Source organism: Aurantimonas endophytica, from assembly GCF_014196845.1.
In the GTDB taxonomy this organism is placed as follows: Bacteria; Pseudomonadota; Alphaproteobacteria; order Rhizobiales; family Rhizobiaceae; genus Aurantimonas; species Aurantimonas endophytica.
Window position 1 is genome coordinate 114,140 of sequence record NZ_JACIEM010000003.1, and the last position, 225,993, is coordinate 340,132.

Genomic DNA, 225,993 nt, shown 5'->3' on the forward strand with positions numbered 1-225,993 from the left:
CGGCGCGCCTTCCTCGCGCTGACCGGCAAGGCGCTCTCGGCCCCCGCGCCGCGGCAGGCTTTGCCGGTAGCCGTCCTGCTGTTCGACCTCGACCATTTCAAGCGCCTCAACGACACCCATGGCCATGCCTTCGGCGACCGGGTCCTGCAGGATTTTGCGGCAACGGTGCGCGATCGCCTGCCAGGCGAGGCAATCTTCGCGCGGCTCGGCGGGGAGGAGTTCGCGGCGTTCCTGCCCCGCACGAGCGCCAAGGAGGCTGCCGAGCTCGGCTGGGCGATCGTCGGCGCCTTTGCCGAGGAACGGGCGAAGGGCATCGGTGCGACGGTCAGCGCGGGCCTTGCGACTGCGGCGGAAGCACTGCCGGTGGAGACGCTCATCGAAGCCGCCGATACGGCGCTTTACGAGGCCAAGCGCCGCGGGCGCAACCGGGTGGAGCAGGCGCCGGCCGTCACGTCATCGGCGCCTTCTGCCTATCCTCTTCCCGGGCAGGTCACCCGGGCTTACCACTGCGCGTGAAAATGATGCGTCGGGCCGTGGCCCGAGCCGACATCGAGGCGGGCTGACGCGGCGATCGCTTCCGCGACATAGGACTTCGCCCGCCGCACCGCTTCGACCGGGTCGCCAGTCAGCGCCAGTTGCGCGGCGATCGCCGAGGAAAGGGTGCAGCCGGTCCCGTGGGTATTGGCTGTCTTAAGGCGGCGCCCCTCGAACCAGGTGGCGCGGCCATCTGCGAACAGCACGTCCGGACTGTCCTCGGCAGGCATGTGCCCGCCCTTGACCAGCGCCGAACGGCATCCGAGCGCCGTCAGCCGCCTTGCGGCATCTTCCATCGCCCCGCGCTCGCTCACCTCTTCCTCGCCCAGCAGTACCGCCGCCTCGGGAATGTTCGGCGTGATCATCGTCGCCAGGGGCAGCAGCTCGGAGCGCATGGCCGCAACGGCATCCTCGGCGAGCAGCCGGTCACCGCCCTTGGCGATCATCACCGGGTCGAGCACCACATGGGCCGGCCGGTGGCGGCGAAGCGCAGCGGCAATCGCCATCGCGATGCCGGCGGTCGCGACCATCCCGATCTTCACCGCATCGACCCTGATATCGGCGAAGATCGCGTCGATCTGCCGGGTCACGAAATCCGGCGACACGAGTTCGACGCCGGTGACGCCTTGCGTGTTCTGCGTGGTCAGCGCGGTCACCACGGCCATGCCGTAGACGCCGTTGGCCGAGAACGCCTTGATATCGGCCTGGATCCCTGCACCGCCGGACGGGTCCGACCCGGCGATCGACAGGACGTTGCGGATGGTGGTCATGGCGGGCTCCACTGTGCCGGGAAGCGAACGCCCGTCTCGAAGCAGATGAAACCGGCCGGCGAATCTCGTCCGCCGGCCGGCCGTGATCTCAGTCTTCCTGGACCAGGACGATCGTGGCAAGCGGTGGCAGGGTCAGCGAGATCGAGAAAGGCCGCCCGTGGACCGAGTGTTCGGAGGCTTCCTTGCCGCCGAGATTGCCGACATTGGAACCGCCATAGATCTCGGCATCGGTGTTCAGCCGCTCGATCCAGCGACCGCCCTGCGGCACGCCGATCGCGTAGTCGTGCCGCGGCACCGGCGTGAAGTTCGAGACGATCAGCACGTTGCGTCCCTGCTTGTCCTTGCGCAGGAAGGCGATGACGCTCTGCTCGACATTGGCGGTGTCGACCCACTCGAAGCCCGCCGGGTCGCAGTCCAGTTCGTGCAGCGCCGGGATCTCGCGATACATCGTGTTGAGATCGCGCACGAGCCGCTGCACGCCCTTGTGCTCCGGCTGGTCGAGAAGGTGCCAGTCCAGCGAATGGTCATGGTTCCACTCGCCGACCTGGCCGAATTCGCCACCCATGAAGATCAGCTTCTTGCCCGGGTGGTTCCACATGAAACCGAAATAGGCCCGCAGATTGGCGAATTTCTGCCACTGGTCGCCGGGCATCTTGCCCAGCAGCGAGCCCTTTCCGTAGACCACCTCGTCGTGGCTCAGCGGCAGGACGAAGTTCTCCGAATAGGCGTAGACCATCCCGAAGGTCATGTGATGGTGGTGGTAGCGCCGGTTGATCGGGTCTTCCTGCATGTAATGCAGCGTGTCGTGCATCCAGCCCATGTTCCACTTGAAGTGGAAGCCGAGGCCACCCGCAGAGGTCGGCCGGGATACGTCCGGGAACGCCGTCGACTCCTCCGCGTGCGTCGTGGCCTTCGGATAGTACTCGCCGACCCGCTCGTTGGTGTCCTTCAGGAACGCCATCGCCTCGAGATTTTCCCGGCCGCCGTAGATATTGGGCTCCCATTCGCCGTGCTCGCGCGAATAGTCGAGATAGAGCATCGACGCGACGGCATCGACGCGCAGGCCATCGATGTGGAACTGGTCGAGCCAATAAAGACCGTTCGCGACCAGGAAATTCTCCACCTCGCGGCGCCCATAGTCGTAGATCAGCGTGTTCCAGTCCTTGTGGAAACCGCGCTTCGGGTCGGGATGCTCGTAGAGCGGAGTCCCGTCGAACAGACCCAGGCCATGCACGTCGGTCGGGAAATGTCCCGGCACCCAGTCGAGCAAGACGCCGATGCCGGCCTGATGGAAGGCGTCGACGAGGCGCGCGAAGCCCTCGGGCGTGCCGTGCCGCGCGGTCGGCGCGAACAGGCCGATCGGCTGGTAGCCCCAGGAGCCGTAGAACGGATGCTCGGATACCGGCAGCAACTCGACATGGGTGAAGCCCATGTCCCGGACATAGGGGACCAGCTCGCGTGCCAGATCGTCATAGTCCAGGAAGGCGTTGCCGTCGCCGCGCATCCAGGACCCCAGATGCACCTCGTAGATCGAGATCGGCTTCTCGCGATCCTGCCAGTCGGTCGGGTGGCTCCGGAATTCGGCGTCCTGCCACTCGTGCTGCACCAGGCCGTCGACGATCGACGCGGTCGAGGGGGCCATTTCCTGCCGGAAGCCGACCGGATCGGCCTTCAGCGGCAGGACGTTGCCGTCGCGGCCGATCAGCTCGTATTTGTAGACCTCGCCGCGCCCGATGCCCGGCACGAACAATTCCCACATGCCGGTCTCGTGGCGCTGGCGCATCGCGTGGCGGCGACCATCCCAGCTGTTGAAATTGCCGACCACCGAGACCCGCCTGGCATTGGGGGCCCATACCGCGAACGCCGTGCCGGCGACGCCGTCCATTGTCGTCGGATGGGCACCCAGCCGCTCATAGAGCCGATAGTGATTGCCTTCGGCGAGGAAATAGACGTCCTGCTCGCCCAGCAACGTGCCGAAGCGATAGGTGTCCTCCTCCTCCCAGCTGTCGGCGCCGTGGGTGTAGCGCAACCGATACGGCTGCCCCCCGGCCCGGCCGGGCAAGAAGCCGGAAAACAGGCCGTCCTGCTCCGTCGATTCGAGCTCCGCAACGGTGCTCCCGGACGGCTCGATCACCGTCGCGCTGTCGGCACCCGGCCGGAACACGCGCACGATCACGCCCCCGTCGACGGCATGCGGTCCGAGCACGGCGAACGGGTCGCCGTGCTGGCCGTTGGCTATCGCCGCGGCCGCTTCCGGTATCATGCGATGGTCGATCGGGGCAGCGCCCGCCCCGGCCCTGAGATTGGTCATGGTCATCAAAGAACCTGTCGTTTTTCGAGGAGCGCGATGATCCCGCGCAGCGGGATCGACAGCCACGCAGGTCGCATGGCTGCCTCGTAGCGAAGCTCGTAGAACGCCTTTTGCAGAAGGAAGAGATCGAGAAGCTGGGCGGTCGCGTCGTCTTCGAGCGAAATGCCCGATGCGGCGCTCCAGTTGCTCAGGAACGAGGCCGACACTTCGTCGCGCCAGTTTTCGGCCATCTCGCGCAGCCGCTCGACCGTTGCCTCGTCAGCCGGACCGGTGCGGTCACGGGCGGCAAAGGCGGCGTAATCGAACGAACGCAGCATCCCCGCGACGTCGCGCAGCGGCGACGACTTCCGCCGCCGCTCTTCGAGCTCCCGGCCGGGCTCGCCCTCGAAGTCGAGGATCACCACGTCGTTCTTGGCAACCAGCACCTGGCCGAGATGGTAGTCGCCATGGATGCGCGTGCGGTGGGTCGTGACGTTAAGCCTGGTGAAGCCGTCGAACCAGGCGAGGATCGCCGGTTCGGCCGCAATCAGCCGGTCGATGTCCTCGGCGCCGACGGACCCGCTGGCCTCCCGCTGTCCGCGCAAGAGCACGAGCGACGCGATCGCCTCCTCGCGGGCGTCCGCCACCATCTGCGCCAGCGCATCGGCGTCGATCGGCTCCGGATCGAAGTCCGGGTCACCCGTCACCGTCGCCAGCGCCGCGTGCATCTGGCCCGTCCGGGTGCCGAGAACTGTACCGGCGTCGATCTGGATCGCCAGCTTCTGTTCGCCGACGATACCGGCCTCGGCCGGGACCTCGTCGCCCACCGGCGACTGGCCGTAGGCATTGTCGCGCAGGTACCGGTTGAGCGCGTCGGTCACCACCGACCATGCGTCGCCCTGGTTCTGCACCTGCTCGAAGAGGGCGGCGATGGCGGCGCGGGTGCCATCCTGCCGGACCAGCTCCACCGAGCCGAGCAGCGCAGGCGCCGCCTCGAAATCGGTCTGTTCGGTGAGGAAGCGGGTCACTTCCAGCTCCGGCTGGATACCGTCGCGCAGCCGCCGGTAATATTTCAGGATCGCCTCGGATCCGACGGCCAGCGAGGTATTGGACTGCTCCCCGCCCAGCGCCTGGATCGCATCCGGCTCGATCAGGAGCGCGCGCGCCAGATCATCGCGCCGTGAGGTCGTCGACGAGATTTCCAGCCGGCCGGCACCGAGATCGACCTCGACCCCGGCCGCGATCATGGCGATCACCAGCTTGGCGAGTTCAGGGTCGCGTGCACCGTCGACCACCGCCCCGATACGTGGCCCCTGCCGGATCTTGGCGATCGTATAGGGCAGCGTCGGCGACTGCGGGTTCAGGTAGTCCTCGCCCCATTTGGCGCTCAGCGGCAGCAGATAATGATGCTCGCCGGCGCTGGTATCGACGCGCAGCTCCGTGAAGAGATGGCGGCGCGATTCCGGCACCGGCGGCCCGAGAACGTCGAGCGACAGGCGGCGCGGCCGTTCCGACTTGCCGGCGAACCATCGCTGGCCGGCGATGAATTCCGGCAGCACCAGTTCCAGCTCGCGCTGGTTGCGCGGATTGATCGTTGCCTTGAGGTCGGTACCGGCGACGATCGTGGAAAACGCCGGCAACGGCGTCGGCTCGCTGCGGTCCCGCCCTGCGGCGGCGGCCGACAGATCGAACCAGAAGAAGCCGTAGGCCGGCAAGGTGAGGACGTAGGATCCGGTTCCGACCGCCGGGAACACCGACAGGCCGAGCATCTCGACCGGCACCGAGCCGGCATAGGCCGAGAGGTCGAGTTCCACCGCCTGGGCTGAGCCCGAGAGATTGGCGACGCAAAGGATCTGCTCGTCGCCATATTCGCGCAGATACGCGAGGATCTTGCGGTTCGACGGGTAGAGGAAGTTAATCGTGCCGCGGCCGAAGGCCTCCTTGGTGCGGCGAACCTGGATCAGCCGGCGCGCCCAGTTCAGCGGCGAGGCAGGATTGCTCGACTGCGCCTCGACGTTGACCGCCTGGAAGCCGTAGATCGGATCCTGGATCACCGGTAGATAGAGCCGCTGCGGGTCGGCACGCGAGAAGCCGCCATTGCGGTCGGCCGACCACTGCATCGGCGTGCGCACGCCGTCGCGATCGCCGAGATAGATGTTGTCGCCCATGCCGATCTCGTCGCCGTAGTAGAGCGTCGGCGTACCCGGCATCGACATCAGCAGCGCGTTCAGCAGCTCGATCTTGCGCCGGTCATTTCCCATCAGCGGCGCGAGGCGCCGGCGGATGCCGAGATTGATCCGGGCGCGGGTGTCGGCGGCGTATGTCGACCAGAGATAGTCGCGCTCTTCCTCGGTCACCATCTCGAGCGTCAGCTCGTCATGGTTGCGAAGGAAGATCGCCCACTGGCAGTTCTCGGGGATCGACGGCGTCTGCCGCATGATGTCGGTGATCGGATGCCGGTCTTCCTGGGCCAGCGCCATGTACATTCGCGGCATCAGCGGGAAGTGGAACGCCATGTGGCATTCGTCGCCCTCGCCGAAATAGGGGCGCGTGTCCTCCGGCCACTGGTTCGCCTCGGCGAGCAGCATGCGGTCCGGGTAATGCTCGTCGAGATCGGCGCGGATCGCCTTCAGGACGTCGTGGGTCTCGGAGAGGTTCTCGTTGTTGGTGCCCTCGCGCTCGACCAGATAGGGGATCGCGTCGAGCCGCAGCCCGTCGACGCCCTTGTCGAGCCAGAAATGCATGACCGACAGCACCTCCTCCAGGACCTTCGGATTGTCGAAGTTGAGGTCCGGCTGGTGGGAGAAGAAGCGGTGCCAGAAATACTGCTTGGCCACCGGGTCCCAGGTCCAGTTGGACGTCTCGGTATCGGTGAAGATGATGCGGGTGAGGTCGTAGCCCTTGTCGTCGTCGGCCCAGACGTAGAAGTCGCGCTCGGGCGATCCCTTCGGCGCGTTGCGGGCGGCCTGGAACCACGGATGCTGATCGGACGTGTGGTTGATCACCAGCTCGGTGATCAGCCGCATGCCGCGCTTGTGGGTCTCCTCGATCAGCCGCTCGACATCCTCGATCGTGCCATAGGACGGATTGACGGCCCGGTAGTCTGCGATGTCGTAGCCGTCGTCGCGCAGCGGCGACGGGTAGAACGGCAGAAGCCAGATCGCCGTCACGCCGAGTTCCTGGATGTAGTCCAGATGCTGCAGAAGCCCCGCGAAGTCGCCGATGCCGTCACCGTTCGAATCCGCGAACGTCTTGACGTGCAGCTGGTAGATGATCGCGTCCTTGTACCAGTCGGCGGCGTCCGGGTTCGGGCCGGAGGTGGCGTCGGTCACGACGATGGGTAGCTGTTCGTTCATCGGAGAGAGTGGCTTTCGCTCTTGAGTGTCAGCGTGTGATCTTGAAGACGGCGTAGGGCCGGTCGTGCGGATTCATCCACCAATGCTGGATCTTGCCGCGCCAGACGAAGCTCTGGCCCGTCACCATGTCCTCGACCATCACCGTGCCGTCGTCCGGCAGGCCGAGTTCCCAGAGCGGGACCTCGAAATGGCCGCCCTGCGGCGCGTGCGGGTCCAGCGTGACGGCAAACAGCAGGAACGAGGAAAGGTCGTCCGTGCGCTTGGCATAGTAGACGACGTTGTCGTTCCAGAAATTGAAGAACGCCAGATTGCGGAAGTCCCGCATCGCCGGCTCGGTGCGGCGAAGCCGGTTGAAGAAGGCGACGTCGTCGCGGATATTCCCGGGTGCCTTCCAGTCGAAGGCACGGATCTCGTATTTCTCCGAATTGAGATACTCCTCCTTGCCCGGAACGGGAAGGAATTCGCACAGCTCGAACCCGGAATAGATGCCGTAATTGCCGGCCATCGTGGCCGCCAGCGCCAGGCGGGTACGGAAGCCCGGCCGCCCGCTGACCTGGAGGTAGAGCGGGTTGATATCCGGCGTGTTGACGAAGAAGTTCGGGCGCATGAACTCGGCGCACTCGTCCTGCGTCAGTTCGGTCAGATATTCCTGCAGCTCCGCCTTGGTGTTGCGCCAGGTGAAGTAGGAATAGGACTGGTTGTAGCCGACCTTGGCCAGCCGCTTCATCACCTTCGGGCGGGTGAAGGCCTCGGCGAGGAACACGACGCCCGGATCGACCTTGCGCACTTCGGCGATCATCCACTCCCAGAACGGGAACGGCTTGGTGTGCGGGTTGTCGACGCGGAAGATCCGCACGCCCTTGTCCAGCCAGAACAGCACGATGTCGCGCAGCTGGTACCAGATCGAGGGCAGCGCGCCGCGGTAGAAATGGACGTTGACGATGTCCTCGTATTTCTTCGGCGGATTCTCGGCGTACTGGATCGTGCCGTCCGGGCGCCAGTCGAACCATTCCGGATGCTCGCGAATCCACGGATGATCGGGCGAACACTGGATGGCGAAGTCGAGCGCGATCTCCAGCCCGTGCCTCTTGGCCGCCTCGATTAGCCGGGCGAAATCCTCGAACGTGCCGAGCTCGGGGTGGATCGCGTCGTGCCCGCCCTCCGCCGAACCGATCGCATAGGGGCTGCCCGGATCGTCGGGGCCGGGCGTCAGCGTGTTGTTCTTGCCCTTGCGGTTGACCTTGCCGATCGGGTGGATCGGCGTGAAATAGAGGACGTCGAAGCCCATTTCCTCGATGTCGGGCAGCCGCTTGATGACGTCGTCGAACGTGCCGTGACGCGTCACGTCGCCGGACTGCGAGCGCGGCATCAGCTCGTACCATGCCGAGAAGGCCGCGGCCGGCCGGTCGACCCAGACCGGCACCTTGCCGGGGTAACGCGAAAGGTTGGTGCGGTGCCCCGCCGCCGCAAGCAGCGCCGCCGTCTCCGGCGCCTGCATCAGCGCGTACTGGCCATCGAAATCCTTCTTCGAGGCAAGCTTCTCCAGCTTTTCCTGCAGCTTCTGCAGCGCCTTCTGGTCCGTCTTCGAACCACGGCCGGAGTTCTGGGCCTCCTTGACGAGATCCAGCGCCTCGATCAGCTCGAGCTCGATCTTCTGGCCGGCGTCGCGCTTCTTCTTCGCCTCGTCCCGCCATGTCGCGTAGAGATCGCGCCAGGCGATGATCGAGTACCGATAGGGCCCGGCCTTGTCGAAGACGATCCGGGCCGACCAGCGGTCGTTGACGACGAAGGCAAGCGGGGTTTCCGCCCAGCTTTCCTCGGCATCGGCCGGGCCGTAGATCACCGCCGCGGCGATCTTGTCGTGACCGTCGCTGAACACATCGGCCGAGACGACCAGCGGCTCGCCCTCTGCACGCTTGACCGCAAAGCGGCCGCCGTCGATCTCCGGCGCAACGCCTTCGATGACGACGCGGTTGGCGGCGAGTGCCAGGAGCGCCTCTTCCCCGCCCCGAGCCTGGAGCGCAGGAGCGGAGCCGGCGGCGAGTTCACGAGGCCTGGCCCGCTTGCGCGGCGTCTGGATAGCGTCGTCCATGAGAACTTCCCCGAATTGATCGCACGGCGATCACCGTATCGCTCCCTGGCGACACGGCGATGGCAGGCGGGATGCCGGTGCTCCGAGGAACAGCCGGCACAGTTCGCCCGCTCTAAGCTTAAGGCCGGCCGCGCGGGCTGGTTCCCACCGCAGTGCAAAAGACTGCTGCGACGGCTATCCCTCGTAGGCTCTCACCGTCTGGCGCTGTTCGCCGAGCCCCTTGCCGCCGAGCGTGATGACGTCGCCGGGCTTCAGATAGCGTTCCGGCTTCATGCCCATGCCGACGCCGGGTGGCGTGCCGGTGGTGATGACGTCCCCGGGCATCAGGCGCATGAACTGCGAGATGTAGGAGACAAGCGTCTTCACGCCGAAGATCATCGTCTTGGTCGAGCCGGTCTGCATCCGCTCGCCGTTGACGTCCAGCCAGAGATCGACCGCCTGCGGGTCGCCGAGTTCGTCCGGTGTCACCAGCCATGGGCCGAGCGGGCCGAAGGTCGGGGCGCTCTTGCCCTTCATCCACTGGCCGCCGCGCTGCGCCTGGAAGGTCCGCTCCGACACGTCGTTGCAGAGGCAGAAGCCGGCGACATGGTCCATCGCCTGGTCCTCGGAAACGTAGAGCGCCTCCTCGCCGATGACGATGGCGATCTCGACCTCCCAGTCGAGCCGGTCCGAGCCCTTCGGCACGATGACGTCGTCATGCGGCCCGACGATCGAGGACGTCGCCTTGTTGAAGAGGATCGGCTCCTTCGGGATCTCCATCCCGGATTCCTTCGCATGGTCGGCATAGTTCAGGCCGACGGCGATGAAATGCCCGACCCGGCCGACGCAGGGGCCGATGCGATGCGACGGATCGGCCTTGGCGAGTGCCTTGGGGTTGATCGCCCGGAGCTTGTCGAGGCTCGCCCGCGACAGCGCCTCGCCGGCGAGATCGTCGATCTCCTCCGACAGATCCCGCAGGATGTTCTCGTCGTCGATCAGTCCCGGCTTCTCCGAACCGCTTTCACCGTAACGCACCAGTCGCATGCCATTCCTCCATCGCGGATTTCGTGCGCCGCGACCGCGCTGGCGACCGGGCTCGGCAAGGGAGATAGCCGCCGCCGACGATTTGTCGCGGTCCGGCGTCGAATTCTGCGGCGTGGCCGGGCGATTGTGAGGTGGGACAGGGAGGCCCTTTATGGGCCGCGACTACTGCGCCGACTCTCCCGCCCCGGGGGCGATATCCGGCGGCGCGAGGTCCTGCCGCGCCGGCAGCGGTCGCCGCGGGGTGCCGCGCTCATAGGCCCGGTGGCCGAAAACGTAGGTCGCCACCGTCGCCCGCTCGTCGCCGAGCGTCATCAGCGCGAACAGCTCCTCCTCCAGCGTCTCGACGCGCTCCATCCGCCGCCGCATCGCCGGCGTGGCCGAACTGTCGAGCACCACGAGATCGGCCTCGTGGCCCGCAATGATGCGGCCGATCCGGTTGTCGAGGCCCATCGCCTCGGCATTGCCCGCGGTCATCATGTGGAAGGCCTCGAGCGCCGGCAGCTTCTGGCTCCGCAGCGCCAGCACCTTGTAGGCCTCAGCGGCGGTCCGCAGCATCGAATAGCTGGTGCCGCCGCCGATATCGGTGGCGAGCCCGACCTTGATGTCGCCCTCGCGTATCGCCTCGCGGTCGAACAGGCCGGAGCCGAGAAAGAGGTTCGAGGTCGGGCAGAACACCGCCGTCGCGCCGCCGGCGGAAAGCGCCGCCCGTTCGCGCACCGACAGATGGATGCAGTGGCCGAACATCGCCTTCTCGCGCACCAGCCCGTAGCGCTCGTAGACTTCCGTATAGTCCTTCGACCACGGGAATGCCTCGCGCACGAAGGCGATCTCCGCCTCGTTCTCCGACAGATGCGTCTGGATGTGCATGTCCGGAAATTCGCTCGCCAGCGCCTCGGCCGCCTCCAGCTGCATCTCGCTCGATGTCGGCGCGAAGCGCGGGGTGATGGCATAGGAAAGCCGGCCCTTGCCGTGCCAGCGGCGGATCAGGTCGCGCGATTGCTGGTAGCCGGTCTCCGGCGTGTCGAGCAGCGCCGGCGGGCCGTTGCGGTCCATCATCACCTTGCCGGCGACCATGCGCATGTTTCGTTGCGCGGCCTCCGCGAAGAACGCCTCGACGCTCTCCGGATGGCTGGTGCAGAAGACACCGGCCGTCGTCGTGCCGCTGGCGAGGAGCTCGTCGAGAAGGAAGCGCGAGGCAGAAGCGGCGACGGCTGGATCGCCGTAGCGGCTCTCTTCCGGAAAGGTGTATTTCGCCAGCCATTCCATCAGCTCGGCGCCATAGGAGGCGATGACCTGCGTCTGAGGCATGTGGAGATGCGGGTCGATGAAGCCCGGCAGCACCAGATGCGGCCGGTGGTCGACGACGGTCATGTCCGGGCGCAGCCGCTTGAGCAGGGCGCTCGCCTCGCCGACCTCGCGGATCAGCCCCTTCTCGACGACGACCAGCCCGTCTTCGACATAGCGGACGGCGCGGCCGAGCTCCTCGTCGCGCGGGTCGGCGTCGAAGGAGAGGAGCCGGCCGCGGATCGCGATGCTGCCGCCCTGCCCGGTCATGGCGCCCGAGCCTCCGCAACGTAGCGCCCGGAGCCGGCGGCGATCCAGCGCGCCAGCGTTTCCCGCTCGGCGGGCTCCAGCCCGGTGACGTTGCCGGGCGGCATCGCGACGCTGCGCACCGCCTGGCGGTCGATCAGCGCGGCGTAGTGGATGATGTCGTCGCGGCTCTCCAGCCTGATGTCCTTCGGCGCGTGGCCGATCCCGGGCCAGAGCGGCTCGGCCGCATGGCACATCGAGCAGCGCGACAGGACGATCGACTCCACGTCCGACATCAAAGGCGAGGCCATCAGCGCCACCGCCGGATCGCCCTGCAATGTGCGCGCTTCCGCCGCCTGCCCGCCGCGCCAGCCCGGCGCGCCCGAGAGCGTGATCACCACGGCAAACAGCACGCCGGCGACGGCCCAGCACCACCAGAGCTGCTGGCCGGTCGCGTGCATCGTGTTGAAGAAATGCCGGATCACCGCCCCGATCAGGAGCACCAGCCCGGCGATCGCCCAGTTCCATTCCGTCGCGAAGGCCAGCGGATAATGGTTCGAGAGCATCAGGAAGATGACCGGCAGCGTGAGATAATTGTTGTGCAGCGAGCGCTGCTTGGCCTCCTTGCCGAGGCGTGCTTCCGGCGTGCGGCCGGCCTTGAGGTCGGAGACAACGATGGTCTGGTTGGGGATGATGGTGAGAAACACGTTGGCGGTCATGATCGTCGCGATCATCGCCCCGGTGTGCAGCATCGCCCCGCGGCCGGAGAAGACCTGCGAGAACAGGAAGCTCGCCGCGACCACGTAGACGAAGAGCGCCGCGAGCAGCGCCGTGTCGTTGTTCTTCAGCGGCGACTTGCAGAGCCCGTCATAGACGATCCAGCCGAGCGCCAGGCCGCCAATACCGATGGCGGTTGCGCCCCATACCGGCAGATCCGCCTTGGTGGGATCGATGAGATAGAGCTCCGCGCCGACATAGTAGACCAGGAAGAGGAGCGCCGCGCCCGAGAGCCAGGTGGAATAGCTCTCCCATTTGAACCATGTGAGGTCCTCCGGCATGTGCGGCGGCGCGACCATGTATTTCTGCACGTGGTAGAAGCCGCCGCCATGCACCTGCCAGGCCTCGCCGCCGACGCCCTCCGGCAGTTGTCGCGGCCGGCGCAGCCCGAGATCCAGCGCGATGAAATAGAAGGACGAGCCGACCCAGGCGATGGCGGTGATGACGTGCACCCAGCGCACGCCAAAGCTCAGCCATTCGGCGAAATAGGTCCACATCGGCGGCGATGCTCCTTGCGAAAGAACGGCGGCGAAGGGTCCGAAGACACCTCGCCGCCGACAACGGGCGGGAGCGGGACGGTTCCCGCCCCGCTCGGAACGGGCGGCAGCCTCAGCTCTGCACGCCTTCCACGTACCAGTCCATCTTGAGGAGATCGCCGTCCGGCACCACCTCGCCGGCCGGCACTTTTTCCTCGCCCGACTGGTCGTTGATCGGGCCGGTGAACACCTCGTAGGTGCCGGCCTTGGTGTCGTCGACGATCTTCTGGGCGGCGGCCTTCACGTCCTCGGGCATCTTGTCGTTGAACGGCGCCATGACGACCTCGCCCTCGGCCATGCCGAGCCAGACATTGTCCGCCTCCCAGGTGCCGTCGAGCAGCGCCTGCACCCGCTGGACGTAATACGGGCCCCAGAGGTCGACGATCGCCGTCATGTGGGCGTTGGGCGCGAAGCTGGTCATGTCCCAGGCCTGGCCGAAGGCGATGGCGCCGGCCTGCTCGGCGGCCTGAAGCGGCGCCGGCGAGTCGGTGTGCTGGGTGATGACGTCGGCGCCCTGGCTGAGCAGCGCCTTGGTGGCGTCGGCTTCCTTGGCCGGGTCGTACCAGGAATTCACCCAGACGACCTGGGTGGTGAATTCCGGGTTCACCTTGCGCGCCGCCAGCGTGAAGGCGTTGATGCCCATTACCACTTCCGGGATCGGGAAGGAGGCGACATAGCCCGCCTTGCCGGTCTCCGACATCATGGCGGCGATGGTGCCGAGCACCGCGCGGCCCTGGTAGAAGCGCGAATTGTAGAGGCCCATGTTGTCCGAGCCGGTCTGGTAGCCGGTGGCGTGCTCGAACTTCACGTCCGGGAACTGCTTGGCCACCTTGATCGTCGGGTTCATGAAGCCGAACGAGGTGGTGAAGACGATGTCGTTGCCGTCCTGGGCGAGCTGGCGGATGACGCGCTCGGCATCGGGCCCCTCGGCGACGTTCTCGACGAAGGTGGTCTCGACCTTGTCGCCGAGCTGCTCCTCCAGATATTTGCGACCCTGGTCATGCGCGAAGGTCCAGCCGAAATCCCCGACCGGGCCGACATAGACGAAGGCCGCCTTGACCGTCTCCTTGGTCTCCTGGGCAACGGCCGGCAGGCCGAGCGAGACCGCGGCCATCGCGGTGATGGCGCCGGCCATCAGGCGGCGGCGGGTGGTGTGGATCATGAAACGGCTCCTTTGACTTGTTGCGGGAGGGCTTGGTTGGTTCAGGCGCTCGCCCGGAACGGCCGGCCGAGGCAGGCCGGCGCGACGGTGCGGGCGCTTCGGCGTCCGGCGGATATCAGGGCGAGGACGAGGATGGTCGCGAGATAGGGAAGCGCCGACAGGAATTCCGGCGCCAGGAAGTTGAAGCCGGCCGCTTTTGCCTGCAGCTCCATCGTCAGCACGAGGCCGAAGAGGTAGGCGCCGACCAGCAGCCGCCCCGGCCGCCAGGACGCGAAGACCACGAGCGCGATGGCGATCCAGCCGCGCCCCGCCGTCAGCCGCTCGGCCCACATCGGCGTCAGCACCAGCGAATAATACGACCCGCCGAGCCCTGCCATGGCGCCGCCGAACAGCACCGCCAGCGTGCGCACCGTCAGCACCGGATAGCCGATGGAATGGGCGGCCTCGTCGCTCTCGCCGACGGCGCGCAGGATCAGGCCGGCGCGCGTATGCTTGAGGAACCACCAGACGGCGAAGGTCAGGATCAGCCCGAGATAGACCAGCGGCGAATGGCCGAAGACCACCCGCCAGACCGGGTCGCTCGCCAGCGAGGCCGGGAAGATCGGCCCGAGCGTCGTCGTTGTGATGCCGACGAAGGGCGCGCCGATCAGCGCCGAGACGCCGGTGCCGAAGATGGTGAGCGCGAGGCCCGTCGCCACCTGGTTGGCCATCAGGCCGAGCGTCAGCATGGCGAAGATCGCGGCGGCGACCGCCCCGGCGGCCATCGCCGCGACCGCGCCCAGCGCCGGAATGCCGGTAGTGACGGCAACGGCGAAGGCGGTGACCGCGCCGATCAACATCATGCCCTCGACGCCGAGATTGAGGACGCCGGACTTTTCCGCGACCAACTCGCCGAGCGCGGCGATGAGCAGCGGGGTCGCCGCCGCAGCGACGGTCATCAGGATGGCGACGAGAAGCGCCGTGCTCATGCGGTTTCCGCCTCTGTCTCGGCCCTGCCGCGCTCCGGCGCGGTCGACGTCCGGGCACTGGCGGCGACTGGCGCCGACCCGGCTTTCTTTCGCGCCACCAGCCGGTAGCGCACCAGGATGTCGGCCGCGAGCAGGAAGAACAGCATCATCGCCTGGAAAACGCCGGTGGCGGCCGACGGGAGGCCGATCACCGTCTGGGCGCTCTCGCCGCCGACATAGGTCAGCGCCAGCACCAGCGCCGCCACCAGGATGCCGAGCGGATGCAGCCGGCCGAGAAACGCCACGATGATCGCCGTGTAGCCGTAGCCGGTCGGGAACTGCGGGACCATCTGGCCATAGGGCCCGGCGGCTTCGAGAATGCCGGCGAGGCCGGCCATGCCGCCGCCGACCAGCATCGCCAGCCACACCGTCGAGGCCTGGCTGAATCCGCCGTAGCGCGCGGCATCGGGCGCAAGGCCCATGACGCGCATCTGGAAGCCGGTAACCGAGCGGGCCATCAGGAACCAGGCGGTCAGCGCCAGCGCCGCGGCGATCGGCACGCCGAGATGGATCAGCGTCCCCGGCACGATCGTCGGCAGCGTCTGGGCGGCAGAGAACATCGCCGTCTGCGGGAAGTTGAACCCCATCGGGTCCTTCCATGGCCCGCGCATCAGGTAGTACAGCAGCTGGATCGCCACGTAGTTGAGCATCAGGCTCGACAGGATCTCATTGACGTTGAACCGGGTCCGCAGCAGCGCCGGCACCCCGGCCCAGATCATGCCGCCGAAGACGCCCGCCGCGATCATCACCGGCAGGATCCAGAACCCGTCGAGATCGAGCGTCATCAGCGCGATGCCGGTGCCGGCGAGGCCGCCGAGAATGTACTGACCCTCGCCGCCGATGTTCCAGATATTGGCGCGGAACCCGATGGAGAGGCCGATGGCGATGATCGCCAAAGGCGCCGCCTTCACGAAGAGATCCTGCCAGCGATACGGGTTGAACAGCGGCACGACGAAGATCTGGTAGACCGCCTGCAGCCCGTCATGGCCGAGCAGCGTGAACAGGATAGCCCCGGCGAGCAGCGTCGCCAGAACCGCGATCACCGGGGCGGCGACCATCATGGCGCGACTGGGCTCGCGTCGCGGTTCGAGCGCCAGCGCCATCAGGCCGCCCTCTCCGCCTGTGCTTCGCCCGCGTCGTGCGCGCCATGGATGCCGCCCATCAGCAGCCCGACCCGCTCCACCGAGATGCCCCGGACCGCCATCGGCTCCGACAGCCGGCCCTCGTTGATCACCGCGATCCGGTCGCACAGCTCGAGCAGCTCGTCGAGATCCTGGCTGACCACGACGACCACCGCGCCCTTGGCCGCGAGGTCGATCATCGCCTGGCGGATGAAGCCGGCAGCGCCCGCGTCGACGCCCCAGGTCGGCTGCGAGACGACGAGGATCGACGGGTCCTGGCCGATCTCGCGCCCCATGACGAATTTCTGCAGATTGCCGCCCGACAGGCTGCCGGCGAGGGCCTGGGAGCCGGTCGCCTTGACCGAGAAGGCCTTGATGACGCCGTCGGCGAAATCGCGCGCGGCGCCGAGATCGAGCAGCCCGCCTTTGGCGAGACCCTTGCGCACCCGGGCGGAGAGGATGGCGTTGTCGGCCAGCGTCATGCCGGGCACCGCAGCGTGGCCGTTGCGCTCTTCGGGGACGGCGGCAAGGCCGAGGCGGCGGCGCGCCGACACGCCGAGCGCATCGATGCGCTGCCCATCCAGCGTGATCGTGCCGCTGACCCCCGCCACGCGCTCGCCGGAGAGCACCTCCAGAAGTTCGTTCTGCCCGTTACCCGCAACGCCGGCGATGCCGAATATCTCGCCTTTGCGGACCGAGAAGGAGATGTCCCTCAGGCTCGTGCCGAAGGGCGGGGCGCCGGGAGCGGAGAGACCGGCGACGGTGAAACGCTCCCCGCCGACCGTCCCGTCAGGCTTCGCGGAAAGGTTCTTGAGGCTGCCGCCGATCATCAGCTCCGCCATCGAGCGCGCCGATTCCGCCCGCGGATCGCAGGTCGCCACGACCTTGCCGCCGCGCAGGATCGTCGCGGTGTCGCAGAGCGCTTTGATCTCGTGCAGCTTGTGGGAGATGTAGAGGATCGAGCAGCCTTCGGACGCCAGCCGGCGCAGCGTCGCAAACAGCTGCTCCACCTCCTGCGGCGTCAGCACCGAGGTCGGCTCGTCCATGATCAGCAGCTTCGGCCGCTGCAGCAGCGCCCGCACGATCTCGATGCGCTGCCGTTCGCCGACCGACAGCGTGTGGACGTGGCGGTGCGGATCGAGCGCCAGGCCGTAGGTGTCGAGGACGCTGCGCACCTTCGTCTCGAGCTCGCGGCGCGGCGGCGGCTCGTCCATGCCGAGGGCGATGTTCTCCAGCACCGTCATCGCCTCGAAAAGGGAGAAATGCTGGAACACCATGCCGATGCCGAGCGCCCTTGCCTCGCGGGGCGAGTGGATCGCGACCGGCTTGCCGTCGAATGCGATCTCGCCCTCGTCGGCCTTCTGGACGCCGTAGATGATCTTGACCAGCGTCGACTTGCCGGCGCCGTTCTCGCCGAGCAGCGCGTGGATCTCGCCCGGCCGGACGGCGAACGACACGGAATCGTTGGCGACGACGCCGGGGAAGCGCTTGGTGATGCCTGTAAGCTGAAGGCGCGGCGCCATGTCGGTGCGGCTCATCCCGTTGATCTCGCGGGATGACTATTGCACTGCGACGCAGCGCCTGCAAAGCGATCGGTCAGCTTTTCCTGTTGATCGGAAAGCAGGCAGGTGAGGATTTCCGCGGCGGTGAGCGCGGCGATCACTTCCGGCCGCTTGTCGCGCAGCGCCGGCCCGCCGATCGGCAGGGTCAGGCGAGCGATATCGGGGCCCCGCCCCTCGGCTTCGAGTTGGCGACGGAAGCGCTCGCGCTTCGTCGCCGAGCCGATCATCCCGACATAGGCGGCGTCCCCCCGGGCGAGCGCCGCGGCGGTGAGCATGAAATCCAGCGAATGGGCGTGGGTCATCACCAGATAGGCCGCGCCCGCCGGCGCGTCGGCGATCTCCGCCTCGGGCAGCGCGGCGGCGACCGCCGTGACGGCATCCGGCACCCCCTCCAGCGTCCCCGGACGGCTGTCGATTAGCCGGACGTTCAGCGGCAGCAGTGCCAGCGCCGCAGCCAGCGCCCGGCCGGTGTGACCGGCGCCGAAGATCAGCACGGCGGGCCTGGCGAGGCGCCTGGTCTCTTCGTCTGCCAGCATGGTCGCCATCAGCGCCGCATCCGCGCGGCGGATCGCCAGCCGCACCCGGCCGCCGCAGCACTGGCCGATGTCGGGACCCAGCGGCACGTCGATGGCTGCGCTGTCCTCGCCTGACGCCAGCAGCGCGCGGGCCCGCTCGATGGCGTCGTATTCCAGCCGCCCGCCGCCGATCGTGCCGGCGATGTCCGTCGCCGTCACCGTCATCGTCACGCCTGCCTCACGCGGCGTCGACCCGCGCGCTTCGACCACGGTCACCAGCGCCGCCGGGGTGCCGGCCGCGACCGCGGCGCGCAGGGTTTCGGCGACGCTCATCCCTGCGCCCGGACCTGCTCGACCGCCGCCAGCACCCGCTCCGGCGTCGCCGGCGCGTCGAGGTCGGGGAAGACCCGCCCGTCGCCGGCCGCGATCACCGCGTCGGTGAGCGCCGAGAACACCGAGATCGCCAGCATCAGCGGCGGCTCGCCCACCGCCTTCGAGCGGTAGATCGTCGCCGCCCGGTTCTCGCCCCTGTCCCACAGGGCCACTCGGAAATCGTCCGGCCGGTCGTTGGCCGTCGGGATCTTGTAGGTCGAGGGCGCATGCGTCCTCAGCCGGCCGCTAGCGTCCCACCAGAGTTCCTCGGTGGTCAGCCAGCCCATGCCCTGGATGAAGCCGCCCTCGATCTGGCCGAGGTCGATCGCCGGGTTCAGCGAGCGGCCGACATCGTGCAGGATGTCGGCGCGCAGCAGCCGGTATTCGCCGGTGAGCGTGTCGATGACGACTTCCGAACAGGCCGCGCCATAGGCGAAATAGTAGAACGGAATGCCGCGGGCCTTGTCGCGGTCGTAGCTGATGCCGGGCGTCGCGTAGAAGCCCGTGGAGGACAGCGATACCCGGGCGAGATAGGCCTCGCCGACGAGGTCGCGGAAGCGTCTTTCCTCGTTGCCGATTCGCACCCGGTTCGGCGCGAACACCACCTGGTCGCGCGGCACCTTGTAGCGCTCGACGGCGAAGTCGATCAGCCGGTCCTTGATCGTGCGGGCCGCCGCCTGCGCCGCCATGCCGTTGAGGTCGGAGCCCGAGGACGCTGCCGTCGCCGAGGTGTTCGGCACCTTGGCGGTGGTCGTGCCGGTGATCTTCACCATCCCGACATCGATCTGGAATTCCTCGGCGACGACCTGGGCCACCTTGGTGAACAGGCCCTGCCCCATCTCGGTGCCGCCGTGGTTGAGATGCACCGAGCCGTCCTTGTAGACGTGCACCAGCGCCCCGGCCTGGTTGAGATGGCTGGTGGTGAAGGAGATGCCGAACTTCACCGGCGTCAGCGCCAAGCCCTTCTTCAGCACCGTGTTGGCGGCGTTGAACGCCCGGATCTTCTCCCGGCGCACCCGGTAGTGCGACGTCGCCTCCAGTTCCTCGACGATCTCGCCGATCACCGAATCCGTCACCTGCATGTGGTAGGGCGTCACGCCGCTGCCGTCGGCGGGATAGAAATTGCGCCGGCGCACGTCGAGCGGGTCGAGCCCGGTGGCGAAGGCGACGCGGTCCATCGCGCGCTCGATCCCGACCATGCCCTGCGGGCCGCCGAAGCCGCGAAATGCGGTGTTGGAGACGGTGTGCGTCTTCAGCCGCCGCGAATGGATGCGCGCGGCCGGCAGGCGGTAGGCGTTGTCGGCGTGGAACATCGCCCGGTCGGCGATGGCGCCGGAGAGATCCTTGGAATAGCCGCAGCGTACCAGATGCCGCATGTCGGCGGCGACGATGCCGCCGTCCGGATCGAAGCCGATGTCGTAGTCGATGCGGACCTCGTGCCGCTTGCCGGTCATCACCATGTCGTCGTCGCGGTCGAGCCGGCACTTGGCCGGCCGGCCGGTCTTGACCGCAGCAAGCGCGGTAACGGCGGCGAACAGCGCCGGCTGGCTCTCCTTGCCGCCGAATCCGCCACCCATGCGCCGGACTTCCACGGTGACGGCATGGTCTGGCACGCCGAGCATCCTGGCGACGTTGTGCTGGACCTCGGAAGGATGCTGCGTCGAGGAGCGCACCAGCACGTCGCCGTCCTCGAGCGGTATCGCGACGGCGATCTGCCCCTCGAGGTAGAAATGGTCCTGGCCGCCAAGTTCCAGCCGGCCCACGAGCCGAAGCGGCGCGGCATCGAGTGCGGCATCGGGATCGCCGATACGCATCTCGTGGGCCGGCAGCAGATCTTCACCCGCCGCATCGGCCTGGGCGAGGCCTGCATCGATCGAGATCGCCGCCGGCAGGTCCGCGTAGGTGACCACCGCCAGCTTCGCCGCCGCCCGCGCGGCGTGCGCCGTCTCGGCCGCCACGGCGAAGAGCGGCTGGCCGACATACTGGACGGTATCGACGGCGAAGATCGGGTCGTCGCCGAACACCGGCGAATAGTCGTTCTCGCCGGGAATGTCGGCAGCGGTCAGCACCGCCACCACGCCGGGCGCTGCGCGGACCGCGGCGAGGTCGATGCCGCCGATCCGCGCATGCGCCCGCTCCGACATGGCGATATGGATCTGCAGCGTCCCCGGCAGTTCCGGCTCGTCGTCGATGTAGCGCGCCGTGCCGGCGACGTGACGGGCAGCGCTGTCATGGGCGAGCGGCGTCGCCACCCCGCCCTTGATCGCCGCCTCGTGGGTCGGCGGCCGCTCGTCCAAGGCAGACGGGCCAGGCTCGCCGGCCATGCCACGGTCCTGGATCCGGGTCTCGTCCATCACGCCGCCGCTCCCGCCGGCAAATCGTCGGCTTCCGGGGCGATGGCGGCGAGGCCCGGCCCGAGGCGGCCCTCTTCCTGCAGGGCGAAGCGGCGCAACAAGTTCTGCGCCGTCTTGAGGCGGTAGTCGGCCGAAGCCCGCATGTCGGTCAGCGGGGTGAAGTCCCCGGCGAGCGCCGCGACCGCCGCCTCCACCGCCTCCGTGTCGAACTTCCGCCCGACGAGGGCCGCTTCGGCCTGTGCCGCGCGCTTCGGCACACCCGCCATGCCGCCGAAGGCAAGACGGGCCTCGCTGACCGTGTCCCCGTCGAAGCTCAGCCGGAACGCGGCCATCAGCGCCGAAATGTCGGAATCGGAACGCTTGGCGATCTTGTGCGCGAAGAAGCGTTGGTTGCCCGCCAGCCGCAGCACCTCGACGGCGACGACGAATTCGCCCGGTGCCCGGTCCTGCTTCCCATATTCGATGAAGAAATCGGCCAAAGGCAGCCGGCGCATCTCCTCGCCGCGGCGCAGATAGAGATGCGCGTCGAGGGCGATCAGGCAGGGCGCGAGATCGCCGATCGGCGAGCCGTTGGCGATGTTGCCGCCGATCGTCCCGGCATTGCGGATCTGCGCCCCTGCGAAGCGCCGCATCATCTCGCCGAGGTCCGGGTGGATGCTCGCAAGCGTCGCCGTCGCGGCGCGGTGCGTCACGCCGGCGCCGAAATAGATCCGGCCGGCCGCCTCCTCGATCACCTGCAGGTCGCGGACATGGCTGATGTCGATGATCAGCGGCAGGTCGCGATGCTGCTTGGTCACCCACAGCCCGACATCGGTTGCGCCGGCCACGAGCAGCGCCTCCGGATGCGCGGCATATAGGTCGGCCAGATCGTCGACGTGGCGGGGCGCGAACCAGCGGTCCTCGCCAACGCGGTAGGAGAAGACGTCCGTGCCCTCGATCGCGGTCAGCCGCCGCGCCAGCGCAGCGTCGCCCTGGGTGTCCTTCGGCGGCGGCAGCTGCGCCAGGCTCAGCCCTGCCTCGACGATCGGGCCGTAGCCGGTGCAGCGGCAGAGATTGCCGGCGATCAAATCCTTCACCGACTGGCGGTCCGCGATCGCGCCGTTCAGCCAGCCGGCATGCAGCTGCATCACGAAGCCGGGCGTGCAGAAGCCGCATTGGCTGGCGTGCTTCTCCACCATCGCCGTCTGGATCGGATTGAGCCCCTCGCGGCCGAGATGTTCCACCGTCTCGACGGCCCGGCCGTTCATCGCCGGCAGGAACTGGATGCAGGCGTTGACGGTGCGCCGTTGCAGGCCGCCTTTATGGTCCGGTTCGGTGACGATCACCGTGCAGGCGCCGCAATCGCCCTCGGCGCAGCCTTCCTTGGTACCGGTCAGCCGTTCGGTCTGGCGCAGATAGTCGAGCAGCGTCGTCGTCGGGCGCAAGCCGCTGACGCTGCGGTCCTCGCCGTTGAGAACGAAGCGGATCGGGTCGCAGGGCATTTGCGGCTCGGCCATCAGCTGCCCCGGTAGGTGGAATAGCCGAAGGGCGAGAGCAGCAGCGGCACGTGGTAGTGGCGGCGTTCGGAAATGCCGAAGCGCAGCACCACGTCGCCGAGAAATTTCGGCTCGGCGAGCGCGATCCCCAGGGCGTCGAAATAGTCTCCGGCGGCGAACACCAATTCGTAGATTCCGGTCTCGAAAGCCGGCCCCGCCATCAGCGGCGCGTCGCAGCGCCCGTCCGCGTTGGTCACCGCCTTGGCGACGAGGCTCCGCTCGCCCGCCGCGCCGATTCGCGAGAGCGTCACCGCAATGCCGGCCGCAGGCCTGCCGAGGCTGGTGTCGAGCACGTGCGTCGTCAGCCGAGCCTGTTCTGCTTCGTCCATTCAGGCTCCGTTCGCGAGGTTTTTGACCATACGGTCAGCATCCTGCACCAGCCGGTGCGAATCCGTAAAGCACTGTCGCGGCACCCCGGCCCCCTCGCCATCTGCCGGGGCGGCCACAAATCAGTCCCGAACGCCCGCCCGCCCGCGATGCGCGTTCCGGCACGGAGGACCACGATGCGCAGCGAACCGGCCTTTCTCTTCGACCTCGACGGCACGCTCGTCGACAGCGTCTACCAGCATGTCATGGCCTGGCAGGAAGCGCTGGACAGCGAGGGCATCGAGCTGTCGGTCTGGCGCATCCACCGCAAGATCGGCATGAGCGGCGGGCTGTTCACCAACCAGCTGCTGCGCGAGACCGGCACCGCCATCACCGAGGAGACCAGCGAGCGGCTGCGCCATCGCCATGCCGAGGCCTACGGCCGCTTCTCGGCCTCGGTCCGCCCGCTGCCCGGCGCGATCGAGCTGCTGGCGGCGCTGAGCGACGCCGGCATCAAATGGGCGATCGCCACCAGCGGCCGGATGGAGACGGCGCAATACAATCTCGAGCGTCTCGGCGTCGATCCGGACAAGGTGCCGGTGATCACGAGGGACCTCGTCAAATATGCCAAGCCCGACCCGGATCTCTTCATCGCCGCCGCCGAGCGGCTCGGCGTTCCGACCGAGGGCTCGATCGTCGTCGGCGATTCGATCTGGGACATGCTGGCGGCGCAGCGCTGCCGGGCACTGGGCGTCGGTCTCCTCTGCGGCGGCTACGGCACAGACGAGCTGGAGCGGGCGGGTGCCTTCCGCGTCTTCGAGGATCCGGCGGACATGCTGCTCCACCTCGACGAAGTCGGTGGGCGGCGCTGAGTGCAAGCGGTCGGATACGGCTTGCGAGCAGTAAGGAAATCTCCTTAGCTTGAGCCAGGAGACCGCGATGAAACCCGAAAGGCCCCGCTCGACATCTCTGAAGGTTTCCCCCCGCCCGGAGGAAAGCGCCGAAGCGCAGGGACGGCGATGATCTCCCCGGTGCGGAGGGAAATCGCCATCGTTCTCCTATTGAGGCCCCGGCGGCCTTGACGCGAAACCCGTTTGCGCTGTTCACCGAATGGGACAGCGAGGCCGACCACAAGGCCTACGACCAGCTTTAGGCGAAGCGGCGGGAAGCGCCTCGCCGGCAGCATGAAAGATCCATCCCGATGATCCGCCCCGCATGACCCGCTATCCCCGCGACCTCGTCGGCTATGGCCGGACGCCGCCTGATCCGCAGTGGCCCAATCCCGGCGGCAAGGGCCCGGCGCGGATCTGCGTCCAGTTCGTGATCAATTACGAGGAGGGCGGCGAGAATTCGGTGCTCCACGGCGATGCCGCCTCCGAGGCGTTTCTGTCGGAGATCGTCGGAGCGCAGCCCTGGCCCGGGCAGCGGCACATGAACATGGAGTCGATCTACGAATACGGCGCGCGCGCCGGCTTCTGGCGGCTCTGGCGCCTGTTCACCGCGCGGCGGATGCCGGTCACCGTCTACGGCGTCGCGACCGCGCTGGAGCGCAATCCGGAAGCCGTCGAAGCGATGCTTGAGGCGGACTGGGAGATCGCCTCGCACGGGCTGAAATGGATCGACTATCGCGACTACACGCGCGACGACGAACGCGATCACATGGCAGAAGCGATCGCCATCCACACCACCGTCACCGGCGAGCGGCCGCTCGGCTGGTACACCGGCCGCTCCTCGGAACACAGCCTCGAGCTGGCGGCGGAGGAAGGCGGCTTCCTCTATGCCTCGGACGCCTATGCCGACGATCTGCCCTACTGGCAGGAGACCGGGTCCGGGCCGCTGCTGATCCTGCCCTACACGCTGGACAGCAACGACATGCGCTTCGCCGCGCCACAGGGCTTCAACTCGGGCGACCAGTTCTTCGCCTATCTGAAGGATTCCTTCGACGTGCTCTATGCGGAGGGCGAGGCAGGCCAGGCGAAGATGCTGAATATCGGCCTGCATTGCCGCCTCGTCGGGCGGCCCGGCCGCGCCGCGGCGCTCGCCCGCTTCCTCGACTACATCGAATCGAAGGACGACGTCTGGGTCGCCCGCCGCATCGACATCGCTCGCCACTGGCGCGAGCACTTTCCCTATGCCGAAATCTTCCGGCCAACCCGGCTCTCGCAGACCGAGTTCGTCACGCTCTTCGGCGCCGTATTCGAGCACTCGCCCTTCATCGCCGAACGCACCGTCGCGCGCGAACTCGGCCCGGCCCACGACCGGCCGGCCGGGCTCGCCGGCGCGATGATCCAGACATTCCGCGAGGCCAGCGACACCGAGCGGCTGGGGATTCTGAAGGCGCATCCGGACCTCGCCGGGCGCCTTGCGCTGGCCGGCGAACTCACCGAGCAGTCGGCGCGCGAACAGGCGGGCGCCGGGCTCGATCGGCTGACGGAAGACGAGCTCGCCCGTTTCACCGAACTGAACGACCGCTATGTCGCGCGCTTCGGCTTTCCCTTCATCATCGCCGTCGGGGGCCTCGGCAAGGGCGACATCCTCGCCGCCTTCGAGACCCGTGTCGGCAACGATCGCGATACCGAATTCGCCACCGCCTGCCGCCAGGTGGAGCGGATCGCGCAGCTGCGCATCGCGCAGATCTTCAAGGACAGAGCATGACGTCAGAGCGTTCCATCACCGCCCCCGCCTCGCCCGAGACCGCCGACCTCCTGACGCGCTACGTCGACCTCGCGCATCCCCGGCTCGGCACCGAGGTGACTTTCGCGACCGACGATTTCTTCGCCGACAAAAGCCGGATGATCGCGCCGGAGGCGCCGGTCTTCTATCCCGACCGCTTCGACGACCACGGCAAGTGGATGGACGGCTGGGAATCGCGCCGCAAGCGCACGCCGGGACACGACCACGCGGTGCTGCGCCTCGGCCAGCGCGGTACGATCGCGGCGGTGGATATCGACACCTCCTTCTTCACCGGCAACTTCCCGCCCGAGGCGATGCTCGAGGCCGCCGATACGGTCGGCGAGCCGGGCGAGGGCGACTGGCAGGTCCTGGTGCCGCGCCGGGCGCTGGCCGGCGACAGCCACAACATCGCCGAGGCCGCCTCCACCGGCCCCGTCCGCTGGCTGCGCCTGCACATCTATCCCGATGGCGGCGTCGCGCGGCTGCGGGTCTATGGCACCGTCGCGAAGGACTGGGCCGCAGTGCCCGCCGACGCCGTGGTCGATCTCGCAGCGGTCGAGAACGGCGGCACGGCGCTCGCCTGGAACGACGCCCATTACGGCCACCCGGCCAACATGCTAGCGCCGGGCCGCGCGCCGGTCATGTCCGACGGCTGGGAGACGGCGCGCCGCCGCGTGCCCGGCAACGACTGGTGCGTGCTCAAGCTCGGCACCGCCGGCACGATCGAGCGCCTGCTCGTCGACACCCGCCACTACAAGGGCAATTTCCCGGACCGTTTCACCCTGCGCGCCGCGCGCCTCGACGCCGACCCCAACCCAAACGCGATCGAGGCGGAGAGCGCCAGCTGGCCGCTGCTGCTCGCCGAGACGAAGCTTTCGGCCGATGCGGAAAAGACCATCGACGCGGTCGAGAAGCTCGGCCCGGTCACCCATGTGCGGCTCGACATCTTCCCCGATGGCGGCATCTCGCGGCTGCGGCTCTACGGCCGCAAGGCGTCGTGAGCGACGGCTCGCCCCTGCCGATCCGCGTGCAAACACTGACGCGCGCGGGCTTCGCTCCCTTCGGCGACGTCATCGAGACGGACGGCGCCGAGCAGCGGCTGATCAATGGCGGGACGACGACGCGCTATCACGACCTCGCCCGGGTGGACGTGGCGGCTGAAGGAGGTCGCCCGCTGATCTCGATCTTTCGCGGTCAGCCTTTCGCCCTGCCGGTGGCGATCACCATGATGGAGCGCCATCCGCTCGGCAGCCAGGCCTTCGTGCCGCTGCAGAAGATGCCGTTCCTCGTCGTGGTCGCGCCTGATGAGGGTGGCCGTCCGGGCGCGCCGCTGGCCTTCCTCGTCGAGGACGGCCGGGGCGTGAATTATGCCCGAAACGTCTGGCATCATCCGCTCCTCGCGCTCGACGCGGTCAGCGACTTCCTCGTGGTCGATCGTGGCGGCGCGCAGGCCAATCTGGAAGAGGCGAGCTACCCGCATCCCTACGTTGTGACCGGCGCCTGAAGCGCATTCGTCCAAGACCCGCTTTCCGGCGCGTGCCGTTGTGGCAGGCTTTCTGCTGGACATGGGTCCGCCGAGCCCCAGATGCGGGAAAGAATGCTGCACGGGCGAAGGAACCACACAATGCGCGCCTCCCTTGGATCCATCGTCGCCCTCATCGCGATATGCCTTCTTGCCCTGATCGGCCTGGCGCTGACCGGCGGCGGCATCTGGCTGCTGACGCTCGGGGGTTCCTGGTATTACCTCGTCTGCGGCATCGCGTTCCTGGCGACCGCGGCGCTGGTGTTCCTGCGGCGACCCGAAGCCCTCATCGTCTTTGCCCTTGTGGTCGTCGGAACGTTGATCTGGGCGCTCTATGAAGTCGGCTTCGACTGGTGGCCGCTGGCGGCACGCGGCGGCCTCGTCTTCCTGCTCGGCCTGCTGCTGCTGACGCCGTGGGTCACCCGGCGGCTCGGCACCCGCAACGTCGCCGATGCGCTCGACGGCCGCGACCGCCGCCCGACCGTGACGCATGGCGCCGGTGCCGCCCTCAGCGCGGCTCTCGGCATCGCCCTCGTGGTCGCCGTCTCGTCCTGGTTCTCCGATCAGCACAATATCGTCGGCTCGCTGCCCGGTCCGCGGGCGGAAGCCCCGACCTATGACATCCCGGACGGCGAATGGCATGCCTATGGCCGCACGCAGGCCGGCCAGCGCTACTCGCCGCTCGCCCAGATCACTCCGGCCAATGTCGGCGATCTCGAGGAAGCCTGGCACTATCACACCGGCGACGAGTCGCAGCCTGGCGACCCGACCGAGACGACCTTCCAGGTGACGCCGCTCAAGATCGGCGACCGGCTTTTCCTCTGCACGCCGCACCAGAACGTCATCGCCGTCAACGCCACGACGGGCGAGGAGATCTGGCGTTACGACCCACAGATCCAGGGTGAGCTTGCCCTGCAGCATCTCACCTGCCGCGGCCTTTCCTACCAGCCGCCGGGGGACGCCACGGCCGCTGCTGCGCCGACTGCCGTTCCCGACGCTGCCGCAACCGAAGCGCCCGATGCAGCGACCCCGGCCGGCGCGACGCCGCCAGCCGCAGCCGCGGACACCGAGCAGGCTGGCGAGGGCGAAGCGCCGGCAGCCACGGCGACCGAACTCTCCCAGGGCGGAAACCTGACGGCACCGCAGACGGGCGGCGAAGCCGAGACCGATCAGCCGGTCTCCCCGGAGGCCTCGGCCGGTCAGCCTGTGGCGGCCACGACGTCCTCCCGCGACACCGCGACCTGCGACGCCAAGCTGTTCATGCCGACGGCCGACGCCCGCGTCATCGCGCTGGATCCCGAAACCGGCGCCGTCTGCGGCAATTTCGGCAATGGCACGGGCCAGATCGACCTCTGGCAGCGTATGCCCAACGTCAATCCCGGCTCGTACTACTCGACCTCGCCGGTCATCGTGGCTGGAAACCTGATCATCGTCGGCGGCACTGTGCTCGACAACGTGTCGACCAGCGAAGCCTCCGGCGTCATCCGCGCCTTCGACATCGCCACCGCAGAGCTGGTCTGGGCCTGGGATTCCGGCAATCCCGACCAGACGGCGCCGCTGCCGGAAGGCCAGACCTACACGCCGAATTCGCCGAATTCCTGGTCGATCTCGGCGGCCGACGAGGAACTCGGGCTGGTCTACGTGCCGCTCGGCAACGAGCCGCCGGACCAGTGGGGCCCCGACCGCAGCGAGGCGGTGGAGCGCTTCTCGTCCTCGGTCGTGGCGTTGGACATCGCGACGGGCGAAGTGCGCTGGGTCTACCAGACCGTGCATCACGATCTCTGGGATTTCGACGTGCCATCGCAGCCCTCGCTGCTCGACATCACGGTCGGCGGCGAGAGCGTGCCGGTGCTGGTCCAGCCGACCAAGCAGGGCGAGGTCTTCGTCCTCGACAGGCGGACCGGCGAGCCGGTCCTCCCGGTCATCGAGAAGCCGGCGCCCGGCGGCGCCGTCGAGCCCGACTTCACGGCGCCCACCCAGCCTGTCTCGGCGCTCTCCTTCGACCCGCAGGCCTTGCGCGAATCCGACATGTGGGGCGCGACGATGCTCGACCAGCTCGCCTGCCGCATCGCCTTCCGCGGCTACAAATACGAAGGGCGCTACACCCCGCCGTCGCTGGAAGGCACGCTCGTCTATCCGGGCAATTTCGGCGTGTTCAACTGGGGCAGCGTTGCCGTGGATCCGGTGCGCCAGGTGATGTTCTCGACACCGGCCTATCTCGCCTTCGTCTCGACCCTTGTGCCGCGCGATGACGAGACGTCGCTGGTCGTCAACGACGAGCAACCGGAAGGCGCGCTTCCGGCGCTCAACGAGAATTTCGGCGCGCCTTACGCCGTCGAGCTCGCGCCCTTCACGTCATGGCTCGGCCTGCCCTGCCAGGCGCCGCCATGGGGCTACGTCGCCGGTGCCGATCTCACCACCGGCGAGATCGTCTGGATGCACAAGAACGGCACGGTCCGCGACCAGTCGCCGATCCCGGTTCCCTTCAAGATGGGCGTGCCGGATCTCGGCGGACCGGTGATGACTGCCGGCGGCGTCGCGTTCATCTCGGGCACGCTCGACTACTACGTCCGCGGCTATGACGTGACCACCGGCAAGGAACTCTGGAAGGCCCGCCTGCCGGCGGGTGGCCAGGCGACGCCGATGTCCTACGAGGGCGCCGACGGCCGGCAGTATATCCTGGTCGCCGCCGGCGGCCACGGCTCGCTCGGCACCAAGCGCGGCGACAGCGTCATCGCCTATGCCCTGCCGGACCGCAGCGCCGAGGCAGACGCCGAATAATCAGACCGAAAGCATGATCGGGGGCCGCTCACGGTCCCCGATCGTATCAGGCGAAGCGCCTTGCGGCCGCGCCGTGCTCGGCGCGCAGCCGGGCGACGTCGATACCGACCGGCATGCCGTCCTCCACCCGCCACGACCCTTTCACCATTACCCGGTCGGCGCGCGTCGCGCCGCAGAGCACCAGCGCGGCGATCGGATCATGCGCGCCCGAAAAGCGCAGCTCGTCGAGGGTGAACAGCGCCAGATCCGCCTGCAGTCCCACCGCGATCCGGCCGATATCGGCGCGGCCGAGACAGGCGGCGGAGCCTTCCGTCGCCATGGCGAGGACGTCGCGGGCGGTCATCGCTTCCGCCGAACGGTAGTTCAGCCGCCCGACCATCAGCGCATGCCGCGCCGCCTCGATCAGGTTCGACGCATCGTTCGACGCCGATCCGTCGACGCCGAGGCCGACGGGCGAGCCCGCCGCCTGCAGCTCGTTCACCGGGCAGAAGCCCGAGGCCAGCACCGCATTGGATGCCGGGCAGTGGCAGACGCCGACCTTGTGGGCGCCGAGCCGCCGGCATTCCTCGGTGGTGAAATGGATGCCGTGGGCGAGCCAGGTTCGCGGGCCCAGCCAGCCGACTTCTTCCAGATAGTCCACCGGGCGGCAGCCGAAGGTCGCCTCGCAGAAACGGTTCTCGTCCTCGGTCTCGCCGAGATGCGTGTGCAGCCGGCAGTCGTGTCTGTCGGCCAGCGCCGCGCTGGCGATCATCAGGCTCTTGGTGACGGAAAACGGCGAGCAGGGCGCTAGCGCGATCTGCGTCATCGCCCCGTCGGTGCGGTCGTGCCAGCGGCCGATCAGCCGCTCGCTGTCGGCGAGGATATCGTCCTCGTCCTGCACCACGGTGTCCGGCGGCAGGCCGCCATCCTTCTGGCTGAGATTCATCGAGCCGCGGGTCAGCGTCATGCGGATGCCGAGCGCCGTGGCCTCCTCCGCCTCGATGTCGATCGCGTTCTCGAGCCCCTGCGGGAAGAGATAATGATGGTCCGCCGCGGTGGTGCAGCCGGACATCAGGAGCTCGGTCAGGGCGAGCCGCACCGACAGGCGGAAACTCTCCGGATCGAGCCGCGCCCAGATCGGGTAGAGGCTGGTGAGCCAGGGAAACAGTTCCTTGTCGATCGCCGCCGGATGCGCCCGCGTCAGGGTCTGGTAGAAATGATGGTGGGTGTTGACGAGGCCGGGCAGCACCACGTGGCGCGAGGCGTCGAAGACCGCGTCCACCGGCTGCGCCGGGGCCGCACCGGACGGCACCAGCTCGGCGATCCGCTCGTCCTCGACGACGATCCCGCCCTCGGCTCCCTCGGCGAGGATCGCCAGCGGGTCCTTCAGGAACAGCCGCGTCACGCGGCGTGCTCGACCGCCGGCAGGCCGCCCGTGGCGACGAGGAACGCCAATATGTCGCCGATCCCCCTCGCCCGCGACAGATCGGCAAAGATCGTCGCGCCGTCCCCCCTGCCCCTGGCGGCATCTTCCCGCATGCGCTCCAGGTCGGCGCCGACATAGGGCGCGAGATCGGTCTTGTTGATCACCAGGAGATCAGAGCGGGTGATCGCCGGCCCGCCCTTGCGCGGGATGTCCTCGCCCTGGCAGACCGAGATGACGTAGATCGACAGGTCCACGAGGTCCGGCGAGAAGGTCGCGGCGAGGTTGTCGCCGCCCGACTCCACCAGCACGAGGTCGAGACCTGGATACCGGGCGTTGAGGTCGCGGATCGCTGCGATGTTGATCGAGGCGTCCTCGCGGATGGCGGTATGGGGGCAGCCGCCGGTCTCGACGCCGATGATCCGGTCCGAACTGAGTGCCTGCAGGCGCACCAGCGCCTCGGCGTCCTCGCGCGTGTAGATGTCGTTGGTGACGACGCCGATCGACCAGGTGTCGCGCGCCGCCTTGCACAGCTTTTCGACCAGCGTCGTCTTGCCCGAGCCGACCGGGCCGCCAATGCCGACCCGGAGCGGGCCGTGTTTCGAGATCATGAGCGGAACAGCCTCGTGTGCAGGGTTTCGTGCCGCATTGCGGCAATCTCCGACCCTAGCGCCGAGGAGCCGAGATCGTCCAGCGTCGCGCGCTCCGCTCGGCTCGCCGCGTCGCCGATGGCCGGCTCCAGCCCGTGAAGGACGCGCACCGCGACGCTCTGCGGCAGCGGCACCAGCCGCACCGCGGCCGAGACCAGCGAGGCGGCGAAACCGTGGGCATAGGCGATCAAGGTGTCCGCCAGCGGCAGCCCCGCCATGGCCGCGAGGCGCCCCGCGGCAATCGGATAAGGCAGGCCGCCGCAGGGCGCCGTGACCGCGGAAAGGCCGGCCGGCGTTTCGGCACCCGGTCCACCACCGACGCCGGCCCAGTGCGCAGACGCCTCGGCAAAGGCCGCGCCCAGCGCCAGCGTCTCTGCCCGGCGCTCGGCGCTGCCGGCCAGCGCGACGCCGAGTTCGGCGACCGAAGCGAGGCGCTCTTGGTCCCCGGCCGCCGCGGCATGGAACGCCTCGGCCATCAGCACCAGGTCGTTCCAGCCGCTGCCCCGGTCGAGCAGCAGGGCGACCCAGTCGGCGACGCCGTCGCCATTGGTAACGACGCCCTCGGCCACCGCCGATTCCAACCCGTGCGACCAGGCGAAACCGCCGATCGGAAAGGCCGGCGAGAACAGCGTCAGCAGCTGAGGCAGCCACGGGCGTGCCGACGTCTCAGCCGACTGACGCAAGGCGTCTTCGGAACGGCTGGTGGTCACCGGTCGATGAAGTCCGGCACGTGTTCGTGGCCATGGGCTTCGTGCGCGCCGCCATAGGCGCCGCCTTCCGGGTCGAACCCGGCCTCGGTTTCCGTTACCTGGGCGCCGAGCCCTTCCAGCATCTCGCGGATCACCGTGTCGCGCCGGATCAGGATGCGGTCGTCGAGGATCTGCGCCGGCAGATGCCGATTGCCGAGCTGCCAGGCGATGGCGAGGAGATGCCGGGCGTCGCGGCCGCTGATTTGGTAGAGCTCTTCGGGCCGCGCCCGCACCGCCACCAGCCGTCCGTCGTCGAGCTGGATCGCGTCGCCATCCCGCAGCAGCGTCGCCTCGGCGAGGTCGAGCAGGAAGGCGATTCCCCCATCGGTGACCATCGCCATGCGCCGGCGATGCCGCGCGCTTTCGTCGAGCGTGATGGTGTCGGCTTCGGCCGTCCATTCGCCCGCCCGCCTGACCGAAGTCCCCACGATCATTCCGTGATTCCCTTTGCGATTTGCGCTTAAGATACTTCGCCGGCCGCCCGCTGCCAGTGCGATCATCGGTGCGGGGCTAAAAGGGGCGCTGCGATGGCGTTGCAGAACCGCGTCACGCCGCTCGGCGAGATCGTCGCCGATCCCGCCCGCGGCACGCTGATGGGCAATCGCGGCGTGCTCCACGACGATGAGCGGCGGCTGGGCCAGAGCCGCTGGAAGCACAAGCCCTGGATCGCCTGCACATTGCTGTTCAAGGGCCGCAGCCGCAAGCCGATGACGCCCGGGCGCTACACTGAACTGTTCTTCCTCGACGAGGCGACATCGCTCGCGGCGGGTCACCGGCCCTGCGCGGAATGTCGCCGCGCCGCCTTCAACGCCTTTCGTGTCGCCTGGGCAGCGGCCAACGAAAGTAATGGTCTGCCGAGCGCCGTGGAGATGGATGCCGCCTTGCACACCGCGCGGGTCGACCGCTGGACGCGGAAGCAGATCCGGCACGAGCGGCCCGCCGCCGATCTGCCGGACGGCGTCTTCATCCTGGTCAATGCCGATCCGTGGCTGGTCTGGCGGGGCCGCCTGCTGCGCTGGACGTTCGGCGGCTACGACGCGACCGCGCCGCTGCCGAGGGTCATGGCGACGGTGATCACACCCGCGCCGACCGTCGCCGCCCTGGCGGCGGGGTACTCTCCGGGCGTCCACGCCAGCGCTGCGGACGCAGGATGATGCCCGCGGACCGCTGTTGGCAGATGGCGCGAGCCTGACGTTCTATCGCTGCACCTGGCAGACCGTCCGGTCGGCGGCATCGGGCGAGCGCTCGCTGTAGAGGTCGCCGCGGGGCCCCTTCGTCCACCAGACCATGTCGTTGGCGACGTATTTGGCGCCTGACCCGGCCAGCACCCCGACGAACAGCGTCGGCTGACCGTCGATCGGCAGCAGCGCGAAATTGTTGTCCGGCAGGTTGATGTATTCGACCGACAGCGGCGTCGACTCGGCGTCGGCACCCGCCTTGCAGGCATAGGCGACGGTGGTCCGCTCGGCCGTTCCCGGCAGTTCCAGCGTCAACGTCTCGGCACTCGCGGCAAGCGTCGTCAGCGCCAGCCCGGCTATGATCGCCATGGCCCGGGGTGCCATCATTTTCGTGTTCATCATGTCCCTCCTCCCGAAGGTCGTTACCGTTCAGGAATGGCTAGAACAGAAAATAGCGCTGCGCCATCGCCAGTTCGGTGGCCGGTTCGCAGGTCAGCAGTTCGCCGTCGGCGCGGACCTCGTAGGTCTCGGGGTTCACCTCGATCGACGGGACGGCGTCGTTGAGGATCATCGAGGCCTTGGAGATGCCGCCGCGGGTGTTTTCCACGGCAAGGAACTGCTTGTCGCAGCCGAGCCGCTCGCGAAGCCCCGTGCCCATGGCGGCCGCCGAGACGAAGGTGGCGCCGATCGCGCCCGCCGCCTTGCCGAAGGCGCCGAACATCGGCCGGTAATGCACCGGCTGCGGCGTCGGGATGGACGCGTTCGGGTCGCCCATCGGCGCTGCGACGATCATGCCGCCGAGCAGCACCAGTCCCGGCTTGACCCCGAAGAAGGCCGGGTCCCAGACGACGAGGTCGGCGCGCTTGCCGACCTCGATCGAGCCGATCTCCTTCGACATGCCCTGCGCGATCGCCGGGTTGATCGTGTATTTCGCGATGTAGCGGCGGGCGCGCAGATTGTCGTTGTCGCCGGTCTCGCCCGGCAGGCGCCCGCGCTGGCGCTTCATCTTGTCGGCGGTCTGCCAGGTGCGGATGATCACCTCGCCGACGCGGCCCATGGCCTGGCTGTCCGAGGCGATGATCGAGAAGGCGCCGATGTCGTGGAGGATGTCTTCGGCCGCGATGGTCTCCTTGCGGATGCGGCTTTCGGCAAAGGCGATGTCCTCGGGGATCGACGCGTCGAGATGGTGGCAGACCATCAGCATGTCGAGATGTTCTTCGAGCGTGTTCACCGTGTACGGCCGGGTCGGGTTGGTCGAGGACGGCAGGACGTTCGGCAGGCCGCAGACTTTGATGATGTCGGGCGCATGGCCGCCGCCGGCGCCCTCTGTGTGGAAGGCGTGGATCGTGCGGCCCTTGAAGGCGGCGACCGTATCCTCGACGAAGCCGCTCTCGTTCAGCGTGTCGGTGTGGATCATCACCTGCACGTCGTATGCGTCGGCGACCGACAGGCAGCAGTCGATCGCCGCCGGCGTCGTGCCCCAGTCCTCGTGCAGCTTGAGCGCGCAGGCGCCGCCCAGCACCATCTCCTCCAGCGCCGCCGGCAGCGAGGCATTGCCCTTGCCGGAAAAGCCGATATTCATCGGCATCGCGTCCACCGCCTGCAGCATGCGCGCCATGTGCCAGGGCCCGGGCGTGCAGGTGGTCGCCAACGTGCCGTGCGCCGGCCCGGTGCCGCCGCCGAGCATGGTGGTGACGCCGGAGAACAGCGCCTCCTCGATCTGCTGCGGGCAGATGAAATGGATGTGGCTGTCGAAGCCGCCGGCGGTGACGATCTTGCCCTCGGCGGCGATCGCCTCGGTGCCGGGGCCGACGATGATGGTGACGCCCGGCTGGGTGTCGGGATTGCCGGCCTTGCCGATGCCGCAGATGCGCCCGTCCTTGAGGCCGATATCGGCCTTGTAGATCCCGGTATGGTCGAGGATCAGCGCGTTGGTGATGACCGTGTCGACGGCGCCCTCTGCCCGCGTGTGCTGCGACTGGCCCATGCCGTCGCGGATCACCTTGCCGCCGCCGAACTTCACTTCCTCGCCATAGACGGTGAAGTCCTTCTCCACCTCGATGAACAGCTCGGTGTCGGCGAGCCGGACCTTGTCGCCGGTCGTCGGGCCGAACATCGCGGCATAGGAGGAGCGGGCAATCCTGGCGGGCATGGGCAATCACTCCGGACAGCTTGGAGACGGCACGAGCGCGCCATTGCGGCGCAGCATCGCCAACCTTAGATCGGTCGCGAAAGCTTGTCTTCCCGCTATCGCCGTTTGCGGCGAAACTGCCCGACAGGGAATTCTCCATCCGGGTGAGAGGCCCGCATGCCAAGGTACAACATGATCCGCATGGCGCTTCTTGCCGCATTGCTCGCACCGTCGCCGGTGCTGGCCCAGGCCTTCGACCCCGGGCCGATGGGCAGCGTGCCCGGCTCGTCCGTCTCCGGCATGCGCATCGACGGTGCGCCGCGGCCCGCCGCCGGACCGCGCGTTCCCGGCGCGGACGTCTTCGGCGACACGGTCGAGGAGCGCGTCTACGGCAAGGATTTCGACGACAGCTATCTGCGGCCCGTCGTGCCGCGGGGCAGCAGCGAGGCAAACCGCGACTCGATCGAGCGCCGCGCCACGGAAGGCCGCTCCGACCTCAACGACATCAATGCCGGCGACTTCGCCCGCAGCGGGCCGAACGCCATCGGCGGCAGCGCGGTGACGCACGGCCGCTCCAACGGGCGGGCGATCATCCGGCGCTAGGCGCCGGGCGAGCACGCGGAACTGCTACGGGGTGTTGGAGTTGCGCTGAAGCAGATGTAGTCTCGGCTCTCGCCGGCAACCGAAAGGCGCTCCCATGCGTGCATCCCCCGCCATCACGATGGGCGTCGCAGCCGCCCTCTTCGCATTCCCGGCCCTCGCCCAGGTCGGAAGCACCGGCAGCGGCGCCTCGGGCGGCGTCGGTTCCTCAAGCAGCGTGGGTGGTTCCAGCAGCGGCGTTGGCAGCAGCAGCATTGGCGGGAGCGGCATAGGCAGCAGCGGAATCGGTAGCAGCGGCTCGACGACGAGCGGCGTCGGCTCGACCGTCACCGATCCGATCATGCCGGATACCGGCGTCGGCTCGGGCGGCGGCGCCGACGCCAATGCGGCCCGCGCCACGGAAGGCGATTCGTCGATCAACTCGCTGAATGTCGACGGACTCGCCCGCTCCGGCACCGGCGGCAGCGCCGTCAGCACGACGCTCGGCGGCGACGATGACCGCTTCCAGTCCACAGCGGGTTCCGGCTCGCCGCAGGCCTACCGGATCCCGACGCCGACGGTGGATGTCGATCTCGGCGCCATCCGCCGCGGGCTGGCGGCCGGCCCCAGCGCGACGCCCAAGGCAAACGGCGACTGACGCCGCCTGCCCACCTTCAGCGCAGGAACGCCTCGTCCACCGGCACCTGCAGCGCTTCGGCCAGCCGGTTGGTCTTGGCGGCGAGGCTGATCACGGCCAGAAGCTCGCCATATTGCGCGTCGGTCATGCCCTTGGCCCGGGCCGCCGCCGTGTGGGAATGGACGCAATAGCTGCAGCCGCTGGTCGCCGACACGGCGACGTAGAGGAGTTCGCGCGTCAGCGGGTCGAGCGCGCCCTCGGCGCCCATCACCGCCTTCACCTCCTGCCAGGTCCGCTCCAGCGACGCCGGGTCGGTGGCCAGCGCCCGCCAGAAATTGTTTACATAATCGGTTCCGCGCGTCGCCCTGATGTCGTCGAACACCGCTTTGACGCGCGGCTCGGCCGCCGCGTCGGTGACCAGCGGGCTCGTCGCCATGGCGGTCTCAGGTCAGTGCGAAGACGCGCGCCGGCCCGCCGGTGCCGCCACGATGCTTCGGCGCGCCAACGATCAGCGTCGCGCCGGTGGCCGGCATCGCGTCCAGATTGGCGATGCATTCGAGGCCCCAGCGCCCCTCCGGCAGCCAGCCGTAATGGACGGCGAAGTCCGGCGACATGCCGAAGTCGAGCGACAGCGTATCGACGGCGATGCCGACGGCAGATCCCTCCAGCAGCATCTGCACGGCCTCCAGATGGAAGCCCGGGAAATGCATCGTGCCGTCCTGATCGGCATTGCGGTACATGTCGGTGCCGAGATGCTGCTGCCAGCCGGAATTCATGGCGACGCAGCAATTCTCCGGCAGGCCGCCATTGGCGTCGATCCAGGCCTGCAGATCGTCTGGCGTCACCTGCGCGTCGGGATTTTCTGCCGCCTTCGCCTTGATGTCGATGACGACGAGCGGCGCCATCAGCTTCTCGACCGGGATCTCGGCGACCGACTGGCCGTCGGCGGAAAAGTGCAGCGGCGCGTCGACATGCGTGCCGGTGTGCTCGTTCACCCGCAGCTCGAAAAGGTTGAACTTGTCTTCGGCGAAGGAGAATTTCTGCTCCATGAAGAACTGCTGCTCGCCGAAGAAGGTCGGGAACTCCGGGTACAGCTCATGGGTCATGTCGGCGATGGTCAGCGCCCGGCCGGCCTGCGCGGCACCGGCCGGCACTGTCGCATCCTGGGCGAAGGCCGGGGCAGCGACGCTTGCCGCTGCGGCGGCGAGACCGCCGCCCAGCAGGCTGCGGCGGCTCAGCATCTGCCGCTTGACGCTTTCGATCACGCAGTGGTCACACATTACTTTGCCCCTCCGCCAGAGAAACCTGCCCGGCCCCGGACAGCTATCGCGCCATTATCGCGCGAGATGACGCAGCCGCAAAGCCTACAGCTGCCCCATCACGTTGCCGTTGAAACCGTAGACAGTCCGCGATCCGCGATAGGGCACGAGCGTGACCTCGCGGATCTGGCCCGGCTCGAAGCGGACGGCGGTGCCGGCCGCGATGTCGAGGCGCATGCCGCGCGCGGCGTCCCGGTCGAAGGCGAGCGCCGGATTGGTCTCGGCAAAATGATAGTGGCTGCCGACCTGCACTGGCCGGTCGCCGGTATTGCCGACTTCCAGCGTCACGGCGACGGCGCCCTCGTTGAGGGTGATATCGCCGTCGCCGGTGATGATCTCGCCGGGAACCATGCGCTCGCTCCGGGGCTTCAGGCGGCCATCAGATAGAGGCCGGCGACTGCAGAGGCGGCGCCGAGGCCACGCACCAGCAGCGGGCTGCCGACGCGCGCCAAGCCGGCGCCGAGGCCGATACCGACCAGATGCAGGCCGGCGGTTGCGAGAACGAAGCCGATGCCGAACGACATCGCACCGGCGCTGCCCAGTTCACCGCCATGCGCCGAGCCGTGGAACAGCGCGAAGGCGCCGACGACGGCCGCAGCCGCAGCAACCGGCAGCCGCACGGCGGCGGCGATCAACAGGCCCACCGCGACGACCGAGGCAAGGATGACCGGCTCGACGAAGGGCAGCGGGAAGCCCGCGACCGCCATGGCATAGCCGACGCCCATCATCGCGACGAAGGCCGTCGGCACGACCCAGAGCGCCCGCCCACCGATCATCGCCGCCCAGATGCCGACGGCCACCATCACCAGGATGTGGTCCCAGCCGAACAGCGGATGCGAGACGCCGGCCATGAGCGACCCATGCTCGTGCGGATTGAGATGAGCGAAGGCGGGAGCGGTCGCGGCAGCGAGCGTGGCGGCGGTGAGCGAAAGGCGTTTGAACATGAATGTCTCTCTTTGATCGACAGGCGCCCCGGTTTGGGTCGCGTCCTTCCCCCTTGATGAATCGGGGGCGCGGCGATCATGTAAGCCCGCCTTCTGGCTGTCAAAGCCTTTCTCGCAGTGCACCCGGGATCGCCCCCATGACCGGTGGAAGCAATTGCGAAACGATAACGCGAGATCGCCGCCGCACTGCAAAACTCCGGAAACCAACCGGCGGATAGAACGTTCTCGAACGGCCGCATCGACAGACGAGGCCCGCTTAAGACACGCTTCAGGCAGGCTGGAGCACCGGCGAACAACGACCGGTGCCTGCTGCCGACAACAGGTTGGAGTCGACAGATGCTGAGATCATCCGTGATCGCGGCGACGCTTATCTATTCGTGCCTGCCGGCGGGCAATACGGAACCGCTGCTGGTGCGCACCGTGACGCTCGGCGGCGTCACCGGCGCGGCCTATTATTCGCGGCTAGAGCAGGGCTACCGCTTCGTCGGCGGCAGGCCGCCCGTGGACGCCATCCCCAGCGAACCCATCGCCCTGTCCTCCCTGGAGACCGAAGAAACCCCGGAGGACGCGGTCCCCGGCATGGAAGCGGAGGCCGCAGGGGCGCGCTGAGCCGTCAGGTGCCCGTGCCGGTCAGCGGATCGGCTCGTGCACCGTCACCAGCTTGGTCCCGTCCGGAAACGTCGCCTCGACCTGCACGTCGTGGATCATCTCGGCGATGCCCTCCATCACCTGGTCGCGGGTGACGACGTGGGCACCGGCTTCCATCAGTTCGGCAACGGTCCTTCCGTCGCGCGCTCCCTCGACGACAAAGTCGGTGATCAGCGCGATCGCTTCCGGATGATTGAGCTTCACGCCCCGCTCGAGGCGGCGCCGGGCGACCTGCGCGGCCATGGAAACGAGGAGCTTGTCCTTCTCGCGGGGGGTCAGCTGCATTCCTGATTCCTCATGATGTCGTCATAGCGACCATACGCGGGGCACCGGCGCGTTTGCCAGTGCCGCGAGCACCGGAATCAGCCGCTTGCGCAGCGCAAAGCCGGTGGGTGCCAGCAACCGCATCACCATGAGCCCGCCGACCAGGCTGGCGCCGCCGCTGACGCCGACCAGCGCCCGGACCACCGCGAGCTTCATCTCGACGTCCGGCGCATGGGCGACGACGGTGGCCAGCGCGCGGTTGCCCGACAGGCTGGCGGGCCCTGTGGTCGCCGCCGCGATGGCGCCGGAGAGATGCAAATCGTCGGCGAAGGCCAGCCTGCCGTCGACGCGGATCCGCCAGCTTTCGTGCAGCAGGCCGCTCTCGACGGTCTCGCCCATCAGCTCGCGGCCGAGAATGATGCTTTCGCAGAGCACGAAGCGGGATGACGATTCCGCCTCGACAGTCAGCGAGCGGCGCACGGCCCCCGCCTCGAACAGGATCGTCTCCTGCGGCAGCCAGGCAAAGCCCGCGTCCTCGCCGATCCGGACGTGCGTCGCCACCCCGGCATGCCCGGAGGAAGCCCGGTAGATCCGTTCGCAGGCCTGGGTGGTCACCGTCAGATGCGCGCCCTTAGCCACGCCGAACTGCTGGTCGAGGCGGTCGCCGCCGGTCAGCCCGCCGGATGTGTTGATCAGCACCGCCTCGGCCTCGGCGGCCGGCAGCCGCGGAAAGCGCAGCTTGAGGCAGCCGGCCTGGTGCAGGCGCTGCAGCCGCGAGCGGCCGGCGACGAGGCGGAAATCCGCGGCGACCGCACCGACGGCGCGCTGCATCGGGACGCTTGCGGCGGGTACGGCGCTCCTGGCGAGAACGGCCGTCATCGCCGGGCCATCCCGGATTGCAGTACCGCGGCTTCCGGCCATGCCGGCACCGCTGCGGCTAGAGCTCGAGCACGTCCGACTTGAACTTCTCCAGCGAGATCCGCCACCAGTCCATCGTGTCCTCGAGATTGGCGCGGGCTACGCCGTGGCGCAGGTTGACGTCCAGTTCCAGCACCGGATCGTCCTCGCTGTCCATGTAGGCCTTGGCAAACCGCTTCTCCCGGTTCCAGGCGCCGATCGCGTCGGGCTTCACCACCGCATCGTCCCAGGAGGCATAGAACTGGATGCTCTTGCAGTCGGCGCCTTCCGCGTCGCAGTCGTAGAAGAAGATCGCGTAGAGCGTGCCGTCGATCCGGCCCTTGACGTAGGTCGTGTCGCCCTTCTCGATCGTCGCCGAGCCGAAGCCCCTGGCGAGCGCCGCGATCGTCTCCATGTCGCTCGCCTTCACCAGTTCCTCGGCGCGCGCCGGCGATCCCCAGGCCGCCAGCGCCATCAACAAGAGCACGAAACGCAATGGCCGATCCTCCCCGGACCGCGGCACAGCCTGTGGCGGCCGGGGCGATCCCGGGTGCGGGCGGTCGGCGATTGCTAGCATGACGCCGGGTCGCTTCCAAGATGGCGTTCAGACCGTCAGGTGCCGGCGCACCGCCGGATCGTCGAGGCCCTCGGCCCGCCCCTCGAAGACGATCACGCCGCGATCCATGATGTAGACCTTGTCGGCGAGCTCGCGGCAGAAATCGAGATACTGCTCGACCAGGAGGATCGCGAGGCCCGAGTGCTCCTTGAGGTAGCGGATCGCCCGGCCGATATCCTTGATGATCGACGGCTGGATGCCTTCGGTCGGCTCGTCGAGCACCAGAAGCTGCGGCCGCGTCACCAGCGCCCGGCCGATGGCGAGCTGTTGCTGCTGGCCGCCGGAGAGGTCGCCGCCGCGCCGCCCGAGCATGTCCTTCAGCACCGGGAACAGCTCGAAGACGTGGTCGGGGATCGTCCGGTCGGCCGATTTCAGCGGCGCAAAGCCCGTCTGCAGATTCTCGCGCACCGTGAGCAGCGGGAAGATCTCGCGGCCCTGCGGCACGAAGCCGATGCCCTTGCGCGCCCGGTTGTAGGGCGCCTGCCGGCCGAGGCTCTGGCCGTCCAGGGCGATCTCGCCGGCCCTTATCGGCTGCTGGCCGACGATGGCCCGCAGGAGCGACGTCTTGCCGACGCCGTTGCGCCCGAGGACGCAGGTGATCTCGCCCTTCTTCGCAGCCAGCGACACGCCCCGCAGCGCCTGCGCCGCACCGTAATAGAGGTCGACATTGGCAACGGTCAGCATGGCTCGCTCCTCGCGGCGAAGGCTTCGTCGGGAAGCTGGGGCATGATCGATCTCGTATGTCCGCGGCCCTTGTGTTTCGTCATCCTCGGGGCCCTGCAAGTCGTCATCCTCGGGCCCCGTCCCGAGGATCCAGAGCAGCGCTGCCACCGGCCGCGCGCCGCTGAATGGCTCCGCGACAAGGGACGGCCGACAGTCTGGCCAAGGCTCGCAACCTCCACCGTCCTGGATCCTCGGGACGGAGCCCGAGGATGACGACGCGTAGTAGGCGTCATCCCGGCGGGCACGATGCTGCCCTCACCGCCCAAGATACACCTCGATCACTCGCGGGTCTTTCGAGACGTGGTCGAGCGTGCCTTCCGACAGCACCGAGCCCTCGTGCAGGCAGGTCACCTTCACCGCCAGTTCGCGGACGAAATGCATGTCGTGCTCGACCACCACGACCGAGCGGGTCTCGGCGATCTCGCGCAAGAGCCGCGCGGTCTCCTCGGTCTCGGCGTCGGTCATGCCGGCGACCGGTTCGTCGACTAGGAGCAGTTCCGGATCCTGGGCGAGCAGCATGCCGATCTCCAGCCATTGCTTCTGGCCGTGCGAGAGGTCTGCCGCCAGCGTCCGGCGCTTCGGCGACAGCCGCGTCGTGTCGAGGATGCGGGCGATCGCCGCCCGCTCGCCGTCGTCCTTGCGATGCACGAGGGCGGTGAAGATCGAGCGCGAGCCGGCGAGCGACAGGCGGAGATTGTCCTCCACCGTGTGGCCCTCGAACACGGTCGGCTTCTGGAACTTCCGGCCGATCCCCATGCCGGCGATCGCCGCCTCGTCGTGGCGGGTGAGGTCGACGTCGCCGTTGAAGTAGACTTCGCCGGAATCCGGCTTCGTCTTGCCGGTGATGATGTCCATCATCGTCGTCTTGCCGGCGCCGTTCGGTCCGATGATCGCGCGCATCTCGCCGCGCACCAGCACCAGCGACAGATTGTTGATCGCCTTGAAGCCGTCGAAGCTCTTGTTGACGCCGTCGAGATAGAGCAGCGTTTCCCGGCGCGCCTCGCCCGGCGGATTGCGCAACGCCTCCTCCCGGCGCGCGCTCGCATAGGGGTGCGGCGAGACGGCGGCCGGCGTCATCGGTGTGGGATCGAGCACGGTCATCGCCTACTCCGCCGGGTTCGCCGCGGCGACGCGGTCGTCTACCGCCTCGCCCTCTTCGGCGCGTTTCGCGGCGCGGCGGGCGCGCCAGCCGCCCCAGCCGTGATCGAACGTGCCGACGATGCCGCGCGGCATGAACAGCGTGACGAAGACGAACAGGCCGCCGAGGACGAACAGCCAGTATTCCGGCGCGATCGCCGTAAAGGTGCTCTTGGCGAAATTGACGATGAGGGCGCCGAGGATCGGCCCGATCAGCGTCGCGCGGCCGCCGACCGCGGCCCAGACCACGACCTCGATCGAGTTCACCGGCGCGAATTCGCCGGGATTGATGATGCCGACCTGCGGCACGTAGAGCGCGCCGGCGATCCCCGCCATGACCGCCGACACGGTGAAGGCGAAAAGCTTCACATGCTCCGGCCGCCAGCCGATGAAGCGGGTGCGACTTTCGGCATCGCGCACCGCAACCATCAGCTTGCCGAGCTTGGAGCGGGTGATCCAGCCGACGAACAGGACGGCGATGGCGAGCGCGATACAGCTCGCCGAGAACAGCGCCGCCCGCGTCGTCGCCGCCTGGATCGGGTAGCCGAGAATGTCCTTGAAGTCGGTCAGGCCGTTATTGCCGCCGAACCCCATGTCGTTGCGAAAGAAGGCGAGCAGCAGCGCATAGGTCATCGCCTGGGTAATGATCGACAGATACACGCCGGTGACGCGGCTGCGGAAGGCGAAATAGCCGAAGACGAAGGCGAGCAGCCCCGGCACCAGCACCACCATGATCGCCGCGAACCAGAACTGGTCGAAGCCGGTCCAGTACCAGGGCAGTTCCTGCCAGTTGAGGAACACCATGAAGTCCGGCAGCACCGGATTGCCGTAGACGCCGCGCGGGCCGATCTGGCGCATCAGATACATGCCCATCGCATAGCCGCCGAGCGCGAAGAACGCGCCGTGGCCGAGCGACAAGATGCCGACATAGCCCCAGACGAGATCGAGCGAGAGCGCCAGCAGCGCAAAGCAGATGTATTTGCCGATCAGCGGCACGAGATAGGGCGGCACGTGCAGCGGGTGGCCGGCGGGCAGCCAGAGGCTCGCCGCCGGCACCAGCACCGCCGCGGCGACCAGCGCGACGACCAGGAACCAGACCCTTGGGCCGAGGAATCGCGCGAGGATCATGCGTCGACGAACCTCCCCTTCTGGGCGAACAGGCCGCGGGGCCGCTTCTGGATGAACAGGATGATCAGCACCAGGACGACGATCTTGCCGAGCACCGCGCCCGCATAGGGCTCGAGGAACTTGTTGAGGATGCCCAGACTCATCGCCCCGACCAGCGTGCCCCAGAGATTGCCGACCCCGCCGAACACCACCACCATGAAGGAGTCGATGATGTAGCCCTGGCCGAGATCCGGCGAGACATTGTCGATCTGGCTGAGCGCCACCCCGGCGATGCCGGCGATGCCGGAGCCGAGCGCGAAGGTCATGGCGTCGACCCAGGGTGTGCGGATGCCCATCGCGGAAGCCATCTTGCGGTTCTGGGTGACGGCGCGCATCTGCAGGCCGAGCGAGGTGCGGTTGAGCACGACCAGGAGGCCGGCGAACACCACCAGCGAGAAGACGATGATCCACAGCCGGTTCCAGGTGATCGCCATCATCCCGACCTCGAAGGCGCCGGACATCCATTCCGGATTGCCGACCTCGCGGTTGGTCGGGCCGAAGATGGTGCGGACCGCCTGCTGCAGGATCAGCGACACGCCGAAGGTGGCGAGCAGCGTCTCCAGCGGCCGGCCGTAAAGGAAGCGGATCAGGAAGCGCTCCATGATCAGGCCGACCGTGCCGGAGACGAGGAACGCCAGTGGCAGGGCGATCGCCAGCGACCAGGAGAAGAGTTCCGGCGCGCTCGTGCGGATCGCCTCTTGCACGACGAAGGTCGTGTAGGCGCCGAGCATCACCATCTCGCCATGCGCCATGTTGATGACGCCCATGACGCCGAAGGTGATGGCCAGGCCGATCGCCGCGAGCAGCAGCACCGAGCCAAGGGACAGCCCGTACCAGATGTTCTGCATCTGGTACCAGAAGGCGATATTGCCCTCGATCGTGGCAATGGCTGCCTCGGCGGCGGACTTGGCTTCCAGATCGTCGGTGGCGCCGGCAAAGCGGATGAGCAGCGTCAGCGCCTCGCGGTCGCCGCGTCCTTCCATGACGGCCGCAGCCTCTGCCTTCTCCTCGGCGGGACGGTCGGAGGCGAGGATGGCAGCGGCCAGCGCCTCCTCCATGCGCGCCTTGACGGCCGCGTCCTCTTCCTCGGCGATCGCCACCTCGAGCGGCTCGATCATCGCCGGATCGCCGTCGGAAAACAGCGTCGAGGCGGCCCGCATGCGCTGCGCCGGATCGTCGGACCCGAGCGTCAGCGCGCCGAGCGCCGTCGAGATGTCGTTACGGATGGAATTCTTGATGCGGACCTTGGTCAGGTCGCCGGCCGGGGCCGTGCCCACCTCCTCGCCGGTCAGCGGATCGAGCAGGGTGACGGAGTCGGAACCGCGGCCGATGAACACCGCCTCGTCGCTCTTGCGCCAGTAGAGGCTGCCGTCGCCGAGTGCCCGCAGCGCACGCGCCACGTCGGCATTGCCGGTGGCGGCAAGCTCGGCGATCACCGCCTCGGTGTCCGAAAAGCTCTGCTTGCCGCCGAATTTCTGGATGATTGCCGCGGCGTCGCCATCCTGCGCGTTGGCAGTGGCCGAGACTGCGATCGTGCCCGGAACCAGCAGGAGGAGTGCGAGGCACCAGCGCGCAAGAAGGGCCATGAAAATTCCTGTACCGGTGGAGACAGTGGCGGGGACGGCCGCTTGACCGTCCCCGCGAGAGGCTCGCTCTTGGGAGAAGCGAGCCTCGACAGACCTGGGGGTGCTTACTGGGCAGCCGCGGCCGAAGCGCCGCCGCAGGTCTTCGTCTCGGTGTTGTAGTTCCCGCAATTGATCGGGTCGGTCCAGTCGGCCTCCAGGGGCTTGGACTCCGGCAGGAAGTCCGACCAGGCGTCGCCGGGGACCAGTTCCTCGGTCTCGCTGACGATGTCGAACTGGCCTTCGGCGTTGATCTCCCCGATCAGCACCGGCTTGGTGATGTGGTGGTTCGGCAGCATGGTGGAGACGCCGCCGGTGAGGTTGGCCTGCTCGATGCCCGGCAGGGCGGCGATGACCGCGTCGGCCTCGGTCGTGCCGGCCTTCTCGACGGCCTTCACCCACATGTTGAAGCCGATATAGTGGGCTTCCATCGGGTCGTTGGTCACGCGCTCCTCGTTGCCGATGAAGGCCTTCCACTTCTCGATGAACTCTGCGTTCTCCGGCGTGTCGACCGACATGAAGTAGTTCCAGGCGGCGAGGTGGCCGACCAGCGGGCCGGTGTCGATGCCGGCGAGTTCTTCCTCGCCGACCGAGAATGCCACTACCGGGATATCGGTCGCGGCGATGCCCTGGTTGGCGAGTTCCTTGTAGAACGGCACGTTGGCGTCACCGTTGACGGTCGAGACGACCGCGGTCTTCTTGCCGGCCGAGCCGAATTCCTTGATCGCGGCGACTTCGGTCTGCCAGTCGGAGAAACCGAACGGCGTGTAGTTGATCTTGATGTCCTCGGCCGCGACGCCCTTGTCCATCAGATACTGCTCGAGGATCTTGTTGGTGGTGCGCGGATAGACGTAGTCGGTGCCCTCGAGCACCCAGCGCTCGACGCCTTCTTCCATCAGATAGTCGACGGCCGGGATCGCCTGCTGGTTGGGGGCGGCGCCGGTGTAGAAGATGTTCTTCGACGATTCCTCGCCCTCGTACTGGACCGGGTAGAACACCACGGTGTTCAGCTCCTCGGCGACCGGTAGGATCGACTTGCGCGACACCGACGTCCAGCAGCAGAACACCGCCGCGACGTCCTGCGCGGAGACCAGGTCGCGCATGCGCTCGGCAAACAGCGGCCAGTCGGAGGCCGGATCGACGACGACGGCCTCGAGCGGCCGGCCGAGCAGGCCGCCCTTCTTGTTCTGCTCGTCGATGAGCATCAGCATGACGTCCTTGAGGGTCGTCTCGGAGATCGCCATCGTGCCGGAGAGCGAGTGCAGGACGCCGACCTTGATCGGCTCCCCGCTCGGCGCGTCCTGGGCGGCGGCTCCGGTGAGCGCCACGCCTGTCATTGCCGCCGCGGCGGCAAGGCCCCGGATCCATTTGAAGGGTGAGTTCATGCGCCATCTCCACTCGTTTCGGCCCCGACGCGGTCGGGTTACGAATGAAACGGAGCAAAGCCCGTGCCAATCTCGGCAGATGCGCGGGCAGCGTCGGCGTACTGTGCCTCGTATGGAGTCACGCAGCCCGGGCCGCGCTCAATAATTCGGCAGGCGTATCATCCGGACTTAAACTGCGCCTATTAAACGGGCAGCTGCGCAATTTTTCTACGCAGATGCCACGCCTTGCGTCAGATCGGCTGCTTGCGCTCTTCCGGCCAGCCGCATTCCCAGCGTTTGACCGTCCATTGCGGATGGTCCCCGACCCAGGCGGCGACATAGGGCGTCGACAGCATCATGCATTGCGCCAGCGAGCCGCGGCTCTCGTAGGCGAGCCGCTCCTCGCGGCAGGACGAGGGGTCTGAGACCAAGCAGACGGTCAGGATCAGGTCGATCATCATGTCACTCCCGGAGTGGGTGCCCTGCCGGCGTCATGCCGCAAGCCGAAGCTACGGACGGAACGGCGCCTGGATGCTTTTCTAGGGCCGGCAACCGCGCGCGGCAGGGCCACTGCGACAGGATGTGGCAGGCGCCATCATCGAAAGCCCGGGGCAGAGGCATGTGACCGTCCGGCGCAGGGCCGAGGTCACACCGGCAGGAAGATCTCGCCCTTGCCGAGCACCGCCGTGTCTCCGCCGATCCGCCGCATCGGGGCGCCGTCGAAGGGCAGCGGCGCGAGTTCGCCAGCGGCGAGTTCCCGCGCCATCACCCGCAGGATCAGGAGGTCGGCTGGGCCGTTGTCGAGGAAGGTCGGGCCGAGGCGCTCGGCACCGCCGCAGAGGATCAGCGTGCCGCGCTTCATCAGCCGCCCGGGCGTGCCGCGGGCGATGCCGCCGGCGATCAGCGTTCCGGCGATCATCCGGCTGCCGGCATCCTCGCCGAGTTCGCCGGCGACCATGATCGTGCCCCGGCGCATCCGGTCGGCGGCGCGGCTGCCGGCGCTGCCCCCGACGCGGATCGCGCCGCCGCGCATGCCGGCCATCTCGCCCGGCATGGGCCCGCCGAGCCGCTGCCCGGCATTGCCGCCGATCGACAGGAAGCCGCCGCTCATGCCGGACCCCGCGAGCCCGCCGACCGAACCGGAAACCGTCAGCCGCCCGCCTTGCATCAGCCGGCCGACGCGCCAGCCCGCATCGCCCTCGACATGGATCTCGCCGCCGTCCAGCGCCTCGCCGATCCGGTCGAACCGGTCCGAGCCGCCCTCGAAGCGGATCGAGGCCGCGTCGCTGCCGTCGAGGGCGAACACGTCGCCGACCGTCAGCAGCTGCCGCGTCGTGCCGACCGGCAGCGCCGCGATCTCGGCCGTCGACAGGCCGGCGAGCCGGGCCGGCGTCAGCACCGACAGGTCGAGCCGCTGCTCGGGCTCGGCCTTCTTGCGGAAGGTCAGGCCGCTCATGGCAGGATATCCTTGAGGTGGAAGTGATGCGGCCCGAGATTGCCGCCGTAATTGCCGGCGCCGATCCGCAGCGCCCCCTCGTCGGGCCCGAGGTCGACGGCCGCCTTCAGCCCGGCGCGCATGGCTTCTGCCACCGCATCGGCGCTCAGCCCGTCGATGACGATCTCCAGCACCGAGCCGATTTCGGGCCCCAGCGCGGAAGGCGTGACGCCCTTCAGCGTCGGGCAGTAGGCGTCGTTGGTCGAGGCCATCATGCCCTTGTACTTGCCGCCGACCTTGGAGCCGGAGCGCACGATCCCGCCGGGGAACGGCATGATCACGTCCGGCACGGCGCGCATCGCCTCGACGGCGGCTTCGGCCGCCGCCAGCGCCTGGCGCGAGCCGCGGGCAAGGAACAGGAGATTGCCGCCGCCGACCCCCTGGGACGTGATGCCGGTCTTCGCCTCGCAGAGGAACTCGCCCTCCATCACTGGCATGCGCCAGAAGTGCTTGTCGCCGAACTTCTTGGAGATCTGCCAGCCATCGGCGAAATAGCGGATCGCCGAGCCGAGATCGATCTCGCTCTCCCCGGCCAGATCGGCATAGCAGGCGGACGACGGGCTGGTCAGGATGCACTGGCCGAGCCGCGTGCCGAGCTGTTTGACGACCCCCGCCCTGTCCATCGAGAACAGGAGGATGCGCATGCCCGGGCGACCGTCCCGGCTTTCCTCTGGCGGCACGATGCGGTCGATCCCCGCCTCGCAGCCGCAGGCGATCACCGAGGTGGCGAAGCCGGTGAAGGAGCGCGCCGCCTCGAGCGCCCATTTCTCGCTGTCGGCCGTCACCTGGATCGCCGTCCCGCTCATCGGGAAGGCTTCGGCGAAGGTGTCGTCGATGACGACGCCGTTGATCGTCGCGGCGGTGTTCATGTCCGGCATGCCACCACCCTGAACGATTCGCCCTGCCCGATGGCGTGTTCCGGCACCTCGAACCATTTGGCCGGCAGGCCGTAGCGATCGTCGAAATAGGTCTCCAGCCGCCGCGCCATCGCTCTGTCGGGCTCGGGCCGCACGGTGAGCGTGCGGCCGGTCGTGCGGTTCACCACCTGGCCGTCCTTCACGACCAGCGTCCCGTCCTTGAAGACATAGGCGGCTCTGCCGAACATCGCCGCCTTGTCGGCGCCCGGCCGATAGACCGCGATGTCGCCGACCGCCCCGGCACCGAGATGCCCGCGATCGGGCGTGCCGAGCAGCCGCGCCGGCGCCGCGCGGGTCATCGTCGCGATCTCGTCCAGCGTGTATTCGCGGGTGATCTCGGCCAGCGTCGTCATCGCCAGCACCGATTTCGGCAGCGCCTCCAGCCAGCGCTGGCGGACGTTGCGGTCCATCAGCAGCGCGAAGATCTCCGGATAGGCGGTGAACGGCGCGCCGTTCGGATGGTCGGTGGTGAAGAACACCCGCGACGGGTCGTCGATCAGGAGGAACAGCTCCAGCCCGATCGCCCATTGCAGCGCGTTGAAGTAGCTGGATTTCTTGTATTCCATCGGCACGACGCCGCCGCCATTCGCCTCGTGGTCGAAGATCACCGACTTGCCGGGGCTCGCCTGCGCCCGGCCGACGAACTGCCGCAGCTCGTCGGAGGAGATCGTCACGGTCTGGCCGAACATGACCTGGCCGATGTCGACCGTGACTTCCTTCGTGCGGTTCACCAGTTCCGCCAGCCGCTGGCCCTCGGAGGAGAAGCGGCGCTCGCCCCCCGTTCCGTAGCCGTAGAACTGCAGATGCGCCAGATGCAGCGGCTGTCCCTCGGCGGCCTCGATGGTCGCCACGGCGGACGCGGCGGAGTCGCCCGGAACGCCGAGATTGTTGCAGTGGACGTGCAGCGGATGCGGGATGCCGAGCTGCGTCACCGCCGCCTGCAGCGTCTTGACGATGCGCCGCGAAGTGACGCCGTAGTCCGGCACCTCGTCGTCGAAATCGAACTTGCGGACGTTCTCCTTGAAGGCGGCCGAGCCGCCGGCATTGATGCATTTGACGCCCAGCGCGCGGGACGCCGAGACGGTCCAGGCGACATAGTCCTCGATGGCGTTCTCGCTCTCGCCGTTGCGGATCATCGACATCAGGAAATCGTCGTTGCCGAGCACGACCAGCGTCGCCTTGTCGATGATCGGGATGTCGGCAAGCTCGAGATGCGCGTGCAGCGCCGAGGACGGCGCCATCGCCGGCTCGACCACGGTGGTGAAGCCCATCTCGGCGTAGCGCAGGCCCGTTTCCTCGGTCGTCCAGCCGACGCGCGACAGCGCGGTCGTATCCGGCCGTGCCTGGAACGCCCGATGGAATTCCGGCAGCAGCAGCCGTGCCGTGTTCACGTGGCCGCCGGCGATGTGCGAGTGGATGTCGATGGCGCCGGCCATGACGATCAGGCCCTTGCAGTCGATCGTCTCGCCCGCCTCGCGCCCGTCGCTCGGCGCCTCGACCACCACCCCGTCCTCGACATAGATGTCGCCGACCGCGTCGACGCCATTGGCCGGATCGACGACGTGCCCGTCCTTGAGACGCGTCAGCATGAGCAGTCCTCGTTGATCATCGTCTTCATGCGGCGGCTCCCGTCGTCGCATTGCCGAGCGCGGCGGCGATCGCCGCGAGTACATCCGCGGCTGGCGGCTGCGCTCCGGTTTCCGTCGCGGCGAACGGCACGAAACCGCCGAAGCGCTCATTGTGGAGGACGCCGTCGTGGTCACGTCCTGCCATACCCGCGTCGAAGCGGATCCTCGGCGGGTTCGTCCATGCGGCGGATCCCTCGCCGATGGCTATGACCGGCAGGCGGCCCGACCATTCCGGCTCCGGCGACGCCGCGCCGGCGAGGCCGGCAACGTGGACCGCCAGATCCGCCTCGCCCGAAGCGATCAGATGCCCGGCGTCGTAGAGGTCGGGGTCATGGTCGGCGAAACCGCGTCCGAAGCCGACCCGCAGCGGGAAGCCGGTCGTCCACGTCGCCACCAATGCGGCACCGAAGGCCTGCTCCGGGCCGAACAGCGGCAGGCTGGTGAAACGGGTCTCAGCGTTGAGGTCGAAGACGAGGCCCGAGAGCATCTCGATAGCCAGTTCGTCCATTTCCGCGACGGCGAAGATGGCGCAGCCGAAGCCCGCTCCCTTTACCCATGCGGCGATCGCTGCGGCCTGCTCGCCGGTAATCGGCCCCTCGCCGAAGCGATGACCGGCGACGGCCGCCCGGATCATCGACAGCGCATCGGCGATGCCCTCCGCTGGGCAGGCGATGGGCTCGACGGAAGCTCGTGGAATGTCGGCACCGCCCTCGGGGGCGCCGAGCCAGCGGATTTCGCGCTTGCCGCGTGTCTCTCTGCCGAGGTCGGGCTCGTGGTCGAACAGGAAGTCCGGCAGATCGGGCGACTGCGCGAAGGCGTCGCCGACGATGAGGACGCGGTCGGCGCGCCGACGGATTTCGGCAGGGGCGCCGATCATCATGCCGCTGTCGCGGATCGCCGTGATCGCGGGATAGATCGCGGCTGACGCCTGGTGGTCGATCACCGCCCCGGCGATCCGGGCAAGGCCGAGGGCGGCGCGGATCCCGGCGACATCCGTCGCCAGTCCCGTGACCACCGGCAATCGGCTGCCGCCGATGAGCGCTGCCGCCGCAGCGACGGCTTCCGGCACCGATACCGGCCGGCCGTCGATCCATGCATGTCCCAAAACGAATCGCTTCCTGTGCCCTGTCGCCAAGATACCGCCTCGACCGGCGAGGTCAAAGTCCCCGCCGTTCCGGCATCAGTGCTTGTCGTATTTGATATAGGCAAAGCGCGGGTCGTCGGGCGTCCCGGAAAGCGGGCCGTCTTCCTTGCCCGGCTGCCAGTTCACCACTTCCTCGATCTTCTTCGCCAGCGCGAAGTCCGAGTCGGTGATGCCCTTGGCGGCATGGTTCATCAGCCGCACCTCGACCCAGGCGTAGGAAGCGGTGATGTCGGGATGGTGGAAGGCCGCCTCGGCGAGATGGCCGACGGTGTTGATCACCATCAGCGTGCCCTTCCAGCCATGCGTCTTGTAGGTCCGCCGGATCCAGCCGTCCTCGAGCCGCCATGTCGGCAGCTCCTTCGCCAGCCGTTCGGTGACCTCCTGGTCGGTATAGGTCTTCGCTGCCATGGCCATCTCCCCTTGCCGCATCCGTGCTCGCCCCGATAATAGGGTGCGGGCACCCGGAAGGCAGGGGACAAATTGACAGAGGACGTCGTCAGCGTCTCGGCGCCCGCGCGCCTGCATCTCGGCTTCCTCGATCCGGGCGGCCGATCGGGCCGGCGATTCGGCGGAATCGGGCTGGCGCTGGCCGAGCCGGCGACCCGCCTGTCGATCCGCCGCGCGCCCGAGGACCGGGCCGACGGGGCGGAGGCCGGGCGCGCTCTCGCGCATTTGAACGCCATGCGCCGGCATCTCGGCCTCGGCGACCGGCGCTATGCACTCACCTTTTCGGAAACCATCCCGCCGCATGCCGGCCTCGGTTCCGGCACCCAGCTGGCGCTCGCCGTGGCCACCGGCCTGCGGGCGATCGAGGGGCTGGCGCCGGACCCTGCCGGCGACGCCGCGCTTCTCGGGCGGGGCAACCGTTCCGGCCTCGGCGCCGCCTTCGTCAGTGCCGGCGGCGTCGCGGTCGACGGCGGCAAGGGGCCGACCGACGTGCCGCCGCCGATCATCGCCCGCCTGCCGTTTCCCGACGAGTGGCGGGTCCTGCTGGTCCTCGACCCCCGAACCGAAGGGTTTCACGGCGAGGACGAGCTCAAGGCCTTCGCCAGCCTTCCGGCCTTCGCCGAGATCGACACCGCGCTGATCTGCCGGCTCGTACTGCTGGAGGCACTGCCGGCTCTCGCCGAAGCCGACATCGCCGGCTTCGGCGCGGCCATCGCGACGATCCAGCAGATGGTCGGCAGCCATTTCGCCCCCGCCCAGGGGGGGATCTTCACCAGCCCGGCCGTGGCCCGCGTCTGTGCCATGCTCGCTGCCGAAGGCGCGCATGGGATCGGGCAGAGTTCCTGGGGCCCCACTGGCTTTGCCTTCGCACCCTCGCAGGAGGAGGCTGACCGTCTCTCCCGCACAGTCGCCGAAGCCGTCGCCGAGGCCGGGCTGACGCTGCGCGTCGTCGCCGGCCGCAATGCCGGCTCGCGCATCGAGCGGTCGCCGCTCCGGCGCATCGCCGGCACCGGCTGAGCCGCGACGCGGACATCACCGACAAGGACCCGGTGCACGCCACCCGGGCAAAACGACATCCAAACTGGAGGAAACGAGAATGGCCGAAAAGAACATCCTGCACATGCTGACGCCGCACAAGCATGTCAGCCCGTTCGACGTGAACATGGCGCTCGACGCCGGCTATGACGCCGTGGTCCCCTACGAGGCGGTCGAGCTCGACGAGATCGGCGATCTCGTCCAGGACGTCATCTTCTCGCGCCCGCCCAATGTCGGCGTCCGGAGCGCCGTGTTCTTCGGCGGCGACGACGCGGTGCTGGCGCTCGACATGATCGATGCGGCGAAGAAGGCACTGGTGCCGCCCTTTGCCTGCAACATCATGGCCGATCCTGCCGGTTCGTTCACCACCGCCGCGGCCATGGTTGCCTGCGTCGAGCGGACCCTGAAGACCAAGAAGCAGAAGGCGCTCAAGGACGTCACCATCGCGGTCTTCGGCGCCACCGGCGTCGTCGGCTACTGCGCCGCGGTGATCGCCGCCCTGGAAGGCGCGAAGGTGAAGATCGTCGGCTATAGCGGGCTGGAGCGGGTCGAGGCGCGTGCCCGCGAAATGAAGGAACGCTTCGGCGCCGACGTCGAGGCGGTGGACGGGTCGAGTGACGAGAAGAACACGGAGATCGTCAAGGAGGTCGAGGTGATCCTGTCGGCAGCCAAGGCGGGCGTGCAGGTGCTCAGCGCGGCCCAGCTGAAGGCGGCGACGCGGCTGCTCGTGGCCGCCGACGTGAATGCCGTGCCGCCGCTGGGGCTGGAGGGCATCGACGTGATGGCCGACGAGGCGCCTATCCCGGGCACCGACGCGCTGGGCATCGGCGCGCTGGCCGTCGGGCCGATGAAGTCGAAGACCGAATACGGGCTGCTGAAGCGCATGATCGAGGCGAAGGAACCGCAGGTCCTCGACTTTCGTGATGCCTTCCAGCTTGCGCGAACGCTCGTGTCGTGAGCGACCGGCCATCCGTCCTCGCTGCCGCCTTCTCGGCGCGACAGATCGCCGAAAGTGCCCGGCTTGCCGGGGTTGACGCGCTGGCGCTCGACTTCTTCGGCGACAGCGACCTCGCGGCAGCAGCGCGGCGGAGCGAGGTGCTGCACGGCCATTACCCGGACGGGTTCGACGCCGACGCGCTGATTGCGGCGCTGGAGCGCCTGGCCGACGGCATGGCGCCGATCGGCTTCGTTTACGGTGCTGGCTTCGAGGACCGGCCGGAACTGCTCGAGGCGATCGGCGCGCGCTGGCCGATCCTCGGCACCGACCCGGCGACGCAGCGCCGGCTGAAGGACCCCGAGACCTTCGCCGCTCTGTGCGCGGAAGCCGGAGTTGCGCATCCACCGATCGGTCGTGATCTGCCCGCGGATCCCGCCAACTGGCTGTCGAAGAAGATCGGCGGCGCCGGCGGCAGCCATGTCGTGGCAGCGACTGGCCAACCGCCGGCGCCGGACCGCTATTACCAACGTGTCGTCGCCGGCGAGCGCATCTCGCTTGCCTTCGTTGCCGCCGGCACGCGCTGCGCGTTCCTCGGCTTCACCCGGCAGTGGACCGTCCCCTCCGCCGCCGAGCCCTACCGCTATGGCGGCGCGGTGGGGCCACTGCCGGATCCGGTGCCGCAGGGACCGGCGATGCAGGCCGCCGTGACGGCGATCCTCGCGCTTCTGCCGCTCGTCGGCATGGCCAGCGCCGATTTCGTCCTGACGGCGAACGGGCCGGTGCTGCTGGAGATCAACGCGAGGGCCGGCGCGACGCTCGACGTCTTCGAGAGCGCGGCCCAGCCACTGCTGGCGCTGCATCTGGCGGCCTGTCGCGGCGAACTGCCGGAACGTGTATCCGGCCCCGGCATCATCCGCGCCGCAGGCCTTGCCTGGACGGAGAGCGACATCGATCTGCCGGCAGGCTTCGCCTGGCCGGATTTCACCCGCGACCGCACGACGCCGCCGGCCAGCTTTGCCGCCGGCCAGCCGCTGTGCACGGTGGTCGCCGAGGCGGAAACGGAGGAGGCCGCGACGGCGCTGTTCGAACGGCGCGTGGCGGATTTGAGAGAACGATTCGAGAGGAAAGCGGCATGAGCCGGACGGAGACCTTGTCGGTCAATGCGGGGGCGCTCCCGCTGATCGAGACAATGCGGGCACGCGCCGCCGAACTGCGCGTCGCGTTTTCGACCGGCGCTGCCGGCGAGACGTTGGTCGACGCCGGCGCCAGCGTGCAGGGCAGCCTGGAAGCCGGGCGGCTGATGACCGAAATCTGCCTCGGCGGCCTCGGCGACGTGGCGATCGGCACCTCGCCCGGCCTGTCGCGCTGGCCGTTCACGCTGACGGCGCGCACCGCGAGCCCCGTCATCGCCTGCCTCGGCAGCCAGTATGCCGGCTGGCAGCTCGTCAGCGAGGAAGGCGAAGAGAGCTATTTCTCCATGGGATCAGGCCCCGCCCGGGCGCTGGCCGGCCGCGAGCCGCTGTTCAAGGACATCGCCTATGCCGACCGCAGCGAATATGCGGTGCTGGTGCTGGAAGCCGGCGGCCCGCCGCCGGAGCCGCTGGTCCGCCGCATCGCCGCCGATTGCGACGTCGCACCGGAAAACCTCACCATCGTCTTCGCCCCGACCCAGAGCCTCGCCGGCTCGGTGCAGATCGTCGGCCGCGTCGTCGAGGTGGCGCTGCACAAGGCGCACGAGCTGAAATTCGACCTGACGAACATCGTCGAGGGCATGGGAACGGCACCGCTGCCGCCGCCGCATCCGGACTTCATCACCGCCATGGGCCGCACCAACGACGCCGTCATCTACGGCGGGCGGATCCTCCTGCACGTCAACGGCCCGGCGTCGGAGGCCCGGCGGCTCGCCGAGAATCTGCCGAGCTCCACCGCCAGCGACCACGGCACGCCCTTCGCCGAGATCTTCCGCCAGTACGACGGCGATTTCTACAAGATCGACCCGATGCTGTTCTCCCCTGCGGAGGTCGCCGTGGTGGCGCTCGAGACCGGCGAGACGTTCCGCGGCGGCGCAATCCACGCCGCCCTCGTCGACGCCTCGTTCGGCTGAGGCGGTCATGCAGATCCCCGCGCCGCAAACCGCGAAAGCCCCGCGAATCCTCCTCGTCACCGCGGGGATCGACCGGCATGCGCGGGAGCTGATCCGCGCCTTCGGCGATCGCGGCGCCGAAATCCGCGTTGTCGAACTTGCGGCGATCGGCTTCGACACCGGCGCGCCGCACGGGCTGGCGATACCCGGCTTCCCGGACGCGCTTCCCGACGCCGTGTGCCTGCGGACCATGGACGCCGGCAGCTTCGAGCAGGTGACGCGGCGGCTGGGCGTCCTGCATGCGCTGTCGCGCGTCGGCGTCATCGTCTCCAATGACGCGAGAGCCGTCGAGAACTGCGTCGACAAGTCGGCGACGAGCTTCCTGCTTGCCCGGGCCGGCATCCCGAGCCCGCGCAGCTACGCCGTGGAGACGCGGGCCGAGGCGGCGCGGCTCTTGGCTCGCGAGGCCCGCCCGATGGTGCTGAAACCGCTGTTCGGGGCGCAGGGCAAGGGCCTGAAGCTGATCGCCTCGGAAGCGGACCTGCCACTCGAGGCCGAAACCGCCGGCGGCGTCTACTATTTGCAGCATTTTGCCGGCGTCGCCACGAACGGCCGCTTCGCCGATATCCGCGTCCTCGTTTCGGCCGGACGGGTCGCCGCCGCCATGCGCCGCGAATCCGCCGGCTGGATCACCAACATCAAGCAGGGCGCCGAGGCGCTGCCGATGCCGCCGGACCCCGAGTTCGAGGCGCTGGCGATCGCAGCAACCGAGGCGGTCGGCGGCGATTTCTGCGGCGTCGACCTGCTGCGCGACGAAGCCGGGCGCGCGCAGGTCATCGAGGTCAACTCCATGCCCGCCTGGACCGGGCTGAAGCGCGCCAGCGGGCAGGATATCGCGGCGATACGAGCGGCCGACCTCCTGGTGCGCGTCGCCGCGACCGGCCGAAGGGCGGCGACGGCGGACGCCCTCGCGGCGTCATGAGCCTGGAGCTTGACGCCATCGAGGCGGCCTTCCTCGCCGCCTGCCGCGCCGAGCTCGATGTGGTCAAGCCCGGCAACGTCCATCGCTTTTCCCCCGGCCACGGCATGGAGGCGGCCACCTTCGAGGCCGCGGCAGCGGCGGCAGCGCCGTTCATCGCGCAACCGGGCGCCGGGGTCGGCGCGCGCATCCTCGGCGCCACACGGGCGAGTTGGGCGTCTGTCGGCGTCAACGCCAATCTGGGCATCGTGCTGCTCGCCGCGCCGCTCGCCGCCGCCGCCGAGACCGCGTCCGGTCCCGGCACGGACGCGCTGCGCGAGGCGCTGAGACAGGCTCTGGCGACACTCACTCCGGACGATGCGCGTGACGCCTTCGCCGCGATCGCCCTCGCCTCCCCCGGCGGCCTCGGCGAAGTGCCCGAGCACGACGTCCGCCAGCCGCCGGCGATCGGCCTCGTCGCCGCGATGCGGCTCGCCAGCGAGCGCGATCTCGTCGCGCGCCAGTATGCCGACGGATTTGCCGAGATCTTCGACATCGGCCTGCCGGCGCTGATGGAAGCGGAAGCCGTGCCTGCGGCCCCGGGCCTCGGACCGGCGCTGGCTGCCTACCTCGCCTTCGCGAGCCGTTTTCCCGACAGCCACGTCGCGCGCAAATACGGCGACCGCTGCGCCGAGTCGCTGCGCCGGCGCATGGCCGGCTTCGCCCGTGACGTTCGGGGAATCACTGAGCCCGCCGAGGCACTGTCGACCGCCCTGGCCTTCGATGCCGAACTCAAGCGCGAAAAGCTCAACCCCGGCACCTCCGCCGATCTGACGGTCGCCAGTCTTTTTGCGAGATTTCTTGCGGAAGCATAGTGGGGATGATTGACTGTTGGCCATCGGGGTCCATCTTGACCCCGGCGCTATCTGGCTAACCGGTCCCTTGGGGGACGCCGCCAACAAGGGTAGCCGTTGCCGGACCGGAGGGTCCGGCGAAAGGGAGGACGGCACCGTTACGACCGCACAGGTCGTCGCGAATGGTTGGCCTTTCTGGATTCGGAAGTTCTTAACCGGCCGGCAACAACGCCGGGCAGGTTAGCGCAACGTATTTTTGGAGGAACTGCTCATGGCAACCATCAACAAAGTGATGGTCGGCGAATCGCTCGTCGGCGAAGGCAACGAAGTTGCTCACATCGACCTGATCATCGGACCCCGGGGCTCGGCCGCCGAGTCGGCGTTCTGTAACTCGCTGACCAACAACAAGGACGGCTTCACCACCCTCCTCGCCGTGGTCGCGCCGAACCTTCCCTGCAAGCCGAACACGGTGATGTTCAACAAGGTCACCATCAAGGGCGCCAAGCAGGCCGTCCAGATGTTCGGACCGGCCCAGACCGCCGTTGCGCGCGCTGTCGCCGACTCCGTCGAGAAGGGCATCATCCCGGCTGCCGAAGCCGACGATCTGTTCATCTGCGTCGGCGTCTTCATCCACTGGGAAGCCGAAGACGACGCCAAGATCCGCGATTATAACTACCAGGCAACGATGGAATCCATCGAGCGCGCCATCAAGGGCACGCCGACCGCCGCCGAAGTCGTGGCCAAGAAGGGTACCGCATCCCATCCGTTCGCCGGGGCTTAGACAAGAGACCATCCCGGGGAAGACACCAAGCCGGCGATGCCCGCCGGCCTTCTCCGGCGATTGGCCGCCAAATTCGGGTTCCAGTAGGACCCGGGTCTTCCACCCGGAAGACGACGACAGGAAGGGGCCCCAGCGGCCCCTTTTTTCGTTGATGGGCGATGAATGGGAAGCGGCGCCGCACCCATGCGGCCGCCAACCCTGCGGGCGCACAAGCGACAGTCGTGCCGACAAAGCGCCGGACTTTTCCGATGCCGCGGATTCCCGTAACGTAAGGCTCGACGGGCAACCCTGAGACCGGGGAGACAAACCCGGCAGGCGATACGTGCCGGCTGCCTCGTGGAGCATGTCATGAGCGACAACACCGTGCCGGACAGAACCGCCCACGCGTCGGATTTCTTCGCCTGGTCACAGGATCAGGCCCGCCTGCTGCGACGGCTTCCCGGCCTCTGCCCCGACCTGCCCCATGCGCTGGACCTTGAGAACGTCGCCGAGGAGATCGAGGATTTGGGCAGGGCAGAGCTCGCCGCGCTCGAGAGCCAGATCCGCAACATCTTCGTCCACCTCATCAAGGCCTGCTCCGACCCGGCCTCCCGCGCCATCCCGCACTGGCGCACCGAGGCGACGATCTTCCACGCCGAGCTCGTGCAGAGGTTTTTTCCTTCCTTGCGCCAGCGTATCGACCTGCAGCAGACATGGCGGCTGGCGCTCCGGATCGCGCACGCAGCCCTCCGGGAGCACGGCCGCGAAATCGGCGCCGACATGCCGGCCGACTGCCCGTTCCGGCTCGATGAACTCGTTGCGGAGGATTTCGACTTCGACCAGGCAGCGGCCCGGCTGGCTATCCAGCGCAACGCCGATCGGACCTCCTGACGACGGCGAGACCTGACCGAGCGCAGAGGCTGGTCAGGCCAGGCCGCGCAGCGTCGCCGGCGACAGCCGCCCGTCATGCAGCGCGGTCGACACCAACGCGCCGGCGATCCCGGCATCCCGGAGCGCCTCGACATCCCCTCCATGGCGCACGCCGCCGGCGGCATACACCGCGCGTCCGGCTGCCCGCCCCGTGATCTCTGCCAGCCGCGCGAGATCGGGCCCGGCGCCGCTTCCCACCTTGGCCAGCGTCATGACGACGACGCGCTGCGGCCAGAGTGCCGCGTCATCCAGAAGCTCGGCCGGGCCGAGAAATGTCTCGCCCCGGAAGTCGAGCGACAGCACCGCGCGGCCCTCGCCGGCCAAGCCCGTCGCGACAGAGGCATCGGCGATCGATTCCGACCCGATCACCGCGACCTGGCGCGGCACTGCCAGGATGCGGTTCACATCCGACCGCGTCCGGACCCCGGCATCGATCCAGAACTGCGGCTGCGGAAACGCTTCGAGAAGATCCGCCAGCGCCGCCGCGTTCGGCGCCCTGCCCTCGATCGCGTCGAGATCGGCGATGTAGAAGGCGGGGAAATCCGCCAGCGACATCAGCCCCTTCGCCACCGCCACCGGTTCGGAACCGGCGGCGAGCGGCGTGACGATCGGCCGGTAGTTGGCGCGGTCGCCGCCTTGTCCGCGGACCACGACGCCGTCCTTGATATCGAGTACCGGAATGATCTGCATGGGTGCCTTCGGCTCGCGCCGCCGTCGTTCGATGGTATAGGAAGGGCCGTAGCAGAAACGGACGGGCAAGGCATGACGAGAGTGCTGGGGTGGGACGTGGGCGGCGCGCATCTGAAGGCGGCGCTCGCCGACGGGGACCGCATCGTGAAGGTCTGGCAGGAACCGAGCCCGATCTGGCAGGGCCTCGACCGGCTCGACGATGCACTGGCGACGATCCTCGCCGAGGTCGACGGCATCGACCGCCATGCCGTCACCATGACCGGCGAACTGTCCGATATCTTTTCCTCGCGCAGCGAGGGAGTCGCGGCGCTGACGCGGCTGTTCGCCGAGAAACTGCCGGGCGACGTCGCGATCTATGCCGGTGCTGCCGGGTTCGTCCGCCCCGAGGCGGCCGGCGAGCACGTCGCCCATATCGCCTCCGCCAACTGGCATGCGAGCGCCACGCTCGCCGCCGGCGCCATCGAGGAGGCGCTGTTCCTCGACATGGGCTCGACCACCACCGACATCCTGCCGGTCGCCGGCGGGACGGTGCGGGCCACCGCCGCCACCGATGCCGAACGGCTGGCGGCGGGCGAACTGGTCTACCAGGGCTTCACCCGCACCGCGCTGATGGCCGTCGCGAGCGAGGTACCCTTCGCCGGCCGTCTCGTGCCGGTGATGAACGAGTTCTTCGCCAGCATGGCCGACGTGCAGCGCGTCGTCGGCACGCTCGACGAGGCCGACGACCTCTATCCCGCCGCCGACGGCCAGGCGAAGACGCTGGAGGGCTCGCGCCGGCGCCTCGCCCGGATGATCGGCATGGATGCCGAAGACGGTACCGACGGCGCCTGGGAGTGGCTGGCCCATGCCTTCGCCGAGGCGCAGGTCCGCCGCATCCACGACGCGGCGCTGCGGGTGCTGTCGCGGGAGGATCTCACCGACGACGCCCCGGTGGTGATCGCCGGCGCCGGCCGGCCGGTGCTGCGCCGCCTGGCGGCCCGGCTCGATCGCGGCGTCGTCGACTTTTCCGATCTCCTGGACTGCCCGGCGGAAAAGCGGGATGCCGTCTGCCGGGCTGCACCGGCGGCGGCCCTGGCGCTGCTCGCCGCGCGGCGCGGCTGAGCCGCCCGCCGACTTGATGGCAGCAGGAGGCCGTACCTGCTCCGCCTATCGGCAAAAGCGGCACCGAGGGGGGAAGCACATGTCGCTCTACACGCTCACCATCCCGACCTTCACCCAGATGCTGGGCTCGCTTTCCGGCCTCCTCGAAAAGGCCGAGACCCATGCGGGCGACGGCGCGGGCGATTTGCTCAGCGAGCGGCTCGCGCCCGACATGTTCCCGCTCGCGGATCAGGTCCGCTTTAGCTGCATCCAAGTCGTCGAGGCCCTCGCCCGACTGCAGGGCCAGGATGTTCCCCCGATGCTGGCGCGCCAGGAAACGGTGGCGGCAATGCAATCTCAGATCGCCGAGACCCGGGCGGTGCTCCGCGCGGCCTCGGCCGAGGCGATCGATGCCGCTGCGGAGCGCGTCGTCGACCTCAGGCTGCCGAACGGCATGGCGTTCCGGATGAGCGGCGCGGAGTTCGTCCGCGACTGGGCACTGCCGCAGTTCTATTTTCACGTCGTCACCGCCTACGCGATCCTGCGGCATATCGGCGTCGATCTCGGCAAGGCCGACTATGTCCGCCACATGGCAGCCTACCACCTGCCAGGCGCCATGCCTCCGTCGGCAGGCTGACCGCTCGATGCATGGTAGGCGACCACTTGCGTGGCCGGCCAACAAGGCGTTAACCGTATGGTCGGTACGGTGCGGGACAATTTCCCGGGATGGACACGAGTCGGATGAAACGAGGCCTGAGAAGACACGGACCCTGCTGCACCGAATCCGGTCGTCATGGCCGTTCTCGCGGTCGATTCCCTGCCCTTCATGGCGCCCTCCTCGCTCGGCAGGGCCGTCTGGCTGAGGGGTCGCAACCGACGTGAACCAGGCTGCTTCCGTCTCACGTGAGGACGGCGCCTCACTGGCCGCGCTGCGCCGCAAGGTCGCAGCTCAGGAAGCGTTGATCCGTCGTCAGGCCGCTTCTCTTGCCCGCAGCCGCAAGATCTTCGAGCGCGCCTCGGCCGCCGCCCGTATCGGCGTATGGGAATGCAATCTCGCCGACGAATCACTGACCTGGACGGACGTCGTCTACGACATCTTCGATCTGCCACGGGGCACCCCGCCCAAACGCGCGCTGACGCTCGAGTGCTATCCGCCGCAATCGCGCCAGTTGCTGGAAACGATGCGCAGCCGGGCCATCGCCGAGCGTGGCGGGTTCAACCTCGACACCGAGATCATCACCAAGGCCGGCCGCCGCCGCTGGATCCGGATCACCGCCACGGTGGAGTCGGAGAATGGCCGGCCGGTCCGCATATTCGGGATGAAGCAGGACATCACGGAGGAGAAGCTCCTCCTCGACCAGACCCGCTATCTGGCCGAGTTCGATGTCATGACAGGCCTTGCCAACCGCAGCCGCTTTCAGGCCGCGCTGGCGACGCTGGCCGAGGGTGACACGGGCGCTCTCCTGCTGGTCGACCTCGACGGCTTCAAGGCGATCAACGACAATTTCGGCCATGCGATCGGCGACGATTGCCTGAAGGCGGTCGCCGCGCGACTGGAGGGTCTGGGCGCGAACGCCGATCTCGTCGCCCGTATCGGTGGCGACGAATTCGCGCTGCTGCTCGGCCTTGATTTTACCGACCACGCCATCGGGGCGCTCGCCGAAGCCATTGTCGGCTCGCTCGGAAGACCGATCGAATGCGGCGACCGGATGATGGCCATCGGTGCCTCGATCGGTATCGCCCGCACCCGAGGCTGCAACGCCTCCGAACTCTTCATCCGCGCCGACATGGCACTCTATGCGGCCAAGGCGAGCGGCCGCAACACATACCGGATGTTCGAGCCGACCATGGTCGAGCGGCGCAGCACCCGCGCCGCCTGACCTATCTCGCCGACTGCCAGTGGTGGCGGGCGACGCAGGCCGCCCGCCACCGCCTCGTGTCACGCCGCGTCGGCGATCTCGTCCGGCATGCCGGCGAGCACCTTGTCGAGCGTCATCGGATAGCTGCGCACCCGGGCGCCGCAGGCATTGTAGATCGCGTTGGTCACAGCGGCACCGACCCCAGCCAGCGCAAGCTCGCCGATTCCCTTGCCGGCCAGCGGGCTGGCGTGCGGGTCGCGCTCTTCCAGCAGCACCACTTCGAGCTGCGGAATGTCGAGATTGACCGGCACGTGGTACTCGGCGAGGTCGTGATTGACGAGAAGGCCGGTCCGCTTGTCCGTCACCAGCTCTTCGGTGAGCGCCGAGCCGATGCCCCAGATCTGGCCGCCATAGCACTGCGACTTGGCGGTCTTCTCGTTGAGGATGCGCCCTGCCGCGGCCACTGTGAGGAGCCGCCGGACGCGCGTTTCGCCGGTGACGGAATTGACCCCCACTTCGCAGAAATGCGCGCCATAGCTCGCCTGGTGCGTCTTGTCGGAGGTCTTGCCCGGCTCGATCGTCCCGACCACCGACAGGCTCTCGCCGGCGAGGATCTCCGAATAGGGGATCTGCCGATTGCCGGCGATGGCAAATCCGTCCTTCAGCGTCAGCCCGTCCGCATCGACCCCGAGCCGCTTGGCCAGCGTGCCGATCAGCTCCTCGCAGGCGACATAGACCGACGAGCCGGCGCTGTTGGCACCCCATGAGCCGCCCGAGCCGGCCGAAGGCGGCAGCGACGTGTCGCCGAGCACCACGTCCACCCGATCGAGCGGCAGGCCGAGCATCTCGGCGGCGATCTGCTGCAGGATCGTGTAGGTGCCGGTGCCGATATCGGTCATGGCGGTGCGCACCGTGGCGCGGCCGTCCGGGGACAGCTCGACTTCCGCTGACGATTTCATCAGCGAGTTGGCGCGCGACGCCGACGCCATGCCGTAGCCGATCAGCCATTCGCCATCGCGGACGGTGCCGGGCTTCACCGGCCGCTTGTCCCAGCCGAAGAGCTTCGCGCCCTCGTCGTAGCAATCCACCAGCATGCGCGAGGAGAACGGCGTGTCGTCCTGCGGCGCGACCTCCGGCTCGTTGCGCTTGCGGAATTCCACCGGGTCGAGGCCGAGCTGCTCGGCCATCTCGTCCATGGCGTTCTCGAGCGCCAGCATTCCAACGGCTTCGCCCGGCGCGCGCACCGCCGAGGTCATCAGCACGTCGGTCTCGCACAGCCGGTGAGTGATCTTGCGATCCTTGCCGGCATAGAGGAAGACGCTGGAGATGCCCGCCGGCTCGAAGAAGCCGTTGCCGGGCGAATTCGCCGCCCACGTCTCGTGGGCGAAGGCGGTGATGTGGCCGTCCTTCGTCGCGCCGAGGCGGATGCGCTGGATGGTCTCCGAACGCCGCGACGTCGCCTGGAAGACCGTCTGGCGGGTGAGCGCCAGCTTGACCGGCCGACCGGCTGCCTTGGCGCCGAGCGCAGCCAGCACCGCGTCCGGGCCGATGCCCAGCTTGTTGCCGAAGCCACCACCGATATAGGGACTCAGCAGCCGCACGTTCTTGACCGGAACCCCCACGCCCTTGGCGATCTGCTGGACATTGGTTTCGAGCAGCTGGCAGGAGGACCAGACCGTCAGCTGGTCGCCCTCCCATTTGGCGACGGTCGCCTGCGGTTCCATCGCCGCCGAATGGTGGCTGGGCGTCGTGTAGGTCTGGTCGAACTTTACTTCGGCCTTCTCGTAGGCCTTGTCGAAATTGCCGCGCGTCGTGTCGGACGACATGTCGCCGCGCATGGAGGGCACGCCCTTGTGCTGCTCCTTGGCGAGATCGTAGCGCCCCTCCGCCGCGTCGTACTCGATCGTCACCAGCTTGGCGGCATGGCGCGCCTGCTCGAAGCTTTTCGCCACGACCATCGCCACCGGCTGGCCGTAATGGAAGACCTGGCCGTCGATCGTCTGGGCTCCCGCGCTCATCGGCTGCGCCGAGGCACGCACGACCTTGTCGCCCTCGACGACCGCCAGCACGCCCGGCGCCGAGATCGCCGCCAGCGTGTCGACCGACACGATCTTGCCCTTGCCGATGCCTGCCGTGACGACGAAGCCGTAACCGACCTCCTCGCCCTTCAGCTGCTCGTAGGCGTAGGGCGCCGTGCCGGAGACCTTGAGCGGGCCTTCGTAGCGGTCGACCGGCTTGCCGATGACGCCCTGCGTCTCGCGGTCGAGGCGGGTCTCGCCGATCGCCTTGTCCATTACATGGGTGTTCATGAGGATGCTCCCTCGGTCGTGGCTTCGCGCAGCACGGCGGCGAGCGTGCGCCGCGTCAGCGGAATCTTGAAATCGTTCTCGCCCTGGCCCTTGGCATCCGTCAAAAGGATGTCGGCGGCCTTGGCGAACAGCTCTTTCGACGGCGCCTGGCCGACAAGCGCCCTTTCGACGGCAGGATCCCGCCAGGGCTTGTGCGCCAGTCCGCCGAACGCCAGTCTGGCCTCGGCGATCTTGCCGCCTTCCATGCGGATGACCGCCGCCACCGAAACCAGCGCGAAGGCGTAGGAGGCCCGATCGCGCACCTTCCGGTAGATCTGCACGCCGCCGACCGGCTTCGGCAACAGGACGGCGGTGATCAGCTCGCCTGGCTCGAGAACGGTCTCGATCTCCGGCGTCTCGCCTGGCAGCCGGTGGAAATCCTCGATGGGGATTTCCGAGGTCGAGCCGTCGGTCTTGCGCGTCTCGACGATCGCGCCGAGCGCCCGCATCGCCACCGCCATGTCCGAGGGATGCGTGGCGATGCACTTGTCGCTGGCGCCGAGGATCGCGTGGATGCGGTTGAAGCCGCCGATGGCGCCGCAGCCCGACCCCGGCTCGCGCTTGTTGCAGGGTGCGGTGGTGTCGTAGAAATAATAGCAGCGGGTGCGCTGCAGCAGATTGCCGCCGGTCGTCGCCTTATTGCGCAGCTGACCGGAGGCGCCGGCCAGAAGCGCCCGCGACAGCACCGGGTAGTCGCGGCGCACGCGCTCGTCTGCGGCGAGATCGGAATTGGCGACCAGCGCCCCGATCCGCAGCCGGCCGTCGTCTTCGACCGTTATGTCCTTCAGTGGCAGGCGGCTGATGTCGATCAGGCCATCCGGCGTCTCGACTTCCAGCTTCATCAGGTCGAGGAGGTTGGTGCCCCCGGCGATGAACCGTCCCATCGTGGTGCCGGAGAGGCGGACGGCGTCGGAGACGTCGGCAGCGCGGCTGTACTCGAACGATTTCATGCCGATTCCCCCGTCTTGGCGGCCTTGCCGCTGGCCGTCCGGATGGCATCGACGATGTTCGGATAGGCCGAGCAGCGGCAGAGATTGCCGCTCATGCGCTCGGAAATCTCCTCGTCGGAAAGCTCGGTACCGCCGTCGAGGCTGGCGCTGACATTGCTCGGCCAGCCCTTGCCGACCTCGTCCAGCATGCCGGTCGCCGAGACGATCTGGCCCGGCGTGCAATAGCCGCACTGGAACCCGTCATGATGCAGGAAAGCCTCCTGCATCGGGTTGAGATTGCCCGGCGTGCCGAGGCCCTCGATCGTGGTGATCGCGTCGCCCTCGTGCATCACCGCCAGCGTCAGGCAGGAATTGATCCGTCGTCCGTCGACCAGCACCGTACAAGCGCCGCACTGGCCGTGGTCGCAGCCCTTCTTGGTGCCGGTGAGCGCGAGATGGTCGCGCAGCGCGTCGAGCAGCGACGTCCTGACGTCAACATCGAGCTCATGCTCGGTGCCGTTGATGGTGAGATTGATCACTGTGAAGTCCCCTGGTCCCATCGTCCCGGCGACCGGCTCGCGGAGCGCCAGTCTGGAACGGTTCGAAATCAGGGGTTCAACGGTTGGGAGCTGGAATGGTTCGAAGCTGCGACGCTGTGTTCACTGCGTCAGCGGCCGAACCTGCCAAGGCCCTGCTGCACTTTCTCGATCGGAGGCTCAGCCCTCCCCCTCCACCGTCGCCAGATGGTCGATCACCTTCTCCAGCAGCCAGTACCAGGCCTGTTCCTCGTCGGGACCGGCGGTCTTGTCGATGGCGATCTTGAGATAGGCGATCTCGTCCTCGATCTTCTCGGCCGGCAGCATATGGAGCCGGCTGACCAGGATCGCCGCCTCCAGCACCGCCGCCTTGGCGCGGTTCATGCCCTGGAAGGGCCGGTGCTGGCCCGACGCCGTCACCCGGCAGGAAAAACGTGGCCGCGTCGCGTCCTCCTTAACCGCGACGACCTCCAGCACGTCGTGCGACAGCGCCGCCTCCAGCCGCGGCACACGGCAGTCCGGCACCGCCACGACCGGCCAGTCGCGGCGCCCGGTCAGGCAGCCGGCGAAGATTTTCGCCTCGTCGGTATAGTTGACCACGGCGATGCCGGTCGCCTCGAGATTCGCCAGCGTCGTCGACGGGCGGAACGGCGCGATGATCCAGTGGTCGCCATCCTGGATGATGCCGAGCGGCGCGATATGCACCCCCCCGTCGTCCGAGATGGTGGTGAGGATGGTCTCGCGGATAAACGGCATCGCGGGCTTTCTGCTGTCTGGGTTGTCTGCTGAATGGCTGCTCAGGCGGGCGGCTTCTTGGCCTTCAACGTATGCCCGGCGGCCTCCAGCCGGGTGCGGTCGTCCTCGCGCGGCGGCGCGGCGGCGCCGAAGTCCAGCGCCGCATCCTGGGCGTAGCGCTTGCCGAGGCGCCAGGCGATCTCGGCCTTCTGCAGCTCGGCGCCGAGATAGAACGCGTGGCCGGTATCGTTCTCCACCTCCAGATGCGGGAAGAACTCGAAGGCATCGGTCTCGATGAAATGCCCGTCGCGATTGTAGAGGTGGATGCCGTCCTCGGCCGTCTCGATCCGGTAGTTGCGGTCCTTGATCGTCGCCGCCTGCTCGGCGAGTTCGGCCGGCGTGACGGCGTAAGGCTTGACGTCGTGGACCTGCAGCAATGCTGCGGAATAGCCGCGCGGCAGCGCGCCATCCTCGCGCGCGGCGAACATCATCCGTCGCGCCGCGTCGTGCTCCTCGACAGTCGCCCTTGTGTGCGGGCTGACATGCACGACCAGCAGGTTGCGGATCGACAGTTCCGAGCAGATGCCGAGCAGCGTCGCGGTGATCCCCGACGTGTCGGCGTCGGTGAGTTCGGTGAGGTTGCCCGTCCCCATCAGGATCTCGACGTCCGGGAAGGATTCGCGCAGCCGGTGATAGCGCACCAGCGAAGCGGAAAAGCCGAAATGGATTGGATCGAGGATCGGATCGGCGATGCAGTCGATCCCCATCTCCCGCGCCTTGTCGATCGCCCGCTCCAGCGAGGCGAAATCATGCGGCCGCGCCGGCACCAGGATCGGCACGGCCTTGCCGTCGCGGGCAATCGACAGCGTCTCCTCGGTGAGGCTGAGCAGGAAGTCCGCCCCCGCGCGGTTGCCGCGTGACAGCTCGTCCGGGTTGGCGGAATCGACGCTGACGCGGTGCCCGGCCGCTTTCAGGGCCTGCACGGCCTCTTCCAGATGCGCGAATGGTGTGTCGGGCAGGCAGCCGAGATCGATCACGTCGGCACCCGCGGCGCGCGTCGCGTCCGCCCGACGCAGGATTTCCTGCACCGAGAGCGCCGAGGCATCAACGATCTCGGCAAAGATCCGCATGTCGTGGCGAGAAAGATCCGGCGGCGTGCCCTTGCGTCCGAGAAAGGCCGGCAGGTCGGCAAGTTCGTCCGGGCCGCGCACGAAGGGCACGCCGAAGCTCGCCGCCAGCTGGTCGAGATCGGCGCGGCAGCGGCCGGGCAGGATGACGCGATCGGCATCCACCGGCCGCTTCAGGCGCCGCTCGATGATCTCCCCCGTGGCGAGCGCCGCCACCTTCACGCCGATATCGGCGATCGCCCAGCTGAACGCGGTCTCCCCGAGGCCGGTGAGCACCCGTTCGAGCCGAGGCCGGGCCAGATGCCCGGTGACAAAGAGCAGTCGTTCCGTCGCCATGCCGGCTATGTCGACCATCCGGGCGCCGATGGAAAGCCGGTTGCGGGAATTGTCCTGCCGCGCAGCGCGAATACCGCCCTCGCCCTCCGGCCGCGACGCGTCATCCGGCCAGGGCCGGAGCCATGGCAGGCTGTCCCGCCACGCGTTGGCCGGGCACCTCGCCCTCTTCCAGCCGAAGCCCGGCAGCGGCGAGATCGGCGGGTCCGGCGACATAGACCGGCGTTGCCGGGTCCAGCAGTCGGGCAAAGCAGTCGTCCACGAGATGCGCGCCGACCAGCGCGTCCACCGTGGCGCTGTCCGGCACGTCGATCTGCTTGACGAGGCAGAGCCGCGCGCCGTCCAGCCGGCCAGCGAGCCAGGCCGCGAGGCTGTCGGAGGTCACGCACCAGTCCTTCGGGATCGCCGGGTCGGCGAGAACCATGTCGCGCGGCATCCACACGGGAATCTTGCCGTCCGCCAAGGCCGCGAGGATGGCGTCCGTCGTGCCCGCCCTGACCATGCGCTGGCCGATGCTGACCAGCGCGCAGCCGAACTGCTCCATGGCGAGGATCGCCATTTCATGCGCCGCCGCGTCGTCATAGCCGATGCGTTGCTGGTAGCGGCGAACGGTGTTGGCGAAGGGCCCTCCGCCGGGCACGATCACCACCGGTATCCGCGCCTTCTCCACCGCCGCCACCCAGCGCGCGAGATCGGGGGAAGCGGCGCAGCTGCCGCCGAACTTCACGACCACGATGTCCTTCATGCTCTGGCCCTGCCCTGTCGCGTTTCCCTGCGCGCCTCTCGGCGTACTTGCCACGGCGACCTGTCCCGGCCGCTTCGTGTCCGTGGGGAAGAAATCGATCCCGTTGCGGAAACGTAAAGGCCTGGCGCCGAGACCTGCCGGAGAGTCAGTTTCGATCCGCGTCGCCCGCCTCGCGCCGGCGGGTGATCTCGACACCGACCGCCCGCGGCCCGAGTTCGAGCTTCTCCACCCTGACGGTCACCTCGCGCACCCGATGATCGGCGAGAATGGTCCGCGCGAGATCGAGCGCCAGCGTCTCGACGAGATCGGTATGGCCGCCTTCCGCCAGTGCCCTTATCGCGTCGATGATGACGTCGTAGGAGTAGACAGCGCCAATCGACTGCGCGTCGGGCGCGATCGGATCGATCTCCGCCTCGACCGAGAACCGCACCTGCTGCTTGCGTCCGCGCTCGTGCCCGTAGGCGCCGATCTCCAGCGGCAGGTCGAAGTCGCGCACGAAGATCCGGTCGCCGGCGCCGCTAGCGGCAGTCGCCACAACGCCCTGCCCCTCGACCGGGATCAGCGCGCGGATCGCCCGCACCGCCTCGAGCGTCACCGGCCCGTCGCGCGGCCCCGCGGTCAGGGCGCCGCGAAAGCCGAGATAGTCCGGCTGCAGCACGACCAGCCGCGCCACGTCCGGCGGCTCCAGCGAGCCGGCAAGCCCGCTCATCAGCCCGAGCCCCCGGCTCCGCCGCACGAAATCCCAGAGCCGGGCGGGGGAAAGCGAGGCCGTCAGCCGGCCGCTGGCTTTGCCGAGCGTATCGATCATCGCCCCGGCAAAGCCGGCCTCGGCCAGCACCGGCAGGAGGTCGAAATCCGGGTCGCCATCGGCGAAGAACACCGCGATCAGGCGGGTCTTCGCGGCCAGCGGCCGCAACGCCTCGATCACCGAAAGCCGCGCCTCCCGGCTCGCCGGGAACAGCCCGATCTTCACGTAGTCGGCCGCCAGCCGCGCGGTCACCTCGCGCACGACGACCTCCGGCTCCATCGGCAGGTCGCCGGCAACAGCCGAGACCGGCCGCCGCCCCGCGACGGCCCGCAGCGTCGCGTCCAGCACCGCCGGCGTCGCGGCGCCCAGGGCTCCGAGACGCGGATCCTTCAGGTCGACGAAATCGGCGCCGCCGGCAATGACGATTTCCGCCTCCTCCGGCCCGGTGACGCTTGCGAGCAGCCTGATCAACGGGCGTCCTCGAACTGCTTCTTCAGGACGTTGTCCCACAGATAGTCGATGCCGCGTCGCCAGCTTTCCTCGGTGTTGGAGCGGATGTCCGCACTGCCCCGGGCGATCGGCCGGCCGGTCTCGGCGTCGAACGCATAGGCATTGATGTTGAGGATCAGGTTGGAGACCTTCTGCACCGAGCCGATGACCGCGATCTCGGCGCCGACTTCCTTGGCGAAGCTCAGCGCACAATTCCCGCAGCTTTCCAGATGATGCGAACGCGCCTTCTCGCGCACCGCCTCGGTCTCGACGACCTCATAGCCGCCGAGGCCCGCGATCGCCTCGCGCAGCTGCGGCGCCATCGTCTCCAGCCGCGCCTGCTCCCCCGCGTTCTCGCCCAGCATCTGACCGTCAAGGCTGGAATCGATCAGCTCGAAATCGAACACCGCCACGGTCTTGTCCGAAGCGAAGGCCGGAGCGGCGAAGAGGATGGCGAGAAGAACAACGGGAAAAAGTCGTGCTTGTCTTCCGACTTGGGCTCCGCGACACAATAGGAATTCGATCATCCCGTTCTCCTCGACGCACGGCCCACCGTTCGACCGGGCAGACTTAGCGTGAAGGATGACGGGGAGCAAAGACGATTTTGGAAGAAGGGCTTACGCTGGGAGGCGTCGCCCCGGGAGGAAGTGCCTTGCACGCGACGCTCAGAAACACGTTCGGATCCCTGCTTCTCAGCGCTGCGATGCTGGCGCCGATGCCGGGCGGCGTTCTGGCCCAGGATACAGCACCCGCGGCAGGGGCTGCCAGCACGCCCGGCCAGCCGCAGGCCCAGGCGGTGCGGATCGGATTCCTGCGCACCTACGAACGCACTTTGGCGCTGTCGGTACTCGACATTCCGCCCGAGGATATCGGCCTTGCGGGCGCCAATCTCGCCATTGCAGACAATAACACCACCGGCTCGTTCATGGGCCAGAATTTCGAGCTCGAGGTCGTCACGCTGGCGCCGGGCGACGACGTCGCCGAGCCCGCCCGCCAGATGCTGGCGGACGGCATCCAGTACATCGTCACCGACCTTTCCGCCGACGACACGCTGACCGTCGCCGACCTGGCCGGCGAGACCGACACGCTGGTGTTCAACGCCGGGGCTCTCGACGACCGACTGCGCGGCGAGGCCTGCCGGGCCAACATGCTGCACACCGCACCGTCGCGGGCGATGCTCACCGACGGCATCGCGCAATATCTGATGTGGAAGCAGTGGCGGAACTGGGCGCTCATCGAAGGCGAGCACGAGGGCGACCAGCTGTTCGCCGAGGCGATGAAGAAATCGGCGACCAAGTTCGGCGGAACGATCGTCGGCGAGAAGATCTTCGAGGACGCCGGCGGCGCCCGCGCCACCGATTCCGGCCAGGCCCTGGTGCAGCGCCAGATCCCGGTCTTCCTGCAGGACCTGCCGGATCACGACGTGCTGCTCGTCGCCGATGAGAGCGAGGTGTTCGGGACCTACGTTCCCTGGCGCAACTGGGTGCCGCGGCCGGTCGCCGGCACCGCGGGCCTCACCGCCGGCTCCTGGCATCCGGCCAGCGAGCAGTGGGGCGGCGCCCAGATCCAGAACCGCTTCGAGGACATGGCCGAGCGCCGCATGCAGTCCAAGGACATGCAGGTCTGGACGGCGATCCGGGTGATCGGCGAGGCGGCGTCGCGGACGCAGTCCACCGACCCCGCGGCGATCGCCGAGTTCATCAAGGGCGACGATTTCGCCATCGCCGCCTTCAAGGGCCAGCGCCTCACCTTCCGCGACTGGGACTGGCAGCTGCGCCAGCCCATCCTGCTCGGCACCGAGGATTCCGTCGTGTCGGCATCCCCGCAGGAGGGCTTCCTGCACCAGGTCTCCGAACTCGACACGCTCGGCGTCGACGAGCCGGAGACCGAGTGCAGCTTCGCGAACTAGTCGCGGCGTGAGGCCTGCCCCGATCAGGGGCTTGACGGGGCGGGTCGCACGGCGCTTTTCGGCGTGCGAGAATGGGCCGGGGCGTGCCGGGCCCCACCCCCGCAAACCGTCGCAACAGGATTGGCCGCCGCGCTCCCGTGTCCCTCAAAGCCCGCCTCGCCGCCACGCTGACCATCGCCTTCCTCGTCATCCTGACGATCGGCAGCGTGCTGACTTTCCGGCTGGCGACGGAGAACATCGCGGCCGAACTGACCGCTGCCCGTAGCGTCGCCTCCAACCGCGTCGCACAGCTGATCGCCGAGCTGCCCGCTTCCCGCGACGTTCCGGGCAAGCTGGCGAGCTTCGTGCGGGCCTTCAACGGCGATCGCCACGTGCAGATCATGCTGATCGACGCCACCGGCGCCGTCCGCAGTCTCTCTCAGCCGGCGCAGGACGGCGGCGCCCTGCCCGCCTGGTTCGTGCAGCTCCTCGCCCCCGATCCCTCGGTCACCGTCATGCCGCTTTCGGGGAGCGCCCTGCCGATGACGGGGGCGGTGGTGTCGATCGACCCGCGCAACGAGCTCGCCGACACGTGGACCGAACTGTCGGTCAGTTTCGCGATCCTGTGCCTGTTCGTGCTGATCGCCTTCGTCGCCGTCTGGGTGGTCGCCGATCGGGCGCTGCGCCCGCTGGACGTGATCCAGGCGGGGTTCGGGCGCATCGGCAAGGGCAATTACGGCACCGCCGTCGACGCCTTCGGTCCGCCGGAGATGCGCACCCTCGCCACCGGCTTCAACAGGATGTCGAACCAGCTCGACGAGGTCTCCGCCCGCAATCGCCGCCTCTCCGAGCAGTTGCTGCGGCTGCAGGACGAGGAGCGCGCCGATCTCGCCCGCGATCTGCACGACGAGGTCGGGCCGCTGCTCTTTGCCATCGATGTCGACGCCTCGGCGATCGCCCGGCTGGCCAGGGGCGACCCGGCGCAGGGACCGCTCGCCGAACGCGCCGAGGCGATCAAGCAGGCGGCGCATCGCGCCAGGCGCGAGGTCCGGCGGATCCTCGGCGATCTGCGGCCCGGCCTGCTTCCGGGCCTCGGTCTCAAGGTCGCGGTGGAGACCATGGTCGAGGAACTCGCGCGCCGGCACCCCGAGGTCACCTTCGTCGCCGACATCGCCGACGGCGACTGGGGCGGTCCGACGGAAACGCTGCTCCAGCGGGTCATCCGGGAGGCGGTCAACAACGCCCTCCGGCACGGCCACCCGACGCGGATCGCCATACGCGTCGCGCCGAAGGACGGACGTCTGTGCTTCGAGATCGTCGACGATGGCGGTGGCCTGCCAGCCGGCGGCCCGACGGGCGGATTCGGCCTGATCGGCATGCGCGAGCGGATCGAGGCGGCAGGCGGCGAACTCGCCGTGTCGCAGGTGGCGCTGCCGCCGGGTGTCCGGCTGGCCGGCACCCTGCCGCTTGCCGAGCGCACCGGCGCGGACGACGTGGCAGATGAAGGGGAAAGAGCGGCATGAAGATCCTGATCGTCGACGATCACACCGTGGTGCGCGACGGGGTGCGGCGGCTCGTCGAGGTACTGCCGGACACCGAGATCGCCGAGGCCGAAAGCCCCTCGGAGGCGCTGGCGGCGTTCCGGCGCTTCCGCCCGGACGTCGTCGTGCTCGACATCAACCTGAAGAACGGCAGCGGCCTCGACGCGCTGCGGCGGCTGCGGGCCGACGATCCCAAGGCCCGCGTCGTCGTCTTCTCGATGTATTCCGACATCGTCTATGCCGTGTCCGCCCAGCGCGACGGCGCGCTCGGCTACGTGTCGAAGAGCGCGCCGTCCGACGAACTGCTGGTGGCGATCGAGAAGGCCTTCGAGGGCCTCGCCTATGTCGACGCCGAGACCGCCGCGATGATGGCGGAGCACGAGTCCCACGGCGGCGGGGCGCGCGACCTGTCGCGGCGCGAGCTGCAGATCCTGCACATGCTCGGCGAAGGCAAGAGCCTCGCCGACATCGCCGAGGGTCTCGGCGTCGCCTACAAGACGATCGCCAACACCTCCACCCGCATGAAGGAAAAGCTCGGCGTCGAGCGCACCTCCGACCTCGTCCGCTTCGCGCTCGAGACCAAGGGCGGGCGGATGCTCGGCCGGGAAAACCCGTAACCCCTGTCGGGAAGGGAAGACGGGAACTTATCCCGTTGTCCCTGCTGAATTATCCGGGCTAGCTTCGCACAACGGTCGTTTCCCGGCCTCCTGCCCCTCCCAAAGGCAGCGGGGTCGGGGGCGGCCGGGTCGCTTCGCCGGATCCTGAGGATCGCGGCGGGCCCGACGGTGGTGGGCACCGGACGTCGGGCGGGAGGGCGGCAGAGCCGGTCGGCCGTGGCTGGCATTCGATGGCTCGCAACGTGCCTTCACTCTTCGAAGCGTTGCGGGCATATCGGATCGGGCGGTGGCGGCCCCGTTCGACGCATTGTCTGGCTTGTCGGCATCCTGCCGGGAGGTTTTCAGGAGACGGGATATCGGATCCCGCCGGGAGGATGATTTGAGACGACTGACGACGGCGGCACTGGCCGCGACGCTTGCTTTGTCCGCGAGCCCCGCTTTCGCCTACAAGATCTTCGTATCGAACGAGAAGGGCAACGACATCACCGTGCTCGACTCGGAGAATTTCGAAGTCGTCGAGACTTTCGCTGTCGGGCAGCGGCCCCGCGGCATCGCGGTCAGCCCCGATGGCAAGTACCTCTATATCTGTGCCAGCGACAACGACACGATCCAGGTCTACGACACCGAGACCTACGCGTTCATCCGCACCCTGCCCTCCGGTCCCGATCCCGAGCTCCTGGTCCTCTCCCCGGACGGCACGCGCCTCTACGCCGCCAATGAGGACGACAATCTGGTCACGGCCATCGATCTCGAAACCGGCAAGCGGCTCGCCGAGATCCCGGTCGGCGTCGAGCCCGAGGGCATGGGCATCTCGCCCGATGGCCAGACCATCGTGAACACGTCGGAAACGACGAACATGGCCCACTTCATCGACCGCGACAGCCACCAGATCACCGCCAATGTCCTGGTCGATTCCCGGCCGCGCTTTGCTCAGTACAAGGCGGACGGTTCGGAAGTCTGGGTCAGCGCCGAGATCGGCGGCACGGTCAGCGTCATCGACGCCGAGACCAAGGAGATCAAGCACAAGGTCACCTTCGAGATCCAGGGCATCCGGCCTGAGGCGATCCAGCCGGTCGGCGTGCGCATCACCGATGACGGCACCAAGGCCTACGTGGCGCTCGGACCTGCCAATCGCGTCGCCGTCGTCGATGCCAACACCTACGAGGTGCTCGACTATCTGCTGGTCGGGCAACGCGTCTGGCAGCTCGCCTTCTCCCCCGACCAGAAGCATTTGTTCACCACCAACGGCATCTCCAACGACATCTCGATCGTCGACGTGGAGTCCGGCGAGGTGATCAAGTCGGTGCAGGTCGGCCAGGAGCCCTGGGGCGTCGCGGTCACGCCGGACAGCTGAGATCTGCCGGCAGCCCCGGCAGGCGGGGCTGCCCATCTCGACAATTTACCCACTGGAAGGGAGGACTCTACCCATGAAACCACTTTGGCTCTCGCTGATGGCAGCGACGCTGGCCTTCGCGCCGATCACCGTCGCCGCGGCGCAGGACGCAGCGGGCAGTACCCCGGCAGCCGCCGCCGATGAAGACGATGATGACGATGATGATGATGATGACGACGATGCCGGCAGCGACCGCGCCGCGATGGTGCCGACCGCGGATCAGCTGAACATCCCGCAGGGCTCGGAACTGATGCCGGCCAGCGCTCTCAACGGCGACCAGATCGGCCTGCCGCCGGCGACGCTCTCCTCGCAGATCGTCACGCCGCTGGTTCTCGGCCAGGGCGGCGAGCCGTTCGCGGTCAGCCACAACGACATCTACCTGCGCTCCAACCAGGCCTATCGCTGGGACATCTCCTCCGAAGGCGACGTCGAGTACAAGTTCAACGCGCCGGGCTTCTTCCGCAACGTCTGGATGAACCAGATCGTCATCGAGGATCTCGAGATCCACATGGCCGGCGCGCCGGCATGGCTCGAATACGACGCGCACGGCACGATCAGCGTGTCGTTCCAGACGATCCGGCCGGGCCGCTACGAGTGGTACGTGGAGGGCCTGGAAGGCGACCAGGACATGAAGGGGACGATCACCGTCGTCCCGTAAGCCGTGCCTGGCGGCCGGTAGCTGAAGACAATCCGCGTCCGGCCCGCATTACCTCACGGTATGCGGGCCTTCGCTTTCCGGCGGCAGGCGCATCCTGTCTTCGCGTCGCGAGGCAGGCTAGTGTGCGCCGAACCGAACAACCGCAACGGACAGTGATGGCCCGTATCGCCCCCGATCCAAGCACAGCTGCCGCGCCGCCCGCGCTCGAGGTCGTCGGCGTCAGCCATTCCTACGGTACCCGCAAGGCGCTAGACGACGTTTCCTTCACGGTGCCGCAGGGCTCGTTCACGGCGCTGCTCGGTCCGAACGGTGCCGGCAAGTCGACCCTGTTCTCGTTGGTCACCCGCCTGTTCAACGTCCGCGATGGCGCGATCCGCATCCTCGGCCAGGATCTCGCGGAGCGTCCCGGCGAGGCGCTGCGCCGGCTCGGCGTGGTCTTCCAGGCGCGCACGCTCGATCTCGAGCTGTCGATCCGCCAGAACCTGAAATACCATGCTGCCTTGCATGGCATCTCCGGCGCTGCCGCCGACCGGCGTATCGCCGAGATCCTGGCCGGCTCCGAGCTGCTGGAGCGGCTCGGCGACAAGGCCCGGAACCTCTCCGGCGGCCAGCTCCGGCGGGTCGAGATCGTGCGCGCCTTCATGCACCGGCCGCGGCTGATCCTGCTCGACGAGCCGACCGTCGGCCTCGACATCCGCTCGCGTGCCGAGATCGTCGCCGAGGTCCGGCGGCTGGTGATGGACGAGAATGTCAGCGTCCTCTGGGCAACGCATCTGATCGACGAGATCGACGAGACCGACCGCGTCGTGGTGCTGCATCACGGCAAGGTGCTGGCCGAGGGGCTGGTCCCGGACGTGGTGGAGTCCGAGAGCGCCGGCTCGATCCGCGACGCCTTCTCCCGCCTCACGGGTCTTGCCAGCCGCCAGCCCGATCTGGAGATGGTCTCTTGAGCAGCCTCGCCTCCCCTCGTCCCGACGACGGCGCGTCGCGCGGCTTCCCGCTTTCGGCCTACGCGATCTGCTGCCGCGGCATCGTCTGGCGCGAGGCGCTGCGCTTCCTGCACCAGCGCGGCCGCTTCGTCTCGGCGCTGGTGCGCCCGCTGCTCTGGCTGTTCATCTTCGCCGCGGGCTTCCGCCAGGTGCTCGGCGTCTCGATTGTGCCGCCTTACGTCACCTACATCCTCTACGAGGTCTACATCACCCCCGGCCTCGTCGGCATGATCCTGCTGTTCAACGGCATGCAGTCCTCGCTCTCGATGGTCTACGACCGCGAGACCGGGACGATGAAGACGCTGCTGGTCTCGCCGCTGCCGCGATGGTTCCTGCTGGTCTCCAAGCTCGCCGCCGGCGTCGCCGTCGGCATCCTCCAGGTTTACGTCTTCTTCGTCATCGCCTGGTTCTGGGACGTCAAGCCGCCCTGGCAGGGCTATCTCTACGTCCTGCCGGCGCTGATCCTCTCCGGCCTGATGCTGGGCGCACTCGGCATGCTGCTTTCCTCGCTGGTTCAGCAGCTGGAGAATTTCGCCGGCATCATGAACTTCGTGATCTTCCCGATGTATTTCGCCTCGTCGGCCCTCTACCCGCTCTGGCGGGTGCAGGAATCGAGCCCGCTGCTCTATACGATCTGCCTGTTCAATCCGTTCACCCACGCGGTGGAACTGGTGCGCTTCGCGCTCTATCGTCAGTTCAATCTGGAGGCTTTCGCGATCGTCCTCGGCTGCACGATCGCGTTCCTCGGCGCCGCGATCCTCGCCTACGATCCGTCGCGCGGGCTGATCAGCCGCAAGCGGCAGGCCGGCTGAAGACTGCAGCGGATGAAGGCCGGAACGGTTCGTCCGAGGAAACACAAGGGAGGAGAGCCCATGTCCGCTCGATCCAAGCGCACTGCCCTCTGGGCCACCGGCCTCGTCGCGGCAGGCCTCGTCATCATGCCGGCCAGCGCCCAGGATGGCGCGCAGCCGCGCGACGTTCCGGAAGGCTTCGTCGTCCCAGGCCCCGCGCCCACCAACGCGCCGGATAGCCCGGCCCTGGCGCCGGGCGCGCAGCCGCAGGAAATACCGGAGGGCTTCGTCGTTCCGGGGCCGCCCCCCACCAATGCGCCCGAGGCGGGCGCCGCCGATCAAGCCCCGCCCGCTGCCGCCAACCCGATGAGCTTCGCCATCGCCCCGCACGAGGGCACCACCGACTGGCCCTGCGTCCAGCGGCGGGTGGAGACGCTCACCCCCGCCCAGCTCTGGGCAGGCCCGGATCTTGCGCTGGCCGATGGGGTGCAGCGGACGCCGGAGATGCGCCGCCTGGTGGGGACCGTGATCGCCCGCCGGCTTCCGCTCGCCGAAGCCGAAGCGACGGTCGCCGATTTCGTCGCGTCGCTGCCCGAGGCCAATCGGGAAGCTACCGCGACGGCGTTGTTCGAGGATCTGCTGGCGGCGCTCAATGCCGAGCGCAGCCAGGTCATGGAGGGGATCGAGCGCTACGGCGCCAAGCAGAAGGAACTGGCGACGCGGCTGCGGGAGGAGAACGCCTCCTTCTTTGCCATGCAGCGTGAGGAAGGCGCCGATGCCGCGGCCGTCGAGGAGGCGCGCCAGGCGCTCGTCTGGGACACGCGCATCTTCAACGAGCGGCGATCGTCCCTTACCTACGTCTGCGAGGTCCCGACCATGATCGAGCAGCGCGCCTTCGCGCTCGGGCGGGCGATCAGCCGCGCGCTCTGAGCTGCTCAGTCATGCATCCCTTCGCCGCCTGGGGAGTTGTCAGGGCGACGCAACTGCCCTCAAGGAGAAGACGATGAGCCACGAGATCAAGCCGCATATGGAAGTCATCGGCGCCGACGGCACGCATGTCGGCACCGTCGACCGCGTCGAGAACGATCGGATCAAGCTGACCAAGGCCGATGCCGGCGAAGGCTCGCATCGCGGCCATCACCATTTCATCCCGATGGCACTGGTTGCCGAGGTCGAGGGCGACAAGGTGCGGCTGTCGGCCAATGCCGACGTGGCGGTCAGCTTCGAGGAAGAGGGCGACGCGTCGCCGGCCAGCTGACGCGGCCCGCCCCCGCCGCCGGTGGGGGTCACTCGTCCGGCCGGGGCTCCGGCTCCGCCGCGACGAGCGGCAGCCCGGCTTCGGCCCAACCCTCGGTTCCGTCCGGGTACCAGTGGATGGCGCTATAGCCGGCGGCGATCGCCCGCCTGGCGGCGTTCCAGCTCATCCAGCAGTCCCGCTGGCAGTAGATCACCACCGGCGCCGCCTTGTCGCCGCCGGTGGCCTTGGCGAGCCCTTGCATGAAATAGGCCTCCATCACCGGCGCCAGCGCGCCGTAGCCGGTGTCCACCAGCCACAGCGAGCCGGGAATGTTCGTCCGCTCCTTCGGATGCCAGATCGTGCCTTCGGGAAGGTTCTGCGGGCGGGGTGGCCTCGGCAGCACGTCGACGAAGGCAATGCCGCGGTCATGCAGCGCCTTTGCGGCCGGCGTGTCGACGACGGTCCCGCCCGACAGGCTGGAAGGCACCGGGGCGCGGTAGGCGTCCATGCGATACCCGTCGGGCTCCGCAACCGCACTCGGGAAATCCGCGGCCAAAGCCGCTCCGCCTTGCCCCGGAAGGGCAAGACACGCGGCCGCCAAGCCCACCGCGACCAGGCGCAGGGGCGCCGGCCGCAGCCGTTTCATTGCGCGTCGCCGGCAGCCGGCGCCGTGTCGCCGTCGGGACCGGGCGCTTCCTGCGCAGCCTGACCCGTTTTCGACAGGATCGGGCGATCCTCTTCGTCGAGCAGCGGCACGCCGTAGGACAGGAGAATTTCGTTGATCTCGTCCTGGTGCTGCGCGATCGCGCGGTTCAGCGTCCGCTTCCACTCCTGGTCCGCCGGACGCACACCCATGGTGATGCGGAAGGCCATGGCGGCCCCGCCCGCTTCCTTGTGCAGCGGCACGACGGTGTAGTCGCGCTCGGCCTGCTTGGCGTAGTAGCCGGCCATCGGACCCCAGAGTACCGCCGCGTCGATCTCGCCGGAGGCCAGATCGTCGATCATCGCCTTGGCGGAATTGTCGACGCGGGTGTCGATCATCAGCTGGTACGCCTTGGCGCGGCCCATCAGCCCGGCTCGCGCCAGATAGCTGCCCGGCGGCGTGCCGGCGATGATGCCGACGCGCTTGTCCTTCAGCTTCGGGTCCGAGAGCGATTCGACGCCATCGAGTTCGCCGCCGCTGGGATAGACCAGCGCATAGGCCGTCCGGTAATAGGCGTTGGTGTTCTGGACGAGCTCGTCACCCTGCGGATAGCTGATGATGAGGTCGCAGACATTGGCGCCGAGCGTCATGCGCACGAAGCCGGTGGCCTGCGGGAAATAGGCGTAGGATACCGACTTCCGCCCGAGCTTTTCCGCCAAAAACCGTGCGACCGCCTGCTCGAACCCCTCTTCCGCCTGGTTCGAGAACGGCATGTTGTTGGGGTCGGCGCAGACCCGCAACACGTCCGGATCGACGAGTTCGATCTCGCCGCCGAACTCCCGATCCTGTGCTTGTGCCGCATGCGGCGCCGCGAGCAGAACCATGCTCGCGACACCGGCGACGACTGAGATGAGTCGTTTCATAACATCAGAATCCCAAGCAGTCGTACTCCGCCTTCTGGCCTTCCTCGTTCTTCTCCGGACGCGGCGGCTCGCCGCGGCCAATCACGCCATCGGTGCGCCCGCGCAGGTAGATATAGATCGCGTCGAGCGAGCACATGACGTTGGGATCCTCGCCCCAGGCCGGCATCACCGAATTCTGCGGATGCCACTTGTTCTGCTGGCCACTGACGACAATCCCGACAAAATCGAAATAGCTCAGGTTCTGCAGCGACTCCGTCAGGTTCGGGGCGAAGGAAGAGCCCATGCCGTCCGGGCCGTGGCACTGCAGGCAATTCGCGCCGTATTTCTTGGAGCCGCGCCAGGCGTACCAGTCGACCTTGCCGTCCTCGCCGATATTGTAGGTCGGGTTGCCGGCCGGGTCGACCCACTTGCCCATGTCGCCTTCGGTCGGCGCGTTGCCTTCCGTGGCGGTGTCCTTCGACGGATGGGCGTCGGGCTGCATGCCCTCCGCGCTTGCCATCTGTGCGTCGGCAGATGGCGCCGGGGCCGGTGCTTCGGCTGCCGCAGGCGCTTCCCCACCGGCCGGTGCTTCGGCGGCGGCTGGTGCTTCGGCGGCGGCTGGCGCTTCTGCCGCAGCAGGCGCCTCGCCGGCAGCAGGCGCCTCGCCGGCAGCCGGCGCCGTGCTGGTCGCGGCTGCGCCGCCACCGGCGGGCGCCGTCGTGCCCGCCGCCGGTGCTTCCTGCCCCGCCGGAACGACCGTCGTGCCGGTGCCCTGGGCGCCGGCCAGACTGGTCGTCGAGAGGAACACGGCACTGGCAAGGGCGATCAGTCTATACGTCATGCAAACCTCACGAATTGACAAACGGGCCGCTGGAGCGGTCCGAGCTTCGGTCGATACGCCCCGCAGGATCGCGTACCACCCTTCTCCCAAAGGGGAGGGCCCGGCGTCGAGGTGGTGCCTGACGACGAGCCCTCAAGTCATGAAAAGGCCCCGCTCCTGATGGAGCGAGGCCCTGTTTCGCAAGCTTAGTTATTGGTCGCCGGAGCGGCTGCATCAGCCGGAGCTGCCGGGGCCGCCGAAGCGGTCTGGTCCGGCACGGTGAAGACCGTCAGCTGGCCGCCGAGCGCGGTGTACTTCGACAGGGCCGCATAGCCGCCGACCGCGCCGAGACCGGCGTTGGGATCGGTGAGGCCGGCCGCGAGGCCGATGCCGGCCCAGCCGCCGATGCCGGACAGGATGCCGACATACTGCTGGCCTTCATGCTCGTAGGTCATCACGTTGCCGATGATGCCCGACGGGGTCTTGAACTTGTAGAGCTCGTCGCCCGTCTCCGCGTCGACCGCCTTCAGGAAGCCTTCCAGCGTGCCGTAGAACACGACGCCGCCGGCGGTTGCCAGGGCACCCGACCATACCGAGAACTGCTCGGGCAGCGACCACTTGATCTCGCCCGTGCCGGCGTCCCAGGCAATGAAGTTGCCCATGCCGCCGTGGCTGTCCGGAGCCGGGTACATCGACAGGGTCGCGCCCACATAGGGCTGGCCTGCCGTGTAGGCGACGCGGAACGGCTCATAGTCCATGCAGACGTGGTTGGTCGGGACGTAGAACAGCTTGGTCTCCGGCGAGTACGCCGCAGGCTGCTGGTCCTTGGTGCCGAGCGCCGCCGGGCAGATGCCGGTGGAGTTCACGTCTTCGCCGTTCTGCTCGGTCGAGTATTCGGCGACCACCTGCGGCCGGCCGTACTGATCCGAGTTCGGGTCCATCACGACTTCGGTCGCCCAGTTGACGGCCGGATCGTACTTCTTGGCGACCAGCAGCTCGCCGGTCTCACGATCCATCGTGTAGGCGAAGCCGTTGCGGTCGAAGTGGACCAGCGCCTTGCGCTCGGTGCCGCCGACGTCGATGTCCGCGAGGATCATCTCGTTGACGCCGTCGAAGTCCCACTCGTCGTGCGGGGTCATCTGGTAGACCCACTTGGCCATGCCGGTGTCGGCGTCGCGGGCCATGATGGTCATCGACCATTTGTTGTCGCCCGGGCGCTGCGCCGGGTTCCAGGTCGAGGGGTTGCCGGTGCCGTAATAGATCAGGTTGAGTTCCGGATCGAAGGCGAACCAGCCCCAGGTCGTGCCGCCGCCGATCTGCCACTGGTCGCCTTCCCAGCTCTTCAGCGAGGAGTCGGCGCCGACCGGCTTGCCGAGCGACATGGTCTGCTCCGGGTCGAACAGCATCTCGTCGTCCGGGCCGGTCGAGTAGGCACGCCATGCCTGGCTGCCGTCCGACAGGTTGTAGGCGGTCAGCGAACCGCGAACGCCGAACTCGCCGCCGGAGATGCCGATATACACCTTGTCCTTGACGATCATCGGCGCCGCCGTGCCGGTCTCGCCCTTCGACGGGTCGCCGTTCTGGACGGACCAGACCTGCTCGCCGGTCTCGGCATCGAGCGCCACGACGGTCGTGTCGGCCTGGTGGAGGATGACCAGGGCACGCCCGTCCGCACCTTCAGCCGGCGCATAGGCCACGCCGCGGTTGACGGTGTCGCAGCACATCACCGGGATGACGCTCGGGTCCTGCTTCGGCTCGTAGCGCCACTTGATCGAGCCTTCGTCGTTCAGGTCGAGCGCGTAGACGATGTTGGGGAACGGGGTGTGGACGTACATCGTGTCGCCGATCACCAGCGGGTTGCCCTCGTGACCGCGCAGCACGCCGGTCGAGAAGGTCCACGCCGGGACCATGTCGCCGACATTGTCCTTGTTGATGGCATCCAGCGTCGAGTAGCGCTGGTTGGCGTAGTTGCCGGTGGGCATGACCCACTGCTTGGCATCGCCCTGCAGATCCATGAGTGCCTCGTTCGCCGAGGCAGCGGCCCCGAACGAGACGAGCAGGCTCGAGGCGAGCGCGGCTTTCGTAATGGCTTTCAACATCAACTGTCCTCCCAAAGACATATTCCGATGGCGTCCAAAGGCAGGATTGCCGATGACGACATGTAGCGAACTGGGGGAAGGTTTCCGGCAGCGTGTCACGACCGCCAATAGGGGTCTTGGTGGGCACCGTTGATCGAACGCCCTACCGTGGCCTTCGAGATTCGGAGTGCTCCCAACACCCCGACCTTGAAGCCGGAAACCATGGAGGATGCTAGTTCGGGAAATATTCCTGCGCAAGCGCAAAAACGGAAACTTGTAGGTGCACTGCAGCATTCTTATCGTGCAATGCAAAAATAACCATTCCGGCGTCATGATTTGGGTGGGCTCATGATGATGACGCACAGCGAAATTCTCACTGCCCCCGAAAAATCCCAGCATGCGCCTTGCATTTGGTAGCAGGCTGAAGCTTTACCCATTGTAAGATTCCATTTTATTGGGTCCGGTCAGATAATGTTGCTGGGATCTATTCTCCGGCGACTTTCTCGCCCGGCCGGTTCTGCGGGCGCATCCCATCGGCCTCCTCGATCATCACGAATGGCGTCGATGCCGGAAAGAACAGGCCGGCCGCGGACAGCTTGACGCAGGAGCGCGGCGCGCCGTCCCGCTTGCCTCCCGGTATCGAAGCGGATCACATGGCCCCATGCTGCCGATCCTCCGTTGCATCGCCGCCGCCTGTCTCTCGGGCCTGCTTGCCGCCACCGCCGCGCCGGCCGCCGAGCCGCTGCCGATGACGGAAGTCGCCTCCGGCGTCTTCGTCCATGCCGGAGCGGTCGCGGAAACCACGCCCGGCAACCGCGGCGACATCGCCAATATCGGTTTCGTCGTCGGCGACGCGGCAGTGGCCATGATCGACAGTGGCGGCAGCGTGGCGGTCGCGGAAGCCGCGCTGGCCGCCATCAGGCGCGTCACCGATCTGCCGGTGCTCTTTCTCGTCAACACGCACATGCATCCCGACCACGTCTTCGGGAATCAGGTCTTCGCCGGCATCGGCGCGACTATCATCGGGCATCGCCGGCTGCCGGCGGCGCTTTCGGCTCGGGCGGAGTTCTACCGCCAGTCGATGCGCGAGCAGCTGGGGCCTGCGCTGGCGGACCCGGTCGCGATCACCCTGCCGGACGAGACGGTCGAGGGCGAGCGGCGCATCGATCTCGGCGGTCGGACCCTGCTGCTGACGGCCTGGGGCACCGCCCACACCGACAACGACCTGACGGTTCTCGACGAGGCGACCGGGACGCTCTTTGCCGGCGACCTCGTCTTCATGGAGCACGTGCCGGTGCTCGATGGCTCGATCAAGGGCTGGCTCGCCCAGACCCCGGAACTTGCCTCGATCGACGCGCAGCGCGTGGTGCCGGGCCACGGCCCGCCCAGCGCGCCGTGGCCGCAGGCTCTGGAGGCCCAGACAGTCTACCTGGAGACGCTCGCCGCAGATCTGCGGGCCGCCATCGCCGACGGCGTCCCAATGGCCGAAGCGGTCGAGAAGGCCGCCGCGAGCCAGGCCGGGAAATGGCAGCTCTTCGAGGCCTACAACCCGCGCAACGCCACCGCGGCCTTCGCCGAGCTGGAGTGGGAATAGCGGTCGGTTCCGCGTGCGCACCACTCTGCCGCAGGCAACTGCCGTGCCGCTTGCCGGATGCGCGCTGCAGGCTCACATTAGCGGGCAGGATGACCGGCGACGGGCACGCGCCGCGGAACAGGGAGGTTCTGATGCCGAACGCAAACCGGAAATGCCTGGGAATGGCACGGGCGGCCAGCCTGTCGCTCGCATGTCTCGCCACCGTTCTTGCCGCGCCGGCCACAAAAGCCGAGACGCCGCTGTCGCCCGAGGCCGCCGCGGCGGCGAGCCCCTCGACGTGGTCCGGCCTCAGGGGTGATCTGTTCGGCGCGCGCGAGTTGATCGAGGGCAGCGAGGCGATTCGCCTCGACGCGCCGGCCCGCGCCACAGATCCGGCGATCGTGCCGATCACCCTCACCCTCGATCCCGGCCACGACATCCGCAAGGTGACGCTGGTGATCGACGAGAACCCGGCGCCCGTCGCGGCGACCTTCGACATTGCCGAAAATGCCGGGGTGACGCAGCTGTCGACCCGCGTTCGGGTCAATGAATACACCGACATCCATGCCGTGGCGGAGGCCGCCGACGGCACGCTCTACGTCACCAGCCAGTTCGTGAAGGCGGCCGGCGGCTGCGCCGCCCCGGCGGCGAAGGATCCCGAGGTCGCCGCCCGCGAGATGGGCCAGATGAAGCTGCGCTTCTTCGAGGCTTCGGCGGATTCGACCGAGCGCGAGGCGCAGCTGATGATCCGCCACCCGAACAATTCCGGCCTCCAGAAGGATCAGGTGACGCTTCTCTACATCCCGGCGCACTTCATCAGCGAGCTTGAGATCACCCGGAGCGGCGAGCCGCTGTTCTCGATGACCGGCGGCATTTCGATATCCGAGGATCCGAGCTTCCGCTTCACCTATGCCGGCGATGCGGCGGACTTCCATGCCCGCGCCGTCGACACCGATGGCAACGTTTTCGAAAAGAGCTTCGAGCCCGGCCAGTCCTGAGCCTGGCGCTCAGCGGCCTCGAGCAAGCGCCGGTCTGGCCGCTGCTTCAGTCGAAGCAGCGGATCTCGGCTTCCGCCTGGGCGCGGCGCAGCGCGTCGATGGCCGCCTTCTGCTGCACGCCGCCCCTGAACAGCGCCCCCTTCTCGCCGCTGACCTGCTGCATCGACAGGAAGGTCGAGGCCTCGACATAGCGATCGAAGGGCAGCAGCGAGGCCACCACGTCGAAGGAGCAGGAACATTGCTCCAGCGCCGTGCGCGTGTTGCCGTTGCTCGACATGCAGCCGAACACGTAGTCCGCCGTCACGTCGGTCGGATAGTCGGCGGTCGCCGGCGAAGGCGTGCTGCCCATGCCGGGCACCCGGGAGGCGCCGGCCGGGCCGACGACGGTGCTCGGCGGCACCACCATCTGTGCGGCGGCGGATGCAACGCCCAGCAGCGTCGCAAGTGCCGCGATCGCGGCGTGCCGGAATGGGTTGGGCATCATTCAATCCTCCCTTTCTATTCCGTCGCCGGATCGGCGCCGATGAACGCGCCGAAGGCGCGCGGGCCGTCGCCGACCGTGACATGCCCGACGATCTCCAGCGTCTCGGCGTCGATCTTGGCGAGCGTGTTGTCGAACCAGTTGGCAACATAGACGAAACGCCCGTCGCTGCCGACATCGATCCCTTCGGGATATTCGCCGGTTTCCAGCGTCGTCAAGCGCTCCCGCGTCGCCGCGTCGAAGACGGTGACGGTACTGCCATACTGGTCGGTGACGAAAACCTTGCCGCGCGTCTCGGCGGCGGCATAGGGATGCGAGCCGACATCGACGGCACCGAGAACCGCGTGGCTGGCGGCATCGACGATGGTGACGCTGTCGCCGCCGACATTGGTCGCATAGACCCGCGTCCCGTCCGGCGAAAACGCTACGCCGAAGGGGCGTGCGCCGACCGCCACGCGAGCGAGCGCTTCGCCCGTCGCGCTGTCGATGAACGAAATCTGGTCCGAGTCGCGGTCGGCCGTGACGATCACGGCGCCGTCGTCCGAAACCGCCACGCCGGAGGGCGATTCGCCGGTCTCGAAGGAGCCTGTCACCGTGCCGGCTTCCGGATCGACGACCAGCAGGGAATGGGAGAACCAGTCGGCGACATAGACGGGCGCGCCGGAGGGATGCACCGCGATGCCGAGCGGCCCGCCGCCGGTATCGATCTCGCCGATCACGGTGCCCGACGCCGTGTCGACGACGCTGATTGCCTTGGCCTCGGGGCGCGAGACGTAGCCACGCGTGCCGTCGGCCGAGATGGCAATGCCGGCCGGCTTGCCGGATATGGGAATCGTCGAGCGCACGGTCATCGTGTCCAGATCGACGATCGCCAGCTCCTCGGCTTCCTGGCTGGTGACGTAGGCGAGGTCGCCGGCCGCGGCCGTGCCGGTCGCCAGGATGGCGGCCAGCACCAGGCCGGCACGGGCCGCGATGCCGCGCAGCGGGCTCACGAGCCGGATTCGACCACCGTCTTGAGGTTGTCGAGGCCCTCTCGCAGGAAGGCCGAAACCCCGGTCACGGCCGCCTCGTCGTTGAGCTCCGCCGGCGGGTCGTTGTTCGGGTAGCCGCGATAGAAGGCCGCGCGCCAGGTGACCTCGGACCGCGCCCCGCCGTCGAGCGGCTTCACCGTCATCGTCGAGGAATAGTTGGTTGCCGGCAGCACGTCGACATTCACGTGGCCGATGAAGGTCGAGAGCGTCATCTTCGCCGGATCGATCTTCGAGAGCTCTTCCTCCATCGTCCCGCCGGTCGAGTAGCCGAGCGTGCGGATGGCCCCGACCTCCGCGCCCTTGGGCGAATCGGTCATCGCCACGCGCGGATGCCAGGACATGTCGCCGAAGGCGCCGATGACGGCCCATACCTGCTCCGGCGACGCGTCGATCTCGACGGTCTCGCTGGCCTTCTGGCGCGTCGGACCATGCGCGAGGGCAAGCCCCGGCATGACGAACAAGGCGATGATGAAAGAGATGATGCGTATGGCCACGATCGAGCCTCCCTGCTGATCACTGTCGGGGCGGCTCCCGATGGCACGGCCCGATTCGGTGCGGACCCTATTGCCAAGCGCGGTCGGCGAAAAGAGGAATTGATCCTGCCGCAGGCGGTTTCGCGAATCCTTGATGCCGCAGGGCATACCTTCCCTTGAGGCACTCTGACCCGGCTTTCGGTCCTTTCCCGACTGACATAGGTTGACGGCAAAACTGCTTGAGGAGATGCCGTGATGGCCCGCCGGAAACTCGCCGCATGGCTATTGATTCTTGGCCTCGGCCTGGCCCCCGCAGCCTTTGCGCAGGAGCAGCCGAGCGATGCCTTCGAGCCGGAGGCCGCGACGCCTTCCGTCGAAGCCGGACTCGTGCGGGCCGAGCGGCAGATGGTGGCGGCGGCGCATCCGCTGGCCGCGGAGGCAGGGTTGGCGATCCTGCGCCAGGGCGGCAACGCCATCGACGCGATGGTGACGACGCAGCTGGTGCTCGGCCTCGTCGAGCCGCAGTCTTCCGGCCTCGGCGGCGGCGCCTTCCTGGTCTATTTCGATGCCGAGGCGGATCGGCTCACCACGTTCGACGGCCGCGAGACGGCACCGGCCGGCGCCACGCCGACGCTCTTCCTCGACGATTCCGGCGAGCCGCTCGCCTTCATGGATGCCGTGGTCGGCGGGCGCTCGGTCGGAACGCCCGGCACGGTGAGGCTGCTCTTCGACACCCACCAGCGCTATGGCGCCCTTCCCTGGCGCGACGTCGTGCAGCCGGCGCTCGAGCTTGCGGAGAAGGGCTTCGCGGTCTCGCCCCGCCTCAACGCGCTGATTGTCGAGGACGCGGCCAACCTTTCCCGCCATACCGCCACGCGCGACTACTTCCTCGGCCCCGACGGCGCTGCCCTGCCGGTCGGCCACCTTCTGGTCAACACGGCCTATGCCGGGACATTGCGGGCGATCGCCGACAACGGCCCTGCCGGATTTTACGAAGGTCCTGTCGCCGAGGGGATCGTCGAGACGGTGCAGAACGCCGAGGGCAATCCCGGCAAGCTCGCCCTCTCGGACCTCGCCACCTACGCCATCGCCGAACGCGAACCGGTCTGCGTCGACTATCGGGACATGGATGTCTGCGGCATGGGCCCGCCCTCCTCCGGCGCGCTGACCGTCGGCCAGATCCTCGGCATGATCGAACCGCACGACATCGCGGCGCTCGGGCCCGAGAGCCTCGACGCCTGGCGGCTGATCGGCGACGCCTCGCGGCTCGCCTTCGCCGACCGCAGCCGCTACATGGCCGACATCGACTTCGTGCCGATGCCGCTGAAGGGCCTACTTGACCCGGCCTATCTCGCCGACCGCGCCAGGCTGCTCGAGGGCGACACGGCGCTCGCCGAAGCCGAGATCGTGCCCGGCTCGCCGCCCTGGGACCACGCGATGCTGCTCGGCGACGACACCGCCCTCGAGCTTCCCTCGACCAGCCATTTCTCGATCGTCGACGCGGCCGGCAACGTCGTCTCGATGACCACCACGATCGAGAGCGGCTTCGGCTCGCGGCTGATGACCGGCGGCTTCCTGCTCAACAACGAGCTGACCGACTTCTCCTTCGAGACCCGCGACGACGACGGCCGGCTGATCGCCAATGCCGTCGCGCCCGGCAAGCGGCCACGTTCATCGATGGCGCCGACCATCGTCATGCAGAGCGGTGAACCGATCATCGCCATCGGCTCGCCCGGCGGCAGCCGCATCATCGGCTACGTCGCACAGGCCCTCGTCGCATTGATCGACTGGCGGATGGACGCGCAGGAAGCCGTCACCATGCCGCATCTGGTCAACCGCTTCGGCCCGTTCGACGTCGAGGCGGGAACGTCCGCGACGGCGCTCTCTGGCCCGCTCCGCGCGCTCGGCTACGAGGTCAACGAGACGGCGCTCGATTCCGGCCTTCATGCCATCGTCATCGGCCCGGACGGGCTGGAAGCCGGCGCCGATCCGCGCCGCGAAGGCGTCGCGCTCGGCGATTGAGACGAAAAAGCCCGCCGGGAGTTCCCGACGGGCTGGCTTGAACAGCGGACCGGGTGCGTCATTGTCGCGCCCGGCTATGCCCTCAAAGGAAGGTCAGCAGCTTGTGCGCGGCTTCCTCGGACGAGGCCGGATTCTGGCCGGTCACCAGCTTGCCGTCGGTGACGACGAAGGACGCCCAGTCGGCGCCCTTCTGGTACTTGCCGCCATTGGCGACCAGCATGTCCTCGACCAGGAACGGCACGATCTCGGTCAGGCCGACGGCTTCTTCCTCGGTGTTGGTGAAGCCGGTGACGGTCCGGCCCGCGACCAGCGATTTTCCGTCCGCCGACTTGGTGTGCCGGAATACCGCCGGTGCGTGGCAGACGGCGCCGACCGGCCGGTCGCTCGCTGCAAAGCTCTCGATCAGCCTGCGGCTGTCCGCATCCTCGGCCAGGTCCCAGAGCGGTCCGTGGCCACCGGGATAGAAGATCGCGTCGAAGCCGTCAGCGCCGACGGTGGACAGGACCTTGGTGTTCGCCAGATCCTGCTGCGCCGCCGGATCGGCCTTGAAGCGCTTGGTCGCCTCCGTCTGGGCGTCCTCGGCGTCGCTCTTGGGATCGAGCGGCGGCTGGCCGCCCTTTGGCGAGGCGAGCGTGATGTCGGCGCCGGCATCCTTGAAGACGTAATAGGGCGCGGCGAATTCCTCGAGCCAGAAGCCGGTCTTGTTGCCGGTGTCGCCGAGCTGGTCGTGCGACGTCAGGACCATCAGGATCTTCATGGTGGGTATCCTTCGAATTGTCGTTATGAATTGGGGCGATGGCGCAGCCCTTACCGGACGTGCCATCCTCGCAAGGCCAATGACGGCAGAGGACCCATGTTCCGGACCGGCGATCATTTCCTCGCGACGGACCGTCAATGGTCAGCCCGTTGCTCCGGCGCCCCGCCGGCAGCTGTGCGGGGAGTCCTACTCCATCGCCGGGGCATGCCCGCCGGCATCGGCATTTCTGCCGGGCGGCTTCATGAAGGCCAGCAGCGGGACGGCGCAGAGCGTGATGATCATCATCAGCTTGAAGTCGTCGACATAGGCGATCATCGCCGCCTGCGCCTGGACCTGCTGGTTGAGGATCCCCAGCGTCGTCATCTGGTCCATCCCCATCGTCGCGACCGCATTGGTGAAGTTCGGGTTGAACGGATTCAGCCCGGCGACGAGGTCGGCGCGGCTGATGACGATGTTGTGGGCGAGCTCCACCGACACGATCGAGATGCCCACCGACGAGCCGATATTGCGGAGCAGACTGAACAGCGATGCCGCGTCCGGCCGGAACTTCGGCGCCAGCGTCGCGAAGGCCAGCGTCGACAGCGGCACGAACACCAGGCCCAATCCGAGCCCCTGCACGACGCCGGAGACGACGATCGGCGTCGAATCCATCAGGATCGAGAAGCCGCTCATCTGGTAGAGCGACAGCGCCGTCAGCATCAGCCCGGTGAAGATCAGGAGGCGCGTATCGACCTTGCCGATCAGCCGGCCGACGACGATCATCGAGATCATCGTGCCGACGCCGCGCGGCGCCAGCACGAGTCCCGTCGTCACCACCGGATAGCCGAGGATGTTCTGCAGCATCGGCGGCAGCAGCGCGAGGCCGGCGAGCAGGATCATGCCGACGACGAAGATCATCACCAGCGCCATGACGAGGTTGCGGTCGGTGAAGATCTTCGGGTCGATGAAGGCGCCTTCCCTCCCCGTTATGTGCAGCACGAAGGCCCACAGGCCCGTCACGGCGAAGCCGAGCTCGATCCAGCATTCGGGCGAGGCGAACCAGTCGACCTGCTCGCCGCGGTCGAGGAAGAGCTGCAGCGCCCCGATGAACAGCGACAGCATGGCGAAGCCGAAGAAGTCGAAGCCCCTCTGCCGCTTCGGCGTCCTGGGCAGGAAAAGGATCATTCCCGCCAGCGCCAGGAGGCCGATCGGCAGATTGACGAAGAACACCCAGCGCCAGTTGAACGTCTCGGTCAGCCAGCCGCCCAGCGTCGGGCCGACAATCGGGCCGACCATGATGCCGGCGCCCCAGATCGCCATGGCCGAGCCGTGCTGTTCCTTCGTGTTGATGTTCAAGAGCACGGTCTGCGACAGCGGCACGAGCGCCGCGCCGCACAGGCCCTGCAGCAGCCGGAAGAAGATCATCTCGTCGAGGCTGGTGGCAAAGCCGCAGGCCATCGACGCGACGACGAAGCCGGCGGCCGAGGCGATGAACAGCTCCCGCAGGCCCACCCGGTCGGAGAGCCAGCCGGTCACCGGCGTCATGATCGCGGCGGCGACGATGTAGGAGGTCAGCACCCAGGTGATCTGGTCCTGCGCCGCCCCCAGCGAGCCCTGCATGTTCGGCAGCGCGACGTTGGCGATCGTGGTGTCGAGCACCTGCATGATCGTCGCCAGCATGATCGACACGGTGATCAGGCCCTTGTGGGCGACGACGCCATCCGGGCCGGCGGCGGCCGGCGCGGCCGCGGCGCTCATCGTGCCGGGGTCGTCGCCGTACCGGCGGTGGCCCCTTCCTGCGAGTCTGGTCCGGAGGCGATCACGTCCGTTGCCTCGGCGCCGGACTTGGCCGCGACCGCGCGACCGGCCGGCAGATAAGTGTCGAGCCCCAGCGCCGCGACGACGGGCGCGAGGAACGCCGGCACGCCTCGCGCATGGCCGGTGTCGACCGTGACGCTGGCGCTCATGCCGGCACGCAGGGACGGCATGTCGTCGGTCTCCGCGATGCGGATGCGCACGGGAATGCGCTGCACCACCTTCACCCAGTTGCCGGTAGCGTTCTGCGCCGGCAAGAGCGCGAATTCCGAGCCGGTGCCGGCCCCGATCGAGCCGACCGTGGCGTGCAGCAAATGGTCAGGATAGGTGTCGAGCTCGACATCCACCGGTTGGCCGACCCGCATGTCGGTCAGCTCGGTTTCCTTGTAATTGGCTTCGATCCAGCTGTCGTGGGTTTCCATCAGGCTCATCACGGCCGAAGCCGGGGTGACATACTGGCCCTCCAGCAGCCGGTCGGTCTGGCTGATCACGCCGGCCGCCGGCGCGGTCACCTCGGTATGGGATAGGTCGAGCTGGGCAGCGTGGAGCTGCGCGAAGGCCTCGAGCACCAGCGGATGCTTGTCCGTGGCGATGTCGGGATCGCCCGCCAGTGCCGCCCTTGCCGCAAGGACCTGGCTCTCGGCCGAGGAGAGCGCGCCCCGCGCCTGGCGCAGGGCAAGGTCGGCATCGTCGAGCGTGGACTGGCTGACGATGCCCTTCTGCACCAGCGTCTGCTGGCGCCGGTCTTGAGTCTCGGCGTTGGTCAGCGCATCGCGTGCGGTCCCGGCTTCCGACACCGCCTGGGCATAGGCCGCCTTCAGCTTCTCGACATTGAGCCGGGCCGATTCCAGATTGGCCTGGTCCTGCTCCACGGCGTTGCGATAGACGCTGTCATCGATGGTGAAGAGCAGCGCCCCGGCTTCGACCTTCTGGTTTTCTGCGACCGCGACGCGGGCGATCTGGCCGCTCACCTGCGGCATCACCGTGACGCGGTCCTGCTGGACATAGGCGTCCTCGGTATTGATGTAGCGCCCGCCCGTGACCCAGTAATAGGCCCCGCCCAGCGCCAGAGCGAGCGGCAGGGCGACGATCAGCAGCGTTCGGATCGGGCGACGCTTCTTCTTCGCCGCTTCCGGCGGGGGCGCGGCCTCTGCCGCAGGTGTCGCAGCTTCCGGCGGACCCGCATCTGCAGCCGGAGAGGGCTGCGATGCCGGCGTGACGTCGGGATCGACGACCGGCTCGGCTTCGTTCAGTCGGTTCTTGTCCGGTTGCACGTTCATGGGGTCACCTCTGACGGTTCGCGGACCGCGCCGCGAACGCTTTCGCCGGCCTCGATCGTCGATAGATTGGCGATCAGGGTCTCCAGCGCGGATATGAGATTGCGGCGCTCCGCCGCCGACATCCCCTTCTGCGCGTCCTCGAAGACGGCAGCGGCTCGCGCGCGCATCGGCTCGATCAGCGCCCGGCATCGATCGGTCGTGAACAGCTGGCGTGCCCGCCGGTCGTTCGGATCCTGCCGACGCTCCACCAGCCCGGCCGCCACCATGCGGTCGACATGCCGGGAGACGGTCATCGGCTCGAGTTCGAGGAGCGCCGCCAGCGCCGCCTGCCCGATGCCCTCGTTCTTGGCGAGGCGGGCGACGAGCTGCAGCTGCGCCGAGGTCATCGAGAGGTCGCGGCTCTCCTGTTCGAAGCGCCGGCGGATGAGGCGGGCGGCATCGATGAGCAGGAAGCCGAGGCTCGGGGGGTGCTGCTGGCTCATGCAGCCGATTTAGTAATCCTGCTTATGGTCAGCAAGACTTATCTTATCCGCTCACGCAGATTTTTTCGACGCCGAGGCCAGTCGCCGGGCCGTTTCAGACCGCGAGCGCCCGCTCCGCATAGGCCGCCTCGCCGAACACCCGGCGGTAGCGCGCCACAGCCTGCGGGTCGCCGCTCGCCTTGGCCGGATTGTCCGAGAGCTTGACGGCGGGCCGGCCGTTGACCTCGGTGACCTTGCAGACCAGCGAGATCGGGTCGAGCCCGCTGGTCGGCACCGGCGAGACGCCGCGGAAATCGTTGGTGAGATTGGTGCCCCAGCCGAAGCTCATCCGCACCCGCCCCTCGAAATGCCGGTAGGTCCGCTCGATCGTGTCGGCGTCCATGCCGTCCGAGAACACCAGCAGCTTGTCGCGCGGGTCCTCGCCCATGCGCTTCCACCAGGCGATGATCTCCTCCCCGCCCTCGATCGGCGGCGCCGAATCCGGCCGGAAGCCGGTCCAGGAGGACAGCCATCGCGGCGCCTGCTTCAGGAAGGCCGCCGTGCCGTAGGTGTCCGGCAGAACGATCAGCAGATTGCCGCCGTAATAGCTCTGCCACTGCCGGAACACCTGGTACGGCGCCTGGCGCAGCTCCTCGTCGCTGTCGGCCAGCGCCGAAAGCACCATCGGCAGCTCGTGGGCGTTGGTGCCGATCGCCTCGAGATCGGTTTCCATTGCCAGGAGCACGTTGGACGAGCCGATCAGCCGGTCGCCGAGCCCTTCCTTCAGCGCCTCGACGCACCAGCGCTGCCACAGGAAGGAATGCCGCCGCCGCGTGCCGAAATCCGAGATGCGCAGCTCCGGCAGGGCCTGCAGGCGCTCGACCTTCTCCCACATCTTGGCCTTGGCGCGGGCATAGAGCACGTCGAGCTCGAAGCGCTTGAAATCCTTCATCGCGGCGCGCGAGCGCAATTCGTTGATGATCGCCAGCGCCGGGATCTCCCACATCATCGTGTGGGTCCAGGGGCCGTGAAAATCCAGCTCGAACTGCCCGTCGACCCGCCGCAACTCGTATTCCGGCAGGCGGAAATGCTGCAGCCATTCGAGGAAGTCCGGCCGGAAGATCTGCCGCGTGCCGTAGAAGCTGTTGCCCGCCAGCCAGATCATCTCGCGCTTGGTGAAGGAGAGCGAGCGCGCGTGGTCGAGATGGTCGCGCAGTTCCTGCTCGTCGATGATCTCGGCGAGCTTCACCTGCCGCGTCCGGTTGTGCAGCGAGAACGTCGCCTGCACGTCCGGATGCAGCCCGTGCACCATCTGCAGCATCAGGAGCTTGTAGAAATCCGTGTCGAGCAGGCTGCGCACGATCGTGTCGAGCTTGAACGTATGGTTCCAGACCCGTGTGGCGATGTCGGTCGCGACCATGCGGGGCTCCTCTTGTGCGGGCGGGAGGGCGCGGCCGGCTGCATGCGAACCGATCCCTGCGGCTTCTCCGGGCAGGGCCTCGGCGGCGGGCGGGTCAGCCCTCGACGTTGTCGAGGCGCTTGACCACGCGCTTCAGGCTGTTCATCGACTGGCTGACATTGGAGCAATCGTGCACCGCATCGGCGAGCGCCGCCGGATCGACCGGCTGGCCCGGCTCGAGTTCGTGCAGGAATTCGCAGATATGGGTAACGCGTTCGCCGATCGAGTCGATCGCGGCGTCGAGATTCTTGGTCATGGCGCGCCCCCGGAGCCGGCTGATTACCGCGGCAACTCCGTTACACCAGAAGCAGGCGCGAATAAAGCGCCGTTCACGCGTCCGATCGCCCGCCTGACCGAGCCGACGGCGCTTTGCCTAGCGGGCGCGCGAGCGCTCCTGCTGCATGCGCCGCTCGGCCATCTCCAGCCGCTCCAGCTTTTCGCTGAGCTGCGCCGGCAGATCGTGGACGGGCTGGAACACGTGGAGCCGCTCGAGATGGCGCGCAACTTCCGACCGCCGTCCCGGATGGGAGACAATGTTGGCAAGTTCGGACATCGATAGCACCTCGCTGGACACGCATTGTTCGGTACACAATGCGCGTACGGAGGTAATAATCCGTAAAGCTCGAAAAGGTTCCCTTGTTTCAGCCACAATTGCGTGCGGTGCACACGGTTATTTGAACCTTACCTTGGACCTTGTCGACGTCGCCTTCAGTCTCAAGACGTTAGTTGCCGACGGTTGGGCCGCGGCTTCCTTGATCTTGGCTTTCAGCGACGACGGCGATTGCCGGAACTCTGCCGGCCATTTGGCCTCACCTTCGCGGACATTCGAGGAATGCCAGGCGGCGGACGCAATTCCGGCACGGCCTGACAGGCATGAACGACGTTGAGCGGCGTGGGATCAGGATATGTCGGCAGGCTCACCGCCATCGCGCAGCGACATGGCCGGAAATGGTGCTGTGAGAGAGGATTGAACTCTCGACCTCTCCCTTACCAAGGGAGTGCTCTACCACTGAGCTACCACAGCCTCTGGCCTTCCAGGGGAGCGGCCCCGGTCGCGACCGAGGCAAGCGGGGCCTGGAAAGCCCTTGGTTCGACCGCCCTGGCCCCGGAGTGCTCCCCCGCTGAGGGAGGCTCGACCGATGGGCTACGGCAGCGATGCGCGCTCTTTCCTTGATTTTCCGGCGAAGGTCAACAGGGCCCGGCCGCAACCCGGCGCTTTGTCGGCAGATCGGCGGGGCTCCAGGAAACCGATCGGGAGGACCGTCGTCTTTTTCTGCCTTCCACCATTCGGACGCTGGACAGGGTCGGGCAGCTTTTCTATAAGGCCCCAGCCCTCGCCGGGCCGGCATCGATGCGAAGCCGCTCCCGGCGGCCGCGGCGCCCAGGTAGCTCAGTTGGTAGAGCATGCGACTGAAAATCGCAGTGTCGGCGGTTCGACTCCGTCCCTGGGCACCATTTAACTGTACAGCAGCAACCAGCTAGGCCCTGACGGATAGCCAAAAGCTGCAATGCAAGAGCTTGGCGTCCAGCATTGTCCAGAGACAACGCGTGACATCCGAAAGAGTTGGGAGCTTCCCCGGCGGCGTCGATATCGTCTCGGTAGACCACGTGAAGCCCAACGCCCCTCTCGGACGTCGAGATTCGCAGCAGCTCGGCGCGCGACAAGTCCTGCAAGATTTTCGACGGTGGTGGCCTGCATTTGCTCGTCACCCCGAAGGAGGCGCGGCTGTGGCGCTTCAATTATTGATTCGCCGGGCGTTGGCACGGGCGTGACAGACAGCGGTTCTAACGGTCTGCTGAACCGTGAGAGGCTTGGGCGCAGGAAATGCCTCTACGAGTCCCGACCCTTTTGCCGCAGACCCACTTCGAGCGCTTGACGAGGATGGTCGTGTGGGGAGCCGCCTGCCCCCTGATGCTTCGACCGTGACACAAGTGAACGACAGTATTGCTGCAAAGGAAGGAGTCCTATATCCTATAGAAAATTTGGAGAATGTTGGCCTTCATGTCACGCAATCCTGGCGAGCCGTTTCCCTTTGCGCGCCTGATGGAGGTGAACGAACAACGACCGTCGTACCCCAGGTCTCTGGTCGAGATGGCGTACGAGCAATTGCTGTCGATGCTCGTCACGATGAAGATCCCGCCAGGCGCGCATATCGGCATCGAGGCACTGGCAAGACAGCTGAAGATTTCTCAGACGCCGATCCGCGAGGCGCTGACGCTGCTCGAGGCGCAGAAACTCGCCTACAAGATTCCCAATGTCGGTTTCCGGGCCGCAAACCTGCTGACGCCTGAGGACATCGACGCCCTGTTCGAAATCCGCCTGATGATCGAACCGGCCATGGCTGCGCTGGCCGCGGAGCGAGCCAGCGAGGAAACGCTGCAGGCGCTCGTCTCGCTGTCGCACGCAATGGCGGAGGCGGCGGACGGGAACGACGTCGCCTACGCCCAGTTCGCGGAAGGCGATGCCCGGCTGCATCACCTCGTTGCCACCGCCAGCGGCAACCGGTTCATCGCTGAGGCGATCGAGGGACTGCACGTCCACCTCCATATCTTCCGCTTTCTCGTCAACACCAACGCGACCCGCAAGGCTCTTTCGGAACATCAGGTGCTGATCGATGCGCTGTTGGCGCGCGACGCGGCAGCGGCGGAAGCTGCCATGCGTGCGCACCTTCATGCCTCGCGCCAGCGCATGGACAGCGTCATGACGGCCGATCACGAGCCGGAGCTGCCGGTCGACGACACCGCCACGGCGAAGCCCAGCACGCGGCGCGGCCGGCCCCGCAGAAAGGCCGCGGCGACCGACCCCGCCGATTGACAGCCAATCAACCTAGGTATATCATATATGATATATTATGAAGGCCTGCAGAAGCCGTCCCGGCGGCTCTGACTGCGTCTTCGCATCGGCAGATCAGGTTCGGTCTGCCTCGACGATCCCACGGGAGGGGGAACGGCATGAAGCTGCCACTTGAGGGCATCAGGGTACTCGACATCTCACAAGTCATGGCGGGGCCGTTCTGCTGCATGTTGCTCGGCGACATGGGCGCGGATGTCATCAAGATCGAGCCGCCGGAGACCGGCGACTCGACGCGACATTCCATGGGTTTCCGCCTGAAGGGCAGCGACAGTCCCGGCTTCCTGGCCTTGAACCGCAACAAGCGCAGCATCACGCTCGACCTCAAGTCCGAGGAAGGCCGGGAAACCCTTTATGCGTTGGTGAAAACTGCGGATGTGCTCGTCGAGAATGCCCGCCCCGGCGTCGCCGGGCGGCTCGGCATGGATTACGAGACACTGCGGGCGATCAATCCCCGGCTGGTCTATGCGAGCATCTCCGGCTTCGGACAGACCGGACCGTGGGCGCAGCGGCCGGGCTTCGACCTGATCGCGCAGGCGGTGTCGGGCGTGCTCAGCTCCAACGGCTTTCCCGGCATGGAGCCGGCCAAGAATTCGATCGCGGTGGCCGATCTCGGGGCCGCGATGTTCGCCAGCTATGCGATCCTGAGCGCGATCATCGGGCGCCAGACCACCGGCGAAGGCCAGCATATCGACGCCTCGCTCTTCGAGGCGGCGCTGGCCCTGTCGATCTGGGAAACCACGGAATTGTGGGGCACCGGCAAGTCGCCGGTGCCGATCGGTTCGGCCAACCGCATGTCCGCGCCCTATCAGGCCGTCGCGGCGTCGGACGGCTGGTTCGTCATCGGCTCGGCGAACCAGGGATTGTGGCTGAAGCTCATCAAGGTGCTTGGCGTCGAGAATCTGCAGGACGACGAACGCTACGCAACCAACGCGGCGCGGGTCGTCAACCGCATCGCGCTGATCGACGATCTGGCGCCGACCTTCGCCACCCGGACCCGGGAAGAGTGGATCGAGGCGCTTCTCGCCGCCGGCGTCCCGGCCGCCCCGATCCTCGACTATGGCGAGGCGGTGGTGAGCGAGCAGGCTGTCGCGCGCGACATGGTCCAGATGGTGCCGCATCCCGTCGAGGGCGAATTCCGCTCGCTCGGCTTCCCGGTCAAGCTCAGCGGCACGCCGCAGCAGGTGCGCAGGCCGCCCCCGCTCCTCAATGAGCATGAGGACGAGATCCTCGCGGAACTGGCCGAGAAGGGCCTCCTCAACCCAGCACGTACGGCCGCCGAATGAGCGAGCCCCGCATCCATTTCGACAAGGTGGGCAGCGTCGCGCATATCCGCTTCGACAATCCGCAGGCGTTTAATGCTCTGACCAGCCAGATGTGGCTCGACATGCGCGATGCCGCGCGCGACGCGGCTGCCGATCCGGACATCCGCGTGGTGACGTTCCGAGGCGTGGGCGGCAAGGCGTTCGTCTCCGGGACGGACATCACGGGCTTCACGAAATTCACCAGCGGCGCTGACGGCATTGCCTATGAAAGCCGGATCGACGACTGCATGCGTGCGCTCGACGAGATCCCCGTGACGACGATCGCCGTCATCGACGGCTGGGCCGTCGGCGGCGGGCTGAACATCGCCGCCGCCTGCGACTTTCGCATCGCAACGCCCGATGCCCGCTTCGGCTCCCCGATCGGGCGCACGCTGGGCAACTGCCTGTCTCCCCTCACCCTTGCCCGCATCGGCGGCGCGATCGGCGTCTCGATCGCCAAGCGCATGGTCCTGCTCGGCGAGATCATCCACGCCCCGGAGCTGCTGGCGACCGGCTTTCTGCTGAAGATGGCGGAGCGGGACGCGCTTGACGGCGAGGTCGAAGCCGTGTGCGCCAGGGCGGCGGAGAACGCGCCGCTGACGACGCGGGCGGTCAAGGAGATGCTGCGCCGCATGTCGCTGGATGACCTGCCGGAGGCCGACGAGATCGTCAGCGAGGTCTATGGCAGCGATGATTTCCGGCGCGGGGTCGAAGCCTTCGTCGCCCGCACGAAGATCGTTCCCGAGTGGAGCGGGCGTTGACATAGCCGGCACCACTGGAATTGGCCCCGTCGCCTTGCTGGGAGGCGCGCGACGGGGCGGCGGGGTTTCGCGACGCCGGTGGGACGACGGGTGACTGGGTTCAGGGAGGAGTGGGCTGTGGATCAGAGCGGCAGGCAACGGATAGGCTTTATCGGCATCGGTCTGATGGGCGAGGCAATGGTGCGCCATCTCCTTGACCTCGGCCACAAGGTGACCGTGTGGAACCTCGAGCCGGAACGGCTGGAGACGGTGGTGCCGCACGGCGCGATCGCGGCGGACTCGCCCGCCGCCGTCGCCCGCGACAGCGATGTCGTGATGCTGTGCGTCCTGAACATGGCGGCGGTCGAGCGCTGCATCTTCGCCGAGGATGGCGTCGCCGCGGCCGGGAGGGGACCCGCCGTCATCGTCGACTTCTCGACCGCTGATCCCGACGGGACGCGGGATGCGGCAGCCAGGCTGAAGGCCCTGACCGGGGCCGGCTGGGTCGATGCGCCGGTATCCGGCGGCCCGCAGCTGGCACGCACCGGCGAGATGACCGTCATGGCCGGCGGATCGCAGGAAGACTTCGACGCGGTGAAGCCTCTCGTCGAGCAGATGTCCGGCAATCTGACGCTGATGGGCCCGGTCGGCGCCGGGCAGACGACCAAGATCCTCAACCAGGCCATCGTCGGCACCGGCTACGTCCTGATGGCGGAAGCGCTGGTGCTGGCCGAAGCGGCCGGCATCGACGCCGCACGCCTGCCGCAGTGCCTCGCCGGCGGTCACGCCGACAGCAGCCTGCTGCAGCGGCTCTACCCGCAGATGCAGCAGCGCGCCTTCGATCCTCCCTCGAGCTACGCGCGACAGCTGCTCAAGGATCTGAAGGCCGTCTCGGAATTTTCCCGCGGCCTGGGTCTCGACCTGAAGGTGATCGAGCAGGGCGTGCAGCGCTACAAGGACTACGTCGCGCTCGGGCACGAGATGACCGACTCGGCCGCCGTGGTGAAGCTCTACGAGCACGACGCCGCCGAACGTCGCGCCTCGAAAAGTTGACCGCCATGGGTCCGGCATCCGCCATGCCAACCGGTCCGCTCCATCGTCAGCGCGCGCCGCGTGCTGGCTGGATGGAGACTGCGGCAAGGTCCCCTCGCCTCGACTATCGCGCGAGCGACTGGGCATGACCAGGCCCGCCCCCCGCCCGAGGGCAGTCATCGACGCTCATCACCATATCTGGGATCTGCAGAACGACCTTCCGTGGCTCAAGGAGGAGCGAATCGCGTTCCGCTACGGCGACTATTCGTCGATCTGCCGGGACTACATGCCGGAGGACTACCGGGCCGACACGAAGGGCTGGCCGGTCGTTGGATCGGTCTATGTCGAGGCCGAATGGAACCGGCGGAAGGCCGGCGACGAGAGCCGTTGGGTTGGCGAGATCGCCGCGCAAACGGGCGTGCCGACCGTGATGGTCGCCTGGTGCGATTTCGCCGCGCCGGACGCCGAAGCGCTGCTGGCCGACCACGCACGAAACGCCATCGTCCGCGGCGTCCGGCACAAACCGGCGGCCGCGCCCTCCCCCGCCGATGCCCGTCGCGGCGCGGCCGGCTCGATGGACGATCCTGCATGGCGGAGAGGCTACGCGCTGCTGGAGGGCCATGGCTGGTCCTACGACCTGCAGACGCCGTGGTGGCATCTCGATGCCGCGGCGGAACTCGCCCGCGACTTTCCGCAGATCCCGCTGATCGTCAACCACACGGGGCTTCCCTCTGACCGCAGCCCGGAAGGGCTCGCCGGCTGGCGCAAGGCGCTCGGCCGGGTCGCGCAGGAGCCCAATGCCTTCATCAAGATCTCGGGGATCGGCCAACCGGGCCTGCCATGGACCGTCGAGGCTAACGGCCCCATCATCCGGGAGGCCGTGGAGATCTTCGGGGTCGATCGCGCGATGTTCGCCAGCAATTTTCCGGTCGACTCGATCGTCGCCGATTTCGACACGGTCTTTTCCGGTTTCGTGGCCGCGACGGCCGATCTCGAGGAGGGAGATCGGGCGAAGCTGTTCCACGACAATGCAGCGCGCGTGTACCGGTTGCCACGCGCGCCCTGACGGCACCACTGCAACCAAAACGGGAGGAGAAAGATATGAACCGCAGACTGACACTGAAGACGATGGTCGCCGCCGTGGCCCTGACGCTCGGGCTGGCGACGTCCGTCAGCGCCCAGACCACCGTCCGCTACGCCCATGTCGGTTCGGAAGGCGACATCCAGTACTGGTACGCCGAGGAATTCGCCAAGCGCGTCGGCGAGCGGACGGATGGACGCATCACCGTCCAGGTGTTCCCGAACTCGCAGCTCGGCGGAGCACAGGAAACCGTCGACGGCGTGCGCAGCGGTGCCATTCCCCTCGCCCACCATGAATTCGGCTCGCTGGCGACCCTCTATCCCGACATCGCCGCCTTCGCGGCGCCGTTCGCCTACCGGGACGGCCGGCACGCCATGGCCGCCACGGATCCCGAATCCTCGGAAGTCATGCAGGAGCTTGCCGAGAAGATGGTCGAGCAGGCGAACGTCCGCATCATCGGGCGGCTCTACCGGGGCGCCCGGCAGATGACGGCGAACAAGGCGGTCTACGGCCCCGAGGATCTGGCCGGGGAACGGTTCCGCGGCGTGCCGCTGCAGCTCTGGACGACCATGATCAATGGCATGGGCGCCATCCCGACACCGGTCGAGGTCGCCGAGCTGCCGACTGCGCTCATGACGGGCATGGTGATCGGCCAGGAAAACCCCCTGACCATGATCAACGCCAACAAGCTGTATGAAGTGCAGACCCACGTCATGCTGACCGGGCACATGCAGAACGTTCTGCCGGTCTTCATCAACGAGGATGTCTGGCAGTCCATTCCCGAAGCGGACCGCGCGATCATGTCCGAGGTCGCCGCGGAAGTCGGCGAGGAGACGCTGGAACTCGGTCTCAAGGCCGAGACCGACCTGATCGATGAGCTCACCGGAAAGGGCATGACCTTCATCACCGAGGCCGACGGCTTGCAGGTCGACGCGTTCCGGGCGTCGGTCGGCAAGCAGGTCGCGGCCGACTATCCCGACTGGGCACCGCTGATCGAGCGGATCCAGGCCATCCAGTAGGATCTGGAGGGATCGGGGCCAGTCTCTGGCTCCGGTCCCTGGCCCATCGACAACGATCATCCTCCTGCCTGAGAGGCACCAGGTGCAGAACGCCAACTCGGCCCCGGACGTCCCGCGCATCCTGGCGACGGTCGACAGTCGCCATTACGCCATCGACCGCCTGCTCGAACCGGTACGGTGGTTGTTCCGGATAACGAGCCTCACGGTGCTCACCGTGATGGTCTCGCTCCCGTTCATCCAGGTCGTCCTTCGTGAAATCTTCTCCCGCCCCATCGTGGGCGTGGAAGAACTGACGCGCTTCATGCTGATCTGTTCGGTGTTCCTTGCGCTGCCCTACGTGGTTGCCGCAGGCGCCAACATCCGCATGGAAGAGCTAGTAGCGATGCTGCCCGAGCGCGTGCTGCGCATGCTGAAGGTGCTGACGGGGGCCACCGCGGCCGCCACCTTCGCGGTGATGGCGTTTGCGAGCCTCGTCGCCATTCGCAGCAATCTCGACAACGCCACGCCGACCCTCGGCATTCCGTACTGGATATTCCTCGGGGCGGCATTCGCCAGTTTCACCATGACCGCCATCGAATGCGCCGTACAGCTTCTCAAGGTGCTGCAGAACCGGCCGCTCTACATCACCTTTCCCATGGAGGAGGAGCCGCCGGCCGACTTCGATCCCGTGGCCGAGCAGCGCAGCTAGGGGCACCACCGTGGCGATCATCATCATCCTCGCCTTCATGGCTCTCTTCATCCTGGGCTTCCCCGTGGTCGTGGCGATCGCGGTGCCGGCACTGGTGTACGTCATCATGCAGGGATTTCCCCTGGAGCTGATGGCCCAGCGCATGACCTATGCGCTCGACTCCTTCCCGCTGGTCGCCGTTCCGGTCTTCATCTTCGTCGGCAGCCTGATGAACCAGTCCGGCATCACCGGGCACATCTATCGCTTCGCCCAGACCCTCGGCGGGCGCGTTCCCGGCGGCCTTGCCCAGGTGAACGTCATCGGTTCGCTGGTCTTTTCCGGCACGTCCGGCGCGGCACTGGCCGATATCAGCGGACTTGGCCGCATCCAGATCAAGGCGATGACAGAGGCCGGCTTCACACGTTCCTATTCCGCCGCCGTCACGGGCGCCTCGGCGGTCGTGGGGCCGATTTTCCCGCCCTCGATCCCGCTCGTGATCTACGGCTCGGTGACCAGCGTCTCGGTCGTGCAGTTGCTGGTCGCGGGAATCCTGCCGGCGATCTTCTATACCGTCCTGCTGATGCTGACGGTTGCGTTCCTGTCCTTCCGCTACAACCACCCGCGCTCGAGTCGCTGGCCGACGGCAAGGGAAGTCTGGACCACCTTCGTCAAGGCAGCGCCCGCCCTTTTCGCGCCGGTGCTGCTGGTCGGCGGGATGCTCAACGGGATGTTCACCCCGACCGAGGCGGCATCGGTGACCGTCGCCTACGTTCTCTTCATCGCCCTGTTCGTCTATCGCGGCCTGACCTGGCGGCGTTTCCGGTTCGCGCTGTTCGAGACGATCAAGACGACCTCCGCGGTGCTGATCATCGTGTCGGCCGCCGCCCTGTTCGGCTGGGTGATGGCCGTCGAACAGCTGCCGCAGATGTTCACCCTCGCCCTGCTTACCATCTCGACCGATCCGCTGATCCTGCTGCTCGTGGTCAACGTCCTCCTGCTCATCGTCGGCATGTTCCTCGACAGCACGACGGCCACGTTGCTGGTCGCACCGCTCGTCGCCGCCCCGCTCGTCATGGCCGGCGTCGATCCCGTCCACCTCGGCATCATCTTCGTGTTCAACCTGATGATCGGACTGCTGACGCCCCCGCTCGGACTCGCCCTGTTCACGCTGTCCGACGTCGCCAAGATATCGATGTGGTCGATCCTGAGGGCGGTCCTGCCCTTCTATGTCCCGCTCGTCGTGGCACTGATCGTCATGACGCTCTGGCCCGACCTGACGCTCTGGCTCCCCAGATTGCTGCAATAGGCCTTGCTCGAACAAGTACTGGAACCGCAAACGATGACAGATCCTTCCGCCAGCGCCCGCCCGGTCATTGCCCTTGCCATGGGCGATCCCGCCGGCATCAGTCCTGAACTTACGGCGAAACTCCTCGTCTCCGAGACCGTCCGCGAGAAGGCGGCGATCATCGTGCTGGGCGACCGGCGCGTGCTCGAGCAGGGCGCTGAAATCGCCGGGGTCCCGCTCGATCTCGCCGTCGCGGAAAACGAGGACGCCGCCCTCGCCGCAGGCACGGACCGGCATGTCCTCGTGGATCTCGGCCATCTCGACCCGAAGGACGTGATCCCGGCGAAGGCGACCGCCGTCGGCGGCGCGTTCGCCAGCGAGAACTTCCGGCGCGCCCTCCTCTTCGCCGCGGCCGGCAAGGCCGACGCCGTCTGCTTCACGCCGTTCAACAAGCAGGCGATGCGCTACGTCAATCCGGACTATGACGATGAGAACCGCTTCGTCTGCCGCGTGCTGGAGTGGAAAGGCGCCGCGCGCGAGTTCAACGTCCTGCCGGACATCTGGAACGCCCGCGTGACATCGCATATCCCGCTGTCACAGGTGGCGGCCGCCATCACCGAGGACGGCATCCTGCGGGAGCTGCGGCTGACCTGCGAGACCATGCGCCTTGCCGGCATCGCCGAGCCGCGCATCGCCGTCGCGGCACTCAACCCGCATGCCGGCGACGGCGGCAATTTCGGTACCGAGGAGATCGACATTCTCGAGCCCGCCGTGCGCCGCGCGATCGCCGAGGGCCTGCCGGTCGACGGGCCGTGGCCATCCGACACGGTTTTCCTGCGATCGAAGAAGGGGCTCTGCAACGCGGTACTGACGATGTACCACGACCAGGGCCAGATCGCGATGAAGATGATGGGCTTCGACCTCGGCGTCACCCTGATGGGCGGCTTCCCTTTCCCCATCTGCACGCCGGCGCACGGCACCGCCTACGACATCGCCGGACAGGGCATCGCCGATATCGGCGCGAGCGTCGAGGCGCTGCTTCTGGCGGCCCGCATCGCCGCGCGCCGGAAGGCTGCTGCCTGATCGATCAGGCCAGGGCCTGTCGCCCCTGGCCTGGCGCCAGGCCAAGGACCGGCAGGGTCGACGCGCTTTGCCGGTCCGTCGGGCTTCGAGCGCCCGATCGTCGCCCTTCAGCCAAAGAAATGCGCGTCCTGCATCTGGCGGAGCGCGAACATGTCCGATCGCGCATCGACCGCGATGTCGGCCAGCAGGATGTTCTGCCCGCGTGCGACCGGACGAACCAGAACCCGGTTCGCCGCCAGGTAGAACGGAACCGGAGCGTCGGGAGCAAGTCGCTGCGCCGGCACGACGCGGCCGGAGACCCCTTCGATCCGGTGATGGTGTCCGCTCGCGGTGAGCAGCGTCCCGGCCGGCAGGTCGATTTCGGCGCGGGCGACGAGGTCGACGCGATGCCTCGGTTCGACCATGCCCTGGGATACGCCGTGGACCGCCGCCGCCAGGACGCTGGTGGCCGCTTCCAGTCCCAGCAGGTGACGCGGATTGTAGATCATCGCGGTCGCGCCGTTCCGGCTCACGACGTGCCCTTTCTCCGCCAGCATGTCCCAGGTCGCCTCGTCCTCGCAGCGCACCACGACGAACACGCCGCCGGCGAAGCTGATCTCGTCGGGGGACCGCAGACAGTGGAAGACGTCGAGACTTCCGCTCGTGTCGAGCAGACCGCCATCAGCCTTCATCGAGAGGAAGGTAGGCACCTCGTCGATGCGGGCGATCGGCGCATGAAAATCCTCCCGATCGAAATTCAGACCGGTCGCGTTGGCGACGAGGCTCATCTCGCAGAGATCGGGGACGAGGTGCTGGTCGAAAGCCGCCGCCGCTTGCGATCGGGCCCGCGCCCGTTCCGCAGCGTCGGCGTCCCCGAGCCGGTCGAGACCAGCGAACGCGTCCGCATCGATCGTGACGCCGTTGCTGGTGAGGGTTCCCGCGGCCGCGTCGTAGACGAAGTCGTACTCGCTGGACTTTCCTGCCGCGATGATCTCGAACCCCAGAAGCTCCGCCCATGTCACGAGGGAAATCAGCAGGCTCGGCTGGTCGCCGTCCACCGGCGTGACGACGACGCCCTTCTGCCGGGCGAGCAGGGCGAGCCCCGGCCCGACGACGCTGTCGGCCTCCTTGGTGACCATCACGACATGCTTGCCCGCCTCGATCGCCAGGCGGGCGTGGCGCGCACCGGCCTCGGGATGGCCGGTCGCTTCGAGCAGGACCGCGAACGGCAGTCCGATGACAACCGCGATGTCCCCGGCAGCGACATGCTTTCCGGCCGACCAGGCGGCTTCGGCCTCGTCCGGGGTCCGGCAGATCGCGATTGCGTCCCGAGCGACGCCCGCCGACTGAATGGCTTGCGCGGCGCTCTCGGCGTCGACGTCGACGGCGATCCGCGCGTTCATCAACGGCACGCGCAGACCCTGGACGAGAAAACTCCGTCCGAAACCGCCGGTACCCACGATGCAGGTCTCGACGACCGCCGCTCCCGCGAAATAGGTGTGAAAGTTCATCGCATCCTCCCCCCGGTCTTGCCTGGCGATGCCGGTCGCTCCCGGCGACCGGCTCCCGCGTTCTTCGTGTTGCGTCGGAGGTCAGGTGACGAAGCGGCCGCCGTCGACCATGATGACGGACGCCGTCATGTAGGACGCCTCGTCCGAGGCCAGCCACAGGACCGGATAGGCCATCTCCATCGGATCGGCCCAGCGGCCCATCAGGCAGCCGCCCTGCGCCTCGGCGTCGATGTCCTCCTGCGTGCGCCCGGCCGCCTCGGCGCGCTTGCGGTGAAACGGCGTGAAGGTGAGGCCCGGACAGACGGCATTGGCGCGAAGCCCGTGCTTCGCCTCCTCGAAGGCCAGCGTCTTCGTCATCGAGACGATGCCCGCCTTGGTCACGTCGTACTGTCCCATGCCCGCCCGCGGGTTGACCGCATGGGTCGATGAGACGTTGATCACGCTGCCCCGGCCCGAAGCCCGCAGATCCTCGATCGCCGCCTGCGTCAGCCAGGCGTAGCTGAGAAGATTGACCGCAAGGATCCGCTCCCAAGTCTCCGTCTTCGCGTCGGCGAGCGGCTCGTAGGAGCGCATGCCGGCGCAGTTGACCAGCGTGTCGATCGGCCCCAACTGGTCACGCGCGGTCGTAACGATCAGCCCGGCGCTGGCCTCCTGTCCGACATCCGCCACGAGCGTCGCCAGTCGTGCGTCCCCCTGCCCGGCGCGGATGTCGCCGGCGACTTCCTCGAGCGCGGCCGCATCCGTATCGACGAGCAGGACGCTGGCACCCTCCTGGCACAGCACCTTGCCGATGGCCGAACCGATACCCCCCGCGCCGCCGGTGACGACCGCCACCCTGCCTTCAACACGACCCATGATATTACTCCCGATTACCCGATCAGATTGTTGTTCTGGTCCAGCGTCTCTCGTTGCCAGATCACCCGCCACAGCCAGACGAGGCTGTAGATCGACATCAGAACGCCACCCACCGGCAGGGCGGCGTGCCAATAGACCTTGTTGATCCGGAGAAACGGTGCCGTCTCCCCCGCGCTGACGGCAAAGAGCCAGCCGTAATAGACGAGGATCAGGGCGAGGCCGAGCATCGCCAGATTGGTGACCACGGCGAGGACTACCTGGCCCCGCAACGGCAGCATCGTCTCGAACAACGTGACCCGGTACAGCACGCCTTCGCGCCAGAGCGCCACCGTCGTCAGCACGATCAGCCAGATGAACAGGAACTCCACCACCTCGTCATAGCCGCTGATCGTGAACAGCGGCACGAGCCGCAGGATGATCGACAGTCCGAGCAGGAAGAACAGCACCAACAGCAATGCGATGCTGGCATATTTGCAGAACAGGCCGATCCCCCGGTCGAGGGTTTGCAGCACGCGCATCATCACTGGAGACCATAGCCGAAGTAATTGGGCAGCCAGAGCGAGATCGCCGGCACGAAGGTGATCAGGAGCAGGCTGGCGATCAGCCCCAGCAGATACGGCCAGATCTCCCGCGTGATCTCGGCGATCGGCACCTTGGCGACGCCGGCGACTACGTAGAGGCAGAGCCCGACCGGTGGCGTCACGAGGCCGATCATCAGGTTCAGCACCAGGATCACGCCGAAATGGATAGGATCGATGCCGAGGCTGAGCACCACCGGCATCAGCACCGGGTAGGCGATGATCATCAGGGCGATCCCCTCGATGAACATGCCCAGGATCAGCAGCACAACGTTGATGATCAGGAGCACGACCCAGGTCTCGCTCGAAATGCCGAGCAGCGCCTGCAGGATCGCGTTGGGGATCTGCTGCTGGATCAGCACCCAGCTGAACGGCGCCGACAGTGCGATGATGAACATCACCTGCGCCGTCTGGCGCGCGCTCTCCCAGACCACCTTGACGACATCGGCATAGGTGAGTTCACGGTAAACCCACCGACCCAGCCCGAAGGCGATCGCGGCCGCGACCACCGCGGCCTCGGTGGGAGTCGCGATGCCTGTGAAGATGACGATGAGGATCATCGGCGGAAGCATCAGCGCCGGCAGCGCCACCAGCACCGTGCGCGCCGCGACGGCGAAAGGGGGAAGGCGCTCGCCACGCGGCAGGTTTAGATACGACGCCGAGACCGCGATGATGATCATCAGCGAGAGGGCCATGACGAGCCCCGGCAGGATGCCGGCGAGGAACAGGGCCCCGACCGAGATGTTGGCGAGGCTGCCGTAGATCACGAAGGGAATGGAGGGCGGAACGATCGGGCCGATGGTCGAGGAGACGGCCGTGATCGTTGCGGCGTAGCGGGCCTTGAAGCCGGCGTTTTCCATCGCCCGCTGCTGGATCACGCCAAGGCCCGCCGCGTCGGCGACGGCCGAGCCGGACATGCCGGCGAAGATCAGGCTGCCCAGCACGTTCACATAGGCCAGCCCGCCACGGATCCGCCCGATCAGCAGCTGCGCGACGGCAAAGATGCGTTCCGTCGTTCCCCCGATATTCATCAAGTTGCCGGCCAGCACGAAGAACGGGATGGCAAGGAGCGGGAACGAGGTCGTTCCAGCGTAGGTGCGCTGGATGAAGATGAACAGGAGGTCCGGGCCGATGGTCACGACCATGGTGACTGCCGCCACCAACCCGAGCGCGACCGCGATCGGTATCCCGCCCAGGATGACGACGCATATCGCCAGTAGAATCGCCACCGTGAACATTGTTGCGGTCCCCACTCAGCATGGCGGGATCGAGTGCCAGCGTCGGCACCCGATCCCCTGGTCGCTCGAAGCCTGGATCAGGCCTTGCCGGCTTCGACCAGCCCGGCCCAAGTGGTCCAGGTCTCCTCGCCGAGCGCCGCGCGCAGCTGCGCGTAGGCGGGCTCCATGCGGGCCCGGAACGGCTCGACCTCGGGACGCGTCACGGCGACGCCCAACCCCTCCATCTGCGTGATGTAGTCCTCCTCGCTGCTCTGCACCTCCTCGCGGGCAGCGGCGCCGGCGGTCGCGGCCTCCTCGCTGATGATCGCGCGCTGCTCCTCCGTCAGCCCGTTCCAGACCCGCGGATTGGCGCACATCATGATCGTCGCGTAGATGTGCTTGGTCAGCGCCAGATGGTCCTGCGCCTCGTAGAACTTGGCCGCGAAGGTGGTCGAGACCGGGTTATCCTGCCCGTCGACCAGCCCGTTGGCGAGGGCGAGGTAGACCTCCTGGAACGCCACCGTCTGGGTCGACGCGCCCAGCGCCTCGAAGGCCGCCTTGATGGCGAGCTCGGGCGGAACGCGGATCTTCAGCCCGGTGACGTCCTCAGGCGCGTTGACCGGCCGGCGGCTGTTGGACAGGGCGCGGAAGCCCCATTCGAAATTGGCGATCCAGGCGAACCCAGCTTCCAGCAGCTGCGCCTCGATCCAGTCGCGCGCCGTCTCGTCGAGCACGCGATGGGCGTGCGCGTAGTCGTCGAACTGGTAGGGGATGTTGATTGCCCCGATGCTGTTCGACAGGGCCTCGATGTTGGCCGGGTTCATCAGGATGAAGTCGATGGCGCCGAGACGTGTCTGCTGGGCGGTGTCGGTCGGCGATCCCAGCGCATTGGACGGGAAGATCGAGATGGTGATCTCCCCGCCGGTGCGCTCGGCGACCCGTGCCGCCATCGCCTCGGCGGCCGTGTGGATCGGGTGCGACGCGTCGGCGGGATGCGTCAGCCGCAGCTCGGTCGCCGCGAAGGCGAACGGCGAGCGCAGCACGAAGGGGGCGGCGAGGCCACCCGCAAGAACAGCTCGACGATTCAGGCGAAAGATCTGTGACATGGTTCCTCCCGTGGGTCACACCCGTTCGATCGCCGCGGGAAGCTGATCCGTCGGCAACCGGCAAATGTCAGGCCGCGATCGTTCCGCCGCCCGACGAGCATTGCCCGATAGGGGCCCATGCCTTCTCCCACCTCGCTCCGGGGACCCGCCGTCAGGCCGGACACGCAGGTCCGGAGCGATGGCAGGCCGGGCTCCTCTCCCGACCCCGACGCGGCTTTCGGCCGCGATCACGAAGTATAATATCCTAGATGATATATGATCTATGTCGCTGGTCAAGCGGGACCGGCCATTTGCAGCAGACCCCGGTTGCCCCTGCAGTTCCCGCAAGCCAGCTTCGGTCAGCCGTCCAGCAGCCCCTCGATCGCGTAGACCCGACTGGGCGATCCGTCCGCGTCCGGCAGCTTCAAGGGCGCGGCGCTGAGAAAGCAGTACGGCCCGGCAAGGCTCGCGGTGTTGACGAGATACTCGATCAGGGTGATGCCACGCCGCAGGCAGACATCGTGCGTCACATGCTCCTCGGTCGGGGCCATCACCCCGTCGAGCAGCAGGCGGATCGAATAGTCCTGCGGAAAGTCGAAGGCGATTGCGGTCGGCTTGCGGTCCGCCAGCCACTCCGCCGCGTCGCGGGTCAGGTAGGGTGAATCGGTCCAGAATTCGCGCGTGCGATAGTCCCGCTGGCCATCCCAGCCGCTCGAGAGCAGCAGGATTTCGCCTTCCGACCCGCCCGGATCGGCGGCCGAAAGCCGTTTGGCGTCGATCGCTTCGTTCGGCGCAACGTCGCGCAGGTCGAGGATGCGGCAGCGCCCGACCACACGTTCGAGCGGTGTCGCCTCGATCGTCGGCGCGCCGGCGATGAAATGCGCCTGCGCGTCGACATGGGTGAAGCCATGGCAGGTCGTCGACAGGCGCGACACCCGGAACTGCGCCCCTGCTGCAATGTCGCCGGTGACGTCAACTGTCACGGGCCACCGCAGATGCGGCTCGATCGGCATGCTGAGATCGACGATCCTCATTGCACTGCCTGGTCTTTTACTGTGATCTTCACGACGTTCCCCCAACGAACATGATGCGGATGCTCGCGGTCTTCCCGGCGAATGCCGCGAGGCCCGGCAGAATGAGCAAGGCAGGAGCGACGGACGATGCCGCCCGCGCTCCCGCCCGTCAGAACTCGACGGCGTAATATTTGGCTTCCATGAACTCCAGAATGCCGGTGACGCCGCCTTCGCGGCCAAGCCCGCTCTGCTTCACGCCGCCGAATGGCGCCGCAGGATCGGACATCAGTCCGCGGTTGATGCCCAGCATGCCGGCTTCGATGCCCTTGCCGACCCGCAAGGCGCGCTTCAGATCCCCGGAATAGATATAGGCGGCAAGCCCGTATTCCGTGACGTTGGCGAGGCGGATCGCCTCTTCCTCCGTCTCGAACCGGTAAACCGGCGCCACCGGGCCGAAGATTTCCTCATGCGCGAGCGCCGCGTCCGTCGGCACGTTCTCGAGGACGGTCGGCGGGTAGAAGAAACCGCTCCCCTCCAGCGGCGCGCCGCCGGTGGTGGCCCTGGCGCCGCGGGCCACGGCGTCCGAGACGAGCTGGTCGATCTTCTGCACGGCCTTCTGCGTGATCATCGGCCCGCATTGCGTTTCGGCGTCGGTGCCCGCGCCGATCTTGAGCGCCGCCATGCGCGCGGTGAGCCCCTGCACGAACGCGTCGTGAATGCCGGCCTGGACGTAGAACCGGTTGGCGGCGGTGCAGGCCTCGCCGGCATTGCGCATCTTGGCGACCATGGCGCCATCCAGCGCCGCGCCGAGATCGGCGTCGTCGAAGACGACGAAGGGCGCGTTGCCCCCCAACTCCATCGAACAGTTGACGACCGACTTCGCCGCCTCCGCCAGGAGGATCCGGCCGACGCCGGTCGAACCGGTGAAGGAGAGCTTGCGCACGCGCGGATCGGCCAGCATCGCGGCCGTCACCGGCCCCGGGTTCTGCGTGGTCAAGACGTTCACGACACCGGCCGGAACGCCCGCTTCCTCGCCAAGCCGCGCCATCGCATAGGCGGTCAGCGGGGTTTCGGACGCAGGCTTCAGGATCACCGTGCAGCCGGCGGCGAGCGCCGGACCGATCTTGCGGGTCGCCATCGCCGCAGGAAAGTTCCACGGGGTGATCAGGACGCAGATGCCGATCGGCTCGTGGTCCACCAGGATATTGTGCGAGCCCGACGGCGTATGCCGGAACTCGCCCGGGATCCGGGTCGCTTCCTCGGCGTACCAGCGGAAGAACTCCGCGGCGTAGGCCATCTCGCCGCGCGCGTCGGGCAGCGCCTTGCCGTTTTCCAGGGAGATCAGCCGCGCGAGATCCTCGGCATGCTCACTCATCAGCTGGAACCAGCGGCGCAGGATCTCCGAGCGCTGCCTTGGCGGCGTGGCGCGCCAGCCGGCAGCGGCCGCCTCGGCCGCGTCCACCGCGCGCATCGCGTCCTCGATCGAGGCGTTAGGAACTTCGGCGAGCGTCGCGCCGGTCGACGGATCGAGCACCTTGATGCCCCCGCCGGCTTCCCAGCGGCCGCCGATATAGAGGCCCTGGGCATGAAGTGCGGGATCGGCGTAGCCGGAGATGCTGGTGTGCAAATTCATGCGGAAAAATCCTTCGAGATCAGGTCAGTGCCGTGCGGTCGCCGCTGAAGGCGGAAGCGACGAGCCGGCTCATGTCGGATGCGGGCAGCGGGCGGGGATTGTTCTGGATCAGGCGGGCAATGCCGCAGCTCTGCTCGGCGACCCAGTCGAGCCGGTCCTCGGCAAGGCCGAGCTCGGCCAGCGTCTTCGGGATGCCGATGCGCGCGAACAGGTCAGCGACGGCGGGAATGACGGCGTCGGCGTTCTGAAGGCCCATGACCGAGGCCATCTCGGCCAGTTCCGGGCCGATCGCCGGGGCGTTCCACTGCATGACATAGGGCATGAGGCAGGCGACGCCGGCGCCGTGCGCGGTATGGGTCAGGGCGCCGACCGGATACTGGATCGCGTGCGCCGCCGCCGTGCCGGCGACACCGAAGGCGAGCCCGGCGAGCGTCGCGCCCATCATCACCTTCTCCCGCGCCTCCATATCGCCTCCGTCCTGGCAGGCGCGCTCGAGCCCTTCCCCGAGAAGCGCGATGGCGCGCAGCGCGAAATGGTCGGAGAAGCCGTTCTTGCCGACGAACACGCGGTCCTGCGCGATCTCCGGCACCGGATCGCGCCGGATCGCCGTGAAGGCCTCGATCGCATGGGTGAGCGCGTCCGCCCCGGCGATCGCCGTCAGGCCGGGCGGGCAGCTGACGGTCAGGTCCGGATCGCAGATCGCGGCGGTAGGCACCAGATAGGGGCTGGAAATGCCGACCTTCAGTGTCCGCTCGTCGTCCGAGAGCACGGCGACGGGCGTCACCTCCGAACCGGTGCCGGCCGTGGTCGGGATGGCGAGGAGCGGCATGACGGGTCCGGGCACTAGGTGCTCGCCGTAATAGTCCTGCGGCCGCCCGCCATGAGTGAGAAGCACCGCGACACATTTGGCCATGTCGAGGCAGGAGCCGCCGCCGACGCCGATCACCAGGTCGGGCGCGAAATCGCGGGCGGCCTCGGCGCTCGCCACCGCAGAGGCGACGGGCACGTCCGGCAGGGTCGAAGCATCGATCCTGACCACCATCCCCGCCCCCTCGAGCTGGGCGGTCATGGCGCGGAAGTCGGCGTTTCCGGCCAGCCTTTCATCCGTCACCACGAGGGCGCGGCTGCCCAGCTTGGCGGCCATGCGGCCGAGCGAATGGCGCTGGCCGGAACCGAAGACGAGCTCCCGCGGCGCCCTGATCGTGCCGAACAAGTTCATGGGTCATTTCCTTCCGATGGTCTCAGGCGGCTTCCATCGCCTTCAAGTCGTCGTAGAGCGCGTCCGGCAGCTCGATGCCGGCCGCCATCGCGGCGGCGCGTCGCGCGCGGGCGCCGTCGCCGGGCACGGCGACCGGCCGCGCCGGATCGAGCGGGCGCGAATCCCGGATTCTGTCGAGATAGGCAGCCAGCGCGCCGCCGTTCCCGGCGCCCGCCGAGGGATCGATCATCAGGATGACGTCGCCCTTGTTGGCGGCGTGCGTATCGTCGAGCGTCCCCCGCACCTCGGGCGCGAAGGCCGAGCCGGCGAGCGCGGCGACGAGAAGCTCCACCGCGAGGCCGAGACCGTAACCCTTTGCATCGCCGAACGGGGCGATGGCGCCGGCCTTTGCCGCCTCCGCGTCGGTGGTCGGCCGGCCGGCCGCATCGACCGCCCAGCCGTCGGGGACCGCCTCGCCGCGCAGCGCATGATTATGGATCTTGCCCATCGAGACGAGGCTGGTGGCCAGGTCGAGGACGAAGGGTTCCCGGTCGGTGGGAATACCGATCGCGATCGGGTTGGTGCCCAGCATCGCCTGCGTCCCGCCGTAGGGATGAACGAGCGCTTCGCTGGTCGAAAGCACGATCCCGATGAAGCCCGATGCCGCGATGGCTTCGACGTAATAGGCAAGCATGCCGATATGGTTGGCGTTGCGGATGCCGCCTGCGGCCATGCCGTTACGCGACGCCACGCTCGACATCTCGCCGATCGCCGCCATCATCACGACCGGCCCCAGGCCGCGCTGACCGTCGACGCTCAGAAACGAGCGCTCCCACTCCATCGCCCCCCCGGCCTTCGCATCAGCAAGGCCCTGGCGGATGCGCGACAAGAGACGGGGCAGCCGCTGCAGCCCGTGGGACGGCAGGCCGCGCAGCTCCGCCTCAATCAGGAGATCGGACTGCAGCTGTGCATGGTGCGGCGGGACGCCGTGCCGTTCCAGCAAAGCGACCGTCAGGCCGAGCAGCTCCTGGGGCGGCACCCTCATTTCCCGTGATCCTGTCGCATCCATTTACCGTATATTTGATATCATATATCATCCAAGCCATGCAGGGCATTGTCAAGCGCAGGAGCGGCCTCCTTCTTCACCCTGCCAGCGTGAAGCCGCCACCTTGTCTTGCCGATCAGCGGGCGCCTCCCGCGTCCTGCTCACCTCATGTCGCGAGCCCGGACGTTGCACGAGGATGTCGCGAGCCCGGACGATGCACGAGGCAGCTGACTCGGATGTCGCCGCAATCGGAGGGTGGTCAGCTCCTCCTGACCGGGCTGATGATCGGTCTCGCTGTCCTTGGCGTTCCTCTCGTGTTCGCCCTGCTCGCGTCCTCGATCGTCACCCTGGTGATCACACGGCCGGAATTGCCGCTGGCGGTCGTCCCGCAACTCTTCACGCAGGGGATCGACAGCTTCGCGCTGATCGCGATCGTTCTCTTCTTCCTGGCGGGGGAACTGATGAGCGCCGGCGGCGTCACCGAGCGCATCCTCGCCTTCGCCCGCGCCCTGGTCGGCCATCTGCGCGGCGGTCTCGCACAGGTCGGGATTTTCGGCTCCGTCATCATGTCGGGCATTTCCGGCTCGGCCGTTGCCGATGCGGCCGCGATCGGCCCGCTTCTCATTCGCTCGATGAAAGCCGCCGGGTATCCGGCCGGCTTCTCGGCTGCGCTCATGGGCTCGGCCTCGATCCTCGCGCCCATCCTGCCGCCAAAAGCATCGTGAGTTGAAGCGGGCTGTCGATGGGCAAGTCGAACAGGGCGCGATTGCGCTGTTCGCCCTGCCTGATCAAGCCAGGAGCGGATGGCCAAGCCCGGCAGCGGCTTATGCGTATGCTGGCGCGGGCGGTTCGGCCCGCGGTCCAAGCCCTGCCTGCAGTACCGTGAATTCTGCCCTCATCATTCCAGATGGGGTCGCGAATTCTACCGGCCTGTAAAACGTGGCTTGCGCTTCTCGTTGAAAGCGCTGACTCCCTCTCGGCGGTCTTCCGTCGGCACCATGCGGTTATAGGCTTCGATCTCGAAGGCGATCCCGTCGGCAAGCGACATGTCGATCCCGCGTCTGATCACCTGCTTGGCCTGCCGCACGGCGATCGGCGCATTTCCTGCGATGCGACGGGCCGCCGCCAGCGCCGCGTCCATTAGCACCTCCTGCTCCAGGACTTCGTTCACGAAGCCCCAGCGCTCGGCCTTCTCTGCGGAGAATGCCTGGCCGGTCAGGATCAACTCCATCGCCCTGCGTGTTCCGATGGCGCGCGCCAAGGTCTGGGTGCCGCCCGCGCCGGGCATGATGCCGAGCGTCACCTCTGTCAGGGCAAACCGAGCCGTGCGCGCCGCGTAAACGAAGTCGCACGCGGCGGCAATCTCGCATCCGCCGCCGAAGGCGGCACCATTGACAGCGGCAATCATCGGTACAGGACAGCCAAGCAAGGCGCGCAGCATGCGCTCGAATATCACGTGCTGCGCCTGCCATTCCTCGTCGCTCATGGTGCGGCGCTCGACGAGGTCGCCGCCCGCACAGAACGCGCCCTCGCCGGCCCCGGTCACGATGAGGCAACGCGGCGCTTCACGATCGATCTGCAGTCCCTCGAAGAGGGTCATCAGGTCGAGGCTCATCCGGGTGTTCAGCGCATTGGCCGATTTCGGCCGGTTGAGCCGAACGAGCCCGATGCCGGCGTCGAGCAGTTCGACATCCAGGGTCTCGAAGCTTTCGCGGAAGAGTTTGCTCATGACGTTCCGGTGCGCTTGATCTTCAGTCCGCGGCCGGATCTGCCGTCTCGCGGTGCGACCCGCTCCCTACCACGCCGCGCCAGATGGCGGCAGCAACGATCGCCAGCGTCACGGCGATGAGGCCGAGCGCGATCGGACGGCCAAGGAAGTAGCCCAAACCGTCGGCCCGCGCCGTCGCGATCCCGACATTCTGTTCCAGCACGCCGCCCAGAATGAAGGCGAGCACGATCGGCAGGATAGGGATCCCGATGGTTCCCACGCCGATCGCCAGCAGCGCCGAGAGGAACATCACCCAGACGTCGAACAGATTGCTGTTCACCGCATAGGCGCCGAAGATCGAGAAGAAGGCGACGAATGTCGCGATGACCGCCTTCGATACCCGCAGGAACACCGCGATGTAGCGGGCACCGTAGAGGCCGATGACCGTCATCAGCAGGTTGACGATCACGAAGCCGGTGAAGAACGTGTACATCACGTCCGGCCGGCTGGTGAACAGGAGCGGCCCGGGCTGCAGGCCGTGGAGGGTAAGCGCTCCGACGAACACCGCCGCCGCGCCGCTGCCGGGAATGCCGAGTGCCAGAAGCGGGATCAGCGATCCGCCGACATTGGCGCTGACCGAACTCTCCGCCGAGATCAGCCCGGCCTCCGAGCCGTTGCCGAACGCTTCCGGGTTCTTCGAGAGCTTGCGTTCCATCGTGTGGGCGACCAGCGGGGTCGATTCCGGCCCCACCGCCGGCAGGATGCCGAGAAACGTTCCGATTACCGACGAGCGCAGCACATTCCAGCGGTTGCTGGCGACGATCCGTGCGACGAGGCCCGGCTGGCTCGCGCCGATGCGTCCGACGGTGCTTTCCGTGGCACCGCCGATGCTCTCGGCCGCCAGCACGATCGCCTGCGGCAGACAGAAGAACCCGACCAGCACGGCGACGATGTTGAGCCCGGAATAGAGCTGGTAGAAGCCGAAGGTGAAGCGGGCCGTCCCCTGCACCGGGTCGATGCCGATGGCGGCGATGATCAGGCCGAGAAACACGCCGGTGATGTTGGCAAGCACCGGTGTGTCGAGCATCACCACGACGATCACCAGGCTGAAGATCACCAGCGCGACATATTCCGGCGCGCCGAAGCGCAGCGCCAGCTGGGCCAGCACCGGCGTAAGGAACATCAGCGCCAGCGCCGAGATCAGCCCGCCGACCCCGGAGCTGACCGCCGACAGGCCGAGCGCCAGCGGCGCCTTGCCCTGCCGCGCCATGGCGTTGCCTTCCCAGCCGGTGACGATCGAGGCCGGCGTGCCGGGGATGTTGATGAGGATGGCCGAGATGCTTCCGCCATAGATGGCGCCGGCGTAGATTCCCGCCAGCATGATCATGCCGTGCACCGGTTCCATCAGAAACGTCACCGGGATCAGCAGCGCGATGCCGAAGGTCGCGGTGAGGCCCGGTATCGCGCCGAAGATGATCCCGAGCACCACGCCGCATGCGGCGAACAGAATGCTCATCGGCGACAGGGCTGCGATGACTCCATCGATCATGACGACAACCTCACCGCAGGCGATAGAGCAGGGTTTCGAGACTCTGGTCGAGCCACCCCTGCGGGACCGGCACGTAGAGGACGATCTTCATCAGCACCGCGAGCACGGCGACGAACAGCGCGGTCGCCGCCGCGTCGAGCAGCGTCACCCTGCCCCGCACGATGGTCAGCGAGGCGAGCAAAGCGAGCCACGTCGCCAGGATGAAGCCGCCATGGGGAAGCAGCATCACGTAGGCGAGCCAGACTGCGACGAAGGCGGCGACGCGCAGCGCTGCCGGCCGGGGGACGCTGAACGGCGTGTCCGACAAAGGCTGCCCCCAGCCGCGCACGGCGCGCTGCAGCGTGTAGGCAAGGGAAAACAGCAGGGCGCCGCTCGTTACCACCAGCGGATAGACGCCGGCCGAACCCTGAATCTGCACCGCCTCCCAGGCAAGGGCGCCGGCAAGGGCGATCAGCAAACCACAAAATGCAAAGCGCATGACGTACTCCGGCGCATGCCGGCGAACGACGACAAGGTCGTCGTCCGCCGCTAGCGCGATCGTCGTATTTACTGGGAGACGCGGCCGGTCTCGGCCAGGAACGCCTTCAGCGTGTCGAAGGACTCCTGATACTGCGCCTGGGCGGCCTGCGCGCCTGCGGGTGTCAGGGTCAGGCCGGCTTCCTTGAAGGCGGCCTCGGCCTCGTCCGATTCGAGGACTTCGAGGAACGCGCTCTCCAGATAGGCCTTGCGATCCTCCGGCACGCCCGGAGAAAGGGTGAAGATCCGCGTCGCACCCCAGGCCTGCCCGCCGGCCGGCACGCCCAGCTCCGAAAGGGTCGGCGTGTCGGGAAGCATCGGATGGCGGTTGTCGCCGGTCACCGCCACGGGCTTCAGGTCGCCGGACTGCACATACTGCTCGATTTCCGAGTAGAAGCTCGCCGTGGCGTCCACGTCACCGGCCAAAAGCGCAACCACGCCCTGCTTGCCGCCGTCGAAGGGGATGAAGTTGAATTCCAGATCCTTGGCGCGTTCGATGAACTCGCTGACGAAGAGGAACACGCTGTTGGGATTCATGCCGACCTGCAGCTCGGTCTCCTTGGCGTGTTCGACGATCTCGTCGAAGGACATGGAGCCGACGTCGGACTTGGCGTTCACCACCCAGACCACCGGATCGAAGCTGATCTCGTTGATCGGCTCGAACTCCTCGATGGTAAAGGGGGCATTCTTGAGCAGGATGTCGGTGTAGAGGAACGGGTTGGCGACCACGCCGACGGTGTAGCCGTCGGCTTCCGTGTTCTTGGCAAGGCTGGTGTGGCCGACCATGCCGGCACCGCCAACGCGGTTCTCGACACGGATCGACACGCCCATCTTCTCTTCGGCGAGCTGCGCGAAGGTCCGGGCGGTCACGTCGACGGCGCCGCCGGCCGGATACATCACCACGAGATTGATTGGCCGCTGCGGGAAGTCCGCCGGCTTTTCCTGAGCGTGGGCCTGCGTCGCCATCAGCGCGCCTGCCGCCAGAGCCAGGCCGAGCCCGCGCAAAAGCTTCGATGTCATGTGTCTTCCTCCCAAGTCGTGCTCTTGCGGCACGATCACGGCGCGTTCTGGCGCCAGGAACCGTCTGCGCAAGAGCGGATGAGGCCGGGTCCGACAGACCGCGGCGCGCCTCCTCCGGCACGAGAACGGTCGCGAGCATCGCCACCCGGCTCGTTCGCACCTCGCACTATGAAGGGCTTCCCGACCGTGTCTAATTATTTTATCTGATCCTTTAAGAACGACAGCTTATCACGTCCTCCGCCCTTCGGATCCACGGCGAGCGGCTTTCCGACGCGGGGGAAACCAGCTCACAAGGAGCATCGTTCATGGATCGCCGGCGCCTGGAGTGTTTCGTCGCCCTTGCAGAGGAGCTGCATTTCGGCCGCGCGGCCAGCCGCAGCGGCATCAGCCAGCCCGGTCTCAGCCAGCAGCTTCGCCAGCTCGAGGAGCAGTTGCAGGTCCAGTTGCTTCACCGCAGCAAGCGGCAGGTCTCCCTGACCCGGGCAGGCGAAGTCTTCCTCGACGAGGCGCGGAAAATCCTGCGCTCGATGTCCGCGGCGGTCGAACTGACACGGCAGACCGATGACGGGCTGATCGGTACGTTGCGCGTCGGCACGACGCCCTCCGCGCTGTTCATCACCATGCCGGAGATCCTGCTGCGTTTTCGCGCCGCCCTGCCCGAGGTGCATGTCGACGTCCAGCAGATGACGACGGACGAGCAGCTGGCGGCGCTGCGGAGCGGCGAGATCCATGTCGGCCTTCTGCATCCCCCGATCGAGGATGAGTCGGTGCACTGCGAGGTCATTGCGGAGCTGCCGTTCAAGTTGGTGCTGTCGGAAGAGAACCCGCTGGCAAGGAAGCCGACGCTCACCCTTTCCGATCTTGCCCACGAAACCTTCATCCTGTTTCCGCGTGGGGTCGCGCCGCATGTATACGACCACCTGATCGCACTCTGCCACAATGCCGGTTTCAGCCCCCGTACGATCATCGAGATCTCGCCCGCGCAGTCGATCGTCGCCATGGCCGCCTGCAATCTCGGGGTCGGGTTTGTCGCGGCCCATGTGCAGCATTACGATCGCGCCCTTGCGGCCTATCGCACCCTCGAATCCGCCACGCCGCGCCTCAGCGTCGCCGCCGCCTACCCACGCAAGGCTCCGGCACCCCTCGCACAGCAATTCGTTGCGATCGGCGCGGCGGCGCTGGCGGGATACCGCGGCGAGAAGGCTCCTTCTGATAAGTCGGGATTATCAGACCATCCAGCAAAATAATTGGACCACATGATATTCGGCAATTAGCGTCGCGGTCTTTCGGAGGGGAGGCCGGACGACGCGATGAAGATTTTCATGATCGGCGAAGCCGCCAATCACGCCGAGAAGCTGGCGGCAGGCCTCAGGGAGCCGCTCCAGATCGTCCCGCTGCCGCGCGAAGCCGCCTATTCCGATGCCTTCGACGCGCAGATCGCGCCCGAGGATGCCGTCATCTCGCTGCGCCTGAAGCGCCCTGGCGGTTTGTGTCCTGCCTTCCGGCTGCTTCATGTCCCGGGGGCGGGATTGGACGGGATCGATTTTTCCGCGTTGTCGGCCGGCACCACCGTGTGCAACGTCTTCGAGCACGAGATCCCCATCGCCGAATACGTCCTGGCAGCGATGCTGGAATGGGAGATCCGCGCCGTGGAGATGCGGCGGAGCTTCTCGCCGGAGAGCTGGCCGGACATCTATCGCCAGCGCGTGCCGCACGACGAGATCCACGGCAAGACGCTCGGCCTCATCGGTTTCGGGCGGATCGGCCGCGCCATCGCCTCCCGCGCCAAGGCCTTCGGCATGCGCATTCTGGCGCTCGATGCCTATGCGGCGGATCTCGGGCCCGCCGACCGCATCATGCCGCCGGATCAGCTGGATCAGCTGCTCCCCGAGGTCGACTATCTCGTCCTTGCCTGCCCTCTGACGGAGGCGACGAACGGGCTGATCGGCCGCGACCAGCTTGCGGCGATGAAGCCGAGCGCCGTGCTGATCAACATATCGCGGGCCGAGATCGCCGACGAGGCGGCGCTGTTCGAGGCGCTGTCCGGCAAGGTGATCGGCGGCGCCTGTCTCGACGTCTGGTATCGGTATCCGACCGGGTCGGACGATCGTGTCGAGCCTTCGGCCTTCCCGTTCCACCAGCTCGAGAACGCTGTCTGCACCCCGCATTCCTCGGCCTGGACGCGCCAGCTGCCGCTGCGGCGCTACGCCTTCATGGCCGCCAATCTCGACCGGCTGGCCCGCGGCGAGGCACTTCTCAACGTCGTCCGCGCGCCCGCAGCCGAACCCGCCCAATGACCGGAGCCGATACAAGCATGTCCAGCCCGACCCCGATCCGCATCACCGGCGTGACGACGCTCGTCGTCAACGCGGAGATGCGCAACTGGATCTTCGTCAAGGTGCAGACCGACCAGGACGGTCTCTACGGCTGGGGTGAAGCCAGCCTCAACTGGAAGACCCGCGCCGTCGCCGCGACCGTGGAGGATCTCGAGCCGCTGCTGATCGGCAAGGACCCGCGCGACATCGAGCAGATCGTCCGCATCCTGAACAAGCACAGCTACTACAAGCTCGGCATCATCGGGGCGACCGCCATCAGCGGCATCGAGCACGCGCTCTGGGATATTTTCGGCAAGAGCGTCGGCCTGCCGGTATGGCGCCTGCTCGGCGGCCAGACGCGCAACGAGGTCCGGGTCTACACCCATCTTGGCCTCGGCGACATGCGCTCGGTCTACGAGACCTTCGACGAGGGGGCGCTGCGCGACAAGGCGCTGGCGGTGGTCGAGAAGGGCTACGACGCCCTGAAGGTCGTGTTCATCCCCTACTCTCACTACTCGGTGGACATCCCGTCGCGCCGGCACGTCGGGCGGCTGATGAAGGTCCTTCGCGAGGCGGTGGGCGAGAGCGTCGACATCATGGTCGATTTCCACGGGCGTCCCGCCACCGTTGCGGGTGCGCTGCAGTATATCGAGGAGCTGGCGCCCTACAGCCCGATGTTCTGCGAGGAGCCGGTGCAGCCGGGCGACACCCAGGCGCTGCGCATGGTCACCGAGCGCGCCAACTGCCCGATCGCCTCCGGCGAACGGCTGGTCGGCTACAAGGAATTCGAGCCGCTGTTCGAGCAGAAGGCCCTGCACATCATCCAGCCGGACCTCAACCATACTGGCGGCATCCTCGAGGGCAAGAAGATCGCCGCCGCTGCCGAGCAGGCGATGATGGGCGTCGCGCCGCACAACCCGAACGGGCCGATCGCCGGCGCGGCGGCGCTGCACTACGACATCTCGATCCCGAACTTCGTCATCCAGGAAGAGATGTCCGGTGCCGTGCCCTGGTACGACGACGTCGTGTCGACGCCGATGCGCCGGGTCGGCTCGGCCTGGCAGATCCCGCATGCGCCGGGCCTCGGCGTGGAGATCAACGAGGCCGAGGCCGCCAAGCACCCCTTCAAGCCGGAAGTGATGCATACGCTGAGCGCCGTGCTCGGCGACGGCACCATCGTGGACTGGTAGAGCATGAACCTGATCAGAAAAGTCGCGCCCACCGCCGCGCCGACGACCTTCGAGACCCCGGGCGACGTCTATAACGCCACTCCGCCCCGCATCGTCTTCGGCGCCGGTTCCGCCGGGCGGGTGGCGGACGAGGTCCGCCGGCTCGGATGCAGCCGCGCGCTGGTCGTCTCCACCCCCGGGCGCGGAGCGATGGCGCAGCGTGTCGTGGCGAGCCTTGGCGATCTCTGCGTCGGGCTGCTGGCCGAGGCGATTTCGCAGGTACCGATCGAACTGGCGCGCTCCTGCCGGATCAAGGCGCGCGAGATGGAGGCCGACTGTCTGGTCAGCGTCGGTGGCGGCGCCTCGATCGGGCTCGGCAAGGCGATCTCGCTCGAACTTGCGCTGCCGATCATCGCCATCCCGACAACCTATTCCGGGTCGGAGGTCACGGGGTTCTGCGGCATCACCATCGACAACGTGAAGCGCATGCACACGAGCCTGCGCATGCTGGCGGCGACGGTCATCTATGATCCGGAGCTGTCGTTGTCGCTGCCGGTCGATGTCAGCGCCGCGAGCGCGATGAACGCGCTCGCCCACTGCGTCGACGCGGTGTACGTGCCGACCGTCAACCCGATGAACGCCATGGCCGCGGCCGAGGGCGCGGGTGCCATCACCGAGGGCCTGCGCGGTGTCGTTGCCGATCCGCGCGATCTCGGCGCCCGCACGCAGCTTCTCTACGGCGCTTATCTCGCAGGAGCGGCCCTGGCCGGCGGCTTTGCCCTGCAGCACGGCCTCGCCCATACGCTGGGCGGATCGTTCGGCGTGCCGCACGGCCTGTCGCACGCGCTCGTCCTGCCGCACGTCGCCGCCTACAATGCGCAGTTTGCCCCTGACAAGATCGGGACCCTCGAGGCGGCGCTGGCGGTGCCCTCGCTCGGCGGCGCGCTGTTCGACCTGCTCGGCGACATCGGCCTGCCGAACCGTCTGACGGATGTCGGCATCAGCGAGGCCGACATCCCGGAGATCGCCCGGATCACCGTCGAGACCGACAACGGGCTCAATCCCGGGCCCGTCACGGAAGAGGCGGTGACGCAGATCACCCTCGCGGCGCTCAGGGGCGCACGGCCGCGCTGAGCCGCGCCGGCAGGCCCTCCCTCAGAGACTGACGACGCCCTTTTCCGCGAGCCGCGCGATCTCGTGCGCGCAAAGCCCGAGACGATCGTGCAGGACCGCTTCCGTGGCGCTGCCCAGCCGCGGCGCCGGCCCCGGCTCCTGCCGCGGCACCGCGCCGAAAGCGAGGGGGCTGCCGGGCGTCAGGAACCGCCCGATCCCCGGATGATCGACCTGGCTGAACATCGGATTGGCCGTCGAGAAGCGCGGATCCTCGCCGACCAGCTGCACGAAATCCTGATACGCGCCCCAGAGCACGCCCCCGGCGTCGAGCGTCTCGCGGATCTCGGCCAGCGTGCGCCCGGCGAACCAGGGCTCGAGCACGGCCGAGATCGCATGGCGGGCGGCGAAGCGGCCGCCTTCGGTCGAAAGATCCACCGCCATCATCGGCCCGATCATCGCCAGCCGCTCCGATAGCCCCGTCGCCTTGCCGAGCGCCGCCCACTGGCGGTCGGTGATCGCCACCACCATGATCCGCCGCCCGTCTCGCGTGGCGAAATCGTGCCCGTAGGCGCCGTAGAGATCGTTGCCGATCGGCTGGCGGCCGGCACCGTTGATTTCGACCTCGGCGGTGAAGCCGAGATTGGCCACGGTCGCCAGCATGACGTCGGCGAGCGACAGCACGACCTTCTGACCGGCCCCGGTGCGCGAGCGATGCCGCTCCGCCGCCAACAGACCCGTGGCGATGTAGAGGCCGGCGGCGATGTCCCAGACCGGCAGCACGTGATTGACGGGATCGGCCGTGGCGCCCGTCGCGAACGGCAGCCCGCTGGCGCAATTGACCGTGTAGTCGACGGCACTCGACCCGTCCGGATTGCCGGTGAGTTGCAGCATGATCAGGTCCTGCCGGCTTTGGCGCAGCACATCGTAGTCCATCCAGCCCTTTGCCGGCAGGTTGGTGACCAGCATGCCCCGCCCCTCTCCCGGCGCGGCAATCAATGCCCGGGCGAGTTCCTGTCCCTCGGCATGGCGGAGGTCGATCGCCACGGAGCGCTTGCCCTTGTTGAGCGACGCCCAGTAGATGCTTTCGCCTGCCGCGTTCAGCGGCCAGCGGCGATAGTCGATATTGCCGCCGATCGGATCGATCCGGATCACCTCGGCGCCGAGCTGGGCAAGGGTCATGCCGCCGAGCGGCGCCGCGATGAAGGCGGAAACCTCGATCACGCAAAGATCGGTGAGAAGCGGCGTCATGAGTCTCTTCCTCTTGGTGCTGTCCCCCGCGGCACTGGGGGCGGCGCGGGATCGGGCGCGGCGCTCAGTCCGACGACATGCCGTGCATGGTGCCGTCGATCTTGCCGGCACGGACCAGCTCCTCGACACATTCATGGACGAGGCTCAGCACGGCGCGCGTCACCCGCGACACGGGCTGGTTCAGCGGCGTCGCCGTGATCAGCTTGGCCTGCATCGCCGGCGAAGAGATGCGGCGGGCGACGAGGCGCCCCGCCTCGACCTCCTGGTGGACGGCACCGAACGGCAGGATCGTCGCGCCATGGCCGTTCAGGACGAGCTGCTTGAGGGCGGCGACGGAATCCATCTCCGCCTTGATCTGCAGCACCACCCCCGCCTGGCGCACCGCCGCGTCCACCACCCGTCGCAGCCCGTTTTCGGGCCCGGGCAGGACGAACTCGAACTGATCCAGCGCATCGATCGCGAGAGGCGAGGAATCGCCGTTCGGTGCCGGCGGCTGGATCAGGTACAGATATTCCTCGAGCAGCGGCGCCACATGCATGCTTCGTCCGCGTCGCGCGTCGTAGAGGATCGCGAGATCCAGCCGCCCGGCTTCGATCCATTCCATCAGGATGCCGCTGAAGCCCTCGCGCGTGCGCAAAACGGCGTCGGGATAGCGCCAGCGAAAACGCTCGTCGAGCGGCGCCCCGAGTGTCGCGCAGAGCGAGGGCGGCAGCCCGATCGTGACAGTCCCGGTCATGCGCTCGGAATCTTCCTGGATCGCCTCGCGAATGTCGGCCAGCGCCTCCAGCAGCGGCTTGACCGCCGCGTAGAGCTTGCGCCCCGACGGGGTCAGGGCGATGCCGCGACCGTGGCGATAGAACAGCTCGGTCCGAAGCTCCGATTCCAGCTTGCGCACCTGCCGGCTGAGTGCCGGTTGGGTCAGGCCCAGCGAAGCCGCCGCCCTGGAAAAGCTCCCGAGCTCGGTCACCTGGACGAAATAGCTGAGCGTCAGGAACTCCATCCGGCCTCGATCAATCCCGTCGCCTGCGGCGAAGCACCCTTCCCACGCTGGCGACGGACGCGTCATCCTCCGCGCGGCCTTCGCCCGCCGTGGCGTCAGCCTTACGGGAACGGCGCCTCGGCGCGCAACAGAATCGGCTCCTGCCGAGGGATCGGCCATCGCGGCCATCGACCGTGTCAGTTGCGCCCGGCAAGCACGCCACGCGCCACGACCTGCGCCTGGATTTCGGCTGCCCCCTCGAAGATGTTGAGAATGCGCGCGTCGCACAGGACGCGGCTGATCTCGTATTCCAGGGCGAAGCCGTTGCCGCCATGGATCTGCAGCGAATTGTCGGCGTTGGCCCAGGCAGTGCGCGCAGCGAGCAGCTTGGCCATGCCCGCCTCGATGTCGCATCGCCGACCGCTGTCCTTCTCCCGTGCCGCGAAATACGTCAGCTGGCGTGCCGCCATCGTCTCCACAACCATGCGGCCGAGCTTGCCGGCGATGCGCGGAAAATCCAGCAGCGACCTGCCGAACTGAACGCGTTCGCTGGCATAGCGGAAGCCGAGCTCCATGGCGTTCTGCGCCACCCCCACGGCGCGTGCGCCGGTCTGGATGCGGGCGGATTCAAACGTCGCCATCAGCTGCTTGAAGCCCTCGCCCTCGCGCCCGCCGAGCAGCGCATCGGCCGGCACCGTGAAGCCCTCGAAGCTCAGCTCGTATTCCTTCATGCCGCGATAGCCGAGCACGGCGATCTCGCCGCCAGCCATGCCCTCGGCCGGGAACGGGTCCGCGTCGCTGCCCCGCGGCTTCTCGGCAAGCAGCATGGAAAGACCGCGATAGCCGGGTTCCTCCGGATTTGTGCGCACCAGCAGCGTCATCAGGTCGCTGCGCGCCGCGTGGGTGATCCAGGTCTTGCTGCCGGTGACGGCGTAGGCATCGCCCGTCAGGACCGCCCTTGTGCGCAGCGCGCCGAGGTCGGAGCCGGTGTTCGGCTCGGTGAAGACGGCGGTCGGCAGGATCGCGCCGCTGGCGATGCCGGGGAGATAGCGGGCCTTCTGTGCGGGCGTCCCGGCCTGCCCGATGAGTTCCCCGGCGATCTCGGAGCGGGTGCCGAGCGAGCCGGCGCCGATATAGCCGCGCGACAATTCCTCGGTGACGACGCACATGGCGAGCTTGCCCATGCCGAGGCCGCCATCGGCTTCCGGGATGGTCAGGCCGAAGACGCCCATCTCGGCCATGTCGGCGATCAGCGGCAGCGGGATCAGTTCGTCCTTCAGGTGCCATTGATGCGCGAAAGGCGCGATCTTCTCCTCGGTGAAACGCCGGAACTGCTCGCGGACCATTTCCAGCGTGTCGTCGCACAGGCCCGGATCGCCTCCGCCCCCTTCGCCGATCGTGTCCGCCACGCAGTGCGCGATCCACACCGCCAGTTGCGGATCGGTGCCGATCCGGATGATGTCCGCCACGCCCGCCTGAAACGTCGAGAGCTCGTCCGGGGCAACCCCGAAATCTGCCGGCCGGACGATCTCCCCCTGGCTCATCCAGATGCCGCCCGCCATCTGGGCGAGATACTCGCCGAACAGCGCGGCAAGAATCGCCCGTTCCGTGGGACCGAGGCGGCCCGCCTCGTCCAGTCGCCGGCCCCAGTCATGCGACTGCGCCAGCGCCTGCGCATAGGTCGCGTACCAGGCAAAGCCGTGGACGATCGCCTGGTGCCGATCGATCCCGTCCTTGTCGATCACGCCGCCCGGCGCCACCGCCGCAAGCACGGCCTGGCGCAGGCTGCGGACGAGCTTATGGACATGGAGGAGCGTCGCGCCGACCCTTTCGAGGATATCGGTCGCGTCGCCGATGGGCGGCTGGCTCGGCTCGGCGCCGGACACTGGGTTCATGTTCGTCCTTCCAGCTCATGCTCGGCATGTGGCTTCCCGGGTACGGCGCTCCCGTTCCGCCTCCGCCCGTCATCCGGCAGCGAACGCCGCCTCGACGATCACTGCTTGGTCGCGGTCGTGGTCGCCATGAAAGCTGCCCGCCGGCGAGGCCGCTTCCGGCCGGGCGACGCAGGCAAGCTGCGGCCGGCGGACACCCGCCTGCGTCAGCAGGCTTTCGATGCGGCGATCGAGATGGCGCCACGCCCCGAAATTCTCCGGCTCCTCCTGCACCCAGCGATACGCCGCGTCCGGCCAGCGCCTGAACAGTTCCACCAGCTTCAGCACCGGCAGCGGATAGAGCCGCTCGAGGCGGACGATGGCGGTGCCGTCATGGCGTTGGTCCTCGCCACGCCGCCGCTCCAGTTCGTAGGCGATTTTGCCCGTGCAGAGCAGCACCCGATCGACGGGCGTGTCCGGGACACAGCTGGCGATCACCGGCCGAAACCGCGTTCCGGCGTCGAAGTCGGTGAGCGGCGACACCGCCGCCGGCAGCCGCAGGAGCGTCTTCGGGCTCATGACGATCAGCGGCTTGCGCCACGGCGCGAGCACCTGCCGGCGCAGCAGGTGAAAGTAGTTAGCCGGCGTTGACGGATTGGCAATCTGGATGTTGTCGCGCGCCGCCAGCTGCAGGAACCGCTCCATCCGCGCCGAGGAATGTTCCGGCCCCTGCCCCTCCAGCCCGTGCGGCAGGAGCATGACGAGGCCGGAGGGCTGGCGCCACTTGTCTTCGGCCGAACAGACGAACTGGTCGACGATGATCTGCGCGCCATTGGCGAAATCGCCGAACTGCGCCTCCCAGATCACCAGCGCCTCCGGCGCATCGAGGCTGTAGCCGTACTCGAAACCGAGCACCGCGTGCTCGGACAGCGGGCTGTTGACGACGTCGAACCAGGCCTGATCCGGCGAAAGCTGGTTGAGGCTGATATGGCGGCGGTCGCTGGCAGTGTCGGTGATCGCGAAGTGGCGGTGCGAAAAGGCGCCGCGTATCACGTCCTGGCCGCTGAGCCGCACCGGGACGCCCTGCGTCAGCAGCGTGGCGAAGCAGGCGGCCTCGGCGACCGCCCAGTTGAGCCCCGCCTCGATCGCGTCCGCCCGCTGGCCGACCAGCCGCGCCACCTTGTCGTCGGCTTCGACCGTCGCGGGGACGGCGGCGAGACTCCGGATGAGGCTTTCGAGGCGCTGCCGCTCGACGCCCGTCCCGATGTCCCAGCCCCCGGTTTCTCCGCGCCCCGTCGGCGCATAGGCTGCCCAGATGCCGTTGGGAAAACCGTCGGCGTTTGGCCGATACTCCTCTGCCGCCGCAAGCCCCTCCCGATAGGTGCCTCGCCACCGCTCGGCAGCCTGCGCCTCGTCGTCGGCACCGATGACCGAGGCTTCGGCAAGCATCTCCGCATAATGCTGGCGGACCCGCTTGTGCGCGCCGATGGTCCTGTAAAGGGTCGGATGCGTGAAACGCGGCTCGTCGATCTCGTTATGGCCCTTGCGGCGATAGCAGACGAGATCGATCACCGTATCGCAGTCATGCGCGTTCCTTGCGGCGACGGCGAGATCGGCCGCCAGCAAGGCCGCGTCCGGCTCGTCGCCGTTCACGTGGAAGATCGGGCTGTCGATGCTTTTCCAGATGCCGGTGCAGTGACGCGAGCTTCGGGCCTCGTCGCGGTTGGTGGTGAAGCCGATCTGGTTGTTGACGACGACATGGATCGTGCCGCCAACGCCGAATCCGCCGAGTTCGGCCAGTTGGCAGGTCTCGGCCACCGAGCCCTGGCCGACGACGCTGGCGTCGGTGTGCAGCAGGATGGCCAGCACCTTCCGCCGCTCTCCGCCCGCTTTTACCCTCCGGTCACCGGCAGCGCGCGTCCGGCCGAGGACGACCGGGTTGACCGCTTCCAGATGCGACGGGTTCGGGGAGAGGACCACGCGCAGCAGCCGCTCGCCGTAACGCAACTCGCCCCCATGACCGAGATGATAGGGAACGTCCGCAGGCACCGGCATGTCGGTGGCGAAGGGATGAGTCCCGGTGAAGGTCGCGAAAAGCCGGGGCAACGCCATCCCGAAGACGTTCGCCATCAGGTTCAGCCGGCCCCGATGCATGGTGCCGACATGCACCTCGTCGATGCCGGCCATGGCCGCCTGGTGCAGCAGGCGATCCACCAGCGGTATCAGCGTGTCGCCCCCCTCGATGCCGAAGCGCTTCTTCGTCGGGTATCGCGTACCCAGCAGAAGCTCGAACTCTTCCGCCGCCACGAGCAGGTCGAAGGCGCGCCGCCTCGCCGCCGCCCCCGGCCGTTGCGGACGCGCTTCGAATGCCACCCGAACCGCATTCCGGCGGACGGCGTCGTCGATATGCGCGCTTTCGAGGCTGAGGGAGCCGCAATAGAGTTCTCGCAGCCGTGTCTCTGCAGTCTGCCTGCCCGGGCCGTCGGCCGGAACACGGTGCAGCGGATCGAGGTCGGCAACGAGATGGCCCCGGTCGCGAATCTCTTCGCAGGCGAGGCTGTCGAGGCCGCACCTGTCGGCTTCGTCGAGCCCCTCCAGTTCCCGTATGGCGTCGAAGACGAAGCGCCAGTCCGGGCTCACCGCACCCGGCTCGACACCATGTTTCTCCTGCAGATCTTCCAGATATGCCGCGGATGCCGAAAGGAATGGGGACTGCTTCACTGACTGTCCTGATCGAGGAGCGGATGGTGACCGCATTCGCGCCCAGACCGGGAAGAATCCGGAACGTCTGCCGCCGACCAGGATATTACCGACCGACCGTTCCGACATCGGCCAGTTCGATCCTACCAGATATCAGGATCCGGCATGGGGCGAGCGCTTAGCCGAAGCCCTACACGAGGTTCAATCGGCAGAACCGGGCCGTCGTGACGAACACCTTCGGGAAACCGCCCAACGCGGCCATGGCCCGCTGTCGCACGATGACACGAAGCGGATTTCCTATGGCGCAGGGGTTGGGCACGTCGCCAATATGCCGGAAACAAGGGCCACCGAAGCGACCCTTGTTCCGTGTCGTCTCAATAACGACGTCGTCCTCGCAGGCGCCCCGTCGTTTTCTCGCCTTGCCCTCCGCTTGCGACCCGTCTGCTACTCGTCGATCGCAAAGCTCGGGGCCGCCTTGGCCAGCGCCCGGACGGCAAAAATCGTCGAGCCGCGTCCCCGGTCCCAGTCGTTCGTCAGGATCAGCATCTCGTCGGTCCCAGGCCGGATGGCCATGGAGGTCGAGCGCAGGTTGTGGCCTTCGTCCCGCCCCGGCAGCAGATACTGTCCGATCGGCAGGCCGAGCGGATTGAAGACCAGGACGCGGGCCTGGCCATACATCGCGACGTAGACGTTTCCGTCCGCATCGATGCGCAACGAGTCGGGTCCGGCGCCGGTAAAGGTGTAGGTGATCAGGTCCCCGAACGGCGCGACGGTCGTGGCGTCGCTGAGCGACACCCTGTGCAGCTTGCCGCCGGCCAGTTCCGTGACCCAGAGCGTCTTGCCGTCCGCACTGAGGCCGATGCCGTTCGCGATCCGCAGATTGGGCAGGATGGAAACCGGTTCGCCCCCGTCCGGGCCGACATAGTAGACCCCGCCATCCGGACGGCTGGACCCGCCTTTGAAATCGGTGAAGTAGAATCCACCCTGCTTGTCGAAGACGAGATCGTCGGCGAGGAAGCCGCTCGAGCGCGGCACGATCTCCTCGATATTCGTCCCGTCGGCGTCCATGGAGACCACCGATCCCTGGGCCGCGAAGTCGCCGAGTTCGGCCATGTAGATGCGGCCGTTCTTGTGGACCTCGAGGCCGGCGGGCCGCAGTTCGTTCTCTCCGAGGACGGTGGACAATTTCTTGTCGGGCGTCAGCCGGTAGACCCGGCCGCCGAAGACTTCACAGAACAGGAGATCGCCGCCCGGCTCGAAGACGGGGCATTCGAGCTGGAGTGCCTGGTCCGAGACCTTGAAGTACTCGACGGCCTCGACCGTCGGCAGATCGGCCTCGCTGACCGGCAGCGGCACCGCGCTCCGCAGGGCTTCCGGCAGGTCCAGCGCCGGCAGGGCCCGGTCGCTTTCCTGCGCCACTGCACACACGCCCGTCAGGAGAAGCGCCGCCAGCGCCACTTTTCCAATCAATATTCCACCCATGTTCGTTTCCTCCTCTTTTGCTGGTTTCCTGTTTCGCAAAGCCGGGATCGTCATCCGCCCAGCGCCTCTCCCCGAGTCACATCCGCTGCGCGATCGCGCGTCGCTTCTTCCGCGCCCCCCTTAGCGCCGATATCGAGCGATCATCGCGACATCAGCGCCGGCAGGAACGTCGTAAGCCCGGGAAACGCCACGCAGATCAGGAGCCCGGCGAGCTGGAGAAGAAAGAACGGCACGATGCCGCGATAGACCATCCCCATGCCGACCTCTTTCGGCAGCGTGCTCTTGATGTAGAAAAGCGTGTAGCCGAAGGGCGGGCTGATGTAGCCCATCTGGATCGTCAGGGCGTAGAGGACGCCGAACCAGATCTCGTCGAAACCGAGGAAGCGGACGACGGGAAGAAACACCGGAACGGTGAGCAGGATGATGCCGATCTCGTCGAGCACGGTGCCGAGAAAGATCAGGATCAGCATCATCACGGCGAGAACCAGATACGGGCTGACCCTCAACTGCTCGATACCGTTGAGCAGAGCGTCGGCGCCGCCAAGCCCGGTGAAGATGGCGACATAGGCCTTCGCGCCGATCGTGATCCACAGGATCATCGCGGTGGCCTTCAGCGTCACGAGGCAGCTTTGCGTCAATGTCGGCCATGTCAGATGCCGGCGGGTGGCCGCGGCCAGGGCCGCGCCGAAGACGCCCACGGCTGCCGCCTCGGTGGGCGTCGCGATGCCGAAGAAGATCGACCCGAGCACCATGACGATGATCAGCGAGGGCAGGACGAGTGTCTTCAGCGAGCGGAGCTTGTCGGCAAGGCTCGCCCGCGGCACGTCGGAAACATCGGGGACGAGTTCCGGCCGAAGCCACGAAATGACGACGATGTAGAGGATGTAGAGACCCGCCAGCAGGACCCCGGGCACGATGCCGGCGATCAGCATCTTTCCGATCGAGACCTGCGCCGTCACCGAATAGACGATCGTCAGGACCGACGGCGGGATGAGGATGCCCAGCGTGCCGGCGGCGCAGATCGTGCCCGTCGCCAGCCGGGCGTCGTAGCCCCGGCGCATCATTTCCGGCAGCGCCAGGATTCCCATCGCGGTCACGGCGGCGCCGACGACGCCGGTCATCGCGGCCATGACGACGCAGATGACCACGGTCCCGATCGCCAGCCCGCCCCGGATGCGGCCGAACCAGAGCTCCATCGCCCGGTAGAGATCCTCGATGATCCCGGATTTCTGCAGGATCACCGCCATGAAGATGTAGAGCGGGATCGCTAGCAGCGCTTCCGAGCGCATCGTGTCGAAGATCTGCAGGACCAGGATGATCAGGGCATTGGCGTCCCAGAACAGCACGGTGAACAATACCGACAGGCCGCCGAGGACGAAGGCGACCGGCAGTCCCGTCAGGAGAAAGACGGTCAGGCCCGCGAACATGAAGATGAGGATGCCGGTGGAGCTCATAGGCCGTCTTTCGTGCCTTCACCGGCTGGCGGCGTCACATCGTGGAAGAACAGCCGCAGCCACTCCGCCGCGGCCTGCAGGAACAAAAGGACCAATGCGATCGGGATCACGAACTTGATCGGCCAGATCACCGGGTTCCACGATGTGTAGGACGTCTCGCCCAGACCGTACGACTGCACGGCGAATGGCCAGGCATAATAGAGAAGGATGATCGCGAAGGCTGCGATGACCGGATAGTTCAGGAGGTCGAAGACCCGGTTGACCCGCGGCGATGCCGCCTGCCGCAGCAGGTCCAGATTCACGTGGCCGCCGGTGTGGAGCAGATACGGGCCGCCCAGCAGGAAATACGGTCCGAACAGCAGCGTGGCGAGCTCGAGCCCCCAGTCGGACGGCGCGTTGAAGCCGTAGCGGGCGACGACCGCATACAGCATGACCGGGACGATCAGCAGCAACAGCAGGCTCACCGCGTTGAACAGCCATCGATTGACCGCGGTGACGGACCGCACGAAACCGTCCACGATACTGGGCATAGGGCTCCCCCCCTTTGAGCGTCGTCGACCGCCGGCAGAAGCCGGCCGTCGACGCTTGTCGCGGAAGGTCTACTCGATCAGTCCGAGCTCACGCATCTGCTCGACCTGCGAATCGAGGATCCGGGTGGCGAGTTCGTCGCCCTTGGTCGCCTCGCGCCAGGCCTCGGACGCCACCAGCCGCGCCGCCTTGATGTCGGCCTCATCGAGGGTGATGACCTCGACTCCCTGCGTCTCGAATGCTTCGAGGGCGGTGGTGTCGCTCTTGGCCTTCGCCTCCTGATAGGCGGCCGACACGTCCTTGGCGGCCGTCGCCAAGGCTTCCTTGTAGCTGTCGGGCAACTGGTCGTAGGCCGCCTTGTTGGCGACGTAGGACGTCGCGGTGGTCGGCTGGTGGACCCCCGGCAGGATGATGTACTTGGCGACTTCTCCGAGGCCGGCATCGAGATTTGCCTGCATGTCGCCGCGGTCGGCAATATCGATCAGTCCCTTGTCGAGTGCCGAGTAGACCTCGCTGGTGGGCAATGGCGATACCGCCACGCCGAACTTGCTCATGACGCCGGAGGCAAGCCCCACAAAGCGACCCTTCTTGCCGGCGAGATCGGCGGTCGTCTCTATCCGAACCTTCGCGTGGATGGGTTCCTGGTCGTAGAATGTCGGGGCGATATACTGCAGGCCAGCGGGAGCATAGGCTTCCTGGGCCATCTCCAACCCGCCGCGCTCGTAGAACCAGTCGGCATATTGCTGCGATTCCGGATAGCCGAAGGGGATCGTGGCGGTGAAGGCCAGCGCCGGGATCTTTCCCGCCTCGTAGCCGTCGAAAGTCTTCATCAGCTGGAACGCGCCGCCGCGCACCGCGTCGAATGCCTGGGCCGGCGGCACGATCTGGCCGGCGGAAAACAGTTCGATCTCGAAATTGCCATCCGTCAGCTCGGCGACCCGATCGACATACATCTGCTCGTATTCCTGCGGCGTCGTCCCGCCGTCCCACAGCGCCTGCATGCGCCACGAGACCTTCTCCTCCTGAGCCAGAGCCGGCTGCGCCAGCACGGCAAGGGACATGGCGGCGGCCGAAAGGCAAAGCACCGACCGGCGGTTCAGATTCCAGGACATGGCATTCCTCCTCTTGTGTTTTTACGCGTTTCTTCGGCCGCCGGAGCGATCCGTCACCCCCCGCGCAGCTCTGCCAGAAGCGTCTGCGCCCGATCGGTGCGCACATCGCCCGCCTTCACCAGTTCGGCTGCGATCGTCTCCACCTCCTCGCCCAAGGCTCCGGCCACGATCGCGATGTTGCGGGCGTGAAGCGCCATGTGGCCGCGCTGGATACCCTCGGTAGCGAGCGCCCGCAGGGCCGCCATGTTCTGGGCGAGACCGACGGCGACGGTGACTTCCGCCAGCTCCTGGGCGGTCGTGACGCCAAGGACCTTCAGGGCGGCCTGGGCCGCCGGATGCGTCTTGGTAGCGCCGCCGACGAGGCCCACCGCCATCGGCATTTCGATGGTCCCGACGAGAGCCCCCTCGCCGTCGACTTCCCAGGTCGACAGCGAGGTATAGGAACCGCCGCGCGCGGCATAGGCGTGCGCGCCCGCCTCGATGGCCCGCCAGTCGTTGCCGGTCGCCACGATCACCGGGTCGATGCCGTTCATGATCCCCTTGTTGTGGGTCGCCGCGCGGTAGGGGTCGATCACCGCAAGCTCGTAGGCCTCCAGGATACCGTCGATCATGCGGCGCCCGGAAAACTCCTTGGTGGCCAGAGACTGTTCGGGAATGCGGACGCGGGCTCCCGCCAGTCGCTGGTCCGCCAGATTGGACAGGATGCGCAGGCGCACGGTGCCGCCTGTCAGTTCCGCGACCGTCGGCGCCACCGCCTCGGCCATGGTGTTCACGGCGTTGGCTCCCATCGCGTCGCGGACGTCGACGAGCAGATGCAGGACGACCATCGGGCCACGCGCCGTCTGCGGGAAGACGTGCACCTCGATGTCCTTGCATCCACCGCCGAGCTTGATCAGCAGCGCGTCCCGGCTGTTGGCGATGGCGAGGATCTGCTCACGCGCCGCAAGCAGCTTCGACCGGGCACCGTGGGGGTCGGTAATTCCGACGAGCTGGACCTGCGCGCGCATCACGGGCGCCGTCGACGATGTCTGGAAACCGCCATTGTCGCGGGCGATCCGTGCCATGTAGGAGGCGGCTGCAACGACCGAGGGCTCCTCGACCACCATCGGCACCAGATAGTCGCGACCGTTGATGGTGAAGTTCGTGGCGATGCCGAGCGGCAGCTGGAACGTGCCGATGACGTTCTCGATCATGCCATTCGCGCGGACCGGGTCGAGAGCGCCGGACTGGCCGAAGATCGCGACGTCGCTATCGGCGAGGCCCGTCGCCTCGGCAAGCACAGCGAGGCGTTGCTCGGGCGTCTTGTTGCGATAGCCTTCCAGGCGTGAGTTCACCGCCTGCCGAGGGGCGTCCGTCGGCCGATCCATTCTTCCTCCCTGCACATCTCAAACTTGGATGCTTGGTGGAATTGTCCTAGAATATCCGGGACAATCAAGGGACAATTACGGGTGTTTCGACCAGTACTGTCCCAGCCAGAAAGGGGGGACGGTTTGCATGGCGCTCGAGCGCACGCGGGTTGCGGCCATCGTCGAAACCGTATCCGCGAATCTGCTGCAAGGTGCCTACAAGATCGGCGAGCGGTTGCCGTCGGTGCGGCGAGCCGCGCAGGCCCACGGCGTTTCCAAGAACACCATGGCCGAGGCCTACGACCAGCTCGTGGCCCAGGGGCTGCTGCAGGCGCGGCCGGGATCGGGTTACTACGTCTCTCGACGCGACCTGCCGCAGGCAAGCACCGCCTCCCCCCATCTGGCGGCCGCCATCGATCGCGTCTCCCTGCTGCGCGAGCAGCTCGACTGCCATTACGAGGTGCGGCCGGGCGACGGGCGCCCCCCGGCGTCATGGATGGAAGGATCGGAGCTTCGGCGACATTTTTCGGGATCGAGAGCGAGCGGGCCTGACGCCGACGACTTCGGCTACGGCAGCGTGCGGGGCTTTGCGCCGCTGCGCGAACGCCTTCGCCTGATGCTGATGGAGCGCTCGATCGCCGCCGCGCCTGACGGGGTGCTGCTCACGCATGGCGCGAACCACGCGCACGACCTGATCATCCGGCATCTTCTGGAGCCCGGCGATACGGTCCTCGTGGACGATCCGGGCTACTATCCGCTGTTCGCGAAGCTGGCGCTGGCGAAGGTCAGGATGATCGGGGTAAGCCGGACGCAGGACGGGCCGGACCTCGACGATCTCAGGCAAAAGCTCGCCACCACCCGCCCCAAGCTCTTCTTCACGCAATCGCAGGCGCACAACCCGACCGGCGGATCGCTGTCTCCGCCCGCGGCATTCGGCATCCTGCAGGCCACGGAACAATGGGGGACGCTGGTGGTCGAGAACGATGCGTTTGCGGACATCGTGCCGCCGGCGATGACGCGTCTGGCAGCGCTCGATCAGCTCAACAGGGTGATCTATGTCGGGACGTTCTCGAAGACGCTGTCCGCAAGCCTGCGATGCGGCTTCCTGGCGGGGCATCCCTCGCTCGTCCAGCCGCTGACGGACATCAAGATGCTGACTGGCGTCGCGACTTCGGGCTACGTCGAGCGTTTCGTCTTCAACCTCATCCAGGGCGGCCAGTATCTGCGCCATCTCCGGCGCTTGCGATCCCGCGTCGAAAGCGCCAACCAGGTGGTGGCGAGCGAACTTGAAGCCATCGGCCTGCCCGTCCGCCCGAGCAAGGTGCCGGGGTTCTATCTCTGGGTTCAGTTTGCGCAGGCTGTGGACGAGGTGGAGCTCTGCCAGGCGGCAGCCCGTGAAAGCATCTTCCTCGCACCCGGATCGATTTTTTCCCCGAACCGATCGGGCAATGCCCGCGCCGCAATCCGCATCAACGTCGCCTATGGCGCCGATCCGCGCCTTCTCGAATTTCTCAAGCGATCCGTCGGTTGAAACCGGCTAATGCGGCGCCTCCATTCGAGGCGTGAAAATGGCCTTTCCTTCATCTGTCTGAATTGTCGAACTCGGCCGAGACGATCCAGGAAGCGGGTGAGCGTTTTACAGTGAATGGATGAGATCTACGCGGCGGCATGCGAGGCAATCAGGCGCCGCCCGGATCCCGTCAGGCTCGCAGGCGGCGAAATTCCTGCCCCGCGCCCTGCCCGGATTCTGCGGCCCAGTCGATCAGATCGGCGAGGAAGGCGTCGCAGCGTTGGAGCTGGGCGATCTCGACATATTCGTCGGGGCGATGCGCCTCGGCGATGCGGCCGGGGCCGCAGATGACGGTTTCGATGCCGAGGATTTCCTTGAAACGACCGGCCTCCGTGCCGTAGGCCACCTTGGCGTGGCCATTGCTGCCGGCAAAGCGCTGGGCGAGCTTGACGAGTTCGCTCTCCGGCGCGGTCTCGATCCCCGGCACGGCGGCGAAGACGTCGATCGCGATCCCCGCCTCCGGGGCGATCGCCTGCATCTCCGGCTCCAGCACGTCCCGGGCATAAGCCGCGATCTCGGCGACCAGGGCGTCCGGGTCCTCGCCCGGCATGACGCGGAACTCGAACTCGAACTGGCAGGCGTCGGGCACGATGTTCAGCGCGGTTCCGCCGCGGATCTTGCCGGTATGCGCGGTGGTGAAGGGCACGTCATAGGCTTCGTCGCGCTGGCCTTCGCGGGCGAGGCGCGCGCCGATCTCCCGCAGCCGGGCGATGAAGAGCGCCGCATATTCGACCGCGTTGACGCCCTGCGGCGCCAGCGAAGAGTGGCAGGCGCGGCCGGTCACCGTGACCCGCGCCGAGCGCTTGGCCTTGTGCGCGACGACCACCGCCATCGAGGTCGGCTCGCCGACGACGCAATATTGCGGCAGGGTGGCGCGGCCCTTCAGGGCTTCCAGCAGCCCGACGACCCCGACGCATCCGACTTCCTCGTCATAGGAGAATGCGAGATGGATCGGACGCGCCAGATCGGCGGCCAGCATGTTCGGCACCGCGGCAAGGGCGCAGGCGAGGAACCCCTTCATGTCGCAGGCGCCGCGGCCATGGAGCCGGCCGCTTCGTTCCGTCAGCGTGAACGGATCGCTCTGCCATTCCTGCCCCGCCACCGGCACGACATCCGTGTGACCGGAAAGGATGATGCCCGGCACGTCCGCCGGCCCAATCGTCGCCCAGAGATTGGCTTTCCGGCCGCTGGCGTCATAGACGCGCTCGCTCGCCACTCCGAGACCCGCGAGATAGGCCTCGACGAAGTCGATGAGCGCGAGGTTGGAGCCGCTGCTGGTCGTATCGAAGCCGACGAGATGGCGCAGGAGTTCGGGGCTCGACTGGGGATGCATGGAAGAAACTCCGACGGGCGCCGTTCGGGAGACGACGCGGGGGACGACGATCAGATGAGAGCCTTGCGCACCTGCGCCATGAAATCCGCGGCGGCAAGCGACAGAGGCCGGCTGGCGGGCGAAAGGAAGCAGGCGCGATAGGGAATGGCCGGCGCGAACGGCCGCACGACGATGCCGCTGCCGAGCTGGTGGACGATCGGGAAGGGATTGAGCAGCGCGACACCCAGCCCTTCGCGAACGAACTCCGCCGCCGAGACCGCCGTCGCGGTCTCGATGACCATGTGGCGGCGCACCCCGACCTTGTCGAAGAACCGGTCGATCTGGCTGCGGCCGGAATGGCGGCGGGTCAGCGCGACGAACGGCTGGCCTTCCAGATCCTGCGGCCGGATGATCTCGAGGTCGGCCAGTCGGTGGCGGCTCGGCAGGGCGCAGATCGCCTCCGTCGCGACCAGGAGATCGCTGCGCACGCCGTCATGCACGACGGCGGTGTCGGTCAGGCCGATATCGTGGCGGTCTTCGGCTATGCCGGTCACCAGCACGTCGCTCGACAGGACCTCGAAGACGATTTCGAGAGCCGGATTGGTCTTGGTGAACCGGGCGACGATCGGCGGCAGGAAGCGGTGCGCGATCGTCGGCGGCGCGGCGATGCGCAGCGTTCCGCCATGCGAGCTGGCGGCGCTCGAGCGATCGACGATCCGGCCGAGAGCCGCAAAGATCGGGCCCAGCTCGTCGTTGACCGCCAGCGCGTCGGGATTGGGGACCAGCCGGCCTCCGGATCGATCGAAGAGCTGCCGGCCGAGCGTTGCTTCAAGCTCCGCGAGCGCCCGGCTCACCGCCGACTGCGACAGGCCGAGACGCTGCGCCGCAAGCGTCGTCTTGCCGGTCTCGACCAAAGCGCGCAGCACCTCGAGCTCACGAAGCGTGAAGCCCGCGCGGCGCGGCTCCTGTCGGACGGGCGATGATTTTTCAGGCATGTCTATGCAATAAATGTATATCTTTTGCTCTTTTAAATTCAACTACAGCATAATAGCCTCACTGCCAACAGTCGGATGGACCCGGCGGTGCGGCGTTCGGACAAGAGGTCCGGCGCGCCCAGATCCTCGTTGTTCGTGGAGAGACATGATGAAAACAGGTGCCCTCTTTACCTGCCTCGTCGCCGGCACCGTCCTGTCCGGCGCGGCCCAGGCGGCTGACCTCGTCGTCGGTCTCAAGTCGGAAGCAACCTCGATGGACCCGCAGTTTCACCAGCTGTCGACCAACACCCAGGTGCTGCTCAACATCTTCGAGGGGCTGACCAACCAGGATCCGCTGCAGAAGGTGACCCCGGCGCTGGCGACCGAGTGGGAGGCGATCGACGACACGACCTGGCGCTTCACTTTGCGTGACGGCGTCAAGTTCCAGAACGGCAGCACCTTCTCGCCCCGCGACGTGATCTACACCTATTGCCGTGTGCCGCTGGTCGAGAACTCGCCCTCGTCCTTCACCATCTACACGGCGACCATCACCGACGTGAAACCGGACGGCGACAACGCCGTGCTGATCAGCACCGACGGCCCGAACCCGCTGCTGCCGACCGATGTCGCCAACCTGCCGATCCTCTCGGCCGACGCTGCCGGCGCCGAAGACACCGTCACCTACAAGCCGGGCGGCGAATGCGAGGGCATGGGGACCGTGCCGCAATCGGCCGACTTCAATTCTCCCGATGTGACCGTGGGGACCGGACCCTACCGGCTGGAAAGCTTCGTCCGCGGCAGCCAGATGGTGCTGACGCGCTATGAGGACTACTGGGGCGAGCAGCCCGACTGGGACAAGGTGACGCTGCGGCCGCTGACCAGCGACGGGCCGCGGGTGGCCGCGCTGCTGTCGGGCGACGTCGACATGATCGAGTCGCCGCCGATCCAGGACCTGCCGCGCATCGAGCAGGCCGGCTACAGCGTCGTCGATGCGCTGTCGAACCGCATCATCTATCTCGCGATGGACCAGGACGGCGAGGCCCCGAGCATCGCCGGGACGGACGGCAAGAACCCGCTGCTTGACAAGAAGGTTCGCGAGGCGATCTCGCTGGCCGTCAACCGCGAGGCCATCGTCGAGCGCATCATGGGCGGCTATGCCCAGGCCGCCGGGGAATTGCTGCCGCCGCCGATGTTCGGCACCAACGGCCGCGCCGTCGATGCCTACGATCCGGAAAAGGCCAAGCAGCTCCTCACCGAAGCCGGCTATCTGGACGGTTTCGAGATCACGCTCGGCACGCCGAACGATCGCTACATCAACGACGCCCAGGTCGCCCAGGCCGTCGCCCAGATGCTGGCACGGATCGGCATCCGGACCAATGTCGACGCGCAGACGGCGAGCCAGTTCTTCTCCCGCCGCAACGCGCTCGACTTCCCGATGTATCTCGCCGGCTGGAGCGCCTCCTCGGGCGAGATGTCGTCGCCGCTGAAGTCGCTGGTCGCCACCTACAACAAGGAAGCGGGGACCGGCCCGACCAACGCCGGGCGCTATTCCAACCCGGCGATGGACGAACTCCTGAAGACGGCGATGACGACGATCGACGATGCGGAGCGCGAGAAGATGCTGCAGGAGGCCGAGCAGATGGTCCTCGACGATTTCGGCATCATCCCGCTGCATTACGAGCAGACGGTCTGGGCCCTGAAGGAGGGGCTGACCTACGAGCCGCGCGTCGACCAGTACACGATCGCCTCGCAAGTCCGCGCCGCGGAATGATGCGGCGCTGATCCACTTCGCCGAACGAAGCCGAGGCGGCGCCGCCAAGTGGTAGGCGCCGCCCTCGCCCGATGACTTCGCCGCCCCCCGGCGAGCCGTCTACCGCCAGCCCCGGACGCCCTGACGCGCGCCGGCCGCTGGATGGCCCGATCCAACCCGGACGCCGACGATGACCGTCTATCTCCTGCGCCGTCTCGGACAGAGCCTCATCGCCCTCGCGGCGATGGCGATCATGGTGTTCGTCGGGGTCTACGCCATCGGCAATCCTGTGGACATCCTGATCAATCCGGAGGCGAGCCAGGCCGAGATCGCCGCCACGACGGCGCGGCTCGGCCTCGACAAGCCGCTCTGGGAGCAGTTCGCGCGCTTTGTCGGCAATCTCTTCCAGGGCGATCTCGGCACCTCCTTCGTCTACGGCCGGCCGGCGGCGGACATCATCCTCGAACGGCTGCCGGCGACGATGGAACTGGCGGTGACGGCGCTGCTGATCTCCGTGCTGATCGGCGTGCCGCTCGGCGTCTATGCCGGGCTGAAGCCGGACAGCATCGGCGGCCGCTCGGTCATGGCCGGCTCGATCTTCGGCTTCTCCCTGCCGAATTTCTGGCAGGGGATGCTGCTGATCCTGGTCTTCTCGGTGCTGCTCGGCTGGCTGCCGGCCGGCGGGCGGGGCGAGACCGTCACGGTGCTCGGCGTCCGGCTCAGCTTCCTCACCTGGGACGGGCTGCAGCACATGCTGCTGCCGGCGCTGAACCTGGCTCTCTTCAAGATGTCGCTGGTGATCCGGCTGACCCGGGCCAACACGCGAGAGGTCTGCCTGCAGGAATACATCAAGTTCGCGCGCGCCAAGGGTCTCTCCTCACGCCGCATCGTCCTCGTCCATATCCTGAAGAACATCATGATCCCGGTCGTGACCATCCTCGGCCTCGAGCTCGGCTCGATGATCGCCTTCGCCATCGTCACCGAGACGGTGTTCGCCTGGCCCGGCATGGGCAAGCTGCTGATCGACTCGATCAACCTGCTCGATCGGCCGGTGATCGTCGCCTATCTGATGCTGACGGTGGTGATCATCGTCACGATCAACCTCGTCGTCGACCTCCTCTATTCCGCGCTCGATCCCCGGATCCGGCTGTCGCAGGTGAAGTCATGAGCGACGACGCCTTCGTCTCCGGCCTCGCGCCCGCCGCGACATCGCCCGTCGCCGTCGACAGCCCGATGAAGCGCATCGCGCGCGCCTTCTTCGAGGATAGGCTGGCCGTCGCCGGCCTCGTGCTGTTCCTCGCCATCCTGCTGCTGGCGGTCTTCGCGCCGCTGATCGCGCCGCAGAACCCGTACGACCTCGCCCAACTCGACATCATGGACGGGGGCCAGCCGCCGGGCGCGGCGAGCTTCGCCACCGGCGGCACCTATTATCTCGGCACCGACGAGCAAGGCCGCGACATGCTCTCGGCGATCCTCTACGGGCTGCGCATCAGCCTCGTCGTCGCGACGGTGTCGCTCGCCTTCGCCATCGCCATCGGCGTCACCGCCGGCATCGCCGCCGCCTATTTCGGCGGCCGGATCGACGCGCTGATCATGCGGGTGGTCGACCTGCAGCTGTCCTTCCCGGCGATCCTGATCGCCCTCATCCTGCTGGCGCTCTGGGGCCGCGGCGTCGACAAGGTGATCATCGCGCTGGTCATCGTGCAATGGGCCTATTACGCCCGCACCGTCCGTTCCTCGGCGATCGTCGAGGCGCGCAAGGACTACGTCGATGCCGCGCGATGCCTGGCGCTGTCGCACGGCCGGATCATGTTCCACCACCTCCTGCCGAACTGCCTGCCGCCGCTGATCGTCGTCGCCACGGTCCAGATCGCCCAGGCCATCGCGCTCGAGGCGACCCTGTCCTTCCTTGGCGTCGGCGTACCGATCACCGAGCCCTCGCTCGGGCTGCTGATCGCCAACGGCTACGACTATCTGCTCTCGGGCCGCTACTGGGTCAGCCTGTTTCCCGGCATCGCGCTCGTCGTCACGATCCTCGCCATCAACCTCGTCGGCGACCGGCTGCGCGACGTCTTCAATCCGAGGCTGCAGAAATGACCGCGCTGCTCAGCGTCGACGGGCTGCAGACGCATTTCTTCACGCGCGACGGCGTCGCCAAGGCCGTCGACGGCGTCAGCTTCAGCCTCGAGCGCGGCCAGATCCTCGGCCTCGTCGGCGAATCCGGCTCCGGCAAGTCGGTCACCGGCTTCTCGCTTCTCGGCCTCGTCGACCCGCCCGGCCGCGTCGTCGGCGGCACCATCACCTTCGACGGCGAGGACCTGGTGAAGGGCGGCGAGCCGATGCTGCGCACGCTTCGCGGCAAGCGCATCGCGATGATCTTCCAGGATCCGATGATGACGCTCAATCCGGTGCTGCGCATCGACACGCAGATGGTCGAGACGCTACAGGCGCACGAGAAGATGTCGCGCGCCGATGCGTTGAAGCGCTGCCGCGAGGCGCTGGTGATGGTGGGGATTTCCTCGCCGGACGAGCGGCTGCAGAGCTATCCGCACCAATTCTCCGGCGGCATGCGCCAGCGCGTCGCCATCGCCATCGCGCTCCTGCACAAGCCGGACCTGATCATCGCCGACGAGCCGACGACGGCGCTCGACGTCACCATCCAGGCGCAGATCCTTGCCGAGGTGCAGAAGCTCTGCGCCGAGACCGGCACGGCGCTGATCTGGATCACCCACGATCTCGCCATCGTCTCCGGCCTCGCCGACCGGCTGGCGGTCATGTATGCCGGCCGCGTCGTCGAGGAGGGCGAGACCGCCCGCGTCATCGAGCGGCCGCTGCATCCCTACACCAAGGGGCTGATCGACTCCGTGCCGCAGGGCAAGACCCGCGGCGCCCGGCTGCAGCAGATCAGCGGCATGACGCCGTCGCTGCTCAACCTGCCGCAGGGCTGCGCCTTCCGGCCGCGCTGCTCGCGCGCCGACGCGGCCTGCCTCGAAGAGCCGGCGCTGGAGGAGAAGCTCCCCGACCGCAAGGCGCGATGCTTCCATCCCTGGACGCTGGACGCGGCCGCGGATGCGCACATGCCCACCCTCACGGAAACGGCCGACCAACGAAGCGGTGCCGCCGCCCGGACGGGGACACGACCATGAGCGAGGCGATCCTCGAGATCGACGGCGTCTCCAAGCGCTTCGTCAAGAACCTCGATCTTGCCGAGCGCACCGCGCGCATGCTCGGCGCCACGGTGCGCGAGTTGACCGTCCATGCCGTCGACGGCGTCGACCTGTCGATCCGGAAGGGCGAGGTCATGGGCCTCGTCGGCGAATCCGGCTGCGGGAAATCCACCCTCGGGCGGATGGTCGCCGGCCTCCACCCACCCAGCGCCGGGCAGATCCGCTTTCGGGACCGCGACGTGGCAGGCTTGAAGGGCGCCGAGGCCAGGGAAGCCGCGCTGAAGGTGCAGATGGTCTTCCAGGACCCGATGTCGTCGCTCAACCCGCGGCTGCGCGTCGACCAGATCGTCGGCGAGGCGCCGCGCGTCCATGGCCTCGCCGACCGCGGCGAGGTCGACGCCTATGTCGAGGCGGCGCTGCAGCGCGTCGGCCTCGATCCGGCGATGCGCAAGCGCTACCCGCACCAGTTCTCCGGCGGCCAGCGGGCCCGCATCGGCATCGCCCGGGCGCTGGCGGTGCAGCCCGATTTCATCGTCTGCGACGAATCCGTCGCCGCGCTCGACGTCTCGATCCAGGCGCAGATCCTCAACCTGTTCATGGACCTGCGTGAGGAACTCGACCTCACCTATCTGTTCATCAGCCACGATCTCGGCGTCGTCGAGCACATCTCGGACCGCATCGCGATCATGTATCTCGGGCGGATGGTCGAGCAGGGCGCCAGCGAGGAGATCTTCGCCGCGCCGAACCACCCGTATACGCAGGCGCTGCTCGCCGAGATCCCGACCTTCGCCACCACCAAGAAGACCTATTCGGCGATCAAGGGCGAGATCCCCTCGCCGATCGATCCGCCCCCCGGCTGCCATTTCCATCCGCGCTGCCCGCACGCGTTCGAGCGCTGCCGCATCGAGCGCCCGGCGCTGAAGGAAATCGCCCCGAACCGCTATTCGGCCTGCCATCTCAACGACATCGGCTGACCGAAGACCCTCTACCGGCGCCGCGGGGCGTCGAACCCTTTCTGACAAGCCAAGAGGAAGACCATGACCCAATCCAACGCCGAGCGCATCTGGAACCTGGTCGATGCGCGGCGCGCCGACTACGAGGCGCTGAGCGATCGCATCTGGGGCATGCCGGAGATCGCATATACCGAATACCGCTCCAGCGCCGAGCACGCGGCGATGCTGCGCGAGGAAGGATACAAGGTCACGGAGGGACCGGCCGGCATTCCCACCGCGGTGATCGGCGAAGCCGGCTCCGGCGGCCCGGTCATCGCCTTTCTCGGCGAGTACGACGCCCTGCCCGGCCTCAGCCAGGAGGCCGGCATCGCCGAGCCGAAGCCGCTCGACGGCAATGGATACGGCCATGGCTGCGGCCACAACATGCTGGGCTCGGCGGCGCTCCTCGCCGCCACGGCCTTCAAGAACTATCTCGCAGAGAACAAGCTGCCGGGAACGGTGCGCTATTACGGCTGCCCGGCCGAGGAAGGCGGCGCCGCCAAGGCCTTCATGGTGCGCGACGGCCTCTTCGACGACGTCGACGCGGCCATCACCTGGCACCCGGCGTCGCTCACCCGGGTCGACGACGCCAAGTCGCTCGCCAACACCCGCATCGACTTCACCTTCAAGGGCCGCGCCTCGCACGCGGCGGCGGCGCCGCATCTCGGCCGCTCGGCGCTCGACGCGGTCGAGCTGATGAATGTCGGCGTCAACTATCTGCGCGAGCACGTGCCGGCGGATTCGCGCATCCATTACGCCATGATCGACGGCGGCGGCATCGCGCCGAACGTCGTGCAGGCGCGTGCCAAGGTACGCTACGCCGTGCGCTCGCGCGACATTCACGGCATGAAGGCCTTAAACGCCCGAGTGATCGACGTCGCTCGCGGCGCGGCGATGATGACCGGCACCGAGGTCGAGGTCACCATCCTCAGCGCCGTGTCCAACCTCCTGGCGAACACGCCGATGGAGGAGACGATGCAGGCCAATCTCGAGCGGCTGGGACCGGTCCCCTTCGACGCCGACGACCGGGCCTTCGCGGCCAGGATCCAGGCGACGCTGAGCCAGGAGGACATCGCCAACGACTATCTCAGCAACGGCGTCGACGAGCGCCCCGAGACGCCGCTCTGCGACTTCATCGTGCCGTTCGGCTCAGTCGGCGAGCCGATGATCGGGTCGACCGATGTCGGCGACGTCTCCTGGGCAGTACCGACGGTGCAGGCACGCGTCGCAACGCATGCCATCGGCTCGCCCGGTCATTCCTGGCAGATCACCGCGCAGGGCAAGGCACCCGCCGCCAAGAAGGGCCTCGTCTACGCCGCCAAGGCGATGGCGGGCACGGCGGTCGACCTGCTCGGCGATCCGGCGCTGCTGGCGCGGGCCAAGGCAGACCATCAGGCGCGGCTTGCGAGGAAGCCTTACGCCTCGCCCATCCCCGCCGACGTGAAGCCGCCGATCCAGCCACGGCCGCACGACGACTGAATGGCTACAGAACAGGGAACAAAGGGTTTGCTGACGCGGCCTTCGCGATCACTCGAAAGCGTCCTGCGGCAGGCGGCACCGCCATGAACTGATAAGTCCATCCGCTTTCGCGAAGGACGAGCCATCAAACGACCAGCGCCCTGTAGAAATGCGGCTGACGCATCAATACGAGATCCTTCCGGCGCACGACGTTGGTCGGATAGGCGCTGTCGAGATTGCCCGTGTCGATTGGGGCGACCGCGACCGGCTTCTCGGAAGTTGCGATGGCCTCCTGCCGCGGGAATGCAAACGTGTCCGGGCCGAAGACACCGCTGAGGCCCGGATAGTGGCCGTTCGCCGACCGGACATTGGCGAAGGCGAAATAGCAGTTGTTCTCCCCGGCCCGGACGCGGAACTGGTGCCAGTGGACGGGGTCGGCGCCCATGGGGATCGGGTTCGGATGGACGACCGCGGTCCCCGCGTGACCCCCATGAAAGCCCTGCCGCAGGGCGGACGGGCTGACGACGATGTCGCAGCCGCGGATCGCCAGGATGCGCCCGGCCTCGGGAAAGCTCGCATCATGCCCGACGAGCACGCCCATCCGGCCAAACGGCAGGTCGAATACCGCCCAGGCGTCGCCGGGCGTTGCCCATTGACGATCGCCCTCGGTGAGATGCGTCTGGCGGTAGGTACCGATGATGCCATCGGGACCTGCGACCAGCGCGCTGTTGTAGAACGTCGTTCCATCCCGTTCGGCGAAGCCCGCGACGAGATGGAGCCGAAGCGAGGCGGCCAGCCCGGCCAGCCGCCCGACGGCCTCGCCGTCGACGGCCACCGCCGTCTCTGCAGGGCGTTCGAGGCCGGTCAGCGCGCGCTCCGGAAACACCACGAGCTCGGCACCCTCCGCCTGGGCTTCGCGGGCCAAAGCCTCGATCCGGGCGAGGTTCTGCTGGATATCGGCCACCGGCTCGAACTCCGCGACCGCCAGCTTCGTGCGGGCACCCTTGGGCAACGGCTTGTGGCCGTAGAGGCTGAAGAAGTCGCCCGGGTTCCAGGCGAAGGTGTTGGTCATCAGCTCCTTGTAGAGTTCCGGCCGACGCTGATCGATGATCGGCTCGCCCAGCATCTGGCGGCGGCGGGCCCGCCCGGGATCGATGCTCGCCGTGGCGATCCCGTCGCCCGCGTCGATGACGGCGAGGATCTCCGCCTCCGGCGCGATGATGCAGCTGCCGCCGGAGAACTGCACGCCACGCTCCAGTCCCCAGCGATTGCTCTCGATCAGGTAGCAGCCGTTCTCGAACGCCCGGCTGATCCAGTAGGGGGCGGGGGTGCGCTCTGCCAGCCAGTTGGAGATGTGGCAGATGACATCGGCGCCGCCGAGCGCGGCGAGACGCGCCGTCTCGATGAAATGGATGTCCATGCAGATCAGAAGGGCGATCCGGCCGAGCCGCGTCTCGAACACCTGGTGGCCGAGATCCCCGGAAGCGGCCCATTTCGGCTCGGAGATGTAGGGGTGCGTCTTGCGATGCTTGCCGACGACACCGTCCGGGCCGATCAGCACCGCGGAGTTGTAGTAGAGGTCCGTCACCGGATCGACTTCCGGCAGGCCGACGACGATGAAGCAGTTCCGCCGCCGGGCGATTTCGGCGAGGTGCTCGGTGGTCGGCCCCGGAACCGGCTCGACGAAGGGCGAGACCTCTTCCCGGTCGTGCCAGCAATAGCCGGTGGTGCCCATCTCGGGCGTGACGATCAGCTCGGCGCCCTGGTCCGCCGCCGATTCGATAAGCCGGGCGAGCTCTCCCAGATTACGCGCCTTGTCGGCCATCGTCGGCTCGAACTGAACGGCAGCGGCGGTGAAGGCGCAGGTCATCGGAACCTCTCAGGCAAGCGGGTTCGTGGCGCCTGAAGGCGCTGGGGTGCGAATGAGTCAGCGTAAGGGGGCCCCGCTAACGGCGCCCCCTTTGCCGGCTTAGGCCGGCGAGCCGGCGATCGACTTCAGGATCGAGGCGCCGACCGTGTACTTGGGATCGACCATGTTGCCGAGGCGGACCCGTCCGCATTGGGTCAGCAGCATGTAGGCGTCGAGCTCCTCGAAGCCGAAGTCCGCGGCGAGCCACCGGATCAGCTCGCGATAGGCACCGCGCGTCGCGTCCTCCATGGGCCGAGCCGAGCCGACGGTCATGTAGAAGCTCTCGTTCTCCAGCCGCGGCGAGCGGATCGTCCAGCCCTTGATGAGGTCGATCTGCACGGTGGTGACCGTCGGGTGCTCGATGGCCACGCCGCAGAGTTCGCCGTCGCCCTGGGCGGCGTGGCAGTCGCCGAGATAGAGATAGGCCCCCGCCACGTTGACCGGCAGATAGATGATGGCGCCCGGTGCGACGTCAGGCAGGTCCATGTTGCCGCCGTAATAGTCCGGAACCAGCGAGGAGATCGCCTCGATCTCCGGGGCCGTGCCGATCGTGCCGATGAACGGCTCGTAAGGCAGGGTGATGCGCTCGTTCCATCTGGTGCCGGTTTCGGCGTCCACCTCGAGCTTGCGGACCCGCTCCGGAAGCGGGGCAGTGAGAAGCGCCGTCTCGGCGGTCGGTACGAGCCCGCCGAATTCCGGCATCAGCACGGTGGTGCCCCGTGGCTGCGGGCCACGCGGTACGATGCTCTCGATGTAGACCGCCAGGCAGTCGCCCTTCTCCGCGCCGTTGACGTAGATCGGACCGTTCTGCGGGTTGAGATACGGGAAATTCAGGATCTCGCTGGGCTTGTCGGTCTCGTTCTGGATCGCGCCCTCGAAGGCGTCGTGTGTCTCGGCCGAGACCACGGCGCCCGGGTCGACGGTCAGGACGGGATCGACGAATGCCCCGTAGACGTAATGATACTTGCCCTGGCTTGCCTCGGTGATCTCGTGCGTCGCTCCCGGCATGCCTTTGGCGACACCCTTGCGCGCCATGAGGGAGTTCTGTTTCCAGCTCATGAAAGCCTCCTCGCTTGCTTGATGGTCTATCGGTTCAAACGGCCAGATAGCGGCGGACCGTCTCGCGGTCCTCCAGGCTCTGGGGGGTGAGTTCGGCGGTGATCCGTCCCTTGTCCATGACATAGGCGCGCTCGGCCATGGCCCGGATCATGTCGATGTTCTGCTCGACGCAGACGATGGTGATGCCGGAAGACTGGTTCAGCCCCACCATGATCCGCGCGATGTCCTGGACGATGTTCGGCTGGATCCCCTCGGACGGCTCGTCGAGAAGGATCAGGGAGGGGCTGCCCATCAACACCCGGCCGATGGCGAGCTGCTGCTGCTGGCCGCCGGACATGGTGCCGGCCGCCTGTCCCCGGCGCTCGGCGAGGATGGGGAAATAGCCGAAGATCTGTTCGACGAGCTGTTTCGACGGCGCCTTGCCGCTCATCGAGCGGCCCACCTCGAGGTTTTCCATGACGCTCATGCGCGGGAACACGTCGCGGCCCTGCGGCACGTAGCCGATGCCGAGCCGGGCCCGCCGGTGCGCCGCCAGCGGATCGATCGCGACGCCCTTGAAGATCACCGAGCCCTGGTCTGCGGGCAGCAGGCCGATCAGGCTCTTCATCAGGGTCGACTTGCCGACCCCGTTGCGCCCGATCACCGCGACGATCTCGCCTTCGCGCACTTCCATGTCGACGCCCTGCAGGACCGGCTTGCCGCCGTAGCCCGACCAGAGGCCGACCGTGTTGAGGAGAATCTCCTTACGCATGGGCCTCTCCCAGATAGATCGCCGCCACCCGCTCGTCGGCGACGATCTCGTCGATCGTTCCCTGGGCGAAGATCTTGCCGAAATGCAGCACCGTCACGCGTTGGGCGATCTGCCGCACGAACGCCATGTCGTGCTCCACCGCAAGGACGGTCACCCCCTGGCGGTTTAGCGCCTGCACCATCTCGCCGGTGGCGAAGGTCTCGTCGGGCGTCATGCCCGCCGTCGGCTCGTCGAGCAGCAGCAGACGCGGCTTGAGGGCGATGGCCATGCCGATCTCCAGCCACTGCTTCTGTCCGTGGCTGAGATTGCCGGCGAGTTGACTCTTCGCCTCCGTCAGCTTGAGGAATTCGAGCAGGCGGTCGATCTCCTCGTCGAGCGTCGCCGCCTCCTGGTGATGCTGCAGGGCGATCTGCAGGTTCTGCCGCACGCTCAGCGCCTTGAAGATGCCCGGCACCTGGAACTTGACGCTGATGCCGCGGCGGATGCGCTCGAACGGCTTGGCCGTGGTGATGTCCTCGCCCTCGTAAAGGATCGTCCCGCTGGAGGGCGCGTGCTCGCCGAGGATCAGCCGGAAGAAGGTGCTCTTGCCGGCGCCGTTCGGACCGATCAGGCAGTGGATCTCGCCCGGCTGGAGGTCGAAGTTCACGCCGCCGGTGACATGCAGGCCGCCGAACCACTTGTTGAGGTCGCGGATTTCGAGGACAGCCATCAGCGCATCTCCCGCGCGGCTTTGCGTCTGCGCAGACCGCTCGAGAACAGCGCCCCGATCGCCATGATCAGCCCGGTCGGGGCAAGCAAGACCGTCAGCACCAGCAAGATGCCCATGACGACGATGGCGTACTGGCTGCCGTAGATGGTAAGGGCCTGGAAGCCGGCGAGAACCAGCAACGTGCCCAGCAGCGTCGTCGTCAGGTCGCTGCGACCGCCGACCGCGACCCAGACGATGGGCAGCGCTGCAGCCGTCATCCCCATCGACGAAGGCGTGATGTAGTTGCCCCAGCTGGTGTAGAGCACCCCGGAGAGGCCGGCGAGCGCCGAGCCGATGACGAAGGCGCCGAGCTGGTACTTGCGGATGTCGTAGCCGAGCATCTCCGCCCGCAGCGGGTTCTCCCGGATCGCCACCAGGACGTTCCCGAAGCGCGAGTTCACCAGGATGCGCAGGCCGAGATAGACGAGCACCAGCAGGGCCAGGGTCAGGTAGTAGAGCAGCACGTCCGGATAGAGCGCGATGTCGCCGCCCGGCCAGGGAATGGTCAGGGACGGCATGCCGCCCATGCCGTTGAAGCCGTTGAGGCGTGCCGAGCCGATCGCCCATTCCGGACCGGCCGTCTGCGACATGAAGCGTTCGAGCACCAGCGTGACCGACAGGGTGACGATGCCGAGGAACACGCCGCTGATCCGGCCGAAGAACAGGAAATAGCCGAGCACGGCCGCAAACAGAGCCGAAAGGGCGACGGCGAGCAGCAGCGAGACGAGGGTAAGGCCATAGGCGTCACCCAGATTGATCGACAGGACGCCATAGGCATAGCCGGCGACCCCGAAGAAGGCGGTCTGGCCGAACGACAGCGCGCCGCCATAGCCCCAGATCAGGCTGAGCCCGAGCGCCATGAATACCCAGTTGAAGAAGTAGACGTTGTTGCCGACGTCGTAGCCGTCGGCGAACAGCGGGTAGGCGCAGGCACCCGCGAGGACGAGGGCGAAGGCCGACCAGAAGCGGGGGCCGCGCCCTATCGTCTGCGGCCCTTCCAGCAACGACAGGAAGGCGGGTCGGGATGCGTTTCGCGACAAGTCAGGCCCTTTCCCGGAGGATCCAGCCGGAGATTCCCCGCGGCAGAATGCGAATGACGATGATGACCGCGACCAGCAGGCCGATCTGGCCGAACAGCTGGCCCTGCCATGAGGTGAGCGCCGCCTTGATGACGCCGAGCACCACCGCCGCCGGCGCGGTCCCGAGGAAGATGTCGGCCCCGCCGACGACCACCACGACGAAGGCCTCGACGACGAAGGCACTGCCCATGGTGGGCACCAGCGTCATGGTCGGCGCATAGAGGCCACCGGCCAGCCCGGCGAGCGCGGCCCCGAGGCCGAAGGTCAGGCTGTAGATGAGCCGCGTATTGACGCCGAGCGCCTCGGCGATGTGCGGGACCTGGATCGTCGCCCGTGCGAGAACGCCGAACCTTGTCCGGGTGAAGACCAGCCAGAGCACGGCGAGCGTGGCCACGGCAGCGCCCATCAGCACCAGGCGATAGGAGGAATAGGAATAGGGTCCGACGGTGAAGCTGCCAAACGGCGTGCCGGTGCCCGGCATGGTCGAGCCGAGAAAGATCAGGGTGGCCTGCGTCGCGATCATCGAGACGCCCCAGGTGGCGACGATCGTGTCGAGCGGGCGCTCGTAGAGATGACGGATGATCACCCGCTCCAGGATCATGCCGACGATGCCCGCGACGAGGGCGCCGGCCAGTATCGCCAGCGGCAGCGGAAAGCCCATTCGCGCGGTGACGGCGGACACGTAGGCCCCGCACAGGATGAACTCGCCATGGGCAAGGTTGATCACCCCCATCATGCCGAAGATGACGGCGAGCCCGCAGGCGGACAGGACCAGGAAGGCGAAGGCGTCGCCGGCCTGGTACAAGAAGGTGAAGGCGTCGTAGAGGACGTCCATCGCGGCGCATTCCCGGTATCTGCTGAGGAAAAGGGGCTGATCGTCTCGGCCGGAGAAGCGGCCGGGCAGCTTCTGCCGCCCGGCTGCATTGGCTCAGTTGGCGGCCGGCGGGGGGTTCGACGGCGTGTACTGCTCGCTCGGGTCGTTCTGCGTCAGGTCGCAGCCCGCCTCACCCAGCCAATAGGGCTTGATGTCCTCCCAGACGGTCGGGAAGGTGATCGAGTGATCCTCCTCGACCTTGGCGAGGTAGATCGTGTGCGACATGTGCTGGCTCTTGGGGTCGAGGCAGACATTGCCGGACGGGCCGTCGAAGCAGACGTCGCCTTCGGCGATGATCTTGCGCAGGTCCTCGCGATCGGTCGAGCCGTCGGCCCGCTCCACCATCTGCTTGTAGAGATTGAGCGCGATGTAGGAGTTGGCGGCTTCCTGGTTGATGTACGGCTCGTCCGGGAACTTCGCCTTGAAGCGCTGGATGAAGTCGGCACTCTCCGGCGAGTCGACCTCCTCAATGTAGTTCGTGGTGACGAACATGTTGGCGAGCGAGGGCGGCGTGAAGCGCTTGTGTTCGTAGCCCTGTCCGACATTGACCGAAGACGCCATCGGCAGGCTGACATTGGCGGAGGCGGCCTGCTCGTAATACGAGGCCTGTGCCGTGCCGACGAGCAGCGTCACCACGAAGTCCGGCTTGGCGGTCTGGATGTTCTGGATCGTCTGGGAGAACTGCGAGACGCCCAGCGGGATGAACTCTTCGCCGACCATCTTGCCGCCGTTCTCGGCGACGATGTTGCGCACCCATTCGGCCGAGATCTGGCCGAAATTGTAGTCGGCGGCGATCGTGTAGACGTTGGGGCCGTACTCTTCCATCATCCAGGGGATCAGGGTGGAGAACTGCTGCTCGGGCACGGCACCGGTCACGACCATGTTGGCGTCGCAGACACCGCCCTCGTACTGGTTGTTGTAGAAGGCGAAGCCGTCGAACTGGTTGACGATCGGACGGTACGCCTCGCGCGAGGCGGAGGAGAAGCCGGCAAACACGACGTCGACCTTGTCGCGCTGCAGGACGCGGCGCATGAACTCCTGGTAGCGCGTGTTGTCCGACTGCGTGTCGTATACCACGAGTTCGATCGGGCGCCCGCCAATGCCGCCGGCGGCGTTGATTTCCTCGGCCGCCAGTTCGATGGCGTGGACCTTGACCATCGTCGCGGCGGCGAAGTCACCGGACTGGTCTTCCAGCACCCCGACCTTGATGGGCTCGCCATCCTGGGCCATCGCCGCACCGGAAAAAAGCAATACTGTCCCTAGCGCCGCAAGGACGCCTGATGCTCGCTTGTGCATGTCATTCTCCGTTTGGGGGTTACTTCGCGAACCGGATACTCGGCGGAGTCTCGGGCTCGCCTTCGGCGATCGTCGCACTTCGTTGGACGACGGACTGGCAATAGGCCTCGATGCTGAGGCGCTCGTGCATGCTCTGCTTGCGCAGGAGTGCGAACGCTGCCTCGTCGTCGAGACCGCGTTCGGCCATCAACTGCACCAGGGCCTTGATGACGAAGCGGCGCTGGCGGCGACGCTGCTCGTGGGCGTCGACAAGGTCGAACAGCTCGGACTTGCGGGCGTGCTCGTTGACCGCGAGCGACAGCGCCGAGAAGACCGCGCCGCCATGCACCGGCTTTGCCAGGAAGGCGGTCGCGCCCGCCTGCAGCAGCGTCTTCAGCCGGCTGGGCGCCTCGACGCCGACGAGGCCGACGACCGGCACCGCGGGCATCTCCCCGGCATCTCCCCGGCATGGAATGATCGGCGTTCGCGCCAGGTCGCCATCGACGAAGATGACGTGCCCGCAGGGCTGCAGCGGCAGGGTCGACAGATCCACCGCCTCCTCGCCAGTGGCACGGCATTCGACGCCGAGGCCGAGCCGCTGGAGCGTCGGCATCAGGACCGTCGCCACCCGCTCGTCGTTGCTGACGACGATCGCGTGCCGGCGGCTGAAATTCTGGACGAAGCGCCGGGGTGCCATCAGACCACCCTCAGCATCGGGCGCCGGGCCGTCGCTTCCAGCGGCGAAGAGGCCCTCACCAGATAGGGATCCGGGCGGACCGGCGCTTCTGCCTCGACGATGATGTCGAAATGCGCGTCCAGCCGCGACACGCCGATGCGCGGCGTCAGATAGGTGTGCATCGTCTCGGGATCGATCGTCACGCGGCCCTGCGGCGCGTCGAGCGAGCGGCCCTGCACCGCGGCCTTTACCGGTCCCATCGCGACGGTGCCGGCCTCGCCGAGCGCAGTGGCGAGGAACTTCACCGCGATGTAGGCCGCTTCCGCCTCTACCGAGATGACCGGGCCCTCGGGGAACATCCGGTTGTAGGCGGCGACGAAGGCTCGGTTGGTGGGGGTGTCGATCGAGGCGAAATAGACGCTGGAGCTGAGATGGCCGTCGACAGCGTCGCCGCCGATCTCCTGCAGTTCCGGCTCGGATAGATTGCAGCTGGCGATCGGGAAGCGCCGCTTCTGGTCGATGCCGCGCGACCGGCAGGCCGCGCGGAACTGCCGGAAGAAGGCGTAGGCGGAACGGCCGATCAACGCATTGAACACGAAGTCCGGCTGGGCCTCGATGATCGCCTCGATGATCGCGGTGAAATCGGTTTCGCCCACGGCGACATAGCGTTCCGCCAGGACGGCGCCGCCGCGGTGGGTAATGTCCTCGCGCAGGACGCGGTTGCTCTCCCAGCCCCAGATGTAGTTCGAGCCGACGCAGAAGGCGCGGCAGCCGAAGCGCGACACGAGGTAGTCGACCAGCGGCGACATGTGGTGATTGGGCGCGGTACCCGTATAGACGACGTTCGCTGAACTCTCGAAGCCTTCGTAATGCGCCGGGTACCACAGCAGCGCATCGCGCTTCTCGAATATCGGGATGACGTCCTTCCTGCTCGACGAGGTGTAGCAGCCGACGACGTGGCGGATGCCCTGGTCCAGCATCGCTTCGACCGCCGGTGCGTAGGCCGCGAGCTCGCTCCGCGGATCGATCACCACCGGCTCCAGCCTCACGCCGGCGTTGGCATCGGCATTGATCTCTTCGCAGGCCATCAGCGCGCCGTTGCGCATCGTGCGGCCCACCGTCCCGTAGGAGCCGGTGGCCGAAAACAGGATGCCGATTGGAAAGCTGCGGCCCATCAAGGCTCCCAAACACGCAAACCCCGCCAGCACGTAGGTGCTGCCAGGGCGACATTGCCGACAATCGAAAAAGGGTCGTTGCGGCGCAATATTGAGCAACGCTGCTCTGCGCACAGGAATTAGGCTGACGGCTTTGGGGCGACTTGTCAAGCGGCGCCGACGCTGATTCTTGTCCCGCCGAGACTGCTTGTCGCAAGGCGGGAATTCGGACCCGCTGAGCCGCCGGCGAGCACCGCTCGGGCCCGCCTGACGGGGTCGTCAGAAAGGACCGGCCGCGTGAAGTCAAAGCTGTAGGGCGCCATCAGACAGGACGCCTTGCCGCACGAGATCCGGCGTGTTTCGGCGATCAACGGTGGAAGCTATTCTTCCGCGGCTCCAATTGGGGTTCCCTGTTGGAGAACTCCGTCCCCGGGCACGCCTGGAAACCGTCGGCAGCATCCGTTCGGCCGGTTTCCCGCCTCCGACGCAATGGCGAGGCAGCCGTCGCCGCGATCCGGCGCGGGGCGGGCCGAGGCACGCGACCGTGCCGTTGCGCCAGCGCCCTTCCTCGCAGCGCCGCAAGTCGCTAGCGTTATGGAATCATCGCCTTGCCGCCAGAGGTCCGGATGCCCGCCAGATAGGCGCGAACGGGGAAGCACCCTTGAAGAAACAGAGGCTAGAGACCGGCGACCCGAAAGCTCTCCCCCCGCTGAGCCTCATCGATCGCATGCGCCAGCAGCTGCCGACCATGAAGCGCGCCGACAAGGCGGTCGCCGATGCCCTGCTGGAAAACATCGACGCCGCGACGCGGAGCAGCGTGAAGGCGCTGGCCGGGCGGGCCGGCGTCAGCGAGCCCAGCGTCATCCGCTTCGCGCGCCACATGGGCTGCGACGGGTTCAGCGACTTCAAGATCCGGCTCGCACAGGACTACGCCATCGGGCGGATGTATCTGTCGGCCGACTACCAGCACCCCGCCAACACCGGCAGCGACGTTGCCGGGCACGTCTACGAGGCGACGAGCCAGGCCCTCGCCAGCGCCTTCGCGCAGCGCGACCCCGAAGCGCTCGAGCGCGCCGCCGATCTTATCGATGGATCGCGCCGCATCTTCTGCTTCGGCGTCGGCGGCAGCTCGGCCAATGTGGCCGCGGAGGCCGAGAACCGGCTCTTCCGGCTCGACCTGGCAGCCAGCGCGACCGCGGACGCCTACAAGCAGCGCATCACCGCGGCGACGGCCGGCAAGAACGACGTCTTCCTGATGTTCTCGGTGACCGGTCGCCCGCGCTCGCTGATCGAGAGCGCACGATCGGCGAAGCAGTGCGGCGCCTCGATCATCGCGGTGACGGCGGGCGGCACGCCACTGGCGATGGAGGCCGACGTCCTCATCCCGCTCGTCGCCTTCGACGAGGAGAAGTTCTTCTACATGCCGAACCGCGGCCGGTACGGCCAGCTGTTCATCCTGGACTGCCTCGCCACGCTCCTCGGCGGCCGTCGGATGAAGCACATCTCTTCGAAATTGTGGAACGCCCGCACGATGCTCGCCGATTTGAACGGCGAGAGCGAAAACCAGCCGGTCGGCGACTGAAATGTAGCGTTTCGCACATAAATGGGGCGGACGCGGCTGACCGAGTGGCGGTAATGTAAAAATCGAGCCGCCCTGGGCCGTTCGCTTGACCGCAATGTAGTTTTGGTACAAATTCTGTCTGAACGCAGACGGAGACCATCGTGGACGGATTTGCTTCGCGCCAGGCGCATATCATCGGCTTCCAGTTCGACGAGGTCGTCGTTCCCGCCCATCCCGGCGTCATTAATTCCGACACGCTGGCCAAGCCGCTGCACATGTTGCCGGTGGGCGGCAAGGAGAGCTGGAGCGTGCAGTTCGACGAGCTGCCGAAGCTGATCCTTCGCCTGCACCTTTCCGACGGCACGGTGGGTCTCGGCGAGTTCTACCGCGATCATGAATGGACGCGGGTCGAACAGATCGCGGACAACCTGATGGGGCGCTCGATCGACGAGCTGATCCTGCAGAAGCTGCCGATCCCGCTCTGCCGCGAGTACGACGGCTTCGAATGCGCGATCTGGGACGCCTATGCCAAACAACTCGGGGTCCCGATGCATCGCCTGCTCGGCGGTGCGCTGCGCGACAGGATCGCAGTGAGCGCCTGGTCCAGCCACCGGACGCAGGACGAGATCGGCCCCTGGGTCCGGCAGTACCAGGACCAGGGCTTCAAGGTCATCAAGTTCAAATGCGATCTGGAAGACGACGTGCCGGGCTGGTGCGCGCGGATCGCCGAGCATGCCCCCGGCATGAAGATCATCTTCGATCCGAACCAGCGCTGGGAGAACCCGGGCAACGCCCGGCCGATCATCCGCGAGATCGAGAAGATCGGCAACGTCCTCGTCCTAGAGGATCCGATCCCGCGCTGGATGATGCTCGACTACAAGGAGCTGCGGCGGTTCTCGTCGATCCCGATCGCGCTGCACGTGTCGCTCCCGTACATCTACCAGGGGCAGCGCCCCTACGAGGCGATCGATGCGATCGCCCACGGCGCCGTCGACGGGTTCAACTTCAACGGCGGGCTGGCCGGGTTCCAGCAGCTCGACCACATCGCCCGCACGGCGGGCCTCTATTGCTGGCACGGTTCCGAGGTCGATCTCGGCATCCTCGAGGCGATGTATGTCCATCAGTGCTCGGCCGCCGCGAGCTGCGTCTGGCCCGGCGACATCTTCGGCCGGATGATCCGGTCGCACGACCTTCTCGACACGCCGCTGACCGTCGAGCCGCCCTTCATCCATATCCCGTCCGACGGGCCGGGCCTCGGCGTCAGGCTGAGCGAAGCCGCGCTCGAACGCTTCGGCGTGGCCAAGCGCATGATCGACTGATCCGATGCGCTGGGAACGCCGCACCACACGCGAGATCCAGGGCCTGCCGCGAAACCTGCCGGTGATCGTCAACGTCGCGGCGATCGAGCAGCACGGCGCGCATCTGCCGCTCGACACCGACGCGGTGATCGGCGGAGCGTTTCTCGACGCCCTGGAAGCCGAGGCCGGCGACGAGGTGCTGATCCTGCCGCAGGTCAAGGTGTGCTGCTCCGAGCATCACATGGATTTCCCCGGCACGCTCAGCATCGGGCACCGCAGCTTCCTCGACTATGTCGGCGCGATCCTGCAGTCGGTGGTCCGGCACGGCTTCCGCAATTTGGTGATCTTCAACAGCCACGGCGGCAACCAGGCCATCGGCCAGGTCCTGCTCGAGGAATTCGGCGCGTCGCATCGCGATTGCCGCATCGCCATGCTGACCTGGTGGCGGCTGGCCGGGCCGGAGATCGCGGCGATCCGCGACAGCGGCTTTGCCGGTGCCAACCACGCCTGCGAACTCGAGACGTCGCTGATGCTGCACATCGATCCGGCAGCGGTCCGCCGGCCCGGGCACCTTCCGCCCATGAGCTACGTACCGACCCATGGCTGGGCCAATGCCGACATGATCATGCCGGCCCGCGGCGCGCTGTTCCGCTCGATGGCCGAGATGTCCGACGGGCTCGGCGTCGTCGGCGATGCGTCGCTGGCGACCGCTGCCAAGGGCCGGGCGATCATCGAGGCGGTCACCGAACAATTGCTTGTCGTCGTCCGGGACATGTCGGGCGCCCCTTCCCTCGCAGACCCGAAACCGAAGGAGACTGAGAAATGTTGAAGGCATTGGCAAAAACCTGCCTTGCGGCGACGATGGCGCTTGGCGGCCTCGTCACCTCGGGCGCCTCGGCGATGGCGCAGGAGAGCCCGGCGGCATCATCACGGTGGCCACCATCGGCGAGCCGAACACGCTCGATCCAATGGCCGCGACGGGCGATCTTCTCGGCATGGTCACCCAGCATTTCCTCGAGACGCTCTACACCTTCGACAAGGAATGGAACGTCACCCCGCTGCTGGCGGCGGACCTGCCCGAAATCTCCGATGACGGGAAGACCGTGACGATCGCCCTGCGCGAGGGCATCAAGTTCCACAACGGCAAGACCATGACGGCGGACGACGTCGTCGCCTCGCTGGAGCGCTGGTTCAAGATCGCCTCGCGTGGACAGCTGGTTGCCGACAAGGTGGAGAAGGTCGAGGCGACGGATGCGAACACCGTCACGATCTCGCTGAGCGCGCCTTTCGGACCGCTGCCGGCGCTGCTCGCCTTCAACAATTCTGCGGCCGTCATCCTGCCGAAGGAGACGCTGGCCGAACCGCTGACCGAGTTCGTCGGCACCGGGCCCTTCATGCTGAAGGAGCGGCGCCCCGACCAGTACATTCAGCTGGTACGCTTTGCCGACTACCAGCCGCTGGAGGGCGAGGCGGATGGCTTCGGCGGCCGCCGCGAGGCGCTGCTCGAGGAGGTGCGGTTCGTGCCGGTTCCCGACGCCAACACCCGCGTCGAAGGCGCCGTCGCCGGGCAATACGACTATGCCGAGCTGCTGCCCGTCGAATCCTACGACCGTCTGACCGGGCAGACCGAGCCGATGCTGACGGAATCCTTCGGCTGGCCGATGTTCATCATGAACACCAAGCAGGGTGTCATGACCGACCAGAACCTGCGCAAGGCGGTCCAGGCCCTGCAGAATTCCGACGATTTGATGCTGGCCGCCTTCGGCGAGGAGCGCTTCTTCAAGGTCGACGGGGCGCTCTACCCGGAAGGCTATGTCTGGCGGAACGAGACCGGTGTCGAGGCGTACAACCAGGGCAATCTGGAAGAAGCCAAGAGCCTTGCCGAACAGGCCGGCTACGACGGCGAGCCGATCCGCATACTGACCAGCCGGCAGTACGAGTTCCACTACAAGATGGCGCAGGTCCTGGACGCCTATCTGAAGTCCGCCGGCCTGAATTCCCGGCTGGACGTGGTCGATTGGGCGACGCTCGTGCAACGCCGGGCCGACCCCGCTTTGTGGGACATCTTCATCACCCACAGCCCCTTCCTGCCGGATCCGGCGCTGATCGCGCCGCTGCCGGCGAGCTATCCCGGCTGGTGGTCGACGCCGGAGAAGGAAGAGCTCCTGACGGCGCTCAACACCGAGACCGACCTCGCGAAGCGCCAGGAAATCTGGTCGGACATCCAGGGCCTGATCTACGAGCAGGCGCCCTTCTACAAGGTCGGCGACTTTGCCGCCCTGGCCGCCAAGTCGCCGAAGGTTCAGGGCTTCGAGGCATCGCCCTGGCCGTATTTCTGGAACGTCTCGCTCTCGCAGTAAGCCGATCCTGACGGGCGCCCGGCGCCCGTCAGGCCCTTCCCGATTCACCGGAACGCGCAATGGCCAGCTACGTCCTCAAACGATTCACCGGCATGGTCGTCGTCCTGTTCGTGGTGGCGACCATCGTCTTCGTGATCGTGCGCATCGCCCCCGGCGATCCGGCAGCCGTCATGCTGGGCCCGGACGCGACGCCTGCGGACATCTCGGCCCTGCGCGACCGGCTCGGTCTCAACCAGCCGCTCCTCGTCCAGTTCGGCGTCTATCTCGGACAGATCCTGACCGGCAATCTCGGCGATTCCATCTTCCTCAACATGCCGGTGCTCACCGCCCTCGGCCAGCGCGCCGAGCCGACCTTCTTCCTCACCCTCTTCTCCATCCTCATCGCCACCGTCATCGCCCTGCCCATCGGCATCCTGTCGGCCTACTATCGCGGCAGCCTGTTCGACCAGGCTTCCACGACCCTCGCCATGTTCGCCGCGAGCGTGCCGAGCTTCTGGCTGGCGCTCATCCTGATCCAGGTCTTTGCGGTGCGTCTCGGCTGGTTCCCGGTGGCGGGCTATGGCGGCCCGGACACGACCCTGCTGGAACGGCTGCATCACCTGATCCTGCCCGCCATCACGCTCGGCGTCGTCAGCTCGGCGCTGATCCTGCGGTTCACCCGTGCCTCGATGCTCGATGTCCTCGACGACGACTACATAAGGACGGCGCGCTCGAAGGGCATGGCCGAGACGCCGGTGGTCCTGAAGCACGCCTTCAAGAACGCGCTGATCCCGATCCTCACGGTCATCGGCATCACGGCGGCGCTGCTGATCTCCGGCGCGATCGTCACCGAGACGGTGTTCGGCCTCCCCGGCGTCGGCAATCTCGTCGTCTCGGCGGTGCTGCGCCGCGACTATCCGGTGATCCAGGGCGCGCTTCTCGTCGTCGCGGCGCTCTACGTCCTGATCAATTTCGCCATCGACATGCTGTATCTCGTCATCGATCCGCGGGTGCGGTTCTGATGGCCGTTTCCACCGTGGCCAGAACCAGCAGGACCTTCGCCGTGGCCAAGATCCTGCGCGAGCGAAAGCCGCTCGCCCTCGGCGCGGCGCTCCTCCTGATCATCGTCGTCCTGTGCGTGTTCGCCCCGCTCTTCGCGCCCTACGACCCCAACAAGCTGTCGATCGCCAATCGCCTGATCGCGCCCGGCGTCGACCATTTCTTCGGCACCGACGAATTGGGCCGCGACGTCTTCACCCGCGCGATCTATGCCGGACGGACCTCCCTGATGATCGGGGCGGCGGCAACGATCTTCGCCTCGGTGATCGGCATCGCGCTGGGTCTCGCGGCAGGCTTCTTCCGCCGCACCGACGTGGTCATCGCCCGCATCATCGACGCGATGATGGCGTTTCCCGACATCCTGCTCGCCATCGCGCTCGTCGCCGCTCTCGGCCCCTCGGCCGCCACGGTCATCGTCGCCCTCGGCATCGTCTACACGCCGCGCCTCGCCCGCATCGTGCGCGCCTCCACCTTCGTCATCCGCGAGCTGCCCTATGTCGAGGCCGCCCGCGCGCTCGGCGTGCCGACCTGGCGGATCCTCTACCGCCACATCCTGCGCAACCTCCTGTCCGTCATCATGGTCCAGGCGACCTTCATCTTCGCCTATGCGATCTTGGCGGAGGCGAGCCTGACGTTCCTCGGCGTCGGCGTCAGCCCGGACATTCCGACATGGGGCACGATGATCGCGGCGGGTCGCCAATATGTCGGCCAGGCCGACTGGATGACGGTCTTCCCGGGCCTCGCCATCATCCTGTCGGTGATGTCGCTCCAGCTCGTCGGGGATGGCCTGCGCGATCTTCTCGACCCACGCCTGCGCAAGGATCTCTGAGATGCCGCAGATGCACGCGGACCCGGCGAGTGCGGGACTGGCGTCGGCGACGTCCGACGCGGTCACGCTGAAGGTGACCGGCCTCAGGACCCACTTCCGGATCGGCTCGACCATCGCCAAGGCCGTCGACGACGTCGACCTGACCGTGCGCCAGGGCAAGACGCTGGCCGTGGTCGGCGAATCCGGCTCCGGCAAGTCCGTGACCAGCCTCTCGATCATGCGGCTGCTCGCCCCGTCGGCGACGATCGTCGACGGGACGATGGCGTTCACGCGGCGGGACGGCACCGTTGTCGATCTGGCCCGGGCGAAGAACCGGGTGATGCGCGGGATCCGCGGCCAGGAGATCGCGATGATCTTCCAGGAGCCGATGACGAGCCTCAATCCGCTGTACACGGTCGGCGACCAGATCATCGAGATGATCCGCCTGCACGAGACCATCTCGCGCGCCGAAGCCCGCGGCCGCGCCCGCCGCATGCTCGAACTGGTCGAGATCGCTTCGCCGGAGCGACGGCTCGACGACTACCCCCACTCGATGTCCGGCGGGATGCGCCAGCGGGTGATGATCGCGCTGGCGCTGGCCTGCAACCCGTTCCTGCTGATCGCCGACGAGCCGACCACCGCCCTCGACGTCACGATCCAGGCGCAGATCCTCGAGCTGCTGCGCCGGCTGCAGCAGGAGATGGGCATGAGCATCCTGTTCATCACCCACAATCTCGGCGTGGTGGCGGAAATCGCCGACGACGTCGCGGTCATGTATGCCGGCAAGGTGGTCGAGCAGGCACCGGTCAACGCGCTATTCAAGGCCCCGCGCCATCCCTATACGAAAGGGCTGATCGCCTGCATTCCCGATCCCGCGCGTGACCGGGACGCCGCCGGAGGCCGGCGTCTCCTGAGCCCGATCCCCGGCTCCGTCCCGAGCGTGACGAACCTGCCGAAGGGCTGCGCCTATGCCGATCGCTGTCCGCTGGTGGTGGCGAAGTGCCGGGAGGAGAGCCCGCCGCTGATCGCCGTCGGCGCGCTGCATTCCACCCGCTGCTGGAGGCACGAGGACGTATGATCGAGGCCAGCGGCACGAACGAGACGCTCCTGTCGGTGCGCAACCTCGTCAAGAAGTTTCAGGTTGGGAAGAGCGTCGTTCATGCCGTCTCCGACGTATCCTTCGACGTGCGCCGCGGCAGGACGACGGGGATCGTCGGCGAATCCGGTTCGGGCAAGACCACGATCGGGCGCTGCATCATGCGCCTCGTCGAGCCGACGGAGGGCGAGGCGATCTTCGAGGGCGAGGATCTCTTCAAGGCGTCCGGCAAGCGCCTGCGCGCGCTACGCAAGCGCCTCCAGTTCATTTTCCAGGACCCTTATTCCAGCCTCAACCCGAAGATGAAGGTCGCCGACATCATCGGCGAGGCGATCGACACCCACAAGATCGCCAGGGGTGCCGCCAGGCGGCAGATGATCGGCGATCTTCTCGAACGCGTCGGGCTCGACCGCGACCATGACCGCCGCTTCCCGCACGAGTTCTCCGGCGGCCAGCGCCAGCGCATCGGCATCGCCCGGGCGCTCGCGGTGCAGCCGGATCTGATCGTCGCCGACGAGCCGATCTCCGCCCTCGACGTCTCCGTCCAGGCGCAGATCCTCAATCTCCTCCAGTCGCTCCAGAACGAGCTGGGTCTCACGACCGTGTTCATCTCCCACGACCTCACCGTCGTCGAATATCTCTGCGACGACGTCGTCGTCCTCTATCTCGGCCGGGTCATGGAAAGCGGGCGGGCCGAAGACATCTACGGCAACCCGCGCCACCCCTATACGCGGGCGCTTCTGTCGAGCTCGCCGTTGCCCGATCCCGAGCGCCGCCGCGAGCGCATCGTCCTGAAGGGCGACATTCCGAGCCCGATCTCGCCGCCGTCGGGATGCGTCTTCCGGACCCGCTGCCCGGACGCGATCGAGGCCTGCGCGGCCGTCGTCCCGCCGGTCGAGCAAGTGGGCGCCAACCACGTCGTCGCCTGCATCCGGCACCGCGAACTGCCTGCCTGGTCGCCGGCGAGGAACCTCATCAAGGAGACCCCATGACGCCCGAAGAAAAGCTCGCCGAACTCGGCCTCACGCTGCCGCCGGTGCCCGCGCCGATCGCCAATTTCGTCACCCATGTCGAGGAGGGATCGCTCCTATTCCTGTCGGGACAAGGGCCTCGAAACCATGACGGCCAGATGGCGACCGGAAAGGTTGGCGCCGGGGTCTCCGTCGAGGAAGCTTACGAGCACGCGCAGCTGACGGGGCTCAATCTCCTCGCGGTGATGAAGCACGCCCTCGGCGATCTCGGCCGCGTCGAGCGGGTGGTCAAGCTCCTGGGCATGGTCAACGCCGACCCGCTCTTCTGCGACCATCCGAAGGTCATCAACGGATGCTCCGACCTGATGGTCGCGGTGTTCGGCGAAAAGGGACGCCACGCCCGCTCCGCCGTCGGCTTCGGCTCGCTTCCCGGCCAGATCACCGTGGAAATCGAGGCCATCGTCAAAATCGCGAAAGACTGACGCCGCAGACGCGCCCCTGCCGAACGGAGACGGCTTCACTGCCTGTCCGGCTCGAAGGAGCGGCCGGGGCCCGCGACGACGAACGGCCCCTGGTGTCGTGACGGGCAATTCTCCGGCGACTGAGCCCCGCGTCAGCCGGCCGGCGGTGTGGCGTGCTCGTCGTCGATGCTGCGCGTGTCGCCCGTCGCGACGATCGTCCGTGTCGCGTCGACATTGGCGTAGATCCACAGGATCTTCATCGGCTCGGTGTCGGATGCGTTGATGAAGCGGTGCGGCAGGTTGACCGGGATGAAGGTCGTATCGAGCGGCTTCAGCACATGCTGCTCGCCGTCGATCTCGGCGATGGCGTTGCCCTCGAGGAGCATGACGCTTTCCTCGCAATTGTGGCTGTGCACGGGGATCGCCGCGCCGGGCGCGAACTCGGTGATGCCGTTGATGAAGCTGGTCGTGCCCGAGGCGCGGTTGACCAGCGGGATGGTGCGGGCGCCGCCGCCGCGTTCGCGGGCGACGATCTGGTCGGGGCGGAAGATGCCGGGCTTGGCGTTGCTCATCGAGTTGTCCTCTCGGTCGGCGCCGGAGCGGCGGGCTTTGCCGGGCCGATCCAGAGCGTCTTGATGTTGGTGAATTCGCGAATGCCGTGCGCCCCGAGCTCGCGTCCGTAGCCGGAGCGCTTGATGCCGCCGAAGGGCAGGCGCGGGTCGGAGGCGGTCATGCCGTTGACGAACACCGCCCCCGCCTCGATCCGGCGTGCGAAGCCGCGCGCCTTTTCGATATCCGCCGTCCAGAGCGCGGCGCCGAGGCCGAATTCGGTCTGGTTGGCGAGGCGGGTCGCTTCCTCGGCGTCCCGCACCCGGACGATCGCTGCGACCGGGCCGAAGGTCTCCTCGCAGAATGCCGCCTGGTCCGGCGTCACGTTGTCGATGACCGTCGGCTCGTACCAGTAGCCGGGCCCCTCGACCTTCCTGCCGCCGGTCTTGAGCGTCCCGCCGGCCGAAAGCGTCCGCTCCACCTGCGCATGCAGGGCGTCGCGGAGATTGCCGCGGGCCATCGGCCCGATATCGGTGTCGCGCCGCGTCGGATCGCCGAGCTTCAGCGCCTCGACATTGGTCACGAACGCTTCGACGAACCGGTCGGCGACGCTGTCCTCGACGATGAAGCGCTTGGCGTTGACGCAGGACTGGCCGGCATTCGTGAAGCGCGCCTTCACGGCGACCCTGGCGGCCTGCTCGATATCGGCGTCGGCGAGCACGATGAACGGGTCTGAGCCGCCGAGCTCCAGCACCTGCTTCTTCAGCGCCTTGCCCGCCTGCGCCGCGACGATGGCGCCGACCTCGGTCGAACCGGTCAGCGTGACGGCGGCGATCCGGTCATCCGCGATCAGGCCGGCGACCTTGTCGGAGCCGACCAGCAGCGTCGCGAACAGGCCCTTGGGGCACCCCGCCTCCCGCATCAGCGCCTCGATCGCCAAAGCGCATTGCGGCACGTTGTTGGCGTGCTTGAGGATGGCGCCGTTGCCGGCCGCCAAAGCCGGCGCGAGAAAGCGGATGACCTGCCAGAACGGGTAGTTCCACGGCATGATCGCCAGGACGACGCCGATCGGATCGTAGAGGATCAGGCTCTCGGCGGCGTTCGTCTCCACCCGCTCGTCGGCGAGGAAGCGCGGCGCCGCCTCGGCGTAGAACTCGCAGGTGGCAGCGCATTTCTCGACCTCGGCCTCGGCCTCGGCGATCGGCTTGCCCATCTCGGCGGTGATCATCGCGGAATGGCGGTCGCTGCCGGCGCGCAGGGCTTTCGCCATGCGCGTCAGCAACTGCACCCGCTCGGCGATGGGCACCGACCGCCACTTCGCCTGCGCATCGGCCGCCGCCGCCAGCGCCGCCTCCACGGCCTCGCCGGAATGCTCGTCGTAGCGGGCCAGCTCGGCGCCGCTCGTGGGGTCAACGGACAGGATCACGATCGGTCCTCGCATGGGCGGCGAACCGTCGCCGGCGCCGCCTCGATGGATGATGGGAGAGACGCGGCGCCAACGCGCGCCGCAGCCCGGGCGACGTCAGCGATCCTTCGGGACGCGGCCGGTCTTTTCGGGCACGAGGAAATCGAAGTCGCAGCCCTCGTCGGCCTGCAGCACGGTGTCGAGGAACAGCTTCTTGTAGCCACGGTCCGACCCCTCGTGCACCGGCGCCTTGAAGCTTAGCCGGCGCTCGGCAAGCTCGGCGTCGGAAACGTCGAGATGCAGGCGCCGCCCCGGCACGTCGAGCTCGATCATGTCGCCGGTCCGCACCAGCGCCAGCGGCCCGCCGGCCGCCGATTCCGGCGTGACGTGGAGGACGATCGTGCCCGACGCCGTGCCGCTCATCCGCGCGTCGGAGATTCGCACCATGTCCTTGACGCCCGTCGCCGCGATCTTGCGCGGGATCGGCATGTAGCCGGCCTCCGGCATGCCCGGCGCGCCGATCGGCCCGGCATTCTGCAGGACGAGGACGTCGTCGGGACCGACGTCGAGATCCGGCGCGTCCACCCGCTCCGCCATGTCGGCGATCGAGGAAAACACCACGGCGCGGCCGCGATGCGTCAGCAGCGAGGGCGTCGCCGCCGACTGCTTCACGATGGCGCCGCCGGGCGCGAGGTTGCCGCGCACGACCGCCATGCCGCCTTCCGGATAGATCGGCGCATCGAAGGGCGCGACGATGTCCTGCTGCCAGCCGGCGGGGGCGGCATCCATCTCCTCGCCGAGCGTACGGCCGGTGACGGTCAGGCAGTCGAGGTGAAGATGCGGCTTCAGCTCGCGCAGGATGGAGACGAGCCCGCCCGCCGCATGGAGGTCCTCCATGTAGTTCTGCCCGGAGGGCTTCAGGTCGACCAGCACCGGCACCTTGCGGCCGATCCGGTCGAAGGCATCGAGGTCGAGCGCCAGGCCGCAGCGCCCGGCGATCGCCGCCAGATGCACGATGCCGTTGGTCGACCCGCCGGTGGCGAGAAGCACGGTCAGGGCGTTCTCGAAGGCCTTCTCAGTCATGATCGCCGAAGGCAGCAGCGGCTGGGTGGCGAGCTGCGCGGCGATCTGGCCGGTGGTCTCGGCGATGCGGCGGCGGTCGGCCGAGACGGCGGGGGCGGTGGCCCCGCCCGGCGCCATCATGCCCAGCGCCTCGACGGTGAGCGCCATCGTCGAGGCCGTGCCCATGACGCCGCAGGTGCCGGCGCCCGGCACCAGCCGGTCGTTGACCTCGGCGATCTCGGTGGCGTCGACCTCGCCGGCCCGGTGCCGGGCCCAGAAGCGCCGGCAGTCGGTGCAGGCACCGACGCGCTCGCTGCGGTGGCGGCCGGTCAGCATCGGCCCGGTGACCAGCTGGATCGCCGGCACGCCCGCGCTCGCCGCGCCCATCAGCTGGGCCGGCACGGTCTTGTCGCAGCCGCCGATCAGCACGACCGCGTCCATCGGCTGCGCGCGGATCATCTCCTCGGTGTCCATCGCCATCAGATTGCGCAGGAACATCGAGGTCGGGTGCGAGAAGGATTCGTGGATCGAGATGGTCGGGAACGGCACAGGCAGCGCACCAGCCAGCATGACGCCGCGCTTAACCGCCTCGATGAGGTCGGGGACATTCGCATGGCAGGCATTGTAGCCGCTGGCGGTGTCGACGATGCCGACGATCGGCCGCTCCAGCGCGTCGTCGGAATAGCCCATGCCCTTGATGAAGGCCTTGCGCAGGAACAGCGAGAAGCCGGCATCGCCATAGCTCGTCAGTCCCTTCCTCAGGCCTCGCCCGTCGCGGTCCGTCATTCGATTCTCCCGACACTATCCCTGCGCGCCACCAATCACGCTGGCAGCAATATTGTCAACAATCTGTTTGACAAAGACAAAACCGCTTGCCTATGGTGCCGCTCGCGCCGAGAAGCGCATGACAGAACTGGGAGGTTCACAATGAAATTGATACTCGCCGCGGCTCTCGCCGCCACGACGGCTTTCGTTTCCCCGGCATTCGCGCAGGACGGGAAATACACCGCCGCCAGCGACATCAACGTGATGCAGGGCTTCAAGGCCGGCGGCGGCTCCGACGCTCTCGCCCAGCTCGTCCACCCGTTCCTCGCCGAGGAGCTCGGCGTAAACTTCATCAATCAGTACATTCCGGGCGCCACCGGCGCCATCGCCTGGACGCGCCTTGCCAAGCAGTCGCCGAACGACGGCTCGACGGTCAGCATCACCAACACGCCGATGCTGCAGACCAACTACATCATGAACCCGTCGATCACCTACACGATCGACGAGATCACGCCGATCGCCAACATCGTCACCGATCCGGGCATCGCGGTGGTCGCGACCGACTCGCCGTTCCAGACCTTCGAGGACTTCGTCAAGGCCGCCAAGGAGAACCCGGGCACCGTCACGGTCGGCAATTCGGGCGTCGGCGGCGACGACTACTTCACCTCGCTGCAGTTCGAGCGCCAGTCCGGCGTCGAGCTCCAGAAGGTCCCCTTCCAGGGTGACGGCCCGTCCTGGACGGCCGCCATGGGCGGCAAGATCGACGCCAGCTTCACCAATGTCGGCGTCACCTTCTCGCAGATCCAGGAAGGCAATCTGCGCCCCCTCGCGGTCTTCTCCGAGGAGCGCCTCGCCAATCTTCCCGACGTGCCGACCGCCAAGGAACTCGGCTACGAGCTCGTCGCCGGTTCGTCGCGCGGCTACAGCGGCCCGGGCGACTTTCCCGAGGAATCACGCCAGCAGATCATCGACGCTCTCGCCAAGGTGATGGAGAACCCCGAGTTCCAGGCCGCGGCCGAGAAGCAGGGCCTGATGGTCGATTTCATCACGGGTGACGACTATGCCGCCTTCCTGAAGAAGCAGGAGGGCGAGTTCCAGGAACTCTGGGCGGAGATCAAGGACGACGTGCAGGCCGCCCAGTAAGGCGACGCACCGGCGGCGCGTCTTCGGGCGCGCCGCTTTCTCCTTCCGTCAGCATCCAGGAATCCCGTGATGGGTCAGATCGTCGTCGCCCTCGCCGCCATTGCTCTCGCCCTGTTCTTCAGGAGCGAGGCCGCGGCTTACCCGCCCACCGCCGCGCGGCTGCCCGACCTCCTCAGCGTCGTGATCATCCTGCTCGCCGCGGCGGCGATCGCCCAGGTCGTCTGGTCCCGGCTTCGCCCGCGTCCGGCGCTCGCGGAAGCCGAAACCGGCTCCGACACGCCCACCGACTGGCGCAGCCTGGCGCTCGGGGCGGGCTTCCTGGCGCTGATCATCCTCTACGCCTTCAGCATCACCCGCATCGGCTATCTCATCGCGACCCCGCTCTTCCTGGCGATCCCCCTGGCCGTCCTGCGTCCGATCGGACTGGTGGCTGCGGTGGCGACCATCGCGGCGGTCACCGCCGTCATCTTCGGGATCTTCGTCTGGTTCCTGAACCTGTCGATCCCGCTTTACCCGGCCCTCTGAGGAACATCGCGATGGACTCCTTCTTCTGGATCGGGCTGGCCAACGTCGTCGAGCCCGTCAATCTCGCGGCCATCCTGATCGGCGTCACGGTCGGCATGTTCGTCGGCGCGATGCCCGGCCTGTCGGCGACGATGGCGATCGCCCTCCTCTTGCCGCTGACCTACTCCTTCCGGCCGGAAACCGGCCTGGCGCTGCTCGCCTCGCTCTATCTGGCGGCCATGTACGGCGGCTCGATCGCCGCCATCCTCCTGCGCACGCCCGGCACGCCGGCCGCCGCCGCCACCGTCCTCGACGGCTATCCGATGGCGCAGAAGGGCCACGCCGGCAAGGCGCTCGGCCTGTCGCTGACGGCCTCGCTGATCGGCGGCGTCATCTCCGCGATCGTGCTTTTGACGGTGGCGCCGCTGCTCGGCCGCCTCGTCCTGAATTTCGGCCCGGTCGAGATCTTCGCCATCGCCGTGCTCGGCATCACCATCATTGGCTCGCTGTCGCAGGGCTCAACCATTCTCGGCCTGATGTCCGGCGCCATCGGGCTGCTGCTCGGCATGGTCGGCATGGACCTGACCACCGGCACGCCGCGCTTTTCCTTCGGCTTCCTCGAACTCTTCGGCGGCATCGACTTCACCGTCGCGCTGATCGGCCTGTTCTCGATCCCGCAGGCGGTGCGTCTCATCATGCAGGGCAACACCAACAAGAACGCGCGGGTCTCCAACGTCACCGACCGGATGCTGCCGACGGGACCGGAATTCCTCAAGATGCTGCCGAACAGCCTGCGCTCTTCGGTCATCGGCGTCTTCGTCGGCCTGATCCCCGGCACCGGCGGCGATACCGCCTCCTGGTTCGCCTATAACGAAGCCAAGCGCTTCTCCCGCAACAAGGCCGAGTTCGGCACCGGGTATCCGGCCGGCATCGTCGCGCCGGAAGCGGCGAACAACGCCGTCGTCGGCGGCGCCCTGATCCCGACGATCGCGCTCGGCATCCCCGGCTCGGCCTCGACGGCCGTGCTGCTCGGCGGCCTCATGGTGCACGGCATCCTGCCCGGCCCCTCGCTGATGACTGACTATGGCGACGTGACCTACACGCTGCTCTGGGCGGTGCTGTTCGCCAATGTCGCGCTGTTCCTCGTCGGCCTCTTGTTCACAAGGGCCTGCGTCGCCGTCACCAAGATCCCGAACCGCGTGGTCGGCCCGGTCATCGTCGTGCTGTCGGTGATCGGCGCCTACGCGATCAACAACTCGGTCTTCGACATCGGCCTGATGATCGCCTTCGGCATGCTCGGCCTTGCGTTCGACAGTTTCCGCATCCCGACGCCGCCGCTGGTCATCGGCCTCATCCTCGGACCCATCCTCGACACGACGCTGCAGCAGTCGCTGCTGATCGGCGGCGGCCAGTGGACGGTCTTCATCGAGAACCCGATCTCGGCGACGCTGCTGGTCTTCGCGCTGCTCTCGATCCTGCAGGCGACGCCGCTCTTCGGCTCGCTGGCCCGCCGGTTCCGCACCAGGCCGGTCAAGGGCGCCGAGCCGGCTGGCGGCGACGTCGCCGGAAGCCGCGAGTAATCCGGGAGCCCGCCGGGCGAACGCCTATCCGCCGGGCACGCTCAGAGGTTATGGGTGGAAGGACTCTCGGAACGGAGTGCGAAGGGAGACCTGACGATGTCCCAACTGGCCAAGGAGACCGGCGAAAGCCCGGCACAGCCCGGCGGCAAGCGACGCAGCGGCGAGGACATCTCGGCCGAGATCGTGACTCGCCTGGAAGAGGATATCGTCTTCGGCCGGCTGCACCCCCGCGAGCGGCTGGTCGAGGAGGAGATCGCGCTGCGCTTCGGCGCCAAGCGTCATCTGGTGCGCCAGGCGATCGCCGAACTCGAACGCCTCGGCCTCGTCGACCGCTACCGCAACCGTGGCGCCGTCGTCCGGCTCTATGACGCCAAGGAAGTCGAGGACATCAACAGCGTGCGCGAACTAATCGAGGCGCATGCCGCCTCGCTCATCCCGCTGCCGCTGCCCGATGCTGCCGTCGCCGAGCTCGACGCGATCCAGAAGTCGCACCAGGAGGCGATCCTCTCGGGCGACCAGCGCCGCGTCTTCCGCGACAATATCGACTTCCACCGCAAGCTCTTCGCCCATTGCGGCAACGAGGCGCTGATCGAGGCGATCAACAATTTCGCCCAGAAGTCGCACGCCTACCGGCACATCTTCCTGAACGACAAGCCTTATCTCCTGTGGGCGGCCGAGGACCACGCCAAGATGGTCGCCGCCGTCCGGGCCGGCGACCGCGCGGCCCTCGTCGAGCTCTGCCGCAACCATCTGGCGCCGGCCAAGAACTACTACGTCCAGACCTACCGCTCCCGCTTCGCCGGCGACGAGGAGGGGTGAGGACGCAGTCGAGGCCCCGTTGCCGCAGAATGCCGATTGCGGCAGCCGCCTGACGCCTGACGCCTGGCCCCGCCGGCTCGGCTCTCCCCAGACAACCGTCGCCCGGTGACTTCTGTCTGGTTCCGGTTCCCATCGGGAGCCTAGCCGGTGCTTGCCTGTGACGCACCGCTATGGCGCCGAAAATCCCGAGATGATACTTTCCAGGTCCAAGAACCGGTGTCACCGATGCTTGGCAGAAGCGGTCGATTGGGGACGCTGCACTGACTTCTCGGTCGGCCCGACGCCCGTCGAGAAGCAACCACCGGCATTCCGGACGGCGAGGGCCAGACGCGTCCGGCCATGGATGTCGCAGCGTATGAGGGCCGGGCAACACCGACCGGTCAAGCGCCAGTGAGGGCTCGAAATGGAGCGCCGACCTGCCGCAGTCCTGATCGCCGACGTCGTCGGATATAGCCGGCTGAGCCAGATCAACGAGGAGGAGACCCGTCGACGGTTCGGTGCCGACCTGAAGGAGATCTTCGAGCCGCAGATCGAAGCCAACCAGGGACGCCTGATCAAGACGATGGGCGACGGCATCCTGGCCGAGTTCGGCAGTGTCGTTCGCGCGTTGGCATCGGCCCTGGCGATCCAGGAAGCCGAAGCGGAGCGGAATGCAGGACTGGCGCCGGACCGGCGTCTGGAGTTTCGCATCGGGATCAACCTTGGCGACGTCATCGTCGAGGACGACGACATCCACGGGACGGGCGTGAACATCGCGGCCCGGCTGCAGGTCCTCGCCCCGCCGGGCGGCATCGTCCTTTCCGGAACAGCCTATGACCACGTCGCCCAGACCCCGGGCGTCCATTTCCAGAATCTCGGGACGAAGGTCCTGAAGAACATCGCCGATCCGGTCAGGGCCTATGCCGCCGTTCGAGACGCGGGTGCGGAGAACGTCGCGGCGCGATCGCCGGTCCTCGGCAGCATTGCCGTTCGCCGCGGCTGGGCGGTGCCGGCGGGCATCCTTGTCCTCGTGTTGTGCGCGGTGGGATACTGGTGGGCAGGTTCCTCGCCGCAGACAGCCGAACCGGGCGGCAACGTCGCCGTCGCGGCGACAAGCGCCGAGCCGTCGCTCGTCGTGCTACCCTTCGACAATATCGGCGACGACAAGGATCAGGCCTATCTGGCCGACGGCATGACCGAGGACCTGACGACCGAACTGGCGCGCATTCCTGGGCTCTTCGTCGCCTCTCGCAATGCCGCCTTCACCTACAAGGGCCAGCCGACCAGGCCGGCCGAGATCGCCCGGGATCTCGGCGTGATCTACATACTGGAAGGCAGCGTCCGGCGCGTCGGGGACGACATGCGCATCAACGCGCAGCTCATCGACGCGCGGTCCGGCGGGCATCTCTGGGCCGAGCGCTTCGACGGAAGCTGGGCCGAAGTCTTTTCCTTGCAGGACGATGTGCTGGCGAACGTCTCGTCGGCCCTGAAGCTGCGGCTGGTGCCGACGGCCCAGGCAATGGAACAGGCCGGCGGAACCGACGATTCCGCAGCCTACGATCTGTATCTGCAAGGTCAGGACAGGGCCCGCGGCGAGCAGCCGAAGGATTTCGCGGACGCTGCCGCGCTGTTTCGACGGGCGCTCGCCGTCGATCCCGATTTCGGGCGCGCGGCCGCCGAACTGGCATTCGTCTACTGGAACGCCTGGAACGTGCCGGAGCGGGAAATGGCGCTCCGGCTCTCCAACGAGGAGATGCTTCCCGAGATATATCGGCTTCTGGCCGACGCGGAGCGCCATCCATCGGCGGCATTCTATCAGTTGACGGCAGAACTGCTCACGCAAGCCCGCGACAGCGAGGGCGCCATCCGGGCCGCCGAGAGTGCGATCGCCATCGATCCGAGCGATCCCTACACCTATCATGCCCTCAGCATGGCACTCTCCTTCGCGGGGCGACCCGTCGACGCCGAACGCTTCCTGGTGGCCGCCTCCCGTCTCGAGCCGGCGCCGAGCGACTGGCGCAGATATCTCTTCGGTCTTGCCTATTTCGGCCAGGGAAGGCTCGATGACGCGCGAGCGATCCTGCTGGATATCGACGACGAGACCGGGGAATACTGGTCCCGTCTCCTTCGTCTGCCGCTCCTCATAGCCGCCACCGCCGAGCTGGGTCAGGCTGGCGAGACCGACCGATACAAGCAGATGATGCAGGCGACGCTGTCGTCGAAGTCCGAGGCGACACCCTCGCTGCTTCTCGCCCAGGGTTTTTATCCGTATCGGCAGTCCGCCGATCGGGAGCGGGTGATGGCCGGACTACGGAAGGCGGGTGTCCCCGAACTGCCTTTCGACATCGATGACCGGCTGGGAGACAGGTTGACGGGCGCCGAGATCAGGGAACTACTCTTCGGGCACACCATCCGGGGCGTGACGTCTGACGGACAGATCTACGAGCGCGAGACGGGTCACGATGGCCAGGCTCTCGTGCGCATCGGCAGCCATGCGGAAGAGGTGGTGACCACGGCGATCGACGGCGACGCGGTCTGTGTCTGGTCCTATATCTGGGGCGATATGTGCGGCGCCGTTCTTCGCAACCCCGATGGCGCGCCGGAGACTTTCGACGAATACGAGCTGGTCTTCCCCTACAGCCGTCGGGCGTTTTCTGTCGTCGAGGAGGCATCGGGCGACACCCTGACCGCGGCCCCCGGCTGACAGGAAACGATCCTCCGCGGCGTGGGCGGCGGAAGACTATTGTCAACAATCCTGCCAACGATCTGCGCACTGGCCGCATGGGTCCCATGCAGTGCAGCATCTGCCTTCGCAGTGCGAAAGCGCCTAGGTTCCGTCTCGTACAAGAGACGGAGACGAAACATGTCCAGAACCCCCCGCACCACGACCTTCTACACCCGCGTCAGGGCTTCCCTCGCCGGTCTCGGCTCGAGCATCGTCGAAGCCCGCCGCCGCGAGATGGAATACCGGATGCGTTTCCCCGGCTCGATCGACTGATCAGACGCTGATGACGGCACCGCCGCCGGTTTCGGCGCGGTGCGGCGGCGGCTCGACGGCCCAGGCGCTTTCCATCAGCACGCGGACGAGATGCGTCCGCGGGGAATTGCCGAGCTGCACGAACCCCAGTTCGCGCACCGGCGCCGGTTCCGGCAGCGTCAGGCGGCGCACCCCTTCCGGCCACGGCCCCGCCCAGTCGGGCACCAGCGACACGCCGAGCCCGCGTGCCACCATCATCGCGATGGCGTCCAGCGCGTCGAGTTCGAAGCGCTCCTTCGGCGCGATGCCGATCGTGTCGAGAAACGACGCCGCCAGCCGCCCGCCCCATTGCCGCCTGTCGTAGCGGATGAAGGGCGAGGCTCGCAGGATCGCCGGCACGTCGGTGCGCCGGTCGTCGGCCGCCACCAGCAGCACCAGCTTCTCTCGCCGCCACAGATGGAAGCTCATCGCCTTCGGCATGTCGAAGGACGGGCGCACCAATGCCGCGACATCGAGCGCCCCTGACACGACCCGGTCGTAGAGACCGGCGGACGTGCCCGGCTCCAGATAGAGGTCGAGCCCCGAATGGCGCTCGGTCAGGCGCTCCAGCACCTGCGGGAACAGCCCGGTCAGCGCCGTGGCGATCGCCCCCACCCGCAACTCCCCGACGATCTCCTCGCCCAGCGCCGCGGTACGCAACTCGCTGATCTGCCGCAGCACCTCGCGGCTGCGTGCCATCACCGCATGGCCCGCTTCGGTCAGCCGTACCGTCCGCCCCGAGCGCGCGACCAGCCCCACGCCGATCTCCGTCTCCAGCGCCCGGATGCGCTGCGCCACCGCCGTCGCGGTGATGCCCAGGTCGTTCGCCGCCGCGACGAACGAGCCCTTCTCCGCGACGCGCACGAGGGTCGCCAGATGGCTGCTATCCATGGGAACCAACATTTCCTTCAGGGTGAACGAAGCAGACCGTACTTCATCTTTGGGATCGAGACACGCACCCTCCGCCCGATTCGCAGAAGGAGTGTTTGCATGGATCTCGGGATTGCAGAGAAGACAGCTTTGGTGCTGGGCGCCGGCGGCGGGCTCGGCAGCCGCATCGCCACGACGCTGGCCGGCGAAGGCGTCAAGGTCGCGGTCGCCGACCTCGATGCGGAAGCCGCCGCACGCACCGTCGGCGAGATCGAGGCCGCCGGCGGCAAGGCCATGGCGCTTGCCTGGGACCTCGCCGACCTCGACGTGGTCTCCGGCAATGTCGGGCGCGTCGAGGCCGAGCTCGGCCCGGTCGACATCCTCGTCTCGATCACCGGCGGCCCGCCCCCCGGCGGCGTTTCCGGCCAACCCGTCGATCTCTGGCGCAAGCATTTCGAGGCGATGGTGCTCTCGGTCTTCGCCATCACCGATCGCGTACTGCCCGGTATGCGCGAGCGGGGCTGGGGCCGGATCATCACCTCCACCTCGTCCGGCGTCGTCGCGCCGATCCCCAATCTCGGCCTCTCCAACGCGCTCCGCTCGACGCTGCTCGGCTGGTCGAAGACCCTGGCAGGCGAAGTCGGCCGCGACGGCGTCACCGCCAACATCGTCCTGCCCGGCCGCGTCGCCACCGGCCGCATCGGCTTCCTCGACGAGAAGAAGGCCGAGCGCGAGGGCCGCAGCCTGGAGAGCGTCGTTGCCGAGAGCACCGGCGCGATCCCGCTCGGCCGCTACGGCGACCCGCAGGAATATGCCGATGTCGTGGCCTTCCTCGCCTCTGCCCGTTCGTCCTACGTCACCGGCAGCGTCATCCGCGTCGATGGCGGCTATGTTCCGAGCATCTGATCAAGGGGAACCGACATGACACTGACGAATGAAGCGATCGCCGTCCTCAAGGATGTCTCGACCGCCACCATCACCACGATCCTCCTGAAGAAGGGCCTGCGCAACATCTGGCTGCGCGGCGCCATGCCGCTCAAGCCGGGCCAGCCCCGCCTCGTCGGCCCCGCCTTCACGCTGCGCTTCGTGCCGGCGCGCGAGGATCTGGCGACGCCCGCCTCCTGGGGCTCGCCGATCTCGACCCGCGCCGCCATCGAGGCGATGCCGGAGGGCTGCCTCGTCGTCGCCGACGCCATGGGCGTCACCGATGCCGGGATCTTCGGCGACATCCTCTGCGCCCGCATGGCCAAGCGGAACGTCGCCGGGCTGATCACCGACGGCGTGCTGCGCGACGTCGCCGGCGTCACCCGCACCGGCCTGCCGGTCTGGAGCCGCGGCTTCGCCGCGCCGCCTTCGGTCGCCGGCGTCACCTTCGTCGGCTGGCAGGAGACCATCGGCTGCGGCGGCGTCGCGGTGATCCCGGGCGACGTCATCGTCGCCGACGACGACGGTGCGGTGGTCATTCCGAAAGCGCTGCTCGACGACGTCCTCGCCGAGGGCCCCGAGCAGGAGCGCATGGAAGCCTGGATCGTCGAGGAGGTGGAGAACGGCGCCAGCCTGCCCGGCCTCTACCCGATGAATGCCGAGACCAAGGCCCGCTACGACGCCTCGAAATAAGGATACGACAGACATGCTATCTCCCGACACCAAGGGCGTCTTCGCCATCGCGCCCACGCCCTTCCTGCCCGACGGCTCGCTCGACGCCGCCTCGGTCGACCGGATGACCGACTTCTACTGGGAGGCCGGCTCCGACGGGCTGACCATCCTCGGCATCATGGGCGAGGCGCAGAAGCTCGAGCCCGAGGAATCGCTGCAGATCGTCCGCCAGGTCATCGCCCGCGCCGGTGGCCGGCCGATCATCGTCGGCGTCTCGGCGCCGGGCTTTGCCGCCATGCGCCGCCTCGCCGGCGAGGCGATGGCGGCCGGCGCCGCCGCGGTGATGATCGCCCCGCCCTCGACGATGCGCACCGACGACCAGATCGTCGGCTACTACGCCCAGGCGATCGCCCAGATCGGCACGGACATCCCCTTCGTCCTGCAGGACCATCCGCAGGCGACCCTCGTCCAGATGACGCCCGGCGTCATCAAGCGGATCATCAACGACAACCCCTCCTGCGTGATGCTGAAGCACGAGGACTGGCCGGGCCTCGACAAGATCACGGCGCTGCGCGACTGGGAGCGCGACGGCTCGCTCCGCCACGTCTCGATCCTCTGCGGCAACGGCGCGCTGTTCCTCGAACTCGAGATGCAGCGCGGCGCCGACGGCGCCATGACCGGCTACGCCTTCCCCGAGATGCTGCGCGACGTCGTCGACCTCAGCCTTGCCGGCGATCTCGACGCGGCGCAGGACCTGTTCGACGCGCATCTGCCACTGCTGCGCTACGAGCAGCAGCCGGTGATCAGCCTGTCGGTGCGCAAGTACGTCCTGCAGAAGCGCGGCGCGATCGCCCACGACACGCTGCGCGCGCCCGGCCCGAAGCTCACCGCGCCGACGAAGGCCGATGTCGAGCGCCTGCTGGCAAGGCTCGCCCGCACCGACAGCCGCGCGGCATTCTGACGATCCGGGGGCGGCCCGCGACGGCCGCCCCTCCCCTATCCCGGGCTGATCCGGTATCCGTCCAAGGACGTGTCGGAGCAGCACCCTAGCCCCGGTCGACGACGGCGGCCCCTCCAAAGACCAGGTTCTGGCGCGCGACCGGCGTGAAGAGGCCGTAGATCATCGCGCTTTCTGGACTGCTGGCCTCGTCGAGGACAGCGATCTGCTCGGCCGGCAGACGAAGCTCGGTCGCGGCGACATTGTCGTGGACTTGCGAGACACGGCTGACGCCCATCAAAGCCGTGTCGACGCCGGGCTTTGAGAGAACCCAGGCCAGCGCCACGCGGGCCGGCGTCTCGCCGACCGCGTCGGCGACACCGCGAAGCGCATCGACGATCCGCCAGTTGCGATCGGTAAAGAGCGCGTCGCCGAAAGGATTGCTGCCGTCGAGGCGCTTGTCGCCCTCCGGTCGGGGAGCGCCGGTCCCGGCGTCGCTGGGAAGGCCACCAGCACGCGGCGCGCCGGCTTCGACCGTGGCGCGATCGTACTTGCCGGTGAGCAGGCCATAAGCGAGCGGGCTCCAGGGCATCATTCCGAGGCCCATGTCGCGTGCGAGCGGCAGGTGCTCGGCTTCCACCTCGCGGCTGACGAGGGAATAGAAATATTGAAGGGCGATCGGGCCCGGCATCGCGTGGACGGCGGCGAGCGTCGCGATCTTCGCCACATACCAGGCCGGTGCATTGGAGAGCCCCCAGTAGCGGATCTTGCCTGCCCTCACGAGGCCAGCCATCGTCTCCAAGAGCTCCTCGGCAGGGGTCACCGAGTCCCACACATGGACCCAGTAGAGGTCGATGTAATCGGTGCCGAGGCGGCGCAGCGAGCCTTCCAGCGCGGCGTGCACGTGCTTGGCGCCGTTGCCGCCGGCATGCGGGCCCTGGCCGGCTGAGAAGCCGGACTTGGTCGCGACGACGAGGCTGTCGCGGAGCCCGCGATCGGCGATGATGGCACCCAGCATCTCCTCGCTGCGGCCGCCGGCATAGACGTCGGCCGTATCGACGAGATTGCCGCCGGCCTCGACATAGGCATCGAAAACAGCCTCGGCATCGGGTCTCTCCATGCCCCACCGATCGACGCCGAAGGTCATCGTTCCAAGAGACAGCGGACTTACGACAAGGCCGGACCGGCCGAGCGTCCGGTAGGTGTTCATCGACATGAAATCGTTTCCTAGTGATCACTATGGAAGCCGTCTAGTCAGCTTGATCGGCAGGGTCAAGCGTTCTATAGCAAACGATATGGAACCCTTGCCCGCCCCGATCGCACGCCGCACGGGACGGCCGCTCTCTTTCGACCGGGACGCGGCTCTCGTCAGCGCCATGCATCTCTTCTGGCGCCACGGTTACGAGGCGACATCCGTCGCCGACCTGACCCGGGCGATGGGCATCACGCCGCCGAGCCTCTATGCCGCCTTCGGGGACAAGCGGCGCCTATTCCTGGAGGCGGTCCATCGCTATCTCGGGGGCATTGATGCCGTCGAACGGAGCATCGCCGACGCACCGAGCGCGCATGATGCCGCCCGCGACCTGCTGGTGGCCGCCGTGCTCGGCGACACCGGCACCGACACCCCGCCCGGCTGCCTACTCGCCAGTTCCCTCGTCACGAGTTCCACCGAGGCCGAGGCGGTGCGCGAGGCGCTGGCCGCTATCCGCCGGGGTATCGAGGCGGCCCTGCGCGCCCGGATCGAGCGGGACATCCGCGAAGGCCTTCTGCCTTCCGGATCGGACGCCGAGATGCTGGCGGGCCATGTCTTCGCGGTGGTCCAGGGCATGTCGACCCTTGCCAAGGACGGCGCCGGACGCAGCAAGCTGATGGGGATCGCGGATGCCGCGATGGCAGGCTGGCCGAAGGCCCCTGACGCGCGCCCGACGCATGCATCTCCCTGAGACGTTCGGCAATGCCGCGCTGGCAGGAGGTTGCCGACACGTGCCCTCGCGAGACAACCGCGCTTTCCATCACTTGACCACCGTCCGCTTGTCGACCGCGCCGAACTGAACGCGGACCGATCGCTTTCCAACCGGGCCAGCCATTCGCTTCCGAGTTCGCGACGCGAAAGGCCTCATCGGTGGTCTTCGCTATCGAAGCTCGGGGGTGATCCATCCCGGGGCCGAGACCGACGACATCTCCCCTGAACCGATGTTGACGATATTGTTGACAATGTGTAGGCGTGAGGACGGTAGCGTTGTCGGGAGGCAGGTATGGACGTTGATACAGTGAGACGCGCGGACGATGCGCGGGGAGCCGCCCCCTCGCCGACACCGGCCGCGCCAACCGCAGCCCCTGCCAGCACACCGACCCCGACCAGCGAAACCCGCGCCGATCCCGGCGCCGGCCTGCCACAGCCGCAGAAGCCGACGCCCCGCAAGTTCCGCGACCTCCTCGCCCTCGACGATTTCGAGCGCCACGCCAAGCGCCATCTGCCGCGCATGGTCTTCGGCTACGTCTCCGGCGCCGTCGAGACCGGCGCGTCGCTGCGCGCCGCCCGCGACGCCTTTGCCGAGCACCGCTTCCTGCCGCGCATGTTCGTCGACGTGTCGGGCCGCGACCAGGGCGTCACGCTGTTCGGCAAGCACTACGCCGCGCCCTTCGGCATCGCGCCGCTCGGCGGCGCCGCCTTCATCGCCTACCGCGCCGATTTGCAGCTCGCCGAGGCGGCCCGCGACGCCAAGATCCCGATGATCCTCAGCGGCTCCTCGCTGATCAGCCTCGAGGACGTCCACGCCGCCAATCCGGACGCCTGGTTCCAGGCCTATCTCGCCGGCGACCAGCCGCGCATCGACCGGCTGGTCGACCGCGTCGCGGCGGCCGGCTACGAGACGCTCGTCGTTACCGGCGACACGCCCCTGCTCGGCAACCGCGAGCACAATATCCGCAGCGGCTTCTCGATGCCGATCAAGATGACGCCGAACGTCATGCTGCAGAGCGCGCTCGCGCCGAGCTGGCTGCTCGGCACGGTGCTGCGCACCTACTGGAAGCACGGCGCGCCGCATTTCGAGAACACCGACGCCGAGCGCGGCCCGCCGATGATGTCGAAGCTGGTGCGCAACACCAGGAAGCGCGACGAGCTCGCCTGGTCGCATGTCGAGGCAATCCGCCGCAACTGGAAGGGCAATCTCGTCGTCAAGGGCATCATGACCGCCAGCGACGCCCGCATCGCCAAGGAATGTGGCGTCGACGGGGTGATCCTGTCGAACCATGGCGGCCGCCAGCTCGACCACGCCGTCGCCCCGCTCGACTGCCTCGCCGAGGTCGCCTCCGAGAAGGGCGCGATGAAGGTGATGATCGACAGCGGCCTTCGCCGCGGCACCGACGTCTTGAAGGCCGTGGCGCTCGGCGCCGACTTCGTCTTCCTCGGCCGCCCCTTCCTCTATGCGGCGGCGATCGGCGGCGCCGATGGCGTGTCGCATGCGATCGGCATCCTGCGCGCCGAGATCGACCGCGACCTCGCCCTTATCGGCGTCAAGCGGCCGCAGGACCTCGACTTGAGCTACCTCGCCCCGGTCCGCCCGCGCGACTGAGCCGGACGCAGAGACAAGCAGGCGACCGGCCGCGGTCGCCCACCCAAGGAACAGACATGCCCCTGAAACTGATGAGCACGCTGGCCGTCGAGGTCGCCCTGAAACGCCGCCTCCTGCCCTCCTTCACGGAAGCGACCGGGATCATCCCGGACGTCACCTGGAACCCCACCACCGTCATCATGCAGCGTATCGCGGACGGCACCCGCGCCGATGCGATCATCCTGATCGACAAGTCGATGGCCGAGCTCGTCGAGCGCGGCGTCGTCGTTGGCTCTAGCGTCCGCCCGATCGCCACGGCGAAGATCGGCGTCGCGGTGGCCGGCGACGCGCCGGCGCCGAAACTGGAGACGGTCGACGACCTCAAGACTGCCCTCCTTGCCGCCCGCTCGGTGGCCTATTCGCGCGGCGGCGCCAGCGGCATCTATTTCGCCACGCTGATCGAGACGCTCGGCATCGCCGAGGCGGTGAACGCAAAGGCGACGATCATTCCGGAAGGCTTCACCGCCGGCCAGATCGTCGCGGGCAACGCCGACCTCGCCATCCAGCAGATCAGCGAGCTGATGTCGGTGGACGGCATCAAGATCGCCGGCCCCCTGCCGGAGGAGGTCCAGGCCGGCACGGACTTCTCCGTCGCCGCCTTCGCGGACGCGGAAAACCCCGACGATGCCGCCCGGCTGATCGCGCATCTCACCTCGGCGGAGGCCGCTGCGGCCTACGCGGCGGGCGGCCTGACCTCGCGCCTCGCCCACTCCTGACCGTTTCGAAAGACCAACCCATGGCAGCCAGACCTCGTATCGTCCTCTACCATGCGACCCCGGTCGCCATGGAACCGGTCGCTTCCGCCATGGCGGCGCTCTGGCCGGAGGCGGAGGCCGTCAACCTCCTCGACGACGGGCTGACGCTCGACCGGGCCAAGGAAGGCGCGACCATCTCGGAAGAGCTGATCGAGCGCTTCGTCGATTTCGGCCGCTACGCGCTCCGCATCGGCGCCGACGGCATCCTTGTCACCTGCTCGGCCTTCGGCCCGGCGATCGACCGGATGAGCGATATCCTGCCGATCCCGGTGCTGCGGCCGAACGAGGCGATGTTCCGCGCGGCCATCGCCGCCGGCAGCCGCATCGGCATGCTGGCGACCTTCGGCCCGGCCGTCTCGACCATGGAAGCCGAGTTCGATAGCTTCACCGCGGAGACCGGCTCGAACGCGACGCTCGAGACCATCGTCGTGGCGGAGGCGATCGACCTGCTGCGCAAGGGGGACGCCGCCACGCATAACCGTCTGGTCGCCGCCCGCGCGCCGGAACTTGCCGATCGCGATGCGATCATGCTGGCGCATTTCTCGACCTCGCGCGCGGCCGAAGCCGTACGCGCCGCCGTAAGCGTGCCGGTGTTCACGGCGCCGGAAGCCGCGGTGACGCGCATGAAGCAGATGATTGGGGATACAGGACCATGCTGATCGGTGTCATCGCCGACGACTTCACCGGCGCCGGCGACATCGCCAACACGCTGGCCAAGGGACTTCCCGGCCAGGGCGGGCTCAAGGTCTCGCAGTTCATGGGCGTGCCGGACGAGGACGCGCCCAGCGACATCGAGGCCGGCGTCGTCTCGCTGAAGAGCCGCTCGATCCCCGCCGCCGAGGCCGTCGCGCAGTCGCTCGCCGCGCTCGCCTGGCTGCAGGCCCAGGGCTGCCGGCAGATCGTCTTCAAATACTGCTCGACCTTCGATTCGACCCCCGAGGGCAATATCGGCCCGGTGGGCGAGGCGCTGGCGAACGCGCTCGGCGTCAAGGGCGTCGTCGCCTGTCCCGCCTTCCCGACGGTCGGCCGCACGGTGCATCAGGGCCATCTCTTCGTGCACGACCGGCTGCTCAGCGAAAGCGGCATGGAGAACCATCCGCTCACCCCGATGACCGACCCGGACCTTCGGCGCTGGCTCGCCCGCCAGTGCCAGGCGCCGGTCGGGCTCGTCGCCGCCCCGATCGTCCGGCGCGGGCCGGAGGCGATCAAGGACGCGCTGCGTGAGGCCGGCGACCGCGGCGAGATCCTCGTCATTGCCGACGCCGCGACCGACGACGATCTGGTCACGCTGGGTAAGGCGCTCGCCGACGCGCCGCTTCTGACCGGCGGCTCCGGCATCGCCATCGGCCTGCCCGCCAACTTCATCGCCAAAGGCCTCGCCCAGGGCCGCACCCCCAGCCCCGTCGCCATTGCCGGCCCCGGCGCGATCCTCGCGGGCAGCTGCTCGCGCGCGACGCTCGGCCAGATCGAGCACCATGCGAAGAATCACCCGACGCTCGCGATCGCCGTCGGCGACGTGATGTCCGGCGCCGTCACCGTCGAGACCCTCTGCGATTTCGTGCAGGGATCCGCCGATCCGGCGCCGCTCGCCTACTCCTCCGGCAAGCCGGAAGACGTCGCGGCCGCGCAGGCGCAGTTCGGCCGCGAGGCGGTGGCGGAAAAGCTCGACGCGCTCTTCGCCGAAACCGCGAAGGCGCTCGTCGCCAAGGGCGTCACCCGCCTCGTCATCGCCGGCGGCGAGACCTCCGGCGCCGTGGCGCAGGCCCTCGACCTCGGCGCGCTGACCGTCGGGCCGGAGATCGATCCGGGCGTGCCGATCCTCACCGGAGAGCGTCACCGCGTCGCGCTGGCGCTGAAATCCGGCAATTTCGGCGGACCCGACTTCTTCGCCCGCGCTTTGTCCGCGCTCGCCGGCGACGCGCCGCGATGACCACGCCGCACGAGATCAATGCGGCGCGCGAGCTCATCGCCCGCACCGGCGAGACGCTCTACAACCGGCAGCTCGCCCACGGCAGCGCCGGCAATCTGTCGATCCGCCTCGACGACGGCACGCTGCTGCTGACGCCGACGAACTCTTCCCTCGGCTATCTCGACCCCGCCCGCCTGTCGCATCTGGCGTCCGACGGGCGGCTGCTGGACGGCGATCCGCCCTCCAAGGAGGCCTTCTTCCACCTCGCCGTCTATGACGAGCGGCCCGCGGCGCAGGCGGTGGTGCATCTCCATTCGACGCATTGCGTCGCGGTCTCCTGCCTCTGCCACGAGACGACCGATGACGTGCTGCCGCCGCTCACCGCCTATCACGTCATGCGCGTCGGCAGGCTGCCGCTGGTCCCGTATTTCCGCCCGGGCGACAAGGCGCTGGCCGACGCCGTGCGCAAGGTCGCCAAGGACCACCACGCGATGCTGCTCGCCAATCACGGCCCGATCGTCGCCGGCAAGTCGCTGCGCGACGCCGCCTGGACCTACGAGGAGCTGGAGGAGACGGCCAAGCTGTTCTTCCTCATCGGCGACCGCAAGACGCGCCCGCTCGACGCCGCCCAGATCGCCGAGATCAACCGCGCCTTCCCGAGCTGAGCCAGACCCCAACGAAAGCCGCAATGCCCGACACTTCCCGCTACAGTGCCCATATCGGCTATCTGTTCAACGAACTGCCGCTCGAATCCCGCATCGAGGCGGCCCGCGCGGCCGGCTTTGCCGCCGTCGAGCATCCCGCGCCCTATTCCGTGCCGGCCAAGACCATGGCCGCGCTGCTGCGCGACGCCGGCCTGCCCTACGTCCAGTTCGGCCTGCGCTCCGGGAATGCCGCCCGCGGCGAAAAGGGCATCGCGATCTTTCCCGATCGCCGCGACGAATTCCGCGCCAACCTTGCCGAGGGGCTCGATTACGCCGAGGCGATCGGCGTGCGCATGCTCCACGCCATGGCCGGCGTTCTGCCAGAGGCGGAGCGAAAGCCGGAACACCGCGCCTGCTATCTCGAGAACCTTCGCCTCGCCGCAGGGGAAGCCGAGAAGCGTGGCATCCGCATCATCGTCGAGGCGATGAGCCCCGCCGCCGTGCCGGACTACTTCCTGCCCACCGCCGCCTCGGCGCGCGAAGCCATCGCCGAAGCCGGCCACCCCAATCTCGGCCTCCTGCTCGACGTCTTCCACACCGTCGCCGCCGGCGACGACCCGATCACGGCGATCCACGCGAGCCGCGAAATGATCGCCCACGTCCATATCGCCGACCATCCCGGCCGCCACGAGCCCGGCAGCGGCACGATCGACTACGACGCCGTCCGCTCCGCCCTCGCCGAGATCGGCTACACCGGCTTCATCGGCTGCGAATACGTCCCCGCCGGCGCCACCGCCGACGGGCTCGGTTGGATGCCGCAACGCCCGTAGCGGAAGTCGAAGCAACTAACGGGAGCCCGCCGCTCCGCCTTCAAGCGCTCTTCGTCGGCCATCAGGCGGCTATGCAAGCGTGCGGGAACACATAGCGAAGGCCGGGATTGACCGGGGGAGCGAGCCCGCCGCTTTGGCGCGCGGCTCTTGCCTCTTTCCACGGAGCTTCCCCATGACCACCGATCCCACCACCGGCCATCCGCAGCCGCCGCAGCCGTCCCAGAAGCAGGACATGCCGGGCGAAACCTCGGCCATGACGCCGACGCCGGACCATGGCGAGGAGAGCTATCGCGGCTCCGGCCGGCTCGAGGGCCGCGCCGCGCTGATCACCGGCGGCGATTCCGGCATCGGCCGCGCCGTCGCCATCGCCTATGCCCGCGAGGGCGCCGACGTGCTGATCTCCTATTACGACGAGCACGAGGACGCCCAGGAGACCGCCCGCTGGGTCGAGAAGGCCGGCCGCAGGGCCGTGCTCTGCCCCGGCGACATCAAGGACGAAGCCTTCTGCATCGGCCTCGTCGACAGGACCGTCGCCGAATTCGGCCGCATCGACATCCTCGTCAACAACGCTGCCCACCAGGCGACCTTCGAGCGCATCGAGGACATCACCGCCGAGGAATGGGACGTCACCTTCCGCACCAACATCTACAGCCAGTTCTATCTGTCGAAGGCCGCCGTGCCGCACATGAAGCCGGGTTCGTCGATCATCAACACCTCCTCGATCAACGCCAAGAACCCGACCCCGATGCTGCTCGCCTACGCCACGACCAAGGGCGCCATCTCCAACTTCACCGCCGGTCTCGCCGGCTTCATCGCCGATCGCGGTATCCGCGTGAACGCCGTCGCGCCCGGCCCGATCTGGACGCCGCTGATCCCCTCGACCATGCCGCAGGACGACGTGACGAGCTTCGGCGAGAACACCCCGATCGGCCGCGCCGGCCAGCCGGCGGAACTCGCCGGCGCCTTCGTGATGCTGGCCTCCGACGAGGCGAGCTACATCACCGGCGCGGTGATCCCTGTCACCGGCGGCCGCCCGATGCTCTGACGCCCTTGCCTCAACCCCCATGCTCGCCGCAGAAAGATAGGCGAGCATGGGGGAGACAGGCATGACACCGTTCATCTTCAACACCACGGCGTCGATCGTCTGCGAGCCCGGCGCGGCGAGGCGCCTCGGCGCCCTCGTCGCCGGCCGGCTGGGCGACCGCGTGCTCTTCGTCACCGATCCCGGCCTCTCCGCCCTCGGCCTCGGCGCCCCCGCCATCGCCTCGCTCGAAACCGACGGCGGGACGGTCACGCTCTTCGACGCGGTCGAGGCGGACCCCAAGCGCGCGACGCTGGAATGCGCCGTCGAAGCCGGCCGCACCGCCGGCGTCACGGGCGTCGTCGGCTTTGGTGGCGGCTCGTCGCTGGACGTCGCCAAGCTCGCCGCCTTGCTGCTCGGCTCGAACGAAGACCTCGACGCCGCCTGGGGCGTCGGCAACGCCGCCGGCCCGCGATTGCCGCTGGTGCTGATCCCGACGACGGCCGGTACCGGCTCGGAGGTGACGCCGGTGTCGATCATCACCGTCGGCGACAACGAGAAGCGCGGCGTCTCCTCGCCGCTGATCCTGCCGGACATCGCCATCCTCGACGCCGAGCTGACCCTCGGCCTGCCCGCCGCGATCACCGCCGCCACCGGCATCGACGCGATGGTCCACGCCATCGAGGCCTATGCCTCGAGAAGCCCTAACAACAACCCGCTGTCGCGCATGCTGGCCCGCCAGGCCCTGCAGCTGCTCGGCGCCCATATCGAGACCGTTGTCGCGAACCCCGCCGATCTCGACGCCCGCCAGGCGATGCTGCTCGGCTCGATGCTTGCCGGCCAGGCCTTCGCCAATTCGCCGGTCGCCGCCGTCCATGCGCTGGCCTATCCGATCGGCGGACGGTTCCACGTGCCGCACGGCCTCTCCAACGCCCTCGTCCTGCCGCATGTGCTGCGCTTCAACGCGCCCGAGGCGGCTCACCTCTATGCCGAGATCGCCGCCGACGCCTTCCCGGTGCTGGCGGACGAGCCGGGCACGCAGGGCCGCTGCGCCGCCTTCATCGAGGCGCTGACCGGCCTGTCGCAGCGCCTCGGCCTGCCGCAGCGCCTGCGCGATGTCGGCATCGGCGAAGCCGACCTGCCCGCCATGGCGGCGGACGCGATGCTGCAGCAGCGCCTCCTGGTCAACAATCCGCGCACCGTCCGCGAGGCCGATGCGCTGGCGATCTATCGCGCCGCCTGGTGAGGCTCAAGCCCGCGCCAGCGCGATGGCGATGCCCTGGCCGACGCCGATGCACATCGTCGCCAGCGCCAGCTGGCCGTCCCGCTCGGTAAGCTCCAGCGCCGCCGTCCCGGTGATGCGCGCACCCGAAGCGCCGAGCGGATGGCCGAGCGCGATCGCCCCGCCATTGGCGTTGACATGCACCGCCGCCGGGTCGAGCCCCAGCTCCCGCAGCACCGCGATGGCCTGGCTGGCGAAGGCCTCGTTGAGCTCGACCACGTCGAAATCGCCGGGCGCGATGCCGAGCCGCGCGCAGAGCTTCTGCGTCGCTGGCGCCGGCCCCATGCCCATGATCCGCGGCGGCACCCCGGCCGTCGCGCCGCCGAGGATGCGGGCAATCGGCGTCAGGCCATGGCGCAGCACCGCCGCCTCGGAGGCGACGATCAGCGCCGCCGCGCCATCGTTGACGCCGGAGGCGTTGCCCGCCGTCACGGTGCCGCCCTCCTTGCGGAACGGCGTCGGCAGCTTCGCCAGCTTCTCCACCGTGGTGTCGCTGCGCGGGTGCTCGTCTTCTTCGACGACGACCGGCTCGCCCTTCTTCTGGGCGATCGCGACGGGGACGATCTCGCGCGCCAGCCGGCCGGATTTCTGCGCCGCCACCGCCCGCTGCTGCGAGCGCGCCGCGAACGCGTCCTGGTCGGCGCGCGAAATGTGATAGTCGGCGGCGACGTTCTCGCCGGTCTCGGGCATCGAATCGACGCCGTATTGCGCCTTCATCAGCGGATTGACGAAGCGCCAGCCGATCGTCGTGTCGTAGATCGCGGCGTGGCGCGAGAAGGCCGTCTCGGCCTTCGGCAGGACGAAGGGCGCCCGCGACATCGACTCCACCCCGCCGGCGATCGCCAGCTCGATTTCGCCCGCCCGGATCGCCCGCGCCGCGGTCACCAAGGCGTCCATCCCCGAGCCGCAGAGCCGGTTGAGCGTCACGCCCGGCACGTTGTCCGGCAGGCCGGCCAGGAGCAGCGCCATGCGCGCGACGTTGCGGTTGTCCTCGCCCGCCTGGTTGGCGCAGCCGTAGAAGACCTCGTCCAGCTCCGCCCAGTCGACGCCCTCGTTGCGCTCCATCAGCGCCCGGATCGGCACCGCGCCGAGATCGTCGGCCCGCACGCCGGACAGCGCCCCGCCGAAGCGGCCGATCGGCGTGCGGATGAAGTCGCAGATGAAGGCTTCGGCCATGCAACTGTCTCCCCTCGGATGATCCTGCTCATGCCGCCGCTTGCTACAGGACGTAGGTGGACCCACCGACGGCGTCAGGCCGCGTTGGCGGCTGCCCCGTCCGCCGCCGCAGCCGCCTCGTCACGTTTGGCGCGCTCCTCCGCGACGTGCCAGAGCCGGCTTATGCGCTGTTCGGCCGCCGATGCATCCTCGGCGAAGAGACGCTGCGCCGCGTCGAGGCTGGCCTGGCGCAATTCCGCCTGGCGCCGTTCCATCAGCGTCAGCACCACCGCCTGCCCGTCGCGCGAGCCGAAGGCTTCCGGCGCCGCTTCCATCTCCGCCCGCAGCACCGCGTAGTCGTGGTCGAGCCCGAGATCCTCGCCGAGCCCCTTCGCCGCCTCCTCCAGCGGCGCCATCGCCTCCGGCCAGAGCGGCCCCAGCAGCCTGAGATGCATCGAATGGTATTTGGCGCGCTTGCGCAGGTCGTGGAACACCGCGGCGTCGCCCGTCTTGCGAGCCTGCCGGATCTCGTCCCGCGCCTGACCGGCAATGCGGGCAAAGCCGCTGGCGACGATGGCGGCGGCATTGCCGGCCTTGTTCTTCTTGCCCACGGCGAATGCGTCGAGCCGGCTGCGCGCCTCGGCCAGGCTGCGCAGCGTCGCCTCGATGGCGGGCGCAAGATCGGCGCCGGCAGCCGCATCGCGCTGCGCGATCAGATGCTGCCGGATCGGCTCGAATGCCTCGATCGCCATCTCGTCCTGGTAGTGGGCCTGCAGCGCGTCGAGCGACTCGACCAGCGCCGCCCGGTCCCGCACGCCCGACAGCGCCCGGGCCATGTCCCGGAAGCGCGCATTCTCCTCGGCGTAGAATTTCGGCCGCGCGTCGCGCACCAGCCGGATCAGCCCGCGCAGCTTCTTCAGCCGCTTTCGAACGTCGTGCACCGCCTCGTGCCGGTCGCCCTTCTCGTCGGCGAGCTCGCGCTCGGCCTTGCGCATCTGCTCCCCCGCGATCCGACGAAACTCGGCATCGAGCGGGGCAGCGGGATCAAATTGATAGGCCATGCGTCATCGTCCTTCTGGTGGCCGGAAAGGTATCGGGCGGAAAATGGCGGCGGCAAGGCCGGCGCAGGCGGACTCTCGCCCGCGTCAGTCGGCGTCCGGCAGGCCACCCAGCGCCAGGCGGGCGTTGAGATAGCGCGGGTCGCCGGTGACCTCGCGGCCGAGAAACGCTGGCAATGGCGGCTGGTCCCCGATGTCCTGCAGTTCGATCTCGGCGAGCACCAGCCCCGCCAGATCCCCCTCGAACTCGTCGACTTCGACCCGCCACGCGCCCAGCGGCACGATATGGCGGGTCTTTTCGACGAGATTGCCGATGCGGCTTTCGCGCAGCGCTTCGGCGTCCTCCAGCGGGATGTCGTATTCGAACTCGCCGCGATCGGCGCCGCTGCCGGTCTTAATGGTCAGCTTCGCGCTCGCCTCGTCCCTGATGCGCACGCGCACCGAAGCGTCGGGGCGCGTGAACAGGTAGAACTGGGCAAGCCGCAGGGTCTCGGTGACCTCGCCGCGCCAGTCGTCATTCGCTACCCGGAACTTTCGCTCGATCTCGCGTGCCATGTCCGAAGAAACTCCATCAGCGGGCGTTGCCGCGTCCACTCTTCCTCAGGCGCCGGCACGTCTTTCCGCTATGCGCGTGCGCCATGTCGTGGCGATGAACGCGCCGATGAACACGACGGTCATCAGCAGCACGATGGTCGGCGCCGGGGCGCTGTCGATGAAGAAGCTGAGATAGACGCCGGCAAGCGAGGCGCCGGCGGCCACCAGCGTCGCCACGAACAGCATCGCCCCGAACGAGCGGGTGAGCAGGAAGGCGATCGCGCCGGGCGCGATCAGCAGCGCGATGGCGAGGATGATGCCCACCGCCTTCAGCGCCCCGACGATGGTCAGCGACAAGAGGCAGAGCAGCCCGTAGTGGATGACCCGCACCGGCAGGCCGACGGCCTTCGCCTGCGCCGGGTCGAAGGCGTGCAGCAGGAGGTCGCGCCATTTGAGAAGGATGACGCCGGCGACCACGAGCGCGATGGCGCCGCTCTCGGCGATGTCCGCCCAGCCGACGCCCAGCATGTCGCCGAACAATATGTGGTCGAGATGCACGTCGGTCTGGATCTGCGTGTAGAGCACCAGCCCCAGCGCGAACATGCCGGAGAACACCACCCCCATCACCGTGTCCTGCTTGATCCGGCTGTTCTCCTGCAGGAAGCCGGTGGCGAGCGCGCAGGTCATGCCGGCGACGAAGGCGCCGATGGCGAGCGGAATGCCGACGATATAGGCGATCACCACGCCCGGCAGCACCGCATGGCTGATCGCGTCGCCCATCAGCGACCAGCCCTTCAGCACCAGGAAGCAGGAGAGCAGCGCCGCCGGCACCGCGACCAGCACGGAAATGATCAGCGCGTTCTGCATGAAGGGAAATTGCAGCGGCAAGAGCGCCGTCTCGAAAAAGCTCATGCCGGCGTCTCCAGCGCCTCGGCCCGCCGGCGCCGGGCGGCCAGCATGCCGTGCTTCGGCGCGAAGACGAAGGTGACGAGGAAGATCGACGTCATCAGCACGACGATGATGCCGCCGGTCGCGCCGTCGAGGAAGAAGCTGGCATAGGCGCCGACGAAGCTGGTGATGGCGCCGATGGCGACGCTGATCAGGATCAGCCGCGGGAAGCGGTCGGTCAAAAGATACGCGGTGGCGCCAGGCGTCACCACCATGGCGATGACCAGGAACGCCCCCACCGTCTGCAGCGCCGCCACGGTCGAGGCGCTGAGCAGGGTGAAGAACACGATCTTCAGGAGCGCAGGGTTGAGGCCGATCGAGCGGGCATGGTTCTCGTCGAAGAAGGTCACCATCAAATCCTTCCATTTCAGCCCGAGCACCGCCAGCGAGACGAAGCCGATGATCGCCAGCTGCAGCGTGTCCGAAGGCGTGATGGCGAGGATGTTGCCGAGCACGATCGTCTGGATGTTCACCGAGGCGGGCGACAGCGATACCATGAACAGGCCGAGGCCGAAGAACGAGGTGAAGATCAGGCCGATGATCGTATCCTCCTTCAGCCGCGTGCGCTGGTTGAGGAACAGCATGGCGCCGGCCGCCAGCCCCCCGGAGAGGAAGGCGCCGAGCGCGAAGGGCAGGCCCAGCATGTAGGCGCCGGCAACGCCCGGCACGATGGCGTGGCTGAGCGCGTCGCCGATCAGCGACCAGCCCTTCAGCATCAGATAGGCCGAGAGGAAGGCGCAGACCGCCCCGACCAGCGCCGAGACCCACATGGCGTTGACCATGTAGCCGTAGCCGAAGGGCTCGAGCAGCGTGTCGATCACGGCGCAGTCTTCCCGGGGTCCGGCGCATCGGCGCCGTAGAGGACGAACGGCCGCTCGTCGTCGGAGAGGACGCCCACCGGCCCGCGACCGCCGCCATCGGGCGCCTCGAAAGCGAAATGGCGCAGAACCCCGCCGAAGGCGCGCTCGAGATTGGCCTGGGTGAAGATCTCCGGCGTCGGCCCGTAGGCGAGCACCGTGCCCTTGAGCAGGATCGTGCGGTCGCAGAATTCCGGCACGCTGCCGAGATTATGCGTCGAGACCAGCATCACCCGGCCCTCTTCCCGCAAGTCCCGCAGCAGCTTGACGATGGCGTCCTCGGTCTTGACGTCGACGCCGGTGAACGGTTCGTCGAGCAGGATCACCCGACCGTCCTGGGCCAGCGCCCGCGCCAGGAACACCCGCTTGCGCTGGCCGCCCGAGAGCTCGCCGATCTGGCGCTTGCGGTAGTCCGCCATGCCGACGCGGGCGAGCGCCGTGTCGACGGCGGCCTTGTCGATGGCCGAGGGAATGCGGAGGAAATTCATGTGGCCGTAGCGGCCCATCATCACCACGTCCTCGACCAGCACCGGAAAGCTCCAGTCGACTTCCTCGGCCTGCGGCACATAGGCGACGAGGCCCTGCTTGAGCGCGTCGCGCACCGGCAGGCCGAGCACGCGGATCTCGCCTTTGGCGACGCGGACGAAGCCCATGATCGCCTTGAACAGGGTGGACTTGCCGCTGCCATTGACGCCGACGAGCGCCGCGATCGTGCCGGTCGGGATCGCGAAGCTCGCATCCCGCAAGGCCGTCTGGCCGTTGCGGTAGGTGACCGTCGCGTCGGTGACGCGGATGCCGGCGCCCGCTTCCGCCCGGGCGGCTTCGTGGAGGTCGGGCGCCAGCTCGTTCATCGGGAAAGACATGCGGCGATGGTCTCTGCCGTCACGCGGAGCAGGTCGAGATAGGTCGGCACCGGCCCGTCCGCCTCGCTCAGCGAATCGACATAGAGGACGCCGCCATAGGTCGCGCCGGTCTCGCGCGCCACCTGTTCGGCGGGATCCGGTGAGATCGTGCTTTCGGAGAAGATGCAGCCGATGTCGTTGGCGCGCATCGTGTCGATCACCTGGCGCACCTGCTGGGGCGTTCCCTGCGCATCGGCATTGATCGGCCAGAGGAACAGCTCCTTCAGCCCGAAATCGCGGGCGAGATAGCTGAACGCGCCTTCGCTCGTCACCAGCCAGCGTTTCTCCTCGGGGATGGCCGCAAGCGCCACCCGGATCGGCTCCAGCGCCGAGGCGATCTCGGCCTTGTAGGCTTCGGCATTCTCCGAATAGACCAGCGCGTTGTCCGGGTCGGCCGCGCCGAAGGCCTCGGCGATATTGTCGATATAGATGTTCGCGGCCTCGCCCGACATCCAGGCATGCGGGTTGGGCTTGCCCTCGTAGGGGCCGGCGGCGATGCCCATCGGCACGACGCCGTCCGACACGACGATGCTCGGCACGTCCGAGAGATTCTGGAAGAACCGCTCGAACCAGAGCTCGAGATTGAGCCCGTTCCACAGGATCAGCTGCGCGTCCTGCGCCTTCAATATGTCGCGCGGCGTCGGCTGGTAGTTGTGGATCTCGGCGCCGGGGCGCGTGATCGATTCCACCACCGCCGCGTCGCCGGCGACGTTGCGCGCCATGTCGGCGATCACCGTGAAGGTGGTCACCACCTTGAGCTTTTCCTGCGCCGCCGCGGGCCCCGCAAGAAGGCCGGCGGCCACGAGAAGGGCGATGGTCCACCGGACGCTGCGCATGGGTCTGTCGCCTCTTTGGAATGATTGCAGCTTCTCAGATAGACAAGCGACCGCACGGCGTCAATGCAATTGCAAATCATTCGCAACAAATCGCCGTCACCCGGCGAACCGGGTTGCGTTTGCAACGCCGCCCGCTAGACCGCCGCCCTGCCGCCTCTATCTTGCGGCACGGGACGAAAATCGGTTGGCCGTCCAGGGGATTGGCCGATCAGACCCGCTGCGGCGGGACGGGAGAATGCACCATGTGGAATGCCATGAGATCGCTTTTTGCCACCGGCCGGACGGAAGCGGCCCCGGCGGCCGAATTGTCGCGCCGGCGGTTTCTCGTCGGCCTCGGCGTCGTCGGCGGCCTCGCCGTCGCCGCGCCGTCGCTCCTGCGGGCAACGCCGGCCTCCGCCGCCGAGCCGGCGCCCGGCCCGCTCGCCGAGGACGAGGACAGCTACGAGGTCGCCCAGCGCTGGGACGATCGCCGCCGCCGCCGGGATGACCGGCGCTGGGACCGGCGCGACCGGCGTCGCCGCGAAAGCCGCCGCCGCTACAGCCGCCGCGACTTCGCCCGGCGCTGCCAGCGCGACCCGGGCTTCCGCCGCAACAACCGCAATCTCTGCCGCCAGGTGATCGGCGGCCGCGGCCGTCGCGGCAGCTGCGTCAATATCGGTCCGGTCACCATCTGCGACTGACGAAAACCGAGCGGGCGGCCGGTTTCGGCCGCCCGCAACCGGCTTTCGGCGCGATCCCCGGCGCCCCGCGCAAGAAACCCTGCTTTCAACACCGCTAAAAATCGTTATATCGCGGCCATGAGCACCATGCCCGCGAACACGCCCCTCGACCACATCCGCAATTTCTCGATCGTCGCCCATATCGACCACGGGAAATCCACTCTCGCCGACCGGCTGATCCAGTCGACCGGCGGGCTGGAGCTGCGTGACATGAAGGAACAGGTGCTCGACTCGATGGACATCGAGCGCGAGCGCGGCATCACCATCAAGGCGCAGACCGTGCGCCTGCACTACACCGCCAGGAACGGCGAGACCTACGTCCTCAACCTCATCGACACGCCCGGCCATGTCGACTTCGCCTACGAGGTGTCGCGCTCGCTCGCCGCCTGCGAGGGCGCGCTGCTCGTCGTCGACGCCGCCCAGGGCGTCGAGGCGCAGACGCTCGCCAACGTCTATCTCGCCCTCGACAACAATCTCGAGATCGTCCCGGTCCTCAACAAGATCGACCTGCCGGCCGCTGAGCCCGACAAGGTCAAGGAGCAGATCGAGGACGTCATCGGCCTCGACGCCTCGGACGCGGTGATGATCTCCGCCAAGTCCGGCCTCGGCATCGAGGACGTGCTGGAAGCGATCGTCCATCGCCTGCCCCCTCCCAAGGAGGGCGACCGCAGCGCCCCGCTGAAGGCGATGCTGGTCGACTCTTGGTACGACGCGTATCTCGGCGTCATCGTCCTCGTGCGCATCATCGACGGCGAGCTGAAGAAGGGCCAGATCATCCGCATGATGGGCACCGACGCCAAGTACCCGGTCGACCGGGTCGGCGTCTTCACCCCCAAGATGGTCCAGGTCGAGGCGCTCGGCCCCGGCGAGCTCGGCTTCATCACAGCCTCGATCAAGGAGGTCGCCGATACCCGCGTCGGCGACACGATCACCGACGACAAGCGCCCGACCACCACCATGCTGCCCGGCTTCAAGCCCGCGCAGCCCGTGGTGTTCTGCGGCCTCTTCCCGGTCGACGCCGCCCAGTTCGACGATCTGCGCGCCGCCATGGGCAAGCTGCGTCTCAACGACGCCAGCTTCTCCTTCGAGATGGAATCCTCGGCGGCCCTCGGCTTCGGCTTCCGCTGCGGCTTCCTCGGCCTCCTGCATCTCGAGATCGTCCAGGAGCGGCTGTCGCGCGAGTTCGACCTTGACCTCATCGCCACCGCCCCCTCGGTGGTCTACGACATCAAGCTCACCGACGGCACCACTATCCAGCTGCACAACCCGGCCGACATGCCGGACGTGATGAAGATCGAGGCGATCCTCGAGCCGTGGATCAAGGCGACGATCCTCACCCCCGACGAGTATCTCGGCAACATATTGCAGCTCTGCCAGGAGCGCCGCGGCATCCAGACCGACCTCTCCTATGTCGGCAAGCGCGCCATGGTCACCTACGAGCTGCCGCTCAACGAGGTGGTGTTCGACTTCTACGACCGGCTGAAATCGATCTCCAAGGGCTACGCCTCCTTCGACTACAACATGGCCGACTATCGCGAGGGCGACCTCGTGAAGATGAGCGTCCTGGTCAACGGCGAGCCGGTCGACGCCCTGTCGATGCTGGTCCACCGCGCCCAGGCCGAGCGCCGCGGCCGCGGCATGTGCGAGAAGCTCAAGGAGCTGATCCCCAACCACCTGTTCAAGATCCCGATCCAGGCGGCGATCGGCGGCAAGGTGATCGCGCGCGAGACCATCTCGGCGCTCCGCAAGGACGTCACCGCCAAATGCTACGGCGGCGACGCCACCAGAAAGCGCAAGCTCCTCGACAAGCAGAAGGAGGGCAAGAAGCGCATGCGCCAGTTCGGCAAGGTGGATATTCCGCAGGAAGCGTTCATCGCGGCGCTGAAGATGGATAGTTGAGGGGCGCGACCGCCTCGCGCTATCCTTCGCCCGGTCAAGCTGACGGAGTTCGCCGGTGAAGGACATCGTCATCGATCCCGCCCTTCTGGCTGAGGCCGAAGCCCTCAAGGTCGACAGATCCGGCGCCGCCACTGAAGGCGTGGCGCAGGCGGTCCGGGCCGCCCGCCGGTCGCAATGGCTGGACGACAACATCGCCACCCTCGCCGCGTCCAACGACTATGTCGAAAGGCCGGCCAGCCGCTCGCGCGCCACCGCCGGCAATGTCGCTTTGATGCACTCTTTGATGGATAAAGGTCGCATCAGCATCGGCAAACGTTCTGCCAACGCGTTTTGTGCGGAGCCGTGGCGCGCGCTATTATCTCTCCTCAGCTCACGCCTGAGAGGAAGAAGATATCATCGCAATCGCCGAGGACGGGGCATCCGTCTCTGCGGTGTCGAGCGGCAAGGCTGACGGTTTTTCCCCGTGATTGAGGGATCGACTTAGCACAGATCCCGCCCTTCGGAAGCTACCTCTTTCTGTACGTGCATAATCATAAACGTCATATTTCCGAACAAAGATATGTTTCGGCTGGAAGTATGGATCCTAAAATACATCGCATTTTCTCGATAATAATTCGATCTATGGAAGATCGCGAAGAATGATACGCAGCTGCGACCCCGCGACTGCCACTTCTGGTGTTAGATCCTCATCTGAGATATATTTTTTTACAGCTACACCTGGATGAATAAGGTTACGCCATTCACGCAAATTTTCAGGAATGTCGACGTCACCTTGATTTAGTAACCCCCGACTTCCCCGCATCAGATCGGCCAGCGTCCAAGTCGCTGGATCCGTTGCGAGAAAATACTTTCCCTTGTTTTTTGCGCGATTGGCCGCTGTTAATAGATCAGCTGGCGACTGCCTATTAAGAAAGTCGATGAGCACGGCTTCCATCGCTGTCCCGAAGCCCGCAAGGGCTAAACGGTTGCTACCGGACTGATAAGCCGCAACCGCACCCCGCTGCGCGCCGTGAGCAATTTCCTGAAGTTCCACTGAAGTAATTCGTATAAATGCATCAAGATCGAGCGGGAAGAGCACGGCGCGTTGCCGGTCAATTACCTCCACTTTGACTACCTGAGCACTGAGCGCGGCTACGTCCGCATAGAGCCGATTGCGAAAATAGAGCGCCCCCTTATCCCGACGCAAAAGGCCAAGAACAACGAGATACCTTTGGTCTTCATTTCCTGCCTCAAAGGGGATTTTCTCTCTACCTACAAGTCCTGATACGATAGAGACTAACGTATCGTCACTAGTTACCTTTCGGAACAAATTAGTTATGTGATCGCCACCACCTTCCTGAAGTGTCCCGATCGCACGTCCGATCGCTCCCAACTCGTCGTCCTCGCCAACCGCCTCGAGAATCAACTTCTGAATAAGGAACGGCTGCCCTCCGACGACGTCGTGGATGGCGGCAGCCGCGGCGGAGGGGTCCGTGAGTCCTGCATCACCGGCGAGCTTAGTTATATCGGCGATCGTCAGATCAGAGGTCTCGATACGTTCGCAAGTATTGAATGGAGAATTTGCTTCCGCGACTAAGCGCTCGGGGCGAAACGTTCCGGCAAATACGAAGCGCAAACGGCGAGCTATATCACCCTCTTTCGCTATTGCTCGATCGTTAGCAATGGATCGGAGCTGACCGTAAAACGAATTACGCCACTCGTTGTTGCTAATGCTGGACGCCTCATCAATTAGTATTACGACGGGCGTATTACCTGCGGGTAGCGCGGCTGCCAGCGCTGTCGATAAATCGTCTGTTTCAGCTATTTCAATGGCGTGATCGAGCGCCGCGGCGACCATCTTGCCAAACCACGTGACCAGTTGCGCGTAGCTCGTGAAAGGTGGCGTTCGCTGGAGATCGACAAGGGCCGTCTTCGTCGAATGCTTCGATAGGCTGTCTCGGAGTCGTAAAAAAGCGGACGTCTTACCGTGCTGCCTAGGCCCGAGCAACAAGACCCATTTACCTGCTTGCACCTCTTTGACAAGCTGTACCTCGAAGGCGCGCTTGACGTAGTCGTCGTCGTCGAGCGGAACGGGACCCTGGGTATGCATTTACGACCTTTTAGTTTGGACACGAGCTCAATCGTTGAAATGCGCTAGCGCCGCTTCGAACCACGCCGCGCGCATGCACAACTGGCCCTCTCGCTCTTCAACGATCCCGTAAAGTTGGAGCATGCGCAGTGCGGTAAACAGGGCTTCGGGCCCTTTTTGGTCCGGAGTATCCCCGAGTTGAGCCAGTATCTCGGCGGACGTGTTGCAGCCATCGGCGATGATACGACTGACTACCTTTTCATAAGGTGTCGCCTGTCCCCAATAAGTTTCAAGGTAATGTTCTGCGAATTCAAACGTATCGGTTGTTGCGACGACGTCCTGAACGTTGAGTTCGAGATTGCGGCGATCCGTACGATCGTCTAGCGACCGAACCAGTCGATCGCCAAGGAACTGGACGATTTGGGGATGCCCGCTTGTGCGCAGCCAGACCTCGTCCTCAAAATCGGCAATATCGTTGATTCTGATATTCATTGCCTGCAATGGGTTCACGAGAAGCTTAGTTGCGGCATCCCGGTCAAGTTGCGTCAGGTGCACTTCGCGACAGAAATTCCAATGGGGAGAGTGAGGATCCCATAAACGGTTGGCAATCCGCCGTTCACCCGAAAAGACGAAATGGGCGGAACCTTCTTGCGACAACGAGCGGCATGCTCGGAAAAAAGCTTCCGGAACCGAATCGACGGAATGTTGCTGGTCCCAATCCAGCAGCTGATCAATCTCGTCGAGAATAATGATCACTTGGCCCTCACCTTTCGCGGCCAGTTGATCAATCATATCGGCAAGGTGACCCGGACGAAAATCAGACGGCAGCTTCACGTTCCAGTGGCGTTCTGCGAGGTCGGCAAAATCCGCCCAAGTACGTACCGTTTGACAATCACCGAAGAAAGGTAGAAATCTCCCTTTCCCTAGTTCCGCTTGAATCTTCCGAATGAGCGATGTTTTACCAATTCGACGACTCCCCAAAAGCGCAACACTATTTGTCGTAATAGTTTGCAATACGGTAGCAGCTTCGCGCTCTCGGCCATAAAACATACGAAAAGGCGTGGCGTTGTTGAGGATGTAGGGGCTTACTTTTGTCAAATCCGACTGAGTGAGCACAGCATCCATTAGGCGCGCGAGCGGGCGCTGCTGTCGCGCCATGCCCTCGATGCCATCCGCTGAAAGGACGACAATATTTGTAGGCAGAAAGATCTGCGCCTGACGATGTGACTGCAGACGGTCCGTCCCGAGGGGCTTTGACGTCAGGTAGAACGAGACGGGAGATCCGGGGGCGCTCTCCATTGATCGTTGCGCGATGTCGCTGGCGGTACTCTCATTGAGTGCTACGCCAGCAGCCGTAACATAGAGTTTTGACGCGAACGGTTGAGTAGACGGCGCTTGGAGCGTGCTCGCTAATCCAGCAGAACTTGCATGCTGTTCGAGTTCGTCGACACCTAGAATTTCAGCGAACAGAGTGAGCGCGGACTCAGCTACAAAAGACTCACGTAAGCCTCTGGCTCGCTCAACCCAATCGGCGTTTGCCCAAGCGACAGACGCGCCGTTCAATCCCAGTTTCAGCGCGAGCGTCCGTCGGCTTTCAACAAAATAGGCAAGTGTTAGTCTCGCTTGGTCAATACTGACTGGCAAATCCTCGGCGCGGACCTCAAGCCGCGATAGCAGCCCGTTAAGAATAATCTGATCAAGCGCCGCCCGTTCGACCGTCTTAGGTCGTTCAAGCGATGCAGCCTCGGTAATTGCGTTGACCAACGCTCCTGATTCAGCAGCACTCAAAGTCATCGGGAAGCGCACGCCTTCAAACATCGCTGTGAGCGTGCGTTCGGAAGCCTCTTTAAGACCTTGGCCATCGGCGATGAGGATCAACGACATGCCAATCGTTTCGAGCCGCTCTTGAAGCGTTGGGTAAAAGACTGACAGATCGCGCTGCTGACGTCCGCCCGACTGGTTCTGGAAAACCGTCGCTATGCCTGCAACAGGGCGATTCCCGATAGCGAGCACGTAAGCAAGCGACCGTCTGAGCGAAATGTCCGTCAACGCACTCGCATCGATCCGGATGGGTTGCGGCAGTCCTGTGCTAGCTTCTCGAAGGGCATGGAGAACGATCGCGCGCGTGCGGTCGTCGAGCCTGCCGGCGGAGCGAAATCGCCGCCGGTAGCTGTCCTTGTGCACCTCGGCGACGCGGAGTAGCGAATGAGCGGTGGCGCCCCTTTCGAGTAACCGGTCTATGCCCACGTGCATAAGCTGACCCGCCACCCAGTCTATACGTCTCGTCTCGGCGCGGACTGATTGTGGCAAACCCCATTTTTCGACCTGCGTACCCGAACTACTAAATGCGATGAGATCTAGAAGCAGCGGATAGGTCGATGGAACCTCACGCAACATCGCGGCCAGCTGGGCTGTGGTCACAGGTCCGTTGTCGATTAACCTCTGCAGGCGAGTGGCTTCAGCTGCCGTCGAATTGAGCTGCTGGTTAATTAGACCCCAGTCGATGAAATCATCATTGGCGAGTAGGTTGGAAGAGATCGAAGCCCTGAACGCGTTGATGCTGTCGTCAATGCTCATGCATGCCACTCTACGCCCTTACTGAAGGCCATATGCTGTCTTTCACTCCTTGCATGAATCAGGAGGATCCGGGTTCGTGATGCACTATGGCATGTAAGGCATAATGTCGCCAATATCACTACCAAACTCATCGCAGGTGGGTGTCAGTGCGGTCGCAGCTTCATCGAAGCAGTATCAGGGCAGCGTTTCCCCAGCTGGACATTTAGCGGCCCTAAGCCTTTCCAATGACCACCCTCCACCTCCTGACCCCCGCCGACCTCCCCACCATGCGGGCCATGATGGCGCTGTTCGGCAGGGTCTTCGACGAGCCGGAGACGTTCGGCGCCGCGCCGCCCAGCGATGCCTGGCTGGCGCAGCTCCTGGCCCGTGACACGTTCGTGGCGCTGGCGGCGGTCAGGGACGGGGCGGTGGTCGGCGGGCTTGCCGGCTACATCCTGCCGAAATACGAGCAGGCGCGCAGCGAGGGCTACATCTACGACCTCGCGGTGGACGCGGAGCATCGCCGCCAGGGGATCGCCACAAGCCTCATCGCCGCGATGACGCGCGAGGCCAGGGCCCGCGGCGCCTGGGTGGTGTTCGTCCAGGCCGACCACGGCGACGACCCGGCCATCGCCCTCTACACCGGGCTCGGGACCCGCGAGGACGTGCTGCATTTCGACATTCCGGTGGGCTGAGGCCGGCCAACGCAGCGTGAAGGCGCCGGCCTTCCTGATTAGCCGATCTCCCCCTTGTGGGGGAGATGCCCGGCAGGGCAGAGGGGGGTGCAGCACCCGCGACATCAGCATTGCGATCCCGATGTCACCAAAACTTATCCCCACCCTTCCCCCCGCCCGCATAATCCCCGCACCGCCGCCCGCTGACGGGTACGAGTGATCGCCGGGATCGTTCGGGGGGTGGCGGGCGGCGTCCGCGTCGGGGTCTCTTCCGGAGAGGCACCGCCCCGGACGGCTTCGACCGCCGCCGGACCGTCCCCCACTAGGAGGGGGCTGCGGATTGGTCCGCTTGACCGGGGCAACCCGGGAAGAGCCGGCCGCCATCGCCGGCCCTGCCGCCCATCGCGGCGGGACAGGCGAGGCAACGAAGCTGCACAAACGCCGCGCGGAATGCCGGAGGCGGACCGCAACAAAAACAATACGGAGGGTCTGCCTCCGGCATTCCGCCGCCCGTCACGGGCGGGCCGCGAAGGCGGCAGGACCGACGCGACACCCTCGGCCCGATCGGGCGCGAGGGCGAAGGCGCAGGGGCCTCGGAAAGGGCGGCGAAAGCGGCCCGGGCCCGGCGAAAAGCCCGGCCAAAGCCTGACCAAAAGTCCGGTCAGTACTCGATGACGCCGTCCAGCGCGTAGTGCTTGATCGTCTTGCGGTTGGCGATCAGCGTGTCGATCGTCGGCTCGCCGGTCATGGCGCGGCGGATCGCGAGTTTCGTCGTCTCGTAATTGGTGCGGTAGAGATCGGCCTTGTCGAGGTTCGGGTCCTCGGCGCAGCGCGGGTCGAGCCAGATGGTGATGATCAGGCAGATCTCGCCCACGATCGCCTTCGGGATCACCCCCTCGATGACGCAGTCGACGATGGCGTCGCCCGTCGCGCCCTGCACCACGCCGCCGAGCAGCTCGACATAGGCCTCGGTGTGGATCGTCGCCTTGGTGGTCATCATCGTCGCCGGCCGCACCAGCTGGTTGAGGTCGCGCACCACGAACATGCGGGTATGGCCGACGGTCTGGCCGAGCATCGAGGCAAAGGCGTGCCCGACCGGGCCGGTGACGGCGCCGATCAGCACCTCGGGCATGGCGTCCGTCGCCTGGCCCTCGGCGGCCAGCACCGTCGCCTCGCCGGTGCGGAAGATGATGTCGGTCATGGATGATCCCTCTCGATGGATGCTTGGCGCCCTGCCCGCGCCTGTCGCATGTTTCGCCGCGCCGTTCGAGGGGGATCGTGCGGCAAACGCCGGCCGGCCGGGTTGCCACGACGGGCGCGCGCGCGAAGATGATCCGATATTGCCGCCCGGCGCCGTGCGGCTTACCTTGCGGAAGACGGCGCGGAAGCCGGGGAGCGGGGAAGCAGGCCATGGACGCCCGTGAGGCTCAGGAGAAATCGCCGTCGCAGTTGATCGACGAACGGATCGCCGAACTCGGCGACTGGCGCGGCGCCCTGCTCGCCCGGCTGCGGGCGCTGGTCCTGAATGCCGACCCGGACATCGTCGAGGAGTGGAAATGGCGCGGCGTGCCGACCTGGACGCATGACGGCATCGTCTGCACCGGCGAGACCTATAAGGCGGTGGTCAAGATGACCTTCTTCAAAGGCGCCGCCCTCGACGACCCGGCCGGGCTCTTCAACGCCAGCCTCGACGGCAACGCCCGCCGCGCCATCGACTTTGCCCAGGGCGCCGCGATCGACGAGCCCGCCCTCGTCGCCCTCGTCCGCGCCGCCGTCGCCCTCAACACGGCCGGCCGCCGCAAGTGACCTGACCCGGCCGGGCGGCCGCGGCTTCCCAACCGCCGCCGCCTCGGCTATACGGGCCGCCGCTCACCCATAAGCTGCACCCTGCCCGCCCCTCACGGCGCGGCGACGCCGTGGCTTTGTCCCTCCGCGAGGTTTCCATGAAGCTCTATCCCGGGCTCGATTTCGGCACGACCAATTCGACCCTGGCGCTCGCCGGCCGCGGAGCTTCGCCGCGGCTCGTGGCGCTGGAGGGCGAGCACGTGACGATCCCCTCGGCTTTGTTCTACAGCCTCGAGGACGGCCAGACCTATTTCGGCCGGGCCGCGGTGTTCGAATATGTCGACGGCGCCGAGGGCCGCTTCATGCGGGCGCTGAAGTCGATCCTCGGCACGTCGCTGATGCAGGAAAAGACCGCCGTCGGCCGCCAGCGCCTGAGCTTCCAGGAGCTGATCGGCCATTTCCTGCGGCACCTGCGCGTCAAGCTGGAGGCCGAGGCCGCCAATGACGCCGGCGTCGTCGCCGATCAAATCGTGCTCGGCCGGCCGGTGCATTTCGTCGACGAGGACGCGGGCGCCGACCGCGAGGCCGAGGGCCAGCTCGAGGCCGCCGCCCGGGCGGAAGGTTTTCGCCACATCGAGTTCCAGTTCGAACCGGTCGCCGCGGCGCTGTATTTCGAGCGCCAGGTGAATGCCGAGCAGCTGGCGCTGGTCGTCGACATCGGCGGCGGCACCTCGGATTTCTCGGTCGTGCGGCTGTCGCCGGAGCGGGCGAAGGCCAGCGACCGCCGCAGCGACATCCTGGCCTCGACCGGCGTCCATGTCGGCGGCACGGATTTCGACCGGCTGCTGTCGATCGCCGAGATGATGCCGCATTTCGGCCTGGGGTCGGAAACCGCCGACGGCAAGCGCCGGCTGCCGGTCTGGTACTTCAACGACATGGCCACCTGGCACCGGATCAACACGCTCTACACGCCGAAGATCCTGCGCGACATCGGCCAGATGAAGAAGGAAGCCGCCGAGCCGGAAAAGCTCGCCCGCTTCGAGCATCTTTTGTCTCACCGCTCCGGCCATCGCCTCGCCGGCGCCGTGGAAGCCGCCAAGATCGCACTGAGCGCCGAGGACGAGACGCTGATCAAGCTGGAGGAGCGAGGCCTCAGCCTTGCCGCGCCGGCGTCGCGGCAGCGCTTCGACGATGCGACGGGGGATCTCGTCGGCCGCATCGAGGGCGCCATCGATGCGGCCTTGGCCGAGGCGGGTGTCGCGGCGGAAGCGATCGAGACGGTGATCCTGACCGGCGGCGGCGCGCAGGTGCCTGCCGTCGCGGCGGCGGCCACCGGCCGCTTTCCGAACGCGCGCGTCGCCCGCTCCGATGCCTTCGGCTCGGTCGGCCTCGGCCTTGCGATCGACGCAGCCCGGCGCTTTGCCTGAGAGCTCCGCCCGGCTGGCGGGATGACATGCCCGCCCGACATGCTATCACCGGCCCGAACACAGAGGAGGGAGATCCCATGCTGACACTCGACAAGGCCCGCATCATCATCGCCGAAGCGTTGAAGACCGGCGCCACCAACGGCTGCAAGCCGTTCACCGTGGCCGTGCTCGATGCCAGCGGCGCCCTCGTCGCGCTGGAGCGGTCGGACGGATCGTCGCGCATGCGCCCGGACATCGCCATGGGCAAGGCCAATGGCGCCATCGCGCTGGGTATGGGCTCGCGGGCGATCTGGAAGCGCGCCGAGGAACAGCCCTATTTCATCCAGTCGATGAATGCCCTGGCCAGGGGCGTGCTCGTACCGGTGCCGGGCGGCGTCCTGGTCCGCGGTCCGGGCAATGCCATCCTCGGCGCCGTCGGCATCACCGGCGACACCTCCGACAATGACGAGATCTGCGCGATTGCCGGTATCGAGGCCGCCGGCTTCACCGCCGACGGCGGCTGATCACGGTGCTTTGAGCGCGCGCCTGAAACCTTTCGGGCGCCCTCACCGAAGCTTGTCTTGAGCGGCGGCATCAGGCGCCGCAGCTATATTGCCGGACAGGTCCGGCGATGGACAGGCAAGGAGTGCGGAAATGACGAAGCGGACGGGTTGGCGCTGGGCGGGACTGTTCGGCGCCGCGGGACTGGCGATGGCCGGCGGGCTTGCCCCGGCGGGCGTCGCTGCGCAGGGCACGGCGACGGCGACGGCGATCTTCGCGGGCGGCTGCTTCTGGTGCGTCGAGAGCGATTTCGACCACCTGGCCGGCGTCACCGGCACGACATCCGGCTATATCGGCGGCGAAAACGCCAATCCGACCTACGAGAACCATCCGGGTCACGTCGAGGCGGTGCGGGTCACCTACGACCCCGCCCGCGTCAGCTACGACCAGTTGCTCGACGTGTTCTGGCACTCGGTCGACCCGACCGACGCCGGCGGCCAGTTCTGCGACCGCGGCCATGCCTACACGACGGCGATCTTCGCCCCCGATGCTGCGCAACTGCAGGCGGCCAAGGCGTCGAAGGCCACGATCGCGAAGGAACTCCCGCAGGTGGTCACGCCCATCGCGACGGCTCCGACCTTCTGGCCGGCGGAGGACTACCACCAGGATTATTACAAGAAGAACCCGATCCGGTATAAGTACTACCGCTATTCGTGCGGTCGCAATGCCCGGGTCAAGGAGGTCTGGGGCGACAAGGCCTACAAGGGAATCAAGGACGCGGTCGGCTAGCGAGGCGCTCGTTCGTCAGGGCCGGAACATGCGGTTGCCGGTGAGCGACTGCACGGATGCCACGGAAATGGTCGCAGATGGAACCGTTCCCTGCCGCTGGGATTACCGGAAGACGATTTCCCGGCGCGCTGCCTTAGCGGCGATCGCCTTCCCCAGACGCCCGAAGGAGACGCTTGTGGCCAAGGACAAGACACCCAAGAACGCCGGTAACGGCAAGACCCAGATGCACAAGACCATGAACCCGATTTCGGAGAATATCCGCGGGGCCATGGTCGAACTGCTGCAGGCCCATCTCGGCACGGCGATCGACATCACCTACCAGACCAAGCAGGCCCACTGGAACGTCAAGGGCATGAACTTCATCGCCGTGCACGAGCTGTTCGACGACCTGCATGACCTGACCGAAGGCTATGTCGACGACATCGCCGAGCGCCTGACGGCGATCGGCGGCCAGGCCCACGGCACGGTCCAGGCATCGGTGCAGAACTCGCTGCTCGACGCCTACCCGCTGGACCTCGTCAAGTCGGAGGATCATCTGCGCCGCCTGACCGAGAGCTACGCCAAGTGGAGCGCGGCGGTCGAGAAGGGCATCGAGGAAGCCTCGGAAGCCGGCGACCCTTTGACCGAGGATCTCCTGACCGGCATCGGCCGCGGCCTCGACAAGTCGATCTACTTCATGGAGAGCCATTTCCAGGGCTGATCGAGGCGCCGGAATTGGGCGGAAAAGGCGGCTTTGGCCGCCTTTTCCTTGTCTGGTATTGGTCTCAGCCGATCGTCTGGCCGCTCTTCTTCCAGTCGGCGAGGAAGTTTTCCAGGCCCTTGTCGGTCAGCGGGTGCTTGACCAGCGCCTTGAGCGTCGCCGGCGGCACGGTCGCGACGTCGGCGCCGATCAGCGCAGCTTCGCGGACATGGTTGAGCGTCCGGATCGACGCGGCGAGAATCTCGGTGTCGAATTCGTAGTTGTCGTAGATGCGCCGGATGTCGGCGATTAGCGCCATGCCGTCGAGATTGATATCGTCCAGCCGCCCGATGAAGGGCGAGATGAAGGTGGCACCGGCCTTGGCGGCGAGCAGGGCTTGGACGGCCGAGAAGCAGAGCGTCACGTTGACCATGTGGCCTTCGCCGGAGAGTTCCTTGCAGGCCTTGAGGCCGGCCAGCGTCAGCGGCACCTTGATGCAGACATTGTCGGCGATCTCGGCCAGGATCCGGCCCTCGCGGATCATTTCGTCGGCCTCGAGGGCCGTAACCTCGGCGGAAACCGGCCCTTCTGTGACGTCGCAGATTTCGGCGACGATGTCCCGCATCGGGCGGCCTGCCTTGGTGATCAGCGACGGATTGGTGGTGACGCCGTCGATCAGGCCTGCGTCCTGCAGTTCACGGATCTCGGCGATGTCGGCGGTGTCGACGAAGAATTTCATGGCTTGCCTCACGGAGTTCGAATGCTGACGCGTCCTTACCAGTCTTTGGCAGTGCCGCGCCATACGCGAACAGGTCGACGCGCCGTCGATGTTTCCGAGACGGCTGCCGATCCCTACACTTAGGGGACAATCCGCTCGCACCGATTCGCCGCGTCCGTCCGGCACGCCAGCCCTGGGGCCGTCTTGCATCCTGTCGACCAGCTCTTTGCCATCCGGACCGTGCCGGTGCTCGTGCCGTTGCCGGCGGAGCGGCCCTATTCCTATGCCGTGCCCGACGGGATGGCGGTGGTGCCGGGGTCGATCGTGCAGGTGCCGCTCGGCCCGCGTCAGGTCGCCGGCGTGGTGTGGGACGGCGAGACCGACGCGGTCGATCCGAAGAAGCTGCGCTCGATCACCAAGGTCTTCGATTGCCCGCCGCTGGACAGCGCGATGCGCCGTTTCATCGACTGGGTCGCCGACTATACGCTCTCGCCGCCCGGCCTCGTGGCGCGAATGGCACTGCGGGCGCCCGCCGCCTTCGACCCCGAAGCGCTGATCGAGGGCATCGAGGCGACCGGCGTTGCCCCGGAGCGGCTGACCGACGCCCGCCGGCGGGTGATGGAGTCCGCCGCGGAGATACCGATCTGGACCCGGTCGGGCCTCGCGCATGCGGCCGGCGTGACGCCCTCGGTCGTCGACGGTTTGCTGAAGCAGGGCGTTTTCCAGAGCGTTCGTCTTGCGCCACCGCCAGCCGTCGCCCTGCCGGACACGACCTACGGGCGGGCGGCGCTGAGCCCCGACCAGGCGGCAGCGGCCACGGCGCTGGTCGCCCGGGGCGACGGCTTTTCCACCACGCTGCTCGAAGGCGTCACCGGCTCGGGCAAGACCGAGGTGTATTTCGAGGCCGTCGCCGCGGCGCTCGACAAGGGCAAGCAGGTGCTTATCCTGCTGCCGGAAATCGCCCTGACGCAGAGCTTCATCGACCGCTTCCACGCCCGCTTCGGCGCGCCGCCCGCCGAATGGCACTCCGATGTGCCGCCGCGCCGGCGCGAGCAGATCTGGCGCCAGCTGGCGGAAGGCCGGATCCGCGTCGTCGCCGGGGCGCGCTCGGCGCTGTTCCTGCCGTTCCAGGACCTTGGCCTCGTCGTCGTCGACGAAGAGCACGACCCTGCCTACAAGCAGGAGGACCGGATCTTCTACCATGCGCGCGACATGGCGGTGGTGCGCGGCGCGCTCGGCGGATTTCCGGTGATCCTCGCCTCGGCGACGCCCTCGGTCGAGAGCCGCGTCAACGCCGCCGACGGCCGCTACGGCCATGTCAGGCTTGCCGGGCGCTTTGCCGAAGCGGCATTGCCCGACCTGTCGCTGGTCGACATGCGGCTCGCGCCGCCGGCGCGCGGCCGCTTCGTCTCGCCGGTCCTGTTGACGGCGATCGGCGAGACCGTGGCGCGCGGCGAGCAGGCATTGCTGTTCCTCAACCGCCGCGGCTACGCGCCGCTGACACTGTGCCGGGTCTGCGGCCATCGTTTCCAGTGCCCCGACTGCTCGACCTGGCTGGTCGATCACCGGCTGCGCGGCCAGCTTCAGTGTCACCATTGCGGCTTTGCCGTGCCGCGTCCGGAAGCCTGCCCCGAATGCGGCACGCTCGATCATCTCGTCGCCTGCGGTCCCGGCGTCGAGCGGATTGCCGAGGAGATGCTGGCAACCTTCCCCGAAGCCAGGACGATCCTTTTGTCCTCCGACCTGCCCGGCGGGGCGCGGCGGCTGCGGCGGGAGCTCGACGCCATCGCCGAGGGCGAGGCCGATATCGTCATCGGCACCCAGCTGGTCGCCAAGGGGCATCATTTCCCGCTGATGACGCTGGTCGGCGCGGTCGACGCCGATCTCGGCCTTGCCAACGGCGACCCGCGTGCCGCCGAGCGCACGTTCCAGCTGCTGCATCAGGTGACCGGCAGGGCGGGACGCAGCGGCGGCCGCAAGAGCCGCGGCATGATCCAGACCTGGCAGCCGGAACACCCGGTCATGCGGGCGATCGCCTCGGGAGACGCGGCGCGCTTCTACGAGCGCGAGATCGCCGAACGGCAGCGTGCCGGCCTGCCGCCCTTCGGCCGCCTCGCCAGCGTCATCGTCTCCGCCAACACGCGCCGCGAGGCCGAGGAATACGCCCGGCTGCTGCGCCGCGCAGCGCCCGAGGACCCGGCGATCGAGGTGCTCGGCCCCGCCGAGGCGCCGCTCGCGGTGCTGCGCGGACGGCACCGCTTCCGGCTGCTGGTTCACTCGCCAAGCCGCGCGCCGGTGCAGGGATTCCTGCGTGCGACGCTCGCCGCGGCGCCGCGGCCGCGCGGATCGGTGCAGATGCAGATCGACGTGGACCCGCAGAGCTTTCTGTGACAAATCCGCGGGTCAGGAGACCGCTCGAGGAGACGGGAATGGCCAGGCTCGTGAGAGGTTTGCCGCTGATGCTGGCGACGGTGCTCGCTTTCGGCCTTTGGGCCGAGGCGGTGGCACAGCAGCCGAGCGCCAACATGCCGGTCGAGAACTCGCCCTTCATCCTGCCGCCACCCGGGCAGGACCAGGGCAATGTGGCACCGCAGACGCCCCGCGGCCTGAAACTCGGCCTGCTGCACTGGCACCCGATCGCCAGCCGCTGCAACTTCGTCGATTCCGGCGCCGACAAGGATACTAGCGGCGCCGACGACCCCTGGCCACTCGTCTTCGTGACCATGATGGAGACCGGCAGCACCGGCAATACCGGCCTCGAGCGCGGCTATGTCATGGCCAACGGCCTGATCCGCGAGCTGGAGAAGGGCAAGACGGCGGCGGACAGGGACGGCAGCGTCGTGACCGTGTGGCGCTCGGCGGGCGAGCCGCGCATCAACGTCAACGTCAATCTTCGCGAGGCCCGCGGCGTCGGCGACGATGCCCGCTATTTCGGGTCGATGACGGTATTCTGGGGCGACAAGCGGGAAACCGTCGCGATCGCCGGCGAGTGCCGGAACTAAAGCAAGCGATCCGCGCTTCTGGTCGGCTGCGCGCCCCTGTGCCCGCAGCCGAAGATCCGTCTGCTATTGTACGCTGCGAGCGTTTAGAGGTCGTACCACGATGAGCGAGTGCACTGCGCATGACTGCTGCGGGCGCGAGGCAGCGCGATGAGCGTCGGCCTTCTTGCCCTGCTCGACGATGTCGCGGCGCTCGCCCGCATGGCCGCCACGCAGCTGGACGACGTCGCCGCCCAGGCCACCAAGGCCGGGGCCAAGGCTGCTGGCGTCGTCATCGACGACGCGGCGGTGACACCCGGCTACGTCGTCGGTTTCGCCGCCTCGCGGGAAGTGCCCATCGTCGCCAAGATCGCCCTCGGCTCGCTGCGCAACAAGCTGATCTTCCTGCTGCCCGGCGCGCTCGTCCTCAGTTTCTTCGCCCCCTGGGCGATCACGCCGCTGCTGATGCTCGGCGGCTTTTACCTCGCCTACGAGGGGGCGGAGAAGGTCTACGAGAAGCTCTTCCCCCACAAGGCGCACGCCCACGAGGAGAAGGTCGATTCGGCGGCCGCCGTCAGCCTGACCGTCGCCGAGGATCGCCGGGTGGCGAGCGCCATCAAGACCGACTTCATCCTGTCCGCCGAGATCATGGCGATCACGCTGGCGGGCCTGCCGGAAGGCAGCAGCCTCTGGATGCAGGCGATCATCCTCGCCGTGGTCGGCATCGGCGTCACCGTCGTCGTCTACGGCGCCGTCGCGCTGATCGTGAAGGCCGACGATGCGGGCCTCGCCATGTCCAGGAACGGCACGACGAACGTCTTCGGCAGCCTGGTGCGCGGCGTCGGTCGCGGGCTCGTCGTCGGCATGCCGGTGTTTCTCAAGGTTCTGACCGTCGTCGGCACCGCCGCCATGGTCTGGGTCGGCGGCGGCATCCTCGTGCACGGGTTGGAGCATTACGGCATCGACTTCCTGGCGCACGGCATCGAGGTGGTCGCCGAGGCCGCGGCGCACGCCGTGCCGGCAGCTGCGGGCATCGTCCATTGGATCGTCACCGCTGCGGGATCGGGCGTCGTGGGGCTGATCGCCGGCGGGCTGCTGATCCCGATCGTCGGCGGAGTCCTCGCGCCCGCCTGGCTCTGGGTGAACGCGCAGCGCGCCTGAACGAACCGGGAAGGCGCGGCCTTGCCAGCTTCCGGCAGGGCGGCCATGCCTTTATAAGCGGCCCGCATCCCGCCCTGCCCTCCGATCGGTATATCGATGAACATCCCCCTGCCGCAGACCACTGCCGACATGCTGCCCTTCGTGGCGGCGCTGGTTACCATGCTGTTCGGACTGGTCGCGCTGTTCGCGCCGCGACTGACGCTGCGCGCGTTGCGCCTGACGACGGCGGACCGCCATCCCGAGGCGGTGGGCGAATCGCGCGCGACCATCGCCGGCTTCTGGCTCGGCGTCGGACTGGTCTCGGCGGCGTTCTACGACCAGCCCTTCGTCCAGATGGCGCTCGGCGCGGGCTGGCTGTTCACCGGTTTCGGCCGCCTCGTCTCGATCCTCTCCGACCGCGGCGCAACGGTCTACAACTGGCTGTTCCTGGCGCTGAATCTGTTGCTGGCGCTGATGTCGCTGGCGCCGGTCTTCGGGCTGGTCAGCAGCTGAAGGACGGCTGGCGGCGCAGCCAGGGGGCAATCCGGACAGAACGCCGCACATCTCCGGTCGCGGGCACGGCGAAGCGTGTTGTCGCCGGCAAACCCCTATGCTAGACGGTCCCTGTCTTCGGAAGGACCTTGGCGGCCCTGCTGCCCATCTTCCGGCATTCTTCAAACGGTTTCAAGGATTTGGGGCGGTCTCGCTTCGCAGGCCCTACGCAAGACTTGAACGAACGCGAAAAAGAACGGTCGTCCGTGGCACAATCATCCTCTCCCCTTTCGGGAGTCGCAGACCGCTACGCCCAGTCCCTCTTCGAGCTCGCCCGCGATGACGGCGCGATCGAGACCGTCGAATCCGAGCTTCTTGGCTTTCAGCGCCTGATCGACGAGAACGTCGATTTCCGGCGGCTGGTCGAGAGCCCGGCCTTTTCCTCGGACGAGCAGCTGCGCGCGATCGACGCCGTGGTGCGCGAGGTCGGGCCGAGCGTGCTGACGGGCAATTTCCTGCGCGTCATCGCCAACAACCGGCGCCTTTTCGTACTGCCCGGCATCGTCCGCGCCTTTGGCAAGATGGCCGCCGCGCACCGCGGCGAGATCGAGGCCGAGATCACCAGCGCGCATCCGCTCGACGAAGCGCAGCGCAAGGAGCTGGCCGAGGCCATCGGCTCCTACGCCGGCAAGACCGTTACCATGCGCGAAAGCGTCGATGCCTCGATCCTGGGCGGGCTGATCGTCAAGATCGGTTCCCGCCAGATCGACACCTCGCTTCGCACCAAACTCAATTCGCTTAAGCTTGCACTGAAAGAGGTCGGCTGATGGACATCCGCGCCGCGGAAATTTCCGCAATCCTCAAGAACCAGATCCAGAACTTCGGCTCGGAGGCAGAAGTCTCCGAGGTCGGGCAGGTTCTGTCGGTCGGTGACGGTATTGCGCGCGTCTACGGGCTCGACAACTGCCAGGCCGGCGAGATGGTCGAGTTCCCCGGCGGCGTCCAGGGCATGGCCCTGAACCTCGAGGCAGACAATGTCGGCGTCGTGATCTTCGGGTCCGACCAGGCGATCAAGGAAGGCGACACGGTCAAGCGGACCGGCGCCATCGTCGAGGTGCCGGTCGGCAAGGGCCTGCTCGGCCGCGTCGTCGACGGTCTCGGCAACCCGATCGACGGCAAGGGCCCGATCGTCTCGACCGAACGCCGCCGCGTCGACGTCAAGGCACCGGGCATCATCCCGCGCAAATCGGTGCACGAGCCGATGTCGACGGGCCTCAAGGCCATCGACGCGCTGATCCCGATCGGCCGCGGCCAGCGCGAGCTGGTCATCGGCGATCGCCAGACCGGCAAGACCGCCATCCTTCTGGACACGTTCCTCAACCAGAAGCCGGCGCACGACGAGAACCGCGAGAACGACAAGCTCTACTGCATCTACGTCGCGGTCGGGCAGAAGCGCTCCACCGTCGCGCAGTTCGTGCGCACCCTCGAGGAGCGCGGCGCGATGGAGTATTCCATCGTCGTCGCCGCCACCGCCTCGGACCCTGCGCCGATGCAGTACATCGCGCCCTTCACCGGCTGCGCGATGGGCGAATATTTCCGCGACAACGGCATGCATGCCGTGATCGCCTATGACGACCTGTCGAAGCAGGCCGTCTCCTACCGCCAGATGTCGCTGCTGCTGCGCCGCCCGCCCGGCCGCGAAGCCTATCCGGGCGACGTGTTCTACCTGCATTCGCGGCTGCTCGAGCGCGCCGCGAAGATGGGCGACGACCACGGTGCCGGCTCGCTGACCGCCCTGCCGGTCATCGAGACCCAGGCCGGCGACGTCTCGGCCTACATCCCGACCAACGTGATCTCGATCACCGACGGCCAGATCTTCCTCGAGACGACGCTGTTCTACCAGGGCATCCGCCCTGCCGTGAACGTCGGCCTCTCGGTCAGCCGCGTCGGATCGTCGGCCCAGACCAAGGCGATGAAGCAGGTTGCCGGCTCGATCAAGGGCGAGCTCGCGCAGTATCGCGAGATGGCCGCCTTCGCGCAGTTCGGTTCGGACCTCGACGCCGCCACGCAGCGCCTGCTCAACCGCGGCGCCCGGCTGACGGAGCTCCTGAAGCAGCCGCAGTTCTCGCCGCTGAAGACCGAGGAGCAGGTCGTCGTCATCTTCGCCGGCACCCAGGGCTACCTCGACAAGCTTCGCGTCGACCAGGTCGGCGATTTCGAGGAAGGCCTGCTCAACTCGATGCGCAGCGAGCACAAGGACGTGCTCGACACGATCGCGCGCGACAAGGCGCTCTCGGACGACACCCGCGAGAAGCTGCGCGCGGCGATCGATGCCTTCGCCAAGAACTTCGCCTGAGCCAACCGGAACGCGCGTGAGTCCTGCCCTTCGGGGCAGGACCGATAAAGCGGGAGACAGCGCCAAGCCATGGCATCACTGAAGGATCTGCGGAACCGCATCGCGTCGGTGAAATCCACGCAGAAGATCACCAAGGCCATGCAGATGGTCGCGGCGGCCAAGCTGCGCCGTGCGGAAGAGGCCGCGCAGGCAGCCCGTCCCTATGCGGAGCGGATGGCGGCGGTCCTGGCCAACATCTCCGGCGCCATGGAAGGCGACGGCCCGCAGCTGATGGTCGGCACCGGCAAGGACGACGTGCATCTGCTCGTCGTCTTCACGGCCGAGCGCGGTCTTGCAGGCGCTTTCAACGCCTCGATCGTCAAGCTTGCCCGTACCCACGGCCGCAAGCTGGAGTCCGAAGGCAAGACGGTCAAGTACATGATCGTCGGCAAGAAGGGCTGGGACATCATGCGCCGCGATTCGGCCAAGCAGGTCATCGAGCGAACCGACCTTCGCGAAGCCAAGCGTGTCGGCTTCGCCCATGCCGAGATGATCGGCCAGACGATCATGGACCTGTTCGACAAGGGCGAGTTCGACGTCTGCTCGATCTTCTATTCCGAGTTCCAGAACGTCGTGACCCAGATCCCGACGCGCCAGCAGATCATCCCGGCCGCGCTCGGCGATGGCGAGGCCGAGACGGCACAGGACGGGACGGTCTACGAATACGAGCCGGAGCCGGAGGCGATCCTCGAGGATCTGATCCCGCGCAATCTGAAGGTTCAGGTCCTGCACGCGCTCTTGGAAAACGCCGCGTCCGAGCAGGGCGCGCGGATGAGCGCGATGGACAACGCGACCCGCAATGCCGGCGACATGATCGAACGACTGTCGATCTCGTACAACCGCCAGCGGCAGGCGCAGATCACGACGGAACTGGTCGAAATCATTTCGGGCGCGGAAGCGCTCTAGAGCATCTGAGAGGAGGCCTTGATGGCTGACAACGAAAACACTGCCGGTGCGACCGGCCGCGTCGCTCAGGTCATCGGCGCCGTCGTCGACGTCCATTTCGACGGGCCGCTGCCGGCGATCCTGAACGCACTCGAGTGCGACAATAACGGCATGCGCCTGGTGCTCGAGGTTGCCCAGCACCTCGGCGAGAACACCGTCCGCACCATCGCCATGGATCTGACCGAAGGTCTGGTCCGCGGCCTGCCCGTCAAGGACACCGGCAGCCCGATCCAGGTGCCGGTCGGCGACGGTACGCTCGGCCGCATCATGAACGTCATCGGCGAGCCGATTGACGAGGTCGGGCCGATCCACTACGAGACCAAGCGCGGCATCCACCAGCCGGCACCCGCCTATATCGAGCAGTCGCCGGAGAGCCAGATCCTGGTCACCGGCATCAAGGTCATCGACCTCTTGGCTCCCTACGCCCGCGGCGGCAAGATCGGCCTGTTCGGCGGCGCCGGCGTCGGCAAGACCGTGCTGATCCAGGAACTGATCAACAACGTCGCTAAGGCGCACGGCGGCTACTCGGTGTTCGCCGGCGTCGGCGAGCGCACCCGCGAAGGCAACGATCTCTACCATGAGATGATCGAGTCCGGCGTGAACAAGGACCCGCACGAGAACAACGGCTCGGCCGAAGGCTCCAAGGCCGCGCTGGTCTACGGCCAGATGAACGAGCCCCCCGGCGCCCGCGCCCGCGTCGCGCTCACCGGCCTCACCATCGCCGAGCATTTCCGCGACCAGGGCCAGGACGTGCTGTTCTTCGTCGACAACATCTTCCGCTTCACCCAGGCGGGCTCGGAAGTGTCGGCACTGCTCGGCCGCATCCCCTCGGCGGTGGGCTACCAGCCGACGCTCGCCACCGACATGGGCCAGATGCAGGAGCGCATCACGACCACCCACAAGGGCTCGATCACCTCGGTGCAGGCCATCTACGTGCCTGCCGACGATCTGACCGACCCGGCGCCGGCGACCTCCTTCGCCCATCTGGACGCGACGACCGTGCTCAACCGCGCGATCTCGGAAAAGGGCATCTACCCGGCCGTCGACCCGCTCGACTCCACCTCGCGCATGCTGTCGCCGATGCTGATCGGCGAGGAGCACTACGAAGTGGCCCGCCAGGTCCAGGTCGTGCTGCAGAAGTACAAGTCGCTGCAGGACATCATCGCCATTCTCGGCATGGACGAGCTGTCGGAAGAGGACAAGCTCACCGTCGCCCGCGCGCGCAAGATCGAGCGCTTCCTGTCGCAGCCGTTCTTCGTCGCCGAGGTCTTCACCGGCGCGCCGGGGCAGCTCGTGCCGCTGGAAGACACGATCAAGTCCTTCAAGGGCCTGGTCAACGGCGAGTACGACCATCTGCCGGAAGCCGCCTTCTACATGGTCGGCTCCATCGAGATGGCCGTCGAGAAGGCCCAGCGCCTGGCCGCCGAAGCCGCATAAGCATGGCCGAAGAGCGCATCCTCCATCTGGCGGATGCGATCAACGAGACCTGTCCGTGGTCGGGAAAGCCGATCGCG

At 67.4% G+C, this 225,993-nt stretch carries 210 protein-coding genes, 2 tRNA genes and 1 pseudogene (2 of these 213 only partly in view); 101 read left to right on the top strand and 112 right to left on the bottom strand.

Annotated elements, in window-relative coordinates; all coding sequences use genetic code 11:
• Positions 1 to 516, top strand: partial view of a GGDEF domain-containing protein gene (locus GGR03_RS11635; RefSeq protein ID WP_183208213.1) — the 3' end only. The gene continues 684 nt to the left of window position 1, outside the view; the window shows 516 of its 1,200 coding nt (coding positions 685-1,200); its start codon lies off the left edge, out of view; the stop codon is at positions 514 to 516.
• Here the strand turns inward: GGR03_RS11635 and thiD are convergent.
• The 15 genes from thiD to uraH form a co-directional block, all read right to left on the bottom strand.
• Positions 501 to 1,304: a bifunctional hydroxymethylpyrimidine kinase/phosphomethylpyrimidine kinase gene (gene thiD, locus GGR03_RS11640; protein WP_183208215.1), complete on the bottom strand. Its 804-nt coding sequence runs from the start codon at positions 1,302 to 1,304 to the stop codon at positions 501 to 503. The two genes, GGR03_RS11635 and thiD, sit on opposite strands and share 16 nt — an antisense overlap.
• An 88-nt stretch (positions 1,305 to 1,392) precedes the next feature.
• Entirely contained in the window at positions 1,393 to 3,621 is a 2,229-nt protein-coding gene (gene glgB / locus GGR03_RS11645) for a 1,4-alpha-glucan branching protein GlgB (protein WP_183208217.1), read from the bottom strand.
• Positions 3,621 to 6,950 carry a maltose alpha-D-glucosyltransferase gene (treS, locus tag GGR03_RS11650; RefSeq protein WP_183208220.1) on the bottom strand — a complete coding sequence of 1,110 codons (3,330 nt, stop codon included), beginning with the start codon at positions 6,948 to 6,950 and terminating at the stop codon, positions 3,621 to 3,623. Before treS ends, glgB begins: the two co-directional genes overlap by 1 nt.
• A 28-nt stretch (positions 6,951 to 6,978) precedes the next feature.
• Positions 6,979 to 9,042 (bottom strand): alpha-1,4-glucan--maltose-1-phosphate maltosyltransferase, encoded by a 2,064-nt coding sequence (locus GGR03_RS11655; RefSeq protein ID WP_210292116.1) that lies wholly within the window; start codon positions 9,040 to 9,042, stop codon positions 6,979 to 6,981.
• Between the two features lie 174 nt (positions 9,043 to 9,216).
• On the bottom strand, positions 9,217 to 10,065 hold the full coding sequence (locus GGR03_RS11660) for a fumarylacetoacetate hydrolase family protein (RefSeq protein WP_183208222.1): 849 nt from the start codon (positions 10,063 to 10,065) through the stop codon (positions 9,217 to 9,219).
• Positions 10,066 to 10,227: 162 nt separating this feature from the next.
• Positions 10,228 to 11,619: a guanine deaminase gene (guaD, locus tag GGR03_RS11665; RefSeq protein WP_183208224.1), complete on the bottom strand. Its 1,392-nt coding sequence runs from the start codon at positions 11,617 to 11,619 to the stop codon at positions 10,228 to 10,230.
• A complete protein-coding gene (locus GGR03_RS11670) occupies positions 11,616 to 12,869 on the bottom strand; it encodes a urate hydroxylase PuuD (RefSeq protein ID WP_183208226.1) in 1,254 nt (417 codons plus the stop codon). The genes guaD and GGR03_RS11670 overlap by 4 nt, the downstream gene beginning before the upstream one ends.
• 112 nt (positions 12,870 to 12,981) lie before the next feature.
• On the bottom strand, positions 12,982 to 14,043 hold the full coding sequence (locus GGR03_RS11675; RefSeq protein WP_183209184.1) for a BMP family ABC transporter substrate-binding protein: 1,062 nt from the start codon (positions 14,041 to 14,043) through the stop codon (positions 12,982 to 12,984).
• Between the two features lie 68 nt (positions 14,044 to 14,111).
• Positions 14,112 to 15,038 carry an ABC transporter permease gene (locus tag GGR03_RS11680; protein WP_183208228.1) on the bottom strand — a complete coding sequence of 309 codons (927 nt, stop codon included), beginning with the start codon at positions 15,036 to 15,038 and terminating at the stop codon, positions 14,112 to 14,114.
• Positions 15,035 to 16,180: an ABC transporter permease gene (locus GGR03_RS11685; protein ID WP_183208230.1), complete on the bottom strand. Its 1,146-nt coding sequence runs from the start codon at positions 16,178 to 16,180 to the stop codon at positions 15,035 to 15,037. Before GGR03_RS11685 ends, GGR03_RS11680 begins: the two co-directional genes overlap by 4 nt.
• Positions 16,180 to 17,721 (bottom strand): ABC transporter ATP-binding protein, encoded by a 1,542-nt coding sequence (locus GGR03_RS11690; RefSeq protein ID WP_183209186.1) that lies wholly within the window; start codon positions 17,719 to 17,721, stop codon positions 16,180 to 16,182. The genes GGR03_RS11685 and GGR03_RS11690 overlap by 1 nt, the downstream gene beginning before the upstream one ends.
• 11 nt (positions 17,722 to 17,732) lie before the next feature.
• Entirely contained in the window at positions 17,733 to 18,608 is an 876-nt protein-coding gene (gene xdhC / locus GGR03_RS11695) for a xanthine dehydrogenase accessory protein XdhC (protein ID WP_183208231.1), read from the bottom strand.
• Positions 18,605 to 21,001 carry a xanthine dehydrogenase molybdopterin binding subunit gene (gene xdhB / locus GGR03_RS11700; protein ID WP_183208233.1) on the bottom strand — a complete coding sequence of 799 codons (2,397 nt, stop codon included), beginning with the start codon at positions 20,999 to 21,001 and terminating at the stop codon, positions 18,605 to 18,607. The genes xdhC and xdhB overlap by 4 nt, the downstream gene beginning before the upstream one ends.
• Positions 21,001 to 22,497, bottom strand: coding sequence for a xanthine dehydrogenase small subunit (gene xdhA / locus GGR03_RS11705; RefSeq protein ID WP_183208235.1), 1,497 nt, complete (start codon positions 22,495 to 22,497; stop codon positions 21,001 to 21,003). The genes xdhB and xdhA overlap by 1 nt, the downstream gene beginning before the upstream one ends.
• Positions 22,497 to 22,865, bottom strand: coding sequence for a hydroxyisourate hydrolase (uraH, locus tag GGR03_RS11710; RefSeq protein WP_183208238.1), 369 nt, complete (start codon positions 22,863 to 22,865; stop codon positions 22,497 to 22,499). Before uraH ends, xdhA begins: the two co-directional genes overlap by 1 nt.
• Positions 22,866 to 23,039: 174 nt before the next feature.
• Here uraH and GGR03_RS11715 point away from each other — a divergent pair, with 174 nt between their 5' ends.
• The 5 genes from GGR03_RS11715 to GGR03_RS11735 all read left to right on the top strand — a co-directional run bounded on the left by GGR03_RS11715 (position 23,040) and on the right by GGR03_RS11735 (position 29,818).
• Positions 23,040 to 23,714 (top strand): HAD family hydrolase, encoded by a 675-nt coding sequence (locus GGR03_RS11715; RefSeq protein ID WP_183208240.1) that lies wholly within the window; start codon positions 23,040 to 23,042, stop codon positions 23,712 to 23,714.
• Positions 23,715 to 24,057: 343 nt separating this feature from the next.
• Positions 24,058 to 25,497 carry an allantoinase PuuE gene (puuE, locus tag GGR03_RS11720; RefSeq protein WP_183208242.1) on the top strand — a complete coding sequence of 480 codons (1,440 nt, stop codon included), beginning with the start codon at positions 24,058 to 24,060 and terminating at the stop codon, positions 25,495 to 25,497.
• Positions 25,494 to 26,516: an allantoicase gene (gene alc, locus GGR03_RS11725; protein ID WP_183208244.1), complete on the top strand. Its 1,023-nt coding sequence runs from the start codon at positions 25,494 to 25,496 to the stop codon at positions 26,514 to 26,516. Before puuE ends, alc begins: the two co-directional genes overlap by 4 nt.
• Positions 26,513 to 27,019 carry an ureidoglycolate lyase gene (locus tag GGR03_RS11730; protein ID WP_252920222.1) on the top strand — a complete coding sequence of 169 codons (507 nt, stop codon included), beginning with the start codon at positions 26,513 to 26,515 and terminating at the stop codon, positions 27,017 to 27,019. The genes alc and GGR03_RS11730 overlap by 4 nt, the downstream gene beginning before the upstream one ends.
• Positions 27,020 to 27,139: 120 nt before the next feature.
• A complete protein-coding gene (locus GGR03_RS11735; RefSeq protein ID WP_183208246.1) occupies positions 27,140 to 29,818 on the top strand; it encodes an outer membrane protein assembly factor BamB family protein in 2,679 nt (892 codons plus the stop codon).
• A gap of 46 nt (positions 29,819 to 29,864) precedes the next feature.
• Here GGR03_RS11735 and GGR03_RS11740 read toward each other — a convergent pair whose 3' ends face one another.
• The 4 genes from GGR03_RS11740 to GGR03_RS11755 are packed head-to-tail and all read right to left on the bottom strand — an operon-like array spanning position 29,865 to position 33,053.
• Positions 29,865 to 31,202: an 8-oxoguanine deaminase gene (locus GGR03_RS11740; protein ID WP_183208248.1), complete on the bottom strand. Its 1,338-nt coding sequence runs from the start codon at positions 31,200 to 31,202 to the stop codon at positions 29,865 to 29,867.
• The gene (gene ureG, locus GGR03_RS11745; RefSeq protein ID WP_183208249.1) at positions 31,199 to 31,831 is read right to left on the bottom strand and encodes an urease accessory protein UreG; all 633 of its coding nucleotides are present in this window, start codon (positions 31,829 to 31,831) and stop codon (positions 31,199 to 31,201) included. Before ureG ends, GGR03_RS11740 begins: the two co-directional genes overlap by 4 nt.
• Complete coding sequence (locus GGR03_RS11750) at positions 31,828 to 32,553, bottom strand: urease accessory protein UreF (RefSeq protein ID WP_210292117.1); 726 nt, start codon at positions 32,551 to 32,553, stop codon at positions 31,828 to 31,830. The genes ureG and GGR03_RS11750 overlap by 4 nt, the downstream gene beginning before the upstream one ends.
• 23 nt (positions 32,554 to 32,576) lie before the next feature.
• Entirely contained in the window at positions 32,577 to 33,053 is a 477-nt protein-coding gene (locus GGR03_RS11755; protein ID WP_183208253.1) for an urease accessory protein UreE, read from the bottom strand.
• 93 nt (positions 33,054 to 33,146) lie between these two features.
• Here GGR03_RS11755 and GGR03_RS11760 point away from each other — a divergent pair, with 93 nt between their 5' ends.
• Positions 33,147 to 33,773 carry a hypothetical protein gene (locus GGR03_RS11760; protein WP_183208256.1) on the top strand — a complete coding sequence of 209 codons (627 nt, stop codon included), beginning with the start codon at positions 33,147 to 33,149 and terminating at the stop codon, positions 33,771 to 33,773.
• 42 nt (positions 33,774 to 33,815) lie between these two features.
• On the opposite strand, the gene GGR03_RS11765 is transcribed toward GGR03_RS11760, so the two are convergent.
• Both GGR03_RS11765 and ureC read right to left on the bottom strand, forming a co-directional pair.
• On the bottom strand, positions 33,816 to 34,196 hold the full coding sequence (locus tag GGR03_RS11765; protein WP_246367916.1) for an MliC family protein: 381 nt from the start codon (positions 34,194 to 34,196) through the stop codon (positions 33,816 to 33,818).
• Positions 34,197 to 34,236: 40 nt separating this feature from the next.
• Entirely contained in the window at positions 34,237 to 35,949 is a 1,713-nt protein-coding gene (ureC, locus tag GGR03_RS11770; protein ID WP_183208258.1) for an urease subunit alpha, read from the bottom strand.
• A gap of 156 nt (positions 35,950 to 36,105) precedes the next feature.
• On the opposite strand from ureC, the gene GGR03_RS11775 reads away from it, so the two are divergent.
• Both GGR03_RS11775 and GGR03_RS11780 read left to right on the top strand, forming a co-directional pair.
• Positions 36,106 to 36,531 carry a hypothetical protein gene (locus tag GGR03_RS11775; protein WP_183208260.1) on the top strand — a complete coding sequence of 142 codons (426 nt, stop codon included), beginning with the start codon at positions 36,106 to 36,108 and terminating at the stop codon, positions 36,529 to 36,531.
• A gap of 94 nt (positions 36,532 to 36,625) precedes the next feature.
• Positions 36,626 to 37,165: a hypothetical protein gene (locus GGR03_RS11780; protein WP_183208262.1), complete on the top strand. Its 540-nt coding sequence runs from the start codon at positions 36,626 to 36,628 to the stop codon at positions 37,163 to 37,165.
• A gap of 16 nt (positions 37,166 to 37,181) precedes the next feature.
• On the opposite strand, the gene GGR03_RS11785 is transcribed toward GGR03_RS11780, so the two are convergent.
• The 4 genes from GGR03_RS11785 to GGR03_RS11800 form a co-directional block, all read right to left on the bottom strand.
• Entirely contained in the window at positions 37,182 to 37,580 is a 399-nt protein-coding gene (locus GGR03_RS11785) for a carboxymuconolactone decarboxylase family protein (protein WP_183208264.1), read from the bottom strand.
• Between the two features lie 7 nt (positions 37,581 to 37,587).
• The gene (locus GGR03_RS11790; protein ID WP_183208266.1) at positions 37,588 to 38,424 is read right to left on the bottom strand and encodes a cyclase family protein; all 837 of its coding nucleotides are present in this window, start codon (positions 38,422 to 38,424) and stop codon (positions 37,588 to 37,590) included.
• Between the two features lie 84 nt (positions 38,425 to 38,508).
• Positions 38,509 to 38,814, bottom strand: coding sequence for an urease subunit beta (locus GGR03_RS11795; protein ID WP_183208268.1), 306 nt, complete (start codon positions 38,812 to 38,814; stop codon positions 38,509 to 38,511).
• A 17-nt stretch (positions 38,815 to 38,831) separates the two neighbouring features.
• Entirely contained in the window at positions 38,832 to 39,407 is a 576-nt protein-coding gene (locus GGR03_RS11800) for a HupE/UreJ family protein (RefSeq protein WP_183208270.1), read from the bottom strand.
• 336 nt (positions 39,408 to 39,743) lie between these two features.
• On the opposite strand from GGR03_RS11800, the gene GGR03_RS11805 reads away from it, so the two are divergent.
• Positions 39,744 to 40,016, top strand: a complete 273-nt coding sequence (locus GGR03_RS11805; RefSeq protein WP_183208272.1) for a hypothetical protein — start codon at positions 39,744 to 39,746, stop codon at positions 40,014 to 40,016.
• A 21-nt stretch (positions 40,017 to 40,037) separates the two neighbouring features.
• On the opposite strand, the gene GGR03_RS11810 is transcribed toward GGR03_RS11805, so the two are convergent.
• From GGR03_RS11810 to GGR03_RS11875, 14 genes are all read right to left on the bottom strand, one after another.
• Entirely contained in the window at positions 40,038 to 40,340 is a 303-nt protein-coding gene (locus tag GGR03_RS11810; protein WP_183208274.1) for an urease subunit gamma, read from the bottom strand.
• Positions 40,341 to 40,361: 21 nt separating this feature from the next.
• Positions 40,362 to 41,198, bottom strand: a complete 837-nt coding sequence (locus tag GGR03_RS11815; protein WP_246367918.1) for an urease accessory protein UreD — start codon at positions 41,196 to 41,198, stop codon at positions 40,362 to 40,364.
• Between the two features lie 58 nt (positions 41,199 to 41,256).
• Positions 41,257 to 41,703 (bottom strand): YbjN domain-containing protein, encoded by a 447-nt coding sequence (locus tag GGR03_RS11820; protein ID WP_252920261.1) that lies wholly within the window; start codon positions 41,701 to 41,703, stop codon positions 41,257 to 41,259.
• 117 nt (positions 41,704 to 41,820) lie between these two features.
• A complete protein-coding gene (gene urtE / locus GGR03_RS11825; protein ID WP_183208278.1) occupies positions 41,821 to 42,516 on the bottom strand; it encodes an urea ABC transporter ATP-binding subunit UrtE in 696 nt (231 codons plus the stop codon).
• A gap of 294 nt (positions 42,517 to 42,810) precedes the next feature.
• A complete protein-coding gene (gene urtD / locus GGR03_RS11830) occupies positions 42,811 to 43,656 on the bottom strand; it encodes an urea ABC transporter ATP-binding protein UrtD (RefSeq protein ID WP_246367920.1) in 846 nt (281 codons plus the stop codon).
• Between the two features lie 3 nt (positions 43,657 to 43,659).
• Positions 43,660 to 44,820, bottom strand: coding sequence for an urea ABC transporter permease subunit UrtC (gene urtC / locus GGR03_RS11835; RefSeq protein WP_183208280.1), 1,161 nt, complete (start codon positions 44,818 to 44,820; stop codon positions 43,660 to 43,662).
• On the bottom strand, positions 44,817 to 46,445 hold the full coding sequence (urtB, locus tag GGR03_RS11840; RefSeq protein WP_183208282.1) for an urea ABC transporter permease subunit UrtB: 1,629 nt from the start codon (positions 46,443 to 46,445) through the stop codon (positions 44,817 to 44,819). Before urtB ends, urtC begins: the two co-directional genes overlap by 4 nt.
• Positions 46,446 to 46,549: 104 nt before the next feature.
• Positions 46,550 to 47,866: an urea ABC transporter substrate-binding protein gene (gene urtA / locus GGR03_RS11845; RefSeq protein WP_183208284.1), complete on the bottom strand. Its 1,317-nt coding sequence runs from the start codon at positions 47,864 to 47,866 to the stop codon at positions 46,550 to 46,552.
• A 230-nt stretch (positions 47,867 to 48,096) separates the two neighbouring features.
• Positions 48,097 to 48,303 carry a hypothetical protein gene (locus GGR03_RS11850; RefSeq protein ID WP_418884946.1) on the bottom strand — a complete coding sequence of 69 codons (207 nt, stop codon included), beginning with the start codon at positions 48,301 to 48,303 and terminating at the stop codon, positions 48,097 to 48,099.
• 188 nt (positions 48,304 to 48,491) lie between these two features.
• Positions 48,492 to 49,301, bottom strand: a complete 810-nt coding sequence (locus GGR03_RS11855) for a formylmethanofuran dehydrogenase subunit C (protein ID WP_183208287.1) — start codon at positions 49,299 to 49,301, stop codon at positions 48,492 to 48,494.
• Positions 49,298 to 50,218 carry a formylmethanofuran--tetrahydromethanopterin N-formyltransferase gene (gene fhcD / locus GGR03_RS11860; RefSeq protein WP_183208288.1) on the bottom strand — a complete coding sequence of 307 codons (921 nt, stop codon included), beginning with the start codon at positions 50,216 to 50,218 and terminating at the stop codon, positions 49,298 to 49,300. The genes GGR03_RS11855 and fhcD overlap by 4 nt, the downstream gene beginning before the upstream one ends.
• Positions 50,206 to 51,846 (bottom strand): formylmethanofuran dehydrogenase subunit A, encoded by a 1,641-nt coding sequence (locus GGR03_RS11865; protein ID WP_183208289.1) that lies wholly within the window; start codon positions 51,844 to 51,846, stop codon positions 50,206 to 50,208. The genes fhcD and GGR03_RS11865 overlap by 13 nt, the downstream gene beginning before the upstream one ends.
• Before the next feature lie 25 nt (positions 51,847 to 51,871).
• Positions 51,872 to 52,990: a molybdopterin-binding domain-containing protein gene (locus GGR03_RS11870; RefSeq protein WP_183208290.1), complete on the bottom strand. Its 1,119-nt coding sequence runs from the start codon at positions 52,988 to 52,990 to the stop codon at positions 51,872 to 51,874.
• A 75-nt stretch (positions 52,991 to 53,065) separates the two neighbouring features.
• Positions 53,066 to 53,437 carry a 4a-hydroxytetrahydrobiopterin dehydratase gene (locus GGR03_RS11875; RefSeq protein ID WP_183208291.1) on the bottom strand — a complete coding sequence of 124 codons (372 nt, stop codon included), beginning with the start codon at positions 53,435 to 53,437 and terminating at the stop codon, positions 53,066 to 53,068.
• Between the two features lie 72 nt (positions 53,438 to 53,509).
• On the opposite strand from GGR03_RS11875, the gene GGR03_RS11880 reads away from it, so the two are divergent.
• The 8 genes from GGR03_RS11880 (at position 53,510) to GGR03_RS11915 (ending at position 60,994) form a co-directional block, all read left to right on the top strand.
• Complete coding sequence (locus tag GGR03_RS11880; RefSeq protein ID WP_183208292.1) at positions 53,510 to 54,493, top strand: beta-ribofuranosylaminobenzene 5'-phosphate synthase family protein; 984 nt, start codon at positions 53,510 to 53,512, stop codon at positions 54,491 to 54,493.
• Between the two features lie 79 nt (positions 54,494 to 54,572).
• Positions 54,573 to 55,469 carry an NAD(P)-dependent methylenetetrahydromethanopterin dehydrogenase gene (locus GGR03_RS11885; RefSeq protein ID WP_183208293.1) on the top strand — a complete coding sequence of 299 codons (897 nt, stop codon included), beginning with the start codon at positions 54,573 to 54,575 and terminating at the stop codon, positions 55,467 to 55,469.
• Complete coding sequence (locus GGR03_RS11890) at positions 55,466 to 56,584, top strand: ATP-grasp domain-containing protein (protein WP_183208294.1); 1,119 nt, start codon at positions 55,466 to 55,468, stop codon at positions 56,582 to 56,584. Before GGR03_RS11885 ends, GGR03_RS11890 begins: the two co-directional genes overlap by 4 nt.
• Positions 56,581 to 57,552: a methenyltetrahydromethanopterin cyclohydrolase gene (gene mch / locus GGR03_RS11895; protein WP_183208296.1), complete on the top strand. Its 972-nt coding sequence runs from the start codon at positions 56,581 to 56,583 to the stop codon at positions 57,550 to 57,552. Before GGR03_RS11890 ends, mch begins: the two co-directional genes overlap by 4 nt.
• Before the next feature lie 7 nt (positions 57,553 to 57,559).
• Positions 57,560 to 58,513, top strand: coding sequence for an ATP-grasp domain-containing protein (locus GGR03_RS11900; RefSeq protein ID WP_183208298.1), 954 nt, complete (start codon positions 57,560 to 57,562; stop codon positions 58,511 to 58,513).
• A complete protein-coding gene (locus GGR03_RS11905) occupies positions 58,510 to 59,364 on the top strand; it encodes a triphosphoribosyl-dephospho-CoA synthase (protein ID WP_183208300.1) in 855 nt (284 codons plus the stop codon). The genes GGR03_RS11900 and GGR03_RS11905 overlap by 4 nt, the downstream gene beginning before the upstream one ends.
• 250 nt (positions 59,365 to 59,614) lie before the next feature.
• Positions 59,615 to 60,124 carry a formaldehyde-activating enzyme gene (fae, locus tag GGR03_RS11910; RefSeq protein WP_163044017.1) on the top strand — a complete coding sequence of 170 codons (510 nt, stop codon included), beginning with the start codon at positions 59,615 to 59,617 and terminating at the stop codon, positions 60,122 to 60,124.
• Between the two features lie 348 nt (positions 60,125 to 60,472).
• A complete protein-coding gene (locus GGR03_RS11915) occupies positions 60,473 to 60,994 on the top strand; it encodes a DUF29 domain-containing protein (protein WP_183208302.1) in 522 nt (173 codons plus the stop codon).
• A gap of 33 nt (positions 60,995 to 61,027) precedes the next feature.
• Here GGR03_RS11915 and GGR03_RS11920 read toward each other — a convergent pair whose 3' ends face one another.
• Positions 61,028 to 61,723 (bottom strand): HisA/HisF-related TIM barrel protein, encoded by a 696-nt coding sequence (locus GGR03_RS11920; RefSeq protein WP_183208304.1) that lies wholly within the window; start codon positions 61,721 to 61,723, stop codon positions 61,028 to 61,030.
• A 72-nt stretch (positions 61,724 to 61,795) separates the two neighbouring features.
• Here GGR03_RS11920 and GGR03_RS11925 point away from each other — a divergent pair, with 72 nt between their 5' ends.
• The 3 genes from GGR03_RS11925 (at position 61,796) to GGR03_RS11935 (ending at position 64,683) form a co-directional block, all read left to right on the top strand.
• The gene (locus GGR03_RS11925) at positions 61,796 to 62,824 is read left to right on the top strand and encodes a hydantoinase/oxoprolinase family protein (protein WP_183208306.1); all 1,029 of its coding nucleotides are present in this window, start codon (positions 61,796 to 61,798) and stop codon (positions 62,822 to 62,824) included.
• 79 nt (positions 62,825 to 62,903) lie between these two features.
• Entirely contained in the window at positions 62,904 to 63,440 is a 537-nt protein-coding gene (locus GGR03_RS11930; RefSeq protein WP_183208308.1) for a DUF1993 domain-containing protein, read from the top strand.
• 241 nt (positions 63,441 to 63,681) lie between these two features.
• Entirely contained in the window at positions 63,682 to 64,683 is a 1,002-nt protein-coding gene (locus GGR03_RS11935) for a diguanylate cyclase domain-containing protein (protein ID WP_183208310.1), read from the top strand.
• Between the two features lie 59 nt (positions 64,684 to 64,742).
• On the opposite strand, the gene GGR03_RS11940 is transcribed toward GGR03_RS11935, so the two are convergent.
• From GGR03_RS11940 to GGR03_RS11975, 8 genes are all read right to left on the bottom strand, one after another.
• Complete coding sequence (locus GGR03_RS11940) at positions 64,743 to 66,971, bottom strand: xanthine dehydrogenase family protein molybdopterin-binding subunit (RefSeq protein WP_183208312.1); 2,229 nt, start codon at positions 66,969 to 66,971, stop codon at positions 64,743 to 64,745.
• Complete coding sequence (locus tag GGR03_RS11945; protein WP_183208314.1) at positions 66,968 to 67,960, bottom strand: FAD binding domain-containing protein; 993 nt, start codon at positions 67,958 to 67,960, stop codon at positions 66,968 to 66,970. The genes GGR03_RS11940 and GGR03_RS11945 overlap by 4 nt, the downstream gene beginning before the upstream one ends.
• Entirely contained in the window at positions 67,957 to 68,499 is a 543-nt protein-coding gene (locus GGR03_RS11950; RefSeq protein WP_183208316.1) for a 2Fe-2S iron-sulfur cluster-binding protein, read from the bottom strand. The genes GGR03_RS11945 and GGR03_RS11950 overlap by 4 nt, the downstream gene beginning before the upstream one ends.
• A 156-nt stretch (positions 68,500 to 68,655) precedes the next feature.
• Positions 68,656 to 69,231 carry a DUF447 domain-containing protein gene (locus GGR03_RS11955; RefSeq protein ID WP_183208318.1) on the bottom strand — a complete coding sequence of 192 codons (576 nt, stop codon included), beginning with the start codon at positions 69,229 to 69,231 and terminating at the stop codon, positions 68,656 to 68,658.
• Positions 69,232 to 69,272: 41 nt separating this feature from the next.
• Complete coding sequence (locus tag GGR03_RS11960; protein WP_246367922.1) at positions 69,273 to 70,691, bottom strand: DUF6513 domain-containing protein; 1,419 nt, start codon at positions 70,689 to 70,691, stop codon at positions 69,273 to 69,275.
• A gap of 82 nt (positions 70,692 to 70,773) precedes the next feature.
• Positions 70,774 to 71,415, bottom strand: coding sequence for an amino acid kinase family protein (locus tag GGR03_RS11965; RefSeq protein WP_183208320.1), 642 nt, complete (start codon positions 71,413 to 71,415; stop codon positions 70,774 to 70,776).
• Between the two features lie 145 nt (positions 71,416 to 71,560).
• Positions 71,561 to 72,634: a (5-formylfuran-3-yl)methyl phosphate synthase gene (locus GGR03_RS11970; protein WP_183208322.1), complete on the bottom strand. Its 1,074-nt coding sequence runs from the start codon at positions 72,632 to 72,634 to the stop codon at positions 71,561 to 71,563.
• Positions 72,631 to 73,179: a DUF3280 domain-containing protein gene (locus tag GGR03_RS11975; RefSeq protein ID WP_183208324.1), complete on the bottom strand. Its 549-nt coding sequence runs from the start codon at positions 73,177 to 73,179 to the stop codon at positions 72,631 to 72,633. The genes GGR03_RS11970 and GGR03_RS11975 overlap by 4 nt, the downstream gene beginning before the upstream one ends.
• Before the next feature lie 176 nt (positions 73,180 to 73,355).
• Here GGR03_RS11975 and GGR03_RS11980 point away from each other — a divergent pair, with 176 nt between their 5' ends.
• The 9 genes from GGR03_RS11980 to GGR03_RS12020 all read left to right on the top strand — a co-directional run bounded on the left by GGR03_RS11980 (position 73,356) and on the right by GGR03_RS12020 (position 81,787).
• Positions 73,356 to 74,561 (top strand): ABC transporter substrate-binding protein, encoded by a 1,206-nt coding sequence (locus tag GGR03_RS11980; RefSeq protein WP_183209197.1) that lies wholly within the window; start codon positions 73,356 to 73,358, stop codon positions 74,559 to 74,561.
• A gap of 137 nt (positions 74,562 to 74,698) precedes the next feature.
• Positions 74,699 to 76,063, top strand: coding sequence for a histidine kinase (locus tag GGR03_RS11985; protein WP_183208325.1), 1,365 nt, complete (start codon positions 74,699 to 74,701; stop codon positions 76,061 to 76,063).
• Positions 76,060 to 76,698 carry a response regulator transcription factor gene (locus GGR03_RS11990; RefSeq protein WP_183208327.1) on the top strand — a complete coding sequence of 213 codons (639 nt, stop codon included), beginning with the start codon at positions 76,060 to 76,062 and terminating at the stop codon, positions 76,696 to 76,698. The genes GGR03_RS11985 and GGR03_RS11990 overlap by 4 nt, the downstream gene beginning before the upstream one ends.
• Positions 76,699 to 77,077: 379 nt before the next feature.
• Positions 77,078 to 78,052: a YVTN family beta-propeller repeat protein gene (locus GGR03_RS11995; protein WP_183208329.1), complete on the top strand. Its 975-nt coding sequence runs from the start codon at positions 77,078 to 77,080 to the stop codon at positions 78,050 to 78,052.
• 73 nt (positions 78,053 to 78,125) lie between these two features.
• Positions 78,126 to 78,749 carry a hypothetical protein gene (locus tag GGR03_RS12000; protein WP_183208331.1) on the top strand — a complete coding sequence of 208 codons (624 nt, stop codon included), beginning with the start codon at positions 78,126 to 78,128 and terminating at the stop codon, positions 78,747 to 78,749.
• A 155-nt stretch (positions 78,750 to 78,904) separates the two neighbouring features.
• Complete coding sequence (locus GGR03_RS12005) at positions 78,905 to 79,699, top strand: ABC transporter ATP-binding protein (protein ID WP_183208333.1); 795 nt, start codon at positions 78,905 to 78,907, stop codon at positions 79,697 to 79,699.
• The gene (locus GGR03_RS12010; RefSeq protein WP_183208336.1) at positions 79,696 to 80,550 is read left to right on the top strand and encodes an ABC transporter permease; all 855 of its coding nucleotides are present in this window, start codon (positions 79,696 to 79,698) and stop codon (positions 80,548 to 80,550) included. Before GGR03_RS12005 ends, GGR03_RS12010 begins: the two co-directional genes overlap by 4 nt.
• Before the next feature lie 60 nt (positions 80,551 to 80,610).
• On the top strand, positions 80,611 to 81,459 hold the full coding sequence (locus tag GGR03_RS12015) for a hypothetical protein (RefSeq protein WP_183208338.1): 849 nt from the start codon (positions 80,611 to 80,613) through the stop codon (positions 81,457 to 81,459).
• Between the two features lie 73 nt (positions 81,460 to 81,532).
• On the top strand, positions 81,533 to 81,787 hold the full coding sequence (locus GGR03_RS12020) for a DUF2171 domain-containing protein (RefSeq protein ID WP_183208340.1): 255 nt from the start codon (positions 81,533 to 81,535) through the stop codon (positions 81,785 to 81,787).
• Between the two features lie 28 nt (positions 81,788 to 81,815).
• Here GGR03_RS12020 and GGR03_RS12025 read toward each other — a convergent pair whose 3' ends face one another.
• From GGR03_RS12025 to GGR03_RS12040, 4 genes are all read right to left on the bottom strand, one after another.
• Positions 81,816 to 82,412, bottom strand: a complete 597-nt coding sequence (locus GGR03_RS12025; RefSeq protein WP_183208342.1) for a PQQ-dependent catabolism-associated CXXCW motif protein — start codon at positions 82,410 to 82,412, stop codon at positions 81,816 to 81,818.
• On the bottom strand, positions 82,409 to 83,332 hold the full coding sequence (locus GGR03_RS12030; RefSeq protein WP_183208345.1) for a substrate-binding domain-containing protein: 924 nt from the start codon (positions 83,330 to 83,332) through the stop codon (positions 82,409 to 82,411). Before GGR03_RS12030 ends, GGR03_RS12025 begins: the two co-directional genes overlap by 4 nt.
• 4 nt (positions 83,333 to 83,336) lie before the next feature.
• The gene (locus GGR03_RS24300) at positions 83,337 to 84,152 is read right to left on the bottom strand and encodes a c-type cytochrome (RefSeq protein ID WP_246367926.1); all 816 of its coding nucleotides are present in this window, start codon (positions 84,150 to 84,152) and stop codon (positions 83,337 to 83,339) included.
• Positions 84,153 to 84,337: 185 nt separating this feature from the next.
• Complete coding sequence (locus tag GGR03_RS12040) at positions 84,338 to 86,230, bottom strand: methanol/ethanol family PQQ-dependent dehydrogenase (protein ID WP_183208347.1); 1,893 nt, start codon at positions 86,228 to 86,230, stop codon at positions 84,338 to 84,340.
• Positions 86,231 to 86,870: 640 nt separating this feature from the next.
• Here GGR03_RS12040 and GGR03_RS12045 point away from each other — a divergent pair.
• Positions 86,871 to 87,803, top strand: a complete 933-nt coding sequence (locus tag GGR03_RS12045; protein ID WP_183208349.1) for a quinoprotein relay system zinc metallohydrolase 2 — start codon at positions 86,871 to 86,873, stop codon at positions 87,801 to 87,803.
• A gap of 161 nt (positions 87,804 to 87,964) precedes the next feature.
• Positions 87,965 to 88,780, top strand: coding sequence for a quinoprotein dehydrogenase-associated SoxYZ-like carrier (locus GGR03_RS12050; protein ID WP_183208351.1), 816 nt, complete (start codon positions 87,965 to 87,967; stop codon positions 88,778 to 88,780).
• A gap of 46 nt (positions 88,781 to 88,826) precedes the next feature.
• On the opposite strand, the gene GGR03_RS12055 is transcribed toward GGR03_RS12050, so the two are convergent.
• From GGR03_RS12055 to GGR03_RS12065, 3 genes are all read right to left on the bottom strand, one after another.
• Entirely contained in the window at positions 88,827 to 89,129 is a 303-nt protein-coding gene (locus tag GGR03_RS12055; protein WP_183209201.1) for a hypothetical protein, read from the bottom strand.
• A 149-nt stretch (positions 89,130 to 89,278) separates the two neighbouring features.
• Entirely contained in the window at positions 89,279 to 90,253 is a 975-nt protein-coding gene (locus tag GGR03_RS12060; protein WP_183208353.1) for a YVTN family beta-propeller repeat protein, read from the bottom strand.
• On the bottom strand, positions 90,250 to 90,744 hold the full coding sequence (locus GGR03_RS12065) for an SRPBCC family protein (RefSeq protein ID WP_183209203.1): 495 nt from the start codon (positions 90,742 to 90,744) through the stop codon (positions 90,250 to 90,252). Before GGR03_RS12065 ends, GGR03_RS12060 begins: the two co-directional genes overlap by 4 nt.
• Before the next feature lie 276 nt (positions 90,745 to 91,020).
• Between GGR03_RS12065 and ggt the strand changes: the two genes are divergently transcribed.
• Complete coding sequence (gene ggt / locus GGR03_RS12070; RefSeq protein WP_183208355.1) at positions 91,021 to 92,787, top strand: gamma-glutamyltransferase; 1,767 nt, start codon at positions 91,021 to 91,023, stop codon at positions 92,785 to 92,787.
• A gap of 82 nt (positions 92,788 to 92,869) precedes the next feature.
• Here ggt and GGR03_RS12075 read toward each other — a convergent pair whose 3' ends face one another.
• The 8 genes from GGR03_RS12075 to GGR03_RS12110 all read right to left on the bottom strand — a co-directional run bounded on the left by GGR03_RS12075 (position 92,870) and on the right by GGR03_RS12110 (position 99,562).
• Positions 92,870 to 93,544 carry a type 1 glutamine amidotransferase domain-containing protein gene (locus tag GGR03_RS12075; RefSeq protein ID WP_183208357.1) on the bottom strand — a complete coding sequence of 225 codons (675 nt, stop codon included), beginning with the start codon at positions 93,542 to 93,544 and terminating at the stop codon, positions 92,870 to 92,872.
• Between the two features lie 186 nt (positions 93,545 to 93,730).
• Positions 93,731 to 95,281: a DHA2 family efflux MFS transporter permease subunit gene (locus GGR03_RS12080; RefSeq protein WP_183208359.1), complete on the bottom strand. Its 1,551-nt coding sequence runs from the start codon at positions 95,279 to 95,281 to the stop codon at positions 93,731 to 93,733.
• A complete protein-coding gene (locus GGR03_RS12085) occupies positions 95,278 to 96,618 on the bottom strand; it encodes an HlyD family secretion protein (RefSeq protein WP_183208361.1) in 1,341 nt (446 codons plus the stop codon). The genes GGR03_RS12080 and GGR03_RS12085 overlap by 4 nt, the downstream gene beginning before the upstream one ends.
• Positions 96,615 to 97,100 (bottom strand): MarR family winged helix-turn-helix transcriptional regulator, encoded by a 486-nt coding sequence (locus GGR03_RS12090; protein WP_183208363.1) that lies wholly within the window; start codon positions 97,098 to 97,100, stop codon positions 96,615 to 96,617. Before GGR03_RS12090 ends, GGR03_RS12085 begins: the two co-directional genes overlap by 4 nt.
• A 94-nt stretch (positions 97,101 to 97,194) precedes the next feature.
• Positions 97,195 to 98,499, bottom strand: a complete 1,305-nt coding sequence (pncB, locus tag GGR03_RS12095; protein ID WP_183208365.1) for a nicotinate phosphoribosyltransferase — start codon at positions 98,497 to 98,499, stop codon at positions 97,195 to 97,197.
• Between the two features lie 94 nt (positions 98,500 to 98,593).
• Positions 98,594 to 98,794 (bottom strand): hypothetical protein, encoded by a 201-nt coding sequence (locus GGR03_RS12100; protein WP_183208367.1) that lies wholly within the window; start codon positions 98,792 to 98,794, stop codon positions 98,594 to 98,596.
• Positions 98,795 to 98,911: 117 nt separating this feature from the next.
• Complete coding sequence (locus tag GGR03_RS12105; RefSeq protein ID WP_183208369.1) at positions 98,912 to 99,091, bottom strand: hypothetical protein; 180 nt, start codon at positions 99,089 to 99,091, stop codon at positions 98,912 to 98,914.
• 396 nt (positions 99,092 to 99,487) lie between these two features.
• Positions 99,488 to 99,562 (bottom strand) — tRNA-Thr (locus tag GGR03_RS12110).
• Between the two features lie 355 nt (positions 99,563 to 99,917).
• On the opposite strand from GGR03_RS12110, the gene GGR03_RS12115 reads away from it, so the two are divergent.
• The 11 genes and pseudogenes from GGR03_RS12115 (at position 99,918) to GGR03_RS12160 (ending at position 109,600) form a co-directional block, all read left to right on the top strand.
• Positions 99,918 to 99,993: transfer RNA gene (locus tag GGR03_RS12115), tRNA-Phe, on the top strand.
• Between the two features lie 181 nt (positions 99,994 to 100,174).
• Positions 100,175 to 100,285: pseudogene (locus GGR03_RS24900) on the top strand (Arm DNA-binding domain-containing protein); the annotation flags it as partial.
• Positions 100,286 to 100,540: 255 nt separating this feature from the next.
• Positions 100,541 to 101,353, top strand: coding sequence for a GntR family transcriptional regulator (locus tag GGR03_RS12120; RefSeq protein ID WP_183208371.1), 813 nt, complete (start codon positions 100,541 to 100,543; stop codon positions 101,351 to 101,353).
• A gap of 137 nt (positions 101,354 to 101,490) precedes the next feature.
• Complete coding sequence (locus tag GGR03_RS12125; protein ID WP_183208373.1) at positions 101,491 to 102,675, top strand: CaiB/BaiF CoA transferase family protein; 1,185 nt, start codon at positions 101,491 to 101,493, stop codon at positions 102,673 to 102,675.
• Complete coding sequence (locus GGR03_RS12130; protein ID WP_183208375.1) at positions 102,672 to 103,454, top strand: enoyl-CoA hydratase; 783 nt, start codon at positions 102,672 to 102,674, stop codon at positions 103,452 to 103,454. Before GGR03_RS12125 ends, GGR03_RS12130 begins: the two co-directional genes overlap by 4 nt.
• Before the next feature lie 117 nt (positions 103,455 to 103,571).
• A complete protein-coding gene (locus GGR03_RS24755; protein ID WP_252920231.1) occupies positions 103,572 to 104,486 on the top strand; it encodes an NAD(P)-binding domain-containing protein in 915 nt (304 codons plus the stop codon).
• Positions 104,487 to 104,610: 124 nt separating this feature from the next.
• Positions 104,611 to 105,531, top strand: coding sequence for an amidohydrolase family protein (locus GGR03_RS12140; protein WP_183208377.1), 921 nt, complete (start codon positions 104,611 to 104,613; stop codon positions 105,529 to 105,531).
• A 35-nt stretch (positions 105,532 to 105,566) separates the two neighbouring features.
• Positions 105,567 to 106,565: a TRAP transporter substrate-binding protein gene (locus GGR03_RS12145; RefSeq protein WP_183208379.1), complete on the top strand. Its 999-nt coding sequence runs from the start codon at positions 105,567 to 105,569 to the stop codon at positions 106,563 to 106,565.
• Between the two features lie 82 nt (positions 106,566 to 106,647).
• The gene (locus GGR03_RS12150; RefSeq protein WP_183208382.1) at positions 106,648 to 107,253 is read left to right on the top strand and encodes a TRAP transporter small permease subunit; all 606 of its coding nucleotides are present in this window, start codon (positions 106,648 to 106,650) and stop codon (positions 107,251 to 107,253) included.
• Between the two features lie 10 nt (positions 107,254 to 107,263).
• Positions 107,264 to 108,538: a TRAP transporter large permease subunit gene (locus tag GGR03_RS12155; RefSeq protein WP_183208384.1), complete on the top strand. Its 1,275-nt coding sequence runs from the start codon at positions 107,264 to 107,266 to the stop codon at positions 108,536 to 108,538.
• 33 nt (positions 108,539 to 108,571) lie between these two features.
• Positions 108,572 to 109,600, top strand: a complete 1,029-nt coding sequence (locus GGR03_RS12160; RefSeq protein WP_183208386.1) for a 4-hydroxythreonine-4-phosphate dehydrogenase PdxA — start codon at positions 108,572 to 108,574, stop codon at positions 109,598 to 109,600.
• A 107-nt stretch (positions 109,601 to 109,707) separates the two neighbouring features.
• On the opposite strand, the gene GGR03_RS12165 is transcribed toward GGR03_RS12160, so the two are convergent.
• The 9 genes from GGR03_RS12165 to GGR03_RS12205 form a co-directional block, all read right to left on the bottom strand.
• Positions 109,708 to 111,090: an NAD(P)H-dependent oxidoreductase gene (locus GGR03_RS12165; protein ID WP_183208388.1), complete on the bottom strand. Its 1,383-nt coding sequence runs from the start codon at positions 111,088 to 111,090 to the stop codon at positions 109,708 to 109,710.
• 81 nt (positions 111,091 to 111,171) lie between these two features.
• Positions 111,172 to 111,945 (bottom strand): SDR family NAD(P)-dependent oxidoreductase, encoded by a 774-nt coding sequence (locus tag GGR03_RS12170; protein ID WP_183208389.1) that lies wholly within the window; start codon positions 111,943 to 111,945, stop codon positions 111,172 to 111,174.
• A gap of 14 nt (positions 111,946 to 111,959) precedes the next feature.
• Positions 111,960 to 112,457, bottom strand: coding sequence for a TRAP transporter small permease subunit (locus GGR03_RS12175; RefSeq protein WP_183208390.1), 498 nt, complete (start codon positions 112,455 to 112,457; stop codon positions 111,960 to 111,962).
• An 8-nt stretch (positions 112,458 to 112,465) separates the two neighbouring features.
• Entirely contained in the window at positions 112,466 to 113,761 is a 1,296-nt protein-coding gene (locus tag GGR03_RS12180; RefSeq protein WP_183208391.1) for a TRAP transporter large permease, read from the bottom strand.
• A 77-nt stretch (positions 113,762 to 113,838) separates the two neighbouring features.
• Positions 113,839 to 114,846: a TRAP transporter substrate-binding protein gene (locus GGR03_RS12185; protein WP_183208392.1), complete on the bottom strand. Its 1,008-nt coding sequence runs from the start codon at positions 114,844 to 114,846 to the stop codon at positions 113,839 to 113,841.
• Positions 114,847 to 115,184: 338 nt separating this feature from the next.
• Positions 115,185 to 115,859, bottom strand: coding sequence for a cyclase family protein (locus tag GGR03_RS12190; RefSeq protein WP_183208393.1), 675 nt, complete (start codon positions 115,857 to 115,859; stop codon positions 115,185 to 115,187).
• A gap of 148 nt (positions 115,860 to 116,007) precedes the next feature.
• On the bottom strand, positions 116,008 to 117,471 hold the full coding sequence (locus GGR03_RS12195) for an NAD-dependent succinate-semialdehyde dehydrogenase (RefSeq protein WP_183208394.1): 1,464 nt from the start codon (positions 117,469 to 117,471) through the stop codon (positions 116,008 to 116,010).
• 19 nt (positions 117,472 to 117,490) lie between these two features.
• Positions 117,491 to 118,690, bottom strand: a complete 1,200-nt coding sequence (locus GGR03_RS12200; RefSeq protein WP_183208395.1) for an iron-containing alcohol dehydrogenase — start codon at positions 118,688 to 118,690, stop codon at positions 117,491 to 117,493.
• 22 nt (positions 118,691 to 118,712) lie between these two features.
• On the bottom strand, positions 118,713 to 119,714 hold the full coding sequence (locus GGR03_RS12205) for an Ldh family oxidoreductase (RefSeq protein ID WP_183208396.1): 1,002 nt from the start codon (positions 119,712 to 119,714) through the stop codon (positions 118,713 to 118,715).
• 236 nt (positions 119,715 to 119,950) lie between these two features.
• Between GGR03_RS12205 and GGR03_RS12210 the strand changes: the two genes are divergently transcribed.
• On the top strand, positions 119,951 to 120,439 hold the full coding sequence (locus GGR03_RS12210; protein WP_183208399.1) for a TRAP transporter large permease subunit: 489 nt from the start codon (positions 119,951 to 119,953) through the stop codon (positions 120,437 to 120,439).
• Positions 120,440 to 120,636: 197 nt separating this feature from the next.
• Here GGR03_RS12210 and GGR03_RS12215 read toward each other — a convergent pair whose 3' ends face one another.
• From GGR03_RS12215 to GGR03_RS12230, 4 genes are all read right to left on the bottom strand, one after another.
• On the bottom strand, positions 120,637 to 121,443 hold the full coding sequence (locus GGR03_RS12215) for an enoyl-CoA hydratase/isomerase family protein (RefSeq protein WP_183208401.1): 807 nt from the start codon (positions 121,441 to 121,443) through the stop codon (positions 120,637 to 120,639).
• Positions 121,444 to 121,465: 22 nt separating this feature from the next.
• Positions 121,466 to 122,971, bottom strand: a complete 1,506-nt coding sequence (locus GGR03_RS12220; protein ID WP_183208403.1) for a tripartite tricarboxylate transporter permease — start codon at positions 122,969 to 122,971, stop codon at positions 121,466 to 121,468.
• A 10-nt stretch (positions 122,972 to 122,981) separates the two neighbouring features.
• Entirely contained in the window at positions 122,982 to 123,449 is a 468-nt protein-coding gene (locus GGR03_RS12225) for a tripartite tricarboxylate transporter TctB family protein (protein ID WP_183208405.1), read from the bottom strand.
• 68 nt (positions 123,450 to 123,517) lie between these two features.
• A complete protein-coding gene (locus GGR03_RS12230) occupies positions 123,518 to 124,507 on the bottom strand; it encodes a tripartite tricarboxylate transporter substrate binding protein (RefSeq protein ID WP_183208407.1) in 990 nt (329 codons plus the stop codon).
• 305 nt (positions 124,508 to 124,812) lie between these two features.
• On the opposite strand from GGR03_RS12230, the gene GGR03_RS12235 reads away from it, so the two are divergent.
• The 4 genes from GGR03_RS12235 to GGR03_RS12250 all read left to right on the top strand — a co-directional run bounded on the left by GGR03_RS12235 (position 124,813) and on the right by GGR03_RS12250 (position 129,125).
• Positions 124,813 to 125,754, top strand: a complete 942-nt coding sequence (locus GGR03_RS12235; RefSeq protein ID WP_183208409.1) for a LysR family transcriptional regulator — start codon at positions 124,813 to 124,815, stop codon at positions 125,752 to 125,754.
• 63 nt (positions 125,755 to 125,817) lie between these two features.
• On the top strand, positions 125,818 to 126,804 hold the full coding sequence (locus tag GGR03_RS12240; protein ID WP_183208411.1) for a 2-hydroxyacid dehydrogenase: 987 nt from the start codon (positions 125,818 to 125,820) through the stop codon (positions 126,802 to 126,804).
• A gap of 17 nt (positions 126,805 to 126,821) precedes the next feature.
• Positions 126,822 to 128,012 (top strand): enolase C-terminal domain-like protein, encoded by a 1,191-nt coding sequence (locus GGR03_RS12245; protein ID WP_210292121.1) that lies wholly within the window; start codon positions 126,822 to 126,824, stop codon positions 128,010 to 128,012.
• A 3-nt stretch (positions 128,013 to 128,015) separates the two neighbouring features.
• A complete protein-coding gene (locus tag GGR03_RS12250; RefSeq protein ID WP_183208413.1) occupies positions 128,016 to 129,125 on the top strand; it encodes a maleylacetate reductase in 1,110 nt (369 codons plus the stop codon).
• 21 nt (positions 129,126 to 129,146) lie between these two features.
• Here the strand turns inward: GGR03_RS12250 and GGR03_RS12255 are convergent, their stop codons facing one another.
• From GGR03_RS12255 to GGR03_RS12295, 9 genes are all read right to left on the bottom strand, one after another.
• A complete protein-coding gene (locus tag GGR03_RS12255; protein ID WP_183208415.1) occupies positions 129,147 to 130,352 on the bottom strand; it encodes a CoA transferase in 1,206 nt (401 codons plus the stop codon).
• Positions 130,353 to 130,416: 64 nt separating this feature from the next.
• On the bottom strand, positions 130,417 to 131,352 hold the full coding sequence (locus GGR03_RS12260) for a LysR substrate-binding domain-containing protein (protein WP_183208417.1): 936 nt from the start codon (positions 131,350 to 131,352) through the stop codon (positions 130,417 to 130,419).
• A gap of 176 nt (positions 131,353 to 131,528) precedes the next feature.
• A complete protein-coding gene (locus tag GGR03_RS12265) occupies positions 131,529 to 133,226 on the bottom strand; it encodes an acyl-CoA dehydrogenase family protein (RefSeq protein WP_183208418.1) in 1,698 nt (565 codons plus the stop codon).
• A gap of 69 nt (positions 133,227 to 133,295) precedes the next feature.
• The gene (locus GGR03_RS12270; protein WP_183208420.1) at positions 133,296 to 135,923 is read right to left on the bottom strand and encodes a 2-oxoglutarate dehydrogenase E1 component; all 2,628 of its coding nucleotides are present in this window, start codon (positions 135,921 to 135,923) and stop codon (positions 133,296 to 133,298) included.
• A 423-nt stretch (positions 135,924 to 136,346) separates the two neighbouring features.
• A complete protein-coding gene (locus tag GGR03_RS12275; RefSeq protein ID WP_183208422.1) occupies positions 136,347 to 137,384 on the bottom strand; it encodes an SMP-30/gluconolactonase/LRE family protein in 1,038 nt (345 codons plus the stop codon).
• A gap of 140 nt (positions 137,385 to 137,524) precedes the next feature.
• The gene (locus GGR03_RS12280) at positions 137,525 to 138,838 is read right to left on the bottom strand and encodes a TRAP transporter large permease (RefSeq protein WP_183208424.1); all 1,314 of its coding nucleotides are present in this window, start codon (positions 138,836 to 138,838) and stop codon (positions 137,525 to 137,527) included.
• Positions 138,835 to 139,368: a TRAP transporter small permease subunit gene (locus GGR03_RS12285; protein ID WP_183208425.1), complete on the bottom strand. Its 534-nt coding sequence runs from the start codon at positions 139,366 to 139,368 to the stop codon at positions 138,835 to 138,837. Before GGR03_RS12285 ends, GGR03_RS12280 begins: the two co-directional genes overlap by 4 nt.
• A gap of 69 nt (positions 139,369 to 139,437) precedes the next feature.
• Positions 139,438 to 140,478: a TRAP transporter substrate-binding protein DctP gene (gene dctP, locus GGR03_RS12290; RefSeq protein ID WP_183208426.1), complete on the bottom strand. Its 1,041-nt coding sequence runs from the start codon at positions 140,476 to 140,478 to the stop codon at positions 139,438 to 139,440.
• Positions 140,479 to 140,531: 53 nt separating this feature from the next.
• On the bottom strand, positions 140,532 to 141,845 hold the full coding sequence (locus GGR03_RS12295) for a hydroxymethylglutaryl-CoA reductase, degradative (protein WP_183208428.1): 1,314 nt from the start codon (positions 141,843 to 141,845) through the stop codon (positions 140,532 to 140,534).
• A gap of 127 nt (positions 141,846 to 141,972) precedes the next feature.
• Here GGR03_RS12295 and GGR03_RS12300 point away from each other — a divergent pair, with 127 nt between their 5' ends.
• Complete coding sequence (locus GGR03_RS12300; protein WP_183208430.1) at positions 141,973 to 143,355, top strand: aminotransferase-like domain-containing protein; 1,383 nt, start codon at positions 141,973 to 141,975, stop codon at positions 143,353 to 143,355.
• A 169-nt stretch (positions 143,356 to 143,524) separates the two neighbouring features.
• On the opposite strand, the gene argE is transcribed toward GGR03_RS12300, so the two are convergent.
• Both argE and GGR03_RS12310 read right to left on the bottom strand, forming a co-directional pair.
• Positions 143,525 to 144,727, bottom strand: a complete 1,203-nt coding sequence (gene argE / locus GGR03_RS12305) for an acetylornithine deacetylase (RefSeq protein ID WP_183208431.1) — start codon at positions 144,725 to 144,727, stop codon at positions 143,525 to 143,527.
• A 50-nt stretch (positions 144,728 to 144,777) separates the two neighbouring features.
• Positions 144,778 to 145,701, bottom strand: coding sequence for a LysR substrate-binding domain-containing protein (locus GGR03_RS12310; RefSeq protein ID WP_183208434.1), 924 nt, complete (start codon positions 145,699 to 145,701; stop codon positions 144,778 to 144,780).
• 148 nt (positions 145,702 to 145,849) lie between these two features.
• Between GGR03_RS12310 and GGR03_RS12315 the strand changes: the two genes are divergently transcribed.
• The 6 genes from GGR03_RS12315 to GGR03_RS12340 all read left to right on the top strand — a co-directional run bounded on the left by GGR03_RS12315 (position 145,850) and on the right by GGR03_RS12340 (position 153,068).
• On the top strand, positions 145,850 to 147,451 hold the full coding sequence (locus GGR03_RS12315) for an ABC transporter substrate-binding protein (RefSeq protein ID WP_183208436.1): 1,602 nt from the start codon (positions 145,850 to 145,852) through the stop codon (positions 147,449 to 147,451).
• Positions 147,452 to 147,620: 169 nt separating this feature from the next.
• Entirely contained in the window at positions 147,621 to 148,598 is a 978-nt protein-coding gene (locus GGR03_RS12320) for an ABC transporter permease (RefSeq protein WP_183208438.1), read from the top strand.
• Entirely contained in the window at positions 148,595 to 149,527 is a 933-nt protein-coding gene (locus GGR03_RS12325) for an ABC transporter permease (RefSeq protein ID WP_183208440.1), read from the top strand. The genes GGR03_RS12320 and GGR03_RS12325 overlap by 4 nt, the downstream gene beginning before the upstream one ends.
• Positions 149,524 to 150,576, top strand: coding sequence for an ABC transporter ATP-binding protein (locus GGR03_RS12330; protein WP_183208442.1), 1,053 nt, complete (start codon positions 149,524 to 149,526; stop codon positions 150,574 to 150,576). Before GGR03_RS12325 ends, GGR03_RS12330 begins: the two co-directional genes overlap by 4 nt.
• A complete protein-coding gene (locus GGR03_RS12335; RefSeq protein WP_183208444.1) occupies positions 150,573 to 151,571 on the top strand; it encodes an ABC transporter ATP-binding protein in 999 nt (332 codons plus the stop codon). Before GGR03_RS12330 ends, GGR03_RS12335 begins: the two co-directional genes overlap by 4 nt.
• Positions 151,572 to 151,634: 63 nt before the next feature.
• The gene (locus GGR03_RS12340; RefSeq protein ID WP_183208446.1) at positions 151,635 to 153,068 is read left to right on the top strand and encodes a M20 family metallopeptidase; all 1,434 of its coding nucleotides are present in this window, start codon (positions 151,635 to 151,637) and stop codon (positions 153,066 to 153,068) included.
• A 124-nt stretch (positions 153,069 to 153,192) separates the two neighbouring features.
• Here GGR03_RS12340 and GGR03_RS12345 read toward each other — a convergent pair whose 3' ends face one another.
• From GGR03_RS12345 to GGR03_RS12385, 9 genes are all read right to left on the bottom strand, one after another.
• Positions 153,193 to 154,917, bottom strand: coding sequence for a nitrilase-related carbon-nitrogen hydrolase (locus GGR03_RS12345; RefSeq protein ID WP_183208448.1), 1,725 nt, complete (start codon positions 154,915 to 154,917; stop codon positions 153,193 to 153,195).
• A gap of 99 nt (positions 154,918 to 155,016) precedes the next feature.
• Positions 155,017 to 156,015, bottom strand: coding sequence for an acetamidase/formamidase family protein (locus tag GGR03_RS12350; RefSeq protein ID WP_183208450.1), 999 nt, complete (start codon positions 156,013 to 156,015; stop codon positions 155,017 to 155,019).
• Positions 156,016 to 156,049: 34 nt separating this feature from the next.
• Complete coding sequence (locus GGR03_RS12355) at positions 156,050 to 156,766, bottom strand: ABC transporter ATP-binding protein (RefSeq protein ID WP_183208452.1); 717 nt, start codon at positions 156,764 to 156,766, stop codon at positions 156,050 to 156,052.
• Entirely contained in the window at positions 156,759 to 157,475 is a 717-nt protein-coding gene (locus GGR03_RS12360) for an ABC transporter ATP-binding protein (protein ID WP_183208454.1), read from the bottom strand. Before GGR03_RS12360 ends, GGR03_RS12355 begins: the two co-directional genes overlap by 8 nt.
• The gene (locus GGR03_RS12365) at positions 157,475 to 158,554 is read right to left on the bottom strand and encodes an ABC transporter permease subunit (RefSeq protein ID WP_246367931.1); all 1,080 of its coding nucleotides are present in this window, start codon (positions 158,552 to 158,554) and stop codon (positions 157,475 to 157,477) included. The genes GGR03_RS12360 and GGR03_RS12365 overlap by 1 nt, the downstream gene beginning before the upstream one ends.
• A gap of 1 nt (position 158,555) precedes the next feature.
• On the bottom strand, positions 158,556 to 159,428 hold the full coding sequence (locus GGR03_RS12370; RefSeq protein WP_183208456.1) for an ABC transporter permease subunit: 873 nt from the start codon (positions 159,426 to 159,428) through the stop codon (positions 158,556 to 158,558).
• A gap of 93 nt (positions 159,429 to 159,521) precedes the next feature.
• Positions 159,522 to 160,697 (bottom strand): urea ABC transporter substrate-binding protein, encoded by a 1,176-nt coding sequence (locus GGR03_RS12375; RefSeq protein ID WP_425486717.1) that lies wholly within the window; start codon positions 160,695 to 160,697, stop codon positions 159,522 to 159,524.
• Positions 160,698 to 160,782: 85 nt separating this feature from the next.
• The gene (locus GGR03_RS12380; RefSeq protein ID WP_183208460.1) at positions 160,783 to 161,439 is read right to left on the bottom strand and encodes an ANTAR domain-containing response regulator; all 657 of its coding nucleotides are present in this window, start codon (positions 161,437 to 161,439) and stop codon (positions 160,783 to 160,785) included.
• Positions 161,439 to 162,593 carry a transporter substrate-binding domain-containing protein gene (locus GGR03_RS12385; RefSeq protein WP_183208461.1) on the bottom strand — a complete coding sequence of 385 codons (1,155 nt, stop codon included), beginning with the start codon at positions 162,591 to 162,593 and terminating at the stop codon, positions 161,439 to 161,441. The genes GGR03_RS12380 and GGR03_RS12385 overlap by 1 nt, the downstream gene beginning before the upstream one ends.
• 640 nt (positions 162,594 to 163,233) lie before the next feature.
• Here GGR03_RS12385 and GGR03_RS12390 point away from each other — a divergent pair.
• The 9 genes from GGR03_RS12390 (at position 163,234) to GGR03_RS12430 (ending at position 172,186) form a co-directional block, all read left to right on the top strand.
• Entirely contained in the window at positions 163,234 to 164,154 is a 921-nt protein-coding gene (locus GGR03_RS12390; protein ID WP_183208463.1) for a MurR/RpiR family transcriptional regulator, read from the top strand.
• Between the two features lie 140 nt (positions 164,155 to 164,294).
• On the top strand, positions 164,295 to 165,452 hold the full coding sequence (locus GGR03_RS12395; protein WP_183208465.1) for a mandelate racemase/muconate lactonizing enzyme family protein: 1,158 nt from the start codon (positions 164,295 to 164,297) through the stop codon (positions 165,450 to 165,452).
• Positions 165,453 to 165,456: 4 nt separating this feature from the next.
• Positions 165,457 to 166,260 (top strand): creatininase family protein, encoded by an 804-nt coding sequence (locus GGR03_RS12400; protein ID WP_183208467.1) that lies wholly within the window; start codon positions 165,457 to 165,459, stop codon positions 166,258 to 166,260.
• A 103-nt stretch (positions 166,261 to 166,363) separates the two neighbouring features.
• Complete coding sequence (locus tag GGR03_RS12405; protein WP_252920234.1) at positions 166,364 to 167,791, top strand: ABC transporter substrate-binding protein; 1,428 nt, start codon at positions 166,364 to 166,366, stop codon at positions 167,789 to 167,791.
• A 59-nt stretch (positions 167,792 to 167,850) separates the two neighbouring features.
• Positions 167,851 to 168,792: an ABC transporter permease gene (locus GGR03_RS12410; RefSeq protein WP_183208469.1), complete on the top strand. Its 942-nt coding sequence runs from the start codon at positions 167,851 to 167,853 to the stop codon at positions 168,790 to 168,792.
• Positions 168,792 to 169,658, top strand: a complete 867-nt coding sequence (locus GGR03_RS12415; protein WP_183208471.1) for an ABC transporter permease — start codon at positions 168,792 to 168,794, stop codon at positions 169,656 to 169,658. The genes GGR03_RS12410 and GGR03_RS12415 overlap by 1 nt, the downstream gene beginning before the upstream one ends.
• Before the next feature lies 1 nt (position 169,659).
• Positions 169,660 to 170,715: an ABC transporter ATP-binding protein gene (locus tag GGR03_RS12420; RefSeq protein ID WP_425486713.1), complete on the top strand. Its 1,056-nt coding sequence runs from the start codon at positions 169,660 to 169,662 to the stop codon at positions 170,713 to 170,715.
• Positions 170,712 to 171,725 (top strand): ABC transporter ATP-binding protein, encoded by a 1,014-nt coding sequence (locus GGR03_RS12425; protein ID WP_183208473.1) that lies wholly within the window; start codon positions 170,712 to 170,714, stop codon positions 171,723 to 171,725. Before GGR03_RS12420 ends, GGR03_RS12425 begins: the two co-directional genes overlap by 4 nt.
• Positions 171,722 to 172,186 carry a RidA family protein gene (locus GGR03_RS12430; protein ID WP_183208475.1) on the top strand — a complete coding sequence of 155 codons (465 nt, stop codon included), beginning with the start codon at positions 171,722 to 171,724 and terminating at the stop codon, positions 172,184 to 172,186. Before GGR03_RS12425 ends, GGR03_RS12430 begins: the two co-directional genes overlap by 4 nt.
• Positions 172,187 to 172,317: 131 nt before the next feature.
• On the opposite strand, the gene GGR03_RS12435 is transcribed toward GGR03_RS12430, so the two are convergent.
• From GGR03_RS12435 to GGR03_RS12445, 3 genes are all read right to left on the bottom strand, one after another.
• Positions 172,318 to 172,737, bottom strand: coding sequence for a cupin domain-containing protein (locus tag GGR03_RS12435; RefSeq protein ID WP_183208477.1), 420 nt, complete (start codon positions 172,735 to 172,737; stop codon positions 172,318 to 172,320).
• Positions 172,734 to 174,155 (bottom strand): NAD-dependent succinate-semialdehyde dehydrogenase, encoded by a 1,422-nt coding sequence (locus GGR03_RS12440; protein ID WP_210292122.1) that lies wholly within the window; start codon positions 174,153 to 174,155, stop codon positions 172,734 to 172,736. The genes GGR03_RS12435 and GGR03_RS12440 overlap by 4 nt, the downstream gene beginning before the upstream one ends.
• A gap of 81 nt (positions 174,156 to 174,236) precedes the next feature.
• Positions 174,237 to 175,967, bottom strand: a complete 1,731-nt coding sequence (locus tag GGR03_RS12445; protein ID WP_183208481.1) for an IlvD/Edd family dehydratase — start codon at positions 175,965 to 175,967, stop codon at positions 174,237 to 174,239.
• A gap of 141 nt (positions 175,968 to 176,108) precedes the next feature.
• Between GGR03_RS12445 and GGR03_RS12450 the strand changes: the two genes are divergently transcribed.
• From GGR03_RS12450 to GGR03_RS24640, 6 genes are all read left to right on the top strand, one after another.
• Positions 176,109 to 177,089, top strand: coding sequence for a tripartite tricarboxylate transporter substrate binding protein (locus tag GGR03_RS12450; protein ID WP_183208483.1), 981 nt, complete (start codon positions 176,109 to 176,111; stop codon positions 177,087 to 177,089).
• Between the two features lie 69 nt (positions 177,090 to 177,158).
• Positions 177,159 to 177,614, top strand: coding sequence for a tripartite tricarboxylate transporter TctB family protein (locus GGR03_RS12455; protein ID WP_183208485.1), 456 nt, complete (start codon positions 177,159 to 177,161; stop codon positions 177,612 to 177,614).
• 11 nt (positions 177,615 to 177,625) lie between these two features.
• Positions 177,626 to 179,173, top strand: coding sequence for a tripartite tricarboxylate transporter permease (locus tag GGR03_RS12460; RefSeq protein ID WP_183208487.1), 1,548 nt, complete (start codon positions 177,626 to 177,628; stop codon positions 179,171 to 179,173).
• A 96-nt stretch (positions 179,174 to 179,269) separates the two neighbouring features.
• Positions 179,270 to 179,992 carry a GntR family transcriptional regulator gene (locus GGR03_RS12465; protein ID WP_183208489.1) on the top strand — a complete coding sequence of 241 codons (723 nt, stop codon included), beginning with the start codon at positions 179,270 to 179,272 and terminating at the stop codon, positions 179,990 to 179,992.
• Positions 179,993 to 180,395: 403 nt separating this feature from the next.
• On the top strand, positions 180,396 to 182,675 hold the full coding sequence (locus GGR03_RS12470) for an adenylate/guanylate cyclase domain-containing protein (RefSeq protein ID WP_183208491.1): 2,280 nt from the start codon (positions 180,396 to 180,398) through the stop codon (positions 182,673 to 182,675).
• Positions 182,676 to 182,834: 159 nt separating this feature from the next.
• Complete coding sequence (locus tag GGR03_RS24640; RefSeq protein ID WP_281379008.1) at positions 182,835 to 182,969, top strand: hypothetical protein; 135 nt, start codon at positions 182,835 to 182,837, stop codon at positions 182,967 to 182,969.
• On the opposite strand, the gene GGR03_RS12475 is transcribed toward GGR03_RS24640, so the two are convergent.
• On the bottom strand, positions 182,970 to 183,878 hold the full coding sequence (locus GGR03_RS12475) for a LysR family transcriptional regulator (protein ID WP_183208493.1): 909 nt from the start codon (positions 183,876 to 183,878) through the stop codon (positions 182,970 to 182,972). It abuts the gene before it with no gap.
• Between the two features lie 99 nt (positions 183,879 to 183,977).
• On the opposite strand from GGR03_RS12475, the gene GGR03_RS12480 reads away from it, so the two are divergent.
• The 3 genes from GGR03_RS12480 to GGR03_RS12490 are packed head-to-tail and all read left to right on the top strand — an operon-like array spanning position 183,978 to position 186,414.
• On the top strand, positions 183,978 to 184,763 hold the full coding sequence (locus tag GGR03_RS12480) for an SDR family oxidoreductase (protein WP_183208495.1): 786 nt from the start codon (positions 183,978 to 183,980) through the stop codon (positions 184,761 to 184,763).
• 15 nt (positions 184,764 to 184,778) lie between these two features.
• Entirely contained in the window at positions 184,779 to 185,474 is a 696-nt protein-coding gene (locus GGR03_RS12485) for a ribonuclease activity regulator RraA (RefSeq protein ID WP_183208497.1), read from the top strand.
• Positions 185,475 to 185,487: 13 nt separating this feature from the next.
• Positions 185,488 to 186,414 (top strand): dihydrodipicolinate synthase family protein, encoded by a 927-nt coding sequence (locus GGR03_RS12490; protein ID WP_183208499.1) that lies wholly within the window; start codon positions 185,488 to 185,490, stop codon positions 186,412 to 186,414.
• Positions 186,415 to 186,499: 85 nt separating this feature from the next.
• On the opposite strand, the gene GGR03_RS12495 is transcribed toward GGR03_RS12490, so the two are convergent.
• Positions 186,500 to 187,606 (bottom strand): aldo/keto reductase, encoded by a 1,107-nt coding sequence (locus tag GGR03_RS12495; protein ID WP_183208501.1) that lies wholly within the window; start codon positions 187,604 to 187,606, stop codon positions 186,500 to 186,502.
• Between the two features lie 88 nt (positions 187,607 to 187,694).
• Between GGR03_RS12495 and GGR03_RS12500 the strand changes: the two genes are divergently transcribed.
• The 9 genes from GGR03_RS12500 (at position 187,695) to GGR03_RS12540 (ending at position 196,409) form a co-directional block, all read left to right on the top strand.
• On the top strand, positions 187,695 to 188,333 hold the full coding sequence (locus GGR03_RS12500) for a TetR/AcrR family transcriptional regulator (RefSeq protein ID WP_210292123.1): 639 nt from the start codon (positions 187,695 to 187,697) through the stop codon (positions 188,331 to 188,333).
• A gap of 312 nt (positions 188,334 to 188,645) precedes the next feature.
• A complete protein-coding gene (locus GGR03_RS12505) occupies positions 188,646 to 189,965 on the top strand; it encodes an alpha-hydroxy acid oxidase (protein ID WP_183208503.1) in 1,320 nt (439 codons plus the stop codon).
• A 56-nt stretch (positions 189,966 to 190,021) separates the two neighbouring features.
• Positions 190,022 to 190,720, top strand: a complete 699-nt coding sequence (locus tag GGR03_RS12510) for a molybdate ABC transporter substrate-binding protein (RefSeq protein WP_183208505.1) — start codon at positions 190,022 to 190,024, stop codon at positions 190,718 to 190,720.
• 20 nt (positions 190,721 to 190,740) lie between these two features.
• The gene (locus GGR03_RS12515) at positions 190,741 to 191,418 is read left to right on the top strand and encodes an aspartate/glutamate racemase family protein (RefSeq protein ID WP_183208506.1); all 678 of its coding nucleotides are present in this window, start codon (positions 190,741 to 190,743) and stop codon (positions 191,416 to 191,418) included.
• Positions 191,412 to 192,689: a 3-oxo-tetronate kinase gene (otnK, locus tag GGR03_RS12520; protein ID WP_183208508.1), complete on the top strand. Its 1,278-nt coding sequence runs from the start codon at positions 191,412 to 191,414 to the stop codon at positions 192,687 to 192,689. Before GGR03_RS12515 ends, otnK begins: the two co-directional genes overlap by 7 nt.
• Positions 192,686 to 193,333, top strand: coding sequence for a 3-oxo-tetronate 4-phosphate decarboxylase (otnC, locus tag GGR03_RS12525; RefSeq protein ID WP_183208510.1), 648 nt, complete (start codon positions 192,686 to 192,688; stop codon positions 193,331 to 193,333). The genes otnK and otnC overlap by 4 nt, the downstream gene beginning before the upstream one ends.
• A 23-nt stretch (positions 193,334 to 193,356) precedes the next feature.
• Positions 193,357 to 194,142, top strand: coding sequence for a hydroxypyruvate isomerase family protein (locus GGR03_RS12530; RefSeq protein WP_183208512.1), 786 nt, complete (start codon positions 193,357 to 193,359; stop codon positions 194,140 to 194,142).
• Between the two features lie 172 nt (positions 194,143 to 194,314).
• The gene (locus GGR03_RS12535; protein ID WP_183208514.1) at positions 194,315 to 195,187 is read left to right on the top strand and encodes an SDR family oxidoreductase; all 873 of its coding nucleotides are present in this window, start codon (positions 194,315 to 194,317) and stop codon (positions 195,185 to 195,187) included.
• A gap of 61 nt (positions 195,188 to 195,248) precedes the next feature.
• The gene (locus GGR03_RS12540) at positions 195,249 to 196,409 is read left to right on the top strand and encodes an iron-containing alcohol dehydrogenase (protein WP_183208516.1); all 1,161 of its coding nucleotides are present in this window, start codon (positions 195,249 to 195,251) and stop codon (positions 196,407 to 196,409) included.
• Positions 196,410 to 196,412: 3 nt separating this feature from the next.
• Here GGR03_RS12540 and pcaF read toward each other — a convergent pair whose 3' ends face one another.
• The 7 genes from pcaF to GGR03_RS12575 all read right to left on the bottom strand — a co-directional run bounded on the left by pcaF (position 196,413) and on the right by GGR03_RS12575 (position 202,735).
• Complete coding sequence (gene pcaF / locus GGR03_RS12545) at positions 196,413 to 197,621, bottom strand: 3-oxoadipyl-CoA thiolase (protein WP_183208518.1); 1,209 nt, start codon at positions 197,619 to 197,621, stop codon at positions 196,413 to 196,415.
• A 74-nt stretch (positions 197,622 to 197,695) separates the two neighbouring features.
• Positions 197,696 to 198,661, bottom strand: coding sequence for a CHAD domain-containing protein (locus tag GGR03_RS12550; RefSeq protein WP_183208520.1), 966 nt, complete (start codon positions 198,659 to 198,661; stop codon positions 197,696 to 197,698).
• Positions 198,662 to 198,745: 84 nt separating this feature from the next.
• Positions 198,746 to 199,213 (bottom strand): CYTH domain-containing protein, encoded by a 468-nt coding sequence (locus GGR03_RS12555; RefSeq protein WP_183208522.1) that lies wholly within the window; start codon positions 199,211 to 199,213, stop codon positions 198,746 to 198,748.
• 45 nt (positions 199,214 to 199,258) lie between these two features.
• Positions 199,259 to 200,104 carry a metal ABC transporter permease gene (locus tag GGR03_RS12560; RefSeq protein ID WP_183208523.1) on the bottom strand — a complete coding sequence of 282 codons (846 nt, stop codon included), beginning with the start codon at positions 200,102 to 200,104 and terminating at the stop codon, positions 199,259 to 199,261.
• The gene (locus GGR03_RS12565) at positions 200,101 to 200,961 is read right to left on the bottom strand and encodes a metal ABC transporter permease (RefSeq protein WP_343058750.1); all 861 of its coding nucleotides are present in this window, start codon (positions 200,959 to 200,961) and stop codon (positions 200,101 to 200,103) included. The genes GGR03_RS12560 and GGR03_RS12565 overlap by 4 nt, the downstream gene beginning before the upstream one ends.
• Positions 200,958 to 201,848, bottom strand: coding sequence for a manganese/iron ABC transporter ATP-binding protein (locus GGR03_RS12570; RefSeq protein WP_246367996.1), 891 nt, complete (start codon positions 201,846 to 201,848; stop codon positions 200,958 to 200,960). The genes GGR03_RS12565 and GGR03_RS12570 overlap by 4 nt, the downstream gene beginning before the upstream one ends.
• Entirely contained in the window at positions 201,845 to 202,735 is an 891-nt protein-coding gene (locus tag GGR03_RS12575; RefSeq protein ID WP_183208527.1) for a metal ABC transporter substrate-binding protein, read from the bottom strand. Before GGR03_RS12575 ends, GGR03_RS12570 begins: the two co-directional genes overlap by 4 nt.
• A gap of 254 nt (positions 202,736 to 202,989) precedes the next feature.
• On the opposite strand from GGR03_RS12575, the gene GGR03_RS12580 reads away from it, so the two are divergent.
• The 3 genes from GGR03_RS12580 to GGR03_RS12590 all read left to right on the top strand — a co-directional run bounded on the left by GGR03_RS12580 (position 202,990) and on the right by GGR03_RS12590 (position 205,804).
• The gene (locus GGR03_RS12580; RefSeq protein ID WP_183208529.1) at positions 202,990 to 203,415 is read left to right on the top strand and encodes a twin-arginine translocation signal domain-containing protein; all 426 of its coding nucleotides are present in this window, start codon (positions 202,990 to 202,992) and stop codon (positions 203,413 to 203,415) included.
• A gap of 117 nt (positions 203,416 to 203,532) precedes the next feature.
• A complete protein-coding gene (gene lepA / locus GGR03_RS12585) occupies positions 203,533 to 205,353 on the top strand; it encodes a translation elongation factor 4 (RefSeq protein ID WP_425486714.1) in 1,821 nt (606 codons plus the stop codon).
• A gap of 55 nt (positions 205,354 to 205,408) precedes the next feature.
• On the top strand, positions 205,409 to 205,804 hold the full coding sequence (locus GGR03_RS12590; protein ID WP_183208531.1) for a type II toxin-antitoxin system CcdA family antitoxin: 396 nt from the start codon (positions 205,409 to 205,411) through the stop codon (positions 205,802 to 205,804).
• 168 nt (positions 205,805 to 205,972) lie between these two features.
• Here the strand turns inward: GGR03_RS12590 and GGR03_RS12595 are convergent, their stop codons facing one another.
• Together GGR03_RS12595 and GGR03_RS12600 are read right to left on the bottom strand one after the other, a co-directional pair.
• Positions 205,973 to 207,442, bottom strand: coding sequence for an AAA-like domain-containing protein (locus tag GGR03_RS12595; RefSeq protein WP_183208533.1), 1,470 nt, complete (start codon positions 207,440 to 207,442; stop codon positions 205,973 to 205,975).
• A gap of 27 nt (positions 207,443 to 207,469) precedes the next feature.
• Complete coding sequence (locus tag GGR03_RS12600; RefSeq protein WP_183208535.1) at positions 207,470 to 209,998, bottom strand: AAA family ATPase; 2,529 nt, start codon at positions 209,996 to 209,998, stop codon at positions 207,470 to 207,472.
• Between the two features lie 224 nt (positions 209,999 to 210,222).
• Between GGR03_RS12600 and GGR03_RS12605 the strand changes: the two genes are divergently transcribed.
• Positions 210,223 to 210,672 carry an AAC(3)-I family aminoglycoside N-acetyltransferase gene (locus GGR03_RS12605; protein ID WP_183208537.1) on the top strand — a complete coding sequence of 150 codons (450 nt, stop codon included), beginning with the start codon at positions 210,223 to 210,225 and terminating at the stop codon, positions 210,670 to 210,672.
• 640 nt (positions 210,673 to 211,312) lie between these two features.
• On the opposite strand, the gene GGR03_RS12610 is transcribed toward GGR03_RS12605, so the two are convergent.
• Positions 211,313 to 211,852, bottom strand: a complete 540-nt coding sequence (locus GGR03_RS12610) for a formaldehyde-activating enzyme (protein ID WP_183208539.1) — start codon at positions 211,850 to 211,852, stop codon at positions 211,313 to 211,315.
• A 209-nt stretch (positions 211,853 to 212,061) separates the two neighbouring features.
• Here GGR03_RS12610 and GGR03_RS12615 point away from each other — a divergent pair, with 209 nt between their 5' ends.
• The 5 genes from GGR03_RS12615 (at position 212,062) to dps (ending at position 215,832) form a co-directional block, all read left to right on the top strand.
• The gene (locus GGR03_RS12615; RefSeq protein ID WP_183208541.1) at positions 212,062 to 212,457 is read left to right on the top strand and encodes a DUF1801 domain-containing protein; all 396 of its coding nucleotides are present in this window, start codon (positions 212,062 to 212,064) and stop codon (positions 212,455 to 212,457) included.
• A gap of 137 nt (positions 212,458 to 212,594) precedes the next feature.
• The gene (locus GGR03_RS12620; protein WP_183208543.1) at positions 212,595 to 213,863 is read left to right on the top strand and encodes an Hsp70 family protein; all 1,269 of its coding nucleotides are present in this window, start codon (positions 212,595 to 212,597) and stop codon (positions 213,861 to 213,863) included.
• A gap of 77 nt (positions 213,864 to 213,940) precedes the next feature.
• On the top strand, positions 213,941 to 214,366 hold the full coding sequence (locus GGR03_RS12625) for a GlcG/HbpS family heme-binding protein (RefSeq protein ID WP_183208545.1): 426 nt from the start codon (positions 213,941 to 213,943) through the stop codon (positions 214,364 to 214,366).
• A 130-nt stretch (positions 214,367 to 214,496) separates the two neighbouring features.
• A complete protein-coding gene (gene msrA / locus GGR03_RS12630) occupies positions 214,497 to 215,132 on the top strand; it encodes a peptide-methionine (S)-S-oxide reductase MsrA (RefSeq protein WP_425486715.1) in 636 nt (211 codons plus the stop codon).
• A gap of 175 nt (positions 215,133 to 215,307) precedes the next feature.
• Positions 215,308 to 215,832 (top strand): DNA starvation/stationary phase protection protein Dps, encoded by a 525-nt coding sequence (gene dps, locus GGR03_RS12635; RefSeq protein WP_252920236.1) that lies wholly within the window; start codon positions 215,308 to 215,310, stop codon positions 215,830 to 215,832.
• Positions 215,833 to 215,896: 64 nt separating this feature from the next.
• Here dps and fsa read toward each other — a convergent pair whose 3' ends face one another.
• Positions 215,897 to 216,550, bottom strand: a complete 654-nt coding sequence (gene fsa / locus GGR03_RS12640; protein ID WP_183208547.1) for a fructose-6-phosphate aldolase — start codon at positions 216,548 to 216,550, stop codon at positions 215,897 to 215,899.
• 183 nt (positions 216,551 to 216,733) lie between these two features.
• Between fsa and GGR03_RS12645 the strand changes: the two genes are divergently transcribed.
• From GGR03_RS12645 to GGR03_RS12685, 9 genes are all read left to right on the top strand, one after another.
• Positions 216,734 to 218,920, top strand: coding sequence for a primosomal protein N' (locus tag GGR03_RS12645; protein WP_183208549.1), 2,187 nt, complete (start codon positions 216,734 to 216,736; stop codon positions 218,918 to 218,920).
• 38 nt (positions 218,921 to 218,958) lie between these two features.
• Positions 218,959 to 219,531, top strand: a complete 573-nt coding sequence (locus GGR03_RS12650; RefSeq protein ID WP_183208551.1) for a hypothetical protein — start codon at positions 218,959 to 218,961, stop codon at positions 219,529 to 219,531.
• A gap of 147 nt (positions 219,532 to 219,678) precedes the next feature.
• Complete coding sequence (locus GGR03_RS12655) at positions 219,679 to 220,668, top strand: DUF808 domain-containing protein (protein ID WP_183208553.1); 990 nt, start codon at positions 219,679 to 219,681, stop codon at positions 220,666 to 220,668.
• 96 nt (positions 220,669 to 220,764) lie between these two features.
• The gene (locus GGR03_RS12660) at positions 220,765 to 221,160 is read left to right on the top strand and encodes an AGROH133_08824 family phage infection protein (protein ID WP_183208555.1); all 396 of its coding nucleotides are present in this window, start codon (positions 220,765 to 220,767) and stop codon (positions 221,158 to 221,160) included.
• Between the two features lie 245 nt (positions 221,161 to 221,405).
• The gene (locus GGR03_RS12665; RefSeq protein WP_183209226.1) at positions 221,406 to 221,966 is read left to right on the top strand and encodes a F0F1 ATP synthase subunit delta; all 561 of its coding nucleotides are present in this window, start codon (positions 221,406 to 221,408) and stop codon (positions 221,964 to 221,966) included.
• Positions 221,966 to 223,495: a F0F1 ATP synthase subunit alpha gene (gene atpA, locus GGR03_RS12670; RefSeq protein ID WP_183208558.1), complete on the top strand. Its 1,530-nt coding sequence runs from the start codon at positions 221,966 to 221,968 to the stop codon at positions 223,493 to 223,495. The genes GGR03_RS12665 and atpA overlap by 1 nt, the downstream gene beginning before the upstream one ends.
• Before the next feature lie 69 nt (positions 223,496 to 223,564).
• Entirely contained in the window at positions 223,565 to 224,440 is an 876-nt protein-coding gene (locus GGR03_RS12675) for a F0F1 ATP synthase subunit gamma (protein ID WP_183208560.1), read from the top strand.
• Positions 224,441 to 224,461: 21 nt separating this feature from the next.
• Positions 224,462 to 225,916, top strand: a complete 1,455-nt coding sequence (atpD, locus tag GGR03_RS12680; protein ID WP_183208561.1) for a F0F1 ATP synthase subunit beta — start codon at positions 224,462 to 224,464, stop codon at positions 225,914 to 225,916.
• 2 nt (positions 225,917 to 225,918) lie between these two features.
• Positions 225,919 to 225,993: the 5' portion of an eL24 family ribosomal protein gene (locus tag GGR03_RS12685; protein WP_183208563.1), read on the top strand. Its footprint extends 126 nt past the window's final position; the window shows 75 of its 201 coding nt (coding positions 1-75); its start codon is at positions 225,919 to 225,921; its stop codon lies off the right edge, out of view.

Coding starts and splice junctions, on each gene's coding strand:
- GGR03_RS12195 (WP_183208394.1), bottom strand. CDS start 117,471: ATGAATTTGCACACCAGCATCTCCGGCTACGCCGATCCCGCACTTCAT.
- GGR03_RS12205 (WP_183208396.1), bottom strand. CDS start 119,714: ATGAGGGTGCCGCCCCAGGAGCTGCTCGGCCTGACGGTCGCTTTGCTG.
- glgB (WP_183208217.1), bottom strand. CDS start 3,621: ATGACCATGACCAATCTCAGGGCCGGGGCGGGCGCTGCCCCGATCGAC.
- GGR03_RS11960 (WP_246367922.1), bottom strand. CDS start 70,691: ATGGTCGACATAGCCGGCATGGCGACGGAACGACTGCTCTTTGTCACC.
- GGR03_RS12440 (WP_210292122.1), bottom strand. CDS start 174,155: ATGCGAGGACCGATCGTGATCCTGTCCGTTGACCCCACGAGCGGCGCC.
- GGR03_RS12605 (WP_183208537.1), top strand. CDS start 210,223: ATGACCACCCTCCACCTCCTGACCCCCGCCGACCTCCCCACCATGCGG.
- atpA (WP_183208558.1), top strand. CDS start 221,966: ATGGACATCCGCGCCGCGGAAATTTCCGCAATCCTCAAGAACCAGATC.
- GGR03_RS12160 (WP_183208386.1), top strand. CDS start 108,572: ATGACAGATCCTTCCGCCAGCGCCCGCCCGGTCATTGCCCTTGCCATG.
- GGR03_RS12210 (WP_183208399.1), top strand. CDS start 119,951: ATGTCGCCGCAATCGGAGGGTGGTCAGCTCCTCCTGACCGGGCTGATG.
- GGR03_RS11790 (WP_183208266.1), bottom strand. CDS start 38,424: ATGTGTGACCACTGCGTGATCGAAAGCGTCAAGCGGCAGATGCTGAGC.
- GGR03_RS11815 (WP_246367918.1), bottom strand. CDS start 41,198: ATGACGGCCGTTCTCGCCAGGAGCGCCGTACCCGCCGCAAGCGTCCCG.
- GGR03_RS12460 (WP_183208487.1), top strand. CDS start 177,626: ATGGACTCCTTCTTCTGGATCGGGCTGGCCAACGTCGTCGAGCCCGTC.
- GGR03_RS11930 (WP_183208308.1), top strand. CDS start 62,904: ATGTCGCTCTACACGCTCACCATCCCGACCTTCACCCAGATGCTGGGC.
- GGR03_RS12105 (WP_183208369.1), bottom strand. CDS start 99,091: ATGTCCGAACTTGCCAACATTGTCTCCCATCCGGGACGGCGGTCGGAA.
- GGR03_RS12240 (WP_183208411.1), top strand. CDS start 125,818: ATGAAGATTTTCATGATCGGCGAAGCCGCCAATCACGCCGAGAAGCTG.
- ureC (WP_183208258.1), bottom strand. CDS start 35,949: ATGCCCGCCAGGATTGCCCGCTCCTCCTATGCCGCGATGTTCGGCCCG.
- fae (WP_163044017.1), top strand. CDS start 59,615: ATGGCAACCATCAACAAAGTGATGGTCGGCGAATCGCTCGTCGGCGAA.
- pncB (WP_183208365.1), bottom strand. CDS start 98,499: ATGGTCGCGACCGACATCGCCACACGGGTCTGGAACCATACGTTCAAG.
- GGR03_RS12050 (WP_183208351.1), top strand. CDS start 87,965: ATGGCACGGGCGGCCAGCCTGTCGCTCGCATGTCTCGCCACCGTTCTT.
- GGR03_RS11755 (WP_183208253.1), bottom strand. CDS start 33,053: ATGATCGTGGGGACTTCGGTCAGGCGGGCGGGCGAATGGACGGCCGAA.
- GGR03_RS12485 (WP_183208497.1), top strand. CDS start 184,779: ATGACACTGACGAATGAAGCGATCGCCGTCCTCAAGGATGTCTCGACC.
- GGR03_RS12145 (WP_183208379.1), top strand. CDS start 105,567: ATGAACCGCAGACTGACACTGAAGACGATGGTCGCCGCCGTGGCCCTG.
- GGR03_RS11785 (WP_183208264.1), bottom strand. CDS start 37,580: ATGGCGACGAGCCCGCTGGTCACCGACGCGGCGGCCGAGCCGCGCGTC.
- ureG (WP_183208249.1), bottom strand. CDS start 31,831: ATGATCTCGAAACACGGCCCGCTCCGGGTCGGCATTGGCGGCCCGGTC.
- GGR03_RS12005 (WP_183208333.1), top strand. CDS start 78,905: ATGGCCCGTATCGCCCCCGATCCAAGCACAGCTGCCGCGCCGCCCGCG.
- GGR03_RS12615 (WP_183208541.1), top strand. CDS start 212,062: ATGGACGCCCGTGAGGCTCAGGAGAAATCGCCGTCGCAGTTGATCGAC.
- GGR03_RS12015 (WP_183208338.1), top strand. CDS start 80,611: ATGTCCGCTCGATCCAAGCGCACTGCCCTCTGGGCCACCGGCCTCGTC.
- GGR03_RS12165 (WP_183208388.1), bottom strand. CDS start 111,090: ATGAACTTTCACACCTATTTCGCGGGAGCGGCGGTCGTCGAGACCTGC.
- GGR03_RS12125 (WP_183208373.1), top strand. CDS start 101,491: ATGAAGCTGCCACTTGAGGGCATCAGGGTACTCGACATCTCACAAGTC.
- urtB (WP_183208282.1), bottom strand. CDS start 46,445: ATGGCCCTTCTTGCGCGCTGGTGCCTCGCACTCCTCCTGCTGGTTCCG.
- GGR03_RS12190 (WP_183208393.1), bottom strand. CDS start 115,859: ATGAGGATCGTCGATCTCAGCATGCCGATCGAGCCGCATCTGCGGTGG.
- thiD (WP_183208215.1), bottom strand. CDS start 1,304: ATGACCACCATCCGCAACGTCCTGTCGATCGCCGGGTCGGACCCGTCC.
- GGR03_RS12320 (WP_183208438.1), top strand. CDS start 147,621: ATGACCGTCTATCTCCTGCGCCGTCTCGGACAGAGCCTCATCGCCCTC.
- mch (WP_183208296.1), top strand. CDS start 56,581: ATGAGCCGGACGGAGACCTTGTCGGTCAATGCGGGGGCGCTCCCGCTG.
- GGR03_RS12385 (WP_183208461.1), bottom strand. CDS start 162,593: ATGGGCCGCAGCTTTCCAATCGGCATCCTGTTTTCGGCCACCGGCTCC.
- GGR03_RS12000 (WP_183208331.1), top strand. CDS start 78,126: ATGAAACCACTTTGGCTCTCGCTGATGGCAGCGACGCTGGCCTTCGCG.
- GGR03_RS11675 (WP_183209184.1), bottom strand. CDS start 14,043: ATGGCCGGCGCCATCACCGCGATGGCCGCGGTCTCGCTCGGCCTGCCG.
- GGR03_RS12355 (WP_183208452.1), bottom strand. CDS start 156,766: ATGCGTAAGGAGATTCTCCTCAACACGGTCGGCCTCTGGTCGGGCTAC.
- GGR03_RS12130 (WP_183208375.1), top strand. CDS start 102,672: ATGAGCGAGCCCCGCATCCATTTCGACAAGGTGGGCAGCGTCGCGCAT.
- GGR03_RS12560 (WP_183208523.1), bottom strand. CDS start 200,104: ATGAGCTTTTTCGAGACGGCGCTCTTGCCGCTGCAATTTCCCTTCATG.
- GGR03_RS11660 (WP_183208222.1), bottom strand. CDS start 10,065: ATGCGACTGGTGCGTTACGGTGAAAGCGGTTCGGAGAAGCCGGGACTG.
- GGR03_RS11685 (WP_183208230.1), bottom strand. CDS start 16,180: ATGGCGCTGGCGCTCGAACCGCGACGCGAGCCCAGTCGCGCCATGATG.
- lepA (WP_425486714.1), top strand. CDS start 203,533: ATGAGCACCATGCCCGCGAACACGCCCCTCGACCACATCCGCAATTTC.
- xdhB (WP_183208233.1), bottom strand. CDS start 21,001: ATGGACGAGACCCGGATCCAGGACCGTGGCATGGCCGGCGAGCCTGGC.
- urtA (WP_183208284.1), bottom strand. CDS start 47,866: ATGAACTCACCCTTCAAATGGATCCGGGGCCTTGCCGCCGCGGCGGCA.
- GGR03_RS12185 (WP_183208392.1), bottom strand. CDS start 114,846: ATGTCACAGATCTTTCGCCTGAATCGTCGAGCTGTTCTTGCGGGTGGC.
- GGR03_RS12510 (WP_183208505.1), top strand. CDS start 190,022: ATGCCCCTGAAACTGATGAGCACGCTGGCCGTCGAGGTCGCCCTGAAA.
- msrA (WP_425486715.1), top strand. CDS start 214,497: ATGACGAAGCGGACGGGTTGGCGCTGGGCGGGACTGTTCGGCGCCGCG.
- GGR03_RS11920 (WP_183208304.1), bottom strand. CDS start 61,723: ATGCAGATCATTCCGGTACTCGATATCAAGGACGGCGTCGTGGTCCGC.
- GGR03_RS12455 (WP_183208485.1), top strand. CDS start 177,159: ATGGGTCAGATCGTCGTCGCCCTCGCCGCCATTGCTCTCGCCCTGTTC.
- GGR03_RS12595 (WP_183208533.1), bottom strand. CDS start 207,442: ATGCATACCCAGGGTCCCGTTCCGCTCGACGACGACGACTACGTCAAG.
- GGR03_RS11850 (WP_418884946.1), bottom strand. CDS start 48,303: ATGATCGACCTGATCCTGACCGTCTGCTTGGTCTCAGACCCCTCGTCC.
- GGR03_RS12530 (WP_183208512.1), top strand. CDS start 193,357: ATGCCCGACACTTCCCGCTACAGTGCCCATATCGGCTATCTGTTCAAC.
- GGR03_RS11865 (WP_183208289.1), bottom strand. CDS start 51,846: ATGCTGACGCGTCTCAAGGACGGGCACGTCGTCGATCCGGCCAATGGC.
- GGR03_RS11875 (WP_183208291.1), bottom strand. CDS start 53,437: ATGGCAGCGAAGACCTATACCGACCAGGAGGTCACCGAACGGCTGGCG.
- GGR03_RS12080 (WP_183208359.1), bottom strand. CDS start 95,281: ATGAGCGCCGCGGCCGCGCCGGCCGCCGCCGGCCCGGATGGCGTCGTC.
- GGR03_RS12505 (WP_183208503.1), top strand. CDS start 188,646: ATGGACGTTGATACAGTGAGACGCGCGGACGATGCGCGGGGAGCCGCC.
- GGR03_RS24300 (WP_246367926.1), bottom strand. CDS start 84,152: ATGACGTATAGACTGATCGCCCTTGCCAGTGCCGTGTTCCTCTCGACG.
- fhcD (WP_183208288.1), bottom strand. CDS start 50,218: ATGCCGGACATGAACACCGCCGCGACGATCAACGGCGTCGTCATCGAC.
- GGR03_RS12490 (WP_183208499.1), top strand. CDS start 185,488: ATGCTATCTCCCGACACCAAGGGCGTCTTCGCCATCGCGCCCACGCCC.
- GGR03_RS12315 (WP_183208436.1), top strand. CDS start 145,850: ATGAAAACAGGTGCCCTCTTTACCTGCCTCGTCGCCGGCACCGTCCTG.
- GGR03_RS12450 (WP_183208483.1), top strand. CDS start 176,109: ATGAAATTGATACTCGCCGCGGCTCTCGCCGCCACGACGGCTTTCGTT.
- GGR03_RS12420 (WP_425486713.1), top strand. CDS start 169,660: ATGCCGCAGATGCACGCGGACCCGGCGAGTGCGGGACTGGCGTCGGCG.
- GGR03_RS12180 (WP_183208391.1), bottom strand. CDS start 113,761: ATGTTCACGGTGGCGATTCTACTGGCGATATGCGTCGTCATCCTGGGC.
- GGR03_RS12330 (WP_183208442.1), top strand. CDS start 149,524: ATGACCGCGCTGCTCAGCGTCGACGGGCTGCAGACGCATTTCTTCACG.
- GGR03_RS12085 (WP_183208361.1), bottom strand. CDS start 96,618: ATGAACGTGCAACCGGACAAGAACCGACTGAACGAAGCCGAGCCGGTC.
- GGR03_RS11950 (WP_183208316.1), bottom strand. CDS start 68,499: ATGGGACCAGGGGACTTCACAGTGATCAATCTCACCATCAACGGCACC.
- GGR03_RS12435 (WP_183208477.1), bottom strand. CDS start 172,737: ATGAGCAACGCCAAGCCCGGCATCTTCCGCCCCGACCAGATCGTCGCC.
- GGR03_RS11945 (WP_183208314.1), bottom strand. CDS start 67,960: ATGAAATCGTTCGAGTACAGCCGCGCTGCCGACGTCTCCGACGCCGTC.
- GGR03_RS12470 (WP_183208491.1), top strand. CDS start 180,396: ATGGAGCGCCGACCTGCCGCAGTCCTGATCGCCGACGTCGTCGGATAT.
- GGR03_RS12285 (WP_183208425.1), bottom strand. CDS start 139,368: ATGCCCAGTATCGTGGACGGTTTCGTGCGGTCCGTCACCGCGGTCAAT.
- GGR03_RS11795 (WP_183208268.1), bottom strand. CDS start 38,814: ATGGTTCCCGGCGAGATCATCACCGGCGACGGCGATATCACCCTCAAC.
- GGR03_RS12610 (WP_183208539.1), bottom strand. CDS start 211,852: ATGACCGACATCATCTTCCGCACCGGCGAGGCGACGGTGCTGGCCGCC.
- GGR03_RS12045 (WP_183208349.1), top strand. CDS start 86,871: ATGCTGCCGATCCTCCGTTGCATCGCCGCCGCCTGTCTCTCGGGCCTG.
- GGR03_RS12230 (WP_183208407.1), bottom strand. CDS start 124,507: ATGACATCGAAGCTTTTGCGCGGGCTCGGCCTGGCTCTGGCGGCAGGC.
- GGR03_RS12380 (WP_183208460.1), bottom strand. CDS start 161,439: ATGGCACCCCGGCGCTTCGTCCAGAATTTCAGCCGCCGGCACGCGATC.
- GGR03_RS11965 (WP_183208320.1), bottom strand. CDS start 71,415: ATGAAGGACATCGTGGTCGTGAAGTTCGGCGGCAGCTGCGCCGCTTCC.
- GGR03_RS12675 (WP_183208560.1), top strand. CDS start 223,565: ATGGCATCACTGAAGGATCTGCGGAACCGCATCGCGTCGGTGAAATCC.
- GGR03_RS12480 (WP_183208495.1), top strand. CDS start 183,978: ATGGATCTCGGGATTGCAGAGAAGACAGCTTTGGTGCTGGGCGCCGGC.
- treS (WP_183208220.1), bottom strand. CDS start 6,950: ATGAACGAACAGCTACCCATCGTCGTGACCGACGCCACCTCCGGCCCG.
- GGR03_RS12625 (WP_183208545.1), top strand. CDS start 213,941: ATGCTGACACTCGACAAGGCCCGCATCATCATCGCCGAAGCGTTGAAG.
- GGR03_RS11680 (WP_183208228.1), bottom strand. CDS start 15,038: ATGAGCACGGCGCTTCTCGTCGCCATCCTGATGACCGTCGCTGCGGCG.
- GGR03_RS12415 (WP_183208471.1), top strand. CDS start 168,792: ATGGCCGTTTCCACCGTGGCCAGAACCAGCAGGACCTTCGCCGTGGCC.
- xdhC (WP_183208231.1), bottom strand. CDS start 18,608: ATGAGCGTCGCCGAAACCCTGCGCGCCGCGGTCGCGGCCGGCACCCCG.
- GGR03_RS12430 (WP_183208475.1), top strand. CDS start 171,722: ATGACGCCCGAAGAAAAGCTCGCCGAACTCGGCCTCACGCTGCCGCCG.
- GGR03_RS12425 (WP_183208473.1), top strand. CDS start 170,712: ATGATCGAGGCCAGCGGCACGAACGAGACGCTCCTGTCGGTGCGCAAC.
- GGR03_RS12265 (WP_183208418.1), bottom strand. CDS start 133,226: ATGAACCCAGTGTCCGGCGCCGAGCCGAGCCAGCCGCCCATCGGCGAC.
- GGR03_RS12350 (WP_183208450.1), bottom strand. CDS start 156,015: ATGAGCTGGAAACAGAACTCCCTCATGGCGCGCAAGGGTGTCGCCAAA.
- GGR03_RS12090 (WP_183208363.1), bottom strand. CDS start 97,100: ATGAGCCAGCAGCACCCCCCGAGCCTCGGCTTCCTGCTCATCGATGCC.
- otnK (WP_183208508.1), top strand. CDS start 191,412: ATGCTGATCGGTGTCATCGCCGACGACTTCACCGGCGCCGGCGACATC.
- GGR03_RS12465 (WP_183208489.1), top strand. CDS start 179,270: ATGTCCCAACTGGCCAAGGAGACCGGCGAAAGCCCGGCACAGCCCGGC.
- GGR03_RS12030 (WP_183208345.1), bottom strand. CDS start 83,332: ATGAAACGACTCATCTCAGTCGTCGCCGGTGTCGCGAGCATGGTTCTG.
- GGR03_RS12580 (WP_183208529.1), top strand. CDS start 202,990: ATGAGATCGCTTTTTGCCACCGGCCGGACGGAAGCGGCCCCGGCGGCC.
- dctP (WP_183208426.1), bottom strand. CDS start 140,478: ATGTCCTGGAATCTGAACCGCCGGTCGGTGCTTTGCCTTTCGGCCGCC.
- GGR03_RS11990 (WP_183208327.1), top strand. CDS start 76,060: ATGAAGATCCTGATCGTCGACGATCACACCGTGGTGCGCGACGGGGTG.
- GGR03_RS12300 (WP_183208430.1), top strand. CDS start 141,973: ATGGCGCTCGAGCGCACGCGGGTTGCGGCCATCGTCGAAACCGTATCC.
- GGR03_RS12255 (WP_183208415.1), bottom strand. CDS start 130,352: ATGACGCCGCTTCTCACCGATCTTTGCGTGATCGAGGTTTCCGCCTTC.
- ggt (WP_183208355.1), top strand. CDS start 91,021: ATGGCCCGCCGGAAACTCGCCGCATGGCTATTGATTCTTGGCCTCGGC.
- argE (WP_183208431.1), bottom strand. CDS start 144,727: ATGCATCCCCAGTCGAGCCCCGAACTCCTGCGCCATCTCGTCGGCTTC.
- GGR03_RS12310 (WP_183208434.1), bottom strand. CDS start 145,701: ATGCCTGAAAAATCATCGCCCGTCCGACAGGAGCCGCGCCGCGCGGGC.
- xdhA (WP_183208235.1), bottom strand. CDS start 22,497: ATGGCCGAGCCGCAAATGCCCTGCGACCCGATCCGCTTCGTTCTCAAC.
- GGR03_RS11955 (WP_183208318.1), bottom strand. CDS start 69,231: ATGCCGTTTATCCGCGAGACCATCCTCACCACCATCTCGGACGACGGG.
- GGR03_RS12475 (WP_183208493.1), bottom strand. CDS start 183,878: ATGGATAGCAGCCATCTGGCGACCCTCGTGCGCGTCGCGGAGAAGGGC.
- GGR03_RS11715 (WP_183208240.1), top strand. CDS start 23,040: ATGCGCAGCGAACCGGCCTTTCTCTTCGACCTCGACGGCACGCTCGTC.
- GGR03_RS11655 (WP_210292116.1), bottom strand. CDS start 9,042: ATGGACGACGCTATCCAGACGCCGCGCAAGCGGGCCAGGCCTCGTGAA.
- GGR03_RS11905 (WP_183208300.1), top strand. CDS start 58,510: ATGAGCCTGGAGCTTGACGCCATCGAGGCGGCCTTCCTCGCCGCCTGC.
- GGR03_RS12220 (WP_183208403.1), bottom strand. CDS start 122,971: ATGATCGATGGAGTCATCGCAGCCCTGTCGCCGATGAGCATTCTGTTC.
- GGR03_RS12120 (WP_183208371.1), top strand. CDS start 100,541: ATGTCACGCAATCCTGGCGAGCCGTTTCCCTTTGCGCGCCTGATGGAG.
- urtE (WP_183208278.1), bottom strand. CDS start 42,516: ATGCTGACCGTTGCCAATGTCGACCTCTATTACGGTGCGGCGCAGGCG.
- GGR03_RS12245 (WP_210292121.1), top strand. CDS start 126,822: ATGTCCAGCCCGACCCCGATCCGCATCACCGGCGTGACGACGCTCGTC.
- GGR03_RS12055 (WP_183209201.1), bottom strand. CDS start 89,129: ATGGGCAGCACGCCTTCGCCGGCGACCGCCGACTATCCGACCGACGTG.
- fsa (WP_183208547.1), bottom strand. CDS start 216,550: ATGAAATTCTTCGTCGACACCGCCGACATCGCCGAGATCCGTGAACTG.
- GGR03_RS12335 (WP_183208444.1), top strand. CDS start 150,573: ATGAGCGAGGCGATCCTCGAGATCGACGGCGTCTCCAAGCGCTTCGTC.
- GGR03_RS12655 (WP_183208553.1), top strand. CDS start 219,679: ATGAGCGTCGGCCTTCTTGCCCTGCTCGACGATGTCGCGGCGCTCGCC.
- GGR03_RS12535 (WP_183208514.1), top strand. CDS start 194,315: ATGACCACCGATCCCACCACCGGCCATCCGCAGCCGCCGCAGCCGTCC.
- GGR03_RS12325 (WP_183208440.1), top strand. CDS start 148,595: ATGAGCGACGACGCCTTCGTCTCCGGCCTCGCGCCCGCCGCGACATCG.
- GGR03_RS12550 (WP_183208520.1), bottom strand. CDS start 198,661: ATGGCCTATCAATTTGATCCCGCTGCCCCGCTCGATGCCGAGTTTCGT.
- GGR03_RS12515 (WP_183208506.1), top strand. CDS start 190,741: ATGGCAGCCAGACCTCGTATCGTCCTCTACCATGCGACCCCGGTCGCC.
- urtD (WP_246367920.1), bottom strand. CDS start 43,656: ATGACCGTGCTCGATCCCACACCGATGACGCCGGCCGCCGTCTCGCCG.
- GGR03_RS12215 (WP_183208401.1), bottom strand. CDS start 121,443: ATGAGCAAACTCTTCCGCGAAAGCTTCGAGACCCTGGATGTCGAACTG.
- GGR03_RS11855 (WP_183208287.1), bottom strand. CDS start 49,301: ATGAGCGGCCTGACCTTCCGCAAGAAGGCCGAGCCCGAGCAGCGGCTC.
- GGR03_RS11940 (WP_183208312.1), bottom strand. CDS start 66,971: ATGAACACCCATGTAATGGACAAGGCGATCGGCGAGACCCGCCTCGAC.
- GGR03_RS12100 (WP_183208367.1), bottom strand. CDS start 98,794: ATGACCAAGAATCTCGACGCCGCGATCGACTCGATCGGCGAACGCGTT.
- alc (WP_183208244.1), top strand. CDS start 25,494: ATGACGTCAGAGCGTTCCATCACCGCCCCCGCCTCGCCCGAGACCGCC.
- GGR03_RS24640 (WP_281379008.1), top strand. CDS start 182,835: ATGTCCAGAACCCCCCGCACCACGACCTTCTACACCCGCGTCAGGGCT.
- GGR03_RS11780 (WP_183208262.1), top strand. CDS start 36,626: ATGCGTGCATCCCCCGCCATCACGATGGGCGTCGCAGCCGCCCTCTTC.
- GGR03_RS11915 (WP_183208302.1), top strand. CDS start 60,473: ATGAGCGACAACACCGTGCCGGACAGAACCGCCCACGCGTCGGATTTC.
- GGR03_RS12345 (WP_183208448.1), bottom strand. CDS start 154,917: ATGACCTGCGCCTTCACCGCCGCTGCCGTTCAGTTCGAGCCGACGATG.
- GGR03_RS12275 (WP_183208422.1), bottom strand. CDS start 137,384: ATGGGTGGAATATTGATTGGAAAAGTGGCGCTGGCGGCGCTTCTCCTG.
- GGR03_RS12170 (WP_183208389.1), bottom strand. CDS start 111,945: ATGGGTCGTGTTGAAGGCAGGGTGGCGGTCGTCACCGGCGGCGCGGGG.
- GGR03_RS12075 (WP_183208357.1), bottom strand. CDS start 93,544: ATGAAGATCCTGATGGTCCTGACGTCGCACGACCAGCTCGGCGACACC.
- GGR03_RS12620 (WP_183208543.1), top strand. CDS start 212,595: ATGAAGCTCTATCCCGGGCTCGATTTCGGCACGACCAATTCGACCCTG.
- GGR03_RS12650 (WP_183208551.1), top strand. CDS start 218,959: ATGGCCAGGCTCGTGAGAGGTTTGCCGCTGATGCTGGCGACGGTGCTC.
- GGR03_RS12410 (WP_183208469.1), top strand. CDS start 167,851: ATGGCCAGCTACGTCCTCAAACGATTCACCGGCATGGTCGTCGTCCTG.
- GGR03_RS11760 (WP_183208256.1), top strand. CDS start 33,147: ATGGCGTTGCAGAACCGCGTCACGCCGCTCGGCGAGATCGTCGCCGAT.
- GGR03_RS11980 (WP_183209197.1), top strand. CDS start 73,356: ATGCTGGCGCCGATGCCGGGCGGCGTTCTGGCCCAGGATACAGCACCC.
- GGR03_RS12200 (WP_183208395.1), bottom strand. CDS start 118,690: ATGAACTTGTTCGGCACGATCAGGGCGCCGCGGGAGCTCGTCTTCGGT.
- GGR03_RS12040 (WP_183208347.1), bottom strand. CDS start 86,230: ATGTTGAAAGCCATTACGAAAGCCGCGCTCGCCTCGAGCCTGCTCGTC.
- GGR03_RS12295 (WP_183208428.1), bottom strand. CDS start 141,845: ATGGATCGGCCGACGGACGCCCCTCGGCAGGCGGTGAACTCACGCCTG.
- GGR03_RS12400 (WP_183208467.1), top strand. CDS start 165,457: ATGCGCTGGGAACGCCGCACCACACGCGAGATCCAGGGCCTGCCGCGA.
- pcaF (WP_183208518.1), bottom strand. CDS start 197,621: ATGGCCGAAGCCTTCATCTGCGACTTCATCCGCACGCCGATCGGCCGC.
- GGR03_RS12495 (WP_183208501.1), bottom strand. CDS start 187,606: ATGTCGATGAACACCTACCGGACGCTCGGCCGGTCCGGCCTTGTCGTA.
- GGR03_RS12280 (WP_183208424.1), bottom strand. CDS start 138,838: ATGAGCTCCACCGGCATCCTCATCTTCATGTTCGCGGGCCTGACCGTC.
- GGR03_RS11735 (WP_183208246.1), top strand. CDS start 27,140: ATGCGCGCCTCCCTTGGATCCATCGTCGCCCTCATCGCGATATGCCTT.
- GGR03_RS11805 (WP_183208272.1), top strand. CDS start 39,744: ATGCTGAGATCATCCGTGATCGCGGCGACGCTTATCTATTCGTGCCTG.
- GGR03_RS12260 (WP_183208417.1), bottom strand. CDS start 131,352: ATGGAGTTCCTGACGCTCAGCTATTTCGTCCAGGTGACCGAGCTCGGG.
- GGR03_RS12600 (WP_183208535.1), bottom strand. CDS start 209,998: ATGAGCATTGACGACAGCATCAACGCGTTCAGGGCTTCGATCTCTTCC.
- GGR03_RS11885 (WP_183208293.1), top strand. CDS start 54,573: ATGGCCGAAAAGAACATCCTGCACATGCTGACGCCGCACAAGCATGTC.
- GGR03_RS11900 (WP_183208298.1), top strand. CDS start 57,560: ATGCAGATCCCCGCGCCGCAAACCGCGAAAGCCCCGCGAATCCTCCTC.
- GGR03_RS12570 (WP_246367996.1), bottom strand. CDS start 201,848: ATGAACGAGCTGGCGCCCGACCTCCACGAAGCCGCCCGGGCGGAAGCG.
- GGR03_RS11690 (WP_183209186.1), bottom strand. CDS start 17,721: ATGGCGCCGCGCCTTCAGCTTACAGGCATCACCAAGCGCTTCCCCGGC.
- GGR03_RS11800 (WP_183208270.1), bottom strand. CDS start 39,407: ATGTTCAAACGCCTTTCGCTCACCGCCGCCACGCTCGCTGCCGCGACC.
- GGR03_RS11775 (WP_183208260.1), top strand. CDS start 36,106: ATGCCAAGGTACAACATGATCCGCATGGCGCTTCTTGCCGCATTGCTC.
- GGR03_RS12575 (WP_183208527.1), bottom strand. CDS start 202,735: ATGCGCAGCGTCCGGTGGACCATCGCCCTTCTCGTGGCCGCCGGCCTT.
- GGR03_RS12020 (WP_183208340.1), top strand. CDS start 81,533: ATGAGCCACGAGATCAAGCCGCATATGGAAGTCATCGGCGCCGACGGC.
- guaD (WP_183208224.1), bottom strand. CDS start 11,619: ATGACCGGGCAGGGCGGCAGCATCGCGATCCGCGGCCGGCTCCTCTCC.
- GGR03_RS12065 (WP_183209203.1), bottom strand. CDS start 90,744: ATGCCGGGGCTTGCCCTCGCGCATGGTCCGACGCGCCAGAAGGCCAGC.
- GGR03_RS12140 (WP_183208377.1), top strand. CDS start 104,611: ATGACCAGGCCCGCCCCCCGCCCGAGGGCAGTCATCGACGCTCATCAC.
- GGR03_RS12375 (WP_425486717.1), bottom strand. CDS start 160,697: ATGGCCCAGGATGGCGAGCCCATCAAGGTCGGGGTGCTGGAAGACCAG.
- GGR03_RS11975 (WP_183208324.1), bottom strand. CDS start 73,179: ATGATCGAATTCCTATTGTGTCGCGGAGCCCAAGTCGGAAGACAAGCA.
- GGR03_RS12225 (WP_183208405.1), bottom strand. CDS start 123,449: ATGCGCTTTGCATTTTGTGGTTTGCTGATCGCCCTTGCCGGCGCCCTT.
- GGR03_RS12370 (WP_183208456.1), bottom strand. CDS start 159,428: ATGGACGTCCTCTACGACGCCTTCACCTTCTTGTACCAGGCCGGCGAC.
- GGR03_RS12445 (WP_183208481.1), bottom strand. CDS start 175,967: ATGACGGACCGCGACGGGCGAGGCCTGAGGAAGGGACTGACGAGCTAT.
- GGR03_RS12340 (WP_183208446.1), top strand. CDS start 151,635: ATGACCCAATCCAACGCCGAGCGCATCTGGAACCTGGTCGATGCGCGG.
- GGR03_RS11765 (WP_246367916.1), bottom strand. CDS start 34,196: ATGAACACGAAAATGATGGCACCCCGGGCCATGGCGATCATAGCCGGG.
- uraH (WP_183208238.1), bottom strand. CDS start 22,865: ATGGACGAAGCAGAACAGGCTCGGCTGACGACGCACGTGCTCGACACC.
- GGR03_RS12250 (WP_183208413.1), top strand. CDS start 128,016: ATGAACCTGATCAGAAAAGTCGCGCCCACCGCCGCGCCGACGACCTTC.
- GGR03_RS11670 (WP_183208226.1), bottom strand. CDS start 12,869: ATGTGGACCTATTTCGCCGAATGGCTGAGCTTTGGCGTGCGCTGGGTG.
- GGR03_RS11810 (WP_183208274.1), bottom strand. CDS start 40,340: ATGCAGCTGACCCCCCGCGAGAAGGACAAGCTCCTCGTTTCCATGGCC.
- urtC (WP_183208280.1), bottom strand. CDS start 44,820: ATGATCCTCGCGCGATTCCTCGGCCCAAGGGTCTGGTTCCTGGTCGTC.
- GGR03_RS12540 (WP_183208516.1), top strand. CDS start 195,249: ATGACACCGTTCATCTTCAACACCACGGCGTCGATCGTCTGCGAGCCC.
- atpD (WP_183208561.1), top strand. CDS start 224,462: ATGGCTGACAACGAAAACACTGCCGGTGCGACCGGCCGCGTCGCTCAG.
- puuE (WP_183208242.1), top strand. CDS start 24,058: ATGACCCGCTATCCCCGCGACCTCGTCGGCTATGGCCGGACGCCGCCT.
- GGR03_RS12660 (WP_183208555.1), top strand. CDS start 220,765: ATGAACATCCCCCTGCCGCAGACCACTGCCGACATGCTGCCCTTCGTG.
- otnC (WP_183208510.1), top strand. CDS start 192,686: ATGACCACGCCGCACGAGATCAATGCGGCGCGCGAGCTCATCGCCCGC.
- GGR03_RS12025 (WP_183208342.1), bottom strand. CDS start 82,412: ATGAAACGGCTGCGGCCGGCGCCCCTGCGCCTGGTCGCGGTGGGCTTG.
- GGR03_RS12360 (WP_183208454.1), bottom strand. CDS start 157,475: ATGGCTGTCCTCGAAATCCGCGACCTCAACAAGTGGTTCGGCGGCCTG.
- GGR03_RS12235 (WP_183208409.1), top strand. CDS start 124,813: ATGGATCGCCGGCGCCTGGAGTGTTTCGTCGCCCTTGCAGAGGAGCTG.
- GGR03_RS11925 (WP_183208306.1), top strand. CDS start 61,796: ATGACGAGAGTGCTGGGGTGGGACGTGGGCGGCGCGCATCTGAAGGCG.
- GGR03_RS12555 (WP_183208522.1), bottom strand. CDS start 199,213: ATGGCACGCGAGATCGAGCGAAAGTTCCGGGTAGCGAATGACGACTGG.